This is a genomic window from Ruegeria sp. HKCCA0235A (assembly GCF_013033235.1).
Taxonomy (GTDB): Bacteria; Pseudomonadota; Alphaproteobacteria; order Rhodobacterales; family Rhodobacteraceae; genus Ruegeria.
Genome location: NZ_WQDQ01000001.1, coordinates 566,022 through 788,771, shown reverse-complemented (window position 1 = coordinate 788,771; position 222,750 = coordinate 566,022). Strand labels below are relative to the sequence as shown.

The following is a 222,750-nucleotide window of genomic DNA, read 5'->3' as shown; positions in this document are numbered from 1 at the left end:
CGGTGATGCAGACGCCACCGGTGGCGGCATGGCGTATTCGAACGGCGTTCTCTATGTGTCCTCCGGGTTCGGGCGACTGACCGCATTGGATGCAAAAACGGGCGCCGTGCGGTGGCAGAAGCGATTGGACGCAACCGGAAGCGGCTCTCCGATGGTCAATGACGGGTTGTTGTACCTGGTTGCGGGGGACGAAACCGGGTGGACCATCAACACCAAGGATGGGCGTATCGCCTGGCAAATCGAAGGCACGCCCAGCGTCGGCAACGTTCTGGGCGCACCGGCACCGGTGATTGCCTCGGACCTGGCTGTGTTTGCATTCGGGTCCGGCGATGTTGCGGCCACCTTCCGCCGTGGGGGCATCCGTCGCTGGAATGCGTCCGTCGCAGGCGGGCGGCGGGGACGGGCCGCTGCGCAGATCGTTGACGTGACCGGCAGTCCGATGGTTGTCGGAAACACAATCTATATCGGCAACCATTCTGGCCGGACCGTTGCCTTTGACGCTGCCACCGGTGAACGCCGCTGGACCGCCGATGAAGGAGCGGTTGATACTGTCTGGCCCGCAGGCAACAGCATCTTCCTGATCAGTGACCGCAGTCAGCTGGTGCGCTTGAATGCGGCCGATGGCTCGGTCATCTGGGCGCAGGATCTGCCAAGCTTTGTCAAGGACAAGCGAGGCCGCCGTGGACCGATCTTTGCACATTACGGTCCGATCCTGGCCGGAGGCCGTATTGTGATTGCATCCAATGATGGTTATCTGCGCTTCTTCAATCCGGTTAACGGGGCACTGGTTCACCAGGTCGAAGTTCCCGGAGGTGCAACTACGGCTCCGGTTGTCGCCGGGCAAACGCTGTATGTCGTTTCCTCCAAGGGGGATCTACACGCTTTCCGTTGACGGCAAGATGCGCTAAAGGGCGCTTCTTGAGTCTTGAAAGTTGAGTATCATGTCGCTGACCCTCGCCATCGTGGGGCGCCCGAATGTGGGCAAATCCACCCTGTTCAACCGCCTTGTGGGCAAACGTCTGGCCCTTGTCGACGACCAGCCCGGCGTGACGCGTGACCTGCGCGAAGGCGAAGGGCGTCTGGGCGATCTGCGCTTTACAGTGATTGATACGGCGGGTCTTGAGGACGCAACGGATGACAGCCTTCAGGGGCGGATGCGCCGTCTGACGGAACGTGCCGTGGACATGGCTGATGTTTGCCTGTTCATGATCGACGCGCGCGTCGGTGTGACACCAACGGATGAAATGTTCGCAGAGATCCTGCGCAAACGGTCCAAGCACGTGATCCTTGCGGCCAACAAGGCCGAAGGCAATGCTGCGGATGCGGGTGTTCTGGAGGCTTACAACCTTGGTCTGGGTGAACCGGTCCGCTTGTCGGGCGAACACGGTGAAGGGATGACGGACCTCTATGCGCAGCTGATGCCTCTGGCGGATGCGGCAGAGGAAAAACAGGTCGAGGAAGCCCCGCAAACGGACATTGAACTGGACGAAGACGGTGAGGGTGAGACGCCGCTGATCACCGCGGCCAAGCCCTTGCAGGTTGCGGTGGTGGGGCGTCCGAATGCGGGCAAATCCACCTTGATCAACAAGATCATCGGCGAAGACCGTCTGTTGACTGGGCCAGAAGCCGGGATCACGCGTGACGCAATCAGTTTGCGAATCGACTGGGCTGACCCGGACGGCCAAAGCACGCCGATGCGGATCTTTGACACCGCAGGGATGCGCAAGAAAGCAAAAGTACAGGAAAAGCTGGAAAAGCTTTCCGTGTCCGACGGCCTGCGCGCGGTAAAATTTGCCGAGGTCGTCGTTGTGTTGCTGGACGCCGCGATCCCGTTTGAACAGCAGGATCTGCGGATTGCCGATTTGGCCGAGCGCGAAGGCCGGGCCGTTGTCGTCGCCGTCAACAAGTGGGACATAGAAGACAACAAGCAGGAAAAGCTGCGCGAGTTGAAGGAGTCGTTTGACCGTCTGCTGCCGCAACTTCGCGGCGCGCCGCTGATCACGGTTTCCGCCAAGACGGGCCGGGGACTGGAGCGTTTGCGCGCCGCGATCCTGCGCGCCCATGACGTCTGGAACCGCCGGGTGCCGACTGCCGCCTTGAATCGCTGGCTGACCGCGATGCTGGAACAACACCCGCCGCCAGCCCCACAGGGACGCCGGATCAAACTGCGCTACATGACGCAGGCCAAGACCCGACCTCCGGGGTTTGTGGTGATGTGTTCGCATCCCGACAAAATGCCTGAAAGCTATACCCGTTATTTGGTGAACGGTTTACGGCAGGATTTCGACATGCCCGGAACACCGATCCGCCTGACGCTGCGCGGGCAAGGGGACAAGAACCCCTACAAGGGTCGACGCAAGAAAAACGCGGGCGCATTGGCCAAGCATCTAAAGGGGCGCGGGTAAGCTGCGCACCGGACTCAGGGCTTTGATGACACAGGCAGACTGACTCAATCGTTCCCAAGGACGAATGCGCGGTTCGCTTCTGCGGCATTGGCGATACCCTCTGACGTCCCATTGCCCTGTTCAATGGCCGTCGCCAGTTCGGTCGCGGCTGAACCTGGCGCGAAGATCGTTGCAAATCGCGTTCGACCTCCGAAAAGACCTTTGGAAGCGTCGGCATAGTCATAGGTCAGGTCAAATGTCGAAACCAAACTGACCGCCTCATCATTGGGTCGTTTGTTTTGATTGCGCGATATGGGCGGAACCAGCGTTGTCACGCGGCGCTGTACACCTGCGTTGACCTCGACAGGCAGTGCCTTGGCAGGATCAGAGCGCAAGGCGATTTTCACGCCGCTGCGTTCCCCATATACCAAACTGCGATCCTGAATTGAGGTGCAGCCCGCGACCGCGCAACTCGTGCAGGACTGCATTGCCAGTCAAGATGGCGGCAGAAGATGAGGTGCTGAAACCGTTATAAGAGCACCCCGCAAGCGAGACGCAGATGAATGGTGCAAATGGCAAAAAATTTCTCGATAAAGTCCATCAACAGGCCTGAAAAAACTGTTTGTTTTTCTGATCGGTAGCCTCCACGCGTCAACTCAGAGGGGCATGCGAATGCGGTTGAAGCTTTTCGAGACACTTCAGGGCAGTATTTCTCGGGCGCTTCCTTCTTTTGAGAGGCTCGCGTTTTTCAGTGCCGGTGATCCTGACGCCAGCGCGTAACTGCGCCAATTTTCAGCGTTTTCGCTCTGAGGGCGTGACAGCCCCTGTTCTGCGCGCTAGCATTCGCGTGTGTGCATCTGTCAGCACATGCATTGCTTGCACGCGGTCAAGCCGCGCCTGGGTTTTTAACAGATTAAAACAGGGCCATCGTGGGGAGCGGACTGGATGGATCTGAGGGAATACACAAGACACTACGCAGTTCAGGACAACAGATTGGCTGCACTGAGCTATTTCGGCACGTTTGCGGTGTATTTCGCATCGCTGTCTCTGGCGATCGTATTCGTGGATCGCTGGTACATCATGATCCCGGCCGGGATCGTCTTCGCCTTTTCGGCGGTACGCCTTTATGTGCTGCAACATGATTGCGGGCACCATTCGCTGTTTGAAACGCGAATGCAGAACGAATGGGCAGGGCATGGTCTTTCGCCATTCACCTTTGCACCGTTCGAGGTGATGAAGCAGAACCACAATCTGCACCACGCGGGGATCGGAAACCTTGAGCATCGTGAGACCGGCGAAATTCACACGATGACATTGCGGGAATGGAAAAACGCGGACTGGAAAACACGTTTGTTTTACAGGCTGTATCGAAACCCTTTCATTCTGGTGCCGGTCGGTGCGCTGTTCACATATTTCATTCGCTATCGCTGGCCCAAGAACACTGTTCGTTTCGGTGTCAAAGGCGTCTTGCTGCACAATGCCTCGATCATCGTGTTTTTGGGCCTGTTGTACCTGGTGGCGGGCATGACCGGTATTCTGGTCTGGCTGGTGTTTTCTTTTCTGGGCGGAATGCTGGGTGTGTTTCTCGTGTATCTGCAACACAATTTTGAAGATACCTATTGGGATCGCCGTCCTGATCTGAACCCGCAGACTGCAGCGTTGCATGGATCTTCTGCACTGGATTTCGGATGGTGGTTCGATACTGCCGTCGCCTGCATCACGCTACATGATATCCATCATTACAACGCACGTATCCCATCGTACCGGTTGCGGGCCTGCCACTATAACCTGCCGCCTGAATTCACGCCTCGTCGGATCAAGTTCCCCGAGGCAGTGGCGGCTTTGAACCTCAAGCTTTGGGATGAGGATGCGAAACGCCTCGTGCCATTCCCGAAAAATGACCGAACCGCTGGGTTGGCGCATAGCTGATCCATTGGCTCTGATAAGGCAAGCGCTGAACTGGCGTATATGCATTTCCAATGTATACGCGATGAGGCAGGGCGATAGAGAAAGGACCCTTAGATGACTGCAGTGACCGACGTAAAAGGTGTGGGAGAGGCGCTGGAAAAAGCCCTTGCAGCCAATGGCTTTAAGACCGCAGAAGCGATAGCGAAGGCGTCACCCGCAGATCTGGTCAAGGTTCCTCGGGTCGGTGAGAGCCGAGCCGCCGTATTGATCGAAGCCGCAAAAGCCGCAATAGCCGCAACACCCACTGCCGGGAAGCCTGGCGCGCGCAAGGCGCCGGCACGAAAGCCAGCGGCACGAAAGCCAGCGGCACGGAAGCCAGCAGCCGCAAGACCAGCCGCCCGAAAGGCGGCGACACGAAAAGCCGCCCCGCGCAAGACCGTGGCCGCTGTAGCGGCAGAAAAACGGGCGGAAGAAGCTGCACGCAAAGCGGCAGAAGAACAAGCGGCGGCCGAAAAAGCCGAAGCCGCCGCCAAGAAAAAGGCCAAGGCCAAGGCGAAAGCTGAAAAAGCCGCCAAGAAACGCAAAGAAATGGAAGCAGCGTTTTCCAAGGCCAAGGATAAGGTGAAAGCAAAGTCCAAGAAGGACAAAAAATCGAAAAAGAACGAAAAGAAAAAAGACGCCAAGAAGAGCAAAAAAGACGCCGAGAAGGGCAAGAAAAAAAGTGACAAGAAGAAAGATAGCAATAAGGACAAGAAAAGGGCGAAGAAATAAATTCCTTCGCCCTGTCTTGCATTGTGAACCGGCGCCCGGTGGTGCCGGTTTCGTTTTTTAGGCCAGTGTGCCGTCCAGTTGCAGGGTCAGTTTGCCGCCCAGATAGGGGCTCAGGACTTCGGGCAGGGTCACGGTGCCGTCCGAGTTCTGGCCATTTTCCAGCACTGCAATCAGGCAACGCCCAACAGCCAAACCCGAACCGTTCAGCGTATGGACGTATTCCGGCTTGCCGCCACCGTCGGGGCGGAACCTTGCGTTCATGCGGCGGGCCTGAAAATCACCGCATGTCGAAACCGAGCTGATCTCGCGATAGGTGTCCTGACCGGGCAACCAGGCCTCGATATCATAGGTGCGGCGGGCGCCAAAGCCCATGTCACCGGTACACAGGATGACAGTGCGGTAAGGAATGCCCAGCTTTTCCAGAATGCCCTCGGCGCAGTGCAGCATGCGCTTCTGTTCTTCATCCGATTTGTCCGGATGCGTGATCGAAACCATCTCGACCTTTTCGAACTGGTGTTGCCGCAACATCCCGCGGGTGTCTTTGCCCGCGGATCCGGCCTCGGACCGGAAGCACAGGGAATGCGCGGTGTAGCGGCGGGGCAGATAGCTTTCCTCGATCAAACTGTCGTTTACGATATTGGTCAGCGACACTTCGGAGGTCGGGATAAGCCACCAGCCTTCGCGGGTCTGATAGCTGTCTTCGCCAAATTTCGGCAATTGGCCGGTGCCCTGCATCATCTCGGACAGAACCAGAACCGGGCCATTCACCTCGGTCAGCCCGTTTTCGGTGATATGCGTATCCAGCATGAACTGCGCCAAAGCGCGATGAATACGGGCGACTCCACCGGACAACAGCACAAATCGCGAACCCGAGAGTTTGGCCGCGGTTTCGAAATCCATGCCTTGCTGAACGGCTTCGATCTCGAAGTGTTCCTTGGGCGCAAAATCCAGTTCACGCGGTGTGCCCCAGCGGCTGATCTCGACGTTGTCGTTATCATCCACGCCATCCGGCACATCCTCGGCGGGCAGATTTGCGATCCGGATCAACTGATCCGTCAGCAGGGCATCCAGATCCTTGGCCTCGGTCTGCATGCGCGCGATTTCGGCCTTTTTCTCGGCGACCAGCGCGCGCAGGCGTTCGAATTCGGCTTCGTCGCCTCGAGCCTTGGCAGCCCCGACTTCCTTGGACGCCTTGTTCTGTTCGGCTTGCGCTGTTTCGGCCGCCAGAATCTTGGCGCGACGGCTTTCGTCCAGCCTGAGCAAATCTGACGACACCGGCGCGTCCCCACGGCGCGCTAAAGCGGCGTCGAAAGCGGCAGGGTTTTCGCGAATGGCGCGGATGTCGTGCATGTCTCAGATCCTTGAATGCGTGAATCACTGAAACCGCTTATGCACCATCTGTGGGGCAGGGTGTAGCGCCGGTTACGACTTATCCGCTTCCTCGTGCGATTCATGTGCCAGATGACCATCCCATTCATCCGCCGGGATTTTTGGTTCTGGCGGATCAGCCATGTAAGATGGCGTCATGATCTGCACTTTGTTCTCATTGAAAACGGCGACAATGTTGCGATGCAGGTCCGAGCGGATTTTGGGAATGATGCTGCCGCGGGTGGTGTAACCGTTGATCTGATAATTGATGGCGTAGTCGGCCAGCGCCGTCCACAACACGAAAGGTTCAGGTTTGGCCTTGATCCCCTTGGTGCGGTTGGCCGCCTCGATCAGCATTGCTTCGACCTTTTCGGGCGGTTCTTCATATCCGATGCCAACCGTCGTGTGCAGCAGCAACCCACTGCCATCGGTTTTCTTCGAGAAATTCACGACGTCCGAATTCATCAATTGGGCGTTCGGGATCGAAATCAGCTCGTTCTTGATGGATTTCAGATGCGTCTCCATCAGTTTGATCTGAACCACGTCGCCGATATGCTCTTCGATCTGAATGCGGTCGCCGATTGACGTGGAACGACGATAGATCACGAACAGCCCTGCCAGCATGTTGGACACGACCGAGTTGGCACCCAGCGACAGCATGGCGCCGACCAGAATGGTCAGACCCTGGAAGGCGGCCGAATCCGAACCGGGAATGTAGGGAACAGCAAAGACGAGCGCGATCAGAATCACGATAACCCGAGCGATGTTGAACGTCGGATTGACCCAGTGTTTTTCAAAATCGCCCATTTCGAACGAACCGGCTTCGACCGCGTCGAAGAACACGCGCATGCCCTTGATTATGTACAAAGTGACCCATGCGATCAGGCTGAGCATAATCAGGTTTGGGATATAGCTGAGTATTCCCTTGAATATCAGCAGTACCGGTTCTGTCAGATAGGTAAGCAGCAGTTGCGCGAAATAGCGTGTTTCCGCAAAGGCCAGTAGAACGAAGGACAGGTAGTAGTAGAAGCCGAGAAAGAAGATGACCAACAGGGCAAAATTCAGCCCGTATCGGATCAGGGCGGCGATTGCTTCGGCCTGAACGCTTTTGGCCGTCGCCGTTTCGACATCCTTCAAATAACGCTTTACCAGTTTCAGAGTGCGCCGCCTGATCCGCCGGTGAAGCCAAAGGATAACCAGCACGAAGACGACAAAACCTAAGGTCCATCCCGCGGCTTCAATCGCTCCGGATACCCGGGCTTGATCTGTACGGTTGGAGCGGTAGGCAAGGATGGCCTCTTCGATGGCCTGACCATGCAAGAAGCCGAGGACGTCCAGCTCCATCTGGTCCAGTTCGGCGTCTGCAACTGTAACGATCGATACGATTTCACCGTCGGCGCGAATGCGTATACCCAGGTCGGTTTCTTCAAAGGTGATGTCGACCGTGGGGCTTTCCGAGGCCTCGGCCACCTCAATGATCTTGTTCTGCACGCTTTCGGCACGTTCCGGCGCGGGCAGGGCGCTGGAGCCGCGCAGGAAGAACAACATGTCGCCGTCCACGATGACGGGTGCCTTGAAACTTTCGGTTTCTTCCGCCTCGGGTTCGGTGGCTTCGGCAGGCAATTCCTGGGCCTTCACCGATGCGGCCAGACACAAGATCAAGCTCAGCAGAGACAGCAAAAGCGTCAACGATTGGAATGGTTTGTATCTAGCTCTCATTGCCCCCCCTGATGTTCGACTATAGCCAAATTGAGATATCTGCATAGGACATATCTGCAACGATTGACCGGTTCATGTGGCACCTTTGTCAGGTTGCGGCCGATCACATGACCACCTTTGCTTGCAAACGCGCATTTCAAAGCATAGGTTCCGGCAAAATTTGCGGAACGGTGCCGCAAGATCTGAACAAAGGAATATCCCATGGAAGGTGGCGCAATCGCCCAGTTTCTCCCGCTTATCCTGATCTTTGCGATCATGTATTTCCTGCTGATCCGTCCGCAGCAGAAGAAAATGAAGGAACATCAGGCCATGGTCGATGCCGTGCGTCGGGGGGATCAGGTTGTCACCCAAGGCGGGCTGATCGGCAAAGTGTCGAAGGTCAAGGAAGGCGAAAACGAGATCGAAGTCGAGATCGCCGAAGGTGTTAAAGTGCGTGTGGTTAAATCGACCATCGCTCAGGTTCTGAACAAAACCGAACCTGCGAAATAACATCACCTTACAAATCCTTGAAAAGGCAGGGTAATGCTGCACATTGATACCTGGAAGCGGGTTCTGATCTGGCTGGTCTGCGTGACTGGCCTGATCATGGCCCTGCCAAATGCGTTTTATACACGGGTCGAGCAATCAAACGACGCCAAAGCTGCGATCGAGCTGGGCGTGGACACGCCCGAGTTGCAGGCCGAGGCGGGGCAATGGCCGAACTGGCTGCCCTCGTCACTGGTCAATCTGGGCCTTGACCTGCGCGGCGGTGCACATCTGTTGGCCGAAGTTCAGGTGCAGGACGTCTACGAATCCCGGATGGAGGCGATGTGGCCAGATATCCGTGACGCCCTGCGCGATGAGCGTTCGACCGTTGGGACGGTCCGCCGTCAGGAATCGGCCCCAGATGAGATTCGCGTGCGCATCAGCCAGCCTGAGGGCATGGCGCGGGCACTGGAGGTCGTGCGCGGTCTTGCCCGTCAAGTGCAGACCCTGACTGGTGTCGGGGCAACGGATATCGAGGCACGTGCCGAAGGCGACACGATTGTCGTTCAGTTGTCCGAGGCAGAAAAACTAGCCTCAGACGACCGCACAGTGCGTCAATCGTTGGAAATCATCCGCCGCCGGATCGACGAAGTGGGAACCCGAGAGCCGACCATTCAGCGTCAGGGTGCCGATCGTATCCTGATTCAGGTGCCTGGCATCGGCAGCGCGGGTGAGTTGAAAGAGATCATCGGCACGACGGCGCAACTGACCTTTAACCCGGTTGCCGGACGCGGCACCGAGCCGGATGCCGTTGCAGGCATCGGCGAGGAAATCGTGCCGTCGATTGACGAAAGCGGTGTTTACTACACAATTGAGTCCGCTCCGGTCGTTACCGGAGAGGAACTGGTCGATGCGCAGCCCGCATTCGACCAAAACGGCCGCCCTGCGGTCAACTTCCGGTTCAACACGTCTGGTGCGCGCAAATTTGGGGATTACACCCGCGACAATATCGGAGCCCCCTTTGCCATCGTTCTGGACGATGAAGTGATTTCAGCCCCCGTGATCCAAAGTCATATTCCGGGCGGCTCGGGCATCATCACCGGGAACTTTACGGTTGAGGAAAGCACCAACCTGGCCGTCCTGCTGCGAGCGGGCGCACTGCCTGCCGGTTTGGAATTCCTCGAAGAACGTACCATCGGACCCGAGTTAGGGCAGGACAGTATCGACGCGGGCAAAGTCGCCACCATCGTGGCCTTTGTCGCGGTGTTGGTTTTCATGGCGCTCAGCTATGGTCTGTTCGGGATCTTCGCCAACATCGCGCTGATCATCAATGTGGGCCTGTTGTTCGGTCTGCTGTCCATGATCGGAGCAACCTTGACCCTGCCGGGTATCGCGGGGATCGTATTGACTGTCGGTATGGCGGTGGACGCCAACGTGCTGATCTTTGAACGTATCCGCGAGGAATTGAAATCCGCCAAAGGTCCGGCGCGCGCAATCGAACTGGGCTATGAAAAGGCGCTGTCTGCCATTCTGGATGCGAACGTGACCACATTCATCACCGCCGTGATCCTGTTTGCCATGGGCAGTGGCCCGGTGCGCGGCTTTGCAATCACTCTGGGCCTCGGCATTCTGACTTCGGTCTTCACCGCGATCTTCGTGACGCGCCTGATGATCGTGATGTGGTTCGAACGCCGCCGTCCGAAAACGATCGAGGTTTGACATGAGACTGAAACTCGTACCCCAGAACACCTCGTTCGATTTCTTCAACCGCTGGAAGGTCTGGTTGGGCATTTCCGGCCTGATGATGGTGATTGCCTTCACCTCGTTCATGCTGCAAGGGCTGAATTTCGGTATTGATTTCCGGGGTGGCACGACGATCCGGACGCAAAGCGCGGTCGAGATCGATGTGGGCACATACCGAGATGCCATCGCCCCGCTGGAACTGGGCGATGTGACCATCACCGAGATTTTCGATCCAACCTTTGCGGATGACGAAAACGTTGCGATGATCCGCATCCAGGCGCAGGAAGATGCCGAGGCTGTCGAAGCAGCGACCATCACCGCCGTAGAGGACGCGTTGCAGCAGGTAATACCTGATATTCAGTTCGTCTCCGTAGAATCCGTGGGCCCCAAGGTCTCGGGCGAGTTGATCCAGACCGCCGTCATCGCGGTGGCTTTGGCGATTGGCGCGGTGCTTGTCTATATCTGGCTACGGTTCGAATGGCAGTTCGCGCTGGGGGCCGTGGCGGCACTGGTTCACGATGTGATCCTGACCATCGGCATCTTCTCAGAACTGCAAATCCGGTTTGACCTGGCCATTATCGCGGCCCTTCTGACCATCGTCGGTTATTCGCTGAACGATACCGTGGTCGTTTTCGACCGGGTGCGTGAGAATCTGCGGAAGTACAAAAAGAAAGACCTCAAAGACGTCCTGAACATTTCGATCAACGAAACGCTCAGCCGGACGGTGATGACCTCGGTCACCACTTTGCTGGCGTTGATCTCACTTTATGTTCTGGGTGGCGATGTGATCCGCGGCTTTGTATTCGCGATGATCTGGGGCGTGATCGTGGGCACCTATTCATCGGTCTTCGTCGCCTCGACCATCCTGTTGTGGCTGGGGGTCAAGCGCGACTGGTCCAAGCCGTCGAACACGGCGGGCAACCAGTTTGCCAATATCGATGCCTGAGGCGTTGCAACAGGCCTTGTCCCTGCCGGGGCTGGGTTGGTTGGTTCTTACCATCGGAGCCGCGGGACTTGTCCGCGGCTTCACTGGTTTTGGCACCGCGATGATCTTTGTTCCGGTGGCCACTCAATTTCTACCGATTGCCGATGTCGTCTTTCTGATGGCAGCCACCGGGATCGTATCGACCTTTGCGCTGGCGCCGCAGGCATGGCGTGAATGCGACAAGACCGAAATCAGCACTTTGGGCGTTGCAGCGGCACTAACCGTGCCGCTTGGCCTTTGGGTCATGGCACAGGCCGACACGGTCGTTCTGCGCTGGATTGCCTGCGGTATCACCGGCGTGACCCTGTTGGCGATCGTCACTGGCTGGCGCTGGCAGGGGCGGCTGGGTGTGCCCGGACGGCTGGCCATCGGAGGCAGCGCAGGCGTGATCGGCGGCATGACCGGACTGACCGGCCCGGTCGTTATCGTATTCTATCTGGCCAGCTCTTCAGATGTGCGCAAGATTCGTGCCAACACGATCATCTTTCTGGCTTTGCTGGATGTGGCCATCGTCTTCAGCATCCTGATCGGAGGCGCTGCGGATCTGTCGATCCTTTGGATTGTCCTGCTGCTGGGCTTGCCCTATCTGAGCACGACACTGATCGGCAAGGCTCTGTTCGATCCAAAGCTCGAACGGATCTATCGCGCTGCGGCTTATTCGGTCATTCTGATAGCAGTCGTTTCCGGCTTGCCGATCCTGGATTGAAGGAGGGAAGGAATGCGCCTGAACCAAGTTACGTTTTCGGATGCCAAGCCGGTTGATGGCTATGGCCCCGGGTTTTTCCGCATCGGCGGTGATGTGTTCGAAGGCGCAGTTCTGACCGGCCCCGCAGGACCTGCCACCTGGGGCGGTTATGAAGATGCGCAGCCACTTCTGGAGCTGGCCGATGGAATTGACGTTCTGCTTGTCGGTACGGGCAAAGACATGGCCCACATTCCCCAGTCTTTGCGCACCCAGCTGGAGAGTGCCGGTGTCGGCGTCGAAATCATGAATTCTCCGGCTGCGTGCCGCACCTACAATGTCTTGCTCTCTGAAGGTCGCCGAATAGCGCTTGCTCTGATCCCGGTCTGACGGGATCACTTCATCTGGCTGAAAATATCCCGGGGTGTGTGAGGGGCTGGCCCCTCACTCGGACCTCTCTGCTCAGAGCTCCCACAACCGAACTGCGGCAAATCCCACCTTTTGCCTCTGATGACATTCCGATAAGCGGGTCTCATGACTCTGATTGTAACCGACCTGTCGATCACCCGTGGTGGCATTCCCGTCCTGGAGCATCTCAGCTTTCAGCTGCCTCCTGGCAAAGCGCTGATTCTGCGTGGGCCGAACGGGATCGGCAAAACGACCCTTCTGCGCACATTGGCCGGGTTGCAGCCGCCGCTGAAGGGTCAGATTCAGGGCGCGGAAGATCAGATTGCATATGCGTCCCATTCGGACGGGCTGAAACCGACGCTGACTGTATCCGAGAACCTGACGTTCTGGGCTTCTGTTTTTGGAACCAACGGCATCCAGACGGCGTTGGACGCGTTCCAGTTGAACGAGCTGGCGGATCGCCATGCAGGGAACCTGTCGGCAGGTCAGAAACGGCGGCTGGGGCTGGCACGCATGCTGGTCACCGGGCGGCCGATCTGGATGCTGGACGAGCCGACCGTTTCTCTGGACAGAAATGCGGTGCAGATGTTCGCCGATGCAGTCCGCGCGCATCTGGGGCAGGGTGGGTCAGCCCTGATCGCGACCCATATCGACCTTGGCCTCGATGGTGAGGTTCTGGACGTCGGCCCGAACAAGGCCAAACCCAAACCCATTGACGATTTCGACGGAGGCTTCCTGTGATCGCCCTTCTGCTGCGCGACCTGAAACTGGCCTTCCGTGCGGGCGGCGGGTTTGGTTTGGGATTAGCCTTTTTCCTGATCGTGACCGTGATGGTGCCGTTTGCAGTGGGGCCACAATCGTCACTGCTGTCCACCATTGCGCCCGGTGTGCTCTGGCTGGGGGCGTTGCTGGCTTGCCTGCTGTCTCTTGACCGTCTTCTGGCGTTGGACTGGGAGGACGGGTCACTGGACCTGCTGGCCACGGCGCCGCTGCCACTGGAATCAGTCGTGACCATCAAGGCGCTGGCCCACTGGCTGACCACAGGCCTGCCTTTGGTTCTGGCCGCACCTTTTCTGGGGGTCTTGCTGAACCTGCCTGCGCAAGGGTTCTTCTGGCTTGTCATCTCGCTGCTGATCGGCACCCCGGCCATGAGCGTGATCGGAACATTCGGCGCTGCCCTGACTGTCGGTCTCAAGCGCGGCGGGTTGCTGTTGTCGCTCTTGGTGCTGCCGCTTTACGTCCCCACCCTGATTTTCGGGGCCGAGGTCGCCCGGCGTGGGGCAACGGGGATGGACGTGCAGACGCCGTTGTTGATGCTGGCGGGGATCACGGCGGCCACCATCGCGTTGTTGCCCTTCGCCAGCGCGGCTGTGTTGCGTATCAATCTGCGGTGAACCGTCCCAACTTTGACTGATGTCAATTGAGAAAACCCCCAACTCGGACTAGATAGGGCCCATGTCGATAGCAGCCAAAGCCAATGCCCTCTGGGAATACGCCAACCCGCGCAAGTTTCTTGCGACCAGTGAACGTGTCCTGCCGTTTTTCTGGATCGTCTCGATCTTCTGCATCGTCGTCGGGCTGGTCTGGGGGTTCTTCTTCACGCCGGACGACTACAAGCAAGGGTCGACGGTCAAGATCATCTATCTGCACGTACCGGCGGCGCTGATGGCGATCAATTGCTGGCTGATGATGCTGGCGACTTCTCTGGTCTGGCTGGTGCGACGTCACCATGTCAGCGCGCTGGCGGCGCGGGCGGCTGCACCGATCGGGATCGTGATGACCCTGATTGCGTTGCTGACAGGGGCGATCTGGGGACAGCCCATGTGGGGCACCTGGTGGGCGTGGGATCCGCGTCTGACGTCGTTTCTGATCCTGTTCCTGTTCTATCTTGGCTATGTCGCGTTGTGGGAAGCCATCGAGGATCCGGATACTGCGGCGGACCTGACCTCGGTTCTGTGTCTGGTCGGATCCGTGTTCGCGCTGCTCAGCCGATATGCGGTCAACTTCTGGAACCAGGGCCTGCATCAGGGCGCATCGGTCATGCGGGCGGCTGCCGTGACCGGAGCCGATACGGAAGAAAAAGTCAGCAATATCTACTTCTATCCGCTGTTGCTGTGCATCATCGGATTTGTTCTGCTGTTCATTGCTTTGGTGCTGTACCGCACCGGGACTGAAATCCGCGCGCGTCGCATCAAGGCGTTGCAGGCGCGGGAAAGGGTGGGCGGATGATCCCCGATCTTGGAAAATACGCTGACGCGGTTTTGTCGTCTTATGCCGTGTCCATCGTGCTGCTTGTGGCATTGATCGTGTTCAGCGTGATGCGAGGGCGCAAGATACGCACTGAGATGGAAAAAATCGAACAAAGGATCTCGCGCAATGGCTAAGATATCGCCCCTGATGATCGCGCCGCCTTTGATTTTTGGCGCGTTCGCCGTGTTGGCCGGGATCGGTATGTTCCGGGAAGACCCCAACGCGTTGCCCTCTGCCCGCGAAGGCCAACCGGCTCCGCCCGTGGTTCTGTCCGAGTTCCCGGAAAAGAAGCTGTTCGACGATGCCACGCTGCGGGATGGAGAAGTCAAACTGGTCAACTACTGGGCCAGCTGGTGCGCGCCGTGCCGTGCCGAGCATCCCAATCTGGAAGCGCTGGCCGCCGAAGGCATCCCGGTCTATGGCATCAACTACAAAGACCAGTTGGGCAACGCCCAAGCGTTCTTGACCGAGCTGGGTGACCCCTACGCCGCGATTGGCCGTGATGAGAAGGGCCGCATGGCATTGGATTGGGGTCTTTACGGCGTACCCGAAACCTATGTGGTTGATGGCGACGGCACAATCATCTTCCGCTTTGCCGGCCCGATTACGCAGCGCGTGATTGAAAACACTCTGCGTCCGGCGTTGGAAAAGGCTGCGGGCGGTTGAGCAATTTGGAAAACGAGGTTTAAGCCACCTTACAAGCGATAGCCTCCGGTCACGCCCAGAACCTCTCCGGTTACGAACCCCGCCGCGTCCGAGGCCAGAAACCGAACGACCCTGGCGATGTCTTCGGGTGTTCCGATCCGGCCCAGCGCCGTTTCCCTGACGAAAAGCGATGTCAGATCGTCAGGGCGGGGGCCTTCGGGGATGTTGATGGCACCCGGCGCAACCGCATTGACGCGGATGCCTTCGGGGCCGAGCTCTTTCGCCATGGCCCGTGTCCAGAGGTTCAAAGCGGCCTTGCTTGCCCCATAGGTCGCGGCGTCGCGCGGTGGCAATGTTGCGTTCATCGATGAGATGCTGACGATCGAAGCGCCGCGTTTCAGATGCGGCAACGCCGCAGCCAGCAACGCGGCCGGGGCCAGCAGATTGAGGTCAAGAATGGCGCGATGGTCTTCAACCCTGAACGCTTGTTTCGGAGTGGCGCGAACAAGACCGGCGTTGTTCACGATCACGTCCAGTCGCCCGAAGTGATCGATGACCTTTTTGACGACCTGGGTGGGTTGGTTGTCTTCTGTCAGGTCCGATTGAATTGCCAGAACGTCGCCTTTCAGCACTTCAGAATCCGGCTGGCTGGCCAACCAGGTGAAGGCAACATGGTGATCTCGGCTCAGGTCTTCGACTATTGCCCGCCCGATCCCACGGGCACCACCGGTTATCAGTGCAACTTTTTCCATGAACTCAGATGACCGGCAAAGCGCCCAGGATTCAACATTGATTTTTGCGCTGCCGGAATGCGGTCACTTGCGCAGCAATATCCAGAGCATTGCCGCGATGAACGCGAAGGTGACAAGGTTCATCAGAGTGTCCGTGAGATCACCGATCAGCATTGCGTTGTCCCTCCTCTCTGAGCCCGCGGAACAAGCACACCATCAGCAGGACTGAAATGAAGACAAAGGGCAATGCGCCAAGCGAGATGAGGATCTTAACCGAGTCCACGGATCCCGAAAGGATCATTGCAACGCTCAGCAGTCCCAGCAATCCCCCCCAGATCAGACGCACACGCGGCGGGGGGTTCTCGTCCCCGCCCGTCGAGAAGGTGCCCAGAACAAAGGCTGCGCTTACGACGCTGGTCACGATGAACAGAAAGGCGGCCAGCACCGTTGCAAGCGTGGTGATTACGGAAAGTGGAAGTCGGTCGAGCAGGGCGAAGGTTACGCGTTCGATGTTTGTCTGCGTATAGGCCAGCAGTTCGCCCGCACCATTGAGTGCCTCGAACAGGCCAATGCCACCAAAGGCACCGAACCAGAGGATTGAAAACAGCGTGGGGGCGAACAGGACGCCGATCACGAATTCCCGTATCGTGCGACCGCGAGAGATGCGGGCGACAAAGACGCCCACGAACGGGCCCCAGGCAATCCACCAGACCATGTAGGTCAGGGTCCAGTCGCTGAACCATCTGGTGACGTCATCGCTGAAGAACGTAAAGGTCTGAAATCCCCTGGGAATGACATTGGTGACATAGTCTCCGAACCCCTGAACGATGGTATTCAGAAGGTATTCGGTGGGGCCAAGGACCACCGTGTAGGCAACAAGGCCGATTGCGATCAGCATGGCGGCATTGGACAGGCGCGCCATGCCCTGGCCCAGATCGATCATGAGTGCCGGGATATACGCAGCAACCATTGCCAGAAACACGACACCAATCAAAAGGGCGCCGACCGTTTCCCGACCGCCCAGCACTGCGATGCCGTCTGCCACCTGAAACACGCCCATGGCCATGGAGCCACCGACACCAATGGCAATGGCGATGATCGCCATGAAGTCCGAAAGCCACCCGACGCGTTCAGCCCAGCGTTCACCGGGAAACAGGTTTTTGATCGGCGCACTAACCATCATCCCGGTACCGCGCCGGAAGCTGAAATAGGCAATTGTCAGCGCGGTGGAGCCATAAATCGCCCAGGCATGCAGCCCCCAATGGAAATTTGTCGCCAGCATCGCCTGCTGCGCCGCGATGAAATCCGGTGCCATGCCGGAGATGAAGTTGAAATGGGTCAGCGGTTCCGCCACAGCCCAAAACAGCAGGCCGACGCCCATACCGGCGGAGAACAACATTGAAATCCATGTGGCGGTGGAAAACTCTGGCTCCTCGTCATCCCGGCCGAGGCGAATGTTTCCATAGGGTGAAAATGCCAGAAACAGGCATCCGATCAACATGCCCGAAGCGGCGAGCATCACGAACCAGCCGCGGCTGTGGAAGGTCTGCTGGACGATGCCGCTTGCCCAGGTCACCAGGCTTTGAATGTCCACGACACCCCATATCCCGATCACGGCAATTACGCTGAGCGAACATACCAGCAGGGCGTTGGGTTTCTTCATGGCGTTTGGTTTTCCGTTGATGACCTTGCCCAACAGTTTCAGGTTTTCGAATAAATGACCAGAATACAAAAAACCCCCGGCGGGTAGCCGGGGGTTTGAATTGCACGCTTTGGTATCGGTTATGATGCCTTCGCAAGATTGCGCAGGACGTAATGCAACACGCCTCCGTTTTCGATGTATTCAATCTCGGGCGCGGTATCGATGCGGCATTTCAGGGTGATGGTCTTTTCGGTTCCATCGCCATAAACGATCGTGCAGGGGACTTCCTGTAGCGGCTCGATCGTATCCAGCCCGTGAATCGAAACGGTTTCATCCCCTTTCAGCCCCAGGGTTTTACGGGTGTCGCCACCTGTGAACTCGAATGGAATGACTCCCATGCCAACAAGGTTCGAACGGTGGATACGCTCAAAGCTCTCGGCGATTACAGCCTTGACGCCCAGCAGCGCCGTGCCCTTGGCCGCCCAGTCGCGGCTTGAGCCTGCGCCATATTGCTCGCCACCAAATACCACAAGCGGGGTGCCGTTCGCCTGATAGGCCATCGAGGCGTCATAAATTGACGTCTGTTCACCGTCCGGGCCTTTGGTGTAACCGCCTTCGACGCCGTCCAGCATTTCGTTCTTGATGCGGATGTTGGCGAAAGTGCCGCGCATCATCACCTCGTGGTTGCCGCGACGTGAACCATATGAATTGAATTCACGCGGCTGAACCTGACGTTCGATCAGGTACTGGCCTGCGGGCGAGGTCGTCGCGAATGACCCCGCGGGCGAGATGTGGTCGGTCGTGACCATGTCACCCAGAATGGCCAGAACCTTGGCGCCTTCGATGTTGGAAATCGTGCCCGGTTCGGGGCCCATGCCTTGGAAATAGGGCGGGTTCTGGATATAGGTCGATGTCGGCGGCCAGTCATAGGTTTCCGCATCGGTGGTTTCGACCGACTGCCATTTCTCGTCCCCTTTGAAGACGTCGGCGTATTTCGATTGGAACGCTTCGCGCGTGACGGTCTGTTCGACCAGTTCCGCGACCTCCTGCTGCGTCGGCCAGAGGTCTTTCATATAGACGTCGTTGCCGTCCTTGTCCTGACCGATCGGTTCGGATGTCAGGTCGATGTCCATGGTGCCTGCCAGGGCGTACACGACGACCAGAGGCGGCGAAGCCAGATAGTTTGCGCGCACGTCAGGCGAGATGCGGCCTTCGAAGTTGCGGTTGCCGGACAAGACCGAAGTGGCGACCAGATCGCCTTCCGCAATGGCCTCCGAGATTTCTTTCTGGATCGGACCCGAGTTGCCGATACATGTGGTGCAGCCGTATCCGACAAGGTTGAAGCCGATCTTGTCCAGATCCTCTTGAAGGCCTGCGGCCTCGAGGTAAGCGGACACAACCTGCGACCCCGGTGCCAGTGAGGTTTTGACCCAAGGCTTGCGATCCAGCCCCAGCGCGGCTGCCTTACGCGCCACGAGGCCCGCTCCGATCATCACGTAAGGGTTCGACGTGTTGGTGCAGGACGTGATCGAGGCGATCACGACCTTACCCGATTCCATGCCATAGTTTTCGCCTTTGACCTCGACCTGTTTGCCCATCGGGCGCTTGAAGGTCTCGGCCATTTCCTTGGCGAAAGCGGCTTTGGCGTCAGTCAGCGCAACATAATCTTGCGGGCGTTTGGGCCCGGAGATTGCCGGAACAATCGTGCCCATATCCAGCGACAGGGTATCGGTGTAGATCGGCGCATAGTTTTCATCGCGCCAGAAACCGTTTTCCTTTGCGTAGGCTTCAACCAGCGCGATGCGATCCTCGTCGCGGCCGGTGTTGCGCATGTAGCGCAGCGTTTCGCCGTCAATCGGGAAAAAGCCGCATGTCGCGCCGTATTCAGGGGCCATGTTGGCGATGGTCGCACGGTCGGCCAGCGGCAGACGATCCAGGCCTTCGCCGTAAAATTCGACGAACTTGCCCACCACGCCTTTTTCGCGCAGCATCTCCACGACCTTCAGAACCAGGTCGGTGCCGGTGGTGCCTTCGACCAGATCACCGGTCAGCTCAAAGCCCACGACCTCGGGGATCAGCATCGAGATCGGTTGACCCAGCATCGCGGCCTCGGCCTCGATCCCGCCGACACCCCAGCCCAGCACGGCCATGCCGTTGACCATGGTGGTGTGGCTGTCGGTGCCGACCAGCGTGTCGGGATAGGCGACTTCTTCACCGTTCTGGTCGGTGTCGGTCCAGACGGTCTGGGCCAGATATTCAAGGTTCACCTGGTGGCAGATACCGGTGCCGGGGGGGACAACGCGGAAGTTGTTGAATGCACCCTGACCCCATTTCAGGAACTGATACCGTTCCATATTGCGTTCATATTCACGGTCCACATTCATCTGGAACGCACGCGGGTTGCCGAATTCGTCGATCATGACGGAATGGTCGATGACCAGATCGACCGGGTTCAGCGGGTTGATCTTTTGCGCGTCGCCGCCCAGCGCCTTGATGCCATCACGCATCGCGGCCAGATCCACCACGGCCGGAACGCCGGTGAAATCCTGCATCAGTACGCGGGCAGGGCGATAGGCGATTTCACGGGGGTTTTTGCCACCGTTGGCCCCCCATTCGGCAAAAGCTTTGATGTCATCGACCGAGACCGAGAACCCGTCATCCTCGAACCGCAACATGTTTTCCAGCACCACCTTGAGTGCGGCTGGCAGTTTCGAGAAATCGCCCAGACCGGCCTCTTGTGCGGCAGGGATCGAATAATAGGAAATGGATTTACCATTCACGCTCAGACTGCGGCGCGTTTTGGCGGTATCCTGTCCGACTTTGATGGGCATCTGTGGCCTCCCTCTCAAATGACTTGGATATTAGGATTTGCTGAGTGTTATCTGCATCACCAAGCCCCCGTGTTCAAGGCTGAACACGCAATGAGAGGCAATTTTGTATACTATTGTACACTTTTTCGCGGAGGGAATGTATCAAAGCCTCAAGAAACCTTGATTGGCTGTTGAGTGTCAAAGCAGCTATCCCTGAGATCCAACCGCTCAACCCGAGAGTTCACATGTTCAGATCCATTGCCTTGACCACCGTGTTTTCCTGCCTTGTGGCGGTACAGGTCGCGGCCGAGGAAGACCCGGTTGTGGTCGAGCTGTTCACGTCTCAAGGGTGTTCATCCTGCCCGCCGGCGGATCGGATCATGCATGATTTGGCCAAGCGCGACGACGTCATAGGGCTCGCTTTGCATGTCGACTACTGGGACTATATCGGGTGGAAGGACGAATATGCGAACCCCGATCATACGCTTCGGCAGCGGGCTTATGCCCGCGAGGGGGGGCGTTCCATGATCTATACCCCGCAGATGGTGATCAACGGGCAGCACGACATCGTCGGGGCGCAATCCCGTGAACTTGATCGATTGATCGAAGCGCATCTGAAAGCAGCGCCCGAAGCGCTTGTGACGGCCGTGCGCTCAGCCGATGAAGTGACAGTGGATGTGACGCCCGTCGAGTTGCCGAAAGGCGATACCTATGACGTGCATGTGGTTCAGTATTCTCCCCTGCGTCACGCTTCGATCCGTCGTGGAGAGCTGGCCGGGCACGAGCTGGACTATGCCAATGTCGTTGAGGCCTGGCAGATTGCGGGGCAATGGGATGGAACTGCACCGCAATCATTCACGGTTCAGCTTGGTTTGGACCTGCCGGCAGTCGTTCTGGTTCAAAGGGCCGGGGAAGGGCCGATTGTTGCCGCCACCCGGGTCAAGTGATCAGGGCATTTCTTCCGGTTTGATGCCCAACCCGTTCCAGTGTTTCCAGCGACGGTGAATCCAGAACCATTGTCCCATATGCTGCCGCACCATCTTTTCCAGATCGTCATTGGTGAACTGGGTCATGGTTTTTGGGTCCGTGTGCGGAACCGGTTCGTGCAGAACGATCTCAAAATCGATACCGTTGGGCTGACGCACCGCGTAACACGGAATCAGCTCGGCATTGTATTTGATGGCCAACTCGGCGTTCAGCACGGATGTCACGGCGGGTTTGCCGAAGAACATCAGTTCCTCACCGCCCATTGCGTGAAGATCTGAAACGATGGCAATAATCCCGCCCTTTTTCAACGAGCGTACCATCTCGACCATTCCGCGCCGCCCCTGTTCGAACATCGGGGCGCCTGTCTTGTAGAAGGCTTCGACATAAGCGTCGTTGAAATACGGGTTGGCCATCCGCCGATACAGGCAGCCGATGGGCTGACCGCTGTATGTCTGCAAGGCGATGCGCGCTGCTAGGTAGTGACCGAAATGCGCCGTAATCATCATGACCGGACGCCCCTCGGCAACAGCCGCGTCTAATGCAGCGATACCTGGCCCAGAAATCTTGGCCTTGCTCTGCCGTTCGATAAAGTCTTCCGGAGAAAAATGTTCCATGATCGCACGACCGGCATTGTCCGGCACATCGCGGCAGATCTGCCTGACTTCGGCTTCAGGCAAGTCCGGGCAAGTAAGCTTCAGATTCCGACGAACACGTTTGCGAAACCCGACAACAGGTGCCAGCCACCGCACGATGGCCCCCATCGTTTCAATACGCCGCTCATACGGAAGCATGCGCATAACGCGGATGACCCCCTGCAGAAACAGGTTGGCGACATAGTATTTCCCAAGCTCAAACCGGCTGAGCTCCGACTTTTCAACGGGCATGGAGGTGTCTCACCGCGTGTTGCGAATTGCTGAGAAAGACATACAGCCCGATGCCTGCAAGCTCAAGCGCCCAGACGGGCGGAAAACCGGAACCCGCAGCAGGTGGCCGGATCGCGCAATACCCGTGGGTTCGCGGGGTCAGGCTGCATCTTCCTCGTCATCTTTTTCGATCAGAACAATGGAACCGGCATCGACCAGAACGCGAATGGCGGCCACGACCTGTGTCATGGCATCTTCGGCTTCCGATTGTTTGACGCGCCCACGTTCGGCCATTTCCTCGCGCAGATTATCGGCCATGCGGGACGAAATGTTTGACAGAATGAATTCAACGGATGCCTTGTCATCATCCGCGGCGGCACCTGCCAATGCGGTGACAAGAACCGGCTGTTCCACTTCACGCAGGATGGCGGGAACATCGCGGGCCGCGATACGGCTTGGGATATGGGCAAAGGTAAAGATCGACTGGCGTACCAGATCCGCAAATTCGGCGTCGTCCTCGTCCAATGCGTTCAACAAGTCGTCGCGTGTTGCGGCCGCCGACTGGTTCAGGATCGCGCCCACGCGTGCGTCGGGACCATTGTCGAAAGCCTGAGCAGGCCGCTGATCCAGTTGCGCGGCCAGCGACCAGCCAATACGTTCAACCGCTTCGGGGGTGACATTTGTTGTTTTCGAGATGGCATAGGTAATGCGCCGCGCAACCGGGCCCGGCATATGGGCCAGCATCTGCGCCGCCTGTGCGGTATCCATCTTTGAAAGCATGACGGCCGCCACCTCGGTGCTTTCCGACTGGGCCATTTTGGCAAGATCCTCAACGGGTACGTCACGCAAGCGTTGCCATGGATCGCCGATCTGGCGCACCTCGGCAAGCTTGCGCAGGCGCGCGGCCGTCGATGGTGCGATCTTTCCGTTCATCGCATCCAGTGCACCTACAAGCCCATGTGGAAAAGCAAGCCCGACATTGTCCAGAGCGTCGCTGAATTCCTGGGCCACCACGCCTAGAGTGACGCGATCCACAAGGCCCATTTGACCAAGTTGATGGGTCAATGTCTCTTGCAGGTCGTCAGGCAGTTCCTCAAGTGGAATATCGGCGCCCTCGTTCAACAGAAGGCGGACGACAACGGCCGCTTTTTGCCGACCGGTCAATGTGCGCGGAACAACTTGCGGCGCGTGTTCATCCCCCGCGGCAAGTGGGGCAGACCCCCCATTTGCCATTTGTATCAAAGCGTTTGTGTCCTGCATCTGCCCGTAGTGCCAAATTTTCCGAACCACGGGCAGATTAACGGGAGTTGGGTTAAATAACCCTGAAGCTCAGTAGCTGTAGGTCAACCCTGTCCGGATGGCCTCGCGCAGAGACGTCTCGGCCCAGGTCCCTTCGCCGCCGCGGGCCTTGATCTCGCGCCATTGCTCGATTGCCAGATCGGTTTTGCCTTCGGTTACAAAGCCTTGCGCCATGTAGCTGCGCGCCAGAAGATTGTCGGGATTGGCATTGATGGCATTCTGGTAAAAGACGTTCGCCAGCTCCAGCTCGCCCATCTTGCGGTAGGTAAAGCCCCAATAGGTCAGCACACGGTCGTCGTCCTGATCCATGATCCGCAGGATATCCTGCGCGTGCCCGTATTGCCCGTCATAGGCCAGTTCGCGGACGGCGTCGTAAAGCTGATTTTCCGACAGGTTGGTTTTGTTGGGTTTCACGCACCGGCCTCTGGCTTCGTCATAGACCCGACCGAACAAACATTTCTTGGTCGTATTCGTCGGTTTCGGCGGGCTGCTGCTGTCGCCGCCTGCGGCGTGGACCACCGGGGCAAAGGCGAAGGCCTGCAAAGCGAGGGCTGAAGCTAACAAAAGGCGCATATTCTTACTCCGTTCTCGGGGCTGCTCACAAAATCATAGTGCGATCTACAAAAAAGCTAACAGTGGAACGGTTGCTTTTATTCACAAGTCGGACAGAAATTCGTCAGCTGTTGACGGATTTCGCGCAGCTTTGCGTTTCAGTGTCCCAGGTTGTGCCGGGCGCGCAGGATTGCGTCTGTTTGGAATGCCCGCTGCACGCAAAGCTGGCAGATGCCACACAAACAAGTGCAAGTGAGCAAAGAACGGTACGGATCATGGTGCCTCTCCCCAAAAAATCATCCACAGAATAACCGATTTCGGGCGGTCTGGCAAAAAACAAGGCCCGGCCTGTGAAATGCAGACCGGGCCGTGGGAAGGCGGCGTCGAGACCTGCGTTATTCGCCGAATACCCGGGCGAAGATCGTATCAACGTGTTTGGTGTGATAGCCGAGGTCGAATTTCTCTTCGATTTCTTCGGGGCTGAGCGCGGCAGTTACATCGGCGTCCACCAGCAGTTCCTGTTTGAAATCGGTGCGGTGTTCCCAAACCTTCAACGCGTTGCGCTGGACCATGGCATAGGCGTCCTCACGGCTGACCCCTGCCTGGGTCAGGGCCAGCAGAACACGCTGGCTCATGACAAGACCGGGGAATTTGTTCATGTTTTCCAGCATGTTTTCGGGGAAGATCAGCATCTTGTCGATCACGCCGGTCAGACGGGCCAGCGCAAAATCCAGTGTAATCGTGGCATCCGGACCGATCATGCGCTCGACCGAGGAATGCGAGATGTCGCGTTCATGCCAGAGCGCGACATTCTCCATTGCCGGGATCACTGCCGCGCGTACCATGCGGGCCAGCCCGGTCAGGTTCTCGGTCAGTACCGGGTTTTTCTTGTGCGGCATGGCAGACGAGCCTTTCTGGCCCATCGAGAAGAATTCTGCGCCCTCCAAAACCTCGGTCCGCTGCATGTGGCGGATTTCGATGGCGATGTTTTCGATGCTGCTGGCGATGACGCCAAGCGTCGCAAAGAAGGCCGCATGGCGATCACGCGGGATCACTTGGGTGCTGATCGGTTCGGGCACAAGGCCCAGTTTGTCACAGACATGTTCCTCGACTGCGGGATCGATATTGGCAAATGTGCCGACGGCGCCGCTGATGGCCCCGGTTGCGATTTCCGCACGGGCGTCGCGCATACGGGAAAGGTTGCGGTCCATCTCGGCATAGAACCGGGCAAAGGTCAGGCCCATTGTGGTGGGCTCTGCGTGGATGCCGTGGCTGCGGCCGATGCGAACCGTGTCCTTGTGTTCAAACGCACGGCGCTTGAGCGCTGCCAAAAGCCCTTCGAGATCGGCGATCAGAAGGTCCGCTGCGCGCGTCAGCTGGACGTTGAAGCAGGTGTCCAACACGTCTGAACTGGTCATGCCCTGGTGCACGAACCGGGCCTCTTCACTGCCGACATGTTCGGCGAGATGGGTCAGAAAGGCGATGACGTCATGCTTGGTCACGGCTTCGATCTCGTCGATGCGGGCGACGTCGAATTCCACGTCCTTGGCTTTCCAGACGGCTTCTGCATTCTCGCGCGGGATCACGCCCAGATCGGCCATGGCATCGCAGGCATGCGCCTCGATTTCGTACCAGATGCGAAACTTGGTTTCGGGCGACCAGATGGCAACCATGTCAGGGCGGGAATAACGGGGAATCATTGGCGGCAGCACCTTTATGTGATTGGGATGAGGCGTTGGCGCGGGGTTTAGCCGCCTGTGCGCAAGGGAACAAGATGTGAGAACAGGTATGAGACGGTTTGCCCTGATTTTCGCCCTTTGGCCGGGTGTTTTGACGGCCGGAGACTTCCAGAAACTGTCCGGAGAGGAAATCCTGTCAGCCTTGGCCGGCAAGAAGCTGGAATACGGCGCGAGTGTTTGGCAGGTTTTCGAAGCCAGCATGACCACGCAGTATTTCTCGGGCGGGCCCAGTGTCGGGCGCTGGGCGGTGAGAGGGGATCAATACTGCTCGACATGGCCACCTTCCGATTTGTGGGCCTGCTATGACGTCTGGCGAAACGGGGACGCGATCCGTTTCGTTGATGATGCGGGCGGCCAGACCGTCGGGGTCTATGCGAAATAGAACTCATGTATTTGTCTGAAAAACTGGGGCGTGATGCTCGCAAGAGTCTGGCGACATGTGAGGGGAAGGGAAATACCTGAACGCGGTTTTCCTGGGTCTTTGCAACGCAGTGCTGGACAAGTCGCGCTTTCAGCGGTCAAGCTGAGGGCGAAGAAATCATCAGGTTATTGAGATATGCGTTTATTATCATCTCCAATTCTTGCCGCTTGCGCCGCTGTCTGGCTGGGTGGGGCAGGATCAGCACTGGCCGACACTCCGGTGACATATACCGAGGATGGTCGCGCTCTGTTTAGATTCGACGTGCCCGATTTCTGGGTGCTGCGCACTGGCGGCCCGCGAGAGATCGAAGACACCGGGTTGGATGATCCGCGTGCGGTGGCTCGGGTCATGGGGCTGCGCCCCGTAACGGACGACAACGTCTGGATGGGGTTTGTTTCACCTTCAGGGGTTGCAACCATTCAGGATGGGGTCCGCTACTTGCAGGACATCGACAAGTTTCTGGTCAAAGACCCGACCCTTACCAGCACCAGCGACATTCGCATCGGCGGGTTGCCCGCCCGTGTCTTTCGGGGGACGGGGCGCCGCGATGGCAAGGGGGTGAACTTCACGGCCACTGTCATTGATTTGCCGCGCAACCGTGTCGCCATAGCTGTTGCCATCCTGCGGGACGGGGCAGACCCGGATTTCGCCGAAGATTTGAACGCCGTATTCGCGTCGTTCCGGTCGCTTCTGTGAGGGGGGCAAGATGCGCATTGGACTGATCAAACGGATTTCCCTCGCATTGGGGCTGGGGGCTGCGACTTTGTCGCTGTCGGCCTGTGACGGTGTAACAGTTGGCGTCGGATACGGGTATGACCCGTTCTATGACTCGATGCTGTGGAACGATTACTACCGCCGTGACATCAATGTGGATATCAATCCACCGGACCGGCCAAATCGTCCAGATCGACCAACGCGCCCGGATCGTCCGAAACCACCGGTTGCCAAACCGCCTGTGCGGCCAAGGCCCCCAACGGCACGGCCACCTGCCGCGCGTCCGCCGATACATCGGCCATCGCCACGCCGCTGATGGCATGAGGGCCGCCAATCTGGCGGCCTTCCATTCAAGGAAGAAGTTCGGTTGTTATATGTGCCGAGCCTTCGAGTGTCCGGTGAACCGGACATTTGTCTGCGATCTCTAACAAGCGCTGTTTTTGTTCCTGATCAAGCGGGCCACTCAGGCGGATCTTGCGGCGGAACTGATCCACTTTGCCCTCATTTGCCAAACCGGCATCCTGAGCATGAACTTTGTCATGGCAAACATCGACGCTGACACTGGTCAGTGGCCAGTGTTTGCGTCGCGCATACATTCTTATCGTCATGGACGTACAGGCGCCGAGACCGGATGAGACAAAGCCATAGGGCGACATGCCCTTATCCGTGCCGCCATAAGACACCGGTTCATCTGCAACTGCATGATGGTGCGGACCTGCCTGAATATCCTGCATAAAGCCATTCAGATCCGCCTCTGTCACGCGAACGACACCTTCCGGTGCACCAGGAGGTGGCGCAGGTGGGCAAAGTTTCAGATAGCGCGAGACCCAAGCCGAGATGACATCCGCGGCATATTCAGCGTCAGAGGCCCGCGTGATCAGGTGATCGGCATCGTCGAGGGTGACGAAGCTTTTTGGGTGCTTTGCCGCCAGAAAGATGGTGCTTGCGTTGTCGATACTGACCGTTTCGTCCCGTGGGGCGTGCAGGATCAGCAGAGCGGCCTTGAGATCAGCGATCGAGGCAGACAGGGCCGATCCCGCAATGTCGTCCACAAACGCTTTGCCAATTCGAAACGGGCGTCCGCCCAAGGTAACCTCGGCGCTGCCGTCCTGTTCGATCTGGGGCAGGGCATCCTCAAAATGATGGGACACATGAGAGGGATCGGCCGGTGCGCCCAAGGTGACCACGGCCTTAACCGTCGGAATTCCGGCACGCGCCCGCAAAACCGCTGCGCCGCCAAGCGAGTGACCGATCAACAGGGCAGGGGCCATGTTTCGTCCGGCCAGATATTGCGCGGCCGAGATCAGATCCTCGACATTCGAAGTGAAGGTGGTGTTGGCGAACTCTCCTTCGGAGTGACCCAGGCCGGTAAAGTCGAACCGAAGCACTGCAATTCCCATGGCCGCCAGACGGGCCGAAATGCGCCGGGCCGCAGGTATGTCCTTGGAGCAGGTGAAGCAATGGGCAAACAGGGCCGTCGCAAGGACCGGACCATCCGGCAAATCCAGCCGCGCGGCCAATTGGCTGCCGTCATGTCCGGCAAAAGTGATGCGTTCCGTGGGCATGTCGGCTCCTTGAACGGTTCGGGGAAACATCCCCAATACTGTGGTCAAGCCCGCCGGGTCACAACCCTTATGTCAAACGCGTCACGGGAAGGTGAGAACCAAGCGAGCGCCTTGCAATCCGAAAGATGCCCCGGACGGTGACAGGCGCGGCCGCTAATTGGGGGTGTTTGGCGCTCCATCAATGTGTGTGATGCAAAACCGAACAAACATTCGTTTCACTTATGTCGCAATCAGGCCCATCTACGGCCTACAGCAATTGATAAAGGAGACGCAGATGGCACATGCAGACGCTGCCGCACACCTTCCAAAGATACTTCCCGGTACAGTCATGGCGATTGTTCTGGCTGGCCTCGTGGGTTTTGCCGTCGGGCAATCCCGGCCCGCAGTTTTCAGCGGGCCGCAGGCTCAGGCAAGTCCAACTGTAGAAGATTGGCACGGCAACGTGCGCCGGTCTCATTGGTCAGAATGAGGCGCCGGCCTCACTCGAGCCCCATCAACCGGGCATCGAAGGGGTATTTCGTCAGGTTCTCATATCCGTCTTCGGTTATGAGAACCTGATCCTCCAGCTTGATGCTGAAATCGCCACCCACTTCGCCCACGCAGGCTTCGACACACAAGACCATTCCGGGTTCCAGCGGATAATCGTAGGCCCCTTCAACCGCCTTGTCCGGATAAGCAACCAGCGGCCATTCATCGCAAAGCCCGACGCCGTGCATCAGACAGCCATATTTCTGCGCCTGGAACTTCTCGTCCAGCCTGTGGGAATTTGCGGTCAGTTCCGGGATCATAACGCCGGGCTTGAGCATCTCCATATTGGTCATGATGTGTTCATGGGCGTGCTGCATGGCATAGATCATGTCCTCGCGCGGCTTCTGATCGCCGATCCACCAACTGCGGGAAATATCGATGCAAATCCCGTAAGATCCAATCAGGTCGGTGTCGAACGAGATGATCTCGTTCTGCTGGGTGATCCGCGGGCCGCATTCCTGAAACCATGGGTTGGTCCGCTGACCCGAAGCCAGCAGACGGGTTTCGATCCATTCACCGCCACGCCTGATGTTTTCGGCGTGAAGGACAGCCCAGATATCATCTTCCGAGGTCTTGCCGTCGCCGACATTGGCACGGGCAAACCGTTCCATTTCGGCAACCGCAGTTTCGCAGGCATGGCTGGCGCAGCGCATGGCCAGGATTTCGTCAGGCCCTTTGATGGCGCGGGTCTTCTCGGTCAGTTCTTCGCCTTCCATGATGTCGAACCGCTGCGCCTCGAGCGCGCGCAATCCGTGCAGCATGATCTTGTCGACCGCCAGGCGCATATTGCCGCCGCCGTGTTCTTCGATCAGTACGCGTACTTCGTTCGAGAACACATCTGCGGCAACGTCAACCTTGTCGCCCCGGTCGAAGTAAAACAGGTCAGCGCCCGAGCGCTGCTCGCGCACAAGTGGGTTGAAGGTGCTGAGGAAGGGGGAGTTCTTGTAATCCCAGATCACCATATAGCCATCTGCACACAGCAAAACCGCCCGAAACGGATTGTGGGTGTTCCACAGCTGCATATTCGTGCTGTCGGTGGCATAGCGGATATTCAGCGGGTCAAAAATCAGCAAGCCGCCATAGCCGCGGTCCACGATGGCCTGTGTCAGCCTCTTCCAGCGGTGTTCCCGCATCCGTGCCAGATTGGGAAGTTCCAGCCCCGCAGCGGCCCACTCGTCAAACGCAAGCTGCGTCGGACCAATCTCGATCCGGTCATTTTCGTTTGGCGTACCATCGCCCAATGTCGTGCCACGGCTGGGGTCAATCTTGCGCGCGTCTCGGTAGTGCTGGTTCATGGCTGGCCTCGTTGCTTGTTCCAATTACAATTCATCCGCCACAACCAATCGTCTGAGAAAAATGCGACGGCGAGGTTGTCGTTTTCGACCGACAAGAAAAGCTGCGCATGCTAAGCCCCCGGCATGACTCGTATTCTGCAAAACAAGATCCCGTATGATGTCGAAAACCCACGCGCTTTGCCGGGTATTCAACCGGCAACCATGGAAAACTGGCTGCATCAGGATGAGGCTTTTGCCGACCAGATGCGGCGTCGCGAAGAAATTCTGGCTGAACGGCGCGACGATGTTCTTGCGCTTGATCCTGGGGCCAAACCTGCCGCGCAAGAGTTGCTGGATCTGGTGCTGATGCAGACATATCCCACGGCCGGGGCAGAGGCCGCAAGGCCGGATGGTATATCCGTCGCGATCGACCGCGACCGACCGCTTGATACGCTGTGCAGGCTGGTGCAGGAGGACTTCTGCATTCTTCAGAAACGGGGAAATGAGCATGTTCTGACGGGTGCCATTCTGTGTTTTCCTGCCAGTTGGCGCTTGTCCGAGAAATTCATGCGGCCGCTGATTGATATCCACGTGCCCGTGGAAAGCTATGACGCCAATGTCGCGAAACGGGTACAGAGGCTGTTTGACGGTATTCAACCCGGTCGCCCGCTGTGGCGCTTCAACGCCCTGTGGTACGAAGACCCGGAGTTGTTCCAACCTCGCACTGCCAGTGAGCCGCGCGAAATACGGGACCGGCGTCAGGCGTCTTATCTGCGAAGCGAGCGGCAGACGTTGTTGCGTTTGCCGAAATCCAACGCGGTCGTGTTTTCCATCCACACATACGTTCTGGCCGCAAACGCGATCCCAAAAACGGAAAACCCCGCCTGATGGCGGGGCCTCCTAGGAGGGTCTTCGATAATTCTTTTACATGCCCAAGGCACCCGCTACATCAGCCAACGCGTTGCTGGCGTTCAGCGCGACAATGGCGAATGTGAGCACAAGCACCTGTGTGTTCAGGCGGAAATCCTCGCCCCGGATCAGGTTGACTGCGGCCATCGATACAGCAATTGGCGCTGAAATGCTGGCCAAAACTCCGGTCATGCACCAACTACTAAGGCGCAGGATGTCGCTTGGCTTGTCATCATCATCCGCGATGGCCGCGCCTGCGTCCATCTGGGTGGGCAGGTCTGCCTCGTCGCTTCGGAACGCGATGCTGAGCAATTGTTCGTCGGTCAGTTGAATTGGACGCGCGGCAGGAGAGTGTAGGGCAGTGATCGTGTCATCCTGTTCAGACTGCTGCATCCCTGCGAACTGTCCGGTCAGTGATTGAAAGATCTGCTTTCGATCCCGCCTTGTTCGGCTTGGTGTCAGGGTGTCAAAGGCGCTCATGAAGTGCTCGACTGTAAGAACCGTGTGCGGCGACAACCATTCAACACGCCGGGTCGAACAGATATCGACCATGCGATACAGAGTGACCACCAGCATCAGTTCCGAAATCTCGGCGTCGTCCAAAAGTGGCGAGACTGGAGTAATTGTCAGCACCAACCTGTTTTGGGGATGCGACACGCGGGGCTTTGTTATGGTTTTCAACCCTGCGGCGCGATCCATGCGCTCGTAGCGGTCCTGCTGCCCGGAGGCGCCTGTATCCAGAGTCATCCGCACAAGATACTGGCTCGAGACGATGCTGGCCTCGGTCGCGCTGAGCAGGGCCTTGCGCTCGACCAGATGACCGTAGTCTTCCAGCGTCGTGGCAACGATGGATCCAAAGCGCTCTATTGCGCCGGTTGCGTCTCCATCAAATTGCAGGCCGCCATGGTAGCTGTGCTTCCGAGCCACTGCCCCGTCCTTTTCTGCGTTCTGTTATTCAAAGACTAGCACCCCATCTTGGAGAGAATTTGGCGAAAAATGCAAAAAAGTGAAATTTCCTAGCGATTGGTTACGCTTTGGAAACCAAGCAACTAAAGGCTTTTGTTTGTCACTGTGGCGGAAATGTGGCGAAATCAGGTGCGGCGCGTGGTGCCGGTGCGGCGGGGCTAATTGTCGATTCGGGCAGCCATTATTGCGATGGATTGCTGATAGACCGAGGCTGCATTCCACTGCTGCAAGACGCGAAAATTTGGTTCTCCGGGTTGATAACCGCGCCCCGGTTTCCACCCCTTCTTGCGAAGAAAATTGGCGGTTGAGGCCAGTGCATCCGTCATGTTGTAGAAGTCCACGCGCCGGTCGCCCGTAGCATCGACACCATAGGTCAGGGCGTTGCCGGGCAGGAATTGCGTGTGGCCCAGTTCGCCATGTTTTGCCCCTTTTGTCGCCATTGTGATACTACCCATGTCGACCAGTTTCAGTGCCCCAATTGCGTGGGGAATAAAGAACTCTGACCGGCGACAATCATAGGCCAGTGTTGTGATTGCGGAAACAACCTGACTGTCGCCCATGAAATTGCCAAAGCCGGTTTCCATGCCGTGAATGGCGATCAGAACGCCCGCAGGAACACCATATTGCCGCTCAAAGGCGGCATAATAGTTCGGGTTGGCGGCTTTGCGTTTGCGCCCCTGTGCGACAATAGTATCGGCCCCTCGGACACGCATGAATTTGTCCAGCGAGTATTTGAAGCTTTTTTGATTGCGGTCCGCGGCGATGGTGCGCGTGGCATATTGTGTCTGGGACAGCGCTTGCAGACCTTTCTTTTTCACTCCCGCCTTGCGTGCCTGTTTGGCAAAATCGGCCTTCCACGCCTCAAATCCTGCGCTGGTGTTGCCACAGGGTGCGGCCAGAACCGGGGACGTCAGGGAAAGGGCAAGAATGGTGGCAAGGCGAAACATGGGCGTAATCCGATGGAATTGAAATCTGCGGTTAGCCTAGCGTGGGCTGCGTCTTGGGCAAAGCGGTTAATAAAGGTCCAACTCGCCCTTTTTCCTGAGCGTTTCGAACCATTCCTCAGGCGTGGCATTGATGTGGGCGTGTTTCACCATCATCGCATTCATATTTGGCAGATGGGTCGAATCCGGCCAGTCTTCGGGTTGCCACAGATGTGCGCGGATTACACATTTGGGACAGTGTGCAAATGCTGTCGCGACATGGATGAGCAGCGCCAGTTTGGGCGGGTGCCCGTCAATGGCCATGGTTTCAAGCAAACGGGGGTCAGCACAGATGCGGGCCGTGCCGCGAATGCGGAGCGTTTCCATCTTGCCCGGAACAAAGAACAGGACGCTGACGCGCGGATCCTTGAGAACATTGTGAAACGTATCCACGCGTTTGTTTCCCGGCCGATCCGGGATCGCGATCAGGGTATCGGACAGCACCTGAACAAAGCCGGGCGGGTCGCCACGGGGTGAAACATCAAGATGCCCATCCGTGTTGGCCGAAGCGATCAGGCAAAATGGCGAGGTCGCTATGAAATCGCGACACATCTGATCGAGTGAAGACACCTCTTTGGCAGTGATCTGTGGCAGAGGATGGCCAGAGATCCTCCTCAGCTCCTGTTCGGAGGTCACAAGGTTTGTGAATTTCGAGAAAGGTGAGGTATCGCAAGGCATGCTGTCGTCTCCGGTCGGGAGTGTTCTCACCAGTTTGTTGGATCAACGGCGGCGCGTCAAACCGTGTGGGCAGAAATGACAAGGGCGCCCGAAGGGGCGCCCTGCCAAATCGTTTCCGTACTCAGCTTAGCAGCTGTAGTACATGCCGTACTCCACCGGGTGCGGCGTGTGCTCGTAGGTTTCCACCTCTTCCATCTTAAGTGCGATGTAACCGTCGATCTGGTCTTTGGTGAACACATCGCCCTGAAGCAGGAAGTCGTGATCGGATGCCAGAGCTTCCAGAGCCTCACGCAGGCTGCCGCAGACGGTCGGGATGTCGGCCAGTTCCTCGGCGGGCAAGTCGTACAGGTTCTTGTCCATCGCCTCGCCGGGGTTGATCTTGTTCTTGATACCGTCCAGGCCAGCCATAAGCAGGGCGGCAAACGCCAGATAGGGGTTGGATGACGGATCGGGGAACCGCGCCTCGACACGTTTGGCTTTGGGGCTTTCAGTCCATGGGATACGCACACAACCCGAACGGTTACGTGCCGAATAGGCTCGCAGAACGGGGGCTTCAAACCCGGGGATCAAGCGCTTGTAGCTGTTGGTCGACGGGTTGGTGAAGGCGTTCAGGGTCTTGGCGTGTTTCAGGATGCCGCCGATGAAGTACAGCGCCTCGTCCGAAAGGTCGGCATATTTGTCGCCAGCGAACAGCGGCTTGCCATCTTTCCAGATCGACATGTTCACGTGCATGCCGGTGCCGTTGTCACCTGCGACCGGCTTGGGCATGAAAGTGGCCGATTTGCCGTAGGCGTGTGCTACGTTGTGGATGACGTACTTGTATTTTTGCAGCTCATCGGCCTGCTTGGTCAGGCTGTCAAAGACAAGACCCAGCTCGTGCTGGCACGAGGCCACTTCGTGGTGGTGCTTGTCGACCTTCATGCCCAGACGTTTCATGGTCGACAGCATTTCCGAACGCAGGTCCTGCGCTTCGTCGATGGGGTTGACAGGGAAGTAGCCGCCCTTGACGCCCGGACGGTGGCCCATGTTGCCCATCTCGTATTCGGTGTCGGTGTTCCACGACGCATCCGTTGCATCAACTTCGAAAGATACTTTATTGATGCTGTTGGAAAAACGAACGTCATCGAACAGGAAGAATTCAGCTTCGGGACCCATATAGGCAACGTCACCGATACCGCTGGACTTCAGGTAGGCTTCGGCTTTCTGCGCGGTTCCGCGCGGGTCGCGGCCATAGGCTTCACCAGTGTCGGGCTCAACGATCGAGCAGTGCAGACACAGTGTCTTCTCCGCATAGAACGGGTCGATGTAAGCCGAAGTCGTGTCGGCGATCAGTTTCATGTCCGAGTTTTCGATCGATTTCCAGCCTGCAATGGACGAGCCGTCAAACATGAAGCCTTCTTCCAGGAAGTCTTCGTCGACCAGATCGACGTCCACCGTGACGTGCTGTAGTTTGCCGCGCACGTCGGTGAAGCGGATGTCGACATATGCGACGTCTTCTTCGCGGATTGTATTGAGAACTGCGTCTGCGCTCATTCCCTTGGTCCTTCTGATAGATGTGTCAGTAATGTTGTGAGTTAGAGTGCTTCCGAGCCGGTCTCGCCGGTCCGGATGCGAATGGCTTGGTCGACGGGCGAGACGAAAATCTTGCCGTCTCCGATCTTGTCGGTTTTGGCGGCCGATACGATGGCTTCGATCGCGGCGTCGACCTGGTCGTCGTCCAATACGACCTCGACCTTTACCTTGGGTAGAAAATCGACGACATATTCCGCGCCGCGATACAATTCGGTATGGCCTTTCTGGCGACCGAAACCCTTGACCTCGATGACGCTGAGGCCCTGGACGCCCACATCCTGCAATGCCTCTTTCACTTCGTCCAGTTTGAACGGCTTGATGATCGCTTCGATCTTTTTCATCCCGGCTCACCTTGAATGGTTGTCTCAGGGGCAGTGATCACGTCTAAGATCGGGCGGCAATGTGATTGCGATATCGTGCGGGTCGGGGTGCTTTGAAAAACGGCTGTATGCTATTTTTTGAGCGACTTGCACAAAAAGTAATCAAAATTGAATCGAGCAAGGGGTGAAAGGATGGAATTGCTGACAGCGGCACAGATGCGGGCCATTGAGCAGGCCGCCATCAAGTCTGGTGACGTGACCGGTCTGGAACTGATGGAGCGGGCTGGCCAGGGTGTTGTTGACGCGATTTTCGAAGAATGGCCCGTGTTGGACAGGCGAGGGGCCAGCCCCTCGCGCTCCCCGGGATATTTAGGGCCAGATGAAGAGGATCCGCTGCGCGCAGTGGTGCTGTGCGGACCGGGCAACAATGGGGGTGACGGGTTTGTCGTGGCGCGGCTTTTGCAGAAGCAGGGGTGGGCGGTTGAGGTGTTCCTTTGTGGAGACCCGGAAAAGCTGCCTCCGGATGCGCGGGTGAATTATGAGAGATGGGGGGCAAAGAACGAGGTTCGAGTCTCCGCTGTCGACTCCGCCCCGTTGGCGGATGATTTTCTTCGCGTTCCAAAGGGCATTGACCTGGTTGTTGACGGGGTTTTTGGCACGGGTCTCACCCGGCCATTTGCAGGGGCGTTTTCCATGTTGGCCAATGCGCCGGTCAGAGACCTGCTGCGAGATCGAGGCGTAAAGGTCGTTTCAATTGACGCGCCAAGCGGCTTGTGCGCCGACAGTGGTCGCATTCTTGGTCAGGCGATTGTTGCGGACATGACGGTGACGTTTCACAGCAAAAAGCTTGGGCATGTACTGGGTGATGGTCCGGTGACCTGCGGGGCGGTCCGAACCAAGTCGATCGGGCTTGAAACACTGGAAGACGGTCAGATCGTTCATACGACCGAGGCCGACGAGGTGAAGCTGTCGAAAGGTTCGGTTGGCCACAAATACTCACATGGTCATGCTTTGATCCTGTCCGGGGGGGCGGGCAAAACAGGGGCCGCGCGTTTGGCGGCGCGGGGGGCTTTGCGGGTTGGAGCGGGGCTGGTGACGCTGGGCGTGCCGCCGTCTGCGCGGATGGAGGTGGCCAGCCAGATCACGGCTCTCATGTTGCAGCGGGTTGATGGGGCTGATCGAATGTCTGAAACACTTGAGGATACGCGTCTGAATGCGCTCTGTCTGGGGCCTGCGCTGGGATTCGAGCGGGCGCGGGCGTTGGTGCCGATGGCGTTGGCTGCGCGGCGGGCGACCGTGTTGGATGCGGATGCTTTGTCAGCTTTTGCCGAGGATCCCGGCGCCCTGATCGCGCAATTGCACGACGAATGCGTACTGACACCGCATGGCGGGGAATTTGCAAGGTTGTTCCCTGACATTGCCGCGCAAATGAACGAGCAACTGGCCAACGGCCCGGCGTTTTCCAAGGTGGATGCGACGCGTGCTGCCGCAAAGCGGGCTGGGTGCGTGGTTCTGTTCAAGGGCCCGGACACGGTGATCGCTGCGCCGAATGGACGGTGCGTGGTCAACTCGGCCGTATACGAAAGGGCGGCTCCCTGGTTGGCGACGGCCGGGTCTGGCGATGTGCTGGCCGGGTTCATCGCAGGTTTGTTGGCGCGAGGTTTGGCACCAATGCAGGCGGCGGAAACTGCGGCGTGGCTGCATGTGGAGTGTGCGCGCCAGTTCGGGCCGGGTTTGATCGCGGAAGATTTGCCGGAACAGGTGCCGGAGGTTTTCAGAAAGTTGAATATTTGAGTTTGTTGGGCGTGGAACGGCTCAATTTCCGGCGAGTCGGCGGAAATCCGCCGTCAAGGTTCACATCAGTGCAGACCGAATGTTTGCCAGATGCATGGCTGGACGTCACAATTTATTTGCACACTGTGCTTTGGATCTTCGAATGGATTCGTAACTGTATGAAATAAATGAAAAATAACCAATTTTTCGATATGCCATGTTGCGAATTTGCAATGCTTGCGAGGGAGTGAATGCGGACCACTGGAACGCTCGCAGTTCGTAAACAATTGGACAGTACCTGAACCCCGAACCTTTCATGGTGAGTGAAATGACCCTTAACATCAAACCGATATCAGTAGCCGCTGTTCTGACTGCGACGACCGCCATCCCGGCTGTGGCGGAAATGAAATACGAAAACAATAGTGGCGGATATGTGCTGCTGTATGGACAACTGCACCCCGCCTTGATCTCGGTGGATGACGGACAGGATACCGAGACCCGTGTACTCGACAACGATCTGTCGAACAGCCGTGTTGGCCTGCGTCTTGTGCAGCCATATGGAAGCAACGAATTCCAATTTTGGTTTGAGTCAGGCCTTGGCCTGCCGGGTTCGGCGTCTGCCGATCAATTCGGAACCAACGCAGATGGTTGGAATCGCGAAGACATTCGCCACGTGGATTTTTCGCTGAAGGGTGGCTACGGCAAGTTTTCGGCAGGTCAGGGCAGCATGGTCGCTGATGGCGCCGCAGAAGTTGATCTGTCATATGTCGGAACCGCGCTGTATTCGTTTACCAACGATGAAAATGCAGGGTTCTTCTATCGGGACACGACCGGTATGCTGAGCGGTATTACGGTTGGTGACAGTTCCAGCAACTTTGACGGCGCGCGGCGTGGTCGTGTGCGGTATGATACGCCGTCGTTCAACGGGTTTTCCGCCGGATTCGCATATGGTCAGAACATTTTGTCCAGCAGCGACGACGACGACTATTATGACGTCGGCCTGTTTTATGAAAACACCTTTGCCGGTGGTGTGGAATTCGCTGCAGCCGTTGCCTATTCGGTAAGAGACCGGGATAACAATTCGGGGGATCGCAAAGATACGATCGGTTCTGCTTCTGTCCTGCTTCCCAGCGGCCTGGGCTTTACGATTGCGGGCGGTACGCGCGACGATGATCAAGCCGGTGCCACGGATCCGAACTATTGGTATGGTAAGATCTCGTACGAAGGCAACTGGGTGTCCTGGGGCAAGACCGGCGTCGGTATCGACTATTATGATGGCTCGGATTTCCAGAGCAACGGTTCTGACACCAAAGCATGGGGTATCGCGGTCGTGCAGAAAGTCGAGCCGATCAACACGGATGTTTATCTGAAATACCGCAACCACGATTTCGATGACGGCACATCCTTTGACAACAACGAAGCATGGGTTCTGGGCGCACGCTGGAAGTTCTGATTGTCTGGCTGGAACAAGCGCGAACGCCCCGGTTTCCGGGGCGTTCTTTTTTGCGGTTTTGGCGATCAAATACCACTGGATTCAGCCTTTGCCCCTTGCACGCGGGCGGCAGGGCAAATAGAAGGCTTCAAATTTGCCCGGCGCGCCCGTTTTGCGCGCCCCGAATCCTATGGGGACTACCATAATGCAGGTTACCGAGACGCTGAACGAAGGTCTGAAACGTGGCTACAACATCGTTGTGTCAGCAGCCGAGCTGGACGAAAAGGTCAATGAAAAGCTGACCGAAGCGCAGCCGGAAATCGAAATGAAAGGTTTCCGTAAAGGCAAGGTGCCTATGGCGCTGCTGAAAAAGCAGTTCGGCCAGCGCCTGTTGGGCGAGGCGATGCAGGAAACCATCGACGGCGCCATGAACAAGCATTTCGAAGACAGTGGTGATCGCCCTGCGCTGCAGCCCGAGGTCAAGATGACCAATGAGGACTGGAAAGAAGGCGATGACGTAGAAGTCGCCATGTCTTACGAGGCGCTGCCAGCGATCCCGGAAGTTGATCTGAAATCGGTCGAGTTGGAAAAGCTGATCGTCAAGGCTGATGAAGCAGCCGTCGAGGAAGCTCTTAACAATCTGGCGGAAACCGCTCAGGATTTCAAAGCGCGCCGCAAGGGGTCAAAAGCCAAGGACGGCGACCAGATCGTGTTCGATTTCGTCGGTAAGGTTGACGGCAAGGAATTCGAAGGTGGTTCGGCCGAGGATTACCCGCTGGTTCTGGGCTCGAACAGCTTCATCCCCGGCTTTGAAGAGCAGCTGGTTGGCGTGAAAGCCGAAGAAGTAAAAGACGTCAACGTCACGTTCCCTGAAGAGTACGGCGCCGAGCATCTGGCTGGCAAAGACGCTGTTTTCACCTGCACCATCAAGGAAGTCAAAGAACCGGTTGCTGCGGAAGTGAACGACGAACTGGCTAAAAAATTCGGTGCCGAAGATCTTGAAGCCCTGAAAAGCCAGATCGCAGAGCGCCTGGAAGCTGAATATGCAGGTGCATCGCGCGCCGTGATCAAGCGCGCTTTGCTGGATGCGCTGGACGAGAAGGTGTCGTTCGATCTGCCGCCGTCGCTGGTTGAAGCCGAAGCCAAGCAGATTGCGCATCAACTGTGGCACGAAGAAAACCCAGAAGTCGAGGGCCACGACCATGACCCGATCGAGCCCACGGACGAGCACACCAAGCTGGCCGAGCGCCGCGTGCGTCTGGGCCTGTTGCTGGCTGAACTGGGCCAGAAGGCCGAGGTTGAAGTTACCGACGCCGAGATGACGCAGGCGATCATGAACCAGGCACGTCAGTACCCGGGTCAGGAACGTCAGTTCTTCGAGTTCGTTCAACAGAACGCACAGATGCAACAGCAGCTGCGCGCGCCGATCTTTGAAGACAAGGTTGTGGATTACGTTTTGGAGCTGGCTCAGGTCACTGACAAGGAAGTCAGCAAAGATGACCTTAAGAAAGCCGTTGACGCTTTGGAAGAGGAGTAATCCTCTTCCTTCCCTTCGTCAGAAGAAGGGACAAAAAACGGAGCCGCCTGCAATCAGACGGCTCCGCATGGGTGGCTTTTGTATCTATGAGGTGAGGGGGTCAGGCCTCATGAGCAAAAGCACGGGGGGTTTCCAAAAGAGCGGTTCTTTGCTCTGGCGTGAACGTATCCGTGAGCGCTTCGATCAGCTTGAGGACATCCTGCCGTTCAGCTTCTGTTTTTGCGGCGCTCATCTGTTCCACAAAATATTTCTCGAGATCGGTGAGTGGTTTGTGATCCTGGTTCGCGGGGTTCTGTGCTGCGGCTTTCTTAGCGGCGAACAGAGCTAACGCTTCTTCTTCGTCCATAAAGACGTCGTCGTGAATGCCCGCAAATTCACGCAGGCCGGCGATGCGTTCTTCGGTGCAGTCCAGCAGAGCGGCCAATGCGTGAACCTTACCCATTGGAACTGTCTTACCGACATAGTCGTAAGGCGCGCAATTCGAACGCTTCAACACCCTATCCATAACCGGATCAATCACGGTGATGATGTCCTGAATACCTGCATTTTTCGCATATTCCAAAGATCCGATCATCAACTCGCAAGTCGCGTAGGAGACCGAGTTCTTTTCTTTGCCACGCGTGAGCCGTTGCGTGTCGACGCAGAAGCGGGTAGATTCCCACATGGTCGCACTGCGAAGTGGTGCTTCGCCGCAAAGGATAGCCGAGAAGACATCCGACAACATGTGTGGTCCGGTGGTCTGGAGGGCACGCACGGCTGCGACGACATTCCCCTCATCGTCGAGTCCGATTACATATGCCGGGTCCAGGTGATCGAACTCGTCGATCTCTTTGCCATCTTCAATGTTGACGTCCCATCCCAGGCGTTCGCCAAAAACTCTTGCTCTCAACTCGAACATTTCATCAAGAACTTCGCTGAACATATGTCTGTTCAGGCCATCTACCACGATGATCATTTCTTCCCCCTTCGAGTGGTTGTTCGGTAACTTAGACGTTACCGGACACAGGGGATTTTTCTATTGGGGGTTTCCCGTATTTTGGCGAAATTTTGCGTTTTTTTTGTTTAACTTGGGGTAATAAGCCCAATTGCAATCGCCCGGCCAACGGCCTGAGGGGTGGTCAGCGCACTAAGCTTTTCTCGACTGGAACGCAAGTGCACTTCTACGGTTCGGTGTGAAATGGACAAAATATCGCCGATGTCCTGTTGCGATTTCCCTGCTGCAACCCACTGCAAGATCTCTGTCTCACGTCTGGAAAGTGTTGGATGATACAGCGCGCTGGTCAATTCGTCTGAGGAAACCACATTGTCATGGATGTGCACTGCCATCGATTGCAAGTCACTGATGACATGCGTGTATAGCTTGCGCCATTCCTCTTTGCTGCAATTGCGCGTTGCGCTCAGCAGGCCGATATCTCCGTAGGGACCGCGCACGGGAATTGTAACGCCTTGGTTTGGCAATCCAAAATCATGGGCATCCCGGAATACACGTTGGAAGTCGGGGCTGCGCTCAAGTCGGCTCCAATCCACTGGCGCGATGCTGCGGCGGGCCATATGGATGGTCGGATCAATCATGATCAGACCCTGGTTTTGGTAGTGCTCATTCCATGCGTCGTCATAGGTAACAAAGCCGGCAACCGTGCCGGCAGCAGGGTTCATGCCAGCATAAGCAGCATGATCCATATCATGCTTCTCACAGATTTGCCTTAGAAATTCGGTGTATCGAACTTCTGAATCCGGCAGAGTGCTCAGATCGACAATTTCCATGTGGTGCCTACCAGCTGCGGCCCATCTTACAGCTCGATGGTGTCGTCGAGCATGCATATAACACAGAGTGGAACCCGTTTACCTCACCGAGCCAGAACACCATACTTTCCTAAACATGACAAGGCGAGGTACTAATTGTCTGCGCAATTCCAAATAATGAGACATTCAATAGAACATTTTTGTCACTATTCGGCAAAAAGTGCTAATTTCACGCGGCTTTCTGACGCTAATCACCGTCAGTTGGCGGGTTTCAGCCCAGTTTCCACCAACAATCCGCGCGCTTTGGCTTCGGGGTAAAAGCCCTTGGCATAAAGAAATATGGCCCGATCCTGGTTGCCATCAGACAGAAGCCAGGCGCCACGAAGGTATTTCCCGGCGAACTCAAGGTTGGTGTCCGCGTCCAACAAGCCTTTGGCGTTTCCGGTGTATCCCATGGATCGTGCGGTGGCCGGAAGGATTTGCAACAACCCATAATAGGGCCGGTTTACCGCCCAGGGGCGATGCGTGCTTTCACGAATAGCAAGCTTGTGAACAAGCTCTCGCGGAAGCTCGTAGTGGTCCGCCCATTTGTTGATCGACGCGCGAAGTTCTGGCGTTTCGTTTGGATAGAGCGGAGGATTGAATTGCGGTGTTTCCGCCTTGGATACTTCTCCTGCACCGCAGGCAACCAACGGGGCTGTCAGTAAGAGTGCCATGAGATTGCGACGGGTGAACAGGGGCATACGTTTCTCCGGGGTTTCGAGTGGCAATGATATGGCCTGAGTATTTGGCTGCAAGATTATGGATGGAGTTGGGCTAAAATTTGCTGGTTTGGCTCGGAGACAAAAAAAGGCCGCGCTGAAGCACGGCCTTTGTTGTGTTTGAAACCTTGCCGGATCAGGCTTTGGCTTCGTCTTCCTCGGCAGGAGCGGCTTCCGGAGCCAGCTCTTCGTCATCGGATGCGGCCGAGCCGATGTCGTCGAACAGTTCGGCGATCTCGAATTCAGCGGCTGCCTCTTCTTCGGCGGCCAGTTCCTGGATTGATTTGCCCGAGGCCTGAAGTTCGGCTTCTTCTTCCGAACGCGCCACGTTCATCTTGATTTCAACTTCGACTTCGGGGTGCAGCTTGACTGCAACCGAGTGCAGGCCCAGTTCCTTGATCGGATTGACCAGAACAACCTGCTTTTTGTCGACGGTGAAACCAGCTTCGGTTGCAGCCTCTGCGGCGTCACGCGGGGTGACCGAGCCGTACAGAGCGCCAGCATCCGATGCCGAGCGAATCACGATGAACTGCTGTCCGTCCAGCTTTTCAGCCAGTGCTTCAGCTTCTTTCTTGGTTTCCAGGTTGCGTGCCTCAAGCTGCGCTTTCTGGGCTTCGAACGACGCGATGTTGGCGTCCGAGGCGCTCAGGGCTTTGCCTTGCGGCAGCAGGAAGTTGCGGGCGTAGCCGGGCTTGACGTCAACGACGTCGCCCATTTGACCCAGTTTCGCAACGCGTTCCAGCAGGATAACTTGCATGCCAGTCTCTCCTTACTTCACAGCGTAGGGCAGCAGGGCGAGGAAGCGGGCGCGCTTGATAGCACGGGCCAGTTCACGCTGCTTTTTCGCCGAAACGGCGGTGATGCGCGAAGGAACGATCTTGCCACGCTCAGAGATGTAGCGCTGCAGCAGACGGGTGTCCTTGTAGTCGATTTTCGGCGCGTTCTCACCCGAGAACGGGCAGACCTTGCGGCGGCGGAAAAATGGTTTTGCGGCCATGGTTTAGTGTCCTTTCCTCAGGCAGTGATCAACGACGCTCGCGGCGGTCGCCACGTTCGTCACGCTTCTGCATCTGAACCGACGGGCCGTCTTCGTGACCGTCGACCTTGATGGTCAGAACGCGCATGACGTCATCATGCAGGCGCATCAGGCGTTCCATTTCCTGAACCGCACCCGAGGGCGCATCGGTTTTCAGGAAGGCGTAGTGGCCCTTGCGGTTCTTGTTGATCTTGTAGGCCATCGTCTTGACGCCCCAGTACTCGCTATCAACCAGCTTGCCGCCGTTGTCAGCCAGAACGGTGCCGAAATGTTCGACGAGGCTTTCCGCCTGCGCGTTGGACAGATCCTGACGCGCGATCATTACATGCTCATACAGTGGCATGTGCACTCCTGTTTATGTCAAGGCGCATTTCATAGGCGGGGCCATTCGGTCCTCCGCGACCCTGCCACGAGAGGCTGCGCGATTCATCTGATTGCGAAGGATGGCCCCGTATACACGTTTGAACCGCAGGAGCAAGCCCCGCCACATATGCCTTTGAGACGCCGCCCAATTTCCTTTGGGCCGCCCAAATGCTGACGCTTTTCGGCTCAAAGTTGTTTTGCATACCGGACGTTACCCGGACCAAACAGAAATTCGACAGTAACCTGATAAAAGGTGAAGTGTTATGACCGCGACCAATACAAACACATACCGGGAAGAGGCGGCAGGCTCGCGCTTTGAGCATTCGGTGCCGGTAATGATTGCCTTCGCGCCAAACTGGAAAGCCCGTTTGATCCTGGCGCGGTTGGTAGGAGCGTTCTTGATCTTTTCGGCGTTTTCGATGTGGCTGATGCCAGGTTCGATCGTGGGTGCAGATGTCTGGCCGATCAAGATGGTGGCATCCATGCTGTTTCTGATCGTCGGTGTCAGTTTGCTGACGATCGAAGTTCTTGATCAGCGCCCGGATGCCTATTTCGACCCGATCCGCCGCGAAGTCCGTGTTCTGCAAAAGAACGAAGACGGACGCCCTCAGACGGTGCTGCGCCGCAGCTATGACTCGCTAGGTGGTGCACGTTTTGAAGAAAACGAAGTCCACTTGTTTGATGTGGACGGGAGCCTTTTGATGAAGCTGCCCCTTGAATCGGCGGATGTCAGCCGAGCGCTGAAAGGGCAACTGAGCAAGAGCGTAACAATTTTCGGCTGAACTTTATTCTGTTCAAAAAGGAACAGATGTTGTGACTCGAAAAAGGTTGTGTGCCGCCGACAGGCGGCACATTTTGTTTGTGAGCAACCCTGCCGGGTTGCGTTCACAAAAACGCGGAGATTGTTATGAAATCCACCCTTCTTGCTGCTGCACTGGCCGTATCGGCGACCACGGCATTCGCCAGCGCCGAGAAATACGTGCTGGACCCGAGCCACAGCCAGGTTGTCTTCAGCTATGACCACCTGGGCTTTTCAACCACAACCGGCATGTTCTCGGGCTTTGAGGGCGAGATCATGTTTGATCAGGAAAATCCCGCCGCCTCCAGCGTGAGCGTGTCGATGCCGGTATTGGAGATGTTCACCGGCTGGAAGCCGCGCGAAGATCACTTCATGACCGAGGATTTCTTTGGTGCGACCGAGGGCGATCTGATCACCTTTACCTCGACGGGTATCGAAGTGACCGGTGAAAACACTGCCAAGATCACCGGCGACCTCACCATGAACGGCGTGACCAAATCCGTTGTTCTGGATGCCAAACTGAACAAGGTTGATACCCATCCAATGGCGAACAAGCCATGGGCCGGTTTCGACGCCACCACGACCCTTGTCCGCAGTGAATTTGATCTGGGCCAGTTCGCACCGTTTGTCAGCGACGAAGTGCAGGTGCAGATCTCGGTCGAAGCGCAAAAAGCCGAATAAGCGCGAGGCAACGAACACGAAAACCGCCGGTGATCCTGTCGCCGGCGGTATTTTTTGGCATCACTGACTGCGGGACGCGGCGAGTTCCACAGCGACGGTGACGGTGAAGCCGAGCGAATCTTCGGTGGGCTGCGATGCGCCGATGCCGAAATCCAACCTGTTCAGATCAACCGAGCCTGTCATGGTCGCGGTGTCGTCCTGAAGGTCCAGTGAAAACGGTAGTATGATATCGATCGTCTTGTCGCGGATTGTCAGTGGTCCGCGTGCCTCATATCCGCTTTCGGTTTTGAAAAGGTCAGCCGCGAACTGGGCCGTCGGAAACTGGGCGTTGTTGAAGAAATCCGCACCCATGGCCTGTTCGGTTACGGTTCCGAGGCTGAGAGAACCTATTGCGATCGTGACCTCGACGGACCCGGCCAGACCAGGCTCGGCCGGGTCGTCAAAAGCAATTGCGGCTGTCCAGTCGGAAAACGAGCCGGTGACCGGGCTGCCCAATTGGGAAATCGTGATGGAAAGGGTGCCGTTCTGAACCTGCCAGTCTGATTGCACCTCGGCCAGTTGGACGTCGGCGTCATCATCGTCGGCCTCACGCGCAAATTCGCCAGAGACCCAGCCGCCGGTGAGGACAAGCGCCCAAACGGCCACTGCGGCGACGGCGGGCACAAGGGAATGATGCTGGTGTGGAGGCTCCGGTGCATCTGACCCACCCGGCAACATCCTGCGCAACGTGCTGTCTTTGTCTATGACGTGATGCTTCAACGCTCCGGCAACATGCAGGACCAGCGCGCCGACGAGCGTCCACATGAACAGCCAATGCAGAACGCCTGTCACCTCGGCCACAATGGTTGATTTCGGTACAAAAGGCAGGTTTTGGCCGAAGGGCCAGAGGATTGGAGCAAACCCTTCGGTTGCGGCGTGGTGCACCCAACCGGTCAGTGGCACAAGCACCAGTGACCCATAGAGAAGCCAGTGGACAGTTTCGGCGGCAAAAGCCTCGGGCTTGTTGTCGGCATTCAGCAGGCCGGGCTTGGTTTGCGTGAAGGCCCACATTGTCCGAGCCAAAGCAACGAAGAACACGGTGACGCCTACGGTTTTGTGCAATGAGAACATGCGCGCCGCGCGTGCGATTTCGGCCTCGCTTGGGGCTGTGGAGGCATGCAATACGGCGTGGGCCAGATTGTCCGCGATCCAGCCGAGCGGCAGGGCCGTGAAGATCAGCAACGCGGTGAGCCAGTGAAACGTCTTTGCGACACTTCCGTAGCTTGAGAAGGAATTGGTCGAGGCCATGGGTGCAACGCTCCGAGATTCTGTGCTGCGCCCAAGTTAAGGTTATCGGAAGTCGGCACAAGTAAGCGCTTGTGCACAGCCAAGGTGCCAGAATGCAGAACACAGGCAATGCTTGTGCCAGACGATCAGTCAGTTTACACCCCGCCGCAACCTGACATCATCCATGAGGTTGCAATGACACTCGCGTTCGTTTTTCCGGGGCAGGGCGCCCAGACCATCGGTATGGGCAAAGCACTGGCCGATGCCTATCCGGCGGCGCAGGCCGTCTTCGATGAGGTGGACGAGGCACTGGGAGAGAAGCTGAGCAGCGTGATCTGGGAAGGCGACATCGCCGACTTGACGCTGACTCAGAACGCCCAGCCTGCTCTTATGGCGACATCCATGGCGGCAATGCGTGCGCTGGAAGCCGAAGGCGTTTCGGTTGGTCAGGCGGCTTTCGTGGCGGGTCATTCCTTAGGTGAATACTCGGCCCTTGCGGCTGCGGGGGCTTTGTCGGTTGCGGACACCGCGCGCTTGCTGCGCACCCGCGGTCTGGCGATGCAAAGTGCCGTACCGGTGGGCGAGGGCGCAATGGCGGCCATTCTTGGATTGGATCTGGAGGCGGTGCGCGCCGTTGCAGAAGAAGCCGCGCAGGGGCAGGTCTGTCAGGCTGCCAATGACAACGATCCAACCCAGGTCGTTGTGTCCGGTTCCAAGGCTGCCGTGGAGCGTGCCGCCGAGATTGCCAAGGAAAAAGGCGCAAAACGTGCTGTTATGTTGCCTGTAAGTGCTCCATTTCACTGTGCGCTGATGCAGCCTGCGGCAGATGTCATGGCGGAAGCGCTTGCTGCCGTCGAGATAAAGGCGCCTTCCGTGCCTTTGGTGGCCAATGTGCGCGCCGAAGCCGTCAGTGATCCGGATCTGATACGTCAGTTGCTGGTGGAACAGGTGACGGGGTCGGTTCGCTGGCGTGAAAGCGTTCAGTTCATGGCCGCGCAGGGCGTGACTGAAACGTGGGAAATCGGTGCCGGCAAAGCCTTGTCCGGCATGATCCGCAAGATCGATCGTGCCATTGCAGGCAAGGCTGTGGGCACACCGGAAGATGTTCAAAAGGCCATTCAGGCCGAATCGTAAGCTCAAAAGCGTCGTGGCCGACGCACCAAGAGGAAAACCGAATGTTTGATTTGACAGGTAAAAATGCGCTGATCACCGGTGCTTCGGGCGGTATCGGAGGCGACATTGCACGTGCGTTGCACGGTGCTGGCGCAGCAGTCGGATTGTCCGGTACACGGGTCGAGCCATTGCAGGCTCTGGCAGATGAACTGGGCGAACGCGCGCATGTGCTGCCTTGCAATCTGAGCGATCCGGAAGCCGTAGAAGCGTTGCCAAAGCAAGCGGTCGAGGCGATGGGATCGGTGGATATCCTGGTGAACAATGCGGGTATCACGCGCGACAACCTGTTCATGCGCATGTCCGACGAGGAATGGCAGAGCGTGATAGACGTGAACATGACCTCGACGATGAAACTATGCAAAGGTGTGATCCGCGGCATGATGAAGTCACGCTGGGGCCGGATCGTGAATGTCTCGTCCGTGGTGGCCGCAATTGGCAACCCGGGGCAGGCCAACTATGCTGCGTCAAAAGCCGGGATAATAGGGTTTTCCAAGGCTTTGGCTCACGAAGTGGCAACGCGCGGAATTACCGTGAACGCCGTGGCGCCGGGTTTCATCACGACTGCAATGACCGAGAAGCTGACCGAGGAACAGAAAAAGGGTCTGTTGTTGAAGGTTCCGGCGGGCCGCATGGGTGATCCCGAAGAAATTGCAGCGGCTGTTCTGTACCTTGCCAGTCCCGAAGCGGGCTATGTTACCGGAAGCACCTTGCATGTGAACGGTGGTATGGCCATGTTGTGATCGCCACAGGGGCAGCGCGAAAGCGTTTGCCTCTTGCGTCGACTATGCTATAGGCGGCGCATCTATGCGGGGCCGGTTGTTCAGGTCGGCCTTCGACTTCCCGGTTCGCCGGGACCCAAACCGCCCGAAACGGGCAAATCAAAGCCAACCCGTGCGGGCAAGGGCAGAATCGGGCAGACCGCCCTGTAAAGGAATGAGGAATAGACATGAGCGACGTCGCAGATCGCGTAAAGAAGATCGTTGTTGAGCACCTGGGTGTTGAAGAAGATAAAGTCGCGGAAAACGCGTCTTTCATCGATGATCTGGGCGCAGACAGCCTGGACACCGTTGAACTGGTTATGGCCTTCGAAGAAGAGTTCGGCATCGAAATCCCCGATGACGCAGCCGAGACCATCCAGACCTTCGGCGACGCGGTCAAATTCATCAGCGAAGCGTCCTAAGCGTTTCCTTCTGATCAAAAGCGGCGCTTCCGGGCAACGGAGGCGCCGTTTTTTTATGCCCGCTCAAAATTCATGCTTGCGCGTGCATTTTCGGATGCGCACTGTTTCCATTGAGGCAAAATTCAAAGTGGACAGGGCATGATAAGATCCACTCCCATGATAAATACCGCGCGTTTGACGCTGTGTGCCATGCGCCCGGAGGACTTTGACCGGTTCGCCGAGATCTGGAGAGATCCGTGCGTCGTTCAGCATATTGGCGGCTCACCCCGATCGCGCGGAGAGGCATGGGATTCCTTTTTGCGCAATGCCGGGCATTGGCACATGGCCGGGTTTGGACAATGGGGTGTGCTGCAACAATCGAATCGAAAGCTGATCGGACAGGCCGGTTTCTTTTACGGAAACCGTCAGATGGGCGATGATTTCGACGGCTTTCCCGAAGCGGGCTGGGTTCTGGCGCCCGAAGCGCAGGGGCAGGGCCTGGGGTATGAGGCGGCCAAGGCAGCGCATGACTGGTTTGACCGGGTGATTCCCGGGCCTTTGGTTGCGATGGTGAATGCGTCCAACGCCTCGTCGCAGAAACTTGCCAAAAAGCTGGGCTATGTATTGATGCGGGAAGGGGTGTATAATGAAACCCCGGTGCATTTGCTTCGGCGCAACGGGCCGCCTGCGCTCGCGTAAATCCGCCACTTCGACACTATGCCGCAAAATGGCCAAACTGTGCCGATCCCGGTGATATTGGGAGCGCGTTCAAGGTGTATGCTTCCGGGGATTTTCAGAGCGATTGAGCGGAGGACCGAGCTCATGAGGATATACCCCACTATGGAATTGCAGAACGGCCGGTGTGTCACGTTGGACAAAGGTCGTTTGGACAACGCTATGATTTGGCATGTAAACCCGGTTGAAACGGCGCGAAGCTGGGCCGAAGCGGGTGCCGAATGGATGCACCTGACTGATTTCGACGCGATCGAAGGCAAGGATACCAACGTCGAATTGATTGAAGAGATTATCCGCGCGGCCGAAATCCCGATTCAGTTGGCAGGGGGTATGCGGACCCGCGAACAGGTCGAACGCTGGATCGACAAGGGCGTCGGTCGCGTCGTGATCGGGACGCTGGCAGCGCGCGAGCCGAAACTGGTCAAGGAATTGGCAACACTCTACCCGGATCAAATCGTGCTGTCGGTCGATGTCTGGCAAGGTTATGTGATGACGGATGGCTGGCGCAGCCAAAGCGTATTCACGCCCGAAGCGTTTATCGATGCATTCGAAGGAGCGCCATTTGCTGCTATCGTGGTGACGGATATCGACAGCGATATGGAGGACGTCGAGGCTCAGCTTGGCCTGATCTCGGGACTTGCCAGCCATTCGCGCACCCCTGTGATAGCAAGCGGGGTTGTACGTACCGCGGATGACATCTCGCGGCTGGCCTATATTCCCAATATCTCGGGTGCAATCGTGGGACGTGCACTGTTTCGAAAGACACTTGACCTGACGGATGCACTGGAAATGGCAAAATCGGCGCATGAGCCGGTGGCACAGTTCCAATAAATACGCTTCGCCCTTTCAACTAGATCCGTGAAAGGGCGGGCACCGATTTCCGTAACCCACAGCGGTACTGCTTCGGTTGCCCGGCGGCGGGAAGCCCGCCTGAAATCGCCGTTGCTCTTGCCCCCGCACCCCGGGCCGGGGTAAGAGCGGTTCTCATAACAGGAAGCAGGCAAGAGGCACTTCATGCGCAGAGTCGTTGTAACCGGTCTTGGATTGGTCACTCCTTTGGCCAGCGGGGTCGAAGAAACCTGGTCGCGGCTGCTGGACGGAGAGTCCGGCGCTGGTCCCATCACGCATTTTGATGCGGAAGGCAGTGGTGTCGCCACGACCTACGCCTGTGAGGTGCCCCGCGGGGATGGAACCAACGGGACCTTCAATCCCGATGACTGGATGCCGCCGAAAGAGCAGCGCAAGATTGAGGACTTTATCCTGTATTCCATCGCAGCCGCAGAAATGGCCTGCAAGGATGCGAACTGGTTGCCGGAAGATGAAGAGGACCGCCTGCGAACAGGTGTTCTGATCGGTTCTGGCATCGGGGGGTTGGGTTCGATCGCGAATACAGCCAATCTGATCCGCGACAAGGGCCCGCGCCGGGTTTCACCGTTCTTTATTCCGGGCGCTCTGATCAACCTGGCATCAGGTCAGGTGTCGATCCGGCATGGCTTCAAGGGGCCGAACCATTCGGTCGTGACGGCGTGTTCCACCGGTGCCCATGCAATCGGTGACGCCAGCCGTATCATTCGCGCAGGGGACGCAGACGTCATGGTTGCAGGCGGCGGCGAAGGCTGCATCTGCGAAATCGGCATCGCCGGGTTCAACGCATGCAAGGCGTTGTCGACCAAATATGCAGACAACCCGAAGGCGGCCAGCCGACCCTATGACGTTGACCGCGACGGATTCGTCATGGGCGAAGGTGCGGGTATCGTTATCCTGGAAGAGTATGAACACGCAAAGGCCCGCGGTGCAAAGATCTACGCCGAGGTGCTGGGCTATGGCATGTCGGGCGACGCATATCACATCACGGCACCGTCCGAGGATGGTGACGGAGCAGAACGCTCGATGAAAGCCGCGTTGCGCAGCGCGGGGCTGGAGCCGAAGGACCTGGATTACATCAACGCCCATGGCACCTCGACCATGGCGGATACGATCGAACTGGGTGCGGTCGAACGTCTGCTGGGGGACCACGCCGCGAACGCCACCATGACGTCGACCAAATCGGCAACCGGGCACCTTTTGGGTGCAGCGGGGGCGATCGAGGCAATCTTCTCGATTCTGGCGATCCGCGATCAGGTCGCACCTCCGACGATCAACCTGGACAACCCCGCGGTGGAGACACCGATTGATCTGGCCCCGAACGCCAAGCGTGAGCGAGAGATCAACGTGGCCCTGTCGAACTCGTTCGGGTTTGGCGGCACCAATGCCAGCGTGATCTTTGGAAAGGCCAACTAAATGTGGCGGGCCATTGCTTCGAACGCGCTGACCATTCTGGTGGTCGGCCTGTTCCTGATGGGTGGACTGATCCTTTGGGGGCAGACCCAGTACAAGGCCGAAGGCCCGCTTGAAACCGCGATCTGCCTTCAGGTCAGAAGCGGATCGAACATGACACGTGTCAGTCAGGAACTGGAAGAGCAGGGCGCCATCCGCAGTGCCACGATCTTTCGGATGGCCGCCGATTACACGGATCGGGCACAGCAGTTGAAAGCCGGCAGCTTCCTGGTGCGGGAAGGCGCGTCGATGGAGCAGATCATCGACGAAATTACCAGCAGCGGTGCCAGCACCTGCGGATCCGAGATTGAGTATCGTATCGGTGTGACGCGTGCTCAGACCCGTGTGCGCGAGTTGAACCCGGCGACCCTGGATTTCGTCGAAATCGCTTCGTTTGATCCCTCGGAAGACGAGGTGCCTGAGGCCTATACCGAGAAACGCAACGAGGCGGACACCCGCTACCGCGTGTCGCTGGCCGAAGGTGCGACCTCGTGGCAGGTGGTCCAGGCGTTGAAGGCGTTCGACGCTTTGACAGGTGAGGTGACCGAGATCCCGGCCGAAGGGATGCTGGCGCCTGACAGTTACGATGTTGTGGCGGGCCAGGACCGTACCGACATTTTGCAGGCGATGCAGGACAAGCAACAATTGCGGATCAATGCCGTTTGGGAGAGCCGTCAGGACGGGTTGCCGCTGCAAAGTCCCGAAGAAATGCTGATCCTTGCGTCGATCATCGAAAAGGAAACCGGAGTTCCGGAAGAGCGCGGGCAAGTGGCCAGTGTTTTTGTGAACCGGCTGAAACAGGGGATGCGGTTGCAGACGGACCCGACCGTCATCTATGGCGTCACCAAAGGGCAAGGCACGTTAGGGCGCGGGCTGCGCCGCAGCGAGCTGAACCGACCAACCCCATGGAACACCTATCAGATAGACGGTTTGCCGCCGACGCCGATTGCCAATCCGGGCTTGGCCAGCCTTGAAGCTGCTGTTGCGCCGGATGACACGGATTTCGTGTTCTTCGTTGCCGATGGCACGGGCGGCCATGCATTTGCCGAAACCTTGCAGGAGCACAATCGCAATGTCGCCAAATGGCGCGAGATTGAGGCAGAGCAGAATTCGGGAAATTGATCTGAACGAAAAATGGTTTCGTTCATCGTGTTGCGCCAACGCCGGTCATTGAACCGGCGTTGGCTTTTTTGTGTTCCGATCTTAGGCCGCCGGACGTCTGCCGCGTGGACGACGCCGTTTGTTTGCTGCGGGTTTTGACCCCGCGTCGGCGGGTTTGGGTTTGAACCCCCGGCGAGGGTTGTTCGGGCGGCGCGCCGGTTTTTCAGGTTGCACAGCTTCGGGCATCGCGCCACTGGCAACTGGAATCTCGATCTTCATTAGCTTTTGAATCTGGCGCAGCAGATCAACTTCTTCCGCGGAACAGAAGGCGATGGCTTCGCCCTCGCGCCCTGCGCGGGCAGTGCGCCCGATACGGTGGACGTAGTTGTCAGGTACCTCGGGCAGGTCGAAGTTGATCACGTAGGCGACGCCCGGGATGTCGATGCCTCGGGCGGCAACGTCGGTGGCCACCAGAATGTTGATGTCACCCGCGCGGAACGCCTTGATCGCGCGATCACGCTGACCCTGGCTTTTGTTGCCGTGGATGGATGCGGCGTTGTAGCCATCGGCCACAAGCCCTTTCATCAGCCGTTCCGCGCCATGTTTGGTGCGGGTAAAGACCAGTGTCAGGGCATCCACGTCCTTCGACAGGATTTCACGCAGCTTAGCTGGTTTCCCGGGTTTGGAGACGAAGTGCAGAGATTGCGTAATCTTGTCTGCGGCTTTGCCCGGAGGCGAGACCTGCACCCGTTGCGGGTTGGTCAGGTAAGCGCGGCTGAGCTCTTCCATCTGCTTCGGCATGGTGGCCGAAAACAACATGGTTTGGCGTGGGGTGCCCAGTGCCGGAGCGATTTTTCGCAGCGCATGGATAAAGCCCAGGTCAAGCATCTGGTCTGCTTCGTCCAGCACCAGATGGCGCACCGCTCCGAGGTTTACCGCGCCCCGCTCCATCAGATCTATCAGGCGGCCCGGTGTGGCGACCAGAATATCGGTGCCACGGGAAAGGAACATTATCTGCTTGTTGATCGATTGGCCACCGACAACGGTGGCCACACGCAGCTTGGTGCCTTTCGTCAAGGTGCGGAGGCTGTCGGCGATTTGATTCACAAGTTCGCGGGTGGGCGCCAGGATCAGTGCTTTGGCGGTTTTCGGGTCGGGCTTGCCGGGTTGGGCCAGAAGGTGATCGATCAGAGGCAGGCCAAAAGCCAAGGTCTTTCCGGTGCCGGTTTGCGCCAGTCCCAGAATGTCGTGACCATTCAGAGCAAGTGGAATCGCCTGGTTCTGGATTGGGGTGGGTTGAGTGAAATTGGCGCGTTTGAGTGCCTCGTTCAGTGCCGGGGCAAGGCCCAGCATATCAAAGTCGAACAAATAACTATCCTTTGCAGCCCGGAGCGTTGGCCCAGGGACAGGTCATGAAGGGTCGCGCGTTGGCGACCGACAGGGGTTGTGCGAGACCTCGGGACGAGCAGGCGTATCCTGCGCCATCCGGCCGCCGCGTCAAGAACCCTGCGTGATGGGGAACTGGAATGATGAGTTGGCGCTGTGGGGCGGACGAGGTCCGCTTGAACTCACGCATCAGCGCTGTGATGTGGGGCACATGAGGGTTCCGCCATGAAATGTCAAGCGCTGGCAAGCCTTCTGGTGGTCTACTGAGTCGAATAAGGCACTGTTCGCGGCACCAGACTGCCATTGAATTACAGCGTAAAACCAACGGCCCTGTTGATCGCCATTCCAGTATTCACGGCCTGATAGGTTGGAAATGGCATCCTCTCGGCAGTGTGAATGTCGCGTCGGATCCAGTTTTGTGCTTCCAATTGGTGAAGGGATGAGGACAGCGCCCGATCTGTAATGACCGTAAGACCTGATTTGATGGCCGAGAAACGATGAGGGGTGCCTGTCAACGCCAGAACTGGCACAGTCCAGGATTTTCTTAGCAGTCTGATTTCATCCTCAGAGCGGGCGGTAGTAATTATCTTGCTGGCGATCGTGGCAGCCTCGGTTCCGAATGGCGTAAGTCGAAATTCTGGACGCAGAGGGTGCCCATGTCCGGGGTTTCTTTCGATCATTCCAAGTTCAATAAGATGAGAAAGGCTGGCTGCAAAGGCCGTTCGGCTTGCGTCGGTCGCTGCCAAAAGCGGGGCTTGCCGGCCCGGAACTTTGGCGTGCAGCAGGGCAAGAATTTTCAGGGACCAAGCCCGCGATGTCAGCTTGACAAGTGTATTTATGTCCATAAAGTATAGTAAATATATTTTTCAAAAAAGGAAAAGCCTTATGTCGCTCGTTTCATTGAAAAACACCATCACACTTGCGATGTCCGTTCGGGATCGACATGCCAGTGCGGAATGGTACGCCGCCAAGCTGGGATTTGAGCTTATCCACCACATTGATGAAGCGGGATGGAGCGAATTGCGAACCAATGTCGACCGTGTCACTTTGGGACTGGGCGAACAGGCCGAAGCCTCTCCGGGGAATTGCGTGCCTGTTTTCGAAGTCGCGGATATCGCGGAGGCGCGCGGAAAGTTGGAACTTGCAGGAGTGGAATTTGACGGTGAAACGGACACGATTGAGGGGATGGTCAGCACAGCAACGTTTTATGATCCGGATAGGAATGCGCTGATGCTGGCGCAGGATTTGACAGGCCAGAGCTGAGAGTAAGAGGTAAAGGAAAACTCAACACAGCGACCGCTGCGTGTTGCGTCGACGTTGCGCAACTCATTGACTTTGCGCACTTAATACCGTATAGCTTGTGACATGCTAGAGGAAGTGGGCAACGGCCCCGGGGAGACCCGGTGGCCGTTTTTTGCTTCTCTCGTGCGGAGAAAACTCACGCATGAGGTCACAGGCAAACATGACTTTGATTACCCCGGAAGAGCGGATTTCCCAGACGGCTGAATTGTTGCAGTCGCTTGAGAGGTCCATTCGCGATCTGCGGCAAGCGGCGGAAGACCTGCGCAAACAGATCGGAGCCGGGGAGGATGTAGATCTTGCTGGTTCAGCCAAGCAACTCGGGCAGTTAGAGGGGCTGATCCGAAGTTGTCAGAAAGTGGAGACAAGCTTTGTCGAACAACATCACAGACAAGCCGGAATTGCCCAAGGAGGGTACGCGCTCGATCTTGACCGAGCTCGGTTTGAAGTCGGGTGCAGGCTGGCTCGCCTCCGCGCCTGTTGCGGTGCAGAACAGATTTCTGAGTGAGATCGGGGAGGGAGGGCTGTGTGCCCTCCCTTTCCTGTTCGAATTCTGGGCGCTGCCGCATCAGCTGCCACCCGAGGGCGACTGGCGGTCCTGGGTGATCATGGGCGGACGCGGTGCGGGCAAGACACGCGCCGGGGCCGAGTGGGTGCGGTCGATGGTCGAGGGGTCATTGCCATTGGATAAGGGCCAGGCCTGTCGGGTGGCTTTGGTTGGTGAGACCTTCGATCAGGTACGCGATGTGATGATTTTTGGCGATAGCGGGATTTTGCAATGCTCACCGCCGGATCGTCGGCCGGTGTGGAAGGCATCCGAGCGCAAACTGATCTGGCCCAACGGGGCCGAGGCGCAGGCGTTTTCGGCGCATGATCCCGAGGGGCTGCGCGGCCCGCAATTCGATGCGGCATGGGTGGATGAGTTGGCCAAGTGGAAGAAGGCCGGCGAGACCTGGGACATGCTTCAATTTGCGCTGCGGTTGGGGGATCAGCCTCGGGTCTGCGTGACCACGACGCCGCGCAACGTGAAAGTGCTGAAGGATCTGCTGGCCTCGCCGTCCACGGTTCAGACCCATGCTCCGACCGAGGCGAACCGGGCCAACCTGGCGGCTTTATTTCTGGACGAGGTGCGCGCGCGTTATGCGGGCACGCGGCTGGGGCGGCAGGAGCTGGACGGGGTGCTGCTGGCCGATGCCGAAGGGGCGTTGTGGACAGGCTCGATGCTGGATGCGGCGCGGGTCGAGGCAGTGCCCGAGCTGGATCGCATCGTCGTTGCGCTGGACCCGGCGGTGACGGCGGGATCAAGCGCCGATGCCTGCGGGATCGTGGTGGTGGGCGCGCAATTGCAAGGCCCGCCCGAGGACTGGCGCGCCTATGTGCTGGCTGATCGGACGGTGCAGTGCGTTGGCCCGGCGGGCTGGGCGCAGGCGGCAATTGACGCGATGGACGAGTTTGGCGCAGAACGGCTGGTGGCCGAGGTCAATCAGGGCGGGCAGCTGGTGGAAGAGGTGGTGCGGCAGGTGGACCCTCTGGTCCCGTTCCGGGCGGTGCGGGCCTCACGTGGCAAGGTCGCACGGGCCGAGCCGGTGGCGGCGCTGTACGAACAGGGGCGGGTGCTCCATGTGGCCGGGCTGGACGCGCTGGAGGAACAGATGTGCCAGATGACCGCGCGCGGGTTCGAGGGGCAGGGCTCGCCCGACCGCGTCGACGCTCTGGTCTGGGCGCTGCATGAGTTGGTTGTAGGGCCCGCGGGGGCGTATCGGCGGCCGAGGGTGCGGAGGTTGTGAAGTTCATTCACTAACTTCTCAGCGCGCCGTACCAATGAAGCGAAGTCAACAGTTATGATCGTTCTATCCCGATAAGGCGCAATACTGGGCTTGATATTGGTGAAGCAGACTTAACAGCCGATGAGGCTGTTCAGCGTCTTGCAATTCGTTCATCCCGAACCAGTAAGATTTTTCGGGAGAAAACTCCATGGAACCGTAAAGGTCGCCTGTTCCATACGGAGTAGGACTATACGGTTCGATAAATCTAAACGCTATCTCCCCGAACTGAATATGCTCCGCCAGGCTGACAACACCCCAATCCGAGCTGTTGGGATCATTGGGGTCGGGTAGGTCAGTTCTCGCGAGATCAAAAGTGATGCCGAGAGTTCGTATGCCTTGAGCTGTCGTTTCTTCAGCCACGGCAGTCAGATTGCAGCCGCGCACATCAATATAGTTTCGAAAACGTATTTCAGGGAAGTATTCACGACTGCCAATCTTGTTTCCTCCCTCGATCCGTCGGGTCTCGGAAGATTTCTCTATTTCTTGAGCAAGCGATGATTGGGCGTCTTGCGCTAGTGAAATTTCAAGGGGAGTGAATACCAATAGGCTTGAAAATACTATGTTTCTCATAGGTTTCCCGACTTTATGTTTCTTCTTCTATAAAGGAGCGCGAAGCGAGATAGAATGATCACAACCGAAATTTTAGAACCAGTCGTTAAGTTTTGATTGGGCTACGCGTTACCAAGTGTGGATTTAGCTGTTTCCAACCGTTGCCCACCCCCCGTACGCTCCATTCCCGAGGCTTAAACGTCTTTCCCTCATAACTCCTTTCAACAAGCCGGGCAGAGCGGCGGCAGAAAGGAGCACAGATGGTATTCGATTTCTTGCGTCGTGGATCGGCTGAAGCGGCGCCCGAGGCAAAAGCAAGCGCGGCTGGGCCGGTGGTGGCGTGGCAGACGGGCGGGCGCGTAGCGTGGAGCCCCAGGGACGCGGTGTCGCTGACACGCACGGGGTTTTCGGGGAACCCGGTGGGGTTTCGCTCGGTCAAGCTGATTGCCGAGGCGGCGGCGGCTTTGCCGTTGGTGTTGCAGGATCAGGCGCAGCGGTTTGATACCCATCCGATCTTGTCCCTAATGCGTCGTCCGAATGCGGCGCAGGGGCAAGCGGAGTTGATGGAGGTTCTGTTCGGGCAGTTGCTGCTGTCGGGCAATGCCTATGTCGAGGCGGTTCAAGCCGAGGAAGGCCTGCCGGTCGAGCTGCATGTGTTGCGTTCAGACCGGATGAGCGTCGTGCCGGGGGCGGATGGATGGCCCAAGGCGTATGACTATGCGGTTGGCGGCAAGAAGCATCGGTTTGTGGCGGAAGCCATCTGCCATATCAAATCGTTCCACCCTCAGGATGACCACTATGGGTTCTCGCCGATGCAGGCGGCGGCGATGGCGATTGATGTACATAACAGTGCGTCGCGGTGGTCGAAGTCGCTGTTGGATAATGCGGCGCGGCCTTCGGGGGCTTTGGTCTGGAAAGGCGATGGCCACGGGGTGATGGCCGAAGATCAGTTCCGGCGTCTGTCAGACGAGATTGAGGCGAACTATCGCGGGGCGCGCAATGCAGGCCGTCCGATGGTTCTGGAAGGGGGGCTGGATTGGAAGCCGATGGGGTTCTCTCCGTCCGATATGGAGTTTCAAAAGACCAAGGAAGCCGCCGCCCGTGAGATCGCGCTGGCCTTCGGTGTCCCGCCGATGCTGCTGGGGATTCAGGGTGACGCGACCTATTCGAACTATCAGGAGGCCAACCGGGCGTTCTATCGCCTGACCGTTCTGCCCCTGGTGACGCGGGTGGCGGCGGCGTTGGCGGACTGGCTGGCGGGATTTACCGGCGAGGAGCTGGTTTTGAAGCCTGACCTGGATCAGGTGCCTGCGCTGTCCGCAGAACGGGATGCGCAATGGGCGCGGGTCAATGGGGCCGACTTCCTGACCAACGCCGAGAAGCGTGCCTTGCTGGGCCTGCCGGAGCGCGCGGATGGGTGAGGGGTATCCCTCGTTCGAGTGCGCGCCAGGTCTGCGTCTGGCCGCGCATGAGCGGGTGGCCGAGATCCAGCATGCACATCTGTGTCGGCGCCTGGATCAGATCGAAGAGATGATGGAGCGGTTGGAGCGCCGGCTGTGGCTGACGGTCTATGGTGTGGCGGCGGTGATTCTGGCACAGGCGTTTCAATCTCTCTTGGTGGTAGCGCCATGAATTCAATGGGTTACGTGGAGAAGTTCATGGATTTGGAACATAAGTTCGCGCGGTTCGGCGACGGTTTGTCGGTTACGGATGATGCGGTAATCGAGGGCTATGCCAGCCTGTTTGGGCAGGTCGATCAGGGCAGTGACGTGGTGCAGCGTGGCGCCTATCGCGGTTCGCTTGACAGGTTGGCCAGGGCGGGGCAGCGCGTCAAGATGCTGTGGCAGCATGATCCGGCGCAGCCCATCGGCGTGTGGGACGAAGTACGCGAGGACGACAAGGGCCTGTGGGTCAAGGGGCGTCTGCTGGAGAGCACGCAGAAGGGCCGCGAGGCGGCAGAATTGATCCGGGCAGGTGCGATGGATGGTCTGTCGATCGGCTACCGCACCAAACGGGCCGTGAAGAATGACAAGGGCCAGCGGGTCCTGACCGAACTGGAGCTGTGGGAGGTGTCATTGGTGACCTTCCCGATGCTGCTCAGTGCGCGGGTGGCGGCGAAGGGAAGGACACCTGACGCCGAGGAAGCCCTGCGCTGTATTGCCGACGTATTCAACGATGCCCGGCAGGAGCTGGCGCGTAACTAGCGCGCCTCAAAACCACTCAGAACAGGACATGCTGATGAGCAAGACCGAAACCCCGGCCTTGACCGGAGAGGGTGCGCCCCTGGTTCAGGAGGTGAAGCAGGCGATGGCTGGCTTCGTGAATGAATTCAAGGGACTGAAAGCCGAAGTTAATACTAAACTGCAACAGACAGAAGAGCGACTGACCATGCTGGATCGTAAATCAACAATCGCGGCACGCCCGCATCTTGCCGCCTCGATCGAAGACGGAGCCCCGCATCAGAAGGCATTTGACGCCTATGTGCGGTCCGGCGAAGATGATGGGCTGCGTGGCCTCGAGATGGAGGCCAAGTCCCTGTCAACAGCGGTCAACAGCGATGGTGGCTATCTGGTTGATCCGCAGACTGCCGAGACGATCAAGTCGGTTTTGAACTCGACCACCTCGATCCGTTCGATTGCATCGGTCGTGAATGTCGAGGCAAATTCGTTCGACGTGCTGATCGATCACACCGATGTAGGTGCGGGCTGGGCTGACGAAAACTCGGCCACAGCGGAAACCGGAACACCGTCGATCGATCGCATCTCGATCCCGCTGCACGAGCTGAGCGCGCTGCCCAAAGCGTCGCAGCGTCTGTTGGATGACAGCGCCTTCGACGTCGAGGGCTGGCTGGCCGGGCGTGTTGCCGACAAGTTTGCACGCGCCGAGGCGGCGGCATTCATCAACGGCGATGGCGTCGACAAGCCTAAGGGGTTGATGATCCACCGAGCGGTGCCGAATGATGGCTGGTCCTGGGGCAGCGTTGGCTATGTCGCGACCGGTATTGATGCGGGTATTGATGCGGATGCGATTGTCGATGTGGTCTATGCGCTGGGCGCGCAGTACCGGGTCAACGGGACCTTCATAATGAATTCGAAGACTGCGGGTGTGATCCGCAAGCTGAAGGACAGCGATGGCCGCTTCCTGTGGTCCGATGGTCTGGCCGCAGGTGAGCCGGCGCGTCTGATGGGCTATCCGGTTCTGATCGCCGAGGACATGCCGGATGTGGCAACCGACAGTTTCTCGATTGCCTTTGGTGACTTCCAGGCTGGTTACACCATTGCCGAGCGTCCCGATCTGCGCGTGCTGCGCGACCCGTTCAGCGCCAAGCCACATGTCCTGTTCTACGCGACCAAGCGCGTCGGCGGCGATGTCAGCGATTTTGCTGCGATCAAGCTGGTGAAATTCGGCACCGCCTAACGCGGGCTGAATCCGGGGGGCCCTGGCCCCTCGGACGGCGGGCGCGGGCCGGAGTGAGATCCTCTGCGTTGTCTAGCTGCTCCCCTCCGTCCGAGCAACGTGGGGCGGCGCGTGCCCGCCATTTTCCAAGGATGGGGCCCTGGAGGGGTCCGAGATTGCGGAGTGAGTGGATGATGTTGATCGAAGAGACCGCCATCGCGGATGCGGCGCTGCCGGTGGATCAGTTCAAGGCGCATCTGAGGCTGGGCACGGGCTTTGCCGAGGATGATGTGCAGAACGAAGTGTTGAAGGGGTTCCTGCGGGCCGCCATTGCGGCGATCGAGGCGCGTACTGGCACGGTTCTGATCACACGGGATTTCTCGTGGAGTTTGAACAGGTGGCGCGACCCGTCGGGCGAAGTGCTGCCTGTGGCCCCGGTGGTTTCAGTGCAGGCCGTGACGCTGACTGACAAGCAAGGAGCCGAAACAGTTGCGGACGCCGCGACCTATCGCCTGGAGCATGATAGTCAGCGGCCCCGGATCCGCCCATTGGGATCCAGCCTGCCTGCCATCGAAACGGGTGGTTCCGTAAAGATTTCGTTTGTCGCGGGGATGGCGCAGGATTGGGGCGGGTTGCCTGCCGATCTTGGGCAAGCCGTGCTGCTGCTGGCGGCGCATTACTATGAATACCGGGATGAAACCTCATTGGGCGCTGGATGTATGCCCTTTGGTGTCACCAGCCTGATCCAGCGCTATCGCATGGTGCGTTTCGGGGCGGGGGTATCGCAATGAATACGCCGCATCTGAACCGTAAATTGGTGCTGGAGGCGCCGATGCGAAGTGCTGATGGGTCGGGGGGCTATACCGAAACATGGGCCGCGATGGGGACGCTATGGGCCGAGGTGACGGCGCGCAGTGGGGCCGAACGGCAGATCGCCGGAGCGTCCGTTTCGCGTGTCGGGTACCGCATCGTGGTACGTGGTGCGCCCATGGGGTCTTCGATGCGCCCCGCGCCAGATCAGCGGTTTCGCGAGGGAAATCGCTGTTTCGTAATCCGGGCCGTGGCCGAGCATGATCCGCGCGGCAAGTTCCTGACCTGTTTCGTAGATGAAGAGGTGGCGGCATGAGCTATGGCGTTTCCGCCGCTTTGCAGGCGGCCGTGTATCAACAGCTTTCAGCGGACGCAGCAGTCAGCAGCCAATCGGGGGGCGCGATCTATGATGCCGTGCCCGCGGGAACCGTGCCGCAGACCTATGTGACGCTGGGCCCCGAAGAGGTGCGCGACGCGTCGGACCGAACAGGCGCGGGCGCGATACACCGCTTCACCGTTTCGGTGGTGTCCCAGGAGGCAGGGTTCGGTGCTGCCAAAACACTGGCGGGCGCGGTGTGTGACGCGCTGGAAAACGCGCCACTTAACCTGGTTCGCGGGCGTTTGGTGGGGCTGTGGTTCGAGCGGGCCTCGGCCCGGCGCACCGGGACCGGCGGCACCATCCGCCAGATCGACCTGAAGTTCCGCGCCCGCGTGGAAGATGACTAAGCAATCAACGGAGAGAGCACATGGCTGCCCAGAACGGAAAAGACCTGTTGGTCAAAATGGATATGAACGGTACCGGCCTGTTCCAGACCATCGCGGGGCTGCGGGCCACGCGCATAAGTTTCAATGCTGAAAGTGTGGATGTCACCAGTCTGGAAAGCCAGGGTGGATGGCGCGAGCTTTTGTCCGGGGCGGGGGTCAAATCGGCTTCTATCTCTGGCTCGGGCGTGTTCAAGGATGCTGGCACGGATGAACGCGCGCGGCAGTTGTTCTTTGATGGCGAAACTCCGGCCTTTCAGGTCATCATCCCTGATTTCGGGATTGTAGAAGGCCCGTTCCAGGTGACCAGCATCGAATATGCGGGCTCGCACAACGGTGAGGCGACCTATGAGATGAGCATGGCCAGTGCCGGTGCTCTGACCTTTACGGCGCTTTGATCCGATGGCCAATCCGTGGACAGGCGAGGTGGCGCTGACCATCGATGGCGAGCAGCGTGTGCTCAAACTGACGCTTGGTGCTTTGGCGGAGCTGGAGCAGGAGCTGAATGCTGGGTCGCTGGTTGAGCTGGTGCAACGGTTTGAGGGCGGTGCGTATTCCAGTGCAGATGTTCTGGCGCTGATCGTTGCCGGTTTGCGGGGCGGTGGCTGGAACATTGCCCGGGCCGACCTGATGCATGCCGAGATCGAAGGCGGCCCCATGGCTGCCGCCAGAACCGCAGCCGAATTGTTGGCGCGCGCCTTCATGGTGCCGGAGGGCGCATGAGCGGGTTCGACTGGCCTGCCCTGATGCGGGCCGGATTTCTGGGGCTGCGACTGACGCCGGATCAATTCTGGCGTCTGACCCCGGCAGAGCTGCGGCTGATGCTGGGGCAGGGGTCCGGAGCGTCTGCAATGAACCGGGCGGGGTTGGATGCCTTGCTGGCGGCTTATCCGGACAAGACACAAGGAGAGCGTGATGACAGATCGTGACGGGTTTGATGACCTGCAAGAACGAGGCGAAGCGCTGGGCGATTCCCTCGGCGATGCTGCGACTATGGCGGCGGCGTTTGACAGCCAGATGAAGCGCATCAGCGCCGCATTTGAAGAAACCGGCAAGGATGTCGCCACGCTGGAGCGCGGCATGTCCAGCGGATTGCGCAAGGCCTTCGATGGTGTCGTTCTGGATGGGATGAGTCTTTCCGGTGCGCTGGATGTCCTGAAGAACTCCTTGATCCAAACGGCTTATGCGGCCGCGATCAAGCCGGTGACGGACCACTTTGGCGGAATGCTGGCCAACACGGTCGGCGGGTTGGTGAAGGGAATTCTGCCCTTTGCTGATGGCGGCAGCTTCAGCCAGGGCCGGGTGATGCCCTTCGCCAATGGCGGTGTGGTCAGCGGCCCGACAACGTTTCCCATGCGCGGAGGCACCGGGCTGATGGGAGAAGCCGGGCCCGAGGCGATCATGCCGCTTGCGCGCGGGGCCGATGGCAAGCTGGGTGTGCGGACGCAGGGCGCTGGGCGTGCCGTGAATGTGGTGATGAACATTTCAACACCGGACGTGCAAGGGTTCCGCCGATCTCAGGGGCAGATAGCGGCCCAGATGAGCCGCGCGTTGGGGCGCGGCAATCGCAACAGATAAATCAGGGAGCAGCTGATGAATTTCCACGAGGTGAGATTTCCCGCCAGTCTGAGCTTTGGCTCGGTCGGCGGCCCGGAACGGCGCACGGACATCGTGACGCTGGCCAATGGTTTTGAAGAGCGCAACACGCCCTGGGCTCATTCGCGTCGTCGATATGACGCGGGGCTGGGGATGCGGTCGCTGGACGATATCGAGACATTGATTTCCTTCTTCGAAGCGCGGCAGGGTCAGATGTTCGGCTTTCGCTGGAAAGACTGGTCGGATTTCAAATCCGGCAAGGCCACGGCGGACATCAATTTCGGAGATCAGGTGATCGCGAAAGGCGACGGAACACGCACCGAGTTCCAGTTGATCAAGACCTACCAATCGGGCGGAGTAAGCTATGCGCGTCCCATCGTGAAACCGGTATTGGGGACGGTGCGTCTGGGGCTGGATCAGGATGAGGTCCGCGAGGGCGTGGATTTTGACGTTGATCTGATGACGGGCAGGGTCACGTTTGCGGACCCGCCGCCGGAAGAGGTCGATATCACCGCGGGTTTTGAGTTTGATGTGCCGGTGCGTTTTGACACCGACAAAATCCAGACCAGTGTTGCCAGTTTTCAGGCCGGCGACGTACCGAATGTTCCAGTGGTCGAGGTGCGCATCTGATGGCTGAAGATATTAAGGGCCTGCACGCGCATCTGCAAAGCGGGTTGACAACGGTCTGCCGCTGTTGGGCGATCAAACGCACGGACGGGCAGGAATACGGTTTCACCGACCACGACATGGAGCTGAGTTTTGACGGGTTGACCTTCAAGGCCAGTACCGGCCTGACGGCCGCCGCCATCGAGCAGGCCACGGGCCTGTCCATCGACAACACGGAAGCGATGGGCGCCCTGTCTGACGCGGCCATTCGCGACGAGGATATCGAAGCGGGGCGTTTTGACGGGGCCGAAGTGCGCGCCTGGCTGGTCAATTGGGCAGATCTGGATCAGCGCGTCCTTCAGTTCCGTGGTTCTATCGGTGAATTGCGCCGCTCTGGCGGCGCGTTCCATGCGGAATTGCGTGGCCTGACCGACTTGCTGAACCGCCCTTTGGGGCGCGTTTACCAAAAGCCTTGCACGGCTGTGTTGGGGGATCGGGCCTGCCGGTTCAACACCGACACGCCGGGGTATTGGTTCGACGGTGTGATCTCGGGTTTCGATGGCGGCACCCTTTTGCATGTTGCAGGAGGCCAGACCATTGAAGAAGGCTGGTTCGAACGGGGACGCGTGGATGTTTTGTCCGGATCTGCCAAGGGGTTGTGGTCTTCGATCAAGAACGACAGGCAGACGGCAACCGGGCGCGAGATCACGCTTTGGTCCGGTTTCGGGGCAAGCCTGGCGATCGGCGACAGTGTGAAACTGCGGGCAGGATGCGACAAACGCATGGAAACCTGCCAGTTCAAGTTCAACAACTTTCTGAATTTTCAAGGATTTCCAGATCTTCCGGGCGAAGACTGGGTCATGGCTGTTCCCAAGAAAAGCAAAGCCAATAGCGGAGGCAGCTTACGATGACGATACGTAGAGAGGATATTGTGACAGAGGCGCGCAATTGGCTTGGAACGCCTTATATGCATCAGGCCTCGGTCAAAGGTGCCGGTGCGGATTGTCTGGGCCTGTTGCGCGGCGTTTGGCGCGCCGTGATCGGGCGGGAACCTGAATCTGTTCCGGCCTACAGCATGGACTGGTCCGAACCGCAGGGTGAGGAACGGATGTGGTTGGCTGCCAGGCGGCATCTGGTCGAAAAACCAATAGGCAAAATGGCATCGGGGGATGTTCTGCTGTTTCGGATGCGCGACGCAAGCGTCGCCAAGCATCTGGGCATCGTCAGTACCACGCACCCCGAGCCCCGCTTTATTCACGCGTATTCCGGCCACGGCGTGGTGGAAAACGCACTGAGCAGGCCTTGGTACCGCCGTATCGTTTCCTGTTTCGAATTCCCGATGGAGATGCATTGATGGCCACTATTCTTCTTTCTGCGGCCGGGGCCGCGCTGGGCGGTTCGATCGGGGGCACGGTTGCGGGCCTTTCAACCGCGATTATCGGTCGGGCCGTTGGTGCGACGGTCGGGCGGGTCCTTGATCAGAAGTTCTTCAACCAGTCCGTTATGGGCAGCGGCAGTGAGGTCGTCGAAACCGGCCGCATGGATCGGTTTCGGTTGACGGAAACTGGCGAAGGTGCGCCGGTGACCACCGTGTTTGGCCGTATGCGTGTGGGTGGTCAGGTCATTTGGGCTTCGGATTTTCTGGAGACCCAGACGACCACCACAGAGGGTGGCGGCGGCGGGGGCAAGGGGAAACCCAAGACCCCTGAGGTGACTACCGTCACGTACAGTTACTCGATTTCGCTGGCGATTGCGGTTGGCGCCGGTGAGATTGCCGATGTCGCGCGGATTTGGGCGGATGGAGAAGAACAAGATCGATCCAGCCTCAACATGCGGGTTTACCATGGCACGTGGGATCAGTTGCCGGATCCTCTGATCGAGGCGATTGAAGGCGCTGGAACGGTTCCAGCATATCGCGGAACCGCCTATGTCGTGATCGAGGACTTCCCGCTCGGCGCTTTCGGCAACCGGGTGCCGCAGTTTTCATTTGAAGTTGTGCGCCCCACGCAGCGGGACATGCCCGATCACGACAGTGCATTGCCTCAGATCGTGCGCGGGGTCGCCATGATACCGGGGACCGGAGAATACGCTCTGGCCAGCTCTCAGGTGAATTATTCACAATCTGGCAAGAGCTGGCCTGCAAACGCACATTCCGCGTCAGGCACCTCGGATCTTGTCTCCTCGACCCGAGCGCTGGAAAGCGAGTTGCCCAATTGCAATGCTGCATCATTGGTGGTGTCGTGGTTCGGCGATGACCTGAGATGCGGACATTGCAAGATCCGGCCAAAGATCGAACAGCGCGAGAACGACAGCAGCGATATGCCCTGGATCGTATCTGATCAGGCCCGAAGTGACGCCGGGCTTGTGGTGCGACAGAACGGCCGCCCGGTCTATGGGGGGACTCCGGCCGATGCGGCCGTGGTCGAGGCGATCCGGCATCTGAACCAATCCGGCAAACGGGTGATGCTTTACCCATTCATCCTGATGGAGCAATTGCCGGGGAACGGGCTGCCTGATCCCTGGTCGGATGCGTCAAGTCAGCATCACCTGCCATGGCGTGGGCGGATCACCCTGGATGTGGCGCCGGGACGTCCGGGTTCCGTGGACCAGACGGCATCGGCCGATGCACAAGTCGCCGCGTTCTTCGGAACAGCACGTGCGCAAGATTTTGCGATCAACCAGGGTACGAACGGATCGGGCGGCAGCGGTGGTGGCTCGGGTGGTCTGGTCAGGCCCAGACCGGGTGGTCGGCCTGACGACAGAGGGGATACCGGTTTAACTTGGGTAACCGGGGGCGGTAACCTTGGCGGGCTGCTGGGGGACAGCGGTGTCCCGGCCAAAGAAATCATCACATATTCCGGCCCTCAGGAATGGAGCCTGCGGCGTTTCATTCTGCACTATGCCATGCTGTGCAAGGCTGCCGGCGGCGTTTCGTCGTTCTGCATCTCGTCCGAGATGCGTGGCCTGACCCAGATCAGGGGGGCTTCGGGCTTTCCGGCCGTTGCGCAGCTTCGCGCCTTGGCGGCCGAGGTGCGTCAGATTCTGGGGCCGAACACCAAAATCGGCTATGCAGCGGATTGGAGCGAGTATTTCGGATACCAGCCAAAGGGCACCAGCGACAGGTATTTTCACCTCGACCCTCTTTGGGCGGACGACAACATCGATTTCATCGGCATCGACAACTACATGCCCTTGTCCGATTGGCGCGACGGTGAACACCATCTGGACGCCGAGGCTGGCGCGCCTTCGATATACGACCTGAGTTATCTTCGCAGCAATATCGAAGGCGGTGAAGGGTATGACTGGTACTACGCCTCTCCGGAAGAGGCGGAAGCGCAGATCAGGACTCCGATCAAAGATCAGGGGTATGACGAGCCGTGGATCTGGAGATACAAGGACCTGCGCAACTGGTGGTCGAATCCGCATCACGAACGGATCGGAGGTATGCGTCAACCCAACCCGACCGATTGGGTGCCCAGATTGAAACCGATCTGGTTCACCGAGTTGGGGTGTGCGGCAATCGACAAGGGCACGAACCAGCCGAACAAATTCCTGGACCCGAAGTCATCGGAATCGTTGTTGCCCGCGTATTCAAACGGGCTGCGCGACGACTTCATTCAGGTTCAGTATCTGACGGCGATGCTTGGCTATTGGAGCGATCCGAAGGTCAATCCGATCTCGGACATCAACGGCGCGCCGATGGTGGACATGGCAAACGCGTATGTCTGGGCATGGGATACCCGTCCGTTTCCGACCTTTCCGAACCTGAAAAGCCAGTGGGACGATGGCGAGAACTATCCCAGAGGGCACTGGCTTAACGGTCGGTCCGGGTCTCGCACGTTGGCCTCCGTGGTGACCGAAATCTGCCACGGTGCAGGTGTCACGGATATAGACGTCTCTGGTCTGTACGGTGTGGTCCGCGGGTATGTCATCGAAGACGTGACGAACGCTCGTTCCGCCTTGCAGCCGCTGATGCTGCGCTATGGGTTTGATGCGATCGAAAGGGATGGAGTGTTGAAGTTCCAGATGCGCGACGGGTATGGCGCAGTTGCCTTGAACCCCGATCATCTGGCGATCAGCAGCGATCTTGAAGGGACGGTTGAACACCGGCGTGAGGCCGAGGCCGAAATGACCGGGCGCGTTCGTCTGCGCTTTGTTCAGTCGGACGCGGATCATGATGTCGTCGCGGAAGAGGCGGTTTTGCCCGATGATCGCACCCATTCCGTATCGGTGAATGAGATGCCCCTGTCCATGACCCGCACCGAGGGGCGGCAAACAGCCGAACGCTGGTTGAGCGAAGCCAGAGTTTCCCGCGATACGGTTCGGTTTGCGCTTCCGCCGTCTCAAATGCACCTGGGGGCAGGGGATCTGGTTCGTTTGACAGATGCTGAAACCGGGCCGGTGTACCGGATCGACCGGTTGGAATCCGCCGACTTGCAACTTGTTGAAGCGGTTCGGATTGAACAGGGCGTGTACAAAGCGTCCGAATTGAATGACGACCCGGCAACGCTCAAACCATATGCGGCGCCGGTCCCCGTGCTGCCGGTTTTTCTGGATCTGCCCTTGATCACGGGGGCCGAGGCCCCTCATGCGCCCTATCTGGCCGTTACCGGAGATCCATGGCCCGGGGCGGCAACGGTCTATTCCTCGTCCAGTGACGATGGCTATCGCCTGAGCGACGTCATTGCCCAGCGGGCAGTGGTCGGCGTGACCGAAACACCGCTGAGCCGCGCCAGTGTCGGTGTCTGGGATGAGGGCCCTGCCTTGAAGGTCAAACTGCTTGCAGGTCAGTTGGAATCCCGCCCGCGCAGCTCGGTGATGAATGGCGTCAATCTGGCTGCAATCGGTGACGGAACACCTGGTAACTGGGAGGTTTTTCAGTTCGCTGACGCGGCGCTCGAGGCCCCGGATGTATACGCGTTGTCCGGGCGGCTCAGGGGTCAACTGGGAACAGACGCCTTGATGCCTGATGTCTGGCCGGATGGATCGGTATTCGTGCTGCTGAATGACAGGGTGCAACAGATCAGCCTGCTGCGAAACGAAAGGCGTCTTGCCAAACATTATCGCATTGGGCCTGCGACCCGCGGCTATGATGACCCGTCCTATCAACACCTGATTGCCTCGTTTGCAGGCAACGGATTGCGCCCCTATGCGCCTGTGCACATGCGGGCTCGGTCTGGTACCGCCGGGGATGAGCTTACGTGGATCCGACGTGCCCGAACGGATGCGGATGACTGGTCGGGGCTGGAGATTCCCCTGGGCGAAGAAACCGAATCCTACCTGGTCCGTGTCGTTGCGGGTGGAACCGTTCTGCGTGAAGAACTGACATCCGAACCAAGGTGGACCTATTCGACGGCTATGAAAGCGGCGGATGGTCTGTCCGGGGGCTATGAGGTCGAAGTGGCCCAGGTATCTGCTGTATTCGGACCGGGAGCCTGGTCGCGTCTTGCGGTTGGGCAAGCTGCTTGATGCGGCCGGTTCTGCATGGAGATGTCAGTGCTGCGGCGCGCGCCTTGCTGGCCGTGCCGCAGCCGGACAGGGGGGCTTTGTGTGTGCGGATGATCCACGAGGCGGAATTGGCCGACAGGCATTTGGAGCGCACGGGCAAGCTCCACCCGGTTTACGGCAATGGTTCTCTCATGGCCGTTGCGCGAAACAGGGCCCTGGCCGATGAACCCGGGTTTGACGATCTGCAATATTGCAAGTGTTTTGAGATGGTTCTGCACCAGCTTGCCAGATTTCAGGCTAGCCGGACGCGCAGCTGACGCATTTGCTGGCAGCCAGATCCAGATTCAGCCGCCCATCCGGAATGCGCTCGCCGCAGTCTTCGCAATACCCGAACTCGCCCGCTTCAAGCCGTTCCAACGCGGCCAGAAGCCGGCGTGTTTCCATATCGCGATTGGCCTGCTGTGCCTTGGCCATGGCTTGATTTTGCAGCGCATCCATGCGGCTCAGCCGTCCAACGGCCTGTTGATCCAGCTCGACAACAGCCTGAGACTGCTGCCCCGACGCTGACATCTGCTGCAATTCCGCCAATCGCTCGCGAATTCGTGTTTCGAAATGGGTGCGCTCTGACTCATTCATTTTCGTTACATGACCGATCATGGGTTTGCGTTTGGTCTTTTTGCCACTAAATGGCATTCTAGGCGCAGCAAAGGATCAAAGCCATGTTCGAAAAGCGCAGCCATGTGACACCGGTTGATCCGGTCTGGACCCGTATCACATCCGAAGCCCATGCGGCCGTCGAGAAAGAGCCCCTCATGGGGGGGCTCGTGCACGCCTGTATCCTGCATCACCGCAGCCTTGAACGGGCGCTTTCATATCGGGTGGCGGCCAAGCTGTGCTCGAACGAAATGTCGATGATGGTTCTGCGTGAAATCGTGGATGAGGCATATGCCGACGATCCGGGTTTGCTTGAAGCCGCCCGCGCGGACCTTATGGCCGTTTACGAACGTGACCCGGCCTGTCATCGGCTATTGCAGCCGATCCTGTATTTCAAAGGGTACCAGGCCATGCAGGCCTATCGCGTGGCCCATTGGTTGTGGCGCAAGGGGCGCTATGATCTTGCCTATTTCTTCCAGATGCGCTCATCCGAGATTTTCGGGATCGACATTCACCCGGCAGCCAAAATCGGCAAGGGCATCATGATCGACCATGCCCATTCCATCGTGATTGGCGAGACGGCAGTGGTGGGTGACAACGTGTCGATGCTGCACTCGGTGACACTGGGCGGAACCGGCAAGGAAGAAGAAGACCGTCATCCAAAAATCGGAGACGGTGTTCTGATCGGGGCCGGGGCCAAGGTGCTGGGCAATATCACCATTGGCCATTGCAGCCGCATCGCGGCCGGTTCGGTGGTGCTGCAAGAGGTGCCGCCCTGCAAGACCGTCGCCGGTATCCCCGCCAAGATCGTGGGGGAAGCCGGGTGCGACCAGCCTTCGATCTCGATGGATCATATGCTGGGCAAGGATCAGTAACAGCTCAGCGAGAGCGGTTGGAGCGTTTGTCCAACCACTTGCGCCGCCGTTCTTCCCGTTTTTGTTTGCGAAGCTCCTGCCGTTTGTCCTGTGCGGCTTTGTGCCGGGCAATCGCGGCCGGATCGTTTGGCTTGAACTTTGAATGCTCACCCGGATAGCCGTTGGGCTTTGCCATGGCACATTCAGGTGCCGTGGCTGCGGGTATCGCCAAAACAGTAGGCCGAGAATGAGATTTTGAGCGCATCGCGCACCTGCCTTCCGTCTGCTTCTAAAGGAAGGAAGTTGGGCGTTTGGATACATCGGGTAATCGGTGCCCCGATCACGCAAGTTCAATTCAGTGCAAACACTTAAGGCTGCCCGCGCTCCGGCTGTCCAGGGCGCGGGCATTCTTTGGGTCGTCAGGCCAGCATGACCATCGGGTTTTCCAGGTTGTCGACAATAGCCTTGAGCAGTTCTGCCCCCAGCGCGCCGTCGATGACGCGGTGATCGACGGACATGGTAACAGACATTACGGTCGCCACCGTCAGTTCTCCATCATCCCCGACAACGGGCTTTTTCACGCCGGTGCCCACCGCCAGAATGCCGGCATGAGGCGGGTTCACGATGGCGTCGAAATTGTCGATGCCGAACATACCGAGGTTCGAGATGGCAAACGTGCCGCCCTGATACTCGTGCGGTGCCAGCTTGCGCTCGCGGGCGCGGGCGGCGAGATCCTTCATCTCGGTCGAAAGCGCCGACAGAGATTTCATGTCGGCGTCCTGAAGAACCGGGGTGAACAACCCGCCCTCGATCGCGACCGCTACGGCCACGTCCGACGGCTTGAGTTGCAACACGCGGTCACCCGCCCAGACGGCGTTGCAGGCCGGAACCTGCTGAAGCGCGTTGGCGACGGCCTTGATGATGAAGTCGTTCACGCTCAACTTCACGCCACGGCCTTCCAACTGCTTGTTCAACTGGCTGCGGAACTTCAGCAGCGCATCCAGCTTGATGTCACGGCGCAGGTAGAAATGCGGGATGGTCTGTTTGGCCTCGCCCAGTCGCGCAGCGATGGTTTTGCGCATCCCGTCGAGCTGAATTTCTTCGTACTCGCGGCCCTCATACATCCGCGCGACCATATCGGCGGACGGTCCAGAGGCCGCCGCCGGTGCGGTCGCAGGCGCGGCCGCGGCGGCTGCCGGGGCAGGGGGCGTCGCAGTGGCCGTCGCGCCCTCGACATCCGCCTTGACGATGCGACCATGCGGGCCAGAGCCTTTGATCTGTGCCAGATCTAGGCCTTTCTGCGCAGCGATCCGTCGGGCTAGAGGGGAAGCAAAGATACGACCGCCATCCGCCTTGACCGGAGCGGCCGGCGCAGGGGCAGGGGCGGGCGCCTCGGACGCCGCAGGGGCGGCGGCCTCGTTGCCCGCGTCGGCTGCGGGGGCAGCCTCCGGGGTCTTGGCCGGGGCCGCGGCGATGTCATCGGCGCTTTCGCCATCTTCCAGCAAAATCGCGATGGCGGTATTGACTTTGACCCCTTCGGTGCCTTCGGGGATCAGGATTTTGCCGACGATGCCTTCATCGACGGCTTCGAACTCCATCGTGGCCTTGTCGGTTTCGATCTCGGCTAGCAAATCGCCGGAGGAGACGGTGTCGCCTTCCTTGACCAGCCATTTTGCAAGCGTGCCTTCCTCCATGGTCGGTGAAAGGGCGGGCATCAGAATTTCGGTGGGCATCTGTCTGTCGCTCCTTACCGGTAGGTCACTTGTTTCACGGCTTCGATCACCTCGTCCGTAGTGATCAGGGCCAGCTTTTCGAGGTTCGCGGCGTAGGGCATCGGAACATCCTTGCCGGTGCAGTTGATGACCGGCGCGTCGAGATAATCGAATGCTTCCTGCATCACGACGGATGAGATGTAGCTGCCGACCGAACCTTGCGGCCAGCCTTCTTCCACGGTCACCAGACGGTTGGTTTTCATCACCGAGTTGATGATCGCACCGGTATCCATCGGACGGATGGTGCGCAGATCGATGACCTCGGCGCTGATGCCGTCTTCGGCCAGCCTGTCGGCGGCTTCCAGCGCGTATTGCATGCCGATACCGAAGCTGACGATGGTCACGTCCGAGCCTTCGCGCCAGATGCGCGCCTTGCCCAGCGGCACGGTCAGGTCATCGACCTGTGGCATGTCGAAAGTGCGACCATAGAGGATTTCGTTTTCCAGGAAGATCACCGGGTTGGGGTCGCGGATGGCCGATTTCAGCAGGCCCTTGGCGTCGGCTGCGGAATAGGGCATCACCACCTTCAGGCCGGGGATCTGCATGTACCAGGCGGCATAGTCCTGGCTGTGCTGGGCAGCCACGCGCGCGGCGGCGCCGTTGGGGCCGCGGAAGACGATCGGACAACCCATCTGACCGCCGGACATGTACAGCGTCTTGGCGGCCGAGTTGATGATCTGGTCGATCGCCTGCATCGCGAAGTTGAACGTCATGAACTCGACGATCGGTTTCAGCCCGCCAAAGGCCGACCCGACGGCGATACCGGCGAAACCATGTTCGGTGATTGGTGTATCGATCACGCGCTTGGGGCCGAATTCGTCCAGCAGACCCTGGGAAATCTTGTATGCGCCCTGATACTCCGCGACTTCCTCGCCCATCAGATAGACGTCTTCGTCGTTGCGCATTTCTTCGGCCATCGCGTCACGCAGAGCTTCGCGAACGGTTTCGGATTTCATCTCGGCATCTGCCGGCCAGTCGGGCGACAGGTCGACTACCGGCGCAGCGGGGGCCGCAGCAGCAGTAGGAGCGGGGGCCTCGACCGCCGCCGGGGCGGCTTCGGCCACTGCTGCGGCTGCCGGTGCAGCCGTGGTCACGGCCGAGGCGTCTTCGCCTTCCTCGACCAGAACCGCAATCGGGGTGTTCACTTTGACCCCTTCGGTGCCTTCGGCGATCAGGATCTTGCCGACGATGCCCTCGTCGACAGCTTCAAATTCCATTGTCGCCTTGTCGGTCTCGATTTCGGCCAGGATGTCACCGCTTGATACGGTGTCGCCTTCCTTGACCAGCCATTTGGCCAGCGTGCCCTCTTCCATCGTGGGCGAAAGGGCGGGCATGAAAATTTCGGTTGCCATGTCTTATTCGTCCTCTCAGGCGTAAATGTCGGTCCAGAGCTCTTCAACGGCGGGCTCGGGGCTTTCTTTCGAGAATTCGGCGGCTTGGTTCACGATTTCTTTGATTTCCTTGTCGATCGCCTTCAGGTCATCCTCGGTCGCGTGTTTGCCGGTCAGCAGCAACTCGCGCACATGTTCGATCGGGTCGCTTTGTTCGCGGACTTTCTGAACCTCTTCGCGGGTGCGGTACTTGGCCGGGTCAGACATCGAGTGGCCGCGATAGCGGTAGGTCTTTACCTCAAGAATGTAAGGGCCCTTGCCGGCGCGGCAGTGGGCAACGGCCTTTTCACCAGCGGCTTTGACGGCCAGCACATCCATTCCGTTCACGATCTCGCCGGGGATGCCGAAGGCTTCGCCGCGCACATAGATATCGGGTGACGAGGTCGAACGCGCCTGCGCTGTGCCCATGGCGTATTGGTTGTTCTCGATCACGAAAACCACGGGAAGATCCCACAGGGCGGCCATGTTGAACGTCTCATAGACCTGACCCTGGTTTGCGGCACCGTCGCCGAAATAGGTAAAGGTCACGCCGCCATTCTCTTTGTACTTGTCGGCAAAGGCCAGACCTGCACCCAGCGGAACCTGCGCGCCGACGATGCCATGGCCCCCATAGAAGTGCTTTTCTTTCGAGAACATGTGCATCGAGCCGCCCTTGCCCTTGGACAGGCCGCCTTCGCGCCCGGTCAGTTCTGCCATCACGCCGCCCGGGTCCATGCCACAGGCCAGCATATGGCCGTGGTCACGATACGAGGTGATCCGCTTGTCGCCGTCCTGTGCTGCCGCTTCGAGCCCGACAACAACCGCCTCTTGACCGATGTACAGGTGGCAGAACCCGCCGATCAGGCCCATGCCATAAAGCTGACCCGCCTTTTCCTCGAATCGACGGATCAGAAGCATCTCGCGGTAGTATGTCTTGAGTTCTTCCGCAGAAACATTTGGTTTCTTTGTGGTTTTTCGCGCAGCCATAGTGGCGATCTCCCCCTTTCGGCAAGATAGTTTAGCGTTAAACTATCTCATAAAGCATTTGGGGCTTTCTGGCGAGGGGAAATGTGACGCAGCGTCCGCGCGGGCGCGGCGGTGCTGAAATGCAAAGCGGTGCAACGATGTATCGAAGAATTGCGGCACCCGAAAAGGATCAGCGGATCACGATTTCATCCGCTCGGATCATACCAAGAACCGAACGCGCCTGCTGATCGAGCAGGTCGAGATCCAGATAGGTATCAGACAGGCGGCGGGTCAGGTTTTCCAATTCGGCGATTTGGGCATTTAGTTTTTCCAGGTCGTGTGACAGGGCGTCCCGTTCCGCAGCAATTTCGACCCGCCGAAACAGGCCATAGTCACCCTGCACGGCGGCAAAGGTGAAATACACACCAAGCATGAAAGCCACCGAGAAGAAGACGATTGAGCCCAAACCGGGCCGATGGGAACGGGACACTCTGTTTACCGCCGTATGAAAACTTGCCTCAAAAACGTGCCCTTTGCGGACATCTGAACGCACTATGTCACAGGTGATTCGGGTTGTGAATCCCCTGTTTCGATTTTTTCATCAGTAATTTAAGCGCGTCCTGATCCGCGTCAGCGCCATGATTCCAGCGCCTGATTTCGCGCGACGGTCTGTTCTTTCATGCAGGTCCAGTAGAACATCGGTGCAGCGCTGCCGCCACCCGACAATTCCTTGTCGCAGGTTGCGTCTCGGGCCTTCAGCCAGGCGCGTTGTTCGGTCAGAAGGGCATCACCGTCGCCGCGCGCATCGGCTGCGGGCTTGATCTGAGCCCACAGCCGGTTGAGTTCGCGATCTGCGGCCTCCCATTGTTCCTTGGCGCAGAAATTGGCGTCAAGCTGGGTTTGGCCGCCGCAACTGAATTGAGCTGCGGCAGAGCAGGGCAGCATAATTAGGACAAGAAGGTAAATTGGCTTCACGGCAATATCCCCCGTTCAAAAGGGGATACTACCATGGACCATGTCAGGCGATCAAAGGCGGCAAGTGGTGCTTACTGATCCAGCGCTGCGACACCGGGCAGCGTTTTGCCTTCCATCCATTCCAGAAACGCGCCACCCGCGGTCGAGATATAGGTGAAGTCCTTGGCGGCACCCGAGGCGTTCAGGGCAGCAACCGTGTCTCCACCTCCGGCGACCGAGATCAGCTGGCCCGAACGGCTGAGCGCGGCCGCCTTCAAGGCAGCGGCATTGGTGGCGGCGTCGAACGGTTCCAGTTCGAATGCGCCCAGCGGTCCGTTCCAGATCAGGGTTTTGCTTTTTTCGAATATCTCAATGATCGCGGCCACGCTTTCGGGGCCAGCGTCCAGGATCATGCCATCGTCGGGGCATTGATCCGCGGGCAAAACTTGATGCGGGGCATTGGCTTCAAACGTTTCGGCAACCACGACGTCACGTGGCAGAACGATCTGACAGCCGGTGCTTTCGGCTTTGGCCAGAATTTCGGCTGCGGTGTCTTTCATCGCAGTTTCGGCCAACGATTTTCCGACGCTGACACCTTGCGCGACGAGGAACGTATTGGCCATGCCGCCACCGATCACCAAATAATCTACCTTGTCGATCAGATTGCCCAGCAGTTCCAGCTTGGTCGAAACCTTGGCCCCGCCCACAACCGCTGTTACGGGGCGTTCGGGCGCGCCCAACGCGCTTTCCAGTGCCTGCAACTCGGCCTGCATCAAACGACCGGCACAGGCGGGCAGCAGGCGCGCGATGGCCTCGGTCGAGCTGTGGGCCCGGTGCGCCGCTGAAAACGCGTCGTTGCAGTACACGTCACCCAGCTTAGCCATACCTGCGGCCAGATCGGCATCGTTCTTGGTTTCGGCCGCGTGAAAACGCGTGTTCTCGAGCAACAGCACCTGGCCGGGCTGCAACGCCTGCGCCGCCAGTTCGGCCTCGGTTCCGACACAGTCGGCAGCAAACAGGACTTTGGCGTCAAAAGCGCTTTCGAGGGTCGGAACCAGTTGCTTGAGCGACAGATTCTCGCGCCGCTCGCCTCCGGGGCGACCGAAATGGGCCAGAAGGATCGGTTTGCCGCCAGCGGCCAGAATGTCGCGCACCGTCGGCACGATTCTCTGGATGCGGGTGGCGTCGGTCACGACACCGTCAACCACGGGCACGTTGATATCCACACGCACAAGTACGCGTTTGCCGTTCAGGTCCATATCGTCCAGTGTTTTCCAGCCCATTGTGCGATCCTTGTCATTGGCAAATGATTTAGGCGGTTCTTTTCCTGCAATTTGCCCTCAGGTCAATGCGTCACTTGGCATTCGTACGCGTGCGTCATAGGTATTTGCGCAAGATAAACGACAGGAGGGCCTCATGGCCGAGATCAAAGATCCCGAAAACACGATCATCATCGAGCTGAAAGACGGCAACGTCGTCATCGAGCTGCTGCCGGATGTGGCGCCTTTGCACAGCGCGCGGATGAAAGAACTGGCCCGCAGCGGAGAATACGACAACGTGGCCTTTCACCGAGTGATCGACGGCTTTATGGCCCAAACCGGTGACGTGCAGCATGGCGATATGGAGGACGGTTTCAACCTGCGTATGGCGGGGACCGGCGGTTCGTCGCTGCCGAACGTACCGGCAGAGTTCTCCAAGTTGCCCCATGATCGCGGTACGCTGGGCGCGGCCCGGTCGCAGAACCCGGATTCGGCCAACTCTCAGTTCTTCATCAACTTCAAGGACAACCACTTCCTGAACGGTCAGTACACCGTTTATGGCCGCGTCATCGAAGGCATGGAGCATGTGGACGCGATCGTTCGTGGCGAGCCGCCTGCGAACCCCGACCGCATGATCAGCGTCAAGGTGGCCGCAGATGTATAAGCTTGCCGCCACCTTTGCCTTGCTGGCAAGCCCGGCGCTGGCCAGCGGTTTGCAGATCGAGGTCGAAGGGGAAGGGGCCAATGGCACGATCTCCATCGATCTGTTCGAAGATGTCGCGCCGAAGCACGTGGAACAGATCACGGTACTGGCTGCGGACGGCAAGTATGATGGAGTGGTTTTCCACCGCGTGATCGAAGGTTTCATGGCCCAGACCGGCGATGTTCAGTACGGCAGTTCCACCGCGAACGGTTTTGACATGCGGTATGCCGGGCGTGGCGGGTCAGACCGCCCGGATCTGCCGGCTGAGTTTTCTGATCTGACCTTTGATCGTGGCGTGGTCGGCATGGCCCGGTCGCAGAACCCGGATTCAGCCAATTCGCAGTTCTTTATCATGTTCGAACCCGGCCCGTTTCTGGACGGTCAGTACACCGTAGTCGGTCAGGTGACCGACGGTATGGACGTGGTGGATGCGATCAAACGGGGGCATTCCCAGACCGGAGCGGTTACGGGACAGCCCGACGTGATGAAAAAAGTCACCGTCACCGAATGAACCGAAACAGCCCGGCGTTCCAAAGAGCGCCGGGCTGTTCCTTATGGTCGATTGAACGAAACTCAATCGTCTTGTGACATCGCTTTCCAGATGACCGCACCGATTGCGCCGCCGATCAGCGGGGCCACCCAGAACAGCCACAGCTGTGACAGGGCAGGGCCGTCGGCAAACAGGGCGACGCCTGTGGACCGGGCCGGGTTGACCGAAGTGTTGGTAACCGGAATTGATACCAGGTGGATCAGGGTCAAGGCCAGACCAATTGCGATGGGGGCGAAACCGGCCGGCGCTTTGTCAGAGGTTGCACCCAGGATGATCAGGATGAAGAAAGCGGTCATCACGATCTCGATCACCAGAGCGGACATCAAAGAATACCCGCCGGGCGAGGCCTCACCATATCCGTTGGACGCAAATCCCCCGACGCCGGCGAAGTCGGGCGCACCGCTGACGATCAGATACAGAACCACTGCGGCGGCGATGGCGCCGATGACCTGAGCGATCCAGTAGGGCAGCAGATCCTTTGCCGGAAACCGCCCGCCGATCATCAGGCCCAGGCTGACCGCCGGATTGAAGTGCCCGCCCGAGATATGGCCAACCGTGTAAGCCATTGTCAGAACCGTCAGGCCGAAGGCGAAGGAAACGCCAAGCCACCCAATGCCGACATCTGCAACGCCCGCTGCCAATACGGCACTGCCGCAACCTCCGAGAACCAGCCAGAAGGTGCCGAAGAACTCGGCCAGTAGTTTTGATGACATGAAATTTCCTCCACAATGCAATGCGCTTAAGCGTAGTTCATAAATTAACTTTTGTTAAATTGTGCCGAACGGGGAATTTTCCCGGCACCCTCGCACCAGGGGTCGAAAAGCCCTTAGTGCCATTGAGCAGGATCCAAGTGGAACAGCTTGGACAGTTGCTTGTAAACCTCCGGGTCCGACCTGCGCAGGGCCTTTGGTCGCTCAAAGAACACTTCAACCGAAACGGCGAAAAACTCCTCGTGCCCTTCCGCGCCATAGGGGTCGATTACGGTTGGCTGCCCGGATTCGACGGCGCGGACATGCGCGTCATAGGCTGTCAGGAATGCGGCTTCCCATTCTGAAAAGCTTTGGTCGTCGCTGAGTACGGGCACCCCGTTGGCCGACCCTGTCAGATCGTCGATCTGGTGGGCAAATTCATGAAATACAACATTTTGGCCGTCATGATCGTTCATGGCCCCGCGCTGGCTATGCGCCCAGGACAGGATCACCGGGCCGCGGTTCCAGCTTTCCCCTGTGCGCACGATTTCCTTCTCGGTGACGACATAGCCGCTGTGACGGCTCTGTCTGGATTTGAATGCGCTGGGATAGATCAGGATGGTGGTCAGATTGTCATACCAGAGATCGGTATTCACTACCAGCAGGCAGGCTTGCGCGGCGATGGACAGTTGCATGTCTTCGGTAACGTCCAGACCGTCGCACCCGATGAATTCAACCTGATCCAGGAACAGGTTGATCTTGCCCTCCAGCTTTGCGCGCAGGCTTTGTGGCAGTTTCCGCAAAATCGGGACCTGAGCGTCGACAAGCTGCCGTTGTTTGTCAGTCAACGGCGCGGCCAACAGGGCGTGGCGCGCCTGTCGTTTGGACCAGAAATAAAAGGCCAGACCTGCGGCGATCACCGCAATAAGTGTCAGAAAAATCAACATGGCCCGACCCTAACGTGATCCCGGCGGGATCAAAACAAGTTTCCCGGGTATAGGCTGCGGTGCAAGAAAGAAACGCCGCTGGTCTCCCAGCGGCGTTTCCGATCTGACCTGATGGGTCGAATTACTGTTTGACGTCTGCTGCCGGGTTCGATCCGGCTTTGGCGCTGCGGCCCGGATTCAGCGGATCGTCCTGTCGCTGTACAGACCCTTCGAAATGCGCGCCGCTTTCGATGGCGATGGTCTTGTGGATGATGTCGCCTTCGACACGTGCGGTCGATGTCAGACGCACCTTGAGGCCACGTACGCGACCCACGATACGTCCGTTGATCACGACGTCATCTGCGGTGACTTCACCTTTGATCGTTGCCGATTCACCAATTGTCAGAAGGTGAGCGCGGATGTCGCCTTCGACTGTGCCTTCCACCTGTATGTCACCAGAGGTTTTGATATTGCCAGTGATGTGCAGATCCGAAGACAGAACCGACGCAGGCGGCTTGGGCTTGGGTGCGGTGGCAGGTTTCGACTCGGTCGGTGCAGGGGCCGCTGGGGTCGCCGGAGCGGCTGGTTTGGCCGCCTCGGGTGCCTTGGATGCGGGCTCGTTGATTTTGCTTTTAGAAAACATTTCTCGCAGCCTTGATGTAAGTCATTGGGTTTACGGGTTTTCCGTTCACGCGCACCTCATAGTGCAGATGCGTGCCGGTCGACCGTCCGGTGCTACCCATATCAGCAATATGATCCCCGCGCGAGACCCTTTGACCAACCTTCACGTTGATCTTGGTGTTATGAGCGTAAAGTGTCTCAATTCCGAATGCGTGCTTGATTTTCACAAGCCGTCCGAAACCGGATTGCCAGCCTGCATGGGTAACGACGCCGTCTGCGGTCGCAAAGATATCCGTGCCTTGCGGCCCTGCGAAATCGACCCCGTTATGCATCCGGCGACCACCGGTTTTGGGGTCGCGTCGGCTGCCATAGCCGCTGGTGAAACGCACGGCCGAATGTACAGGATTGGCAAAGGGGGCCTTTTCCGCCGCAAGTCGGTAAAGGTTCAGCTGATCCATCTGTTTCAGCAATGTATTCGCGCGGGCTTCCTCGGCGGACAACTCGTCCACCTCACCGCGCGTGCTAAGGGATAAAGGGGTCAGCGGACCGCCCATACCGCTGTATCCGCGCCGGACCTCTTCGATGATACGGTCTGTTGGCATTCCCGCCTGACGGAACATCTTGTCCAGCGGCTCGACCGAGATCACCATGGCCTCTTCCAGCTGCCGGAAAATCTCGTCGCTGCGTTCCTGCATCAGGCGGATTTCCAGCTCAAGATCATCGCGCTGGTCCAGTGCTTGCCGGGCGTCGGCGGCGATCTGATCGCGTTCCTCGGCCGTACGCGCCAGAGCGTCCGTCATGAAGGCCATCTGTACCGGCGCGCTGGAGGCCGTTACGTACATGTCTGTATTGCTGTTTTCCTGCTTCAGCGCCGCCAGTTCCTTCCGCGCATCTTCCCGCTGTTTCATGGTTGTGCGCAGCGTGGTCTGAATGACTTCGATCCCCGTCTCAAGTTCGCGACGGCGGTTTTCCGAAGCCAGCAGTTCGGACTGCATGGCGGATATCTGTTCCAGCGCGGCGTTGAATCGATCCTGAGCGGCGAGGGCTTCCTGCGCACGGGCGTCGCGTTCTGCGGACAGGACATTCAATCGTTCCTGATAGGTTGCCTGGTCGCGTTTCGCCTGTTCCCGGAAGTTGCCCGAACCGATGCTGTCCATAAGCAGAATGGCAGTTGCGACCGCGGTCCATCCGACCATGACGGCAACACCGGCCACCGCGACCACCTGCGTTTCCGAGCTGAGACGGATAAAACGTGTATCTTTGTCAGACTTCAGAAAAACCCGGCGTTCCGGAAAGTACCGTTCAAATGCGGAGTGTATTTTTATTGCCAGACGTGTTCGCACGCGTCCTACCTCTCATCCCCAAGATCGGGACCGGTTGTGAGTGCCGGCCGCTCCTTGGGCCGACTGCATAAAGGGCAGGCAGCGTTCGGGCAAGTTTGTTGATCAGTCTGGCGCCAACTGCGTAGAAATCCCCCCAAAGATCGGCGGGAAATTGCCGAAAAGCATGTTGAGGCGTCAGTTGGTGATATCGCCGGGCGCGGGTAGGTCTTCGGTCAGCGGCCAGTAGAAATCGGGCGGCAACCCGGCCTCAGCCCGTTTTTCCTCGTTGAAGGGTGGTTTGAGGACGCCGTGGAAATACCGGCGTACCAATGCGTGAAACACATCCTTGGGGTCCGTGTTTTCCCGGCCGCACAGGAAGTGAAACCACTTGGACCCATAAGCGACATGGCCGACTTCTTCGGCATAGATCACCTCAAGCGCCGCGATGGCCTGCTCAGACTTGGCCTTGCGAAAAATCTCGATCATGCCGGGGGTCACATCCAGACCACGCGCTTCGAGAACCATCGGAACGACCGCAAGCCGTCCCATCAGGTCGTCTGCGGTGTCTTCGGCCGCGCGCCACATGCCCGAATGGGCGGGCAAGGCGCCATAGTGGCTGCCCATCTGTTCCAGACAATCGCAGACCATCTCGAAATGGCGCGATTCCTCTTCGGCGCATTTTACCCAATCGTCATAAAACCCGATCGGCATCGGCACATGGCCAAAGCGGGCAATGATATCCCAATGCAGATCGACGGCGTTCAGTTCGATATGCGCCACGGCGTGCAAAAGGGCGATGCGGCCCGCCTCGGTGCCCGGTTTGCGCTTTGGTACCTCGCGCGGAGACAGGAGTTCTGGCCGTTCCGGGCGCGCGGGTCGCAGCGGGGGTGACGCCGTCCCGATCTCGATCGGGGGCGCGTCGCCCTTGCGCGACGCAAACCACGCGGCGGCGTGCTGTTTGGACAGGGCGGTCTTTTCCCGACCTTCTGCCGTTGCAAGAACTTCGGTCGCCATCTGGGTCAGCGATTTGGACACCATTATTCTCCGCCTGGTTGATCCTGTGGCTCTTAAACCGGATGGCGACCGTGGTCGAGGGCGTTACATCGCGCGCACGGCTTCCAGCGCCTCGTCCACGTGGCCGGGAACTTTGACCTTGCGCCAAACGCGGGCAATTTTGCCTTCGGGGTCGATGATGAAGGTCGAACGCTCAATCCCCATCGACTTGCGCCCGTACATGTTCTTTTCGACCCACACGCCGTAGTCTTCACAGACGGTCGCGTTCTCATCCGACAACAGCGGTGTTGTCAGCCCATGTTTGGCGACGAATTTGTCATGTTTGGCGACGCTGTCGCGCGAGATGCCGAAAACTTGTGCGCCCGCATCGGCAAAGGCCTGAAGTTGTTCCGAGAAACCGATGGATTCCTTGGTGCAGCCCGGCGTATCATCGCGGGGGTAGAAAAACAGAACCACGGTGCTACCGCGCAACGCCGAAAGCGTCACCTCGCCGCCGCCGTCGCGCGGCAAAGTGAAGTCAGGGGCGATGTCTGAAACGTCGGGCATTGGAAACTCCGCTAAAGGTTTTTAAAGGCTGCCTGATATCATAGGGCAACGCGTGCGGGTTGGAAGGCGTGGACAGCAATTTGAAGCAGCACGAAGACGACGACGGAGCACAGCCCGTTAAGCCCGTGCGCCGTCGGTCTCGCCGTCGGGCCGCTGGCCTGTGGGCCATGCGCGGCACTTTCGTGCTGGTACTGCTGGCGCTGTTCACCGGTTTCATGGTTGTCGGACAACGAATGCACGCACCCGTCTGGCTGCGGGACAGGGTCGAGGCGCGGCTTGAGCAGGCTTTGGGCGGGCTGCAAATCCGGTTTGGCGATGTGAGTTTCATCATTCACGAGGGATGGCGACCCCGTCTGCGTCTGACCGATGTGGCCATCAGCGACGCTGAGGGTCGGCAAATAGCGCAGGTGTCCGACATGCGCGCCAGTCTGGCCATGCGTCCCTTGTTGCGGGGGCACGTTCGCCCCAAAAGGATAATTCTGAGGGGTGCGCAGATCGCCGTGACCCGAGACAAGGACGGGGCGCTGAGCCTTACGGTCGGGTCCGGCAGCGCACCGGTGCAGGAGGCCCCGAACCTGGCACAGCTTATCGAGGCTTCGGATCAGGTTTTCCTGTCTCCGGCGCTATCGGCGCTGACCTCGGTCGAGCTTGATGCGATCACACTGGATTATCGCGATCTTCGGCAGGGGCGGTCCTGGATTCTGGACGGTGGGCATATTCAAGCCAACCGAAGCGGCAACGAAGTGCGCTTGGCAACCGGGTTTTCGGTTCTGGCGGGGCGTGACTATGTCAGTGCCATCGAGGCCAATTATACAAGCGTTCTGGGTACACCTGCCGCACAATTCGGGATCTCGGTCACTGACCTGCCAGCCGAGGACATCGCGGGCCAAACGCCCGCCCTTGCCTGGTTGCAGGTTCTGCGGGCCCCGATTTCGGGTGCCTTGCGGGGTGGTGTCGACGAAAACGGAGCGATCGGAACTTTGTACGCCACGCTGAATCTGGGGGCGGGGGCGGTGCAGCCAAACCCGGAAACACGCCCGGTTCCCTTCGAATCCGCGCGCACCTATTTCACCTATGATCCCAAAGGTCAGATTCTGGATTTCAACGAAGTTTCGGTGGTCTCGGCCTGGGGTGAGGTTCAGGCTGACGGAAAGGCGTATCTGGAAGGTGCAGAAGATGGCGTGCTGGACAGCCTGTCTGCACAGTTGCGGCTGTCCGGTATCAACGTGAACCCGGCAAACCTGTTCCCGCAACCTATTCAGCTTTCGCGGGCCAGCCTGGATTTCAAGATGGTCCTCAACCCGTTCCAGCTGCATCTGGGTCAGATGACCATTGAAGATCCGGGTCACACGGTGCGTGCCTTTGGCGTCCTGACCGGGCGGCCGGATGGCTGGGCCGTCAAGCTGGACGCACACCTGGATCAAATGACGTCGGACAAGGTTTTGGGATACTGGCCCGAACGTCTGGCCCCGAAACCGCGAGAGTGGGTGACCGAAAACCTGTACGAAGGGGTTCTGTCGGATATGGACTTTGCCCTGCGCCTGCTGCCCGGATCGAAACCGGATCTATATCTGGATTTCGGATTTGAAAAGGCGAAGATTCGGTTTGTCAAAACGCTGCCGCCGATCGAAAAGGCGCAGGGTCAGGCCAGCCTGATCAACAGCAGGTTCACGGTCACTGCACAGCAGGGTGTTGTGATTGCGGATGACGGCGGTGCTGTTGATGCGTCGGGGACGTCCTTCATCATACCCGACACGGATATCAAGAAATCCGCGCCTGCGATTGCGCGCATTCAGGCCAAAGGCAGCGTGACGGCCGCGTTGTCGTTGTTGGACAGGCCTCCGCTGGAATTGCTCAGCAAGGCGGGGTTGCCCGTTGACGTAGCGAAAGGAACGGTGTCGCTGGCGGGAACCCTTTCCTTGCCTTTGAAAAAGGGTCTCAAGTTTGACGAGACCGAGTTCCATTTCGACGGCAGGCTGGCCAACCTGTTCAGTGACCGCTTGGTGCCCGGATTTGACGTCAGTGCTGATCTTCTGGACCTTTCTGGTGATCAGTCCGGCGTTCAGATTCAGGGGCAGGGGCAGTTCGGGGACGTACCGCTGACGGCGCTCTGGCGGCAGCCGATAGACGGCAAGTCTGAACAGCGAAGCACCCTGACCGGTCAGATCGAGCTGTCGCCGCGATTGATGGATGAGATCGGCGCCGGTCTACCTCCGGGTATGCTGACCGGCAAAGGGATTGCAGATATCACGTTGGGGCTCGGCGCCGTGGTTGCCCCGAAATTATCCGTCACATCCGATTTGCAGGGGGTCGCGCTGGCCATACCCGAACTTGGTTGGAGAAAGGGGGCCAATTCGACCGGCTCTCTGACGGCCGAAGCGACTTTGGGATCGCAGTTGAAGGTGGATAGCCTGCGCATAAATGCAGCGGGTTTGCGTACATCAGCCTCCATTACGTTTCGCGAAAACGGCGAATATGACCGGGTTCGCTTCACCTCTTTCGACCTCGGCGACTGGCTGGCGGTCCCGGCAGAGCTGATCGGGCGCGGAAACGCCATGCCGGACATCCGTGTGCTTGGCGGCGTCCTTGATATGGGCCGCGCGAATTTCGGCGAAAGCGGCGGATCGGGCGGCGGGGGCGCCGCCGGGCCGAAACTGGACGTGGCTCTGGATCGCCTTCAGGTTACGGAAACCGTCGCGCTGACCGGGTTCCGGGGTGCATTTCAGACGACCGGCGGAATACAAGGGAACTTCACCGCGCAGGTCAATGGCGGTGCGCCGGTCAGAGGGCAGGTCAGCCCCAGAGGGAACCGAAGTGCTGTTGACCTGACGTCGCAAGATGCGGGGTCCGTGCTACGATCGGCCGGAGTACTGACACAGGCGCGGGGCGGAGAAATGAACCTCAAGCTCGAACCTGTGACGGCACCGGGCAGCTATGACGTGATGCTGAAAATCACCAACACGCGGATAACCGACGCCCCGGCCATGGCGGCCTTGCTGAATGCCATCAGCCTTGTGGGCCTGTTGGATGAAATGGCGGGGCAGGGTATCTTTTTTGCAGCAATCGACAGCCGGATGCGTGTCACCCCCACAGACATCAAAGTGCTAAGCGGCAGTGCCGTCGGCCCGTCGATGGGCCTGTCTTTTGATGGCACCATCGATACGGTGAACGGATTGCTGAACCTGCGCGGTGCGATCTCGCCCATATACCTGCTCAACGCAGTTGGCAGCGTGTTTACGCGCAAGGGCGAGGGCGTCTTTGGCTTCAACTACACTCTGACCGGCCCACTTGCCTCGCCCAAAGTTTCGGTAAATCCGTTGTCCGGTCTCGCACCTCTGTTCCTGCGCGACCTGATGCGTGCCCCGGCACCCAAAGTTCAGGATGGTCCGAACGCAGAGCCGCAGAAACCGGATGAACCCAAACGCACATTTGGCTCATCCCCAAGTGACCGCTGACAGGATATGGCCGAATCTGATGCAGGGTTGTAAGGCGCGGGCATGAAACTTAGCGATTTTGATTTCCATCTGCCCGAAGACCTGATCGCCACGCGGCCGGCCAGCCCGCGTTCCTCTGCACGTCTGCTGGTGGCGCAGGGGGATGCAATCACGGACAGCCATGTTTTCGACCTGCCCGATTTTCTGCGGCCAGGTGACCGGCTGGTGTTGAATGACACACGGGTCATTCCGGCGCGACTGAACGGCCGGCGCCACCGAGACAGCGCGCAGGGGCCGGTTTCCGCAGGGATCGAGGCCACTTTGCTTGATCCACAGGCCGATGGCACGTGGTCTGCGTTGATCAAGCCGCTCAAGAAGGTGAAGCTTGGGGAAGAGATTGTCTTCTCGGATGATCTCAGCGCCACGCTGGACAGGGTTGCGGATGGCCAGGCGTATCTGCGCTTCAATCTCAGCGGCGAGGATTTCGACGCGGCGCTGGATCAAGCCGGAGCAATGCCTCTGCCGCCCTACATCGCAGCCAAACGTCCGGCTGATGAACGGGACAAGACGGACTATCAGACCATCTGGGCAAATCATTCCGGTGCCGTGGCCGCCCCGACCGCATCATTGCATTTCGATGAGGCGCTGATGAAGGCGCTGGCAAAACGGGGGGTAAGCTTCACGCATGTGACGCTTCATGTCGGGGCAGGGACTTTTCTTCCGGTCAAGGTTGAGGATGTCACAACACACAAGATGCATGCTGAGTGGGGGCAGGTAAGCCCCGACGCCGCCGCCGAGATACAGGCAACCAAGGTCGCCGGCGGGCGGGTGATCCCGGTGGGGACAACGGCTTTGCGACTGATCGAAAGTGCGGCAAGGTCAGGAAAGATCGAACCCTGGGAAGGCGAAACGGATATCTTCATCTATCCAGGTTTTGAATTCCATGTCACTGACGCATTGATGACCAATTTTCACCTGCCGAAATCCACGTTGCTCATGCTGGTTTCGGCGCTGATGGGGCAGGATCGGATGCGCGATGTCTACGCGCATGCCATCGCCCGGAAATACCGGTTCTTTTCCTATGGCGACGCGTCGCTTTTGATCCCTTGAGAGGCGCGGAAACAGCATCGCGGATCGGGAATGTCGTAGACAAGCGCGACGTAGGCGGTCTTTGATCGCAGAACGACACTAAAATCAGGTTGGCACTAGTCGGAGGCCCCAATGATTCAGGTCCTTTCCAGCGCATGGGCGCTGCTGCTCGGCATGGGGTTGCTGATGGTCGGAAACGGCCTTCAGGGCACGATTCTGGGTGTGCGGGGTGAGATCGAAGGCTTTTCGACCCTCGAGATGTCTTTTGTCATGTCGGCCTATTTTCTGGGCTTTCTGGGCGGCTCACGCCTTGCGCCCGAGATGATCCGGCGCGTTGGCCACGTGCGGGTCTTTGCGGCCCTTGCGTCGTTTATTTCGGCCGTGATGATCATGTATCCCATGCTGACCAACCCGATCGCGTGGGCTTTGGGCCGGGTGGTGATCGGATTCTGTTTTTCGGGCGTCTATGTCACCGCTGAAAGCTGGCTCAACAATGCGGCCAGCAATGAAAATCGCGGGCAGGCGCTGTCGCTCTATATGATCGTACAGATGACGGGGATCATCAGTGCGCAGGCGCTTGTTCTTGTCGGCGACCCGGCCGGTTACGAGACGTTTGTGATCGCCTCGATCCTGGTTTCAGTGTCCTTCGCACCGATTTTGCTGTCGATTTCGCCGACACCGGCCTTTGATACCACCAAACCGATGACCCTGAAGCAACTACTGGAAACCTCGCCTCTAGGCTGCGTGGGCATGTTTCTTCTGGGGGGTGTGTTTTCCGCGCAGTTCGGCATGGCGGCGGTGTATGGCGCCCGGGCAGGGCTGTCGCTTGTTGAAATTTCGACCTTCGTTGCGGCGTTTTATATCGGCGCTGTGGTTCTGCAATACCCTTTGGGCTGGTTCTCTGACCGTATGGATCGCCGCTTTCTGATCCTGCTTGTGGCGCTCGCCGGTGCCGGTGGCGCAACTATCGCTATGATGATGGGCGGATCGTTTCCAATTCTGCTTGCTTCGGCTTTCCTGATCGGCGGTATGTCCAACCCGCTATATTCACTGCTGATCGCGCATGCGAATGACTTTCTGGATCACGAGGACATGGCGGCCGCATCCGGTGGGTTGGTATTCATCAACGGTCTGGGCGCGATTGCCGGGCCGGTGATCACCGGCTGGCTGATGGGGGATGCCGTATTCGGGCCACCGGGCTTTTTTCTCTTTATTGCGGCACTGTTACTCGCAATGGCACTTTACGCCCTGTATCGGACGACGCAGCGGGCATCGATACCCGTGGACGAAACCGGCACAATGTCGACGCTGTATCCAACAGCCTCGCCAGTTGCGTTTGAAGTGGCACAGGAAGTCGCCATCGAAGCCGCCGAGGCCGAACAGGCTGAGCAGGAAGATGCCTAGGACACAGGATTATGTCGCAAGTGTTGCAATATGTTACTGTAACAGTTCTGTAAAACGGCCTTAAATGACGTTACGTCCAAACTACGGGCACAAGACGGAGTTTAAGGCAATGGTAACGCCTGAAGAAGTATTGAGTTTTTGGTTAGATGAGGTGGGTCCAAAGGGCTGGTACATAGAGGATGAAGCGCTGGATTCAGAAATCCGCGCACGTTTTCAATCAACGTGGGAGGCTGCGGCCGAGGGCAAGTTTTCGCTCTGGCTGACCTATCCCAGCGGGTCACTGGCTTACATAATTTTGACGGACCAGTTTCCACGCAACATGTTCCGCGGGCAAGCGCGTGCTTTCGCGACGGACCGAGCGGCCCTGGCGGCTGCGAAATGCGCGGTGGACAGAGGTTGGGACAAGAAGATCGATGAACCGGCCCGGCAGTTCTTTTACCTGCCGATGATGCATTCGGAAAATCTGTGTGATCAGGAACGCTGCGTGCGTCTGATCTGTCAGAACCTAAGCGGCGATACAAGCAATCTGCTGCACGCCCGTGCGCATCGTGAAGTGATCCGCAAGTTCGGTCGTTTCCCTTACCGGAACAAAGCACTGTCGCGCAGCTCGACCCCCCATGAAGAGGCTTACGTCGACATGGGCGGCTATGGCAGCACTGTGCGAGAGCTGCAAGCAATGGCCTGAGACTGTACAAAGGTTTTGCGCCTCTGTTGTTAGTGCGGTGGCTTCAGGCTCCCGGCTCGCATCCTTTGAACGACAAGACGCGTTCGGACGCGACGTCTGCTCCGGTCTGTATGGCCTGGGCGATCAAAACCTCTGGTGTCTCGGCAAGTTCAGTGAACCGCTCCTGCGCAGTTTGCAGCTTTTGGTCAACTGCGTTCAGGCGGCGCAACGTTACCTGGATGTCTTGTGCGGCTTGACTGTCGGTGATCTGGTTCTCACTCCTCAGGGTCGCCAAATCACCACGCAGCGCGGAAAGTTCGCCCCGAATACCCTTTGCCTCATCCCGAATAGGGGCAAGAACCTGCACAGCCTCCGAGAATTCTGCCGAGACGCTTTCGACTTTCGATACCAGCTTCCAGCCCAGAAACAGGCACAGGGCGACAAGTATCAAAGTTGCGTTGAGCAGAGCAAGCGTCAGATCTTTTAGTGTTTTGGCCATAGTAAACCTCTTGAATTCAATGTCTTCACAAATGTCCGAGCGGCGTCGGCGGTTCTGTTCTAGCCATAGCACGGGCCGGGGTATAGGCTGAAATCCGCATATTCAGGCATGGTTTACCCTGCGTCTCATTTGTCGCGGGAAGGCGTGTTGATGCGTTTCTGGAAATAGTTTAATGGTAAACTAAATTTTCACCACCTGCGCCGAGAGGAACACATGGCTGCACAATCCTATGATCTGATCGTAATCGGGGCTGGCCCCGGTGGCTATGTCGCCGCCATCCGTGCGGCCCAGCTTGGTCTGAAAACCGTCGTGGTCGAGCGCGAGCACCTTGGTGGCATCTGCCTGAACTGGGGGTGCATTCCGACCAAGGCATTGCTGCGGTCCTCCGAAGTGTTCCATCTGATGGCACGCGCCAAGGATTTCGGATTGAAGGCCGACAAGATCGGTTACGATCTGGACGCGGTCGTCAAAAGATCCCGTGGTGTTGCCGGGCAGCTTTCGGGCGGCATCGGCCATCTGCTGAAAAAGAACAAGGTCGCCGTGGTGATGGGGGAGGCGACGATCCCCGCAAAAGGCAAGGTCAGCGTCAAGACCGATAAGGGCACCGAAGAACTGACGGCCAAGAACATCATTCTTGCAACCGGCGCACGGGCCCGCGAACTGCCCGGTCTCGAGGCTGATGGCGATCTGGTCTGGACGTACAAGCACGCGCTGCAACCGCCCCGGATGCCAAAGAAGCTGCTGGTCATCGGCTCGGGCGCGATCGGAATCGAATTTGCCAGTTTCTACAACACGCTGGGGGCCGACACGACGGTGGTCGAGGTGATGGACCGCGTGTTGCCCGTGGAAGATGCGGAAATCAGTGCCTTGGCCAAGAAAGCCTTCACCAAGCAAGGCATGACCATCATGGAAAAAGCCATGGTCAAGCAGTTGGATCGCGGCAAGGGCAAGGTCACCGCTCATATCGAGGTCAAGGGCAAGGTTGAAAAGCACGAGTTCGACACCGTTATCTCGGCTGTCGGGATTGTTGGGAATGTCGAAAACCTCGGGCTCGAGGCGCTGGGCGTCAAGCTCGACCGCACGCATGTGGTGACGGATGAATATTGCCGCACCGGCGTCGATGGCCTTTATGCGATCGGTGACATCGCGGGCGCGCCCTGGCTTGCACATAAAGCCAGCCACGAAGGTGTCATGGTTGCCGATCTGATCGCGGGCAAGCATGCGCATCCGGTCAAGCCCGAAAGCATCGCCGGATGTACCTATTGTCAGCCGCAAGTGGCCTCGGTGGGATATACCGAAGCCAAGGCCAAAGAGCTGGGCTATGACATCAAAGTCGGTCGCTTCCCCTTCATCGGCAACGGCAAGGCCATTGCTCTGGGCGAACCGGAAGGTCTGATCAAAACCGTGTTCGACGCCAAGACAGGCGAATTGCTGGGGGCCCATATGATCGGCGCGGAAGTCACGGAACTGATTCAGGGCTATGTGGTTGGGCGGCAGCTGGAGACCACCGAAGAAGACCTGATGAACACGGTCTTCCCGCACCCGACTCTGTCAGAAATGATGCATGAAAGCGTGTTGGACGCTTATGGCCGCGTGATTCACATGTAACGTCATACGCGTGTTGCGGTCGGACAGGGGGCTCTGCCCCCGCCTTGCTGCGCGCGGCTCCCCCGGGATATTTTGGGCCAGATGAACAAGGGATCCTTTATTCATCTGGCGTCAAATATCCCGGAGCGCGAGGCAGAGCCTCGCTGAAATCCGTTACTTGTTCAAAGCATCCAGAATGCGGGCCCACGAACGGATGCCCTTGTGAAAGCTTTTGACGTCGTATTTCTCATTCGGCGAATGGATGGCGTCGTCCTCGTTGGCATAGCCGACCAGCATCGAATCCAGCCCCAGAACGGTATTGAAATACCCGACGACGGGGATCGAGCCGCCCATGCCGGTAAACACCGCTTCGCGGTCCCACTCGTCCGACAGTGCTTTGCGCGCGGCTTCGAATTCCGGGCGATCGATATTCATGACCGAAGCGGGCGAACCTTCCAGATCGTTGTCCCAGACAACTTTTGCATCCGGGGACAGGCGATCCTCGACATGTTTGCGGATCTTGTTGCGCAGCGCGTCGGGGTCCATGTCGCCGACCAGTCGGCACGTGATTTTACAATGCGCTTCCGAAGGGATAACGGTTTTCGAGCCTGCGCCATTGTATCCGCCCCACAGCCCGTTCACCTCAAGTGTCGGGCGCGCCCATTGCTGTTCGAGCGTCGAATAGGCTTTTTCGCCGTGCGGCTGGGTATAGCCGACCGAATTCAGATAATCCGCTTCATCGAAACCGCAATTCTGCCACTGGCGCAGCTGGTCCTGGGGCACTTCATGAACGCCTTTATAGAAACCATCGACCGCGACACGCCCGGTTTCGTCATCATAGAATGAGGCAACGATCTTCGACAGCTCGCGCAGCGGGTTCAGCCCCGGGCCACCGTAATGGCCGGAGTGCAGATCGATGCGGGGCCCGATGATCGTGAACTCGTCCTTCAGCATGCCGCGAAGCTGCGCGGCAATCGACGGAACACCTCGCGACACCATGGATGTATCGCAAACCAGCGCCAGATCCGCTTTGAGTTCGGCCGCGTTTTCTTCGAGGAAGGGGACCAGCGAGGGTGAGCCGGATTCCTCTTCGCCTTCAAAGAAGAAGGTGATGCGGCAGGGCAGGGATCCGTGCACCGCTTTCCATGCGCGGCAGGCTTCGACGAATGTCATCAATTGACCTTTGTCGTCCGATGCCCCGCGCCCGCGGATGACGGGGCCGTGCTCGGTATCTTCGATGGCGGGGTCAAACGGGTCGCGCGTCCAAAGGTTCAACGGATCGACGGGTTGCACATCATAATGGCCATAAAACAGGATATGGGGTGCATCCGAGTCCTCGCCCACATGGCCTACGACCATCGGGTGTCCCGGGGTTTCCCGTTTTTCTGCTGCAATTCCGATACTGTTGAGGTCGGCAACCAGCCAGTCGGCCGCACGGCTGACGTCGGCCTTGTACGCGGGATCGGTTGAGATCGAAGGGATGCGCAGCAGCTCCATCAGGCGGTCGATCGAGGTTTGCAGATCTTCGTCAATCCGGTTCAGCACGGTGTCTAGCGACATGGGGATCTCCTGCTTGTCTGTGTTCGCGCGAACCCTAGCAGCGTAGACGGCGCCGTCCAGAGCGGTTGATCTGAATTGTTCATGCAATCACAAGCCCGCGAATGACGTTGCGCGGGCTGCGTCGTTTCCACGCGTCCGATAGCCGGAACTATACTTGCCGTGAGCATTGCAAACTTATATTTGATGCAAATCAAAGTTGGGTTCACCTGTTCGGCTGTAACCAGCTGAATAAAGTAACACAAAGCTGCTGATACAGGTTAAGCTGTTGGATGTGGCAGACTAATTGCCCAAGGGAAACCGGAAACGGGCATTCAAGGAGGGTCCGTTGGACTATACTGCTCAGCTCGATTCAGCGATTGCCAGGCTGCATGACGAAGGACGTTACCGGACCTTCATCGATATCGAACGTCGCAACGGACATTTTCCGCACGCGGTGCGCACGCGCCCGGACGGCTCGCAGCAGAACATCACCGTATGGTGCGGCAATGACTATCTGGGCATGGGCCAGCACCCTGTTGTTCTGAACGCAATGCACGAGGCGGTCGAAGCCGCAGGTGCAGGATCGGGCGGGACGCGCAACATCTCGGGGACAACGGTCTATCACAAACGGCTCGAGGCCGAGCTGGCAGATCTGCATGGCAAGGAAGCCGCGCTTTTGTTCACCAGCGCGTATATTGCCAACGACGCCACGCTCAGCACGCTGCCCAAGCTGTTTCCGGGGCTGATCATCTATTCTGACGCGCTGAACCATGCTTCGATGATAGAAGGGGTGCGCCGAAACGGCGGGGCCAAGCGCATCTTCCGTCATAACGACGTGGCGCATCTGCGCGAATTGCTCGAGGCGGACGATCCCGCCGCACCCAAGCTGATCGCGTTCGAGTCCGTCTACTCGATGGATGGCGATTTTGGTCCGATCGAAGAAATCTGCGATCTCGCAGATGAATTCGGCGCGCTGACCTATATCGACGAAGTGCACGCGGTGGGCATGTATGGCCCGCGCGGCGGCGGCGTGACCGAGCGTGACCGGCTGGCACATCGGATCGACATCATCAATGGCACTCTGGCCAAGGCATATGGCGTCATGGGGGGCTATATCGCCGCCAGCGCAAAGATGTGCGATGCCGTGCGGTCTTATGCGCCGGGCTTTATCTTTACGACATCGTTGCCGCCGGCAGTTGCCGCAGGGGCTGCTGCATCCGTTGCGCACCTGAAAACCGCGTCTGAGCTGCGCGAGCAGCACCAGACCCAGGCGAAGATCCTCAAGCTGCGGCTGAAGGGAATGGGCCTTCCGCTGATCGACCACGGCAGCCATATCGTGCCAGTGATCGTCGGCAATCCGGTGCACACCAAAAAGCTCAGCGATATGCTGCTGGACGATTATGGCATTTACGTGCAACCGATCAATTTCCCGACCGTCCCGCGCGGAACCGAGCGTCTGCGTTTTACCCCGTCTCCGGTGCATGGACCCGACGAAATGAACCGTCTGGTGCAAGCGATGGACGAACTTTGGTCACATTGTGCGCTAAATCGCGCCGAACTTGCCGGATAACCTAACGCCAAAGTGTGCAACGAGTTTGCCGCGTGTTAAGCTTACGCTAACAAAACGAGTAGACGAATCATTCTGGGGATGATTCGCCACTTACGCGAAATACGCGACAGGCAGAATGGGGCAGCAGGGATGATTGGGCGCAGATCTCAGCGCGAATCCGAAGAGGACGTAGATGTCAGACCAAAAGGGTTTGACGACTACGAAGTTCGCCTAGGCGACAAGATGCGCGGTGAACGCGCAACGATGGGCAAATCTCTTCTGGATGTTCAGCGCGAGCTGCGGATCAAAGCCAACTATATCGCTGCAATTGAAAACGCCGACCCAGATGCGTTTGATACACCCGGCTTTATCGCCGGGTATGTGCGTTCTTATGCGCGCTATCTGGGTATGAACCCCGATGAGACCTTCGCGACTTTCTGTGAGGAAAGCGGATTTGAGGTCGCTCATGGCATGTCCGCAGAGGCCTCGGTGGTGCGGAAACCTTCGGGGGCTCTGCCTGCGCGCGGTCCGATGGGGCGGGATCCGTTCATTTCGCCCAATACGCCCTATATTCCGGGCAAGGAGTCTCTGGTCAGTCAGATTGAACCTCGCGCAATCGGCTCGTCGCTGGTTTTGCTCGCGGTGATCGGTGGCATTGGCTATGGCGGTTGGGCTGTTTTGAACAAGATTCAGCAAGTACAGGTCAGCCCGGTTGAACAGGCACCGGTGGTTCTGTCTGATCTGGATCCGCTGGATGCGGCGCGCAGCAACGTGTCAGATGATGTTACGGAAGTGGCAAGTGCCGAAGCACTGGACCGTCTCTATCGTCCGCAGGCGCTGGATGTCCCGGTGCTGGTCTCGCGGGATGCTCCGATCTCAACGCTTGATCCGCGCGAGGTTGGAACCTTCCGCCCGCCCGAATTGCCGCAGTTCGAAGTGGCTGAACTGCACACGGTCGAAAAACCGGCCCTGCCGCAAGTGGTCGAACAGATCGATACCACGCTAAAGATCGTGGCAGTTGATCCCGCCTGGATGCGTGTGACGGCTGCGGATGGCAGCGTCATTTTCGAAGGTACGCTGGGAACCGTCGAGCAAGGCAGCGTATTCGAAGTGCCCCTGACAGAAGAACCGCCGACATTGCGTGCGGGCGCGTCGGGATCGGTATATTTCGCGATGAACGGTGAACATTACGGCCCGGCGGGTGCTCCGGGCACGGTCGCCAAGGGTGTTGTTCTGTCGAAAGACGCCGTGTCCGAGGCCTATGCCGTCGCCGATCTGGAGGCGGAACAGAACAGTGCGCTCAAGCAACTGGTGGCGGAACTGCAAACCGAGGCGACAGAAACGCCCGCCGAGTGATCTAGCCATTGCGATAACCCCGTTGCCGAACTATCTACAATCGCAACTCAGGCAGACGCGGATCCGTCCTTATGTCCCTAAATCACGTGCGCCCATGGCGCGACATCTATCGTCGTAAATCCCGTCAAATCATGGTCGGCAACGTCCCCGTTGGTGGCGATGCACCCATTGCCGTTCAAACCATGACCAACACGCTGACCACCGATGTGGCGGCGACCGTGGCGCAGGTACAGGCCGCGGCAGAGGCCGGCGCTGACATCGTTCGCGTATCGGTTCCTGACGAAGCGTCGTCCAAGGCGCTGAAACAGATCGTTCGGGAAAGCCCGGTGCCCATCGTGGCGGACATTCATTTCCACTATCGGCGCGGGATCGAGGCCGCCGAAGCGGGCGCTGCCTGTCTGCGCATCAACCCCGGCAATATCGGCGACGAAACCCGCGTAAAAGAAGTCATCCAGGCGGCGCGCGACCACAACTGCTCGATCCGCATCGGCGTGAACGCGGGCAGCCTGGAAAAGCACCTGCTTGAAAAATATGGCGAGCCGTGCCCCGAGGCGATGGTAGAAAGCGGGCTGGAACATATCCGCATCCTTCAGGACAATGATTTTCACGAGTTCAAGATCAGCGTAAAGGCCAGCGACGTGTTCCTGTCTGCCGCGGCCTATCAGGGCATTGCCGAGGCGACGGATGCCCCCATCCATCTGGGCATTACCGAGGCCGGAGGGCTGGTCAGCGGCACGATCAAATCGGCCATCGGGCTGGGCAACCTGCTGTGGATGGGGATCGGCGACACGATCCGCGTCAGCCTGTCTGCTGATCCGGTGGAAGAGGTCAAGGTCGGGTTTGAAATCCTCAAATCCCTTGGCCTGCGCCATCGGGGCGTCAATATCATCTCGTGCCCATCCTGCGCGCGGCAGGGTTTTGATGTCATCAAAACCGTCGAGGCGCTGGAGCATCGCCTTGAACACATCAAGACGCCGATGTCCCTGTCGATCATCGGCTGCGTGGTCAACGGGCCGGGTGAAGCGCTGATGACCGATGTTGGTTTCACCGGCGGCGGGGCAGGGTCCGGCATGGTCTATCTGGCCGGCAAAGCCAGCCACAAGATGTCGAACGACCAGATGATCGATCACATCGTGGAAGAGGTCGAGAAAAAGGCGGCTGAACTGGATGCGGCGGCTGAAGCGGCTGAATAGCCTGTTTCTTCACGACATCTGAAAAAACGGCATCTGTTGTGTGGCGCAATGGATGCCGCCACCCAGCTCGCCCAGTACATCCACGTCAAGCGTCACGACTTCACGCCCAGGGTGGTGCCTTGCAAGCGTTTCCGACGCGATCCTGTCTGTTTCCGAGTCTCCGAACCGGGCCGCAATCACACCGCCATTGCAGACGTAGTAATTGGCATAAGAGGCCACGAAATCCAGGTCTTCGACACGGCGGAAATGCGGCTCGGGTATCACGTCCATGTCGATGCCCGCGGCAATGAGACGATCATGGGTGTCCAGCGCGGCCATTTGGAATGGATCATCTTTGTCCGGTTCATCCGGCAAGTTGATGATGCCGCGACCGGGGCCGGTAAAGCGGGCCAGACTGTCAATGTGATAGTCGGTGATGTCTTCGCCCCAGACACCTTCGGACCAGATCATGCGTTTGGCCCCATAGGCCGCCAACAACCGGGCTTCGATCTCGTCCCGAGTGAGGCCGGGATTGCGGTTGTCATTCACCCACGAGCTTTCATGCGCCATAAGTGTCCCATGCCCATCCTGCTCGACGCCACCGGCTTCGCCGATCAGCCCGGTCGGCAACAGGGGCAGACCCAGCCTTTCGGCCACTTTGCCGGCAATTTTCGCATCATGTGCGTGAACCTGTTTTCTTCCCCACCCATTGAACTGGATCTGTTGGACCGCAAGCGCGCCACGGTCGTTGATCGCAAAGACCGGGCCTGCGTCCCGGCACCACAGATCTTCTGTCGGGACATCCCAGATCTCGACCGCCGCAGAAAGCCGTTTGCTGATGTCTGCGTGATGTTCCGTTCCGGCGAGCATTGTGACGGGTTCAAAAGCAGAGATCGTGTTTGCGATTTCCGCAATGGTCCCCTTTACCATTTCCAGAAAAACGGGATCGCGATAGACGGTGCGGCTGACCGGCCATTGCATGAAAGTGCGTTCATGCCGGGCGTCTTCGGCCGGCACGTGGAAGCCTGTCGCGGACTGCGCAATAGACTGGCCAGAGAAACCCGTCATACCCAACGCTCCTCCGGCCACCAGAAATTCCCGCCGCTTCATGGCATGTTGCCGACAGTTCCGGCCTCAGCCGCGTTCGGCACGTATACCGTTAACGATCTGCTGCATCTGATCGGCTGGCAAATAGCCACGCAGCATCTCTGTGCCCAACACGAACGAAGGCGTGCCCGAGATCTGCATCCGCTGGGCCAGAGCACGGGTGCGCGCAATCTCATCCGTAACGCGATCGCTGTTCATCGCCGCGATGATCTCGTCGCTGTTCAGCCCCAAACCGTCCGAGATGCGGCGCAGGGCAACTTCGGTTGGCTCGCCGGTGAATTCCAGCAGGGCATCATGGACCTGCTTGTATGCGTCGTCGCCCGCCACGTGTTTGGTGGCCACGGCAAAACGTGAGGACAGCACAGACGCATCACCCAGAATGGGGAATTCCTTGATCACAAGGCGGATGTTGCCGTCTTCTGCCAGCAGGCTGGTAACTTCGGGAACGGCACGGCGGCAATAGCCACACCGGTAGTCCATGAACTCGACCAGTGTGATGTCGCCATTCGGGTTGCCGCCAACCCAGCTGTACCCGTCATCAAACAGTTCATCCGCATTGGCGGCGACCAGTTCTTTGTCCGCCGCGGCTTCGGCGACGGCATTGCGCTCTTCCAGAATGTTGATGGCTTCGATGATCACTTCGGGGTTTTCCAGCAGGTATTCGCGCACCTGGGCACCAAATTCCGCTTTCTCGGCATCGTTCATCGCGTTCAAGTCCAGCGCCTGCGCCGAGGTCGCCGCCATGGAAAGCCCCAGAAGGGCGGGTGCAGCATGTCTGAGGATCATTTCCGTTTCCTTTTGTCTTTGTCGAGTCGTTCCGACGCAATCAACACGTCTTGTGCCCTTTGCCAACCCGGTGAACCTTCGGGCAGTCGTGCCACGGCGCGTTTCGCGTGAATTCCGGCATCTTTCAACCGCCCTTGCAGCGCATACCGCTCTGCCGTCACGGTGGATGCCATACCATCATTGCCAACCTGAGCATAGGCCACACCCAGATCCTGCAACAGCCTGGCGTTCCGATAGTCCCGGGCGCGGGCTTTTTCCAGCACGCTCAGGGCCTGTTTGGTTTGACCCTGCGCCAACAGCGCCCGCCCGTATCCAGCCAGGATAAGCGCATCGTTCGGAGCCATTTCAACAGCGTTCCCATACGCTTCAACAGCCGCGCCTATTTGCCTGTTTTCCAGCAGAATTTGCCCTTTCAGGTCATAATAGTAGGGGTCGTTCGGGCGCAGCGCCAGTGCCTCGTCGATGGCACGGCGCGCGCGATCCAAATCACGGTTCTGATGATGGGCCGAAGCCTCGCGCATCAGGCGGATGTCCTGAGCGGTTTCTTCTTTGGCGCGCCGTAATGTCCAACTGGGTGAGCGTAAAAAGGCCGACAGTTTGCCTTTGACGCGGGCAAACCAGTAATCGGCATTGGCATTCGGAACGGCCTTGTCGCCGAACTCATCCAGAAACGCTTCGGCGGCGCGCAATCGTTCACGACTGGTGGGATGCGACCGCATGTACGGGTCCTGATTGGCGACGCTCAGCAATTCCTGACCCGCGAATTTTCTGTGCAGCTCGACCATGCCGCTGGGGGAAATCTGAGCCCATCGCAGATAGCTTGCGGCGCTTCGGTCGGCCGAGGCCTCTTCGGCGCGGGTATGGCCCAGAAAGCTGCGGATTGCGGCGCCTTGGGTGCCTGCGGCGATGCCAATGGCGGCTTCACCCCCTCCGGCCGCAGCCGCAAGCAGGGCCAAAGCGGTACCAAGGCCCGCATTGCGCCGCGCCGCCTTTAGGTTTTCGGCGCGGCGGGCCAGATGGCCGTTCGCGATATGCGCCGCCTCATGCGCGATCACCGCTTGCAGCATTTCGGGGCTTTCGACCGTAAGGATCAGCCCGTAATTCAAATAGATGGCGTTGTAGTCGATGACGAATGCATTGAACGTGTTGTCATTGACCACAAGGATTTGAACCCGATTGGTGTTCAGACCGGCGGCGCGCAGAACCGGAAAGGCCAGCTCGCGCAGGCCACGCTCGATATCGGGGTCGCGGATCAGGCTTTGCCCATGGGATTGCGTTGCCGCCGCCAGCCAGACACCAACCGACAGGATCAGAGCCGGGATTGACGTCAGCAGGGATACGCGTTCAAAAGCCATGGCTGCAACATGGGAGATGGGCATGAGAAACTCAACCCGGTCCGGGGTCGATCCCTTCATCGTGATGGACGTGATGGAGGCCGCGCGCCGTGCGGAAGAAGCGGGCCGCCATGTGATTCACATGGAAGTTGGCCAGCCCGGAACCGGCGCCCCCAAGGGCGCGACCGAGGCGCTGGCCAAGGCGATGGATCAAAGCCCGTTGGGCTATACGGTGTCTCTGGGTTTGCCTGCACTGCGAAAGCGTGTCGCGCAGCTTTATGGTGAGTGGTACGATGTGGACCTGAACCCGGGGCGCGTGGTCATCACGCCCGGATCGTCCGGCGGGTTTCTGCTGGCTTTCACGGCATTGTTCGACAGCGGGGATCGCGTCGGAATCGGTGCGCCGGGGTATCCGTCTTATCGCCAGATTCTCAGGGCACTTGGATTGGTGCCGGTCGATCTGCCGACTGCGCCTGAAAACCGTCTGCAACCCGTGGCAGCGGATATTCAGGGAATGGGCCTGAAGGGGCTGATGGTGGCGTCTCCGGCGAATCCTACCGGCACGATGCTGGATCACGCCGCCATGGGGTCGCTGATCGAAGCCGCACACGGGCAGGGGGCATCCTTCATCAGCGACGAAATCTACCATGGTCTGGAATACGAGGCCAAGGCCGTGACCGCGCTGGAACTGACGGATGAGTGCTATGTGATCAACTCGTTTTCCAAGTATTTCTCGATGACCGGTTGGCGCGTGGGCTGGATGGTCGTGCCTGAGGATCAGGTGCGCGTGGTCGAGCGGATAGCCCAGAACATGTTCATCTGCGCGCCGCATGCCAGTCAGGTTGCCGCACTGGCCGCGATGGATTGCGAGGACGAACTGCAAGCCAATCTGGACGTGTACCGCCGAAACCGCGCCCTGATGCTGGACGGGCTGCCCAAGGCGGGCTTTACGAAAATCGCGCCTCCGGACGGGGCTTTCTATGTATATGCCGACGTGTCTGACCTGACCGATGACAGCCGCGCATTTGCGGCCGAGATTCTGGAAAAGGCCGGGGTCGCGGTCACGCCGGGTCTGGATTTCGATCCGCAGCGCGGCCATACGACGTTGCGTTTTTCCTATGCGCGTTCGACGGCCGACATTCAGGACGGGCTGGAACGGTTGCGCGTTTTCATGACCGAGCGGAAGGTGATCGGGGAACCTGCCTGAGCCGTTCACAAATCAGCCCTTGTGGTATAGGCTGCCCGGCAAACGATCTCGGGAAAACTTGAGGCCATGAGCAGGATCTTCATTTGCATCGCCCTGATCTGGGCGCTGTGCGGCAGTGCCGTCGCGCAGGATTTCAGCGCGCTGGCACGCGTTCAGCCCGACCAAAGCCGCATCACGGATGTGGGGCGAACTGGCGTTCGCGTGGATATCGGCCTGAGCCAGGGGGTGCCGTACCGGATCTTCACCTTGCAGGATCCGTACCGGATGGTTCTGGACTTCAACGAAGTGGATTGGACCGGGCTGAACCGAACGGATTTCCTGCAATCCGAACGCGTCAGCGGCGTGCAATTCGGAGCCTATGTTCCGGGTTGGTCGCGGCTGGTGTTGGAACTGGGCGCTCCGATGGCCGTAGACACTGCCGTATTGTCAGTTGCCGAGGATTCGGGGGCGGCTCTGCTGTCTCTCAACCTCAAGGGCACGGATTTTGATACGTTCAACGCAACCGCAGGTGCGCCGCGCAACCCGGGATGGGACCTGCCGGAACCGGCTGATGTGCCGCAGGCATCGGCGCGCTCGGCAGACAGGCCGTTGCGCGTGATGCTCGATCCGGGGCATGGCGGGATTGATCCGGGTGCCGAAATCGACGGCGTTGATGAAAAAACCCTGATGCTGACCTTTGCCCGCGAACTGCGCGAAGTTCTCTTGCGATCAGGAGGTTATGAGGTGGTCCTGACCCGGGTTGACGACCAGTTCGTCTCGTTGGAGCGCCGGATTGCCCTGGCGCATCGGGCTGGCGCGGATCTGTTCATTTCGCTGCATGCGGATTCCCTTTCGGAAGGTCAGGCCCATGGGGCTGCCGTCTATACCCTATCGGCCGATGCTTCGGATGTGGCCAGTTCAAAACTGGCCGAGCGGCATGATCGGGGGGATTTGATCTCGGGTATCGATCTGAATGGTGCCGATGATCAGGTGGCCGATGTTCTACTTGATCTGGCGCGCCAGGAAACGATGCCGCGGACCAGGTCCTTGGCCAGCGCGATCGCCAACGGGATGGCCCAGCAAGGCGGGCCGATGAACCGAAAACCGCTGCGGACCGCTTCGTTCTCGGTGCTCAAGGCGGCCGATATTCCGTCTGTTTTGGTCGAACTTGGATTTCTGTCGAGCCCCAGAGATCGAGAAAACCTCAGGGATTCGGAATGGCGGGCGAAAATGGCCTTGGGTATCTTTCAGGGGATCGAAGACTGGCGTCAGCAGGATGTGATCCGCAAATCCCTGATTGGCCAGTGACCTTGCGACGCAAAACGGCTAGAATACGCTTGGTGTTTTGACCCTTGGGCGGTGCAACACTATATAGGCACCACCGCGAGAAAAAGGCAGTAACGTGATCCGGTTCATTCTTTCGTTTTTCGGGGCGATCTTCAGTATCGTTACCTTGGGTATTTTCATGGTCGCACTGGTGATCGGTGCGGTCTTCTGGATGTATGGCCGGGACCTGCCCAGCCACGAATCCCTGGCCCAGTACAAGCCCCCGACGATCAGCCGGATCTATTCGGGCGAAGGTCAGTTGATCGACGAATTTGCGCAGGAACGCCGCCTGTTCACGCCGTCCGCGGAAATTCCCGATCTGGTGAAGCAGGCGTTTATTTCGGCGGAAGACAAGAATTTCTATACCCATCAGGGTTACGACCCACGCGGCATCGTCGCGGCAGGTGTCGAAGCGGTGCGCACCAAAGGCGGTACCGTGCGCGGTGCATCGACCATTACGCAGCAGGTGATGAAGAACTTCCTGTTGTCGGGCGACCGCCGGGCGGAACGCAAGATCAAGGAAATCATCCTGGCCACCCGGCTCGAGGATACCCTGGACAAGGAGCAGATCCTTGAGCTGTACCTGAACGAGATCTTTCTGGGTCAGAACTCGTACGGCGTGACGGCCGCCGCGCAGACCTATTTCAACAAGACCTTGCAGGAACTGGCCCCGCACGAGGCCGCGATGCTGGCCGCGATGCCCAAGGCGCCGTCGGATTACCACCCGGTTCGGGAAAAGGAACGCCTGCTGGCCCGCCGAAACTATGTGTTGCGCGAGATGTACCAGAACGGTTACATCGATCAGGCGACCTATGAGTCCGAGGTCGAGATGCCGCTGCGCTCGGTTCAGAACGGCGATTTCGAAAGCTTCCGCACCGCATTGCCGCCGCGCGACTACTTCACCGATGAAATCCGTCGCCAACTGAGCGAGGACTTTGGTGAAGGTGAGTTCTTTACCGGCGGCTTCACGGTTCGTGCGTCGGTGGACGAAGAAATGCAGGTCGAGGCCGCAAAGGCCCTGCGCACGGCGTTACAAAAATATGACCGGTCGCGCGGGAAATGGCGCGGCACCGGCGAAGTGATCTCGGAAGAAAAACTGGCGGATGAAGCGCAGTGGCGCGAGGCGCTGTCGCTTCTGGAAATCCCGCGCGATGTGGTGCTGCCGACCCGCTGGTATCCCGCCGTGGTTCTGAATGTCTCGGATCAGCAACTTACCGTCGGGATCGAAGACGGCCCTGCGGATGGCACCATTCCGCGGTCCGATATCAAGTGGATGCAGGGTGATTTTGCGGCGAACTTCAAGCGCGGTGATGTGATCCTCGTTGTCGAGGGCGAAGAGGGGCAGTGGTCTGCCCGTCAGGTGCCCGAAGTTCAGGGCGCCTTTGTGGCGATGGATGTGAACTCGGGCCGCGTTCTGGCGATGCAGGGCGGGTTTTCTTATCAGGATACCGTTTTCAACCGCGCCACGCAGGCACAGCGCCAGCCGGGGTCCAGCTTCAAACCCTTTGTCTATGCCGCCGCGCTGGACAGCGGATACAGCCCGGCAACCATCGTTGTGGACGCACCGATCGAGGTGAACACGCCACAGGGCTTGTGGCGGCCCAAGAACTCGTCGAACAAGTTCTACGGGCCGACGCCCTTGCGCACCGGGATCGAGCAGTCGCGGAACCTGATGACCATCCGTCTGGCCCAAGAGGTCACGATGCCGGTGGTTGCAGGTTACGCCGAACGCTTTGGCGTCTATGACCGGATGGGGGCGTTTCTTGCGAACTCGCTGGGGTCCGAAGAGACGACGCTGTACAAAATGGTCGCGGCTTATGCGATGTTCGCGAACGGCGGTGAGCGGGTTGAACCCACTCTGGTCGACCGTATTCAGGACCGGTTCGGCAAGACCATTTATCGTCACGATGACCGTCAGTGTTTGAATTGTAACTCGACCTGGCTGGAGCCCGACGAGGCCCCGACCCTTGTTACAGATCGCGCGCAGGTCATGGATGCCATCACCGCCTATCAGCTGACGTCGATGATGAAAGGCGTAGTTGATCGCGGGACGGCATCGCGCGTTGTGAACCTGCCGGTGCCGACAGCGGGCAAGACCGGAACCACCAACGAATCCAAGGATGCGTGGTTTATCGGGTTTACCTCGAACATCGTGGCTGGCTGCTATATCGGTTACGACCGCCCGCGCCCGATGGGACGGGGGGCTTATGGTGGTACCTTGTGCGGCCCGGTGTTCCAGAGCTTCATGGAAAAAGCCGTCGAAAAGTATGGCGGTGGGCCATTCAAGGTTCCAGAAGGTGGTCACTTTATCAAAATCGACCGTTTCAGCGGCGCCCGCCTGCCGGATGACGCCACTGGCGACTATGTCGTGGCCGAGTTCTTCCGCGACGGTGTCGATGGGTTCATCGACCGTGTTTATGACGGTGGTTTTGCGATTGGTTCCGACCTGCCTTTGTTCGAGGAAGCACAGCGCGCAGGTGTGCAGGTTCAAACCTCCACCGGTCAAACCATCACGGTCGGCCCCAAGGCCACGCAAGGCGATCTGAGTACCGGCGGTCTTTACTAATCGGCCACGTCCAGAAAAAGGCGCAAAAGGTCGGCTTCCGGGTCGTTTTCGATGGCACCTTCGGATCGCCAGCAGATGGACAAAGCGCATTTGACGGCTGCCCATTGGGCCAGCCGTTTCTCTGAAACATTCATGGCTTCGGAATAGAGCGACAGGCAGGTTTCGATCTGCCGGGGATCGCGCACCAATTCGGTCATGCCTTTTGGGTGCCGCAGTGCATTTGCCAGTTCAAAGGCCGGATCTCCTGCATATCCTTTGGCATCGAAAACCCGCGGTCCATTGTGGGTCAGAATAATGTTGTCCGGGTGAAGATCCCCGTGCAGGGGCACCGGCATGGGCTGGCTGATCAACAGGTGCTGACCCAGATTCGTGGCAGACAGCACGTCCTTGCGCAGAAGGGTTGGGCAGGCCGGAGCAAAGGTGCACCCGAACAAAGGGGCGACCACCTGGTTCAGGGGATTCAAGCCATCGACGTCTGCGGTGGCCTTCCCATGCAGGCGCGCCGCCGTTTCTGCAAGGATCGCAACAGCGTCTTCAGGGCGTCCTGCCCGTGCAATGTCCCCCAAAGACGGGCCTTCCAGCCATTCCATCAGAACGGCATTCCGTTCCTCGTTGAGAACCCGAACCGCGCCCCGGTCATGCCAGGCCTTCAACAAAGCGGTCCCGGGTTCTTCGTTGCCGCGATCCGGTCCGCGATAGAGTTTCAGGGCGGCGGGCCCGTGTTCCGACCGTACCTTCCACACCCGCGCCTGGGCTGTCTCGGCAACCAGTTCCGGTTGATGCAATTCCCATCGGTCCAGAAACTCTTTGAATGTGCCTTGCATTCACGCTCAGCCCGTCTTGTGGTGTCTCGCACCTCTTGCTATCACGCAGGCCTGATTGAGCAAGTTGGGACAAGACCATGCGCGCCGAAACCCAGAACACTGTGGCGGAAATCGAAAAGTCGCTGGAGCTGCTGGCGCAGCGCATGGACTATGAGACCGCGCCGCATCGCCTTGAGGAATTCAATGCGCGTGTCGAAGATCCCAACCTGTGGGACAATCCCGAAAAGGCGCAGAAACTGATGCGCGATCGGCAGATGCTGGTCGACGCGATCGAGACCTACGAGGCCATCAAAACCGATCTCAGCGACAATATCGAACTGATTGAGCTGGGCGAACTGGAAGAAGACGAAGAAGTTGTCCAGGACGCCGAAGCCGCGATCAAGGCGCTTCAGGCCAAGGCCGCGAAGAAAGAGCTTGAGGCCCTGCTTGACGGTGAGGCCGACAGCAACGACACCTTCCTCGAGATCAACTCGGGCGCGGGCGGAACCGAAAGCTGCGACTGGGCCTCGATGCTGGCGCGGATGTATGTGCGCTGGGCCGAGAAAAAAGGCTATACGGTCGAGCTTCAGTCCGAAACCCCGGGCGAAGAGGCAGGGATCAAATCCGCTGCGTACAAGATTTCGGGGCACAACGCTTATGGCTGGCTGAAATCCGAAAGTGGCGTACATCGGCTGGTGCGGATTTCGCCTTTTGACTCGGCGGCCAAGCGGCACACTTCGTTCTGTTCGGTCTGGGTCTATCCCGTGGTCGACGACAATATCGAGATCGAGGTGAACCCCGCCGATATCCGCATCGACACCTACCGGTCATCGGGGGCGGGCGGTCAGCACGTGAACACCACGGACTCGGCCGTGCGGATCACCCACATTCCGACCGGGATTGTCGTGACCTCGTCCGAGAAGTCGCAGCACCAGAACCGCGATATCGCCATGAAGGCTCTGAAATCGCGCTTGTATCAACTGGAGCTGGACCGCCGGAACGCCGACATCAACGCGGCACACGAGGCCAAGGGGGATGCGGGCTGGGGCAACCAGATCCGGTCATATGTTTTGCAGCCCTACCAGATGGTCAAAGACCTGCGGACCAATTACGAGACCTCGGATACCAAGGGTGTTCTGGACGGCGATCTGGACGGCTTCATGGCGGCCACACTGGCCCTGAACGTAGCGGGCAAGAGCCGCTCCGAGGCCCAGGGCGACATCTGAGGTGAAGCGTAACAGCCCTTTCCAGAACGTTCTGAAAGGGCATTGGCAGCTTATCCTCATCACGGCCCTGGTGTTTCTGCTTTGGAATACACTGGTTGCGGTTCCACTGAAGATACTGGTCGTCTTTCTGCATGAGCTGTCTCATGCGGTGACGATCCTGATGACGGGCGGCTCGGTCGAGAGCTTTTCGATCTCATCACAACAGGGCGGCGTTGTCGTCGGCCGGGGCGGCAATCGCTTTCTCAGCCTGTCTGCCGGGTATCTTGGTTCACTGGCGCTTGGCATGGCCCTTTTGATCCTTGCCTTGCGAACACGGGCCGACCGCGCCGTTCTGGCGGGTTTTGGCGGCGTCATGTGTCTGGTGGCGGTGCTGTATATCCGCGACCCGTTCGCCCTTGTTTTCAGCATCGGAACCGGGGCTGCGATGATTGCTGCGGCGTGGTATCTGCGCCCCGATGCAAGCGATCTGGTGCTGCGCGTGATCGGATTGACCAGCATGATCTATGTCCCTTTCGACATCTTCGATGACACGATCCGACGGTCTGGCGCGCGCTCGGATGCATTCATGCTGGCCGAGGAATTCGGTGGGTCTGCCATGTTGTGGGGTGGGATCTGGCTGGTGCTCAGCTGCCTCGTGATCGTTCTTTGCCTGCGCTACTGGCTTGGGGCTGACAGCAACCTGCATTTTCGCAGATCAGCGCGCTGACATTGCCGTCTGGGACGACGCTGAAAAGATACATTTAAACAGTGGGTTTAAATGATCCGAGCTGCCCGCTAGGCTGCCGGAAACGACAATGGATTGGCGCGTCATGGACCTGACCCGGATATCGGCTACAGACCTTTTGAAACAGTTGGCCAACCGGCAGGTTTCAGCCTCGGACGTGATGCAGGCCACGCTGGATCGCATCGCCAAGGTCAATGGTGAGGTGAATGCCATCGTGGCGCTGAGGGATTCAGATGGTTTGATGGCCGAGGCGAAGGCCTGTGACGACGGCCCGATCACCGGCCCGCTGCACGGTCTTCCAATCGCAGTCAAGGATCTTGTGAATGTGGCGGGTGTCGTCTCGTCGCAAGGATCACCTGTTTTTCAAGACCACGTGCCAGCCAGCGACGATCTGATCGCCGCCCGGATGCGGCAAGCCGGTGCCATCCTGATCGGCAAAACCAATACGCCGGAATTTGGGCTGGGATCGCACACGTTCAATCCGGTCTATGGGGCAACGCGCAACCCTTATGATGCCAATCGTACCTGCGGTGGCTCATCCGGCGGGGCGGCGGTTGCCTTGGCGACGGGCATGGTTGCGCTGGCCGATGGCTCGGACATGATGGGCAGCTTGCGCAACCCTGCCGCCTGGAACAACGTTTATGGCTTTCGGCCAAGCTGGGGCAGGGTGCCTTCCGATCCCGTAGGGGACAGCTTTTTGCACCAGTTGTCGACACTGGGCCCCATGGCGCGCTGCCCCGAAGATCTGGGTGTTCTGCTTGATGTCATCTCGGGTCCGGACCCGCGCTTGCCGCTGGCCGTTGAAAGTGCGCCGGTGTCGCCGGTGACCGCCACAGATCTGCAAGGGCTGCGGATCGGGTGGCTTGGCGACTGGGGCGGCGCTTTTCCGACCGAGCCCGGTATTCTTGACATCTGTAAAGACGCGATGGACGTGTTCGAAACACGTGGCGCGCGGGTTGAGGACGTCGCCCCGCCTTTCGATGCCGAAAAACTCTGGACCAGCTGGATCACCCTGCGGTCGTTCAGCGTGGCCGCCGGGCTGGAACCCTTGGCGTCGGAAAAGGAAGATTTGAAAGATTCAGCACAATGGGAACTGGATCGGGGTCTGGCAATGAGTGCAATGGAGGTACACCACGCCAGTGTCATCCGCTCGGAATGGTTCCGTTGCGCGGCGAACCTGTTCGAACAGTTTGACGCGTTGGTTCTGCCGTCTGCTCAGATCTGGCCGTTTTCGGTTGATTTGCCTTACCCGACAGAGATCGCGGGCCGGGCCATGGATACCTATCACCGATGGATGCATGTCACGATACCGGTCAGCCTGATCGGCCTGCCATGTCTTGCTGCGCCCGCGGGGTTTGGCACGCAGGGGCTGCCGATGGGGTTTCAATTGTTCGGGCCCAGAGGATCGGATCGGAAACTATTGTCAGTCGGTGCGGCTTACCACGCCGAAACCAATTGGCCGAACAAGAGGCCGGCGATGCCATAACGCCGGTCAGGGAGGAGGAAGACAACATGGACAAACCCTTTGGTGTTCCGGATATGCGGCCGGTCGATACCGCCATGCTGCGTACTGCATTGCAGCGCGCCTGGGCCGACTTTCGCCGCGCACCGCTGTTCGGCCTTATTTTTGCGGGGTTTTACGTACTGTCCGGGTGGGCGATGGCATGGGTGACAGTTCAGACCGGAACAACCTTTTGGCTGGTGCTGGCGGCCATCGGGTTTCCGCTAATCGGCCCGTTTGCCGCTGTTGGTCTGTACGAGGTATCGCACAGGCTGGAACAAGGAAAGCCGCTCGATTTTGGCGCGATCTTCGGGGTCGTGATGCAGCAAAGCCGCAGACAATTGCCCTCGATCTGCGCGATCATAGTTGTCGTGTTTCTTTTCTGGTTTTTTCTGGGGCACATGATTTTTGCCCTGTTCATGGGTTTGGCGACGATGACCAACGTGTCGACCTCGCTTGAGGTGTTTCTGACACTGAATGGCCTGACAATGCTGGCCGTCGGCACCGCCGTCGGGGCGGTTTTTGCGACCGTTCTGTACATGATCACCGTTCTGTCGATCCCTCTGCTGCTGGACCGCGAGCTGGACTTCGTAACGGCCATGATCACCAGCTTTACCTACGTGTCAGAGAACTTTCCGGTGATGCTGGCCTGGGGTGCCTTCATCGCGGTGCTGACATTTCTGGCGATGGTGCCCTGGTTTCTGGGGTTGCTGGTGGTTCTGCCGTTGCTGGGACATGCCAGTTGGCATCTGTACCGGCAGATCACGCAGAATCATGAAGGGAAAACAACTACCTGAGACGGTAGGTTACAGGTGCTTAGCCACGTTGTTCGTCGACAATCGCGCAGCAGCAAAGATGGCCGTCGAGTCGTGCCCAAGGTATTTCAGCACAACGGGTTCGGGCGTTGTCGCATTTGTCGGGCTGATGACCGACCCACGCCAATGAACTGCCGTTCCCGTAGGGTCCGGAGAGATCAGATAGACCCGGCTGTTGTGACCTTCCCGCTGGGAGGTGAGCATATAGACAGTGTCACCGCTTGCGGCCGCTATCCCCTGTATCTCCCGCGCCTTCGGGGGTGCCTCGGGCATTGCCGCACGCGACACGTAACCACGGATCAACGTACATTGGGCCAGGGGTCGGGCGTGCAGCAGGGTCATCCGGTGTTCAGCCGACAGGCTTTCGATCACCGCGTAGAACCCGGGGGAAAACGGGGATTTCTCGATCGCATCCGCACCCGAGCCCAGAAACTCTGTCAGGGCCGGAGTTGCAGGGTGTTCTTCGATCTTCTCGATCTCGTCCAGCGGTTTCAGAAGAATGCGGGCATCGACATCGAAAAACCTGCATATACGGTCCAGCACATCTGGTCTGGGAACGCTTTCACCGGAAAGATATCTGTTGAACTGGGTACGGTTTACGCCAAGTTGTCGGCACAGCGCCGAGATCGAGCGATATCGCTTCGCCAATTGCCGAAGGTTCGCACCAAACATTGCGCGAATCTCAGCCGGACTACGAATATCGTCAGTCATGGGTGCCCACGTCTTGCTTAGTTTCTGAAAGAAACCATCGTCGCACTGAAGCCGAAGCCCAGTGCATTTTTAAATCGTACAGAATGACCCCAAGCAACGTATCCCCACGTCGCGTTGCAGCTTCGAGGCTAACGTCCTCATGTGTAAAGGCAATAGGCTTTATCTGAAAATGCCTGATCTTTTTCGGGAAAAGCCGACCTTATGGCAATTATAGCGCATTCAGATCGCAAGAGTTGAATTTGAAAGGACCAGCCACCCTAATAAGTGTTCCCGCCTTGGCTGCAAGACAAGTGCCAAGGCGGGACAGTTCGATCAATCGCCGCGCAGCAGGGCCGCCACGCCGGTACGCGCGATTTCCATCAGGCCCAGCGGGCGCATCAGGTCGGCAAATGCGTCGATCTTGTCGGGCGCACCGGTGATTTCGAAGATGAAGGAATTGAGTGTGCTGTCGACAACATTGGCGCGGAAGATATCGGCCAGTCGCAGGGCTTCGACCCGCTTGTCGCCTTCGCCGACAACCTTGATGATCGCCAGTTCACGCTCGACCGAGGCGCCCTCGACCGTCAGATCATGCACATCACGCACCGAGACAATCCTGCCAAGCTGCGCCTTGATCTGTTCGATGACTTGGGGCGTGCCGGTGGTGACGATGGTGATGCGGCTCAGGTGGCCGGTATGATCAACCTCGGCCACCGTAAGGCTTTCGATGTTGTACCCACGACCCGAGAAAAGGCCGATGACACGGGCCAGCACTCCGGGCTCGTTTTCGACCAGAACCGCGATGGTATGGCGTTCCTGAACGTCCGAGAAGGTGGGCCGTAGGTTATAGGCCGAATGGCGGGTAGAGCCTTTTTTGATATGTAGGGCAGACATTTACGTCCCTTTCATCATCCTTGACAGGTTGGGCGCAGCGCGGCGCTCAACCAAATCCGTCGAATTTCGTTAAACCAGAACCGAACCTTTGGAGTCGATCACGCCCTGCGTCTCGGCCTCACCCAGCAGCATCTCGTTATGGGCCTTGCCCGACGGGATCATGGGGAAGCAGTTTTCGTGCTTTTCGACCAGACAATCAAAGATCACCGGACCGTCGTAATTGATCATCTCCATGATCGCGTCATCCAGATCGGCGGGGTCGGAACACAGGATACCTTTGGCGCCAAAGGCCTCAGCCAGTTTCACGAAATCGGGCAGGGCCTCGGACCAGGAATGTGAATAGCGCTCGCCATGCAGCAGCTCCTGCCACTGGCGGACCATGCCCAAACGTTCGTTGTTAAGGATGAACTGTTTCACCGGCAGGCGGTACTGAACGGCGGTGCCCATTTCCTGCATGTTCATCAGCCAGCTGGCCTCGCCGGCGACATTGATCACCAGAGCATCCGGATGCGCCATCTGCACGCCGATCGAGGCGGGGAACCCATAGCCCATCGTGCCCAGACCACCCGATGTCATCCAGCGGTTGGGGTCTTCGAACCCAAGGTACTGCGCCGCCCACATCTGGTGCTGACCCACCTCGGTGGTGATGTAGCGATCATGCTTTTTTGTCAGTTCTTCAAGGCGTTGCAGCGCGTATTGCGGTTTGATCGACTTTTCGCTGTTGGTGAAGGCCAGGCAGTTGATCTTGCGCCACTCGGCGATCTGGTTCTGCCATTGTTTGACATTCGCGGCGTCCGTCTTGCGGCCGCGCGACTTCCAGATCTTCAGAATATCCTCGAGCACATGCGCCACATCGCCGACGATCGGGATGTCCACCCGGATGACCTTGTTGATCGAGGACGGGTCGATGTCGATATGCGCTTTTTTCGAGTTCGGCGAAAACGCATCGATGCGCCCGGTGATCCGGTCATCGAACCGCGCACCGATATTGATCATCAGATCGCAATCATGCATCGCCATATTGGCCTCATAAAGGCCGTGCATGCCGAGCATCCCCAGCCAGTTCTCGCCCGAGGCGGGATAGGCGCCCAGACCCATCAGGGTTGAGGTGATCGGAAAGCCCGTTGCATCCACCAGTTCACGCAGCAACTGGCTTGCCGCGGGGCCGGAATTGATAACGCCACCGCCGGTGTAGAAGATCGGCTTCTTTGCGGTTTCCATCGCGGCAACCAGTTCGGTGATCTCTTCCAAATCTCCTTTCATCGCGGGTTGGTAATGCGAGGTCGAAGGTTTTGGGCTGGCATATTCGCCCGACGCGAACTGCACATCCTTCGGGATGTCGATCAGCACCGGGCCGGGGCGGCCCGAGGTGGCGACATGGAATGCCTCGTGCAGGGTTTCAGCCAGCGAGTCCGTGTCCTTCACCAGCCAGTTATGCTTGGTGCAGGGGCGGGTGATGCCTACGGTGTCGGCCTCCTGAAACGCATCCGATCCGATCATGAAGGTCGGGACTTGCCCGGTCAGAACGACGATCGGGATCGAATCCAGCAACGCATCGGTCAGACCGGTGACAGCATTGGTGGCACCGGGGCCGGACGTGACAAGCGCGACGCCCGGTTTTCCCGTCGATCGGGCATAGCCTTCGGCCGCGTGGATCGCGCCCTGTTCGTGACGCACCAGAATGTGGCGAATGTCGTTTTGCAGAAAGATCTCATCATAGATCGGTAGCACGGCGCCACCGGGGTATCCGAATACCGTGTCCACGCCCTGATCCTTGAGGGCCTGAACCACCATCTTTGCGCCGGTCATCTCACGTGTCATCTGCTTTGCTCCGTTCGCGACATGTGTCTTGCGTTCGACAAAAAAAAGCCCCCGATTTTTCGGAGGCGCATGGGTTCGATTATGGTTTACCGTTACCGGCCCATGCGCGTGGTTCCTACGATTACGACTAGCGTTCTCATCGCCAGAGGCTCCTTTTTGCTTGGAGGCGACATTATGGTCGGGGGGAAGGGGCGTCAACAGGCAATTGCACCAATTTTCTATCTCAGCGGCGGTATTTTGCGACATTTTATTGCGCAGATTGCCGCATGTCGGGAATTTCCGGGAATTCGACGTGAAAATTGGCCGTTTTGTGTGCGGATAAGGCGGTCTGAAAGCGTCAGGCCGATGTCCGAAACGGGCATGATCATTACTTTTTTCTGCGCCACGCTGAACGTGCAGGGGGCAAAACCCGGAGGCTTGAAATGTTGCAGGACCTGGTTGATCTTGGCCGCTATCCAATCGATCGTCCGGATTCACCGGCTTATGATCGGCTGATCGAGGATTTGAGACGCGAGTTGGAACAGGATGGATGTGCCGTTCTGCCGGGTTTCGTGCACGAAGCAGGGGTCAAGCTTCTGGTGCAAGAAGCCGAGGGGGTAGCGCCCAAGGCGCACCGGTCCTTCAACAGAACCAACGCCTATTTCACGAAGGACGACCCAAGGCTTGGCATCGCTCATCCGATCCGCCGGTTCTATGATCGTTCGAACGCCTTTGTTCCGGCCGACAATCTTTCGAAATCCGGCCCGCTGCGGCGCATTTACGAGTTCGACGGCTTTCTTCCCTTTGTCCGCGATGCCCTGAATGAACCCGAAGACCGCTTTTTCCGCTACGATGATCCATTGGCGGACGTGATCATCAATGTCGTGGAAGAAGGGCAGGGCTTTCCCTGGCATTTCGACACCAACAACTACACCGTGACGCTGGCCATCCAGAACGGAGAGACGGGCGGCGCGTTCGAGTATGTGCCCAACCTGCGGACGGCGGAAAATGAAAACTTTGAACTGGTGGCCTCGGTTCTCGATGGGAACATGGGGCGGGTTCGCCGGCTGGAGCTGCGGCCGGGGGATTTGCAGATTTTCAAGGGCCGGTATTCACTGCACCGGGTCGCTCCGGTTAGAGGCAAGCGCCGTCGCTATGTCGGCATCTTTTCCTTTGTCGAGGCTGAAGGCATGTGTGGCGGTGTGGAACGGACGCAGCAATTGTATGGCCGCGTTTTGCCGCATCACTACAAGCGCGCGGGGCTGCGAAAGGATCAATTGCTGGATTGAGTGTTCAACCTCGGTACAATGCATCTGATTGATGTCCGGAGAGTCAGATGCCCAAGATTTTGCAGCTTACACCATTTGTGTTGTGCTCGTCCCTGAAGGACCAGATCGACTTCTATTGTGATCGCCTTGGGTTCACCTGTGGGTTCATGCAAGACAATTATGCCTTTTTGAAACGTGGTCCTGTTGCGATCCGCCTTTTGGAGTGCCCGCCGCGGGATGACGGCAAGCCATTGGGTGATGAACACTCCTTCTATATCGATGTTGAAGATATTGATGGGCTTTATGACAGCCTGCGCGACCGATTGGCCGATCTGCCCGAAGGCCGTGTCAGGCCGCCGTTCAATCAGCCCTATAATCAGCGTGAATTCCACGTTCTGGACGAAGACGGGACATTGGTTTTTTTCGGAGAAGGTCTTTGACCGGGCGGGTACCGCTCCCGCCCATCTTCAACACGCTTGCGGCGCGTATCCTCTGGTTGGGCCGGGCAGCGCTGCGCGCTGCGGGCGCGTGCAGATCAGAAACCGACGCCAGTCCCCTGCAGCACGCCATGTTCCAAAGCGTAGCGTGTCAGCCCGGCGGTTGAGGATATGCCGAGTTTGCGTTTGATATTCTTGCGGTGCGTTTCGACCGTCCGCACGGAAATATCCAGCGTTTGCGCAACTTCCTTGTTGGATTTGCCCTGCGCCAGTTCCAGCAGAATGGTCTGTTCACGTCCGGTCAGCGCTTCGCGCACGTTGTTGCCCTTGGGCTTGAGCGATCCGCTGGCGCCGGTGCACAGATACTGTTCACCCCGCATCACCGCATCAATGGCCTGCTTGATCTCTTCCGTGGGCACATCCTTGAGCACGTAACCTTTGGCACCGTGGCTGAGCGCGGTCGAGATATATTCCGGGCTGTCATGCATCGACAGGATCAGGATGCGCGTTTCCGGCAATCGCTCCAGGATGATTTCCGTGGCGCTGAGACCGCCGAGGCCGGGCATGTTCAGATCCATCAGGATCACATCCGGGGCAAGGTCAACAGCCTGATCCACTGCCGCCTGTCCGCTGCCAAGCGTACCGACCACTTGAATCTCATCATAGCTTTCGAGGATGGACTGGATGCCCTCGGCCACCATTGGATGGTCGTCGACGATAAGAACTCGGATGCTTTCGGCGCTCATGTGCCGGCCTTTCGGTTCGGTGTTGCGTCTTCCTGCGGCGGCAGAAGGTGGCTCAGCGGCAGGCTGACTTCGATGACGGTGCCACCACGCGGTCCGCGTGATGACAGAATGCGCAGGGACCCGTCAAGCTGTTCGATGCGTTCTTGCATGTTGCGCAACCCGATCCCGGTGCTGGGGGTGCTGGGATCGGTCCGCATGCCCCGGCCATTGTCGGTGATCCGCATGGTTGCACCTTTCTTGTGCCCGCGCAGGTCTATCGTAACATGCGTGGCGCCAGAGTGGCGCTCGATATTGGTCAGCGCCTCTTGCGCGATGCGATACAGGGCAATCTTGCTGTCCTGATCCAGCCGGTTGCGGAACACCACGGTCGAGAATTCCGTCTCGATCCCGGTGCGGTCCCGGAAATCGTCGGTCAGAGCTTTCAGCGCTGGCCCAAGGCCCAGATCGTCCAGTACGCCGGGGCGCAGGTCGCGACTGATGCGGCGGACCTCGGTGATGGCGGTGCCAAGATGGTCAATCCCTTTGTCCAGCGGATCGCGTGCGCCCGCGTCATCGCCGCGCGACAGGCGGCGCCGCGCGTTGTCCAGCGCATAGCGTACACCGACCAGAATCTGGCTGATACCGTCATGCAGTTCGCGGGCAACGCGGCCTCGTTCCTCTTCCTGGGCATCGAAGACGCGCTGGGTCAGTTCCTTCAGCTTGGCGTCCGCAAGTCTGCGCTCGCGGATGTTCAGCAACATGCCGGATGCAAAGACGATGAGCACCGCCGCCACAACGATCGCGCCGATATACATGAAGGTGCGCTGAACGCGGGCCTCGACCTCGGCCCTGGCGTTGGCGACCGTTGCAACGATGTCGTCGATGAAGACTCCGGTTCCCACGACCCAGCGCCAGTCCTGAAGCCCGACGACATAGGCGATCATCTGCGCTTCCTCTCCGGTCGAGGGCTTTTGCCACATGAAGCTGTGCCAACCAGCCCCCTGGCGGGCGAGGCGGATGAACTCGTCAACGATCGGAGTGCCGTCGCTGTCCGTCAGCCCTTCCCAGTTTCGGTTGATGAACTGCGTCTGGCGGGGGCTGACCAGATTGTTGCCCTCATAATCGTAGACAAAGAAGAACCCATCCTGGCCATAGATCATTGCCGACAGGATTTGGGACACGAGGTTTTTCGCGACCTCGTCATCAGGCTCGGCCCGGCCGTAGATATAGGCGAACCCGTTGCGCGCCTGTGTCACGTAGTTGCGCAACTCTTCCTTCTTGGCTTCGACCAGGCTGCGTTCCAGCGCTTCGATCTCACGCTCGGCGGTCGCGCGCGCCTCGTATGCCACAAGCACGGCAATTGCCGCCACGGCCACGACCAGCGGGATTGCGGCAACCAGTGACAATTTCTGTGCATAGGTCAGCGAGACCAGATGTCGGAGTCTTTGCATGGACGAATCGATACGCAAGCGGCGGCGAAAATGCAAAAAGATTGGGCTTTGTTCGGGGAATACAGAGATTATCGTCGGGGAAGACGTGCTTTACGGTCTGATTTCTTGCTGGAAATCGCAAAGAATCCGATTCTCTACGCAGTAGTAGGTATTCCCTTTCAGTTCGGTCACATTAGGCTGACGCGCACTGAATGCGACAGGTCCGGTTCTGCCGGGCCGTGACTATGAAGGGGAGGAACACTCATATGGATCGTCGTTCATTTCTGAAAAAATCCGCGCTGGGCGGTTCGGCTGCTGCAGCGACCGCATTGGCGGCACCGGCTTATGCTCAGGGCCAGCGTACCCTGACCATGGTGACCTCGTGGGGTCGTGGTCTGGCGGGCGTGTTTGACAGCGCGCAGCGTTGTGCCGACAGCATCAACGCCATGTCGGATGGCAGCCTGAATGTTGAAATCAAGGCGGCAGGCGAACTGGTTGGCGCCTTCGAAGTATTTGACGCGGTTTCGTCGGGTCAGGCGGACATGTATCATGCCGCTGACTATTACTTTGTGGGTCAGCACCCGGGTTATGCGTTCTTCACGGCCGTTCCTTTCGGCATGACTGCACAGGAACTGGTGAACTGGTACTATCATGACGGCGGTATGGAGCTGCATGACGAGCTGGGCGAAATCTTTGGCCTGAAGTCCTTCCTGGCCGGCAACACCGGTGCGCAGGCGGGTGGCTGGTACTCGAAAGAGATCAACAGCCCCGAAGACTTCAACGGTCTGAAGTTCCGTATGCCGGGTCTGGGCGGCAAGGCGCTGGGTAAACTGGGCGCATCGGTCCAAAACATTCCGGGGTCGGAAGTGTATCAGGCGCTGTCGTCCGGCGCGATCGACGGTACCGAGTGGATCGGTCCATGGGCCGACGAAAAGGCCGGCTTCCAGGAAATCACCAAGACCTACTACACTGCGGGCTTCCACGAGCCGGGCGCAGGTCTGTCGCTGGCAACCAACCGCGACGTGTTCAATGAACTGACCCCGGCACAGCAGAAGATCATCGAGATCGCTGCTGCCGAAGCGCACCAGTGGAACCTGGCACAGTTCCTGGCCAACAACGGCGCAGCGCTGCAGCGCCTGCAGGCGGGCGGCGTCAAGGTTCTGGAATTCCCGGACAGTGTCTGGGACGCGTTTGGTCAGGCCAGCCAGGAAGTTCTGGACGAGAACATGGGCGATGAGCTGTTCAAGAAGATCCACGACAGCGCGATGACGTCGATGGCAGCATCGTCTGCTTGGAACAACCTGTCATCGGGTGTTTACACCGCTCAGCGCGACCGTGTTCGCGGCTAAGCCATTCTGATCCAAGAAAAACCGGTTCCCCCGCGTCGTGGGGGAGCCTTTCCCGTTGCGCTAAGGGGTTTGGGCAAGCAACAATAATCCCATGCACAACTGAGACGACCTGGGGACAACATGCAGGACGAAAACGGTATCTCGTTCTTCGGCGCCCTGTGGAATGGACTGGTCTGGTTCATTCAGAACATTGCCGAAGCCTTCTATAATTTCGGATACGCCATCACGCATCCGCAACTCTGGCTGGACTGGTCCGACAAGGCGTCGATCATGCGCTTTGTCTATTACGGCGGTTCGGTCGAGTTCTTCTTTGTGGTGTTCACGTTCTTTCTGGTTCTGACGGCCATCGGGCTGTACTACCGGAACTTCATGTGGGCCATCGTGCGGGGCCTTGAGGGGTTCGCCAACACCACCGGCCGCTTCTTTGCCTGGGCGGGCCTTTTGATGGTGATCCAGCAGATCGTGATCGTTTTCATGCAGCGGGTCTTTACACGACCCGATATGTCTTTTGGTTTGGGTATCCCGTTCCAGATGGATATCAGTTGGTTCGCGGAAGAACTGAAGCTGTATAATGCGATGGTCGTGTGCCTGTGCTGTACCTACACATTCGTGCAGGGTGGGCATGTGCGCGTTGACCTCATCTATGCCGGCATCAGCCACCGTGCCAAACGGGTGGTTGATATGTGCGGTGCGGTTTTGTTCATGATGCCCATGGCGGTGTTAACTTGGATGTATGGCTGGTACTTCATGTGGCGGCACCTGATCGTGCCGAAACCTTCGGCCAGTGACACGCTGGACCGGCTGGTGGCCAAGTCCCGCGCCCTGCGCTGGAACGTGGAAACCATTGGGTTCAGCCCCAACGGATTCAACGCCTACTTCCTGTTCAAGATCTTGCTGGTGGCCTTTGCAGCCATGGTGTTCCTGCACGCAATCGCATTCCTGTACCGGTCGTATCTGGAATACGTGGAAGGGCCGGAAAGCACCGGAAAATACCTCGACAAGGACAGCCTTGGTGAGGGTGAAGAAGCCTATGAAGGCGCACATTAGGGACGGAGACCCAGACTATGTTGTTCGGACTTGATGGCGTCGAGATAGGCCTCATTATCGTATTCTTCTGCCTCTTCGGAGGCATCCTTTCCGGCTTCCCGGTGGCCTTTGCCATCGGCGGCGCCGGAGTGATTTCCTTTGGGATCATCGCGGCACTGGACAGTGCCGGGCTGTTGATCCACCAGGCAATCGACACAGGCTCACAAGCCTATCGGGATATTGTAAATTCCGGGGTAAAACCTGATGTCATATCGGTATTCCGATACCCGGATTTGCCAAGGATAGCCGAGCCGGTCTTTGTCTCTGGCTGGGAAACCGCGCTGGACCGCAACGTGTCGTTCATCGTGAACCGCATGAACGAGCGCGTACTGGCAGGGCAATCCATTGAGACCCTGTTGGCCGTGCTGATGTTCGTTCTGATGGGGATCACGCTGGAACGCTCGAAAATCGCGAACGACCTGCTGACGACGATGGCGCGCGTCTTTGGACCGCTGCCGGGTGGTCTGGCCGTGTCCATCGTGGTTGTGGGGGCATTTCTTGCGGCCTCTACCGGCATCGTTGGCGCGACCGTGGTGACCATGGGCCTGCTGGCGCTGCCAACCATGTTGCGGAACAATTACTCGCCGGAACTCGCAACGGGTGTGATCGCGGCCTCGGGTACGCTGGGGCAGATTATTCCGCCCTCGATCGTGATCGTTCTGCTTGGCACATTGGCGGGCGATTTGTACTCGACAGCGCAGGAGACGCGGGCAGTTGAGGCGGGATGTACCGATGCGCTGACCTATTTGGGAGAGCCGGCGGTTGTCTCGGTCGGAACCTTGTTCCAGGCGGCTCTTTTGCCGGGGATTCTTCTGGCCCTGCTTTATGCGTTGTATGCGTTTGGTTATGCATTGCTGAATCCCCATAAGGCACCTGCCGTGGCGCTGTCAGGCGGGTCGGGTGAGCCGATCACCCGGTCCGAAGGTCTGACTTGGCTGCTGGGCGCACCGGTTGCGCTGATTGTCGGCACCGTGTTGCTGGGCAATGTCGGCCTGATCGGCAGCCAGAACATTTCGGTCTCGGCTTTCTCGGACATCGGACAGGGCGCATCGTTGCGTACCAACGTGTCGGAAGAATGCAAGGTATCGATGATCGATCTGCATGGTCAGGCCGCCTGGGATCAGGCCGTCGCCGAGCAGGAAGCCATTGATGCCGCTGGCGGTGCAGCTGAGTCTCAGCGCCTGACCGAAGAAGAACTGGCCGCCGCACAACAGGAAATGATTGCATCAGCCGCACCAATTGGCACGGGTGTCGCGATCACCGTCGTGCTGTTGGGCCTCACTCTGGTTCTGGGCCGTGGCATCGCCCCCTCGCGTGCGCCACAGCCGCTTATCGTTGGTGCGATTGGTCTGCTTCTTATGGTGTTGGTCGATATTTTGCTGATTTCGCCCACAACAACTTCGGGGGCGACGTTCCTGTTGCTCGCGTTGCCATTTGCGCTGGCCATGTATGGTTGCAAGGAAGCCGCAGCGCGATGTGCGACCAATGACCTGATCCGCGTGGTCTTCCCGCCATTGGTTCTGATCATCGCGGTTCTGGGGTCGATCCTGGGTGGTGTGACCAACCCGACACCGGCAGCTGCGCTGGGGGCGGGTGGCGCGATCATGCTGGCGGCCTATCGTAAGCTGCAGGATCAGGGGCGATCGGGCAAGGTGATCATCTGGTCGACCTTTGCCGTGATCATCGCCTTGCTGATGGGGGTCAACTTTGACCTGCGGGTCAATCAGGGCAATGTGACGTTGGAGACCTGGATCGCCTTCATCATCGCGTATGCAGCCTATCTGTATGCCTTGTTCGGGCTGCTGTTCGGGTGCTGGGTGCTGTATTCAAGCGGAGTTCTGACCCCGGTGGTGCGCGAGACGGCCAAGGTGACCTCGATGGTGTTTACCATCCTGATCGGATCCCAATTGCTGAACCTGGTGGTGATCTCGTTCGGAGGGGAGCACTATATCCAGCAATTCCTGAAGAGTTTTGACAACGAGTTCACGGTCTTCCTGATCGTGATGCTGGTGTTGTTCATTCTGGGCTTCGTGCTGGATTTCCTCGAGATCATCTACATCGTGATCCCGATCGTGGGGCCGGTGATCTATGGCGGGTCGTTCGACCCGAAATGGGTGACGATCATGGTGGCGGTGAACCTGCAAACATCCTTCCTGACACCACCGTTCGGGTTCGCGTTGTTCTACTTGCGAGGGGTTGCGCCGAAGGAAGTGACGACGGGCCATATCTATCGCGGGATCATTCCATTTGTTTTGATCCAGGTGGTAGGGATCGCAATTCTGTGGTTCTTCCCGGCGATTGTCACGATCGTACCGGACCTGATCCCGAACTGATCCGGATCATCAAAATGCAAAAGGGGGCCCGAAGGCCCTCTTTTTCTTGTTTGTTGCAGGGAAGGGGCCAGCCCCTTCTTGCCCTGCGGCCAATTCATCCCCGGGATATTTGGGGCCAGATGAAGAAGCGGATCAGGTGAATTGGATCAGATCCCAGCGGTTGCCATAAGGATCGCGCCAGACGGCGACTGTGCCATAGGATTCAAAGCGGGGAGTTTCTTCGAAATGGACCCCGTTGGCACGCATCTGTGTGTAGTCGCGTTGGAAATCATCGGTTTGAAGGAAAAAGCCCACACGGCCGCCGGTCTGGTTGCCGATGGCGGCGCGTTGTTCGGGCCCGTCGGCTTTGGCCAGAAGAAGGCCGCCGCCGTCTGAACCCGGCGGTGTGATCAGGACCCAGCGTTTTCCGCCCCCGAGATCGATGTCCTTCAAGAGCTGGAAGCCAAGTCTTTCCGTGTAAAACGCAAGTGCGTCATCCCGTGTAAAACGCAAGTGCGTCATCGTAATCCGGCACCACGAGTGTGACGGCGTGCAGGTTCTGTTTCATGGGGTGGTCAGCCCTTGGTGGGGTGGCGGTCGGGAAGCTGGATATTGGCCACTTGCTCGGCAATCGGAGCGGTGGACAGGGGGTGCCGTGAGGAAGAGCAGAAGGTATCCGGATCTGTGATCTTTTGCCATTCGCCCTGAACATAGGCCTCAAGCCCGGAGAATTTTGCCTTGTAGCCCATCTTGGGGCTGCCGGGGACCCAATAGCCCAAGTAGATATAGGGCAGGCCAGCTTCGCGCGCGATCTGGATATGGTCCAGGATCATATAGGTGCCCAGAGAATTCTGAGGCTGGTTCGGATCGTAGAAAGAGTAGACCATGCTCAGCCCATCATCGAGCACGTCGGTCAGGCTGACAGCGATCAGGTCGCCGGTCTCAGGATCTGCATATTCCACCACCCGGCTTCGAATCGGGGTTTCCTCGATCATTGCCGCAAATTCGAACACGTCCATGTCGGCCATGCCGCCGTCGGCGTGCCGGGTGTCAAGATAGCGGCGGAACAGCTCATACTGCTCGTCCGTGGCCCAGGGCGATGTGGCGCGGCGTTGCAGATATCCGTTGCGTTTCACCGCGCGTTTCTGGCTTTTTGTCGGGCGGAAAGCCGATACGTCGATCCGGGCGGACAGGCAGGCCGCGCAATCTGTGCAGGAAGGGCGGTAGAGTACATTCTGCGACCGGCGAAACCCCTGCTGCGACAGGGAATTGTTCAACTGTTCCGCACCTTCGCCCTGGAGCGCGGTGAACAGCTTACGCTCCATCCTGCCATCGAGATAGGGGCAGGGTTGCGGGGCCGTGACATAGAATTGTGGCGCAATTGGCAGCGTGTGTCGCATGAAGTTCCCAGATAGCCTCGGGAGGGATGATAGCAACCGTTCCCGAGGCCGCCAAGTGTTTCGCGCAACCGCGTGTCAGGCCCGTCGATTGATCATGACCGTGCCCAGAAAACTGTCGGTCAGACCCTGGCCGCGGGCGCTGGTCAACATCATGATCACCGAGATGATCTGGATCACCGCAAACGCCATGCTGACGAAATAGCCGGCAGTGTGGGCGATGGCCTTGCCCATATCCATTCGTTCTCCGAATGCGTCGCGCAATTCGATTCCCATGAACCGCATGCCCAGTGTGGCCGAGCCGTTGGTGATGGTTACTACGCGATAGACAAAGCTGATCACGGCATAGATCACTGCCAGAAAAAACAGACCGAGGCCTGCGCTCAACAGGATCGCCACCGTGCAGAGCAGCGAGATGAAGGCGATATCAAACAACCACGCGACAAAGCGTTTGCTTGTCACTGAGTTGTAGAATTCTGGTTGGGTATCCGGGTCAGGCAGGTGGTTCATTCGTCAGGTCCGAAAAAATGGGTCAGGGTACCCTGTCCCGGAATGCCGGGACAGGGCAAGGTCAATTAGGCGGGCTTGCCATTTCCGTCGTCTTCATGGTTCTCGCGGGCGCGTTCGTCCATGAACTCGTCGAATTCGGCCTTGTCCTTGGCATCGCGCAGGCGGCGCAGGAACGCCTCGAAGTCCTGCTGTTCGCGTTCAAGGCGGGCCAGTGTATCTGCCTTGTAGGCGTCAAATGCGCTGTTGCCGGATGGTTTCATCGCGCTCATGTGGCTGTGCCAGGATTTGCGGCGGCTGCAGGATTTGTTGAACATGCGTTTGCTCCAGATCATGTAAGCCAGAAGGGCCAGGCCAACCGGCCAGAAGAAGATAAAACCAAGGACCATGGCGGCGATCCAGGCCCCTTTGCCTTTGTCATCCAGCCAGGCCTCGATTCGATAAAGCCATCCCGGATTCGCGGGGACGGCGGGGTCGGACAATGCGGTCATTTGAGCTCTCCAGGGTTGATGTAAACTCTTTTCACATTGCTTAGATGGGGTCGTGGACGAGGGTTGCAAGGGCTCAATGTAAAAAAGATTTACATTTAGCAATTCGGTTGACGGTGAGCGTCATCAGCCGCAGGTTGCGGAAATGGATATGAAAGAACACAAAACGGCACCTGCGCTGAGTGAGATTCTGAATTTGGAAAAGCAGGTCTGGATGGCGCTGGTTGAGGGCAACGCAAGCGCAGACCGGGCGTTGCTGAGCGCGGATTTTCTTGGGGTCTATCCGACGGGATTTGCCAATCGTGACGATCATGTCGGTCAATTTGCAGACGCACCGACGATGGCCGAGTTCGAACTGAGCGGCGAAAGACTACGTGTTCTGACACCGGATATCGTCCTGCTGTCCTACAAGGCCGATTACCTGCGCCCGGGTGCGACAACGCGCGAGGCGATGCTGATTTCTTCTTTGTGGGAACGCAGAAACGACGTTTGGGTCAACAGTTTCAGTCAGGACACGCCGGTTCAGAACACCTGATCAGAATGCCCCATTGACGATCACGCGCCGCGATGCGCAGTTTGCGCCCATGACAGACGTTTTAGCCATTTCAAGACTTCCGCGCGCTTTCGATCCATCCCTGGGGGCCGAAGCGCGGGCCCTGATGCCTGATTTGCCGGCCGAGATGGCGGAATTGGTGGCGGGCACCGCCGGTTCCAGCCCCTATCTAAAAAGTCTGATCGAACAAGAGAAGGGCTGGCTGCCCGAGGCCCTGATGCACCCAGATCAGGCATTGGCTGACGTCATGGCTGCTGCGCGTGATCTGCCGCCGGATCAGTTGAAACCCGGATTGCGGCAGGCCAAGCGGCGAATGGCTCTGCTTACGGCGTTGGCCGATATTGCAGGTGCATGGCCATTGGAGAAGGTCACGGCGGCCCTGACCGATTTCGGTTCGCTGGCCGCGGATGTTGCCGCCAAGGCCGAGATCGCGACACTGATCCGGCGCAAGAAGCTGCCGGGCATGACCGAGGATGATGTCGAAACCGCAGCCGGCCTGGTCATACTGGCGATGGGCAAGATGGGCGCGCATGAGCTGAACTACAGCTCGGATATCGATCTGATCGTCCTGTTTGATGAGACGCGCTTTGACCCCGAAGACTTTTACGAGGCCCGGCAGGGCATGGTTCGGGCCACGCGCAACTTCTGTGCGACGTTGAGCGAGAAGACGGCGGATGGCTATGTGTTCCGAACGGATCTGAGGCTGCGCCCCGACCCGGCCGTGACACCGGTTTGCATGGCGATGGAGGCCGCCGAGCGGTATTACGAAAGCCTCGGTCGCACGTGGGAGCGTGCGGCTTACATCAAGGCGCGGCCCTGCGCCGGGGATCTGGATGCGGGGCAGCGTTTCCTGGACGGCTTGCGCCCCTTTGTCTGGCGCCGCCATCTGGACTTTGCCGCCATTCAGGACGCCCATGACATGCGCCTGCGCATCCGGGAAAACAAAGGGACAGGCGGGTCTTTGTCGATCCCCGGTCACGACATGAAACTGGGGCAGGGCGGTATCCGCGAGATCGAGTTTTTCACGCAAACCCGCCAATTGATCGCGGGCGGGCGGGACGCTGACCTGCGGGTACGAGGCACGGTTCCCGGGCTGGCGGCGCTGGCGGCAAAAGGCTGGGTGCCACAGGATGTGGCGGACAAGCTGACCGATCATTACCGCGCGCACCGCGAAGTCGAACATCGCATCCAGATGATTCATGATGCGCAGACCCACAAGGTGCCGAACTCACCCGACGGGATCGAACGCGTCGCCTGCCTGAAGGGTATCAGCAGTGCCGAGTTGACGCAGGACCTGAAAAACCGTCTGACCGAAGTGCATGAGCTGACCGAAGGGTTCTTTGCCCCCGGACCTGGTGCGGCGCCCGCCCATGTACAGGATGTGGAGTTCGACAAGAACGTTCTGGCCCGATGGACGACATATCCGGCCCTCAGGTCCCAGCGCGGCGCGCGGATTTTCGAACGTCTGCGCCCCGAGTTGCTGTCACGTCTGGCCAAAACCGCCAAGCCCGACGAAGCATTGTTGGCTTTGGACGGGTTCCTGGCGGGCCTGCCCGCCGGGGTGCAGCTGTTTTCGCTGTTCGAGGCGAATCCGCAACTGATCGACTTGCTGATCGATATCGTCGGAACCTCGCATGCTCTGGCATCACACCTGTCCCGCAACGCGTCGGTGTTTGATGCGGTGATCGGGGGCAGTTTCTTTGCGGATTGGCCCGGGCAAGAGGCGTTGCAAGCGGAATTGACGCAGGCTTTGTCGGAAGAAACGGATTATGAAACCCAGCTTGATCTTGCCCGGCGCTGGTGCAAGGAATGGCATTTCCGGGTCGGCGTGCATCACCTGCGCGGCCTGATCGACGGAAAGAAGGCAGGTCGGCAATATGCCGAGCTTGCGCAGTCGGTCATCGCGGCCATCCTGCCGCATGTCACCGAAAATTTCGCCCGCAAACACGGCCCTGCACCGGGGCGCGGCGCTGCCGTGCTTGGGATGGGGTCGCTGGGGGCAGGCCGGATCAACTCGCAATCCGATCTGGACATGATCGTCATCTACGATCCTTTGGATCAGGACATGTCTGACGGTCCGCGCCCTTTGGCCACGCGCACGTATTATGCGCGGTTCACGCAGGCCCTGATCACGGCATTGTCCGCGCCGATGTCGCAAGGACGCTTGTATGAGGTCGATATGCGATTGCGTCCCTCGGGCAATCAGGGGCCGGTTGCGACCAGTTGGGCCAGCTTTGTCAATTACCAGCGGAACGAAGCCTGGGTGTGGGAGCATCTGGCTCTGACCCGCGCGCATGTTGTTGCCGGGGACGCCGGACTGGGCGAGGAAATCGAAGCCTTCCGCACCGAGTTTCTGTCGCACCCGCGAGAGCAGGGGAAGGTTCTGCGCGAAGTGGCCGAGATGCGGTCACGTCTGGCCGCGGCCAAGGCACCCGCCGGCATCTGGGACGCCAAGAACGGCCCCGGCCGGCTGATGGATATCGAACTGATGGCCGAAACCGGTGCTTTGCTGGCAGGGACCGCGCAGCGCGATGTCGCGTCGGGTCTGGATGGTGCCGTCGCAGCCGGGTTGCTGGATGTCGCGCAGGCGCAATCTCTGAAAGACTGCTATGACCTATTCTGGTCGGTGCAATGCGCCGCGCGGTTGCTGTCGGGCAAGACAATCGAAGCCGACAAGATCGGCGAAGGCGGTACTGCATTTTTGTGCCGCGCCACCGGGTTCGAACAGGTCGAGGCGTTGCAGGCGGCATTGCAGGAATGTTACACGACCGCGGCCGATCTGATCGGCGGCGTGATCAAGGGGGAAGAAGATGGCGCGCAGCAGTGATCCCAACGACCACAAAGGTCTGATCCGCGAAGCCTATCGAATCGACGGCATCACCCTGCCAGAGTGCCGCAGCATCTTTTTGGACTGGGCGCTGAGCCTTCCTGCGGATCGCGACCAGAACACGGCGCTGGCCGAGCTGCACGCGGGCTATGCCGAGCAGAACCCCGATCATCCGATGACACAGGTTCTGACCGAAGGCCTTCAGACGGCAAAGGCCCCAAAACGCCGCGGCGGTTGGCGATCCCGTAACCGCTAGGGCTTTCCCACCGGCGCGTTCAGGACTATGAGGGCGCCATGACCCAATCTGCCGACCGTCCCCGTATCCGCCTGAAACCCAAAGCCAATGCGCGCGGCCTGCGCCATGGTTTCCCCTGGGTCTACGCCAATGACATCGTCTCGGACCGCCGTACCAGAAAAATCCCCGCGGGCGCATTGGCGGTGCTCGAAGATGACAAACGGGCGCCCGTCGCGCTGGTCGCGGTCAACCCCGCGTCCAAGATCATGTGCCGGGTGCTGGACCGTGACATCGATGCGCAGCTTGACGCGACATGGTTCGAGAACCGTTTGCAGCGCGCCCTCGATCTGCGAGAAAGCCTGTTTGACGCCCCGTATTATCGCCTGATCCATGCCGAAGCGGACGGCTTCCCCGGCGTCATCATCGACCGCTTTGGCGAGGCCTGCGTCATTCAGCCCAACGCGGCCTGGGCTGAGGCGCATCTGGATGTGCTGACCCAAGCTCTGGTCAAAGTCACTGGCGTGACCACGGTGCTGAAGAACGCCTCGGGCCGTACACGCGGGCTGGAGGGGTTGGACGACGTCAACCAAGTATTGCGCGGATCCGCGCCCGATGCGCCCCTGCCTGTGCCGATGAATGGCGCCACCTACATGGCGGATCTGACAGGCGGTCAGAAGACCGGGCTGTTTTACGACCAGCGCCCCAACCACGCCTTTGCCGCGCGCCTGGTTCATCCCGATGCGCAGGTGCTGGACGTGTTCAGCCATGTGGGCGGCTTCGGTCTGGCGATGCTTGCAGGTGGAGCGGGGCAGGCATTGTCCGTCGATGGCTCAGCCGCCGCGCTCGACCTCGCGAAACAAGGGGCCGAGGCGTCGGGCCTTGCTGAAGAGTTCCAGACGCGACAGGGCGACGCGTTCGAGGTTCTGAATCAACTGGGCGAAGAAGGCGCGCGATTTGACGTGGTGATCTGCGATCCGCCCGCGTTTGCACCGTCCAGACAAGCGCTGGATGCGGGGCTGCGCGCCTATGAACGTATCGCACGACTGGCGGCGCCTCTGGTCAAACCCAGTGGTTATCTGGGGCTGTGTTCGTGTTCGCACGCGGCTGACCTGAGCCGGTTCCGCGATGCGTCCTCCCGTGGGATCGGGCGCGCCGGGCGTCAGGCGCAACTGATCCACACCGGGTTTGCGGGTCCGGATCACCCGCAACTGCCGCAACTGGCGGAAAGCGGCTACCTCAAAGCAGTGTTCTACCGCCTGTGAAGGCCGTTCTCGACACCTGCGTCATCTATCCCACGGTGATGCGCGAGATGCTGCTGGGCGCGGCCCGCCTTGGCCATTTCACTCCGATCTGGTCTGCCCGCATCCTCGAAGAATGGGCCCGCGCCGCGCGCAAGCTGGGCCCGACGGGCGAGGCGCAAGCCCGCGCCGAAATTGCCTTGGCGCAGGCGCAGTGGCCGCAGGCCGAACGCGCGCCGGTCCCGGGGTTGGAGCAGCGCCTCTGGCTGCCCGACGCAGCCGATATCCACGTCCTGGCGACGGCCATCACGGCCTCGGCTGACGTCATCGTCACCGTCAACGCCAAGGATTTCCCCAGAAATATTCTGGCAGAGGAGGGGCTCGACCGCCGAGATCCCGACGGCTTGCTGCATGGTCTCTGGCTATCGGACCCTGACGGCCTGGCGACTATCGCCGATCGCGTTCTGAGTGAAGCCATCCGCCTTTCCGGCCACCAATGGACCTTGCGCGCGCTGATGAAAAAGGCCCGCCTTCCACGCCTTGGCAAGGCGCTCACCCAATAGACTGGGCCCCCTTCATCTGGCTAAAAATATCCCGGAGAGCGCGAGAGGCTGGCCTCTCGCTGCGCACCCTCAGCCACGCGCCCAACGCTGCTCAAGGGCCTCCAGTGCCGCAATGCGCTCACCCGTTTTCGGGTGGCTCATCAACCATGCCGGGGCAACGCCCGCCCGTTGCTGCGTCAGGTCTTCCAGCTTGTGAAACAAGGATTTCTGCGGCCCGATCCCGATTCCGGCCTTGGTCAGCAAGGCGGCGGCATATTCGTCCGCCTCATACTCATCCTGTCGTGACAGGCGCGAGGCCAGCAATGACGTCAAGGCATTCGCAATCATCGCTCCGATGAACGGAATAAACCGGTTCAGCACCATGATCAGCGCCGTCCGCATTGCGTTTTGACCTGAAAAATCAATCATCCGTCGCTTTGCATGACCCAAGGCAACATGCCCCAACTCATGTGCGATCACGCTGGCCATCTCTTCGGCCGAAACCTCTCCGTTGCGGAATTTTCGGTAAAACCCGCGCGTGATGAAAATCCGACCGTCCGGAGCAGCCAGCCCGTTCACCGGGTCGATCTCGTAGATATAGACGGGGACCCGATCGATTTCCAAAGCCGCGGCCAGCCGATCCGTCATCCGTTTCAGCACCGGGTCGGCCAGTTCGGTCGATTTTGCGTCCAGCTCACGATGGGTGCGCCAGACCGAAATGCGGTACATCACGATGGCGTAGCCAATTGCCAGCAGGATCGGGGTCAATCGAAGCATGTCAAAGATATGGTCCGAACAAGGGCATTGCGCAAGTCACACCTGCGGGATGTTCGTCGGGACCCGCATGTTCGTGCGTCGAAATCAGCACAACCCTCCTCGTGCGCCGAAACAGGCACAACCTTCGATAAGTTGTGATCTTGCGACATGAGCTGTTGATTATTTCAACGATCCCACTTAACCGACGGGGCGCTATCGATGGGGGACCCATGACCGACAAGAACTATGAAGCGCGTCACCTGGAAACACTCGACCGGGATTTGCGGCGCTTTTCACGCCTAGAAATGGCGACCGCACAGGCTGGACGGCCCTTTGTGGGCTCAGGGATTGCCCTGGCATTCATTGCTGCCGCAGGCCTTGTGGCCGCTTTTCTGTTCGGGCAGGGCAACAACGCGCTTGTCGTCGTGATCGCGGCGATGTTCGGGGCCTATATGGCGCTGAATATCGGAGCCAATGACGTCGCCAACAACATGGCCCCTGCGGTGGGGGCGAATGCGCTGACCATGGGCGGTGCCATCGCGATTGCCGCCATTTTTGAAAGCGCCGGGGCGCTCATTGCCGGGGGCGATGTCGTGTCGACCATCGCCAAGGGAATTATTGCGCCGGAAAGCATGGGAACGGCCAATGTCTTCATATGGGCGATGATGGCGGCGCTGCTGTCCTCGGCGCTTTGGGTCAATCTGGCCACATGGGTCGGCGCGCCGGTTTCCACCACGCATTCGGTTGTGGGCGGCGTCATGGGGGCAGGGATCGCCGCGGCTGGGTTCGGCGCCGTAAGCTGGGGTACCATGAGCAAAATCGCCGCCAGTTGGGTGATCTCGCCACTTCTGGGAGGCTTGGTCGCAGCCGGTTTCCTGTGGTTCATCAAGGCCAGGATCATCTATCAGGAAGACAAGATCGCCGCGGCCCGCAAATGGGTGCCGATGCTGGTCGGGATCATGGCGGGCGCCTTTGCATCTTATCTGGCGCTCAAGGGCCTCAAGAAAATCATCAAGATCGATCTCGGGACGGCCTTGCTGATCGGTGCGGCGTGTGGCGGGCTGATCTGGGCAGTGATGATCCCGGTGATCCGCCGCCAGTCCGAAGGGCTTGAGAACCGCAACAAATCGCTGAAGATTCTGTTTGGAATTCCACTGATCATCTCTGCGGCGCTGCTGAGCTTTGCGCATGGCGCAAATGACGTTGCCAACGCGGTGGGGCCGTTGGCCGCGATTGTGCAGGCTTCTGCCTCGGGCGATTTCACGCATGCCGTCAGCATTCCCCATTGGGTCATGGTCATCGGTGCGTTCGGGATATCGTTCGGCCTGTTCCTGTTTGGTCCGAAACTGATCCGCATGGTCGGCAGCCAGATCACCAAGCTCAACCCGATGCGGGCCTATTGCGTCGCCCTGTCGGCCGCGATCACGGTGATCGTTGCAAGCTGGCTGGGCCTGCCTGTCAGTTCCACCCATATCGCGGTTGGCGCTGTATTCGGGGTCGGGTTCTTCCGGGAATGGGATGCCGAGCGGAGGCTGAAACGCGCAAGGCTGGCCTTTCCTGAACGCCCCCGCGTCGCGCCGGAAGAACGCCGCCGCCGCAAGCTGGTTCGCCGGTCGCATTTCCTGACCATCGTTGCCGCGTGGGTTATCACTGTTCCCGCAGCAGCAATGCTGGCAGCGATCCTGTTTCTTGGGATTCAGGTGATTGCCGGGTAAACTCTGGCGCTGACCTCAACGGGTCAGCGCTTTCATTCCCTGTTCCAGCCCTGCCAGGGTCATCGGCACCATGTGGCCTTCGAAGATTTCCTGAATCATGCCGATGGAATGGGTGTATTCCCAATATTTCTCGGGCACGGGATTGATCCACAGGTTCGACGCCCATTGATCCCGCGCGCGTTGCAGCCAGACTTGCCCGGCCTCGGTGTTCCAATGCTCGTTGGCGCCACCGGGATAGGCGATCTCATATGGGCTCATCGAGGCGTCGCCGACGAAGATGCATTTGTAGTCGGGCCCATAGGTGCGCAACACTTCATGCGTGGGCGTCTGCTGGTCCCAGCGGCGGCGATTGTCACGCCAGACGCCTTCGTAAAGGCAATTGTGGAAATAATAATATTCCAGATGCTTGAACTCGGACCGTGCGGCTGAAAACAGCTCTTCCACCACTTTGATATGCGGGTCCATTGAACCGCCAACGTCCAGGAACAGCAGGACCTTGACCGCGTTGTGACGTTCGGGGCGGGTCTTGACGTCCAGATAGCCGTGTTCGGCCGTGGCGCGAATGGTGCCGTCCAGATCCAGTTCTTCCGCAGCACCTTCGCGCGCCCAGCGGCGCAGGCGTTTCAGGGCAACCTTGATGTTGCGCGTGCCCAGTTCAACCGTGTCGTCCAGGTTTCTGAATTCGCGCTTGTCCCAAACCTTGACCGCGCGCTGGTGGCGGCTTTCCTTTTGGCCGATGCGCACGCCTTCGGGATTGTAGCCATAGGCCCCGAAAGGAGAGGTCCCGGCCGTGCCGATCCACTTGTTGCCGCCCTGATGGCGGCCTTGTTGTTCCTTGAGACGCTCGCGCAGCGTGTCCATCAGCTTGTCGAAACCGCCAAGCGCCTCGATCTCGGCTTTTTCCTCGTCTGACAAGTGTTTTTCGGCCATTTTGGCCAGCCAGTCGCCGGGAATGTCAACGGCTTCCAGAACCTGATCGAAGCTGATCTCGTTCAGCCCTTCGAAACTGGCGGCAAAGGCGCGGTCGAACTTGTCAATGTTGCGTTCGTCCTTCACCATCGACACGCGCGCGAGATAGTAGAACGCCTCGACATCATAGGTGGCCAGACCCTTTTTCATGCCTTCCAGAAAAGTCAGATACTCCCGCAGCGATACCGGGATGCCAGCTTTGCGAAGGTTTTCGAAAAAGGGCAGGAACATCGTGTCAGCCCACCAAACGCACCAGAACCAACGAGATCACCAGACCCACCAGCGCAAAGGCAATGCCGTATCCGGCGGCATATTGCGCCATGTCGGCGCGATTGCCGCTGCGCTTTTTCGCGGCCAGTGCGCCTAAGGTCGCACCCAGTGCCGCCATTCCCAGAACTACCAACATATGTGCGTCATCCGTCTTTCGTGCCATCCGTGTTTCTTCGGCCATTGCCCCGCGACAACGACTGGGCCACCAGATCCGAGCCAAACCCGTACCGCGCCCATCCCAGGCTGTCCAGCCTGACGGCACGTGCCTGCTGTATCTGCCCCGCCTGCTTCAGCGCTTCTGATTTCAGCAACAACAACGTGGCCAGCAAAGACGCATTTTCAGCCCGTGTCATGACGTCGATGGCCCTGTTCAGCTCGGACAGAACACTGGGTCCCTTTTCCTGTGCCAGCGCAAATGCCGCGGTTTGCGTGGTGACATAGGCCTGATGCACCTCTGTGCCTGGCGTGGCCTTCAGAAATTGCTGCGCAATCTGAAACTGGCGTTGAGCTTCGTTGGGGTCCCGGAATTGTTCCATCCGGCCTATCAGGTAATGAGGATAGGCGCGGCGGTGATCCGTCCATCCCTGCTGCTGACCGATCCGCGCCGCCTTTCGGGCAGCGCGCAGCTGTCTGGGCGACCCTGCGCCCGGTCCCAGTGATTTCTGAATCGCGTCAATCCATTCGCGCGGCGTATCCGTAAAGGGTTGAACGGGCACCCTGTCCCCGCGCGGGTTCATCCGGCTGAGAACCCCCGGGATGACCGCGGCGACCTGATCGCGGGTCATGCCGGTGCGCAGTTCCGGCGCATAGGCAGCCCGCAGGATCAACATGTCAAACCCGGTCAGAACCGTATGGATATTGTCGTCGTTGAACACCGAATCCGGCAGGTGATACAGATCGTTCAGCGGACCAAGCGCTTGGGCCAGTTCTTCATGCAGGCAATCACGTATTTCCTGCGGACTGACGTCGTATGGGATGAAAATCCCAAGCCGTTCGCGTTTGCGCAGTTCAGTCCAGCTGCTTTTGATTTTTCGGCGGTCACGGCGATATTCTTCAAGGCTCGAGGAATTGGGGACGACGAAACAGGCCGCATTGGGCAGAATGCGCAGAATGTCTTTCTGGCTGACGGCTTCGATGGTGATATTGGCCTGTCCTTCGTCGATCTGTCGGATGTTGATCCCGGCCTCGCGCTTCAGACGGTTGAGCAACCGGGTCAGATCCTGCTGCATGCTTGCTGTCGGCGATCCTGTCAGGCGGACTGTGACCGGGGTCTCAAAACGCGTGAAAACGGGCAGGGCGGCGCCGCTTTCCAGTTCGAAATGCAGGGACAGGAAGTCAGAGGCTATGTTCTTGTTGGACCGAGCAGGCGGCGAAGGGCGCGCCATTGAAAAAGACTTTGCAGGCGGCAGGCTTGCTTCGATGGGCGCGACCTGATCGGGCAGTTCGATCGTTTCAACCGTCGCGCAGCCGGCAACAACCAGTGCCAGAAAAAGGGCACTCAATCGCTTCATGAGCGGGCGTACTTGATGAACGGTGTCAGTGTGCCGATGCGATCATACAGTTTCCGCGCAGTGTGGTTGAATTCCTGGGTCAGCCAATAGACCGACGGCGCGCCCTGACGATCTGCCTCATCATAGACCGCCTGGATCAAGGCCCGGCCAACGCCTGCCCCCCGCGCCTCGGGGCGCGCGAACAGGTCTTGCAGGTAACAGACCTTTTCCACCTTCCAAGCGTGGCGATGAAACAGATAATGTGTCAGTCCGACCAAGGCGCCATTCTGCTCGGCAACGAAACAGGAAAAATCCTGCGGGTCGTCGCCCAGCAGTCTGGAAAAGGTTGTTTCGTATACATCATCGGGCAGGGCGGTTTCATAAAATGCCAGATAGTCCCGCCACATGTCGGCCCATTGGCTTTTGTCCTCGGCACGCAGGATGCGGATTGTCAGTGCGTTCGCCACGCGTTTCATCCAATTCTGTGGGCGGCGAAGCTCTGTTTCGCCAGATGGACCGATGCTGGCATCCGGGCCGTCCCAAGGCAAGCCATGATCACCGTCTGGTCACCGTCCGGCTATCGTTTGCCGCGTGCCATAAAGGCCAGACGTTCGAACAGATGCACGTCCTGTTCATTCTTCAGCAACGCGCCATGCAGCTTCGGAAGCGCATCTGCGCCGCCGCGCTTGAGGTCTTCGGCGCTCAGGTCCTCGGCCAGCAGCAGCTTCAGCCAATCCAGCACTTCCGATGTTGACGGCTTTTTCTTGAGCCCCTGCGTCTCGCGGATTTCATAGAACTGGGTCAGGGCGGTGGTCAGCAGCGCATCCTTGATGCCGGGGTGATGAACCTCGACGATGCGGCGCATCGTGGCCTCGTCCGGGAAGCGGATGTAGTGAAAGAAACAGCGGCGCAGAAACGCGTCCGGCAGTTCCTTTTCATTGTTCGAGGTGATGATGACGATAGGGCGGTTTTTGGCCCGGATCGTTTCCCCTGTCTCGTAGACATGGAACTCCATCTTGTCGAGTTCCTGCAAAAGGTCGTTTGGAAACTCGATATCCGCCTTGTCGATCTCGTCGATCAGCAGAACGACCTTTTCGTCGGCCTCGAAGGCCTGCCACAGCTTGCCCTTGCGTATATAGTTCGACACGTCATGCACGCGTTCCTCACCCAACTGGCTGTCCCGCAGGCGGCTGACCGCGTCATATTCATACAAGCCCTGCTGCGCGCGAGTGGTGGATTTCACATTCCACTCAATCATCCTCAGCCCCAGTGCGCCGGCCACCTGTTTGGCCAGCTCTGTTTTGCCGGTGCCGGGCTCGCCCTTGACCAGCAATGGGCGTTCAAGTGTGACGGCGGCGTTCACGGCAATCGTCAGATCGTCAGTGGCGACATATTCGGCTGTACCTTGAAAGCGTGCGGTCATGGGCCTCTCGTGTGGTTTTTCGTGATCCGTGGGCAGGTTGTGTTGTCCGGGTTACAGACGGTCAATGATTTTGACAACCCGCGTCCCTGCGTCGGTTGAGGCGATTTTTGCAGGAACTCCAAGCCCTTTTGGTTGATTCGTGCGCGCGAATGTACCCTGCCAATTGACACCTGCCTCAAAAAGGCCTGCTAAATTTCATAGAAAAACAGGGTTTTGTTGTTGTTTGTCTCATATTTAGACAAAACAGCACGAGGGCGTGCTGAAGCAACGTTTGTGTAGTGACAATCCCACGCCCGTCGGCTAAACGCTGCGCAGAAGGGGGTGCCAAATGTCAGGTGAAACATCCGCGACCGACGTTTCTGGCCATACCGAGGGAGCAAATATGAAACAGGAAGTTTTTCTGCCGGAGGATTACCGCCCGGCCGAAGATGAACCTTTCATGAATGAACGTCAGCTTGAATATTTCCGCCGCAAGCTGTTGGATTGGAAGAATGAGCTTTTGGCGGGCAGCCGCGATACGATCGAAGGGCTGCAAGACAACACCCGAAACATCCCGGATGTCGCAGACCGCGCGAGCGAGGAGACCGATCGCGCTCTGGAGCTGCGGACTCGCGACCGCCAGCGCAAGCTGGTTGCCAAGATTGACGCAGCCCTGCGCAGGATCGAAGAAGGTGAATACGGCTACTGCGAAAAGACCGGCGATCCGATTTCGCTGAAACGCCTGGATGCACGTCCGATTGCAACCATGACGCTGGAGGCGCAAGAGCGCCACGAGCGCCGCGAAAAGGTCCACCGCGACGATTGATCGCCGGGTGCAGCTGGAAAATTTCGAACGCCGGGGCCTGTGGCTCTGGCGTTTTTGCGTTATGCGGGGGGCATGAAGATCAATCGGTTGAATTTCTGTGTAATTGGCGGCGGTATCGGCGGTCTGGCGGCTGCGTTGGCGCTGCGGCAACACGGGGCGCAGGTCACCCTGCTGGAGCAAGCCCCGGCATTGACCGAGGTTGGCGCGGGCCTTCAGATCAGTGAAAACGGGATGTGCGTGTTGCGGGCCCTTGGGGTGGCGGATCTGTCTGCGGGCCAGAAGTCGCACGGTACGATCTTGCGCGATTACCGCAAAGGCCGCGTTGTCAGCCGGCTGCCCGGGCCTACGGCTGGCCCGACCTATTATTTTCACCGCGCCGATCTGTTGAATCTGCTGCATTCTGCGGCCCGCAAGGCCGGTGTGGATGTCCGTCTGGGGGCCAAGGTTTCCAACGTGCAGAAACACCCCAACGAAGCCGAAATTCTGTTGGCGAGCGACGAACGGCTGCGCGCCGAATGCGTCATCGCCGCCGACGGTGGCCGAAGCACGATTCGCCCGGCTCTGAACGGGCCCGAGACACCCGAGTTCACGCACCAGGTCGCCTGGCGCGCCACCATTCCCTGGCGACCGGATTCAGGCGTGGTTACGGCATCCCTGACCATGGGGCCGGGTCGGCATGTCGTAACCTATCCTTTACGCGATCAAAGCATGATGAATATCGTTGCAGTCGAGGAACGCTCGGACTGGCAGGAAGAGGGATGGAAGCTGAAGGGCGATCCGGACGAGCTGCGCGCACGCTTTTCAGGGTTCGGCGGTCCTGTCGGTGAGATTCTGTCAAAGGTCTCGGATGTGAATCTGTGGGCCCTGTTCCTGCGCCCGGTCGCAGAAAAATGGCAGAACGGTTGTCTGGCATTGCTGGGGGACGCGGCGCATCCGACCTTGCCATTCATGGCACAAGGCGCCTGCCTGGCGCTGGAAGATGCCTGGACGCTTGCACGATCATTCGACGAACACTCGGGCGTCACCAGCGCGCTTGCCGCCTACGAGCAAACGCGCAGGCCAAGGGCAGAAAGCGTGGTTGCCGTGGCCGGGTCGAACGCACGCAATTTCCACCTGTCAGGCCCCGCCCGTTTGGCGGCCCAATGTGCGCTTATGGCCATCGGAGGGAAATTGTCACGCCGCTACGAATGGATATACAGCTACGACGTAACGGCCTGAACCGCTAAATATCCAGATCGACCCAGACAGGCACGTGATCCGAGGGTTTTTCATGCCCGCGCACGGCGGCATCAATCTGGCAATCCCGCATTAGATCTGCCGCTTGCGGGGTCAGCAGAAAGTGATCGATGCGAATTCCGTCGTTCCGGTTCCAGGCCCCGGCCTGGTAGTCCCAGAATGAATAGTGCCCCGCGCTTTGGGTGGTGGCCCGGAACGCTTCGGTGAAGCCCAGATTCAGGATCTTGCGGAATGCGGCGCGGCTTTCGGGGCGGAACAATGCATCGTCGCGCCATGCTTCGGGGCGTTTGGCGTCCTCCGCCTGCGGGATGATGTTGTAATCCCCTGCCATCAACGCGGGTTCTTCGGTTGCCAGCAAATCACGGGCACGGTCATACAGCCGTTCCATCCATGCCAGTTTGTAATCGTATTTCGGGCCGGGTGCGGGATTGCCATTGGGCAGGTACAATCCACAGATCCGAACAGCCTTTTTGCCAACGACGGTGGCTTCTATCCAGCGGGCCTGTTCATCCGCGTCATCGCCGGGAAGGCCGCGGGATACATCCTCGAGGGGAAGCTTCGACAAGATTGCAACGCCGTTGAAGCTTTTTTGTCCGTGGGTTTCCACGTTGAACCCACGCTCTTCGAATACCTCGCGCGGGAAGTTTTCGTCGACCGACTTGATCTCTTGCAGCAGCACAACGTCGGGCTGCGCTTCGTCCAGCCATCGGGGCAGGGCTTCGGCCCGCGCCTTGATGCCGTTGATGTTGAACGTGGCGATTTTCATGCGCGATCCTCCGAAGGCTTGGCGCAACCTATCGCGCAGAATGGGCCCAACGGCAAGGCGGAGATCGGATTTGCGAGGCTCTGCCTCGCGCTCCGGGATATTTTTGGCCAGATGAAGAAACGGATTATTAACCGAATTTCTTCAAGCTGAAGTGGCGGTACAGGCGGGGACGCCGATGACCGCGCCAGGTGAAGCCCTCTGGTCTTACGGTCAGAGGGCGGACTCCTGCTTCATCTGGCTGAAAATATCCTGGGGGTGTGGGGGCAAAGCCCCCACGGTTACATCGAAAAAGATGTGCCACAACCGCAGGAAGAGGTGGCGTTGGGGTTGTCGATCACAAATCGCGCACCGATCAGTTCCTGGGTGAAGTCGATGACCGCGTTTTCCAGGAAGGGCAGCGAAATGGCGTCAACAATGACTTTTTGCCCTTTACCTTCAAGGACCAGATCATCTTCTTTTGGCGTATCCAAAGCGATTTCGTATTGAAACCCCGAGCAACCGCCGCCTTCCACTGCGACGCGCAATGCCTGACCCTGATCCGCCGCGCCGATTTCGGCGAGGCGTTCGAAGGCGCGTTCCGTGACTGTTGGGGGCAGATTCATGCCGGTCTCCAATGGTTTCCTTCCATTACGCCATACAATATAGAAAGCGCAAGGACAGGCGACAAGGACAGGCCATTTGGACAGAGCTAGTTTTGCCTCGGATCCGGACCGCACCAGGGGACGGTTTGTGCCCGAGGAGGAAAGCAGTTTCCGATCATGCTTTCAACGCGACCGGGACAGGATCATTCATGCCAGCGCCTTTCGGCGCCTCAAGCACAAGACGCAAGTGTTCGTTGAACATGAGGGCGATAGCTACCGCACCCGCCTGACCCACTCCATCGAGGTGGCGCAGGTGGCCCGGACCATTGCCGGTGCCCTGGGCCTGAACCCAGAGCTGACCGAAGCCGTGGCCCTGGCGCATGATCTGGGGCACACGCCCTTTGGACATACCGGCGAAGACGCGTTGCATGCGTTGATGAAACCCTATGGTGGTTTTGATCACAACGCGCAGGCCATTCGGATCGTCACAAAGCTGGAGCGCCACTATGCAGAATTCGATGGATGCAACCTGACCTGGGAATGTCTGGAAGGGATAGCCAAGCACAATGGGCCGGTTGAGGGCGATCTGCCCTGGGCATTGGCCGAGTGCGATCAGGAGTTTGATCTTGAACTGCACACCCATGCCAGCGCGGAAGCGCAAGTTGCCGCCCTTTCCGATGACATAGCTTACAACAATCACGATCTTCTGGACGGGTTGCGCGCAGGCTTGTTCATGGATGACGATTTGCAGGACCTGCCGATTGTCGGGGTCTGTTACGCCGAGGTGGATGCCAGATACCCAGGGCTGGAGTCCTATCGCCGGCGTCACGAAGCGCTCAGGCGGGTTTTCGGGGTCATGGTGGGGGATGTCATCAACACTTCGAACGATCTCATTGCCGTTTCTGGCGCGCAGTCCGTCGAAGAAATCCGACATCTTGGGTATCCTGTCATCCAGTTCTCGGATGAGGTTTGGGCGCAACTGCGTGAAATCAGGTCGTTTCTGTTCACACGGATGTATCGCGCACCCAGGGTGATGTCAGTGCGGGCAGAGGTGGCAAAGATCGTGGAAGATCTGTTTCCGATTTACATGAACGATCCGAGGCAAATGCCTGTGCGCTGGCACGATGACATTGAAGCTGCCAGGGACGACACCGCGTTGGCCCGCATCGTTTCCGATTACATCGCGGGCATGACCGACCGATTTGCCTTGCAGGACCATGCCCGGCTGACCGGCTGATCACTCCACGGCGATATAGGCGATGGCCCAGACTTGCTGAGCCGCTTGTTTCGCGGACTGATCGGCGTTCTCTGTCGGTGGGAACACGATCATCGTCGGGCCATAACCTCCGATCCCCATCGGTGCGCCATCAGCATGCGTTGCAACGATCGGTCTTTGCGTGGTGATGCTGTTCCAGTCGATTGCAGCCTGATATCCATCCAGCGCCATGGGAAGAGCGGTTTTCCCCTCGGCCCCTGCCATCGTCATGACGTCTGACAAAAGCGGGCCTGAGAACCTGTAATCACGTTCATTGCCCGGAGGACCATAGGGGATTGTGATCTCGAACTGCTCCAGCCCGTCCAGCATGGCAGCATCAAACCCTGCCGCGCCGTTATGCGTGACCTCCAGATAGCCCAGCAGACCGCCGTCATTCTGACCCCGCGCAGGCAGGTTTGTTTCGCTGACGGCGCCACCCAGCGTCAGCAGCACATGGCCTTTGGTCTGTGGCAGGTCGGCCAGCGCAGGCAGGGCGGTGGACAAAATCAAGGCAAAAGACAAGGCGCGGTGCATCAACGGTCTCCGGTAGCGGCGTACAGGCCCGAGATTAGCGAGATGTTTCGCCAAACCAAGCTTTAACATTAGGCGTCCATTGACCTTGCCGGTTTGCGTGGTAAACCCCGCGACAAGCAAAAGGACATCCGAAATGAACCTGTTTTCCGAGATCCGCAGCCTTGTACTGGACGCGCTGGCGCAGATGCAGTCCGAAGGCGCACTGCCCGAGGGGCTGAGCTTTGACAACGTGGCGGTCGAACCTCCGCGTGATGCGGCGCATGGGGACATGGCGACCAACGCCGCGATGGTGCTTGCGAAACCGGCCGGGATGAAGCCGCGCGACATTGCGGATGTGCTGGCCGGGAAACTGGCGGCGGATGACCGGATCACAAGCGCCGAAGTGGCGGGGCCCGGTTTCCTGAACCTGCGTCTTGCGCCGTCCGTCTGGCAAGGCGTGTTGGCGGCGGTGCTGGAAAAAGGCACCGATTTCGGGCGCTCGACCATGGGGCAGGGGCAGAAGGTCAATGTCGAGTATGTCTCGGCCAACCCGACCGGTCCGCTGCATGTGGGCCATACGCGGGGTGCGGTGTTCGGGGACGCATTGGCAAGCCTGCTGGCCTATTCCGGCCATGATGTGACCCGCGAGTATTATATCAACGACGGTGGCGCGCAGGTGGATGTGCTGGCGCGTTCGGCCTATGAGCGCTATCGCGAGGCCAACGGCCTCAGCCCCGAGATTGCCGAGGGGCTGTATCCCGGTGACTATCTGATCCCGATTGGCGAGGCGCTGAAAGAGAAGTATGGCGACAGCCTCATCGACAAACCGGAAAGCGAATGGCTGGAAGAGCTGCGCGAGTTTTCGACCGATGCGATGATGGACCTGATCCGCGCCGACCTGAAGGCGCTGGGCGTCGAGATGGATGTGTTCTTCTCGGAGAAATCGCTCTATGGCACGGGCCGGATCGAGGCCGCGCTGCAATCGCTGACCGAAAAGGGCCTGATCTATGAAGGCGTGCTGGAACCGCCCAAGGGCAAAAAGCCAGAAGATTGGGAGCCGCGCGAACAGACCTTGTTCAAATCCACCGAACATGGTGATGACGTCGACCGCCCGGTCAAGAAGTCGGACGGCAGCTGGACCTATTTTGCCCCCGATATCGCCTATCACTATGACAAGGTGAGCCGTGGCTTTGACGCGTTGATCGACGTGTTTGGTGCCGATCATGGCGGCTATGTCAAGCGGATGAAGGCCGCAGTGTCGGCCCTGTCCGACGGCAAGGTGCCGCTGGATATCAAGCTGACGCAGCTGGTGAAGCTTTGGAAAAATGGCGAGCCGTTCAAGATGTCGAAACGGGCCGGGAACTTTGTCACCCTGCGCGATGTGGTCGATCAGGTTGGTCCCAACGTGACCCGTTTCGTGATGCTGACCCGCAAGAACGACGCGCCACTGGATTTCGATTTCGACAAGGTACTGGAACAGAGCCGCGAGAACCCCGTGTTCTACGTTCAATACGCCCATGCCCGGGTGATGAGCGTGCTGCGCCGTGCCGCCGAGGCGGGGATCGACGTCTCCGACGAAACCCTGCGCGGGGCCGATCTGGCGTCGCTGGACCACCCCGCCGAACTGACGGTTGCCAAGAAGCTGGCCGAATGGCCACGCCTGGTCGAGATCGCTGCGCGGACCAACGAACCGCACCGCGTCGCTTTCTATCTATATGAACTTGCAGGGGATTTTCATGCGCTCTGGAACAGGGGCAATGACGAAACCCAGTTGCGTTTCATTCAGGATGGCGATGTTGCCACAAGCCAGTCGAAAATCGCATTGGCCCGTGCCGTTTCTGTTGTGATTTCGGCGGGCTTGGGTATTCTTGGCGTTACCCCGGCGCAGGAGATGCGGTAACAAATATCGCCCGAACCGCCGGTACGAGGTAGGCAAGAAATGACCCGCGCGCCTTGTTTTCGGGCGCGAAACGGGCAGTGAGGCGGACATGGCGAGTTACGATTACTCGGGGCACCAAAGCCCCGAGCAGATTCATTACCCGAATCAAACGCATTCCGAGGATGCGTATGACTATCCCGACGATATGCAGGATTACGACGCGCCGCGCGGCGCGTTCGGACTGGGGCGGGCCGTCAATTTCCTGGGGGCTGCCGCATCGCTGGCACTGGTCGCCGGCGTCGCTGTCTGGGGATACAAGCTTGTCATGCGCGATGTCAGCGGCGTGCCGGTCGTGCGTGCTGCCGAAGGGCCGATGCGGGTGCAGCCCGAAAACCCGGGCGGAACACCCGCCGATCATCAGGGCTTGGCCGTCAATGCAGTGGCCGCCAAAGGCAGTGCTGCCGCTCCGGCGGATCGCCTGATCCTTGCGCCGCGGCCGGTCTCGTTGACGGATGAAGACGTCCCCGCCGCCGATCTGAAGCCGACACCGGCGCTGCATGTGGTGGAAAAGCCGATCTCAACCCGGGAAGCCGCTCGATTGCGCCAGAACGCAGTGGACGCGCTGGTTGCGGAATTGGCTGGTGAAGCAGCCAAAACGCAGCAAAACGCCGAGGATGGCGTGCAGCTGGCATCGCTGACCACCCCCGAGGAAGAACCCGCAATTGACCCGGCCGATTTCGCAGCCGCCTTGCCGGACCCGGCCATTGCCGCGCTGCCGGGTGTGCGCCGGTCCTTGCGCCCCTTGACCCGCCCGGCACGCACCTCACGCAGCCGGGTTTCGCCAAGCGAGAATTCCGAAGACGCGATCAATGCCGCGGTGAAGGCTGCGGTTGGGTTGGATGTTGATCCTGATACGCTGGCGAAAGGCACGCGTCTGGCGCAGCTTGGGGCTTATGACAGTGTTCAGGTGGCGCAAACGGAATGGGATCGCCTGAACGGAAAGTTCGGCGAATATATGGCAGGAAAACAGCGTGTTATTCAGAAGACTTCAAGCGGCGGGCGCACCTTTTACCGCCTGCGCGTGCTGGGCTTTGAAGACCTGAGCGACTCGCGTCAATTCTGTGCCGCGCTTGTCGCCCAGGGGGCTGATTGTATCCCGGTGGCCGTTCGGTGAAGTACGGTGCCACGATCACCGATGCAGAGGGCCTGCGCCTGACGCAACAGGAAAAAGACTTGTTTCGGCAGATGAACCCGTTCGGGTTCATTCTGTTCGCCCGCAACATCGAAAACGCGGATCAGGTGCGCGCCTTGTGTGATGATTTCCGCGAGGCCGTCGGGCGCAATTGCCTGATCACAATCGATCAGGAAGGCGGGCGGGTGCAGCGCCTGCGGGCGCCGCTGGCCCGCGAATGGCTGCCTCCGCTGGACCATGTGACCAATGCCGGAGAACAGGCCGAACGCGCCATGTATCTGAGGTACCGCCTGATTGCCGATGAATTGTTTGGTCTGGGCATCGACAGCAACTGTGCGCCCATGGTCGATGTCGCGCGCCCCGAGACGCACAAGTTCCTGAAAAACCGGTGCTATGACACTGATCCTGAACGCGTTTCCAGAATTGGCAAGGCCGTGGCGCAGGGCCATTTGGATGGCGGTGTGCTGCCGGTGCTCAAACATATTCCGGGCCATGGACGTGCCACGTTGGACAGCCACCATGACTTGCCGCATGTGGATCTGCCCTTGGAGGAGCTTGAGCGCAGCGATTTCGGGCCGTTCCGGGCCTTGAACGATCTGCCGATGGGGATGACCGCGCATTTGGTCTATGACCGGATTGACCCGCGGCCTGCCACCATCTCGGCAACCATGATGGATGTGATCCGCGACAGGATTGGCTTTGAGGGGCTGATCATGACCGATGACATCGGAATGAAAGCGCTCAGTGGAATGCCCGCTGACGTGTCGCGGCAAGCCATAAGTGCGGGCTGTGACGTCGTTCTGCACTGCAACGGAACCTTTGCCGAGCGCGCCCAGGTGATGGAAGCGGCCGGAGAAATGTCGGATGTGGCACAGGCCCGCGCAGAACGGGCGCTGGCGATGCGCAAACGCCCGCTGGAACTTGACATCCCTGCCGTCGAAGCGGAACTATCTGCCCTAATGGGCGGGCAGGTATATGAACGATAATCTTTTCAGCGAAGACCCTGTCTCGGTCGCGGATCGTCTTGCGGCCGAAGCGCTGATCGTTGACGTCGATGGGTTCGAAGGCCCGCTGGACGTTCTGCTGACCCTGTCGCGCACGCAAAAGGTTGATCTGAGGAAAATTTCCGTACTCGCGCTGGCGCAGCAATACCTGGCCTTTGTGGAAAAGGCGCGTGCGTTGCGCATTGAACTGGCCGCCGACTATCTGGTGATGGCGGCCTGGCTGGCGTTTCTCAAGTCCCGCTTGCTGCTGCCGCCAGACCCGGATGACGAGGGCCCCTCGGGCGAGGAACTGGCCGCACATCTGGCGTTTCAGTTGGAACGCTTGCAGGCGATGCGCGACGCCGCCGCACGGTTGATGGCGCGCGATCAGCTGGGGCGCGATTTCTTCAAACGTGGGCAGGGCGAAGATATCACCCGCATCCGCACCGTGACCTATTCCGCCACGCTGCTGGATCTGATGCAGGGCTATGCGCGCATCCGCACCCGTGATGAATTCCGCCCGTTTGTGATGGACCGCGATTCGGTGTTCACCATGGAACAGGCGCTGGAACGGATGCGACCGCTGATCGGGTTTGCCGGGACATGGACCGACATGGAAACTTACCTGCCCGATGGCTGGGATTCCGACCCGGTACGGCGCAGGTCGGCAACGGCGGCGACCTTTGCGGCCTCGCTGGAACTGGTGAAAGAAGGACATATGGAAATCAAGCAGAGCGAGACATTCGCTCCGATCCAATTGCGCAAGAGGACCGAAACACGTGACTGATGCCCCAGAAGAGACCGGTACGCTGTTCGAGGCGCCTCCACTGGCAGAGCAGGAGCGTATGGTCGAAGCCGTTCTTTTCGCCAGCGCCGAGCCGGTGACGATTGCGGATCTTGAGGCGCGGATGCCCCATGGCAGCGACGCGGCGCAAGCGGTTGAATTGCTTCAGAAACGTTACGAGGGGCGTGGCGTGCGCGTGGTGCGCGTGGGGGATGCCTGGGCCATCCGCACGGCCCCTGATCTGGGTTTTCTGATGCAGAAGGAAACGGTCGAGACCCGCAAGCTCAGCCGCGCCGCGATCGAAACTCTGGCCATCGTGGCTTATCATCAGCCCTGCACGCGGGCCGAGATCGAGGAAATCCGGGGTGTGTCGGTTTCGCGCGGGACCATCGATCAGTTGCTTGAGATGGAGTGGATCAAGCTGGGCCGCCGCCGCATGACGCCGGGTCGTCCGGTGACGTTTGTGGTGACGCCTGAGTTTCTGGATCATTTTGGTCTGGAAAACGCGCGCGACCTGCCGGGCCTGAAAGAGCTGCGCGCCGCGGGATTGTTGGAAAATCGGCCTCCTCCGGGTGCGATCCCTTTGGGGGAAGGGCGCGAGGACGAAGTTGACGAAGACCAGAGCGAGTTGTTCGAAGAAGAGTGATCGAACAGCCCTTTTGTTGCCGCATAAAGCGCCTATCTTTGTGCGTGAGGACACGGAGTTGAGCGATGAATGCAAACCGGATCATCGACATGATTGTGCGTCAGGTCATGCGCCGTCTGGTCAACAAAGGTGTGAACAAGGGTATCGATCTGGCCAGCCGAAAGGAGGGCGGACCCGGCATATCGAATGGGCCCGAAAAAACCAGCGCACCGCGACATGCGCAGAACCTCAGGCAGGCACAGCGCGTGACCCGTCAAATGCGCCGGTTCATGAAGTTCTAGGGGTCAGCTTGCGGCTTTGAAGTGCTTTGACAGTTTCAGGCCCTGACCCTGATAGTTCGAGGCAATGCCCGCACCATAAAGCTGGGTCGGCATTTCAGCCATTTTCTCATAGACCAGACGTCCGACGACCTGTCCGTGTTCCAGCACGAATGGCGCTTCGTGGCAGCGCACCTCAAGCACGCCACGGGAACCAGCCCCCCCGGCAGCGGCATGGCCAAAACCGGGATCGAAGAAGCCTGCATAGTGCACTCTGAACTCACCAACCATCGCCAGATAGGGTGCCATTTCAGCTGCATACATCGGTGGAATATGCACCGCCTCGCGGCTGACAAGGATATAGAACGCGCCGGGGTCCAGGATGATGCAACCATCCTTGGTGCGCACTTCTTCCCAATAGTCCTGCGGGTCGTATTCACCGATTCGATCCAGATCGATCACCCCGGTATGAGGTTTGGCGCGATAGCCCACCAGATCGGTATCGGGCAGTTGCAGGTCGACGGAAAAGCCCAGACCGTCCTGAATGACGGCAGGTCCGTCCACAAGCGGAGATTCGGCATGCAAGGTCCTCAGTTCCGCATCGGACAACACGGCCTGACCCTGGCGGAAACGAATCTGGTTCAGACGCATCCCGGGACGAACCAGAACCGAGAACGAGCGCGGGCAGATTTCGGCATAAAGCGGGCCTGTGTAACCTGCGGGCACCCGGTCGAACTCGGTACCGCCATCGGTGATGGTCCGCGTCAGAAGATCCAGCCGCCCGGTCGAGCTTTTGGCGTTGGCCACGGCGCTCATGCTGTCGGGCAGGGCAAGCGATTCCATCAGGGGCACCAGATAGACGCAGCCCTTTTCCAGAACCGCGCCATCCGAGATATCGATGCGGTGCATCTCAAATTCGGTCAAGCGATCCGTAACGGTCCGGCCTTCGCCCGCAAGAAATGAGGCGCGCACACGGTAAGCCACTGTTCCCAGTCGCAAATCAAGGCTGGCAGGTTGAATCTGGGCAGGCAGAACCTCGGGTTCGGCGGTGATCTCACCGCGCGCGATCATCGCCTCTAGCTGTTGGTTCGGGCAAACACCTGTCATCTCGATCCCCCCTGGTGCCAGAGCGGGATCTGGCCTGTATGCCATAAACGTCGGTGTAATTTGGTCGGGCTAGCAGGACTCGAACCTGCGACCTTCCGTCCCCCAGACGGACGCGCTACCAGGCTGCGCCATAGCCCGACGTTGGGGTGTTCATAAAGATTTTCCCGGCAGGGGCAAGAGGAAATCAATGCCTTTTGTCCTAACCCGTCGCCTGTGTTTCGACACGGTCCAGCCAGCGCCGCAGATCTTTTGCAATCGGAGCGATGCGCCGCAGCAGGTCGTCATCAAAATCTGTCTGATTCCACGCAAGCGACGCGATTCCCCCCATCAAGGGCGCGGCGTCCAGTTCGGGCTCTGGCTCCGGCTGTGATGCGTCAGAGGCGCGTGCGTTTGTCTGCGCATCGTCCTTGCCGGTTGGCTGGATCGGTTCGCGCAGATCCATGCGAATCTGTTCCGTTGCGGGGGCAGGCTTTGGTTCGAACGGCACCACGGTGTCCTGGACGGGCGCAATTGTGGCTGGGCTGGGATCGTCCAGGGAAGGGGACAGCGCCGCGACATGTGCGACGCCTTGTTCGCGCAGGATACGCTGGACACCTTTGATCGTGATTCCGTCTTCGTGCAGCAGTTTCTTGATCCCTCCCAAAAGACGCATGTCATTTGGGCGATAATACCTGCGTCCACCTGCGCGTTTGACGGGCTTTACCTGCGTGAACCGGCTTTCCCAGAATCGCAGAACATGAGCCTGAACACCGAGCCAGTCCGCAACTTCGCTTATGGTGCGAAAGGCATCGGGGGACTTACTCATAACCTGGACGTCCTGAACTTACTTGCGGTTCCCGGCTGCGACGCGATCTTTCATCAGATGCGACGGGCGGAAAGTCAGCACACGGCGCGGCTGAATCGGGACTTCTTCGCCGGTTTTGGGGTTGCGACCGACACGGGCGGTCTTGTCGCGAACACTGAATGTACCGAAAGACGAGATCTTCACCTGTTCACCACGCACCAAGGCGTCGGACATGTGGTTCAGAACGCTTTCAACCAGTTGCGCACTTTCGTTTCGTGACAGACCTACCTCACGAAAGACAGCTTCGCTCAGGTCCATTCGAGTCAGTGTTTTGTCGCCCATGCTAATTCCCCTGTTGCTATTGAAGCATATGGGTATGGCAAATTCGCTGTCAATATCAATGAATTGCGGGCGGCTGTGTAAGCCGGTTTGCGCCGGTTACCAGCGCAGAACCACCGCGCCCCAGGCCAGACCGCCGCCAATGGCTTCGGTCACGATCAGATCACCCGGCTTGATCTGTCCGCGCTGCTTGCCCACGGACAGGGCCAATGGGATGGATGCGGCCGACGTGTTTCCGTGATCCTGAACGGTCACAACCACGTTTTCCATCGGCAGGTTCATTTTCTTGGCGGTGCCCTGAATGATGCGGATGTTGGCCTGATGCGGCACGATCCAATCAACGTCCGAACTGCTCAGCCCCGCTCGTTCCAACGCTGTTTCCGCTGTTTTTGTAAGCTTTTCAACGGCATGGCGGAAAACCTGATTGCCCTGCATACGCAGATGCCCGGTGGATTGGGTCGAAACACCGCCATCGACATAGAGAAGATCCTTGTAGCGCCCGTCCGAATTCAGGTCGGTTGCCAGAATTCCGCGGTCCTCGGCGGTGCCTGTGCCCTTTTGGGCCTCCAGTACCACTGCACCGGCGCCATCGCCGAAAAGAACGCAGGTGGACCGATCGGTCCAATCCATGATCCGTGAGAAAGTCTCGGCCCCGATCACCAGCACGCGTTTGGCCTGACCGGAAACAATCAGCGCATTTGCGTTGGACAGTGCAAAAACGAATCCGGCGCAAACAGCTTGCACGTCAAAGGCAAAACCCTTGGTCATGCCCAGCCGTGCCTGAACCATGGTGGCGGCCGAAGGAAAGGTCAGATCCGCAGTTGATGTCGCCAGTACGATTGCGTCAATATCATCCGCCGTCAGGCCCGCGTCGGCCAGCGCGGCCTGGGCGGCGTTGGTGGCCAGATCGGATGTCGTCTCGTCCTCGGCGGCAAAATGGCGGCGTTCGATCCCCGAGCGGGTCTTTATCCATTCGTCGGTCGTGTCCAGGGTTTTTTCAAACTCGGAATTGGGAACAACGCGTTCAGGCAAATAATGCCCGACACCTACTACAACTGAACGGCCTGCCATTTTCCGGTACTGCCTTTTTTGTTATTTATCTGTTTGCGGCGCTGATTGCGCGGCATCTTGTGCAAGCTGGGCAGTGGATGCAACCCGCGCAGCCAATTTTTCGGAAAAGCCGGACTGCGCCAGGGTGAAGGCCAGTTTGATCGCAGCTGACACGCCTGTTGCGTCAGCGCCGCCGTGGGATTTCACCACGGTGCCGTTCAGCCCCAGAAACACGCCACCATTCACGCGTCGCGGGTCGATCCGTTTCTTCAAACGGTTCAGTGACGTGATAGCCAGAATCGAGGCCAATCGGGATAGCGGGGAGTATTTGAACGCCTGCCGCAGCAGGTCACCGATCAGGCTTGCCGTGCCTTCGCCGGTCTTGATCGCGACGTTGCCGGTAAAGCCATCGGTTACAATGACATCCGCCTTGTCACCGGGGATGTCGCTGCCTTCGACGAAACCCACGAAATCGAAATTCGCCTGTTCCGCGAAGCCCGCGATCATCGAGTGCGCCTCTTTCAGTTCGGCGCGTCCCTTGTGTTCTTCGGTGCCGACATTCAGAAGCCCGATCCGAGGGCGGCTCAGGGCCAAACCGTTGCGCGCATAAGAGGCGCCCATCAGGGCGTATTGCAGCAAATCCTTGGCGTCGGCGCGCACATCTGCGCCGACATCCAGCATCACGTTGAACCCCTGAGGGTTGCGCGAGGGCCACAGTATCGCGATGGCAGGCCGGTTCACGCCCGGCAGTTTGCGCAGGCGCATCATCGACAGGGCCATCAGCGCGCCGGTATTGCCGCAGGACACCGCGCCATGGGCTTCGCCCTGGCGTACCGCTTCCAGCGTGGACCACATCGAGGTCTCTTTGCCGTTGCGCACGACCTGACTGGGCTTGTCCTCCATCGTGACCACGCCCGAGCAATCACGAAAAACGACGCGCCCCTCAAGGACACGCCGTTTGGCGACAAGCTTGCGCAATACCTGTTCGGGCCCGTGCAGCAAGAACCTGATATCCGGGTTCTTGTCGGCCGATTTCGCAAGACCGGCAACAACGACCGAGGGACCTGCGTCCCCACCCATAGCGTCGACCGAGATGGTTATCCGTCCGGCGTGCGTGGGCTGTTCAGTCATGCCTTGGTCTGCGCTCGATCAGGCTTAGGCTGCGTCTTCGTCCAGATCGATTTCATCGGCCTGAGCGACGACTTCGCGATCATCATAGTGGCCGCAGGATGCGCAAACGTGGTGCGGGCGCTTCAGCTCGCCGCAGTTCGGGCATTCGTTCGGGTTTGCAGCAACCAGAGCGTCGTGTGCGCGGCGGTTGTTGCGACGCGACTTGGAAACTTTGTTCTGTTGGACGGCCATGGTCTCAACCTTTGTCTGACTAGGGGTCGCAGAATCGCTGCCGACCCGGGTTTCGTAGTTCGTTTATCGTGGTTGGACGCGCGTTTAGGCGACGGGCCCCGCAATGTCCAACCCAAAATCCGATGAGCGCGCGAAAATACTGCGATTCTCGGTATGTTCAAGCGATTTTTCTGACCGCCTGCTATGACAGGAAATCTGCGCTCTGTCACTCGTCTTTTTTGAGCGCATCGCGCAATTCCGCCAATCCGGCGAAAGGTTTGGCGTCTTCGTCGGTCATCGCCTGTTTTCCGGGTTCTGTATAGTCTGCCTGACCCAGTTCCGCACCCTCCTTGCGCGGATATTGCGGCAGGGCCAGCGACAGCGCCTCGACCATCACCAATGCGGGGTCGATTTCCGGGTCCAAGGGCTCGGATTCGTCATCCTGGGGAATTTCGAACTCGGGTTCATCCGGGTCGGTCCAATCGGCCAGAAAGGTGCGGTGCACGGGAATGTCGATCCGGGTCGTGACCGGCTCGAGCGTCACGACACAGGGTTGGATCACGGTTGCACCGAGTTTGCCGTTGAGAACCCAGTCGCGCTTGCCTTGTGCGCGAAGCTCGCCGGAAAAGCTGAGTTTGCGCAGCCCCAGCAGCCCCAGACCCTGCCTGATCTCATCCAATGCGGCGCTTGCGGGGCGCAGTTCAAAGGGTGTCGGGGCGTTCTGGGGCAGGTCAGCCACCCGAAATGATGTAACGTTGCCCATTCGTGAGCCTTTCTATGTGTTGAACCGTGGCAGCGGTTTCTGTAATCGGATAGAAGCCGCAAGAGGCCAAGGCAAGAGGGTGTGCATGTTGAAGGTAGTGAACCGGTTGAAACCAGCGACGAAATCGCTTGTGTTTGTTGCCTGTCTGGCTGCGGCCGGGGCCTGTACGCCGATCTACAAGAATCACGGCTATGTGCCTCCGGCCGAGGAACTGGCCGAAATCAAAGTGGGCGTCGATACGCGCGACAGCGTGGAAGAAGCCATCGGCGCACCGGGTGCGTCCGGGGTTGTGCGGGATTCGGGCTATTACTATGTCCGCTCGCGGGTGCGCCATTACGGCCCGAAACGGCCCGAAGTGGTGGCGCGCGAACTGGTCGCCATCAGCTTTGATCAACGTGGAGTCGTCAGAAACATCGAGCGTTTTGGCCTGGAAGACGGCATCGTGGTTCCGCTGGAACGCCGTGTGACCGATTCCAACGTTCAGGACAAAGGCTTCCTGCGTCAGCTTTTGGGCAATATCGGCAACTTCAACCCGGCCAATATTCCTGGCGCCAACTGATCGCGCCGGAACCTTGCGTTGGTCACAAGGCAGTCACATGTCTTGTGTTAACGGTGTCGTGCCGACACTCGTGGGTCGGCACCCATGGAGGACGCGACCGTGGCGGCGGCAGTTATGTTGAGCAAGGGGCGCTATCGCGCCCGAATGGCGGAATCGGCCGAGGATATCAGGGCCGCACAAAGCCTGCGGACATTGGCGTTCGGGACCCGGCAATCGGACGTTGACGCTTTTGACGCGCAATGCAGCCATGTCCTGATTGAAGATATGCGATCCGCCGGGCAGTTGGTCTGCTGCTTTCGGATGCTGACAATGGAGCATGGCGGTGAAATCGGACGCAGCTATTCAGCACAGTTCTACGACCTGAGTTCGTTGGAAGGGTTCAGTGGCCGCATGGTCGAGATGGGCAGGTTTTGCGTTCACCCGGGTCTGAACGATCCCGACATTCTGCGTGCCGCCTGGGGTGCAATGACGTCCCATGTCGATCAATACAATGTCCAGATGCTGTTTGGATGTTCGTCCTTTGCCGGGACCGAAACCGGGCGATACCTTGATGCCTTTGCAATGCTCAAACATCGCCACCTGGCCCCGAAACGGTGGTTGCCGCGGGTCAAGGCTCCGGACGTGTTCCGTTTTGCCGCACGTCTGCGGCGCCGGCCGGACGCGAAAAAGGCAATGTCGCGCATGCCGCCCCTGTTGCGAACCTATCTGATGATGGGAGGGTGGGTGAGTGATCACGCGGTTGTGGATCGCCACATGAACACGTTGCATGTGTTTACCGGGCTTGAAATCGGGGCGATCCCTCCGGCCCGAAAACGCCTGTTGCGGGCATTGGCCGGTTAAGATGAGTATTTCCGAAAAGGTGAGGACAGGGCGTTGACGCAGTGTGGCCGCCGGTTTAGCTGGCGGGCATGGCGAGAATTCCTTTGTTGCAGATGTCCGGCATATCCCTGACTTTCGGGGGCGAACCGGTGTTTTCCGAACTGGATCTGGTGGTACAGCCCGGTGACCGCGTGGCGCTGGTTGGGCGCAACGGGTCGGGCAAATCCACGCTGATGAAAGTGATGGCCGGCCTGGTCGAGGCTGACCGCGGTGAAATTGTCGTGCCGCCCGGAAAATCCGTGGGCTATATGGAGCAGGACCCGACGATGGAGGGCTTTGCCACCCTGGGCGACTATGCGTCGAGCGGGTTGGAGCCGGGTGAGCTCTACAAGGTTGAACGGGCTGGTGCGGGGCTGAAATTCGATCCTGCGCGCCCAGTTGAGACTGCTTCGGGTGGTGAGCGGCGGCGGGCGGCACTGGCCAAGCTGATGGCCGAGGCACCGGACCTGATGCTGCTGGACGAACCGACCAACCATCTGGATATCGAAGCCATCGCGTGGCTGGAGCGCGAGCTTGGGTCGACCCGAGCGGCGTTTGTGCTGATCTCGCACGATCGGGCCTTTTTGCGGGCACTGACGCGGGCGACACTGTGGATTGATCGGGGCGCTGTCCGACGGCAGGAGCAAGGTTTTGACGCGTTCGAAGCCTGGCGGGACAAGATCTGGGAAGAAGAAGACCAGCAGCGTCACAAGCTGAACCGCCTGATCAAGTCCGAGGCCAAGTGGGCGGTTGAGGGTATCAGCGCGCGGCGCAAACGCAATCAGGGCCGGGTGCGGGCCCTACAGGCGCTGCGAGCCGAAAAGGCGGCACAGATCAAGCGTCAGGGTTCCGCTGCGATGACGCTGGAGGCCGGGCCAAAATCGGGCCGCAAGGTGATCGAGGCCAAAGGGCTGGCCAAAGGGTTCGGCGACAAGCAGATCGTTCGGAATTTTGATCTGCTAGTGCAGCGCGGTGATCGTGTGGCCTTTGTCGGACCGAACGGGGTTGGCAAGACGACCTTGCTGAAGATGCTTCTTGGGCAGGTGGCGCCGGACGAAGGTTCGGTGTCGCTGGGTACCAATCTTGAGGTCGCGGTGTTCGATCAGACCCGCGCGCAACTGGACCCCGAGATGAGCTTGTGGGACAGCCTGACCGGCGACCCGGATATGCGGGTTTCCGGCAAGGCCGATCAGGTGATGGTTGGCGGGCAGCCCAAACATGTCGTGGGCTATCTCAAGGAATTCCTGTTTGACGAGCGGCAGGCAAGGGCGGCTGTCAAATCCTTGTCGGGTGGGGAAAAGGCACGGTTGCTGCTGGCCAAGTTGATGGCGAAATCTTCCAATCTTCTGGTGCTTGACGAACCGACCAACGATCTGGATGTCGAAACGCTGGATCTGTTGCAGGAGTTGTTGGACGATTACGAAGGAACGGTTCTGCTGGTCAGCCACGACCGGGATTTTCTGGACCGCGTTGCAACGACGACCATCGCGATGGAAGGCAACGGGCGGGCGACCGTCTATGCCGGCGGCTGGTCCGACTATATTGCGCAGCGGGGTGAAGTTTCCGAGAAAAAAGACATCAAAACAAAGCCATCCAAGCCGAAGGTGAAGCAGGAAGCAAAAGCCAGGTCGGGATTGTCCTTTTCCGAAAAGCACCGGCTGGAAAAGCTGCCGGCCGAGATTGAACGGCTGGAGGCCGAGATTGCAAAGCTCGAAGAATTGATGTCCGACCCCGAGCTGTTTACCCGCGAGCCGGTCAAGTTCCAGAAAGCGTCCGAGGCGCTTGTCGAACGGCAAGACAAGTTGTCGGCGGCCGAAGAGGAATGGCTGACACTGGAAGAGAAAGCCCAGGCTGAGTAGACGCCAACTGCGCGCGCCTTATCAGACAGCGTGGAAAAAGCTGCTCAAGACCGGAGTTCGCCTGCTGCTTCGGTTTTGTCGGGGACCGGATCAGCGGATCCGCGTCAATTCGTTCAGCTTGCTTCGGCTGCGAACCCGTCGAGCATTTTTATGCAACTGGCGAGATGAAGCGCGTTCAAATGCGTCTGCGACGGTTCGCGGCTGTTCCCAATTGCATGGAAGGCAACGACACCGGGATGTGTCGCGAACACATGCGGGTCGTTTTGGATTTATTCTCTTTCGGTGTAGGCGATGACGCTTCCGAGTTCGGTGCGATCAAAATCCACCTTGCCCGGGCGACCCCCCTCGGGAACACGTTGACCCGGCGCTGCCTGATCGAAAAACTAGGCGCTGCGCCTCGTGATCAAGGCCCTGGCGGATTGGGGGAAAAGCAGGGTTATCGGTGGGCGCGCACAGGCCGGGCAGGGTTTCCAGCGACGGTCTCGCCGGCGGGAACGTCTTTTGTCACCACACTGCCCGCTCCGATGATGGCATTGTCGCCGATCGTAACGCCCGGCATGATGATCGCCGCCCCGCCGATCCAGACGTTTTCGCCGATCCTGACCGGGTGGGCGACTTCGAGCCCCCGAGCGCGCAAGGCAGGATCTTTCGCGTGTTCGGCGCAATAGATCTGCACCGCAGGTCCAAGCATCGTGTCATTCCCAATCGTCACCGGCGCGGTGTCGAGCACGACACAGCCTGCGTTGAAAAACACGCGGTCTCCCAACGACAGGTTTATTCCGTAGGCACAGTGAAACGGAGCCTCGAGAAAGCAATCCCGTCCAACTCCCGCAAAAAGCGCATCCAGTTCCGGCGCGATGGCCCCACGGGCATCCGGCGGGCATGTGTTATGGGCATGAACGGCCCGGCGCGCTTCGGCGCGAAGCGCATCCAGTTCCGGGTCAAGGCAGCAATACCATTCACCCGCTTCCATTTTCTGCCGCTCGGTCATGAGCCCCGGTTTAGCGCATACGCAGGGCACCGTCGATGCGGATGACCTCACCGTTCAGATAGCCGATCTCGACGATGAAGCCGGCCAGTCGTCCGTATTCATGCGGATCGCCAAGGCGGGCAGGGTTCGGGACGTCGGCGGCAAGCTGTTGTTGCACCTCTTCGGGCAGGCCCGCCAGCATCGGGGTCATGAAAATGCCCGGCGCGATGGTCATGACGCGAATGCCGGTCGAGGCCAGGTCGCGGGCCATTGGCAGCGTCATGCCCACGACACCGCCTTTCGAGGCCGCATAGGCCGCCTGACCCTTTTGCCCGTCAAACGCAGCGATCGAGGCGGTGTTGATGATCACCCCACGTGCCCCATCTGGTTCGGGTTCATTCTTTGCCATTTCGACAGCGGCCAGCCGAGACACGTTGAAGGTGCCAACCAGATTGATGTCGATCGTATGCTGGAAAGCATCCAGAGGGTGAGGGCCATCCTTGCCGACAGTCTTGATACCATAGGCGATACCTGCGCAATTCACCGTGGCCGTGATCTTGCCCATCTTGTCCATGCCATGGCGCATGGCTGCGGCCACCGACTCTTCGTCGGTCACATCCGTTTGCACGAAATGCCCGCCAATCTCGGCGGCGACCTGTGCGCCGCGATCTGCATCACGATCCAGAATGGTGACCTGCGCGCCTTCCGAGGCGAAGTGGCGTGCTGTGGCTTCGCCCAGACCGGACGCGCCTCCGGTGATGAGGGCGGCAGTGGTGGACAGGTGCATGGTGAACTCCTCCCAAGAATATGAACACTTGTTCAATAACTGCATTTTGGGGTCAGTGTCCACAAATTTGAGAAAGCAGGATCCTGGTTGGCGGGTAAGGTCCTTGGCCCCGATGTTTCGGCCGATCCTCAACAATACTTAATGCCGACTTCACGAAAACGCGCCTGTTCGTGAGCGAAGAACTCAGCGCCTTTGTGTGTTTATCCGCCAGGAGGATCTGTTATGGTAATAAGTACGAAACATATACTGGGTGCAGTTGTCGCTGTGCCTGTTTTTGGAATGGTGATGGTTGGCGATGCTGCTGCCGCACCGGAAACCTGCAACTGGAAAACGGCTCGAAATCTTGCCAACGCAGGGGACTATGCCGGGTTGTGCGATTGTGTGCAGGTAACCCCGAGTTTTCTGGACAGGCTTCAAAAGCGGGCCGACTTTGAAACAACCTTGAGTGTAACCGGGGCGCAATGCCCGGGGCTGGCCGCGTTGCTGACGGATTTGCCGACGGCAAGCCTGTCTGGTTCCGCAGAAAATCGGGGTGAAAGCCGCGGCTCTGAACCCGGTGGGTCTGGATTCGCCGATGCTGGTGGAACTGTCGGAGGCGGTGAAAGTGGCCCCAGCGGCGCGTCTGAAGAAAGCGAAAACAATGGAGGCGGCCAGTCCGGCGGTGGAGGAAGTGAATCCGGCGGCGGAAGTGAATCTGGCGGTGGAGGTGACTCCGGCGGTGGAGGTGAATCCGGTGGCGGTGGCGAATCCGGTGGCGGTGATGAATCCGGCGGTGGAGGTGAATCCGGTGGCGGTGGTGAATCCGGCGGTGGTGAAGGCAAAGGCGAAGGTAAAGGCGGCAAGGGTAAAGGTGGTGGTAAGGGCAACAACGGCCATGGCAATGGCGGTGAAGGCAGCAGCCCGGGCCGCGGTCATAACGCCAACAATGACGAAAGTGGCGACCGGCCCGGTCGTGGCGGCGGAAAAGAACGCAGATAAGCACGGCTTACTGAATGAAAAACGGCCACCCGTTTGGGTGGCCGTTGCAGTTTCGTGTCTTTCAGCCTTGCCGGGTCAGCCCAGTTGAACCAGCGCGTGGCGCTTTTTGCCTGCGCTCAGCTTGATCGGCGAAGACAGGGCATTTGCGTCAATCATCAGCCCGGCATCGGTCAGTGGCGCGTCGTCCAGCTTGGCGCCGTTTTCGGCGATCAGGCGCTTGGCCTCTTTGCCGGATTTGGCGAGGCCGGATTTGACGATGATCTGCACGATGGACATGCCGTCACCCAGTTCGGCCTCGCTGAGGGTCAGAGTCGGAAGATCCCCGCCCACGCCACCCTTTTCGAAGACTTCGCGCGCAGTGGCTTCGGCGTTCGCCGCGGCCTGCGCACCATGGGCCAGAGTCGTCACCTCGTTGGCAAGACGGATCTTGGCCTCGTTGATCTCGGATCCTTGCAGCGCGCCCAGACGATCGCACTCGTCCACCGGCATTTCGGTGTAGAGCTTCAGGAACCGCCCGACATCAGCGTCGGTGGTATTGCGCCAGAACTGCCAGAACTCGTAGGGCGAGCGCATGTCTGCGTTCAGCCAAACCGCGCCGTCCTGAGATTTACCCATTTTCTTGCCGTCGCTGGTGGTCAGCAGGGGCGAGGTCAGGCCATAGATCTCGTGATCCAGCACGCGGCGGGTCAGGTCGATCCCGTTGACGATATTGCCCCACTGGTCGCTGCCGCCCATCTGAAGCAAGCAGCCATAGCGGCGGTTCAGCTCCAGGAAGTCATAGGCCTGTAGGATCATGTAGTTGAATTCGAGAAAGGACAGTGATTGTTCACGGTCCAGTCGGGATTTCACCGATTCAAAGCTCAGCATCCGGTTGACCGAGAAATGACGCCCGATGTCGCGCAGGAAATCGAGGTAGTTCAGGTCGTCCAGCCACTCGGCATTGTTCAGCATCAACGCTTTGTTCTCGGCCTCTGTGTCATAGTCGATGTAAGCCGAGAACACCTTTTTGATGCCCGCGATGTTTTCGTCGATCTGTTCGGGTCCCAGCAGGGGGCGTTCATCCGCGCGGAACGAAGGGTCGCCAACCTTGGTGGTTCCGCCGCCCATCAGGGTGATCGGCTGGTGACCGGTTTTCTGGAACCAGCGCAGCATCATGATCTGGATCAGGCTGCCCACATGCAACGACTTGGCCGTGGCATCAAAGCCGATATAGGCCGGTTTGCACCCACTGATCAGCGCGTCGTCAAGGCCCTGATAATCGGTGCAGTCGGCGAGAAAGCCGCGCTCGATCATCGTGGCGATGAAATCCGATTTGGGGTGGTAGGTCATATCGTGCCCTTTGGGTTAATGTTGCGGGGCACTGTATAGGCGGCAGCGCGTGGGAGGAAAAGCCACCTTTTCACCTCGGGCGCGGGGTGCGGTCGAGGGTGTCGATCGAGACACGCGCCTTGAGAAAAAAATTGCCGGGCCGGTCCGGAACGCTTGCCTTTGCGCCCCAACAGAAGGCACGTTGACCGGGCTGCAACCCAAAGGTGAAATCCCGGACCCGGAGGCGGCGAAAGACACAGCCAATTCAGGAGGCAGGCTTGGGCCAGACCATCGCGAAATACGGAAAGCTCCGGGCTTTGGGCGCAATGTCCGGCACATCCATGGACGGGGTTGATGCCGCAGTGGTGGAAACCGACGGGCATTCGATTTACGGGTTTGGGGAAAGTGGATACCGCGCGTATTCGGATGCGGAACGCGACGTGTTGCGCGCCGCGCTGGGCCAGTGGCATGGTCCCCAGGTCGATGCGGCGGCAGAGATGGTGACGATTGCCCATGCCGAAGCACTGTCCGAGTTCGAGGATGTGGATCTGATCGGTTTTCACGGACAGACGCTGTCGCATGAGCCGCGCGGGCGCGGGACCTTGCAGGTCGGTGACGGGCTGGGGCTGGCGCAGGCCCTTGGGCGCCCGGTGGTCTGGGATTTCCGCAGCGACGATGTGGCGATGGGGGGCGAGGGGGCTCCGCTTGCGCCTTTCTTTCATTTCGCCTGTGCCAAATGGTTCGGCGCGGACCGGCCGCTATGTTTCCTGAACCTGGGCGGGGTCGGCAACCTGACCTATGTGGATCCGGCGTTCGAAGGCCCCGAAGCGCCCGGAGCGTTGCTGGCCTTTGATACAGGCCCGGCCAATGCGCCGGTCGATGATCTGATGCAGGCCCGGCTGGGGCTTCCGATGGACCGCGACGGGGCGCTTGCGCGCGATGGAACGGTGGAAATGGGCGCGCTGGAGCTGTTTCTGGCCGAGCCGTATTTTTCTCGCATGCCGCCGAAATCCCTGGACCGGAACGATTTTTCGGAAATGATCGGTCTGGTCAAGGAACTCAATGACGCTGACGCGGTGGCGACTCTGACCGGTATGTGCGCCGCAGCTGTTGTGCAGGGGATGGAGCACTGTCCGAAACCTCCGTCCTGTGTGTTGGTCACCGGGGGCGGCAGGCGCAACCCGGTGCTGATGGAGATGTTGCGCGTGTCGCTGGATTGCCCGGTCGAACCGGTTGAGGCGGTGGGGCTGGACGGCGACATGCTTGAGGCGCAGGCGTTTGCCTATCTGGCGGTGCGCGTCGCGCGGGGATTGCCGACCTCTTGTCCTGGAACCACTGGCGTTCAGGCGCTTGTCGGTGGCGGGGTCGTCAGTACGGTGTCGATGGACCCGGTCGGATAACCCGATCCGAAAACAGTTCAAAAAAACAACTCTTTGTGCGACGATTGCCCGGACCGATGGATCAGGGACATGGCAGCATGGCGACCAAGGCAGAGCTCGAGGCCGAGTTGGAGGAGTTGCGGAAGCGGAATGCGACGTTGGAGGCGCAGGCCGAAAAGGAAGCGGGTTCCGAAGATCCGCCTGAGGGTACCAAATCGTCGGATGAAATCCGGCAGCTGCTGGAAGACCACGGGATCGACCTGAGCCAGGTTCAGTCCTTGGGACATGACGTTGTCGAGGAGTTCGGTCGGCTTCAGAAAGACTATCCGATCACGGCGTTGCTGATTGCGTTTTCGCTTGGGTACGTCGTCGGGCGCGCGCAGGGCTAGGAGGCAGGTTATGAGCAGGCTGAGCAAGAACCTGGTTACGATCTATCGAACCGAACGTTTGATCGCACGCCGCCGTCTTGGGGTGGTTCAGCAACAGACCGTACTGATGGGCATCGCGGGCATCGCGGCATTGTCGGCGGTGGTGCTTTTGAATGTCTCCTTGTTCTTGGCGCTTCAAAGCTCGATGTCACCAGCATCGGCGGCGGCGCTGTTGGCCTTTGGAAACATCGTTTTCGCCGGGCTTATGGTGCTGATTGCAAGACGCCGAAGTATCGACGACGAAGTCGCACCGGCCGTCGAGGTGCGCGATATGGCCATAGCGGATATTGAAGACGAATTGGAGGAGATGACCGCAGAGGCCAAAGAGGTTGTGCAGGCGGTCAAGAGCATTGGATCGAACCCTTTGGGATCGGCAGCGACGCTGCTGGTACCGCTGATCAATTTGTTGATCAAAAGCCGAAGCGACAAATAGAGGCGCAACCCGAAGGTTCATCGGCACACCGGAGCGCCCTTGCGGCGGGCCGTGTCAAAATGGAAATGCCCGACGTGATAGCGGTCGGCGTCCGGGCCAAGCACGGTTCCGAATATGCCGCAGGCGCCTTCGTGCAACTCTCGCAAGACAGCGCCTTGCGCGTTGTTCCATCCGTCCCGGACCGTGATCTGTGTTCCGTCCTTTAGAACGAAGGTCGATATGTCGATCGCCCTTCCGCGCGCATGTTCCGAGATGCGTGAGCGCGGCTGGTTGTTCTGGGTCTTGCAGGCATAGTGGCCAACGATCCGCATCCCCTTCAGCCCGCCGCCCATATCGGCAAAGGCTGGCTTGGCCGTGTTTTCGATCCACGTTTTCAGCGTGACCGCTGTCTGGCAGTCCATCAATGAGAATTGGCTGAGTGCGATATCAGATATTTTGTAAACCCGAACTGGGTTCGTGATCCCGCATCCGCGGGCCTTTCCCGCGACGGGCTTGCGTGTTTCACCCAGAATGGTCCAGTCGCCGCACACGGCGCCCCGTTCCTGCATTCGTTCACGGCCCACTTCGAATTGCCGAAACTTGCAGGGTCGCAGGGCAGGACGCCTGGAAACCAGCACCGCAGGTTCGACTGTCACGGTCGCGTCAGCATCTTCAGCCGTTTCTTCCCCGATCAGCTCAGGCGCAGTCAGATCGGATGCAATACGGGCCTCGGCGCAAGTGGGCTCTGCGCTGGCGAATGCCGCGCTTTGACACAAGAACAAGACAGTCAGCAGGACCTGCTTCATTCTTACTCGTTACTCCGTCGCCTGTGGCTGCGTGTACAGAATGATCAATGGGCAACCGTCTGTAAACTGACCTTTTCAGGGATCGTTATGTAAACATTCACGCCTTGGGGATATCGAAGCCCGGTGCAGCAAGTTCGAACCCCTCGAACTGGAAACCGGGCGAGACCGTGCAACTGACCAGCGTGTAATCACCCGTGCTGCGGGCGGCTTGCCAATGGCCTTCCGGGACGATCAATTGTGGTGCGCCAGAGGAAAGATCGGGGGTCAGCACATGTTCGGTGGCGGGGCCTTGGTCCATTGCGCTGAGCGACAGGACAAGCGGTGCGCCGGCATGGTACAGCCAGATCTCGGTCGCATCAACACGGTGCCAGTGGCTGCTTTCGCCTTTCTGCAACAGGAAGTAGATGCAGGTGCCGGTGGGGCGACCTTCGTTTTCTGCGCGCCATGTCTCGGCGTACCAACCACCTTCAGGATGGCGTTGCAGGTTCAAGCGGTCGATAATCTCTTGTGCGGTCATGTGGTTCCTCGTGTTTGGGTGCGATTATGCACGGGCCGGTGTGATCCGCTATGGTATTCATGCGTCCGAGGGATATGTTTACGACATGACCCTGAAAATCCCCTTCGATAACTCCTATGCCCGTCTGCCGGATGCGTTCTTTGCACGGCAGTCACCGGTTCCCGTGCGCGCGCCAAGGATGATTGCGTTCAACGATGATCTGGCCAAATTGCTGCGGATATCGCCCGGAGACGTCCAGGACATGGCCGAAGCCTTTGCGGGAAACAGTATTCCCGAAGGTGCCGAGCCCATCGCACAGCTTTATTCCGGGCATCAGTTCGGGCAGTACAACCCGCAGTTGGGCGACGGACGTGCGGTGTTGCTGGGCGAGACGGTCGGAACGGACGGGGTGCGCCGGGACATCCAGCTGAAAGGTTCCGGCCCTACGCCGTTTTCCCGCCGGGGCGATGGCCGGGCCTGGCTGGGGCCGGTGCTGCGGGAATATGTGGTATCCGAGGCGATGCATGCCCTGGGCATTCCGACCACACGTGCCTTGGCAGCGGTGGAAACCGGCGAGACCGTCTTTCGCGAAGCTCCGATGCCCGGAGCGGTTCTGACCCGGGTTGCATCCAGTCATCTGCGGGTGGGGACATTTCAGGTTTTTGCAGCGCGTGGGCAGATGGACAGCCTGAAGCGCCTGACGGACTATGCCATTGCGCGGCATTATCCCAAGGCAGAAGGGCCGATGGGCCTGTTGCGTTCGGTGCGCGATGCGCAGGCCGGTTTGATTGCACGATGGATGAGCGTGGGGTTCATCCATGGGGTGATGAATACCGACAACTGCTCGATCGCGGGTGAGACCATTGACTATGGCCCATGTGCGTTCATGGATACGTATCACCCCAACACCGTCTACAGCTCGATCGACCGGATGGGTCGTTATGCCTATTCGAACCAGCCCGATATCGCGGTGTGGAACCTCGCGCAGTTGGCAACGGCCTTGATCCAGCAGATGGACGACAAAGAGGCCGCCGTGGAAGAGGCGACCGAGATCGTCCACGCGATGCCGGACCTGCTGCAACAGAACTGGTTGTCCCGGTTCCGGGCGAAGATCGGACTGGCAACCGCAGACGAGGGCGATCAGGAACTGATCACCGATCTTCTGAAGCGCATGGCCGAGGGGCAGGCGGATTTCACCAATACCTTCCGGGCGCTGGGCGGCGGCACGGCGCGGGATCAGTTCCTTGACCCGGCAGCGTTTGACACCTGGGAAAAAGACTGGCGCGCACGTTTGGCGCGCGAAGCGGCGCCACAGGAGGTGATGGCCGCCGCAAACCCCGCATTCATTCCGCGCAATCACCGGATCGAACAGATGATCCAGGCGGCGGTGCAAGGCGACTATGCGCCCTTCGACCGGTTGAACGCCGTGTTGGCGCGGCCGTACGAGGATCAGGGGGATGCGGAAGACCTGAGGCGTCCTCCGGCCGAAAATGAGGTGGTTCATGCGACATTCTGCGGGACATAACGCGCAGCCCACGTCTATTTCCGCAGGATTTCCAACACCGCAGCGCTGACGATCAGGGTGGCGCCCAGAAATTCCCGCAGGCCAAATGGTTCTCCTGACAGGGCTGCGGCCGACGCGATGCCAACGACAACCTCGCTCATCAGCAGCAGACCGACCTTTGCGGGGGACAGCTTGGTTGCTGGCCAGATGGTCATGTAGATCATGGGCAGGACATAAAAGGCCGACAGCTGCGCGTATCCCGCTATGCGGATCGACTCTTCGCTTGTGATGTTCGGCAGGGTTTGGCCCCCAAGCATCAGCAGGCTGACAAGCGACAGCAACAACGCGCCAATCACAAAGGCAAAGACCTGACCCGAGATGGTCATGCTGCCAGCCTTGTAAAGGCCCAGTGTGCCCAATGCCCAGCATATGCCCGATGCCAGCGCCAACCAGTCGCCCAAGTTCTGCGGCCATGGCACGAATCCGGCGCCTCCAAGCACGACAAACAGCCCGCCAAGCCCGCAGATCAGGCCCGCAAGGCGCATCAGGCTCAGGCGTTCTTTCAGAAATACGACGCCCAGAATCGTGCCCCAGATCGGAGTGAGATAGAACAACAGGATCGAGCGGACGACGTCGGTGTAGACAAGGCTGATCGAATACAGGCTGAATGCAGCCCCTGTGAACATTCCGCTGAGCATCAGATCGCGCCATTGCCGGGCCAGCATGCGCCTGTCGGACCAGACAAAGGGGATCAGCGCAATCAGGGCCGCGCAGTACATTGCGATCCCAGACCAGGGGCCGGTCAGGCCCTGATCGTAGAAAAACCGCACCGGAATCCAATAAAGGCCCCACAGCGCGCCGCCTGTCACCAAAACCATACTGGCCCGGGTGCTGTTGTCGGGTTGGGTCTGGCTCAGGCTCATGCGGGCCCCGCTTTGGCTGCGATGCGTTGTCGTCACCGCATCGGGATAGAGCGTTGCAGGGCCGGGGATCAAGCGGAACCTTCGCTTTGATATCAGTCACGTTTCAATCGCCGAAATAGCAGGCAGATTGCCGGGGGCGGGTGTCGTATCGGAATTGTCGCAGCAGGAAACCGAGCACAGGGGTTGCGCCTCACGTCAGGCATGGCACTTTAGGGTCAATTCATTTGGTCACGCCCTCATGCCAACTTCGTCCACGCTGCGTATCGCAAGCTACAACATCCAGAAATGCGTCGGGTTGGATTTCCGGCGTCAGCCCCAGCGTATTCTGCAAGTCATCGAAAACATGAAAGCGGATATCGTGGTGTTGCAGGAGGCCGACAAACGCCTGCCGCCCCGTCCGGCCGCGCTGCCGCATTTCATGTTGGACGAGGCGGGATGGCAGATCGTCGATCTGGGCGGCGCGGGAAGTCTGGGCTGGCACGGCAACGCGGTGATCTGGCGCGGAGAGGGGATCTCGGTCCGCCGAAAAGGGCATCACGAGTTGCCGGGGCTGGAGCCGCGCGGGGCGGTTCGCGTCGAGTTCGACACCCATATCGGGCCCTTGCGCGTGATGGGTATGCATCTGGGACTGCTGCCAGCGTCGCGGCGACAGCAGATTTTACACATTCGGCGGAACGATTGGGACATGGACCAGATGCCGACTGTTTGGGCCGGTGACTTCAACGAGTGGTCACGTCAGCCAGTTCTGGATCATCTGGTCCCCGAAATGCGGTTTCTGCCCCCCAGACCAAGTTTTCCCGCCGCGCAGCCCCTGGGCGCGCTGGATCGGATCGCGCTGGGCAGCGGAATACAGGCCGTGGCGCACGGTGTTCACGACACACGTCCCGCGCATATCGCATCTGATCACCTGCCGGTCTGGGCCGATCTGACGCGCGCCAGATCAGAAGGTCGCAAAAGGTGAAATCCCTGTAGCGAAACCTGCGCAGACATATTAAGACAGACACCCGAGCAAGTCTGAGGGGCATCATGTCGGAAACGATTATTGGGCGTTGTGAAGCCAAGGGGCTGCGCATGACCGGTCAAAGAAGGGTCATCGCGCAGGTGCTGGAACAGAGCGACGACCACCCGGATGTCGAGGAACTCTATGCGCGGGCGTCTGCCGTGGATAAAGGCATTTCTATTGCAACGGTCTATCGCACGGTCAAACTGTTCGAAGAGGCTGGTATTCTGGAACGCCTTGAGTTCGGCGACGGACGGGCCCGGTACGAGGACGCCGAGCGCGATCATCACGACCACCTGATCGACATGCAGTCAGGAGAGGTAATTGAATTCGTCGACCCCGAGATCGAAGCCCTGCAGGAAAGAATCGCCGCGAAGCTTGGGTACAAGCTGAAGGGGCACCGGTTGGAGCTGTATGGCGTTCCGCTGGAAAAGGACTGACCCATCACGAAACGCGATTGATGCCCTCACTTTAATTCATCAGGCGTGACGGGAATTGTCTTGCCAGATGCCGTTGGTTGAGGTTGTTGTGCATCTACAGGCACCAGATGTGCCCTTTCCAACGGACGCGCAAATGAACAACGTAAACGGCATCCTGCTGCTCATCGGGTCGATGGCGGCCTTTGCACTTGAGGACATGTTCATCAAGCTCCTGTCCGGCTCTGTGCCGACAGGGCAGATCATGGTGTTTCTGGGCGTGTTTTGCGGGCTCGTGTTCGCCACGATGTCAGTGGTCACCCGCAAGCGGATCCTTGACCCCGTGGCATGGAAAACCCTGCCATTGATCCGCGCCGCGACCGAAGGCTTTGGCGCAGTGGCGTTCGTGACGGCGTTGTCGCTGATCGACCTGTCCACCGTTGCGGCCGTGTTTCAGGCCATGCCGCTGGTCGTCACCATGGGGGCGGCCCTGTTTCTTGGAGAGCAGGTCGGCTGGCGCCGCTGGAGCGCGATCGGTGTCGGCTTTGTCGGTGTTTTGATGATCATCCGCCCGGGGATGGAGGGCTTTCGGCCGGAATCCCTGTTTGTGGTGTTGTCCGTGGTCGCAATTGCGGCGCGCGATCTGATCACCCGCAAGCTGGACCCACGCGTGCCCTCATCCGTCGTTGCGATGCAGGCCTATATTGCAGTGGCTGTGGCCGGCCTGGTTTTGATGGTCATGTCCGGGGCATCCTTCGTGCCGGTTCAAGCCGGTCAAACGGGCCCTTATGCGGGGGCGATCGGATTTGGCGTGCTGGGCTATTACGGCATTGTCACTGCGATGAGGGTGGGCGAAGCCTCGGCCCTGATGCCGTTCCGGTACACGCGTCTGGTGTTTTCGATCCTTGCTGGAATGCTGGTGTTCGGTGAACGCCCTGATGCGCTGACAATGGCGGGGGCGACCCTGATCATCGGTTCGGGTCTTTATACCTTTGTCCGCGAACGGCGTCTGGCGCGGGAACTGGCACCCGCCTGACCCTGTTGGCGCAAACAACGAATTGTTAGCCCTAAATGTCCGGGAATATGCGTGTTAGCGTTAACGGAACCGGTTTACTTTTGGCCGGTTGCTGCTATGACGCGTGCAACCGACCGCAGTCACAGGGACAGGCTTCATGAGCACCATCATCGACATCCACGCACGCGAAATTCTGGACAGCCGGGGCAATCCGACAGTCGAAGTTGACGTGATTCTGGAAGACGGCACCATGGGCCGCGCTGCCGTGCCCTCGGGCGCGTCCACCGGTGCCTATGAGGCGGTTGAAAAACGCGATGGCGACAAGGCGCGCTATATGGGCAAAGGCGTTCTGGAAGCCGTCGCCGCCGTGAACGGCGAGATTGCCGAAGAACTGGTGGGCTTTGACGCGACCGAGCAGGTGGCCATTGACCAGGCCATGATCGAGCTGGACGGCACCGAGAACAAGGGCCGTTTGGGTGCAAACGCTATTCTGGGTGTCTCGCTGGCCACTGCGAAGGCAGCGGCGGATTTCACCACCCAGCCGCTCTATCGCTATGTGGGCGGCACCTCGGCGCGGGTTCTGCCGGTTCCGATGATGAACATCATCAATGGTGGCGAACATGCCGACAACCCGATCGACATTCAGGAATTCATGATCATGCCGACCGCCGCCGCGAACATTCGCGAAGCGGTGCGCATGGGGTCCGAGGTGTTCCACACGCTGAAAAAGGAACTGTCAGGCGCAGGTCTGGCGACCGGTGTGGGCGACGAGGGCGGTTTTGCCCCCAACATTGCCTCGACCCGTGAAGCATTGGATTTCATTCTGAAATCCATCGAAAAGGCGGGCTACAAGCCGGGTGAGGAAATCCATCTGGCGCTCGATTGCGCGGCGACCGAGTATTACAAAGACGGAAAATATGTTCTGTCGGGTGAGGGCACGACCCTGACATCCGAGGAAAACGCGGCCTATCTGGCGGCGCTGGTCAATGACTATCCGATCATCTCGATCGAAGACGGCATGTCCGAAGATGACTGGGATGGCTGGAAGGCCCTGACCGATGCCATCGGCGACAAGGTGCAACTGGTTGGTGATGATCTGTTCGTGACCAACCCGGAACGTCTGGCCGAAGGGATCGAACGTGGCTGTGCGAACTCGATGCTGGTCAAGGTGAACCAGATCGGCTCGCTGACGGAAACCCTGCGTGCCGTCGATATGGCGCACCGCGCGCGCTACACCAACGTGATGTCGCACCGTTCGGGCGAGACCGAGGACGCGACCATTGCCGATCTGGCCGTGGCGACCAATTGTGGTCAGATCAAAACCGGCTCGCTTGCGCGATCGGACCGGTTGGCGAAATACAACCAGCTGATCCGCATCGAGGAGTCGCTGGGGGAAGTGGCCGAATACGCCGGCGCGTCGATCCTGAAATAAGCATGAAATGGGGGCCAATGGCCCCCATTTCTTATAGTTCCGGTCTCTGATTCACCAAGCGGTCGTTCCGCTGCCCGTGTCGCAATCCGCGTGACGGATCAATTGGTGCTGTTGACCCTTCGGAACTCTTGGATCCAAGCGATTCTTGGGCCCTGAACCGGCGTCTTCCGGACGATCGCGGTAAAGGTTGCGGCGGGAAACACGGCTTCAGGTGATATCCACCCTTGATTGAACCTTTCTGGTTCGATCCTTCTCTGGGTTTACGATTGCCGTGCCTGCTCGCATTTGAAGTTGAAAACTTTTGAAAAATCTTCGCACTTTTCGCAAGAGAGGCGAGATCCGGATTACGCAATCATTTCAGTGGTCTCTGTTTCGCAGGCGTATTGAATCAGCCTTTTTGTATCTAAAAAGAGCGCAAAAATCTCATTATGTGTGAACTTGTTACTAAGTAAAGCACGGCCACGTGATCTAATCTGAATGCATTGCAGAAAGGAGACCACGATGTCTGTATCCAAATTCCTTCTGATAATCGCAGCAACGTCCATCACAGTTCTTTCCGCCTGCGCGGGTCCGGGAACCTACCCAATAACCGGAGACCAGGTCTCGGCGAGTGACCCGGTACAGGACATGAACCCGGCCAATATCTTCCGTGGCGAGTCTCGTTAAAGCAACTTGCTCATCAGCATATATCTGTCGCGTGGTTTGAACCCGGTGCGCAGATAGATTTTCTGAGCGGCCTCGTTGTTTCGGTCGACTTCCAGATGAAGGGCAGTCAGCCCTGCTTCGGACAAAGCTTTGGGCAGTGCCAGCAGAACTTCGGTCGCAATGCCACGACCGCGAACAGCGGGTCGGATATAGATTTCGTCGACGAAACCGTCCATGCCGCCGAATTCGATGGACCAGCCGAAGGTCAGGATGATGTAGCCCAACGGCGCGCGTCCGGGTCCGATCAGATAGACACAGCCATGGGGAATACCCTCGAGCAGGGGGGTCAACGCGTTTCGGGTCTGGTCCGGGTCTTGCGTCAATCCGGCTTCGGTATGGAAGGCGGTGACCAGCGCCATCAGGCGGTCCAGGTCTTCGGGGCGCGCAAGGCGCAGGGCGGCGCTCATAATCTGGCCAGCCTTTCTGTCAGAAGGTCAAAGAAGCCGTCAGCGTCGATGTCCCCCATGAACAGCGCATTGGGCGCGCGGTCGGTCACGCCCCACCAATCTGCGACGGTCATGCCCATGGTCAGCTCGGACCGGGTTTCAATTTCGACATTCACATGACGGCCTGAAAACAGCTTGGGCCGGATCAGATAGGCGGTCACGCAGGGGTCATGCAAGGGCGCACCCGCGCTGCCGTATTTTTCCTTGTCGAACCTCTCAAAGAAATCGGTCATCTCGGCCACAGCGAGTCCGACTTTGTTTCCCAGAGCACGGAAAGCATCGTTGCGGGGTTTGGTGACCAGCGCCTTATGCGTGACATCCAACGGCATGACCACAATCGGCCTTCCGGATTTGAAAACGATATCAGCAGCTTCCGGGTCGACATGAATGTTGAACTCCGCTGTTGGAGTGATGTTCCCAACCTCGAAATACGCCCCGCCCATCAGAACGATTTCCTGCACCCGATCAACAATATCAGGGGCTTTGTTGAATGCGGTCGCGATATTCGTCAGAGGCCCCAGCGGACAAAGTGCTATCGTGCCCGGTTCTTCAGCGCGCAGGGTGTCGATGATGAAGTCCACCGCGTGGCCCTCGGTCAGCGGCATCTGCGGATCGGGCAGGTCCGGGCCATCCAGCCCTGTCTTGCCATGCACATGCTCGGCCGTGACCAACGCGCGGTTCAACGGTCTGTCGCAGCCCGCGTAAACGGGTATGTCAGTCCGCCCCGCCAGTTCGCACACGATCCGAGCGTTCTTGGCGGTCAATTCCAGGGGCACGTTGCCCGCGACCGCCGTAATACCAAGAACCTCGATGTCCTCCGGGCTGGCCAGCGCCAGCAGGATGGCGACGGCATCGTCCTGTCCGGGATCGGTGTCGATGATGATCTTGCGAGGGGGCATGGGCGTCTCCGGTGGTCATGAAGGTGGGACACTCGCAAGTGTCGGGTGCCTTGTCTACCCGTTTCTGGGGGCTGCCATGGCGTCCACCGGCGGGAGTTTGCCGTTGGCGCGGTGCTCTTCGGTTTTGACCTCGTCCCAGAGCGCGTCCATCTCGGCCAGATCGCTTTGCGAGGGGGTCTTTCCCCGCTCGGCCAGCCGGGCTTCGACCTGTTCAAAGCGACGGGTGAACTTGGCATTGGTGCGGCGGAGGGCGGCTTCGGGTTCGATACCCAGGTGGCGGCCCAGATTGACCATGACAAAGAGCAGATCACCGAATTCATCCTCAAGCGCATCCGCGTCCATCTTGTCACGCGCCTCTTCCAACTCGGCGGCTTCTTCGGTGATCTTGGCCAGCACGTGGCTTGCATCGGGCCAGTCGAACCCCACGCGTGCGGCCCGTTTTTGCAACTTATGGGCCCGCAGCAGGGCAGGCAGGTTGGCGGCCACCCCGTCCAGCGCGCCTTTCTGTTCCTTGCCCGCACGTTCGGCCGCCTTGATCGTTTCCCAATCCCGGGTCTGCTGATCGGCGGACTTGTCGCGGGATTCGTCGCCAAAGACATGCGGGTGGCGGTTGACCATCTTGTCTGACATGGTGCGCACCACGTCCTGAAAGGTGAAATACCCAGCCTCTTCAGCCATTTGTGCGTGAAAGACCGACTGGAACAGCAGATCGCCCAGCTCTCCCTTCAGCTCGTCCCAAGCCTCGCGCTCGATCGCGTCGGCGACCTCATAAGCCTCTTCTATCGTATAGGGCGCGATGGTGGCGAAATCCTGTTCGATATCCCACGGGCAACCGGTTTGCGGATCACGCAGGCGGCGCATGATTTCCAGCAGACGCTCGATACCAGCGTCGCTGTCATGGATCAGAGGATTTTCGGCCATTGCGAACCCTTTCATTCCGGTGTCAGATGCATCCATCCCGCAGTCCCGATCAGGAGTCCAGCCCAGATGCCCGTCGTCAACCGAATTGCCGATTTCTCTGCCGATATGACCAGATGGCGCCAGTATCTGCATACGATACCCGAGTTGGAATTCGAGTGCTTTGAGACTGCCGCGTTTGTGGCCGAACGTCTGCGTGAATTCGGGGTCGATGAATTGCATGAAGGGATCGCAAAGACCGGGATGGTCGCGATCATCAACGGGCAGGGAGACGGGCCGACGATCGGGCTGCGTGCCGATATGGATGCATTGCCGATTACCGAGGAAACAGGCGTCGAATATGCATCGAAGAATCCCGGAAAGATGCATGCCTGCGGGCATGACGGGCACACCACAATGCTGCTGGGTGCGGCGCGGTATCTGGCCGAAACGCGAAATTTCCGCGGCCGTGTGGCCCTGATCTTTCAACCGGCCGAGGAAGAAGGCGGCGGCGCGGGCGTGATGGTCGAAGAAGGCATCATGGAGCGGTTCGATATCTCTGAGGTCTATGGAATACACAACGATCCGGGAAACCCGGAAGGTACGTTCCATACCACGCCGGGGCCGATCATGGCGGCGGTGGATACGTTCGAGATTCATATTCAAGGGGTCGGCGGCCATGGCGCCATGCCGCATCAGACCCGCGACCCGGTCATGGCGGCCTGCGGCATTGCGCAGGCAATCCAGACCATCGTCAGCCGCAACCACTATGCGGTGGAAGACCTGGTAGTTTCGGTCACTCAGATCCACGCCGGAACGGTGAACAACGTGATCCCTGATACTGCCTATTTGAACGGAACCGTGCGGACCTTTGATCCCTCTGTACAGAAGATGGTGATGGAGCGGATGGAGCAGATCGTTCAGGGGCAGGCCGCGTCTTACGGTGTCGAGGCACGGCTGGAATATCAGGTGGGATACCCGGCCACGATCAACGATGCTGAAAAGGCAGCCTTCGCCGCCACCGTCGCGCGCGAAGTGTCGGGGCCTGAGCGTGTGGTCGACACAATGGGTCGCGACATGGGGGCCGAGGATTTCTCGTACATGTTGCAGTCGCGACCAGGGGCCTATCTGTTTCTGGGGCAGGGGGATGGTGCCGGGCTGCATCATCCGAAATACAACTTCAATGATGATATCGCGCCGGTGGGGGCATCGTTCTTCGCACGGATTGTGGAAAAGGCGCAGCCCTTGGGCTGATGGGGTAATGAAATGGCACTGGAAGACGCAAAAAACCAGGTGGATGAGGCATTCACCAACCCGGACCTCAAAGGCCTGTCCTATGAAAACACCTTTGGCGGGGCGACCTCGTTTCTGCGGCGTCTGTACACCAAGGATCTGACGGGCGCCGACATCGCCGTGACCGGTGTGCCGTTTGATCAGGCGGTGACCAACCGCCCGGGCACCCGCCTTGGCCCACGTGCGATCCGCGAGGCGAGCGCCCTGCAATCGCCCGATGCGCCCTATGGCTGGCCCTTCGATGCGCTGAGCGAGCTGGCGATCATCGACTATGGCGACATGGCCTATGACTATGCCAACATCCCCGCCTTTCCCGATACGCTGACTGACCATATCCGTACCATTCTGGCGGCGGATGTGGCCTCGGTCACGCTGGGGGGCGATCACTATATCAGCTTTCCGATCCTCAAGGCCTATGCCGAGAAATACGGGCCGATGTCGCTGTTGCAGTTCGATGCCCATACCGACACCTGGGCCGATGACGACATGAGCCGGGTGGACCACGGCACCATGTTCTACAAGGCGGTGAAGTCCGGGATCGTGGACCCGAAACGCTCGGTTCAGGTGGGGATCCGCACCACCAACGAGGACACGCTGGGCGTCAACATCATCGACGCGCGCGAGGTCTATGAATCCGGCCCCGCTGCCGTGGCGCAGAAGATCAAGGGTATTCTGGGCGACAGCCCGGTCTATCTGAGCTTTGATATCGACGGTCTGGACCCGGCCTTTGCACCGGGTACGGGGACACCGGTTTGGGGTGGTTTGAGTTCCATTCAGGCGCAGATCATCCTGCGCGACATCGCCGGGATCAACATCAAGGGCGGCGACGTGGTCGAGGTGTCTCCGCCGTTCGATACATCCGGCGCCACGGCGATTGCGGGGGCGCATGTGGCGACGCAGATCGTCTGCCTGTTGGGGTGGAACAAGCTGGCAAAAACATAACCGTTTGGACGCGCATTAACCATTGGTTAGCCATACTGCCGGTATGTGCTGGGTAAAGAAAGTTGAAGGGATGGGGATACAACGCGCATGACTGAATTCAATCAACCGGTCAGCGGCAATGATCTGGCGCGGTTTTCGGGGCCGAATACGTTTATGCGCCTGCCCCAGGCTGCCTCGTTGGCGGGGCTGGATGTGGCGGTTCTGGGGATTCCGATGGATATCGGCACCTCGTGGCGATCGGGCACCCGGTTCGGACCCAAACAGATCCGCAGCGAAAGCGCGATGATAAGGCCCTACAACATGGCTACCTCGGCGGCTCCGTTCGACAGCTTGCAAATCGCCGACATCGGGGATCTGGCGATCAACACCTTTTCGCTTGCGGACAGCCTGAGGATCATCAGGGAAAGCTATGATGCGATCCTGGCAAAGAACGTGACCCCGGTGGCGATGGGGGGAGATCATTCGATCACCCTGCCGATCCTGCGGGCCATTGCGGCAAAGCATGGGCCGGTGGCTCTGGTGCATGTGGATGCCCATGCGGATGTGAATGACGAGATGTTCGGCGAGAAAGAGACCCACGGAACCGTCTTCCGCCGCGCCTATGAAGAGGGGCTGATTGTCCCCGACAAGACCTTTCAGATCGGCATTCGCGGATCGGGCTATGCGGCTTCGGATTTCACCGAAGCCAGGTATTGGGGCTTCCGCCAGTTCCCGGCCTGGGAGTTGTGGCAGCAGAATCTGACGCAGATCGGCTCTCAGATCCGCAAGATCATCGGGGATCATCCGGTCTATGTCACGTATGACATCGACAGCCTGGACCCGGCCTTTGCACCGGGCACGGGTACGCCAGAGATTGCCGGGCTGACCACGCCGCAGGCGCTGCAACTGATCCACGCGTTGCAGGGTGTGAATGTTGTGGGGTGTGATCTGGTCGAGGTTTCACCTCCGTATGACCCGTCTGGCAACACGGCCCTGACGGCAGCCAACCTGATCTACGAGATGCTGTGCATCCTGCCGGGGGTGACGTCACGGTAAACCGGCCCGGAACGGCTTGCCCCGGCGCTTGATCCGCATAGGGTTTCTGCAAGAGGGTAAAGCGGGATGAAAAAGATGGTTCTGTGGGCAGTAATCGCGCTGGTGCTTGGGCTGGGCGCTTACATCCGGCTGGCCCCATCTGCGCCGGCCCAATGGCATATTGCACCGGTTGCAGAGGTTGATCAGGACTTGCCGGGTGGCGTTCTGCGCGTTGTTGCAACCGGCCCGGAAGGGTTGCAAAAGCTCGATCGGATCGCCCGCGCCACGCCGCGCACCTCGGTTTTGGCAGGTTCGGTCGATGAAGGCATGATCACCTATGTCACCCGCACGAAATGGATTGGTTTCCCCGACTATACCACTGTTCGGCAGGACGGCGACACGCTGCGCATCCATGGCCGTTTGCGGTTTGGGCGCAGGGATTTCGGTGTGAACAAGGCACGGGTTGATGGGTGGTTGGAGCAGATGTAACTGTTCTACCGGCGCTCAGGACGCCTCATCCTGTTCAAAGTGATCAACAGGATCGCTCTGCAACCCGGATGACAAACATCCCTCCTGCACCTCGCGCCACATGGGCACGTTCAGGGACATCTGGCACTGTGCCGTGAACATGCGGCCGTCGACTTGCAAGCAGATCATCTCACCCAGTTCGATGCGGGACCCGGACGTGTCGGTGCAATAGCAATCGCGGGTCTTGCCGTCGGGGCCGATGTAATCGGCGAAAACCGGCGTGGACGTCAGCAAAAGGGCAAGCAAAATCCGTTTCATGACAGCAAGCTTAGCACGACGTGGCCCTTGACCAAAGCCCCCGGATGATAGACACCGCCGGGATGATCCCCGAAGAACGTCTTGAACAGATCACCCAGCGATTCCAATACCTCGAAGCTGCCATGGCGGATGGCGCATCGGGCGGCGATATTGCGGCGTTGGCCAAGGAATATTCCGACCTCAAACCCGTGGTCGATCAGATCATGGCCTGGCGCCAGCTGGTGGCAGATCTGACTGAGGCCGAGGCGATGCTGGCCGACCCGGATATGAAGGAGTTGGCCGAAGAGGAAATTCCGGACTTGCAATCGCGCATCCCCGAGGCGGAACACGCGCTGCAACTGGCGCTGTTGCCCAAGGATGCGGCGGATGCGCGGCCGGCGATGCTGGAAATTCGCCCCGGTACCGGCGGGGACGAGGCCGCTTTGTTCGCGGGCGATCTATTGCGTATGTATCAACGCTATGCCGAGGCCCGCGGGTGGCAGTTCGAGATCATCGAAGAACAGGCTTCTGATTTGGGCGGGATCAAAGAGGTGGTGGCCCATATCAAGGGCGACAATGTCTTTGCCCGGCTGAAATACGAATCCGGTGTGCACCGTGTGCAGCGCGTGCCCGAAACCGAAAGCGGCGGGCGCATCCACACCTCGGCGGCGACGGTGGCGGTACTGCCCGAGGCCGAGGATGTCGACATCCAGATAGACGCCAATGACATCCGTATCGACACGATGCGCAGTTCCGGCGCGGGCGGGCAGCACGTGAACACCACCGACTCGGCGGTGCGGATCACCCATATTCCGACGGGCTTGGTGGTAACAAGTTCCGAGAAGTCCCAGCATCGCAACCGCGAGATCGCCATGCAGGTGCTGAAAACGCGGCTTTATGACCTCGAGCGGCAGCGGATCGACAGCGAACGTTCCGCCGACCGGGCCAGCCAGGTGGGGTCAGGGGATCGTTCGGAACGCATTCGCACCTATAATTTCCCACAGGGGCGGATGACGGATCACCGGATCAACCTGACGCTCTATAAACTGGATCAGGTGATGCAGGGGGATCTGGACGAAGTGATTGACGCTCTGACGGCGGATGATCAGGCCCGGTTGCTGGCCGAGATGGCGCAATGATGGGGCTGCAAACAGCAGCGCAGGCCATGGTGGCCGCAACCGCGCGTCTGAGGGCCGCGGGCGTGGATGACCCGGCGCGCGATGCGCGCCTGTTGTTGGCCCATGCCGCACGGATAGAAGCCAGCCGGGTGACGCTGATTGCCCCGGAAGAGTTGCAGCCCGAGATCGCTGAACGCTATGACCAGTTGGTTTCTTTGCGTGCCATTCGGGTGCCGGTGTCTCATCTTCTGGGCGAACGCGAGTTCTATGGGCGCAGGTTTCGTGTCAGTTCCGACGTTCTGGATCCACGCCCCGAGACTGAAACCCTGATCGAGGCCGCGCTGAGCGAACCTTTCGACCATGTTTTGGACCTCGGCGTCGGGTCGGGCTGTATTCTGGTCACACTGCTTGCGGAACGAACCAGCGCTTCGGGCCTTGGGGTCGACCTGAGTGAAGCCGCCTGTCTTCAGGCCAGCGCCAATGCCGTGCTCCACAAGGTGCAAGGACGAGCCGAGATTGCGCAGTCAAACTGGTTTGAAGACATTGAAGGCCGGTTTGACCTGATTGTTTCCAACCCACCGTATATTTCCGTATCCGAAATGGAGGATCTTTCGCCCGAAGTGCGGGAGCACGAGCCGCGCATGGCGTTGACCGATGAAGGGGACGGGCTGGGCGCGTATCGGCAGATTGCGGCCTCGGCCCCGGATTACCTGCTGCCAGGCGGGCGAATACTTGTGGAAATTGGCCCGACACAGGCAAATCTTGTGTCTGCCTTGTTTGATGCGGCGGGTTTGGCGGATATTCGCGTAATCCCTGATCTGGACGGGCGTGACCGGGTTGTCGGCGCAAAGATGCCGGGTTGAAACTGTTGTCTGAAGCCAAAAAACGCTGCCCCGAGTAAAAAAGCGTGTGAAAATCCCAGATTCCTCTTGTCTGCGCGGTCAGGACATGTTTACTCAGGATTAGTCGGCGAGGTTGACGCTGTTGCAGCGCACCCCTGACGCCAAGCCCAAAAAAGTCGACATCCCGTGACGGCAAACGCCTCTGAGCAGTGCAAAACACGGGTTGAGCGACAGCGCATTGATAAGGCTGACGTAAAGTAAAATGAGATCTTCCAAATCCCGCTCGCGGGCCAAGAACAACCGCAATCGTCCTTCTGGCGGTAACGTCGTAAACCGGGTATTTGACAGCTCGGGCCCTGAAGGCAAGGTGCGTGGCACGCCTCAGCAAATCATTGATAAGTACAATCAGCTGGCGCGTGACGCTCAGCTGTCAAACGACCGCGTTGCGGCGGAAAACTTCCAACAGCACGCGGAACATTATCTGCGCATGCTGAGTGAGGCGCAGCGCGAGATTGAAGCGCGCCGCGAAGAGCAGGAACGCCAGAACCGCGAACGCCAGGCCGAGCGTGACCGTGAGCGCGCCGAGCGCCAGGAACGTGAAGCGGCCCGGCAGGCCGATCCCGCCGAAGCCCCGCAGCCGGACGTAATGGATTTCGCCGCACCGGACGCTGCTCCGGAAAGCGGTTTGGTCGAGACACCGGAAAGCAAAGGGGCCGAAGCCCCGGCAGCTGAGAAGAAGGAAAAGCCTGCGCGCAAACCGCGGGCACGCAAACCCAAACCGGCGCCAGCGGCTGAAGATGCGCCCAAAACGGATGGCGACGCACCGGAAGCGGCTGAATAAGCCGGCATCAGAACTTGCAAAGCCCCGAGGTCAAGCCTCGGGGCTTTTTTGTGATCAGGGTTTCTGGATTTCGCGCGCCAGGGCACAGAACGCTTCAAGCGGAACCTGCTCGGCCCGTTCAGTGGGTTGGATACCTGCGGCCCGCAAGCGATCCTCGATATCCGGGGCAACGCCTTTGAGCGCGGCGCGCAGCATTTTGCGGCGTTGATTGAAGGCAGAGGCCACCACACGCGACAGGGTCGCGGCGTCAGCAGGATAGCGCGGTTCTGGCAGGGCGGTCAGGTGGACCACCGCGCTGGAGACTTTGGGCGGAGGGGTGAAGGCGCCGGGGGGCAGGGACATGGCGATGCGCGCCTCGGCCCGCCATTGGGCGAGGATGGCGAGACGGCCATACGCCTTGCTGCCGGGTTGGGCCACGATGCGTTCGGCCACTTCGCGTTGGAACATCAGCGTCAGGCTCTGCCAGAACGGCGGCCATTCCGGGGGCGTCAGCCAGCGCACCAGCAGTTCGGTGCCGACGTTGTATGGAAGGTTGGCCGCGATGCGGATTGGCGGGGTCAGGTGTTCGAGCGGGTTGATCTCGAGCGCGTCACCATTGATGACCTCCAGCCTTCCGGGATAGGCGGCGGCGATATCGTTCAGGGCGGCGATGCAACGGGTGTCTTTTTCGACCGCCACGACCTTGCGCGCGCCTTCGGACAGAAGCCCTCGGGTGAGGCCACCAGGACCGGGGCCGATTTCCAGTACGTCGCAGTCTGCAAGATCGCCAGCCTGACGGGCGATTTTGGCGGTCAGGTTGAGGTCCAGCAGGAAGTTCTGACCCAAGGATTTGCGCGCCGAGAGTTGATGTGTGGCGATGACCTCGCGCAGAGGGGGGAGATTGTCGATAGCACTCATGATCCGATTACCGTGACGCAGGCCGCAGGGGCAGCGCCAGAAATTTTATGCCTCCGGCGGGGATATTTTCAGCCAGATGAAGGATCAAGAGCCTTGTGCCATGCGTTGGGCAAGCTTCAGAGCTTCGATCAGGCTGGTAGGATTGGCGATGCCTTTCCCTGCAATATCCAGTGCAGTGCCATGATCTGGCGACGTGCGGATGAAGGGCAGGCCAAGGGTGACGTTCACGCCCCGGTCGAAATCCAGTGTCTTGATCGGGATCAGGGCCTGATCATGATACATTGCGATCGCCGCGTCATAGCGGGCGCGGGCAGCGGCGTGGAACAGCGTATCCGCAGGGTGCGGGCCCGTCAGGGTCGCAGCTTCCGGGTTCAGATCGGCCAGCATTGGGGCGATCCAGTCAAGCTCCTCGCTGCCCATTTTGCCACCTTCGCCGGCATGGGGGTTCAGGCCGGCTATGGCGATGCGGGGGTGTTGTATGCCAAACTGGTCGCGCAGACCGCGCGTGGTGATTTCGATCGTCTCGCGAAGCAGGTCGGGTGTCAGCGCGGCGGGAACCTGCGCCAAGGGAATGTGGATTGTCGCCGGGACAACCCGCAACTGGTCGCTGGCCAGCATCATGACAACCCGGCGGGTGCCCGACAGCGCAGCCAGAAACTCGGTATGGCCGGGATAGGTAAACCCGGCCCCGTCGATCAGGGCCTTCTTGTGAATGGGCGCGGTGCACAGAGCGGCCGCTGCCCCGGCTTTCACAAGATCGACGCCGGTTTCGATGGCATCGATCACCGATGGGGCATTGGCTGGGTCTGGCTGACCGGGCAGGTTTGCGGTAGGGAAGTTCAGTTGCAGCACGGGCAAGGCCTGATCACAGACTGCAACAGCATCCGAAGCGGTTTGGATTTTCGCAATAGGCGTGCCAGCAGGCAGGTGGTTGGCATCGCCGATAAAGAAAAACGGGCAGGTTTGGCGCAGCTCGGCCCACGCTTTGGCCGCGATTTCAGGGCCGATCCCGGCCGGTTCACCGCAGCTGAGCGCAATCGGGCGTGTCATTCTTGAACAATGGTGGCGTCAGCCCGCAGCTGCTCTACCAGGCTGGACGCAAAGGCCTGTAGCCGCTGCTGCGCCAGTGCATTCGCGACATCCGCCCGCGAGGTGTCTTCGCCCAGGTCGCGGACTCGGTTGCACAGCATCAAGAACACAAGCGTCTGCCCGTTGTTACGGGTCAGGTTTGTTGACACCTCGAAGCGATCCAGCTTGGCCAGTTCTACGGCGAAATCACGTGGTATTTCTGAAGGGCTGGCTTCGATGCGGTCCAGGACTTCGACGGGTTGATCTTTGGCGACTCCATACAAGTCATCGCAGGTGTCGATCTCCTCCCGCAGGGCGGCAGCCCGTGCCAGGGTCTCGGCGCTGCGACCACCCGGCAGGTAATAGGCAGCATAATCTAGCTTGGAAATCCGCGGCGCAGCGGTCGCCACCTCGCGCAATCCGCGCAACTGAAACAGGGCAACGGCGTTTGGCAAACTGATGGGGTCGGTGATCTCGCCGTTCTGGAGCCCAAGAATAACCGGCTGCAAGGCAGGCGGCAGGTTGGAGATATTCAGCCAGTCCAGTCGTCCGCCTTCGTTGCGGGTTGCCGCTCCGGAATATTGCGCCGCTGCGGCTGAAAACGCTTCGATAGTTTCAAGTCGCGAGATTTCTTCCGCCAGCAATTCGGTCTGTGCAACGGTTTGCGGGTTCACCGGGATGATGATCTCGGACAGCAAAACCTGAAGGCCGCCGCCACCGGTTTGTCCCAGCGCGCGATCAATCTCGTCTTCGGTCGGACGGGCCTGCGACAGATAGCGCGAGCTGATATAGTCGCGCCAGGCCAGCTGATCTGCAACGTAATCACGGACAGTTTCCGGGTCGACGCCTGCCTCACCCAAAAGTTGCAGGAATTGTTCGGTGGACAATTGCCCGCGCGAGGCGAACTCGTCGATACCCAGTTGTACGGCTTCCGGCGCAGCTTCCACGCCTGCTTCACGCATGGCCTGCTTGCGCAACTTTTCTTCGATCAGGGCTTCTCTGACGTCAGCTTCATTGCCGCCGGGCAGGCCCAGAACATTCAGGAATTGCAGGCGTTGTTCCAGTTCGTACCAGGTGACGATATCCTGATTCACGCGGATCGCTGGCGAGAACAGGCTCTGGGCGCTGACCTGCAGTGCTGAAAAAGCGAGGAAAACGGCGGCCAGTGCCGGCGTGACCGGTTTGTGCCAACCGGAACGAAGAAACCTGGAGAAACCTGATATCAACTGCATTTTCTCTTGTATGTGTTACCACCGCCTTCAAGGGCGTATCCTGTCAGCGATAGGGTAAAGCCGAATTCTGTCGAAGGCTCAATAGTGGATGTTGAAGTAAAGCGTCTGCTTACGGACATGTTAACCTGAACACATTCGTTCTGGTAGGTTACACCAAGCCCCAACCGGATTGGCTCTGACTGGTTCAGATCATAGCGTGCCTCGGCATTCGTAAGCCAGTTCTGGTCGACTTGATAGCGGCCCAGAAGCCAGATTTCCGAGATTTCATCCGCAATGTTTTCCGCCGGATCCTCTTCCTGCCAGATATAGCTGCCAGACAGGCCGGCAAATTCGGATGCCCAGGCGCCGCGCAATTCAGCTTTGACGAAACTGAAATCGCTGTCTATCAGACCGCGCCCGCCGAGTGACCAACCGTTGGCCGTGGTGATTTGCCCCGCCACCAGCAAGTCGGACGTGGTGCCCTGCAATCCGGATGTCAGGGTGAAATTCGGGTCGGCATCCGCCCGAAACACCTGACCCAACGTTACAAGCGCCTGCTGTCCGTCTGCACCATAGCGGGCCCAGTTCAGGCCGATGACCCCGGTGGCACCGTCTTCGCGCTGATCTTCCGCAGGGAATCGGGACAGGGCCAGCAGGTTACCCTGATCGAATTCCTGAAACGTGCTTTCATCATCTGGCACATCAGTGTCCGAGACATGGGTCCATCCCAACTGTGCGATCGGTTCCAGAAGCTGAACCGCGCCGGTCTTTTCACGACGGGTCATCGGATAGCGAAGCGTCAAAGCCGCGCGCGGGGTCGAGCGGGTCACATTGCTGGGAAAGTTGCTGTCATGGCGAATATTGAACGTATCCACCGATGCGCCCACCGTCGCGTCCGCGCGAAGGCCCGATGCAAATGTCCAGCTTCGCAACCATTCGGCATCAACAGTTGCCCTTGTTATGTCACGGCCAACGATATCGGCGTCGCTGGTGCGTTCATGTGCGTGGCCGATAAAAGCCAGCCGCACTTCGCCGCCAAGCGCGCCAGGGAAGAATCGCTTTTCATAGTTCAGGTCGAAGACTCGGGATGGGATTTCGTCCTGATTTTCACTTTCACGCAGAGTTTTGTAATGGATCAGGCTTGTTTTGAACGCGGTGTCGCGTTTGATCCGTTCCAGCGCTATCTCGCTGCGCAAACGATCCAGGCCCGGCAGCCCGTAGTCAGCCAGATAGGCGTCGTCCGAGGTGGTTTGCAGAGCGAATGTCAGCCGGAAATCGTTCTTTAGGTTGAACCAACCGCTGGCGAACAGATAACCGCGATCCTGATCGGGCTGGACATCATCACGGGTATAGGCCCCTTCAAGCTGAATGCGCCCGTTCACGAACGCCTGGCGATATCGATACCCCAGCGTCGTGGTCTTGCCTGACAAGTACGGCGTCAAGGTCAAATCCTTGTGGTCCCCCAGCTTGAAGAAATAGGGAACCTGAACCCCCGTTCCCAGTTGTGAGGTGCTGCGGATCGACGGCACAAGAAAGCCGGTTGCGCGCTCCAATGTCGGATCCGGCAAGCGCAGATACGGGAAATAGAATACCGGATAATCAAGCACGCGAAGCTGCGCGCCTTCAAAGTACAATTGCCGCTCCAACTGGTCATGTGTGACCTTGCGGGCGCGGATCTGCCAAAGGGGTGGCTTACCATTGGTGCAGACATGGCAGGAAGTGGCCGAGACCTTGCTGAATTGCGTATAGCGGCCCGCTGCCCGTTTCGCCTGAACCGAGGCAATCTGGATCTGCTGATCGAAAACCATCCGAGCACCGATCAGCAGACCGTTTTGGATACCGCTGTCCAGCTGTCCGGAATCGGCCAGAAGGGTCGACTGGCCCCCCTGATCAATGCGAATAGGTCCCTCGAGCGTCAGCTCACCCGTTTCCCGGTCATAGGTGACACGTTGGGCTGACAGCTTGGTATCGCCCTGAAAGGCTTCGACATTGCCTTCGGCCACCAGTTTTCTGTCGGGTGTAATAAAGACTTTGTCGGCAACCAAAAGGGCGGGTTCGGCCTGTGACTGCGCAGCTTGCGGGTCAGGCTCGGCCGACGTGGTTTGCGCCGCCAGAACGGTCGGTGCCGACAACGCGATTGCGCTGGTCAGCAGCAGGGAAATCATGCTCCGCATCAGCCGTCCTCCGCGTGTAGAAGCAGGCCAAGGGACAACAAGATGGCGGCGAAGGGCGGCGCCCAGGCCGCGATATAGACGGGCAATTGTCCGTTTTCCCCGAGGATTTGCGCAAAATTGCGGACGAAATAGATGGCAAAGCCAAGCAGTACGGCCGTCAAAACTGCTATTCCGGTACCGCCGAACCGAACGTGGCGCATGGTGAAAGCAGCCCCGATCAGCACCATCGAGACCAGAAAGAACGGCCGGGCCAGCTGCACCTGCAACCAGACTTCATATTGCTTGGTCGAAAACCCGGCTTCGCGCAGATCCTTGATCAGTTGCGGCAGGTCAAAAACCGACACTGAATCCTGCTGCCCCAGAGTGTCCAGAATCCGCTGCCGGGTCAGCGAGGTCGGCAACTCCAGCCGTTCATGCTCCACCGAACTGGTTTCGGGGTTCTGCCCATTCTGCAAATTCCAGATCTTGGCCCGCGACAGGACCCAGTTTCGGTCTTCCAGCACGGCCCTGTCGGCGACGATCTGCTGGGTGGGTTTACCATCGCGCGCAAAGGTGATGATGGTCACGTCGTCCAGGCCCAGCGTATCCCCGTTCGAGGTGCCCCGGGCATGGATGACGGCCTGTCCGTTTTCCGCCGATTGACGCAGCCAAAGGCCTTCGCTGCTGATCGAAAGCGCTGAGCTGCCGTTGTTGCGATAGGAGTCAGACAGGCGTTGGAATTCCTGGGATGTGGCCGCAGAGATGGGGTTCAGCAATGCCACCGCAAGCGCACCGATGATCAGGGCCAGCGCCGCTGGCGCGACCAGTGCGCGGATACCCGAGCGACCCGTGGCGCGGGTCACCACGAGTTCAGAGGTCCGTGCCAGCCCGACGAACAAGGCAATGGTGGACAGAATGACCAGCAGGGGCAGCATTTCACTGATGGCGGCCGGTGTGTTCAGAAGCGTCAGGTGCAACAATTGGCCGAAGGACAGGTCGACTTCGTCAAATCGGCGGATCTGTTCGATCAGATCGATGAGAATCATCAAGGTCAGAAAAATACCGCCGATGACCAGAAAGCTCTGTAGAAAGCGGCGGGCGAAATAGCGGTCGAGGATCACAAGACTGCCCCCGCCAAGCCTTTTGCGCCGGAAAACGGGCCGAAATCGCGCGTGCATGTCTTCCTGCGCGACGGCGTATGCCTGCCCTCTCGTGTCACGTCTTTCTCCCCCGAGCCTGCCAGTTATTTTTTCGGAACCTTACTGCAATTGAAACGCGGGGAAAACTGCTATCTGGTCAAGTCGGGCGGCGCGGGCTAGGTCTTGGGGAACAGAATTCGAGGAGTTTGCAATGAGCAGTCTGATACCGGTCCGTTTTCAGGATTTTGACTTGGATGCGATGGCGCAGGCCGAAGGGCGGGTGGCCATCATCATTCCGTCGGACGGAAAAATGAACCCTGCGGCGCGTCGGGCCAATCGTCTGACGAAAGGCGCTGTGGCGCGGCTTGTCGAAAGTGAGAAATTCGAAAAGTCCAAGACCGGCGATGTTATCTCGATGGCCTGGCCGGCTGGGATGGCGGCCGAAGCGCTGGACGTCGTGGTGCTGCCGCGCCGCCCGGAAGCCGACGAGGCCCGCAAGGCTGGTGCCGCGTTGGCCAAATCCGCAGGTGGCAAGGACATGCTGGTGATGGTTGGCAATCAGGCGCAGACCGAAAACCTGGCCCTTGGCATGGTGCTGCGCAGTTACGATTTCAACGCGCACAAAACCAAGGACAGCGAAGGCAGCGGTTCGATTACGATCGGACATTCAAAACCCAAGGAAGCCGAAGCAGAGTTTGCACCGCTATACGCGATTGCCGACGGCGTGCGGATGACCCGTGATCTGACCAACGAACCTGCAAATGTTCTGACGACCACGGAATTTGCCGATCGTCTTGTCGAGATGCAGGAGCTGGGCCTGGAAGTCGAAGTTCTGGAAGAGGACAAGCTGGCTGAACTGGGCATGCGCACTTTGCTGAGCGTCGGGCAGGGCTCTGCCAGCCCGTCCAAAGTCGTTGTGATGCACTGGAATGGCGGCGACAAGGACGATGCGCCCTTGGCTTTGGTGGGCAAGGGGGTGGTTTTCGACACAGGTGGCATTTCGCTGAAACCGGCCGGTGGCATGGAGGACATGACCATGGACATGGGCGGTGCCGGTGTTGTCGCGGGCACGATGCGCGCGTTGGCCAAGCGCAAAGCCAAGGCCAATGTGGTGGGCCTTGTCGGGCTGGTCGAGAACATGCCTTCGGGCAATGCCACCCGTCCGGGCGATGTGGTCAAGTCGATGAAGGGCGACACGGTCGAGATCATCAACACCGATGCCGAAGGCCGTTTGGTTCTGTGCGACGTTATGTGGTACGCGCAGGAGCGGTTCAAACCGGTGGGCATGATCGATCTGGCCACCCTGACCGGGGCGATCATCATCGGGCTGGGTCATGAGAATGCAGGTGTGTTTTCCAACAATGACACATTCTGTGACGCCTTCCTGAAATCGGCCCGGGCCGAGGATGAAGGCGCGTGGCGGATGCCGTTGGGCGATGCCTATGACAAGCTGCTCAAATCGCGCATCGCCGACATGAAAAACGTCGGTGGCCGTCCGGCGGGCTCGATCACGGCGGCGCAGTTTCTGCAACGTTTCGTGAAAGCGGATACGCCCTGGATTCATCTGGATATCGCGGGTGTGGCTTCGGTGTCGTCCGAGACATCCTATGCGCCCAAAGGTGCCACGGGTTGGGGTGTGCGCGCGCTGAGCCGGTTCGTGCAGGACAATTTCGAGTAAGCGAATGGGTGCTGTCTATTTCTACCATCTGACCCGCCAGCCGCTGGAGCACACCTTGCCTGTGCTGCTGGACAAGGCGCGGCAGGCCGGGTGGAAGATTGCCGTGCGGGGCACCGATCCCGCGCGGATGGACTGGCTGGATGAAAAGCTGTGGCTGGGCCCCGAGGACGGGTTCCTGCCACATGGTCGCGAAGGCAGCCCGCATGATGCCGAGCAGCCGATCCTTCTGACCACCAGCGCCGAGGCCCCTAACGGCGCGGTGTGTGTCATGGCGGTGGACGGCGCGCCGGTCGAACCCGAAGAGGTGTCGGCGCTGGAACGGGTTTGCATTCTGTTCGACGGCAATGACGACATGGCCGTACAGCACGCACGCGGGCAGTGGAAGACGCTGACCGGCGCCGGATGCGCCGCGCAATACTGGTCCGAAGAATCCGGGCGGTGGGAAAAGAAGGCCGAAGCCTGACGGGCCGTGCCATTTATCAGGAGATTTGAGGATGCAGATGAAGCCTCTGGGCCGCACCGGGATTGTCGTGAGCGATCTTTGCCTCGGGACGATGACGTTCGGATCGCAGACCTCGGAACCGGATGCGCACCGGCAGATGGACATGGCGCTGGATGCGGGGATCAACTTTGTGGATGCCGCCGAGATGTATCCGGTGAATCCTGTCGCCAAAGAGACAATTGGTCGGACCGAAGAAATTCTTGGAAACTGGAATGCTGCCAACAGGGCACGCCGGGCGGATTTCGTACTGGCAACCAAGCATTCGGGTGAGGGATTGTCATATGTTCGCGACGGTGCGCCGATCACGGGAAAAACCATTCCCGAGGCCATCGAAGGGTCTCTGCGGCGGTTGCAGACGGATTACATCGATCTCTACCAGTTCCACTGGCCCAATCGCGGCAGCTATATGTTCCGTCAAAACTGGGATTATGCGCCTTCGGGCCACAATACCGCGGACGTTCTGGAAAATATGCAGGAGTGTCTGGAGGCCTTGCAGGTTCAGGTGGACAAAGGCAACATCTGCGCTTTTGGTCTGTCGAATGAAAGCGCGTGGGGTACGGCGCAATGGCTGAGACTGGCCGAGCAGACGGGCACACCGCGTGCGGCGTCCGTACAGAATGAGTATTCGTTGCTGTGCCGTCTGTTCGATACCGACATGGCCGAGCTGAGCGTACATGAAGATGTCGGCCTGATGGCGTTTTCACCCCTGGGTACCGGGCTGCTGACCGGGAAATACCAGGGCGGGGCCGTGCCGGACGGCTCTCGTATGTCGCTTTCGCCTCAATTGGGCGGGCGCAAGTCTGACCGGGTGTTTGATGCGGTCGCGGCCTATCTGGATGTTGCCGCGCGACATGGCCTGGATCCGACCCATATGGCGTTGGCCTGGTGCCGCTCGCGACCATTCACGATGTCGGCGATTTTTGGCGCGACCACGGTCGCGCAGCTTGAACACGTATTGGCCGGTGCGGATTTGACATTGTCAAAGGAGTTGCTGGCCGAGCTGGACGCTGTCCACAAGGCGCACCCGATGCCGTACTGAGGCGAGGGGGCTCTGCCCCCGGCACGCCGCGCGTGCCTCCCCCGGGATATTTCTGGCCAAATGAAGTTGGATCGGGTCAGTGATGGGTGGGGTGCGCGCGCTCTTGCCGTAGGTCGCGGGCAGATTGACCATGTGCGGTGCGGAAAGCGCGGGCGAAACTGGATTGCGAGGCAAAACCGGTGGCCAGCGCGACATCCATCAGTGGAAGGTCGGTGTCGGTGACCAGACGGCGGGCCTCGGCCAGGCGCAGTTGCAGATAGTGATCCTGCGGCGTGGTGTTCAGGCGCAGGCGGAACTGTTGTTGCAGAGTGCGCGGGCTGGTGCCCAGCTGGTCTGCGATGTGGGCCAGTGGCAGGGGATCATCCAGGGATGCCTGCATCAGCGAATTCGCCTTTGCCGTCAGCGCGGTGTGGCGATGTGGAACGCCGGTGCGGCTTTGCGGTGTGCCGGGGTCCGGCGCGCCATCATACAGAAACAGGCCCGAGACACGGGAGGCGAAACCCGCGCCATGACGGGCGGCGATGATGTGCAGCATCATCTCGACAGCGGGAATCGCGCCGCCCGAGGTCAGGCGACCATTCGAGACAGTAAAGCGGTCGGGGCGCACGTCCACGTCGGGGAAACGAGTGGCAAAGTTTTCCAGGTCTTCCCAGTGGGTTGTCGCGGGGTGACCGTCCAGCAGCCCGGCCTCGGCCAGCAACCAGGGGCCGCCGTCAATCCCGGCCATCGTCGCCCCGGTACCGGCAATGCGGCGCAGCCCGGCCAGCAGGCTGGGGGTGGCGTGGCGGGCCAGTTGGAAGCCCGCGACGACAATCATGAGGTCGCAACCTTGCAGGCGAGCAAGCGGGATGCCGGGCACTTGCAAGGCGCTGGTCAGCATCGCGGGTTCGGCTGTGGCGGTCACATAGTCCCAGTCAAATGCGGGCCGGTCCGCCAGACGATTGGCAGCGCGCATCGGATCAACCGCCGAGGCGAAGCTGAGCGTGTTGCATTCGTCCAGCACCAGAACGGCGGTTTTCAGGGCCCGATGTTCGGGTTGCAGTATGTTTTTTGCGGATTGCATCAAGTTCGATTCGCATTCTGCCAAGTAGTTTTCCCAAGGCTGCGCCAGAGTCGGGCCAGAACGCAAATCGGAATCCGTGGAGAAGCCTGGGGAAAACCCAAGGCAAAACTGGGTATAACTTGGGGAAAACGCCATGCCTCTGGAAATGAACCGCGAAGTCTTCATCACCTGCGCCGTGACCGGCTCGGGCGGGACGCAGGATCGCAGCCCGCATGTGCCACGTTCACCGAAGCAAATTGCCGACAGTGCGATTGCCGCCGCGAAGGCAGGTGCGGCCGTGGTGCACTGCCATGTGCGCGACCCCGAAACGGGTGCCCCGTCGCGCGATCTGGCGCTGTATCGTGAGGTGACCGATCGGATTCGGGATGCCGAGGTGGACGCAGTGCTGAACCTTACGGCTGGCATGGGCGGAGACATGGTGTTCGGCGGAATCGAAAACCCGTTGCCATTGGCCGAGGCTGGAACCGATCTGGTTGGCGCGACCGAACGCGTGGCGCATGTGGCCGAATGCCTGCCCGAAATCTGCACGCTGGATTGCGGCACGATGAACTTTGCCGAGGCGGATTACGTCATGACCAACACGCCCGGCGCGTTGCGGGCGATGGGGCAGATGATGACCGATCTGGGCGTGAAACCCGAGATCGAGGCCTTTGACACCGGCCATCTGTGGTTTGCCAAGCAACTGGTGAAAGAGGGAATTCTGGAACCCAACGCCCTGGTTCAACTGTGCATGGGCGTGCCGTGGGGGGCGCCGGATGATCTGAACACCTTCATGGCGATGGTGAACAACGTGCCCGATGACTGGACCTTCAGCGCGTTCTCGCTGGGGCGGCATCAGATGGCCTATGTGGCGGCCTCGGTGCTGGCGGGCGGCAATGTGCGCGTGGGGCTCGAGGACAACCTGTGGCTGGACAAGGGTGTGCTGGCCGAAAACTGGCAACTGGTCGAACGCGCAGGCACCATCATCGAGAACATGGGCGCGCGGGTGATCGGCCCGGCCGAGGTGCGCGAGAAGCTGGGGCTGGTCAAACGGGCGCCCAAAGGTTGACCTGCTTGCGTCCCTTGCCATGACCGGTAAGTGCAGGGGCGCCAGCAAAAGGAAGTGAGCAATGCGATCGGTGCTTGTAATCTGCGCGACGGTTCTGGCCGTATGTCTGCCCCGGGTCGGGGTGGCACAGACCGCGGAAGATCCTTTGGCCCGCGAGGACTGCGAAGCCAAAGGGGGAAGCTATGAGATGGGCGGGCGGATACGGCAGTTTATCTGCTTTGAACCATTGCCCGACGCTGGAAACTCCTGTGAAAAAGCCTCTGACTGCGCAGGGTTCTGCCTGTCGGACACCAAACAATGCAGCGCGGTGACGCCGAAATTCGGATGCATTCCGCATTTGGATGAGACGGCGCGCGCGCAGGTAATCTGTATCGATTAGAGGACAGCATGACAAAGACGGCAGCAATTATCGGGGGCGGTGTCATCGGCGGCGGATGGGCCGCACGGTTCCTGCTCAATGGCTGGGACGTTCGGGTGTTCGACCCGGACCCCGAAGCAGAACGCAAAATAGGCGAAGTACTGGACAACGCACGGCGATCCCTGCCGGGGCTGAGTGACGTTCCGTTACCGGCCGAGGGCGCGCTGAGCTTTCATGACGACATGGCCGACGCCGTACAGGGCGCGACGTGGATCCAGGAAAGCGTGCCAGAGCGGCTGGATTTGAAGCTGAAGGTTTACAAGGGCTTGCAGGAGGCTTGTGATCCAGACGCGATCATCGGGTCATCGACCAGCGGGTTCAAACCATCGGAGCTTCAGGACGGTGCTTTGCGGCCCGAACAGATCGTCGTGACGCACCCGTTCAATCCAGTCTATCTGCTGCCGCTGATCGAGCTGGTGCCGACCGACAAAAACCCACAGCAGATGATTGAACGGGCCAGGGAATTGCTGACCTCGGTTGGATTCTTTCCGCTGCATGTCAAGAAAGAGATCGACGCGCATATCGCCGACCGCTTTCTGGAAGCCGTCTGGCGCGAGGCGCTCTGGCTGGTCAAGGATGGCATTGCAACCACCGAAGAAATCGACGAGGCGATCCGGATGGGCTTTGGCATCCGCTGGGCGCAGATGGGATTGTTCGAAACCTACCGAGTGGCCGGAGGGGAAGCGGGAATGCGGCATTTCATGGCTCAGTTCGGGCCAGCCTTGAAATGGCCCTGGACCAAGCTGATGGACGTGCCGGAATTCACCGATGAACTGGTCGACCTGATCGCCGATCAGTCAGACGCGCAATCCGGAATGCATTCAATCCGGGAACTGGAACGCATTCGCGACAACAATCTTGTCGGCATGATGCGGGCCCTCAAGGCGCAGAATTATGGCGCGGGGGCGGTGCTGAACCAGCATGATGCGCTGTTGAAACCGGGTGCTCTGCCGTCGCTGGATCAGGCGGATCTGAGCCAGCCGATCCTGACCCTGTCCCGCGCCGTTCCGTTGGACTGGACGGATTACAACGGCCATATGAACGAAGCCAAGTATCTGGAAGCCTTTGCGGCCGCCACGGACCGTTTCATGGAGATCATCGGTTGCGATATGGAGTATATCGCGTCGGGTGGCAGCTATTTCACCGCCGAGAACCACATCCGTTACATCGACGAGGTCCATGCAGGGGCGAAGATCGACGTGCGCACGCAGATGCTGTTGGGGCAGGGCAAGAAGCTGCATGTCTTTCACAGCATGTATGAAGGCGACAAGCTGTTGGCCACGGGCGAGAGCTTTCTGCTGCATGTCAGTCTTGAAACCCGCCGTCCCAGCCCGCCGTCGCCCAAGATCGAAGCAGCGATGGCGCGGATTGCCGAGGCACAGGCCGGTTTGCCTTACCCTGAAGGGGCGGGTGCCGCCATTCGGAAGCCATCGTGACCAGGCGCGTATTGGTAACGGCCGGGGCATCGGGTGTCGGTCATGCCATGGCCGCGGCGTTTGACGCTGCTGGTTATGATGTCTGGGTAACGGATATTGACCAGTTAGCCCTGAAAATCTTGCCCGACCATTGGGTGGCGCACAGGGCTGATGTGACCAACGAGGCCGACATGAGCGCGGTGTTTCAGGCTGTCGGGGCCGCCGGCGGGCTGGATGTTCTGTGCGCAAATGCCGGAATCGCCGGGCCGACCAGCGCGATCGATGATATCGATCTGGATGCATGGCGCGCCTGCGTCGCGGTCAATCTGGACGGGGCCTTTCTGGCCGCCAAACACGCGGCCCCTATAATGAAGTCGGCGCGGGCGGGCAGCATCATTCTGATCTCTTCGACAGCCGGTCAGTACGGCTATCCGTTCCGAGCGCCCTACGCTTCGGCCAAATGGGCGGTCATAGGGTTGATGAAAACCCTGGCGATGGAACTTGGACCGCTGGGCATTCGCGCAAACGCCATTTGCCCGGGTGCCGTGGAAGGCCCGCGCATGGAAGGTGTCTTGGCCCGAGAGGCCGCCGCGAAAGGCATGACCCGCGATGAGGTCTATCAGGGCTATGCCTCGGGCACCTCTATGGGGCGCTTTGTGGAAGCGCAGGATATCGCCAATATGGCCGTCTTTCTTGCTTCAGACGCAGCACGGTTGGTGTCTGGGCAGGTGATTGCGGTGGATGGGCACACGGTCAACCCCGACCCGAAACTGTAGGTCAGCCCTGATTTGGTCCGCGGATCTGGCGGATGGTCTGACGGACCGCCTGCCAATCCTGCGCCTCTTTCTGGTTTCCGGCGGCTTCGCATTCACGCATTTTCTGCGCGGCTTCCGCCTCGGCCCGGTCTCCGTGCGCGGCATACAGCGCGCGCGCGTATTGAGCGGTTTGAATTGCGTCCATTCCTGTGGTCCTCCGTTTGTGATCGGAATGCCCGTTGGTTCGCGCCAAGGGACGATAGCACAGGTTTTGCGCCGCTGCATCAATTCTTGCCAGATACAGCCGTTCTGAGTTGTCGCAAGTGGTCCGGGAAATCGCGGGCGGCCACATCGGCCTCGCGCACAAGTGTGTCGAAGTGCCGTGAAAATGTCTCGATCCGGTCCCGGTCTCGGAACGCCATATAGTGACTGCCTGCATAAAAAACGCACAGCAGCGGCCCGAAAATCGTTACAGGGGCTGAATAAAGCCGTTTGGCATCGAACAGATAGATACGCATTCGGGGATAAAGCTGTTCACACAGCTCCAGCAGATGATCAATCTGCTCCTGACGAATCGCCGGGCAAAGGCCTTGGTAATACCCCGTGCCGCTTGCAAAGCTTTCGATCTCGAACAATGGCATTGCAATTTCGTAATCAGACTGCGCACTGCGCATCCAGGTCAACCTGTCTTCGGACGCACCGATGGCCTGATCTGCCGTGCGACCCAGATGGGGGGCATATTCCCACTCCAGCACCGCGCGCGTCTTGAGCATGTCGGGCAGGGTGGCCGGAACATAGCGGATCTTGTACCCGGTGGCTTCTTTGTGCCAGTCGAAAATCCGCTCATCGACCAGGGCGCGGGGCGCTTCGGTAATGGACAGGGAACTGGCCAGAATCTCTGCCGCGCTTTCCGGCCTGTCGGACAGGCCCAGCAACCAGTCAGCCGAAACGCCCAGTGCCGCGGCGCAGCCACCCACAACATGCGCATTGGGAAGACGCGCGCCATGACCGGTCAACAACTGAGATACGGTTGAACGGTCCACGCCGATGTGGCGCGCAAGCGCGCTTTGGCTGACGTGACGGTCCTCCATCGCGCGGGCAAGGCGTAGGCGGAATTGAGCGGCGCGGTCGCGTTTGTCGATGTTTTCCTTCATGCGATGAAAAATATCACATATGATTAGTTTTGTTAATCATATTCAGAATTTTCAGCGTGAGAAATGAAATGTAACCCCTTTGTAAAAGCAAAAAGAATGGGGATCGGAATGGAAACGCGGCGAAGATCGGTCGTGAAAGCAATCGTGTGGAATGTCATGGGGTTGGCCACCATGACTCTGGTGGGCCTGATCGCCACAGGCTCGGCCGCCGTCGGCGGGGCATTGGCACTGGTGAATACCGCCATCGGCCTGACGCTTTACATTGTCTATGAAAGAATTTGGGCCGGAGTTTCGTGGGGGCGCAATGGCTGAGCCCTCGACACCCAAGTCGCCCGAATGGGGTACATTTGCCCTGATCGTCGGATGCTATGCCGCATGGCTGGTCGGGCTGTTCTGGCTGGCGGATATTTCGCTGTGGTTGGCGGTGCTGGCTTTGGGCTTTGTTGCGGCCCTGCATTCGTCTTTGACGCACGAAGTCCTGCACGGGCACCCGTTCCGAGCCAAATGGCTGAATGAGGCGCTGATGGCGCTGCCGCTGACCCTGGCCATTCCGTATAACCGTTTTCGCGATCTGCATTTGGCGCATCATCAGGATGCCACTTTGACCGACCCGTATGACGACCCCGAGTCCAACTATCTGGATCCCAACGTCTGGGCGGACCTGCCGGGTGGCGTGCGGGCTTTGCTGGCCCTGAACAACACGCTTCTGGGGCGGATGGTTCTGGGCCCGGCCATAGGGCAGGTGCTGTTTCTGCGCGACGAATGGCGGGGGCTGCGGCGCGGCGACAGGGCGATCCTGCTGGCCTGGGCATTGCATATCCCCGGTGCGGTTGTGGTGCTGTGGATCGTTGCACAATCGGCCATGCCGATCTGGGCCTATCTGATTTCGGCCTATATCGGGCTGGCGTTGCTGAAGATCCGCACGTTTCTGGAACACCGCGCGCACGAGAAATCCCGCGCGCGGACCGTGATTATCGAAGACAGCGGGCCGTTGGCGTTTCTGTTTCTGAACAACAACCTGCATGTTGTTCATCACATGAATCCCGCCGCGCCATGGTATCGGCTGCCGTCGTTGTATCGGGATGGCAAAGACAGGTATCTGGCCTGCAATGAGGCGTATGTTTACCGCTCGTATGCACAGATCTTCCGGCAGTATCTGCTGCGCGCCAAGGACCCGGTTCCGCATCCGCTCTGGCCAAAGCACTGATTTGGCGACACAACGGGTGACATGAGTCTCTGGATCCCTGTCACCATCGCCGCCGCCAGTTTTCAGACCGTGCGGTTCATGCTGCAAAAATCCTTGAGCAGCGTGAAACTGTCTGCCGCCGGCGCGACCTTTGCGCGATTTGCGTATTCCATGCCGCTGGCCGTTGCTGGGCTGTTTGTGGCGATGCTGACAACGGGCGCCAGCTTGCCTCCGATTGGTGGAGTGTTCTGGCTGTACGCTGTCATCGGAGGCACGTCGCAAATCCTGGCGACGATCTGTGTTGTGGCGTTGTTCAAACAACGAAACTTTGCGGTTGGAATCACCTTCAAGAAAACCGAAGTCATTCAGACCGCGATCGTCGGATTTCTGGTTTTGGGCGACAGCGTTTCCAGCGGCGCGCTGGTTGCGATCCTGTTGGGGTTGATGGCGGTGCTTTTGCTGTCGAAAACCCCCGGAGGAGGCGGCGCCTGGTGGCGGCATCTGACCAACCGCGCGTCCCAATTGGGGCTTGGATCAGGGGTTTTGTTTGCGTTCTCCGCCGTCAGCTATCGCGGGGCCTCGTTGCAATTGGGTGATGTCGACGCCTGGTTCCGGGCACTGATCACCCTGGCCGCCGTCGTGACGTTTCAGTTTGTCAGCATGGGCCTGTGGTTGTTGTGGCGCGACCGGGCCGAACTGCGCGCGGTGTGGCAAACCCGATCCACCGGCGTGTTTGTCGGCCTGACCAGTCTGGGCGGTTCGTTTTGTTGGTTCTGGGCCTTCACCCTGCAAAACGCAGCCTATGTCAAAGCGCTGGGGCAGGTAGAGCTGATCTTCAGCCTGATGGCCTCGATCCTGTTTTTCCGCGAGACGATCACCCGGCGAGAAATCGCCGGGATGTTGCTGTTGGGTGTCTCGATACTGGCCTTGGTGCTGGCGATTTAGCCGGCACGACGCTCGTCAAAGCTCAGGGCAATGAAGCTGGGCAGGTGATCGCCCATACCCACCACGGCCCGGCCATTGTCTTCCTTGCGCCCGCGGCCACGCCCTTTGGGCTCTCGCTCTTTCCGGGTGTCTTTCTTGGCTTCGGAGTCCCGGGCTTTTTTCTCGGGCTTCGGCTTTTCAGGCTTGGGCTCTTCCTTGACCGGATTGTCGATGCGCGGGATGTCCTTCTGGATCAGCTTTTCGATCGCAGCCAGGGCTTTTTCATCGCGGACCGAGCAGATCGTGATGGCCTTGCCTTCGCGCCCGGCGCGACCGGTGCGGCCGATACGGTGCACGTAATCCTCGGGGTGGCCGGGGACGTCGAAATTGAACACGTGGCTGACGGCTGGAACATCCAGACCGCGCGCAGCGACGTCGGACGCAACCAGCAGACGCAATGATCCGTCGCGGAACCCGTCCAGCGTCTTCATCCGTTGCGATTGGTCCAGATCGCCATGGATCGCAGCGGCGTCATAGCCGTATTTCTTCAGCGATTTCGCGCAGATATCGACATCTGTCTTGCGGTTGCAGAAGATGATTGCGTTGGTGCACTTTTCGCCCTCTGCGTCGATCAAGGCGCGCAGCACGTTGCGTTTCTGGCTTGCTTCACGGTCCCGACGGCCGCCTTTGAACATGACAACGCCCTGTTCGATCGTCTCGGATGCGGTCGCTTGCCGGGCGACTTCAACCCGGGCAGGGGCGGACAGGAAAGTATCCGTGATGCGCTCGATCTCGGAAGCCATGGTCGCCGAGAAGAACAATGTCTGCCGCGTGAACGGCGTCAGCGAGAAGATGCGTTCGATATCAGGAATAAAGCCCATATCCAGCATCCGATCGGCTTCGTCCACCACCATGATCTGAACACCGGTAAGCAGAAGCTTGCCACGTTCGAAATGGTCCAGCAGGCGGCCCGGAGTGGCGATCAGAACGTCGACGCCGCGATCGATCAGGGCCTCTTGCTCTTTGAAGCTGACACCGCCGATCAACAGCGCCTTGGTCAGTTTTAGGTGTTTGGTATAGGTGTCGAAATTCTCGGCCACCTGGGCGGCCAGTTCCCGCGTCGGACACAGCACCAGCGAGCGCGGCATGCGCGCGCGGGCGCGGCCACGGGCCAGCAGGGTGATCATCGGCAGTGTGAAGCTGGCGGTCTTGCCAGTGCCGGTCTGGGCAATCCCCAAGACATCACGGCCTTCCAGAGCGGGCGGAATCGCGCCTTCCTGGATCGGAGTGGGGGATTCGTATCCGGCCTCTTCAATGGCTTTGAGGACCTTCGGGTTCAGGTTCAGTTCGTTGAATTTTGTCATGTATGTCCGGTTTTTGCGGACACTTGACCTGGCCCGCGCGTCAAAGATGTGCCGGGCCCGGATGGCCATGCGCGTAATGCGACATTTCGGCTTGTACGCGGACATAACAAAAACGTTGATCGGGGTCAAATGAAGAGAATTTCACCTGACCCTGCCTTTTGTCTGCGGTGAATTTCAGCAACAATTCAGCAACTTCCGGGGAAGTGTTTCTGTAGTTTTTCGTCCAGGTTCAATGGGCGGTGGCGCAGCAGGCCGTGGCGTTCCAGGTTGGCGCGCACCTCTGCGTCCGCGCCGCTCATTTCATTGTAGAACGCACGCAGCCCGACCATGCCCTGTTCGGCCTCGATCCAATTGAGCAGTTCGTTCTTGCTCAGCCCCCCCTGTTCGCGCGGAACATTCGGAGCCATGCCGGCCTGATACGAGCCACGATCCATGCGGAACTGGTAGTGCGCTATCCAGTGGTCCCAGTCCGGGGCATGACGATGGCACAGATCGATCTGCGGAAGCTCGTATTTGCTGGGCAGCAGCACCTTGTTCTGAAACAAGTTGTGGATGCGGATGCTCAGGTTCTTCAATCCGGTGCGCACGAACAGCTTTCCCTGCACGTGACTCAGGAAACCGCCCATGACGAAGGCGCCGTAATTCGGGTAAATGGTCTCGACCAGCGATTCGCGGTTCGGGCCATGCGGGATATGAGCTTTGTACAGATCATCGCCCCCGGCCAAGGCCTCCAACGGGCGGACACGCACCGCGGGAACCGTGTCTGGGACATCGCGCAGAACATCAGAAATGGGCGCCGCCGGCCAAAGAAACTCATCCACATCGATATGTGTCAACCAATCCAGCCGGGTGTTTCGATAGGCAAAAGTGGCGTGAACCGACTGGCGCACCTGATGCTTTTCCGGCCGTGCGCGTCCGCGTTTTTCCCAAAAGGCGTCATCACAGTTACGGACCCGGACCTTGGGATGCATTCTCAGAGCCCTGAACGTGCGGCGGTTGGGTTCGTCCATGTAGATATATATGAAATCCGCCCCCAGTTCGAGGTGATGGGCCACGAACCGAAGGACGTCTTCGGTTGGTCCCCGGACCATGGAGACAATGCCCCAGGTGGTCATTTGCGCGGTGCGCGGGTGTCGCGCATGCGTTTCAGGCGTCGAAAAACTCCACCTGGGTCCTTGTTCAATTGGATCATCAGGTGATCCACCAGCGGTGCAATCGTGGGATCGTTCATCGCCTTGGTCCAGATCGGAGCGATGAGATTGACGTCAAGCCCGCCTTTTTCAAAGGAAAAGCCTTTCATCTGATAGGGCAGCGGGACGTGGTTCCTGTCCTTGAACTGAAACGGCGTTTCCGGGGCCAGCCCCGAGAAGAGCCGCTCGAACTCATACAGCTTCATCATGCTGAAGAACACGCGCAAGGCATGTCCGACCTCGCGCTGTGTCGGCGTCTGACCGTGATCCGCAAAGGTCTGAACAGACGATACCAGCCAACGAAGGTCGAGGACGGAAATAAGATGGTCAGATTGTTCGTCCCACAACCGGCAGAACAGCGCAGGGGCCTGACGCGGAAAGGAGCGTTTTCTGAGATTCGAGATCAGCTGGGCGTTCAGGAAGGCAAGCTCTGACTTTCCGACGAATTCCCGCGCGATCTGAACGCGTTTGCGATCCCAGGTGGTGCTGCGCCCGGGTGGCAATTCGGTGGCGGTGTCGGGCACGATGCGTTTGGCCAGATCATCCAGATCGACGTCAAGCTCGGGCAGGGTCAGGGTGCCGAACTGAAACGGGCTGCGCCGGTTCTCATAGCTGTCCAGCATGTCGGGCAGGCCACCGGGATAGGTCAGTTCGTCGTCACTCATGCGCGCAGGATTGCACAGCCAAACCTGCCTGTGCAATCAGACAGTTGCCTCAGGTCATCATCTCTTTTGTCGCGGTCAGGTTCAGCGCGGGATAGTCACGGACCACCCGATCGATATCCCATTGCAGGCGGGTCAGATAGACGATGTCGCCGTCATGATCATGCGCGATGTGCTGCTTGTTGGCGCCTACGAATTTCTCGACTTCGGCCTTGTCACCGCTCACCCAACGTGCCGAGGTGAACTGCGATGCCTCGAACCGTACCGGCAGGCCATATTCCATCTCGATCCGGCTGGCGAGCACTTCGAACTGCAATGCACCCACGACCCCCACGATAAAGCCTGAGCCGATCGAAGGTTTGAACACCTTGGCCGCACCTTCTTCGGCGAATTGCATAAGGGCTTTTTCCAGATGCTTGGCTTTCATCGGGTCGCCCGCGCGGACGCCTTGCAGCAGTTCCGGCGCAAACGACGGGATGCCGGTCACCCGCAGTGCTTCGCCTTCGGTCAGCGTATCGCCAATGCGCAGCTGCCCGTGGTTGGGAATGCCGATGATGTCACCGGCCCAGGCCTCATCCGCCAACTCGCGGTCAGAGGCCAGGAACAATACGGGGTTCGAGATCGCCATCGGCTTTTTCGACCGCACATGGGTCAGCTTCATGCCACGCTTGAAGTGACCGCTGGCCATACGGACAAAGGCCACCCGGTCGCGGTGCTTGGGGTCCATATTGGCCTGAACCTTGAACACAAAGCCTGAAACTTTCTTTTCGTCGGGGGAAATCTGGCGGGGTTCTGCGGATTGAACCTGTGGCTGCGGGCCATAGGCGCCGATGCCTTCCATCAGTTCCTTGACGCCGAACGAGTTGATGGCCGAACCGAACCAGATCGGGGTCATGTGGCCTTCCAGTACCGCCTGCGGGTCAAGCGCAGGCAGCAATTCGCGCGCCATCTCGACCTCTTCCAGCAGTTTGTCCAGCAATTCGGCAGGCACATGCTCGGCCAGTTTGGGGTCGTCCAGCCCGTTGATTTCGATGCTTTCCGCCACCTTGTTGCGGTCGGCGCGGTCCATCAGTTCCAGCCGGTCGCGCAGCATGTCATAACAGCCGATGAAGTCGCGCCCCACGCCGATGGGCCAGGCGGCGGGCGTGACGTCGATGGCCAGCATTTCCTGAATTTCGTCGATGATCTCGAACGTGTCGCGGCTTTCGCGGTCCATCTTGTTGCAGAAGGTCAGGATCGGCAGATCGCGCAGGCGGCAGACCTCGAACAGTTTCTGCGTCTGGCTTTCCACACCTTTCGCGCCGTCGATCACCATGACGGCCGCGTCCACGGCTGTCAGCGTGCGATAGGTGTCTTCCGAGAAATCGCTGTGGCCGGGTGTATCCACAAGGTTGAACCGGAAGTTGCAATAGTCGAACGACATCGCCGAAGCCGAGACCGAGATGCCGCGATCCTTTTCCATCTGCATGAAGTCCGACCGGGTCCGCCGCGCCTCGCCCTTGGCACGCACCTGACCGGCCATCTGGATCGCGCCCCCGTACAGCAGGAACTTTTCCGTCAGCGTCGTCTTGCCCGCATCCGGGTGCGAGATGATGGCGAACGTCCGGCGTCGGGCGATCTCGGGCGGCAGGGTGGGTTGGTTCGAGGTATCAAGCATGAGCGCGCGTATATGCGGGGAATCCTGCCGAAGCAAGACAAAGGGTCTGGTACGAATCATGGGTCTGTGGCAAAAAGAACATATAGTGAACAAATGATGGAGTGGATCAATGAATTTGAAAGAGATTGCAGATGAACTCGTGGCTGGTTGCCGGGAAGACCGGGCCAAGGAAAACCTGTCCAAGCTGTATGCGCCGGATGCGGTGTCGGTCGAAGGGCAGGATTTTCAGGGAATGGGTCGGGAAACCAAAGGGATCGACGCCATCCGTGGCAAGCATGAGTGGTGGGAAAGCGCTCATGAAGTGTCCAGTGCGTCTGTCAGCGATCCGCTTCCTCATGGCGAAGACCGTTTTGCCGTGATTTTCGAAGTGCAGGGCACCGTGAAGGAAACCGGCGAAGCGTTCGATATGCGCGAAGTGGGTGTCTATCACGTCGCCGACGGCAAGATCATCCGGGAAGAGTTCTTCTATTGATCGACGATCCGTTTCTGGTCTTCCCTGTCTGGCCGGTGCTAGACATGCGGCGATGACTGACAGGGAGGATCCGATGGATCTGGGAATTCAAGGAAAACGCGCGCTGGTCTGTGCCAGCAGCAAAGGATTGGGTCTTGGCTGCGCCGAGGCGCTTGCCGAGGCTGGCGTGAATCTGGTGATGAACGCACGCGGCCCCGAAGTGTTGGAGGCTGAAGCCGCACGCCTTCGGTCAGAACACGGCGTCGAGGTGCAGACCGTGGCTTGCGACGTGACCACCCCCGACGGTCAGGCGCAGGTGATCGAGGCCGCGCAGGGCGTTGATATTCTTGTGACAAATGCCGGTGGACCGCCACCCGGATCGTGGTCGGACTGGGAGCGCGATGATTTCATCAAGGCGCTGGATGCCAACATGTTGACGCCGATTGCATTCATGAAGGCCCTGCTTCCCGGAATGATGGAAAAGGGTTGGGGCCGGGTGGTGAATATCACCTCGCAATCCGTGCGTGCGCCAATTGCGGTTCTGGGTCTGTCAAACGCGGCGCGTACAGGTCTGACGGGCTATGTGGCCGGAACCTCGCGTCAGGTGGCGCCACACGGGGTGACCATCAACAACCTGCTTCCGGGCATCCACGCCACGGACCGGGCGGATTCTCTGGACAGCGGTGTGGCGGCGCAACAGGGTATTTCGATTGACGAAGCGCGTGCCAACCGTGCGGCGACGATCCCGGTCAGACGCTATGGTTCACGGCAGGAGTTTGGTTCGACCTGCGCGTTTCTGTGTTCGCAACATGCGGGCTTCATCGTTGGCCAGAATATCCTGCTGGACGGCGGTGCGACCAACCTGACGATGTGATCATGGCGCAGGGGTTTTCGTTGAAAGATCAGTTGTTCAATGCTGAAAAGGTCAGTTTTCTCAGCGCCTTGTTCTTGGATGCTGAACCGGGTTTCGACGCCTCTGCGTTTCAGGCACAGGTCATGTCGCGCCTGCCTGAACTGGAACTGAAACAGCGTATGACCTGGATCGCGACATGCCTGCAACAGGCCGTGCCGGGCGACTTACCGACAGTCGCCCCGGTGATTTTGCGGTCTTTGCCGCCTCCGCTGGACCCTGCCAGATCGGATGATGATTTTGGCGATTTCATTTTCGCGCCGCTGGGTGAATGGGTCGCGGCCATCGGGCTGGATAACGTCGATCTGTCTCTGGATGTGTTGGAGGAGCTGACGCAGCGGTTTTCGATGGAATGGGCCATTCGGCCTTTCCTGAACCATGCCCCGGACAAGGTGCTTGGGCGGATGCAGGACTGGTGCACCCACGGCAGCTATCACGTGCGCCGATTGGTCAGCGAGGGAACGCGGCCCCGTCTGCCATGGGGGCAGGGCATCGGTCTGGGTCTGACGGACCCGTTGCCGCTGTTGGACAGGTTGCACGGCGATCCGACCCGGTATGTCACGCGGTCGGTGGCCAACCATTTGAATGATATTGCCAAGAAAGACCCGGGCCTGGTGCTTGGGCGTCTGGACAAGTGGCGCACCGAGGCGCGACAGACCGCGGCAGAGCTGGAGTGGATGACCTCTCATACGTTGCGCGGTTTAGTCAAGGCCGGGCACCCAGAGGCGATGAAGATGCTGGGATATGACCCAGATGCGGATATCGCCGTGACAATTGATCTGAGTTCCGAGGCCCGTATCGGCGAAGCGCTGGAGTTTTCCGTTGATCTGACCGGGGTAGGGAAACAACCGGTTCTGGTGGATTATATTATTTATTTTCAGCGCCCTGCGGGAAAAACATCACCTAAGGTGTACAAGCTGAAACAGGCGGCTTTGAGCAACGGCAGGCTCACGTTGGCCAAGCGTCACAGGCTGAAGGGTGATGCGTCTACCTTCAGGCTGATCCCCGGCGCGCATCGGCTTGAGGTTCAGGTGAACGGCGTTGTCCGTGCCGATGTGGACTTTGAGTTGCTGGAGTAGTTGGGCGCAGGAACACTCACGCTTTGGTCAGAACGACCGTGGCAAGATTGCGAATGCAAGGCCATTGCACTAGCTGCGTACAGGCAAGCATGACGGGGAAGCAGCGATGAAACACGATTCGGTACGGAATTATTATGGTGAAGTCCTGCAAAGCAGTGCGGACTTGCAGACCAACGCCTGTTGTACGCCTGACGACATGCCGGATCATCGCAAGCGGATTCTGTCCAGAATTCATGACGATGTGCTGACCCGATATTACGGGTGCGGTCTGATCGCGCCTCTGGATCTCGAGGGCATGTCGATCCTCGATCTTGGCTGTGGGGCGGGGCGCGACGTCTATGCGCTGTCTGCCATGGTTGGTGAAAAAGGCCGGGTCGTCGGTGTGGACATGACACCCAAACAACTGGACGTTGCCCGCGCGCATCAGGACTATCACGCCCAAGCCTTTGGGCACGCCAAAAGCAATGTGGAATTCCATCACGGCTATATCGAGAAGCTGGAGGAACTGGATCTGGAACCCGGATCGTTCGACATCATCGTCTCGAACTGCGTCATCAACCTGGCGACCGACAAGGATGCCGTGCTGCGCGGCGCGCATCGGTTGCTGAAAGAAGGCGGCGAGATGTATTTCTCGGACGTCTATGCCGACCGCCGTGTCCCGAAGGCGATGGCCGAGGATGAGGTTCTGTATGGCGAATGCCTGTCGGGTGCATTGTACTGGAATGATTTCCTGTCGATGGCGCGCAAGGCAGGTTTCGGTGATCCGCGCCGGGTGACGCACCGCCCGCTGACCATCGAGAATCCTGCGCTGGAGGATCGTGTTGCCCCGCTCAGATTCCTGTCGGCGACCTACCGTCTGTTCAAGCTGCCGGCGCTGGAACCGGCCTGCGAGGATTACGGCCAGGCGGTGATCTACAAAGGCACTGTTCCCAACGCGCCGCATGCGTTTGTACTGGACGATCACCATGTCATCGAAACCGGCAAAGTCTTTCCGGTCTGCGGCAATACCTGGATGATGCTGCGGGACACGCGGTTTGCCCGCCATTTCGACTTTATCGGTGATTTTTCCACCCATTTCGGCATTTTCGAGGGCTGCGGCGGCGAAAGCCCGTTCGAGGCAACAGACGAAGCCGCATCATCCGGCGGTTGCTGCTGATCTCTTGCACCTGAGGGGCGGGGTTGCTATCCCCGCCCAAGCCCGATGGATTTGATCGGGAAAGGCAATGGGGTCCATCGGTGACAGGTAACGCAACTCCTCCGCGTCTGGAAATTCGCAACATTGTTCGCCGGTTCGAAGGGCGGGTTGTTGTGGATGACGTGTCATTGACCGTGCAGGCCGGCAAGGTAACCTGTTTGCTGGGGCCGTCTGGCTGCGGGAAATCCACCACCCTGCGCATGATTGCCGGGGTCGAGATGCAGGACTCGGGTGAGATCTACGTCGATGGCAAACTGATCTGCGACACCGTGTTTCGGGTGCCCCCAGAGCGGCGCGAGATCGGGTTGATGTTTCAGGACTTTGCGCTGTTTCCTCATCTGAGCGTTGCCAACAACGTGGCCTTTGGCCTGAAAGGCAGCAAGGACGAGAAACGAGCCCGGGTCGAAGAGCTTTTGCGCAAAGTGGACCTGATGCGGTTCATCGACGGGTTCCCACATCAGTTGTCGGGCGGCGAGCAACAACGTGTGGCCCTGGCCCGCGCTTTGGCGCCACGGCCCCGGATCATGCTGATGGACGAGCCCTTTTCGGGCCTCGACAACCGTCTGCGCGACGGTATTCGGGATGAGACGCTGTCCATTCTCAAGGAAGAGGATGCGGCCGTTCTGCTGGTTACACATGAACCGGAAGAGGCGATGCGGATGGCGGATGAGATCGCGCTGATGCGGCGCGGCAAGATCGTCCAGCAGGGCGCGCCATACAATGTCTATACCCGGCCGGCGGACAAGGCGGCCGTGGCCTTTTTCAGTGATGTCAACGTGTTGCGGGCGCAGGTGAACGGAGCGCTGGCAGACACGCCGTTCGGCCAGTTTCTGGCGCCGGGTATTCCGGATGGAACGGATGTCGAAATCGTATTTCGCCCCCAGCATGTCAAACTGGATTTCGATCGCAACGGCAAGGGCCCGCTGCCGACCGCGACCGATGGCGTTGCCGCGCGGGGCGTGGTCGAGCGTGCGCGTTTTCTGGGAAACGAAAGCCTGGTCGAGTTTCGCATGGACTACGACGGCTCGATCCTCAGGGCGACGGTCCCCAATGTCTTTGTGCCCAATCCGGGCCGTGTCATGTGGCTGACCATTCGTCGCGACAAATGTTTCGTTTTCCCCAAGGCGCAGAGTTAACCTCGCGATTTCCGTGCAAGTGGTGCGCGAAAGCCTCAGATTGCAGGGTCGCGTCGCTTGCCGCATCGCGGGGCTGGGTCTATCAAGGGCCAAACGCGGGGGTAAATCGGGCACATGCGTATTCTTCTGACCAATGATGACGGGATCAACGCTCCGGGCTTGATCACGCTGGAGGCGATCGCTGCCGAACTGGCAGGTCCGGATGGTGAGGTCTGGGTGGTCGCGCCCGCCTTTGAACAATCCGGGGTCGGGCATTGCATCAGCTATACCCATCCCACGATGATCGCCAAGTTGGGAGAACGGCGTTATGCGGCGGAGGGGTCGCCTGCGGATTGTGTGTTGGCAGGGCTGCATGACGTGATGTCAGACTGCCCGCCGGATCTTGTCCTGTCCGGCGTGAACCGGGGCAACAACTCGGCCGAGAACACGCTTTATTCGGGCACTATCGGCGGCGCGATGGAAGCGGCGCTGCAGGGGGTTCCTGCGATTGCTCTGTCACAGTATTTCGGCCCGCGAAATCTGGGGCTGGACGACTCGTTCGAGGCTGCCGCGCGGTTCGGGGCCGATCTGGTCCGGCGTATTTTGGATGCAACCCCGGCCGAGCAGGGCGATTACCGCCTGTTTTACAACGTGAACTTCCCACCTGTCCCGGCAGATGAAGTGCGCGGTACGCGCGTTGCCGCGCAGGGTTTCCGGCGCGACACGCATTTTTCGGTCGAACCGCACAGCTCGCCCTCGGGGCGGCGGTTCCTGTGGATCAAGGGCGGCTATCAGCATAACCCGACTGAGCCGGGAACGGATGCTGCGGTCAATCTGGAAGGCTATATCTCGGTTACACCGATGCGCGCCGACTTGACCGCCTATGACATGCTGGAGGCATTAAAGGCGGTCGAATGAGCGGACTGGACCCGGAAACCGTGATGCAGTTCCTGTTTGCCCTGCGCAAACGGGGGGTCACGGATGCGCGCGTTCTGGAGGCAATGGAACAGGTTGATCGGGGCCGCTTTGTCACCGGCCTGTTCGCAGATCGCGCTTACGAGGACATGCCATTGCCGATCTCCTGCGGTCAGACGATCAGTCAGCCGTCGGTCGTTGGTCTCATGACGCAGGCGCTGGACGTTCGGCCGCGCGATACCGTGCTCGAGATCGGAACCGGGTCAGGTTACCAGGCCGCAATCCTGTCGAAACTGGCGCGCAGGGTCTATACGGTCGAACGCCATCGGCGGCTGGTCAGCGAGACAGGGAAGCTTTTTGCCGATCTGGGGCTTACGAATATCACGGCCATGTTGTCGGATGGATCCTTTGGCTTGCCGGAACAGGCTCCGTTTGATCGGATCATCGTAACGGCCGCGGCCGAAGACCCTCCGGGACCGCTCTTGGCGCAGCTGAAAATCGGGGGTATTATGGTTTTACCCGTGGGTCAGTCGGACACGGTGCAGCAGTTGATCAAAGTAACGCGCACCGAGGCCGGTCTGGACTATGAAGAATTGACGTCGGTCCGTTTCGTGCCTCTGCTTGAGGGGCTTGGCAAGGACGAGGCGTAACAGGCTTGATAAATTGGTCGTCGAAACCCCGGACAACAGGGGCAGGCGTTGAGGACAGAATTATGAGTGCAGTATCCAAATCAGCTATGCGTCGCTGCGCGACCGGAGTGGCCGCTCTGGCCATTCTGGCCGGGTGTGAAGGGCCACTGGATTACGACCTGCGCGGTCAGGTCGGCGGATTTTCGACCACTGATGCAGTGCAGTCGGCAACAACGTCGCGCCCGTCGCCCGACAGCCGGGGGGTGATAACCTATCCGAACTACCAGGTTGTCGTGGCCCGACGGGGCGACACGGTGCGCGATGTGGCCGCGCGTGTCGGCCTGCCCGAGGGTGAGCTGTCTCGGTTCAACGGCCTTCAGACAACCGACACCCTGCGAGAGGGCGAAGTTCTCGCCTTGCCGCGTGCGGTAGGTGCAGGCAGTGGCGTAGATATCGCATCAGTTGCCGGAGCCGCCATTGATCAGGCCCCTGAAACGGGGGGCGTCCGGACAACGACGCTGGAGCCTGCCAAGCCAGCCCCGGCGCCCGTCGCAAGCGGGCCGGAACCTGTCCGCCACAAGGTCAAGCGCGGCGAAACGGCTTACACGATCTCGCGCCTCTATCAGGTGCCGGTGGAATCGCTGGCGGAATGGAACGGCCTGGGGTCCGACTTCACCGTGCGTGAAGGTCAGTTTCTGTTGATCCCGGTCAAGAACCAGTCCGCGCCACGTCAAAGCGCTGCTGCAGCGGCACCGGTTGCGGCCACCGAGGTAACGGAGCCGGGGCAGGGGTCGCCGACGCCGACGCCTCCAAGTGCCACGCAGCCCTTGCCCGACGAAAAGGTTGCGCCGCGCGCTGAAGCCCCTGATGTGACGGCCGAAGCCCCGACAAACACGCGATCTACGGCCTTGTCCTTGCCGGTCAGCGGCACCATCATCCGCGGCTATAAAAAGGGCAAGAACGAAGGAATCGACATCGCTGCGGCCCCCGGCACAGCCGTCACCGCGGCTGAGGCGGGAACCGTAGCGGCGATTACCGCGGACGCGGATCAGGTTCCGATCATCGTGGTCAAACACAAAAATGATCTGCTGACGGTCTATGCCAATGTTGATGGCATCAGCGTCAAGAAAGGTGATCGTGTACGCCGTGGACAAAAGCTGGCGCAATTGAGGGGCGGAGACGATGCCTATGTGCATTTCGAGGTGCGCAAAGGTTTTGAATCAGTGGATCCGGATCCCTACCTAAAATGATACATCGCTCGTTTCGGGCTGTGCCTCTGCCCGAAACACTTCTGAATACTGCTGCCTGTCAGGCGTTTGGGTCGTAGTCGCTCAGGCGTTTGCCGGGTTCGTCCGCGAAGATCTCTGGCAGCGGCGAGACGGATTCGATCAGGTCGATACGGAAGACGCGGAAGCCGTTGCGCAATTCGCACCACGCGGTAAGTGTCCAGACCCGGCCCCAATACTCCATGTGAAGCGGACGGATTGTGCGTTCAGTCAGAACGCCGTCAATGCGGCGGTAGGACAGCCGAAGCTTTTGGTGTGATTTGATGGCCGCGCGGATCGGAGCCATATGTGCAAGCCCGCGGGCTGCATCTGCAAAAGGGTAGACCGCGAATTTCCAGCTATCGGCTTCGGCCACAACCTGTGTGGGCAGAACGGCATCGATCTTATCTGCCAGAGAGTTCGCGGCGGCTTTCAGGTCTGTATCTGCGGCCTCGGCCACGATCGCCATGCCGAGGTTCAGGGCCTCAAGCTCGGCCGGGGTCAGATTCAGCGGCGGCAGGGTGATCTGCTCGCGCACCATGTAACCCACGCCGCGCTCTCCTTCGACCGGAACGCCCGAGGCGACCAGTGTGTCCATGTCGCGATAGATGGTACGGACCGACACTTCCAGCTGGTCCGCGATGTCCTGCGCGCGGTGCAGTTTACCGTCGCGCAGGATCTGGATGATATCGAACAGGCGGTCAGTTCGGCGCATGACACGCCGTCCGGACCGCGCCTAGGCAGTCATGTTCCATAATACAGCCTCATGGCGCATCTGAACGCTTTCAGGGTTGATGGCCGCCATCATGCCTGCTGCACATTCCTGTTGCGGGAACTGCGCCGCAGCGTCCTGCGCGGCCTTCATGTCCGTCCAGACGACATAGTCAGTCCAGCGGCCGTCTGCGCCTTGACTGAGCTGTCGATGGGCAAAGCCAGCTGCGCTGCGAACAAAGGCTTCGGATGCCTTGCTGAGCTTTACGAACTCTTCAGGGGTGGTGCCGTTGGCAAGAGTGAAGGTGACGATTTCAGCAACATGGGTCATGTGAGTCTCCGTTGACCAGGTTTCGATGCCATTGTTCTAGCCACTTCCAACTGACATAAACCTGTCAGTTGGAAAATGCGAGCCCATAGTTTTTTGCAGATGAGGTCAATTTTCGCCCTCAATCTGTGCCGGATCCCTTTTGGGACAGGGCCTGGCGGCGTAAACACGGACCCAGTTCATATTCCCGGCGCACAAAGGCGCCGATGAAAAAGGAGAAATGAGATGCTGAACAATATTGGCCTTCCCGGTCTTCTGCTGATCGCCGTTGTGGTTCTGGTTCTGTTTGGTCGCGGCAAGATCAGCTCGCTGATGGGCGAAGTCGGCAAAGGTATCACCGCGTTCAAGAAGGGCGTGAAGGACGGTTCGGAAGAACTGGAACAGGACGCGTCGGAACTGGCCAAGGACGTGACGCCTGAAACCGAGAAAGACAAGGCGTAAGCGCAGATGTTTGATCTGGGCTGGACCGAACTTCTGGTCATCGGCATTGTCGCCCTGATCGTCGTCGGGCCGAAGGACCTGCCGGTTTTGTTCCGCAATGTCGGGCGATTTGTCGGCAAGGCCCGTGGCATGGCACGCGAATTCAGCAGCGCCATGAACGAGGCCGCCGATCAGGCCGGTGTGAACGAGATCAAGAAAGGTCTCAACGCCGCCGCGAATCCGGTTGGCTCGGCCATGGACGGCGTGAAACAAGCCGCGCAGGATATGGCAAAAAGCATGGATCCCACCAAGTTCGATCCTGACAGCGAAACCGGCAAACTGGCAGCCGAGCGAGCCGAACAGGCCAAGAAAATTCAGGCCTCAACGGCCCGCGCTGCCGCCGAGCGCAAGGCCAAGGAAGCTGCCGAGGCCCTGGCCAAGGCCGAAGAAGCCGAAGCGGCGCTGAAGACTGAAGGCGAAACATGACCAAGACCGACGAGATCGAAGATACCTCGGCCCCATTGATCGAGCACCTGGCCGAGCTGCGCACGCGGTTGATCCACTGCGTCGTGGCTTTTCTGGTCGGGATGATCATCTGCTTTACGGTGGCCACGCCGATCTTCAATTTTCTGACCAACCCTTTGTGTGAGGTCCTGACCGAGCGCGGACAGGATTGCGGCCTGATCTTCATCTCGCCGCAGGAAGGGTTCTTTGTCGCGATCAAGGTCTCGCTTTTGGGGGGCTTCATTCTGGCGTTTCCCTATATCGGGATGCAGATGTGGCGCTTTGTGGCTCCGGGCCTCTACAAGTCGGAAAAGAATGCGTTTCTGCCTTTCATGCTGGCCTCGCCCTTCATGTTCCTTCTGGGCGCGAGCTTTGCCTTCTATGTCGTCACGCCCCTGGCTTATGACTTTTTCCTTGGGTTCCAGCAATTCGGCGCTGAAGGCGAAGCCGTGGCCGATGGCGCGACGGCCGCGCCGCTGAGCGTGGTGTTTCAGGGCTCGGCACAGGAATACCTGAACCTCACGATCAAGTTCATCGTGGCCTTTGGGCTGTGCTTCCAATTGCCGGTTCTTCTGACCCTCATGGGCAAGGCAGGTCTGGTCAGCGCCGAGGGTCTGGGGGCCGTGCGCAAATATGCTGTGGTCGGCATTCTGGTGCTGGCGGCGATCGTGACGCCTCCTGACGTGATCACGCAGATTATCCTTTTTGTCGTGGTCTATGGCCTCTACGAGATTTCGATCTTCCTGGTTGCCCGGGTTGAAAGGAAGCGAGAAGAGCAGTTGCGGGCCGACGGCTATTATGACGATGAAGAAGCCGAAGCGGACGAAGATCTGATGCGGGAATTCGAAGACGACAAGTAACCTGCTGACACAACAGCTGAGGCGCGCCCCGTTCGGGCGCGCCTTTTTCGTTCGCGGGCCTTGTTGCGCCAATCAGAACATGCTTTGAACCGATCCGTATCTGACCGGAGGAGCCGATGGACGACCAAGCCCTGAACCGTATTGCTGCCGCGTTGGAGCGCATGGCGCCGGCGCCTTTGGCCACACCGGATTTCAATGCGGCCCCGGCCTTTGTCTGGCATGTGGAACCGGAACGCTTGGAGCCGGTTGAACAGGTCAATCGCGTCGATCTGGATCTGCTGGTCGGCATCAATCGGTCGCGCGACACGTTACTTGACAACACCCGCCGCTTCGCGGCGGGCTACAAGGCAAACAATGCACTGTTGTGGGGCGCGCGCGGGATGGGCAAATCCAGCCTTGTAAAGGCTGTCCACGGCACGCTGAGCGCAGATCATCCTGACCTGAAGCTTGTGGAGCTACAGCGCGAGGATATGGGCTCGGTCGCGCGTCTGCTGAACCACCTGCGCGCGGCGCCTTATCGGTTCATCCTGTTTTGCGACGACCTCTCGTTCAGTCACGATGACCAGCATTACAAATCGCTCAAGGCCGTTCTGGATGGCGGTATTGAAGGTCGCCCGGAAAACGTGGTGTTCTACGCGACCTCGAACCGTCGCCACCTGATGCCGCGGGACATGATTGAAAACGAACGTTCCAGCGCCATCAACCCGTCAGAGGCGGTCGAGGAAAAGGTATCATTGTCCGACCGCTTCGGTTTGTGGTTGGGATTCCACCCCTGCGATCAGGACGAATATCTTGCCATGATCGACCGCTATTGTGCCGCCTATGGCGTTTCGGTCGATGCCGAAATCCTGCGCGCCGAAGCAATTGAATGGCAGGCCACGCGCGGATCGCGTTCAGGCCGTGTCGCGTGGCAGTTCTTCGTCGATCTGGCCGGGCGCAACGGCGTTCATATCGCCTGATCCCGGCTTCATCTGGCCAAAAATATCCCCGCCGGAGGCATGGCCCGTCAGGGCCATTTCCTAAAGCAGCGCCAGTATCCGGGCGGCCTCATCAGCCGTGCTCGTCAGTGCATCGCGATCTTCGCCCGGGTGGAACCGGGCACGCACGGCGGTCGGCATCGGTGCTGGTTCCACGATCGAAACGCGCGGACCGGTGCGTTCGGTCTCGGCCGCCCAACTGCGGGCCAAGGCCATTTGCGCGGCCTTGGTGGCACCATAGATGCCATAGAACTTCTGTCCGGCTTTCGGGTCATCGAAAAATACCGCGTGGCCGTTTTCACCCAGCAGCGGCGAGACATATGGGATCAGAACCGAGGTTGCGTTTGCATTCGTGTTGGCTGCCTTGGTCCATTCCTTGGGGTCAACGAAATGTACCGGCGTCAGCGCCGAGGTGTGAATGGCCGTATGCAGCCACAAATCCACCTTGCCCCAACGGTCATGGATCCCGCGGCACAGGGTTGCCATCGCGTTCGGATCGGTGATGTCCATCGGTGCCAGCGTGGCAGAGCCACCCTTGGCCTTGATGCGATCGTCCAGTTCTTCCAGCCCGCCAGTGGTCCGGGCGACGGCGACGATGTGGTATTCGGGCGCCAGCGCTTCGGCCAGGGCAGCGCCCAGCCCGCGCGAGGCCCCGGTTATCAGGGCGATTTTGGTCGTATCGGTCATGCGTGCGGTTTGAACCCCCGCGCGCGGGGCGTCAAGATGTGATCAGCCGCCGGGGATGGCGATACGCCGGGTCTGGCCGCTTTGTCGCAGCATTATGCCATGCTCATCAATCGCGATAACTGTGCCCGAGGCAACGCGGCTTCCGGGTTTTACTTCTTTCACGCGGCCTGATGACAGGCGCATCAGGGCGCGCATATCCGCTTTCGGCCCGAATACGCCCAGAACCGAGACGGAATTCTTCTTCAGCGCGCCCCGCTGTGTGGCCGCGCTTTGGACTTTGGCGTTTGACATGATCCGCGGTCCGGGGCGTGACCCGGACCCCTTTTTGAGTGAGTGGTCGCGGCCAGATAGCAAAACGTTCAAGCGAACAAAAGCGCTGCACGGACAGGTGTCATCGCGATTTGGCGCCCTTGAAAAAAGCCCTTGTGATTGCGTGGAATTCGCCGACTGGTTGTGGCAGATTTCCACTCATTCACATCACATGACAGCAATCAGTCCGGCCGACAGCTATCGAACGGCCGGGATGATCCGCCGTTTTGATTCGCTTTTCAGAACGGAAAACCGATTGTGTCAGTCCCGTTTCGTCCGCTCAGCCCGAGGCCAGTTTCGCCGCATTCCAGGACCCGCCCGGAACCTGCATGTCGGCGCGCTTCTGGCTGACACGGCTGCTGTTCTCCAGATTGTCCAGATAACCTTCGCTGACGCTGCCCGTGATGTATTTGCCGTCAAAACAGGAACAGTCGAAGGCTTCGATCTCGGGATTACCTTCCTTGGCGGCCCAGATCAGATCTTCCAGGTGCTGATAGAACAGGGCGTCGGCCCCCAGTTCTTCGCGGATCTCTTCGATTTCCTTGCCGTTCGCGATCAGCTCGGCCTTGGTGGGCATGTCTATACCATAGACATTGGGGTATTTCACCGGCGGCGATGCGCTGGCGACATAGACCTTCTTGGCCCCGGCATCGCGGCACATCTGAACGATCTTCTTGATGGTGTTGCCCCGTACGATGGAATCGTCGATCAGCAGAACACTGTGGCCGTCGAATTCCAGCGGCACGGCATTCAGCTTGCGGCGGACGGATTTCTGCCGTTCCGCCTGACCCGGCATGATGAACGTACGCCCGACATAGCGGTTTTTCACCAGCCCTTCGCGATAGGGGATGCCGGTGATCTTTGCGGCTTCCAGAGCCACGGGGCGGGCGCTGTCGGGCACCGGTATGATCCGATCGATTTCCAACCCCGAGTCTTGAATTTGTTTCGCCAGCGTCTGGCCCATGCGCATCTGCGTTTTGTAAACCGAAACACCGTCCAGCAAAGAATCCGGGCGCGCCAGGTAGACATACTCGAATATGCAGGGCGTCAGCTTGCCTTCGACCGCCTGATACTCGTGCATGTTGCCGTCCAGATCGATCAGGATCGCCTCACCCGGGCGAAGATCACGCAGCTTTTCAAAGCCGTTGATGCCAAAGGCCACGTCTTCCGAGGCAAAGGCATAATCATCACCGTCTCCGTCCACTTCGCGTTTGGCGACCGAAAGTGGGCGAATGCCAAACGGATCGCGGAAGGCCAGCATACCGACACCCGCGACCAGACAGATCACGGAATAGGCGCCCTGAACGCGTTCCATCGTCATCTTCACACCGGCAAACAGATTGCGGATGGGTTCGCCGTTGCCATTCACCTTGATCGCGTCCGCCACTTTGTCGGCCAAGACGTTCAGAAGGATTTCAGAGTCTGACGTGGTGCGCAGGTGCCGGCTGTATTTGCCGGTAACCTTTTCGCGCTGCTCAGCGGTGTTGGTGATGTTGCCGTTGTGAACCAGATAGATGCCGTAAGGGGCGTTCACGAAAAAGGGTTGCGCTTCGGCCGCGCTGAGAGACCCCGCCGTCGGGTAGCGCACATGACCCATGCCCACACGACCCAACAGGGTTTCTGCATCCTGGGCGTTGAACACATCCTTGACCAGACCGTTGGCCTTCTTTTCGCGGAAGAACTCGCCGTTGTAGGTCACGATCCCTGAGGCATCCTGACCCCGGTGCTGCAACATCAGCAGCCCGTCATAGATTTCGGCAAACACATCATGTGTCCGGCTTGCGATTCCCAAAATCCCACACATTTACGGGGCTCCAACTTCTATGACGATTTGACCTGAGGGTTGACCGCCGTTCGGCTTCGGATCCTCTGCAAGGCGCGTGCTGTCAGTTTGGTGGCAGGCGACAACGACGCCAATAGGGCGACCATCACAACGACCAGCGCGCATTCGAACAGAAAGAACAAGATCGGTGGCTCCGATTCCGTGGCGGGTTGGCCTCCACATAATGCCTAATGGCGTGGCTGTCATCAAAGGATCACACTCACCTATTGCCGCAGGTCAGGATTTCGCAGATCGGGGCAAGTTCACGAAGGAGATGACATGTGCAATCATATGTGCTGTCATGCCAATTAATATGTGCAAATCAGGATGGGTGAGGCACGCAAAGGGCCGGAATGTGGCAACATAAACCTCAAAAGAAGCAGGAGCGGATCAAACAACGGTGCCACAGGTGCCGGGGAATGGGCCGGGCGCCCTGTCAGATCTGCAACGGGGCGGGCGAAGTTGTCAAAAGCCGGGATATTCTTGGCAAACCGATCTCCAGCCGGTGCGACGGGTGTTTCGGGCTGAAAACGATCCGCTGTACGGTTTGTGGCGGGGAAGGGTACATTTGAATAGAAAAAGCCCGGACAGTGCCGGGCTTTCATCATGCAATGCACCTTGAGTTTACCCGTCAGCTGGTGCCGTGGTTTCGGGTTGTTCGTTTCCTGCCGTGCAGCTGGCAACCAGTTCCTCGTATTGTGCAGTCACCCAACCCAGAGCGGCTTCGGGGTTTTGCTCTTCAATCTGGCTGCTGAACTGCTCGAACACCTTGGCCGAGCGGCTTTCGTCCACGATTGTATAGGACTGGCCGGTCATGACCGTGTCATAGACAAAGAAGGCGATTGCAACCAGCAGAATACCGCGCGCGATGCCGAAGAACAGCCCCAGCGCCTGATCCAGGCCGCCCAAAGCCGAACGCTGCACCAGCGATGAAAACAGCGGTGTGAAGATGCTGACCACAATCAAAGCCAAGGCAAAGACGGCTGCAAAGCCGGTGATCACCGAAAGTTCACAGCTGTCGCGCAGGAAATCCCCAACCACCGGGATTTCTTTGACCAGCGGTACAGCCTGTGGGGCAAAGATGAATGCCAGAACGGCCGCCGCGACCCAGCCTGCAATGGCCAGAACTTCGCGCATGAAGCCACGTGAGTAGGCCAGCAAGCCCGACAGCACGATGATCAGGGCGACGACCCCGTCAATTATTGTAAAACCTTCCATGGCCCTCGCCTGTTCTTTTTCTGCCCCTCAAGGCGCGACTTTAACCTGCTCCGAAGGTTTCGCCAACAAACCCCACCAAATCAGAGGGTCGGGTGAGTGTCAGACCTGCCACAGTGCCGGTTTTACCACCAGCCGGAGCAATTGCCGCCGTGAAACCAAGTTTTTGCGCTTCTTTCAACCTGTTTTCGGTCTGTGGGGCCGGTCTAAGTGCCCCGGACAGCGAGATTTCTCCGAATACGACCGTGTCGGCGGGCAATGCTGTGTCTTCGCGGGCACTCAGAAGGGCGGCGGCCACAGCCAGATCGGCGGCGGGTTCGCTGACCTTCAGACCTCCGGCGACGTTGAGATAGACGTCGAGCCCGGCAAAGGGAATGCCGCAGCGGGCCTCGAGCACCGCAAGGATCATTGCCAACCGCCCGCTGTCCCACCCAACAACGGTGCGGCGGGGCTGTGAGTGGGGCGAGGGTGCGACCAGAGCCTGCAATTCGACCAGCACGGGACGGGTGCCTTCAATGCCCGCAAAAACAGCAGAGCCGGGGCTTGGCCTGCCACGTTCGGACAGGAACAGGGCCGAGGGGTTGGTCACTTGCGCCAGACCCTTGCCGGTCATCTCGAACACGCCGATTTCGTCCGCTGGCCCAAAACGGTTCTTGACCGCGCGCAGGATGCGGAACTGGTGGCCGCGCTCGCCCTCGAAATAAAGGACGGTGTCAACCATGTGTTCGACCACACGAGGGCCCGCGATCTGGCCTTCCTTGGTGACGTGGCCAACCATGATGATCGAAACACCGTGCCGTTTCGCAAACGTGGTCAGTTCATGGGCCGCGGCCCGGACTTGTGATACGGAACCGGGTGCGCTGTCGACATTGTCCGCCCACATCGTCTGAATCGAATCGATGATGGCCAGGCCTGGTTTTTCGGCTTCCAGCGTCGTGAGGATGTCGCGCAGGTTGGTTTCGGCGGCGAGTTGAACGGGGGCGTCCTCAAGCCCAAGACGGCGGGCGCGCATACGAACCTGTGCGCTGGCTTCTTCGCCCGAGACATAGATTGTTTTCACGCCCGCACGCGCGAAACGCGCTGCGGCTTGCAGCAGCAGGGTGGATTTCCCGATGCCGGGGTCTCCGCCCACCAAAAGGGCGGAGGCCGGGACCAGCCCGCCGCCCAAGACGCGGTCCAGCTCCTCGACCCCGCAGAGGGTGCGGGGCGGCGGTGTTTCCTCGGTGGACAAATCCGTGAGTGCGATGGACTGGCCGCGTTTGCCGCCGAGGGATTTTCTGGCCGGGCCAGTCGATATGGGCGCGTCCTGAACAATGGTGTTCCATTCGCCGCAACCGTCGCAGCGTCCGGACCATCTTGTATGCGTCGCACCGCAGGCCGAGCAGGAGAAGGATGTCGTCTTTGCCATGACGCACTTGGTGCCCGAGCTTGGGCGGTACTTCAAGCCCTTGTGGGCTTTCCTCATCGCCGATGGCGCGCTGCGGTCTCAGGCCCAGATGGGCCATCGCCCGAAGCGGGCGCTGACGCGCCTATTCCGCCGGTCGAAGGGGCGACATTGCAACCACGCTGGACGCCTTTGAGGAGCCATTTTTGCGCGGTGTGTGCAGTTGGGTCGACAATTCGGGCAGAAGCTCGAACAACTCATCCCGCAGGCGGGTAAGTTGCGACCTGGCGATCATCTCTTCCATTTCCACATCCCGCGTCCATTGGCGCAATTCGTTCTGGATGACCTGCGCCTCTTCCAGACGCTGTTGAAACAGTTCGATCTCTTCCTGTCGCTGTTGCAGGAACATCCGCGCGCGTTCGACCTGCGCATCGCCATAGGTCCGGGCCAGTTCCTGACTGATCTGGCTCATCTGCGCGGCCAGTTCCAGGATCTCGGGCTCGAGCGATTGCAGGTCGGGGTGCTGGCGCAGAAACCCCATACGTTCCTTGACGGCGTCAAACTCGGACGACATCA

General features: G+C 59.2%; 231 protein-coding genes, 1 tRNA gene and 1 pseudogene (2 of these 233 running past the window's edge). 129 read left to right on the top strand and 104 right to left on the bottom strand.

Annotated features, from left to right (window positions below; genetic code table 11):
• Together GOW56_RS03945 and der are read left to right on the top strand one after the other, a co-directional pair.
• Positions 1-892 carry the 3' portion of a PQQ-like beta-propeller repeat protein gene (locus GOW56_RS03945; RefSeq protein WP_171167548.1) on the top strand. The gene continues 431 nt to the left of window position 1, outside the view, so the window shows 892 of its 1,323 coding nt (coding positions 432-1,323); its start codon lies off the left edge, out of view; the stop codon is at positions 890-892.
• 49 nt (positions 893-941) lie between these two features.
• The gene (gene der / locus GOW56_RS03940) at positions 942-2,405 is read left to right on the top strand and encodes a ribosome biogenesis GTPase Der (RefSeq protein WP_171167550.1); all 1,464 of its coding nucleotides are present in this window, start codon (positions 942-944) and stop codon (positions 2,403-2,405) included.
• A gap of 44 nt (positions 2,406-2,449) precedes the next feature.
• Here the strand turns inward: der and GOW56_RS03935 are convergent, their stop codons facing one another.
• Positions 2,450-2,815, bottom strand: coding sequence for a hypothetical protein (locus GOW56_RS03935; RefSeq protein WP_171204994.1), 366 nt, complete (start codon positions 2,813-2,815; stop codon positions 2,450-2,452).
• Positions 2,816-3,329: 514 nt separating this feature from the next.
• Here GOW56_RS03935 and GOW56_RS03930 point away from each other — a divergent pair.
• Positions 3,330-4,313 (top strand): fatty acid desaturase, encoded by a 984-nt coding sequence (locus tag GOW56_RS03930; RefSeq protein ID WP_171167554.1) that lies wholly within the window; start codon positions 3,330-3,332, stop codon positions 4,311-4,313.
• A 93-nt stretch (positions 4,314-4,406) separates the two neighbouring features.
• Complete coding sequence (locus GOW56_RS03925; RefSeq protein ID WP_171204993.1) at positions 4,407-5,063, top strand: helix-hairpin-helix domain-containing protein; 657 nt, start codon at positions 4,407-4,409, stop codon at positions 5,061-5,063.
• A 57-nt stretch (positions 5,064-5,120) separates the two neighbouring features.
• On the opposite strand, the gene serS is transcribed toward GOW56_RS03925, so the two are convergent.
• A complete protein-coding gene (serS, locus tag GOW56_RS03920) occupies positions 5,121-6,413 on the bottom strand; it encodes a serine--tRNA ligase (protein ID WP_171204992.1) in 1,293 nt (430 codons plus the stop codon).
• 72 nt (positions 6,414-6,485) lie between these two features.
• Positions 6,486-8,150 carry a mechanosensitive ion channel family protein gene (locus GOW56_RS03915; protein ID WP_171204991.1) on the bottom strand — a complete coding sequence of 555 codons (1,665 nt, stop codon included), beginning with the start codon at positions 8,148-8,150 and terminating at the stop codon, positions 6,486-6,488.
• A gap of 201 nt (positions 8,151-8,351) precedes the next feature.
• On the opposite strand from GOW56_RS03915, the gene yajC reads away from it, so the two are divergent.
• The 10 genes from yajC (at position 8,352) to GOW56_RS03865 (ending at position 15,349) form a co-directional block, all read left to right on the top strand.
• Entirely contained in the window at positions 8,352-8,639 is a 288-nt protein-coding gene (yajC, locus tag GOW56_RS03910; protein WP_152458368.1) for a preprotein translocase subunit YajC, read from the top strand.
• 33 nt (positions 8,640-8,672) lie between these two features.
• On the top strand, positions 8,673-10,334 hold the full coding sequence (gene secD, locus GOW56_RS03905; RefSeq protein ID WP_171204990.1) for a protein translocase subunit SecD: 1,662 nt from the start codon (positions 8,673-8,675) through the stop codon (positions 10,332-10,334).
• Between the two features lies 1 nt (position 10,335).
• Positions 10,336-11,304 (top strand): protein translocase subunit SecF, encoded by a 969-nt coding sequence (gene secF, locus GOW56_RS03900; protein ID WP_171204989.1) that lies wholly within the window; start codon positions 10,336-10,338, stop codon positions 11,302-11,304.
• Positions 11,285-12,049, top strand: a complete 765-nt coding sequence (locus GOW56_RS03895; protein WP_371807869.1) for a TSUP family transporter — start codon at positions 11,285-11,287, stop codon at positions 12,047-12,049. Before secF ends, GOW56_RS03895 begins: the two co-directional genes overlap by 20 nt.
• A gap of 12 nt (positions 12,050-12,061) precedes the next feature.
• The gene (locus GOW56_RS03890; RefSeq protein ID WP_152458364.1) at positions 12,062-12,415 is read left to right on the top strand and encodes an Mth938-like domain-containing protein; all 354 of its coding nucleotides are present in this window, start codon (positions 12,062-12,064) and stop codon (positions 12,413-12,415) included.
• A gap of 144 nt (positions 12,416-12,559) precedes the next feature.
• Complete coding sequence (gene ccmA / locus GOW56_RS03885; RefSeq protein WP_152458363.1) at positions 12,560-13,174, top strand: heme ABC exporter ATP-binding protein CcmA; 615 nt, start codon at positions 12,560-12,562, stop codon at positions 13,172-13,174.
• Complete coding sequence (gene ccmB / locus GOW56_RS03880; RefSeq protein WP_152458362.1) at positions 13,171-13,827, top strand: heme exporter protein CcmB; 657 nt, start codon at positions 13,171-13,173, stop codon at positions 13,825-13,827. Before ccmA ends, ccmB begins: the two co-directional genes overlap by 4 nt.
• 61 nt (positions 13,828-13,888) lie before the next feature.
• Complete coding sequence (locus tag GOW56_RS03875) at positions 13,889-14,662, top strand: heme ABC transporter permease (RefSeq protein WP_152458361.1); 774 nt, start codon at positions 13,889-13,891, stop codon at positions 14,660-14,662.
• Positions 14,659-14,817, top strand: coding sequence for a heme exporter protein CcmD (gene ccmD, locus GOW56_RS03870; RefSeq protein ID WP_170343892.1), 159 nt, complete (start codon positions 14,659-14,661; stop codon positions 14,815-14,817). Before GOW56_RS03875 ends, ccmD begins: the two co-directional genes overlap by 4 nt.
• The gene (locus GOW56_RS03865) at positions 14,810-15,349 is read left to right on the top strand and encodes a DsbE family thiol:disulfide interchange protein (RefSeq protein WP_171204988.1); all 540 of its coding nucleotides are present in this window, start codon (positions 14,810-14,812) and stop codon (positions 15,347-15,349) included. The genes ccmD and GOW56_RS03865 overlap by 8 nt, the downstream gene beginning before the upstream one ends.
• 29 nt (positions 15,350-15,378) lie before the next feature.
• Here GOW56_RS03865 and GOW56_RS03860 read toward each other — a convergent pair whose 3' ends face one another.
• From GOW56_RS03860 to acnA, 3 genes are all read right to left on the bottom strand, one after another.
• Positions 15,379-16,080, bottom strand: a complete 702-nt coding sequence (locus GOW56_RS03860; protein WP_171204987.1) for an SDR family NAD(P)-dependent oxidoreductase — start codon at positions 16,078-16,080, stop codon at positions 15,379-15,381.
• A 139-nt stretch (positions 16,081-16,219) separates the two neighbouring features.
• Positions 16,220-17,722: a BCCT family transporter gene (locus GOW56_RS03855; RefSeq protein ID WP_171204986.1), complete on the bottom strand. Its 1,503-nt coding sequence runs from the start codon at positions 17,720-17,722 to the stop codon at positions 16,220-16,222.
• A 119-nt stretch (positions 17,723-17,841) separates the two neighbouring features.
• A complete protein-coding gene (gene acnA / locus GOW56_RS03850; RefSeq protein WP_171204985.1) occupies positions 17,842-20,532 on the bottom strand; it encodes an aconitate hydratase AcnA in 2,691 nt (896 codons plus the stop codon).
• A 224-nt stretch (positions 20,533-20,756) separates the two neighbouring features.
• Here acnA and GOW56_RS03845 point away from each other — a divergent pair, with 224 nt between their 5' ends.
• Entirely contained in the window at positions 20,757-21,458 is a 702-nt protein-coding gene (locus tag GOW56_RS03845; RefSeq protein WP_171204984.1) for a thioredoxin family protein, read from the top strand.
• On the opposite strand, the gene GOW56_RS03840 is transcribed toward GOW56_RS03845, so the two are convergent.
• The 4 genes from GOW56_RS03840 to purB form a co-directional block, all read right to left on the bottom strand.
• On the bottom strand, positions 21,459-22,382 hold the full coding sequence (locus GOW56_RS03840) for a lysophospholipid acyltransferase family protein (protein ID WP_171204983.1): 924 nt from the start codon (positions 22,380-22,382) through the stop codon (positions 21,459-21,461). It abuts the gene before it with no gap.
• Between the two features lie 138 nt (positions 22,383-22,520).
• Positions 22,521-23,594: a flagellar motor switch protein FliG gene (locus GOW56_RS03835; protein ID WP_254447151.1), complete on the bottom strand. Its 1,074-nt coding sequence runs from the start codon at positions 23,592-23,594 to the stop codon at positions 22,521-22,523.
• A gap of 96 nt (positions 23,595-23,690) precedes the next feature.
• Positions 23,691-24,233 (bottom strand): tetratricopeptide repeat protein, encoded by a 543-nt coding sequence (locus GOW56_RS03830; protein ID WP_171204981.1) that lies wholly within the window; start codon positions 24,231-24,233, stop codon positions 23,691-23,693.
• A 374-nt stretch (positions 24,234-24,607) separates the two neighbouring features.
• On the bottom strand, positions 24,608-25,912 hold the full coding sequence (gene purB / locus GOW56_RS03825; protein WP_171204980.1) for an adenylosuccinate lyase: 1,305 nt from the start codon (positions 25,910-25,912) through the stop codon (positions 24,608-24,610).
• Between the two features lie 88 nt (positions 25,913-26,000).
• On the opposite strand from purB, the gene GOW56_RS03820 reads away from it, so the two are divergent.
• Positions 26,001-26,333, top strand: a complete 333-nt coding sequence (locus GOW56_RS03820) for a hypothetical protein (RefSeq protein WP_171204979.1) — start codon at positions 26,001-26,003, stop codon at positions 26,331-26,333.
• A gap of 174 nt (positions 26,334-26,507) precedes the next feature.
• Positions 26,508-27,068, top strand: a complete 561-nt coding sequence (locus GOW56_RS03815) for a hypothetical protein (RefSeq protein ID WP_171204978.1) — start codon at positions 26,508-26,510, stop codon at positions 27,066-27,068.
• 179 nt (positions 27,069-27,247) lie between these two features.
• Here the strand turns inward: GOW56_RS03815 and GOW56_RS03810 are convergent, their stop codons facing one another.
• Both GOW56_RS03810 and GOW56_RS03805 read right to left on the bottom strand, forming a co-directional pair.
• Complete coding sequence (locus GOW56_RS03810) at positions 27,248-27,436, bottom strand: hypothetical protein (protein ID WP_171204977.1); 189 nt, start codon at positions 27,434-27,436, stop codon at positions 27,248-27,250.
• Positions 27,437-28,651, bottom strand: coding sequence for a bifunctional alpha/beta hydrolase/OsmC family protein (locus GOW56_RS03805; RefSeq protein ID WP_171204976.1), 1,215 nt, complete (start codon positions 28,649-28,651; stop codon positions 27,437-27,439).
• A gap of 274 nt (positions 28,652-28,925) precedes the next feature.
• Between GOW56_RS03805 and GOW56_RS03800 the strand changes: the two genes are divergently transcribed.
• A complete protein-coding gene (locus GOW56_RS03800; RefSeq protein WP_171204975.1) occupies positions 28,926-29,120 on the top strand; it encodes a hypothetical protein in 195 nt (64 codons plus the stop codon).
• Between the two features lie 10 nt (positions 29,121-29,130).
• On the opposite strand, the gene dddP is transcribed toward GOW56_RS03800, so the two are convergent.
• Positions 29,131-30,474 (bottom strand): dimethylsulfonioproprionate lyase DddP, encoded by a 1,344-nt coding sequence (dddP, locus tag GOW56_RS03795; RefSeq protein WP_171204974.1) that lies wholly within the window; start codon positions 30,472-30,474, stop codon positions 29,131-29,133.
• Between the two features lie 123 nt (positions 30,475-30,597).
• Here dddP and GOW56_RS03790 point away from each other — a divergent pair, with 123 nt between their 5' ends.
• On the top strand, positions 30,598-31,341 hold the full coding sequence (locus GOW56_RS03790; protein ID WP_171204973.1) for a DUF3445 domain-containing protein: 744 nt from the start codon (positions 30,598-30,600) through the stop codon (positions 31,339-31,341).
• A gap of 36 nt (positions 31,342-31,377) precedes the next feature.
• On the opposite strand, the gene GOW56_RS03785 is transcribed toward GOW56_RS03790, so the two are convergent.
• The 5 genes from GOW56_RS03785 to GOW56_RS03765 all read right to left on the bottom strand — a co-directional run bounded on the left by GOW56_RS03785 (position 31,378) and on the right by GOW56_RS03765 (position 35,902).
• Positions 31,378-32,289, bottom strand: coding sequence for a hypothetical protein (locus GOW56_RS03785; RefSeq protein WP_171204972.1), 912 nt, complete (start codon positions 32,287-32,289; stop codon positions 31,378-31,380).
• A 197-nt stretch (positions 32,290-32,486) separates the two neighbouring features.
• The gene (locus GOW56_RS03780) at positions 32,487-33,275 is read right to left on the bottom strand and encodes a lytic transglycosylase domain-containing protein (RefSeq protein ID WP_171204971.1); all 789 of its coding nucleotides are present in this window, start codon (positions 33,273-33,275) and stop codon (positions 32,487-32,489) included.
• Between the two features lie 66 nt (positions 33,276-33,341).
• Positions 33,342-33,989: an MSMEG_1061 family FMN-dependent PPOX-type flavoprotein gene (locus GOW56_RS03775; RefSeq protein ID WP_171204970.1), complete on the bottom strand. Its 648-nt coding sequence runs from the start codon at positions 33,987-33,989 to the stop codon at positions 33,342-33,344.
• A gap of 126 nt (positions 33,990-34,115) precedes the next feature.
• Positions 34,116-35,522 (bottom strand): type I glutamate--ammonia ligase, encoded by a 1,407-nt coding sequence (glnA, locus tag GOW56_RS03770; protein WP_152458343.1) that lies wholly within the window; start codon positions 35,520-35,522, stop codon positions 34,116-34,118.
• A 41-nt stretch (positions 35,523-35,563) separates the two neighbouring features.
• Positions 35,564-35,902, bottom strand: a complete 339-nt coding sequence (locus GOW56_RS03765; protein WP_152458342.1) for a P-II family nitrogen regulator — start codon at positions 35,900-35,902, stop codon at positions 35,564-35,566.
• 171 nt (positions 35,903-36,073) lie between these two features.
• Here GOW56_RS03765 and GOW56_RS03760 point away from each other — a divergent pair, with 171 nt between their 5' ends.
• The 3 genes from GOW56_RS03760 (at position 36,074) to tig (ending at position 40,623) form a co-directional block, all read left to right on the top strand.
• Positions 36,074-37,675 carry an NAD(P)H-hydrate dehydratase gene (locus GOW56_RS03760; protein ID WP_171204969.1) on the top strand — a complete coding sequence of 534 codons (1,602 nt, stop codon included), beginning with the start codon at positions 36,074-36,076 and terminating at the stop codon, positions 37,673-37,675.
• Positions 37,676-37,982: 307 nt separating this feature from the next.
• Positions 37,983-39,107 carry a porin gene (locus tag GOW56_RS03755; protein WP_171204968.1) on the top strand — a complete coding sequence of 375 codons (1,125 nt, stop codon included), beginning with the start codon at positions 37,983-37,985 and terminating at the stop codon, positions 39,105-39,107.
• A 184-nt stretch (positions 39,108-39,291) separates the two neighbouring features.
• Positions 39,292-40,623, top strand: a complete 1,332-nt coding sequence (tig, locus tag GOW56_RS03750; protein WP_171205037.1) for a trigger factor — start codon at positions 39,292-39,294, stop codon at positions 40,621-40,623.
• Between the two features lie 100 nt (positions 40,624-40,723).
• Here tig and GOW56_RS03745 read toward each other — a convergent pair whose 3' ends face one another.
• The 6 genes from GOW56_RS03745 to rpsF form a co-directional block, all read right to left on the bottom strand.
• Positions 40,724-41,578 (bottom strand): acyl-homoserine-lactone synthase, encoded by an 855-nt coding sequence (locus tag GOW56_RS03745; RefSeq protein ID WP_171115359.1) that lies wholly within the window; start codon positions 41,576-41,578, stop codon positions 40,724-40,726.
• Between the two features lie 107 nt (positions 41,579-41,685).
• Positions 41,686-42,387 (bottom strand): autoinducer binding domain-containing protein, encoded by a 702-nt coding sequence (locus GOW56_RS03740; RefSeq protein WP_152458337.1) that lies wholly within the window; start codon positions 42,385-42,387, stop codon positions 41,686-41,688.
• 236 nt (positions 42,388-42,623) lie between these two features.
• Positions 42,624-43,109: a lytic transglycosylase domain-containing protein gene (locus tag GOW56_RS03735; RefSeq protein WP_171204967.1), complete on the bottom strand. Its 486-nt coding sequence runs from the start codon at positions 43,107-43,109 to the stop codon at positions 42,624-42,626.
• Positions 43,110-43,263: 154 nt separating this feature from the next.
• Entirely contained in the window at positions 43,264-43,884 is a 621-nt protein-coding gene (gene rplI, locus GOW56_RS03730) for a 50S ribosomal protein L9 (protein WP_171204966.1), read from the bottom strand.
• Between the two features lie 12 nt (positions 43,885-43,896).
• Complete coding sequence (gene rpsR / locus GOW56_RS03725; protein ID WP_005608650.1) at positions 43,897-44,124, bottom strand: 30S ribosomal protein S18; 228 nt, start codon at positions 44,122-44,124, stop codon at positions 43,897-43,899.
• Positions 44,125-44,152: 28 nt separating this feature from the next.
• Positions 44,153-44,506 (bottom strand): 30S ribosomal protein S6, encoded by a 354-nt coding sequence (gene rpsF, locus GOW56_RS03720; protein WP_152458335.1) that lies wholly within the window; start codon positions 44,504-44,506, stop codon positions 44,153-44,155.
• A gap of 283 nt (positions 44,507-44,789) precedes the next feature.
• Here rpsF and GOW56_RS03715 point away from each other — a divergent pair, with 283 nt between their 5' ends.
• Positions 44,790-45,308 (top strand): hypothetical protein, encoded by a 519-nt coding sequence (locus GOW56_RS03715; protein ID WP_152458334.1) that lies wholly within the window; start codon positions 44,790-44,792, stop codon positions 45,306-45,308.
• Positions 45,309-45,433: 125 nt separating this feature from the next.
• Entirely contained in the window at positions 45,434-46,006 is a 573-nt protein-coding gene (locus tag GOW56_RS03710; protein ID WP_152458333.1) for a YceI family protein, read from the top strand.
• Positions 46,007-46,066: 60 nt separating this feature from the next.
• Here GOW56_RS03710 and GOW56_RS03705 read toward each other — a convergent pair whose 3' ends face one another.
• Positions 46,067-47,293 (bottom strand): cytochrome b/b6 domain-containing protein, encoded by a 1,227-nt coding sequence (locus GOW56_RS03705; protein ID WP_171204965.1) that lies wholly within the window; start codon positions 47,291-47,293, stop codon positions 46,067-46,069.
• Positions 47,294-47,467: 174 nt separating this feature from the next.
• Here GOW56_RS03705 and fabD point away from each other — a divergent pair, with 174 nt between their 5' ends.
• From fabD to mltG, 7 genes are all read left to right on the top strand, one after another.
• Entirely contained in the window at positions 47,468-48,406 is a 939-nt protein-coding gene (fabD, locus tag GOW56_RS03700) for an ACP S-malonyltransferase (protein ID WP_171204964.1), read from the top strand.
• A gap of 41 nt (positions 48,407-48,447) precedes the next feature.
• Entirely contained in the window at positions 48,448-49,185 is a 738-nt protein-coding gene (fabG, locus tag GOW56_RS03695) for a 3-oxoacyl-[acyl-carrier-protein] reductase (protein ID WP_171204963.1), read from the top strand.
• A 206-nt stretch (positions 49,186-49,391) separates the two neighbouring features.
• On the top strand, positions 49,392-49,625 hold the full coding sequence (locus tag GOW56_RS03690; protein ID WP_008756330.1) for an acyl carrier protein: 234 nt from the start codon (positions 49,392-49,394) through the stop codon (positions 49,623-49,625).
• Between the two features lie 138 nt (positions 49,626-49,763).
• Positions 49,764-50,303 (top strand): GNAT family N-acetyltransferase, encoded by a 540-nt coding sequence (locus GOW56_RS03685; protein ID WP_171204962.1) that lies wholly within the window; start codon positions 49,764-49,766, stop codon positions 50,301-50,303.
• Between the two features lie 123 nt (positions 50,304-50,426).
• Positions 50,427-51,170: a HisA/HisF-related TIM barrel protein gene (locus tag GOW56_RS03680; RefSeq protein WP_171167624.1), complete on the top strand. Its 744-nt coding sequence runs from the start codon at positions 50,427-50,429 to the stop codon at positions 51,168-51,170.
• Between the two features lie 183 nt (positions 51,171-51,353).
• Entirely contained in the window at positions 51,354-52,619 is a 1,266-nt protein-coding gene (gene fabF / locus GOW56_RS03675; protein ID WP_152458327.1) for a beta-ketoacyl-ACP synthase II, read from the top strand.
• Positions 52,620-53,777: an endolytic transglycosylase MltG gene (mltG, locus tag GOW56_RS03670; RefSeq protein ID WP_171115379.1), complete on the top strand. Its 1,158-nt coding sequence runs from the start codon at positions 52,620-52,622 to the stop codon at positions 53,775-53,777. It begins immediately after the preceding gene.
• An 81-nt stretch (positions 53,778-53,858) separates the two neighbouring features.
• Here mltG and GOW56_RS03665 read toward each other — a convergent pair whose 3' ends face one another.
• The gene (locus GOW56_RS03665) at positions 53,859-55,124 is read right to left on the bottom strand and encodes a DEAD/DEAH box helicase (protein WP_171204961.1); all 1,266 of its coding nucleotides are present in this window, start codon (positions 55,122-55,124) and stop codon (positions 53,859-53,861) included.
• A gap of 326 nt (positions 55,125-55,450) precedes the next feature.
• Positions 55,451-55,822, bottom strand: coding sequence for a winged helix-turn-helix transcriptional regulator (locus GOW56_RS03660; RefSeq protein ID WP_371807872.1), 372 nt, complete (start codon positions 55,820-55,822; stop codon positions 55,451-55,453).
• 205 nt (positions 55,823-56,027) lie between these two features.
• On the opposite strand from GOW56_RS03660, the gene GOW56_RS03655 reads away from it, so the two are divergent.
• Both GOW56_RS03655 and GOW56_RS03650 read left to right on the top strand, forming a co-directional pair.
• Positions 56,028-56,405: a VOC family protein gene (locus GOW56_RS03655; protein WP_171204959.1), complete on the top strand. Its 378-nt coding sequence runs from the start codon at positions 56,028-56,030 to the stop codon at positions 56,403-56,405.
• Positions 56,406-57,001: 596 nt separating this feature from the next.
• A complete protein-coding gene (locus GOW56_RS03650) occupies positions 57,002-58,228 on the top strand; it encodes a DNA-packaging protein (protein WP_171116502.1) in 1,227 nt (408 codons plus the stop codon).
• A gap of 63 nt (positions 58,229-58,291) precedes the next feature.
• Here the strand turns inward: GOW56_RS03650 and GOW56_RS03645 are convergent, their stop codons facing one another.
• On the bottom strand, positions 58,292-58,837 hold the full coding sequence (locus GOW56_RS03645) for a hypothetical protein (protein WP_171115387.1): 546 nt from the start codon (positions 58,835-58,837) through the stop codon (positions 58,292-58,294).
• Positions 58,838-59,076: 239 nt separating this feature from the next.
• Between GOW56_RS03645 and GOW56_RS03640 the strand changes: the two genes are divergently transcribed.
• The 16 genes from GOW56_RS03640 (at position 59,077) to GOW56_RS03560 (ending at position 71,751) form a co-directional block, all read left to right on the top strand.
• Complete coding sequence (locus GOW56_RS03640; protein WP_171204958.1) at positions 59,077-60,237, top strand: phage portal protein; 1,161 nt, start codon at positions 59,077-59,079, stop codon at positions 60,235-60,237.
• Positions 60,230-60,448, top strand: coding sequence for a hypothetical protein (locus GOW56_RS03635; RefSeq protein WP_152458319.1), 219 nt, complete (start codon positions 60,230-60,232; stop codon positions 60,446-60,448). Before GOW56_RS03640 ends, GOW56_RS03635 begins: the two co-directional genes overlap by 8 nt.
• Positions 60,449-60,474: 26 nt before the next feature.
• A complete protein-coding gene (locus tag GOW56_RS03630) occupies positions 60,475-61,020 on the top strand; it encodes an HK97 family phage prohead protease (RefSeq protein WP_171204957.1) in 546 nt (181 codons plus the stop codon).
• Positions 61,021-61,054: 34 nt separating this feature from the next.
• Positions 61,055-62,233, top strand: coding sequence for a phage major capsid protein (locus GOW56_RS03625; RefSeq protein ID WP_171204956.1), 1,179 nt, complete (start codon positions 61,055-61,057; stop codon positions 62,231-62,233).
• A gap of 170 nt (positions 62,234-62,403) precedes the next feature.
• Complete coding sequence (locus tag GOW56_RS03620; RefSeq protein WP_171115395.1) at positions 62,404-63,003, top strand: head-tail connector protein; 600 nt, start codon at positions 62,404-62,406, stop codon at positions 63,001-63,003.
• Positions 63,000-63,338: a phage head closure protein gene (locus GOW56_RS03615; protein ID WP_171204955.1), complete on the top strand. Its 339-nt coding sequence runs from the start codon at positions 63,000-63,002 to the stop codon at positions 63,336-63,338. Before GOW56_RS03620 ends, GOW56_RS03615 begins: the two co-directional genes overlap by 4 nt.
• Positions 63,335-63,748: a DUF3168 domain-containing protein gene (locus tag GOW56_RS03610; RefSeq protein WP_152458314.1), complete on the top strand. Its 414-nt coding sequence runs from the start codon at positions 63,335-63,337 to the stop codon at positions 63,746-63,748. Before GOW56_RS03615 ends, GOW56_RS03610 begins: the two co-directional genes overlap by 4 nt.
• Before the next feature lie 20 nt (positions 63,749-63,768).
• Positions 63,769-64,182: a phage major tail protein, TP901-1 family gene (locus GOW56_RS03605; RefSeq protein ID WP_170343937.1), complete on the top strand. Its 414-nt coding sequence runs from the start codon at positions 63,769-63,771 to the stop codon at positions 64,180-64,182.
• 4 nt (positions 64,183-64,186) lie between these two features.
• Positions 64,187-64,507 (top strand): gene transfer agent family protein, encoded by a 321-nt coding sequence (locus GOW56_RS03600; RefSeq protein WP_152458312.1) that lies wholly within the window; start codon positions 64,187-64,189, stop codon positions 64,505-64,507.
• The gene (locus tag GOW56_RS03595; protein WP_170343939.1) at positions 64,504-64,713 is read left to right on the top strand and encodes a rcc01693 family protein; all 210 of its coding nucleotides are present in this window, start codon (positions 64,504-64,506) and stop codon (positions 64,711-64,713) included. The genes GOW56_RS03600 and GOW56_RS03595 overlap by 4 nt, the downstream gene beginning before the upstream one ends.
• Positions 64,700-65,362, top strand: coding sequence for a phage tail tape measure protein (locus GOW56_RS03590; protein ID WP_171204954.1), 663 nt, complete (start codon positions 64,700-64,702; stop codon positions 65,360-65,362). Before GOW56_RS03595 ends, GOW56_RS03590 begins: the two co-directional genes overlap by 14 nt.
• Positions 65,363-65,377: 15 nt before the next feature.
• Positions 65,378-66,010, top strand: coding sequence for a DUF2460 domain-containing protein (locus GOW56_RS03585; protein ID WP_171204953.1), 633 nt, complete (start codon positions 65,378-65,380; stop codon positions 66,008-66,010).
• On the top strand, positions 66,010-66,897 hold the full coding sequence (locus tag GOW56_RS03580; RefSeq protein WP_171204952.1) for a DUF2163 domain-containing protein: 888 nt from the start codon (positions 66,010-66,012) through the stop codon (positions 66,895-66,897). The genes GOW56_RS03585 and GOW56_RS03580 overlap by 1 nt, the downstream gene beginning before the upstream one ends.
• Complete coding sequence (locus GOW56_RS03575) at positions 66,894-67,340, top strand: NlpC/P60 family protein (RefSeq protein ID WP_171204951.1); 447 nt, start codon at positions 66,894-66,896, stop codon at positions 67,338-67,340. The genes GOW56_RS03580 and GOW56_RS03575 overlap by 4 nt, the downstream gene beginning before the upstream one ends.
• Positions 67,340-71,455 carry a glycoside hydrolase/phage tail family protein gene (locus tag GOW56_RS21715; protein ID WP_254447147.1) on the top strand — a complete coding sequence of 1,372 codons (4,116 nt, stop codon included), beginning with the start codon at positions 67,340-67,342 and terminating at the stop codon, positions 71,453-71,455. Before GOW56_RS03575 ends, GOW56_RS21715 begins: the two co-directional genes overlap by 1 nt.
• Positions 71,455-71,751, top strand: a complete 297-nt coding sequence (locus GOW56_RS03560) for a hypothetical protein (protein ID WP_171167653.1) — start codon at positions 71,455-71,457, stop codon at positions 71,749-71,751. The genes GOW56_RS21715 and GOW56_RS03560 overlap by 1 nt, the downstream gene beginning before the upstream one ends.
• Here GOW56_RS03560 and GOW56_RS03555 read toward each other — a convergent pair.
• Positions 71,732-72,070 carry a TraR/DksA C4-type zinc finger protein gene (locus GOW56_RS03555; RefSeq protein WP_171167654.1) on the bottom strand — a complete coding sequence of 113 codons (339 nt, stop codon included), beginning with the start codon at positions 72,068-72,070 and terminating at the stop codon, positions 71,732-71,734. The genes GOW56_RS03560 and GOW56_RS03555 overlap by 20 nt on opposite strands.
• An 83-nt stretch (positions 72,071-72,153) precedes the next feature.
• Here GOW56_RS03555 and cysE point away from each other — a divergent pair, with 83 nt between their 5' ends.
• Complete coding sequence (cysE, locus tag GOW56_RS03550; protein WP_152458304.1) at positions 72,154-72,963, top strand: serine O-acetyltransferase; 810 nt, start codon at positions 72,154-72,156, stop codon at positions 72,961-72,963.
• Between the two features lie 4 nt (positions 72,964-72,967).
• Here cysE and GOW56_RS03545 read toward each other — a convergent pair whose 3' ends face one another.
• The 7 genes from GOW56_RS03545 to pgk form a co-directional block, all read right to left on the bottom strand.
• The gene (locus GOW56_RS03545) at positions 72,968-73,138 is read right to left on the bottom strand and encodes a hypothetical protein (protein ID WP_171204950.1); all 171 of its coding nucleotides are present in this window, start codon (positions 73,136-73,138) and stop codon (positions 72,968-72,970) included.
• A 223-nt stretch (positions 73,139-73,361) separates the two neighbouring features.
• Complete coding sequence (locus GOW56_RS03540; protein ID WP_171204949.1) at positions 73,362-74,675, bottom strand: pyruvate dehydrogenase complex dihydrolipoamide acetyltransferase; 1,314 nt, start codon at positions 74,673-74,675, stop codon at positions 73,362-73,364.
• Positions 74,676-74,689: 14 nt separating this feature from the next.
• Positions 74,690-76,066, bottom strand: a complete 1,377-nt coding sequence (locus GOW56_RS03535) for a pyruvate dehydrogenase complex E1 component subunit beta (RefSeq protein ID WP_171204948.1) — start codon at positions 76,064-76,066, stop codon at positions 74,690-74,692.
• 15 nt (positions 76,067-76,081) lie between these two features.
• The gene (gene pdhA, locus GOW56_RS03530; protein ID WP_171115415.1) at positions 76,082-77,071 is read right to left on the bottom strand and encodes a pyruvate dehydrogenase (acetyl-transferring) E1 component subunit alpha; all 990 of its coding nucleotides are present in this window, start codon (positions 77,069-77,071) and stop codon (positions 76,082-76,084) included.
• Positions 77,072-77,240: 169 nt separating this feature from the next.
• Complete coding sequence (locus GOW56_RS03525; protein ID WP_170343950.1) at positions 77,241-77,540, bottom strand: septum formation initiator family protein; 300 nt, start codon at positions 77,538-77,540, stop codon at positions 77,241-77,243.
• 140 nt (positions 77,541-77,680) lie between these two features.
• On the bottom strand, positions 77,681-78,025 hold the full coding sequence (locus GOW56_RS03520) for a lysozyme inhibitor LprI family protein (RefSeq protein WP_217358774.1): 345 nt from the start codon (positions 78,023-78,025) through the stop codon (positions 77,681-77,683).
• Positions 78,026-78,096: 71 nt separating this feature from the next.
• Positions 78,097-79,287 (bottom strand): phosphoglycerate kinase, encoded by a 1,191-nt coding sequence (pgk, locus tag GOW56_RS03515; protein WP_171204946.1) that lies wholly within the window; start codon positions 79,285-79,287, stop codon positions 78,097-78,099.
• Between the two features lie 133 nt (positions 79,288-79,420).
• Here pgk and GOW56_RS03510 point away from each other — a divergent pair, with 133 nt between their 5' ends.
• Positions 79,421-79,927 carry a peptidylprolyl isomerase gene (locus GOW56_RS03510; RefSeq protein WP_152458298.1) on the top strand — a complete coding sequence of 169 codons (507 nt, stop codon included), beginning with the start codon at positions 79,421-79,423 and terminating at the stop codon, positions 79,925-79,927.
• Positions 79,920-80,477, top strand: coding sequence for a peptidylprolyl isomerase (locus GOW56_RS03505; RefSeq protein WP_171204945.1), 558 nt, complete (start codon positions 79,920-79,922; stop codon positions 80,475-80,477). The genes GOW56_RS03510 and GOW56_RS03505 overlap by 8 nt, the downstream gene beginning before the upstream one ends.
• A 62-nt stretch (positions 80,478-80,539) precedes the next feature.
• Here GOW56_RS03505 and aqpZ read toward each other — a convergent pair whose 3' ends face one another.
• From aqpZ to GOW56_RS03475, 6 genes are all read right to left on the bottom strand, one after another.
• Entirely contained in the window at positions 80,540-81,229 is a 690-nt protein-coding gene (gene aqpZ / locus GOW56_RS03500) for an aquaporin Z (RefSeq protein WP_171167669.1), read from the bottom strand.
• Positions 81,230-81,342: 113 nt separating this feature from the next.
• Positions 81,343-82,152 carry a zinc-dependent peptidase gene (locus GOW56_RS03495; RefSeq protein WP_171167671.1) on the bottom strand — a complete coding sequence of 270 codons (810 nt, stop codon included), beginning with the start codon at positions 82,150-82,152 and terminating at the stop codon, positions 81,343-81,345.
• 121 nt (positions 82,153-82,273) lie between these two features.
• A complete protein-coding gene (locus GOW56_RS03490; RefSeq protein ID WP_117868644.1) occupies positions 82,274-82,774 on the bottom strand; it encodes a polymer-forming cytoskeletal protein in 501 nt (166 codons plus the stop codon).
• Positions 82,764-84,095: a M23 family metallopeptidase gene (locus tag GOW56_RS03485; protein ID WP_171167673.1), complete on the bottom strand. Its 1,332-nt coding sequence runs from the start codon at positions 84,093-84,095 to the stop codon at positions 82,764-82,766. The genes GOW56_RS03490 and GOW56_RS03485 overlap by 11 nt, the downstream gene beginning before the upstream one ends.
• A gap of 174 nt (positions 84,096-84,269) precedes the next feature.
• Positions 84,270-85,088, bottom strand: a complete 819-nt coding sequence (locus tag GOW56_RS03480; RefSeq protein ID WP_371807871.1) for a ferritin-like domain-containing protein — start codon at positions 85,086-85,088, stop codon at positions 84,270-84,272.
• 84 nt (positions 85,089-85,172) lie between these two features.
• Entirely contained in the window at positions 85,173-85,634 is a 462-nt protein-coding gene (locus GOW56_RS03475; RefSeq protein WP_171204943.1) for a peroxiredoxin, read from the bottom strand.
• Between the two features lie 68 nt (positions 85,635-85,702).
• On the opposite strand from GOW56_RS03475, the gene GOW56_RS03470 reads away from it, so the two are divergent.
• The 4 genes from GOW56_RS03470 to GOW56_RS03455 all read left to right on the top strand — a co-directional run bounded on the left by GOW56_RS03470 (position 85,703) and on the right by GOW56_RS03455 (position 92,246).
• Positions 85,703-89,089, top strand: coding sequence for a DUF3971 domain-containing protein (locus GOW56_RS03470; RefSeq protein ID WP_371807868.1), 3,387 nt, complete (start codon positions 85,703-85,705; stop codon positions 89,087-89,089).
• Positions 89,090-89,131: 42 nt separating this feature from the next.
• A complete protein-coding gene (gene queA, locus GOW56_RS03465) occupies positions 89,132-90,178 on the top strand; it encodes a tRNA preQ1(34) S-adenosylmethionine ribosyltransferase-isomerase QueA (protein ID WP_171204941.1) in 1,047 nt (348 codons plus the stop codon).
• 111 nt (positions 90,179-90,289) lie between these two features.
• The gene (locus GOW56_RS03460; protein ID WP_152458289.1) at positions 90,290-91,561 is read left to right on the top strand and encodes an MFS transporter; all 1,272 of its coding nucleotides are present in this window, start codon (positions 90,290-90,292) and stop codon (positions 91,559-91,561) included.
• Between the two features lie 109 nt (positions 91,562-91,670).
• Positions 91,671-92,246, top strand: coding sequence for a DUF924 family protein (locus GOW56_RS03455; protein ID WP_152458288.1), 576 nt, complete (start codon positions 91,671-91,673; stop codon positions 92,244-92,246).
• Between the two features lie 43 nt (positions 92,247-92,289).
• On the opposite strand, the gene GOW56_RS03450 is transcribed toward GOW56_RS03455, so the two are convergent.
• Positions 92,290-92,724 (bottom strand): hypothetical protein, encoded by a 435-nt coding sequence (locus GOW56_RS03450; RefSeq protein ID WP_171204940.1) that lies wholly within the window; start codon positions 92,722-92,724, stop codon positions 92,290-92,292.
• A 213-nt stretch (positions 92,725-92,937) separates the two neighbouring features.
• Here GOW56_RS03450 and lpdA point away from each other — a divergent pair, with 213 nt between their 5' ends.
• Positions 92,938-94,332, top strand: coding sequence for a dihydrolipoyl dehydrogenase (gene lpdA / locus GOW56_RS03445; RefSeq protein ID WP_171204939.1), 1,395 nt, complete (start codon positions 92,938-92,940; stop codon positions 94,330-94,332).
• Between the two features lie 153 nt (positions 94,333-94,485).
• Here lpdA and GOW56_RS03440 read toward each other — a convergent pair whose 3' ends face one another.
• Positions 94,486-95,871, bottom strand: coding sequence for a dipeptidase (locus GOW56_RS03440; protein WP_171204938.1), 1,386 nt, complete (start codon positions 95,869-95,871; stop codon positions 94,486-94,488).
• 325 nt (positions 95,872-96,196) lie between these two features.
• On the opposite strand from GOW56_RS03440, the gene hemA reads away from it, so the two are divergent.
• The 3 genes from hemA to ispG all read left to right on the top strand — a co-directional run bounded on the left by hemA (position 96,197) and on the right by ispG (position 99,948).
• A complete protein-coding gene (gene hemA, locus GOW56_RS03435; protein WP_152458284.1) occupies positions 96,197-97,420 on the top strand; it encodes a 5-aminolevulinate synthase in 1,224 nt (407 codons plus the stop codon).
• 129 nt (positions 97,421-97,549) lie between these two features.
• Positions 97,550-98,755 carry a helix-turn-helix domain-containing protein gene (locus GOW56_RS03430; protein ID WP_152458283.1) on the top strand — a complete coding sequence of 402 codons (1,206 nt, stop codon included), beginning with the start codon at positions 97,550-97,552 and terminating at the stop codon, positions 98,753-98,755.
• 71 nt (positions 98,756-98,826) lie between these two features.
• On the top strand, positions 98,827-99,948 hold the full coding sequence (ispG, locus tag GOW56_RS03425; protein ID WP_171204937.1) for a flavodoxin-dependent (E)-4-hydroxy-3-methylbut-2-enyl-diphosphate synthase: 1,122 nt from the start codon (positions 98,827-98,829) through the stop codon (positions 99,946-99,948).
• Between the two features lie 9 nt (positions 99,949-99,957).
• Here the strand turns inward: ispG and GOW56_RS03420 are convergent, their stop codons facing one another.
• The 3 genes from GOW56_RS03420 to GOW56_RS03410 are packed head-to-tail and all read right to left on the bottom strand — an operon-like array spanning position 99,958 to position 103,199.
• Positions 99,958-101,037: an agmatine deiminase family protein gene (locus tag GOW56_RS03420; RefSeq protein WP_171204936.1), complete on the bottom strand. Its 1,080-nt coding sequence runs from the start codon at positions 101,035-101,037 to the stop codon at positions 99,958-99,960.
• Positions 101,038-101,061: 24 nt separating this feature from the next.
• Positions 101,062-101,820, bottom strand: a complete 759-nt coding sequence (locus GOW56_RS03415) for a DsbA family protein (RefSeq protein ID WP_171204935.1) — start codon at positions 101,818-101,820, stop codon at positions 101,062-101,064.
• On the bottom strand, positions 101,817-103,199 hold the full coding sequence (locus tag GOW56_RS03410; protein ID WP_171204934.1) for a M48 family metalloprotease: 1,383 nt from the start codon (positions 103,197-103,199) through the stop codon (positions 101,817-101,819). Before GOW56_RS03410 ends, GOW56_RS03415 begins: the two co-directional genes overlap by 4 nt.
• Here GOW56_RS03410 and GOW56_RS03405 point away from each other — a divergent pair.
• From GOW56_RS03405 to GOW56_RS03395, 3 genes are all read left to right on the top strand, one after another.
• Complete coding sequence (locus GOW56_RS03405) at positions 103,198-104,361, top strand: pyridoxal phosphate-dependent aminotransferase (protein WP_152458278.1); 1,164 nt, start codon at positions 103,198-103,200, stop codon at positions 104,359-104,361. The two genes, GOW56_RS03410 and GOW56_RS03405, sit on opposite strands and share 2 nt — an antisense overlap.
• 66 nt (positions 104,362-104,427) lie before the next feature.
• Entirely contained in the window at positions 104,428-105,648 is a 1,221-nt protein-coding gene (locus GOW56_RS03400; RefSeq protein ID WP_171204933.1) for an N-acetylmuramoyl-L-alanine amidase, read from the top strand.
• 94 nt (positions 105,649-105,742) lie between these two features.
• Entirely contained in the window at positions 105,743-108,232 is a 2,490-nt protein-coding gene (locus GOW56_RS03395; RefSeq protein WP_171204932.1) for a PBP1A family penicillin-binding protein, read from the top strand.
• Here GOW56_RS03395 and GOW56_RS03390 read toward each other — a convergent pair.
• Entirely contained in the window at positions 108,229-109,056 is an 828-nt protein-coding gene (locus GOW56_RS03390) for an aminoglycoside phosphotransferase family protein (protein WP_171204931.1), read from the bottom strand. The genes GOW56_RS03395 and GOW56_RS03390 overlap by 4 nt on opposite strands.
• Before the next feature lie 77 nt (positions 109,057-109,133).
• Between GOW56_RS03390 and prfB the strand changes: the two genes are divergently transcribed.
• The 4 genes from prfB to GOW56_RS03370 all read left to right on the top strand — a co-directional run bounded on the left by prfB (position 109,134) and on the right by GOW56_RS03370 (position 113,283).
• On the top strand, positions 109,134-110,261 hold the full coding sequence (gene prfB, locus GOW56_RS03385; RefSeq protein WP_171167691.1) for a peptide chain release factor 2: 1,128 nt from the start codon (positions 109,134-109,136) through the stop codon (positions 110,259-110,261).
• 1 nt (position 110,262) lies between these two features.
• Positions 110,263-110,967, top strand: a complete 705-nt coding sequence (locus tag GOW56_RS03380; RefSeq protein ID WP_171204930.1) for a M50 family metallopeptidase — start codon at positions 110,263-110,265, stop codon at positions 110,965-110,967.
• Between the two features lie 103 nt (positions 110,968-111,070).
• Complete coding sequence (locus GOW56_RS03375) at positions 111,071-112,471, top strand: amidase (protein WP_171205035.1); 1,401 nt, start codon at positions 111,071-111,073, stop codon at positions 112,469-112,471.
• 26 nt (positions 112,472-112,497) lie between these two features.
• On the top strand, positions 112,498-113,283 hold the full coding sequence (locus tag GOW56_RS03370) for a DUF2189 domain-containing protein (RefSeq protein WP_171204929.1): 786 nt from the start codon (positions 112,498-112,500) through the stop codon (positions 113,281-113,283).
• A 9-nt stretch (positions 113,284-113,292) separates the two neighbouring features.
• Here the strand turns inward: GOW56_RS03370 and GOW56_RS03365 are convergent, their stop codons facing one another.
• The 3 genes from GOW56_RS03365 to GOW56_RS03355 all read right to left on the bottom strand — a co-directional run bounded on the left by GOW56_RS03365 (position 113,293) and on the right by GOW56_RS03355 (position 116,706).
• Positions 113,293-114,012, bottom strand: coding sequence for a helix-turn-helix domain-containing protein (locus GOW56_RS03365; RefSeq protein WP_171167696.1), 720 nt, complete (start codon positions 114,010-114,012; stop codon positions 113,293-113,295).
• A 312-nt stretch (positions 114,013-114,324) separates the two neighbouring features.
• Positions 114,325-114,885 (bottom strand): acetolactate synthase small subunit, encoded by a 561-nt coding sequence (ilvN, locus tag GOW56_RS03360; RefSeq protein ID WP_117868667.1) that lies wholly within the window; start codon positions 114,883-114,885, stop codon positions 114,325-114,327.
• Positions 114,886-114,954: 69 nt separating this feature from the next.
• The gene (locus GOW56_RS03355; protein WP_152458271.1) at positions 114,955-116,706 is read right to left on the bottom strand and encodes an acetolactate synthase 3 large subunit; all 1,752 of its coding nucleotides are present in this window, start codon (positions 116,704-116,706) and stop codon (positions 114,955-114,957) included.
• Between the two features lie 422 nt (positions 116,707-117,128).
• On the opposite strand from GOW56_RS03355, the gene GOW56_RS03345 reads away from it, so the two are divergent.
• Both GOW56_RS03345 and GOW56_RS03340 read left to right on the top strand, forming a co-directional pair.
• Positions 117,129-117,974, top strand: coding sequence for a 2OG-Fe(II) oxygenase (locus GOW56_RS03345; protein ID WP_171204927.1), 846 nt, complete (start codon positions 117,129-117,131; stop codon positions 117,972-117,974).
• A gap of 47 nt (positions 117,975-118,021) precedes the next feature.
• A complete protein-coding gene (locus GOW56_RS03340) occupies positions 118,022-118,393 on the top strand; it encodes a VOC family protein (protein ID WP_171204926.1) in 372 nt (123 codons plus the stop codon).
• 95 nt (positions 118,394-118,488) lie between these two features.
• Here the strand turns inward: GOW56_RS03340 and GOW56_RS03335 are convergent, their stop codons facing one another.
• Positions 118,489-119,136, bottom strand: coding sequence for a response regulator transcription factor (locus GOW56_RS03335; RefSeq protein ID WP_171115467.1), 648 nt, complete (start codon positions 119,134-119,136; stop codon positions 118,489-118,491).
• Positions 119,133-120,566: a cache domain-containing protein gene (locus GOW56_RS03330; protein WP_171204925.1), complete on the bottom strand. Its 1,434-nt coding sequence runs from the start codon at positions 120,564-120,566 to the stop codon at positions 119,133-119,135. The genes GOW56_RS03335 and GOW56_RS03330 overlap by 4 nt, the downstream gene beginning before the upstream one ends.
• 245 nt (positions 120,567-120,811) lie before the next feature.
• Between GOW56_RS03330 and GOW56_RS03325 the strand changes: the two genes are divergently transcribed.
• The 3 genes from GOW56_RS03325 to GOW56_RS03315 all read left to right on the top strand — a co-directional run bounded on the left by GOW56_RS03325 (position 120,812) and on the right by GOW56_RS03315 (position 125,313).
• Positions 120,812-121,894, top strand: coding sequence for a TRAP transporter substrate-binding protein (locus GOW56_RS03325; RefSeq protein ID WP_117868673.1), 1,083 nt, complete (start codon positions 120,812-120,814; stop codon positions 121,892-121,894).
• 120 nt (positions 121,895-122,014) lie between these two features.
• Positions 122,015-122,941 carry a TRAP transporter small permease subunit gene (locus GOW56_RS03320; protein ID WP_152458266.1) on the top strand — a complete coding sequence of 309 codons (927 nt, stop codon included), beginning with the start codon at positions 122,015-122,017 and terminating at the stop codon, positions 122,939-122,941.
• 17 nt (positions 122,942-122,958) lie between these two features.
• Positions 122,959-125,313 carry a TRAP transporter large permease subunit gene (locus GOW56_RS03315; protein ID WP_171115471.1) on the top strand — a complete coding sequence of 785 codons (2,355 nt, stop codon included), beginning with the start codon at positions 122,959-122,961 and terminating at the stop codon, positions 125,311-125,313.
• 132 nt (positions 125,314-125,445) lie between these two features.
• Here GOW56_RS03315 and GOW56_RS03310 read toward each other — a convergent pair.
• The 4 genes and pseudogenes from GOW56_RS03310 to GOW56_RS03295 form a co-directional block, all read right to left on the bottom strand.
• Positions 125,446-125,860: pseudogene (locus tag GOW56_RS03310) on the bottom strand (VOC family protein).
• A 7-nt stretch (positions 125,861-125,867) separates the two neighbouring features.
• Positions 125,868-126,692 carry an arginyltransferase gene (locus tag GOW56_RS03305; RefSeq protein WP_171204924.1) on the bottom strand — a complete coding sequence of 275 codons (825 nt, stop codon included), beginning with the start codon at positions 126,690-126,692 and terminating at the stop codon, positions 125,868-125,870.
• A gap of 75 nt (positions 126,693-126,767) precedes the next feature.
• Entirely contained in the window at positions 126,768-127,199 is a 432-nt protein-coding gene (locus GOW56_RS03300; protein ID WP_171115477.1) for an RDD family protein, read from the bottom strand.
• Between the two features lie 65 nt (positions 127,200-127,264).
• A complete protein-coding gene (locus tag GOW56_RS03295) occupies positions 127,265-127,687 on the bottom strand; it encodes a DUF2852 domain-containing protein (RefSeq protein WP_171204923.1) in 423 nt (140 codons plus the stop codon).
• A 148-nt stretch (positions 127,688-127,835) separates the two neighbouring features.
• Here GOW56_RS03295 and GOW56_RS03290 point away from each other — a divergent pair, with 148 nt between their 5' ends.
• The 5 genes from GOW56_RS03290 to GOW56_RS03270 are packed head-to-tail and all read left to right on the top strand — an operon-like array spanning position 127,836 to position 133,100.
• Positions 127,836-128,219, top strand: a complete 384-nt coding sequence (locus GOW56_RS03290; RefSeq protein ID WP_254447144.1) for a nuclear transport factor 2 family protein — start codon at positions 127,836-127,838, stop codon at positions 128,217-128,219.
• A gap of 49 nt (positions 128,220-128,268) precedes the next feature.
• Positions 128,269-131,064, top strand: coding sequence for a glutamine-synthetase adenylyltransferase (locus tag GOW56_RS03285; RefSeq protein ID WP_171204921.1), 2,796 nt, complete (start codon positions 128,269-128,271; stop codon positions 131,062-131,064).
• A complete protein-coding gene (locus GOW56_RS03280) occupies positions 131,048-131,320 on the top strand; it encodes a hypothetical protein (RefSeq protein ID WP_152458258.1) in 273 nt (90 codons plus the stop codon). The genes GOW56_RS03285 and GOW56_RS03280 overlap by 17 nt, the downstream gene beginning before the upstream one ends.
• A gap of 38 nt (positions 131,321-131,358) precedes the next feature.
• Entirely contained in the window at positions 131,359-132,561 is a 1,203-nt protein-coding gene (locus GOW56_RS03275; protein ID WP_171204920.1) for an RSP_2647 family RNA methyltransferase, read from the top strand.
• A complete protein-coding gene (locus tag GOW56_RS03270) occupies positions 132,558-133,100 on the top strand; it encodes an RSP_2648 family PIN domain-containing protein (protein ID WP_171167719.1) in 543 nt (180 codons plus the stop codon). The genes GOW56_RS03275 and GOW56_RS03270 overlap by 4 nt, the downstream gene beginning before the upstream one ends.
• Positions 133,101-133,169: 69 nt before the next feature.
• Here the strand turns inward: GOW56_RS03270 and GOW56_RS03265 are convergent, their stop codons facing one another.
• Positions 133,170-133,856, bottom strand: a complete 687-nt coding sequence (locus tag GOW56_RS03265; RefSeq protein WP_152458255.1) for a M48 family metallopeptidase — start codon at positions 133,854-133,856, stop codon at positions 133,170-133,172.
• A 209-nt stretch (positions 133,857-134,065) separates the two neighbouring features.
• On the opposite strand from GOW56_RS03265, the gene GOW56_RS03260 reads away from it, so the two are divergent.
• Complete coding sequence (locus tag GOW56_RS03260; protein ID WP_171204919.1) at positions 134,066-135,550, top strand: inorganic phosphate transporter; 1,485 nt, start codon at positions 134,066-134,068, stop codon at positions 135,548-135,550.
• 15 nt (positions 135,551-135,565) lie between these two features.
• Here GOW56_RS03260 and GOW56_RS03255 read toward each other — a convergent pair whose 3' ends face one another.
• The 5 genes from GOW56_RS03255 to GOW56_RS03235 form a co-directional block, all read right to left on the bottom strand.
• Entirely contained in the window at positions 135,566-136,750 is a 1,185-nt protein-coding gene (locus tag GOW56_RS03255) for a VWA domain-containing protein (RefSeq protein WP_171204918.1), read from the bottom strand.
• 4 nt (positions 136,751-136,754) lie between these two features.
• Positions 136,755-136,952 carry a hypothetical protein gene (locus GOW56_RS03250; protein WP_152458252.1) on the bottom strand — a complete coding sequence of 66 codons (198 nt, stop codon included), beginning with the start codon at positions 136,950-136,952 and terminating at the stop codon, positions 136,755-136,757.
• Positions 136,933-138,300 (bottom strand): DUF2927 domain-containing protein, encoded by a 1,368-nt coding sequence (locus GOW56_RS03245; RefSeq protein WP_171204917.1) that lies wholly within the window; start codon positions 138,298-138,300, stop codon positions 136,933-136,935. Before GOW56_RS03245 ends, GOW56_RS03250 begins: the two co-directional genes overlap by 20 nt.
• Positions 138,297-138,755, bottom strand: coding sequence for a GNAT family N-acetyltransferase (locus tag GOW56_RS03240; RefSeq protein ID WP_171204916.1), 459 nt, complete (start codon positions 138,753-138,755; stop codon positions 138,297-138,299). Before GOW56_RS03240 ends, GOW56_RS03245 begins: the two co-directional genes overlap by 4 nt.
• 101 nt (positions 138,756-138,856) lie before the next feature.
• The gene (locus GOW56_RS03235) at positions 138,857-139,702 is read right to left on the bottom strand and encodes a MoxR family ATPase (protein WP_152458249.1); all 846 of its coding nucleotides are present in this window, start codon (positions 139,700-139,702) and stop codon (positions 138,857-138,859) included.
• 382 nt (positions 139,703-140,084) lie between these two features.
• Here GOW56_RS03235 and dksA point away from each other — a divergent pair, with 382 nt between their 5' ends.
• The gene (gene dksA / locus GOW56_RS03230) at positions 140,085-140,507 is read left to right on the top strand and encodes an RNA polymerase-binding protein DksA (protein ID WP_171167736.1); all 423 of its coding nucleotides are present in this window, start codon (positions 140,085-140,087) and stop codon (positions 140,505-140,507) included.
• A gap of 72 nt (positions 140,508-140,579) precedes the next feature.
• Positions 140,580-141,725 carry an FAD-dependent monooxygenase gene (locus GOW56_RS03225; RefSeq protein WP_171204915.1) on the top strand — a complete coding sequence of 382 codons (1,146 nt, stop codon included), beginning with the start codon at positions 140,580-140,582 and terminating at the stop codon, positions 141,723-141,725.
• Between the two features lie 4 nt (positions 141,726-141,729).
• On the opposite strand, the gene xth is transcribed toward GOW56_RS03225, so the two are convergent.
• Positions 141,730-142,509 (bottom strand): exodeoxyribonuclease III, encoded by a 780-nt coding sequence (gene xth / locus GOW56_RS03220; protein WP_171204914.1) that lies wholly within the window; start codon positions 142,507-142,509, stop codon positions 141,730-141,732.
• A 278-nt stretch (positions 142,510-142,787) separates the two neighbouring features.
• On the bottom strand, positions 142,788-143,111 hold the full coding sequence (locus GOW56_RS03215) for an iron-sulfur cluster assembly accessory protein (RefSeq protein WP_171204913.1): 324 nt from the start codon (positions 143,109-143,111) through the stop codon (positions 142,788-142,790).
• 76 nt (positions 143,112-143,187) lie between these two features.
• Here GOW56_RS03215 and GOW56_RS03210 point away from each other — a divergent pair, with 76 nt between their 5' ends.
• Complete coding sequence (locus GOW56_RS03210; protein WP_171204912.1) at positions 143,188-144,327, top strand: deoxyguanosinetriphosphate triphosphohydrolase; 1,140 nt, start codon at positions 143,188-143,190, stop codon at positions 144,325-144,327.
• On the opposite strand, the gene GOW56_RS03205 is transcribed toward GOW56_RS03210, so the two are convergent.
• Positions 144,328-144,879, bottom strand: coding sequence for a hypothetical protein (locus GOW56_RS03205; protein ID WP_171204911.1), 552 nt, complete (start codon positions 144,877-144,879; stop codon positions 144,328-144,330). It abuts the gene before it with no gap.
• Positions 144,880-145,012: 133 nt separating this feature from the next.
• Here GOW56_RS03205 and argS point away from each other — a divergent pair, with 133 nt between their 5' ends.
• The 6 genes from argS to GOW56_RS03175 all read left to right on the top strand — a co-directional run bounded on the left by argS (position 145,013) and on the right by GOW56_RS03175 (position 150,623).
• Positions 145,013-146,758 (top strand): arginine--tRNA ligase, encoded by a 1,746-nt coding sequence (argS, locus tag GOW56_RS03200; protein WP_171204910.1) that lies wholly within the window; start codon positions 145,013-145,015, stop codon positions 146,756-146,758.
• Between the two features lie 88 nt (positions 146,759-146,846).
• A complete protein-coding gene (locus GOW56_RS03195) occupies positions 146,847-147,911 on the top strand; it encodes an SPOR domain-containing protein (protein WP_171204909.1) in 1,065 nt (354 codons plus the stop codon).
• Positions 147,908-148,915: a beta-N-acetylhexosaminidase gene (gene nagZ, locus GOW56_RS03190; protein ID WP_171204908.1), complete on the top strand. Its 1,008-nt coding sequence runs from the start codon at positions 147,908-147,910 to the stop codon at positions 148,913-148,915. Before GOW56_RS03195 ends, nagZ begins: the two co-directional genes overlap by 4 nt.
• Complete coding sequence (locus tag GOW56_RS03185) at positions 148,905-149,699, top strand: ScpA family protein (protein ID WP_171204907.1); 795 nt, start codon at positions 148,905-148,907, stop codon at positions 149,697-149,699. Before nagZ ends, GOW56_RS03185 begins: the two co-directional genes overlap by 11 nt.
• The gene (gene scpB / locus GOW56_RS03180) at positions 149,692-150,342 is read left to right on the top strand and encodes an SMC-Scp complex subunit ScpB (protein WP_152458238.1); all 651 of its coding nucleotides are present in this window, start codon (positions 149,692-149,694) and stop codon (positions 150,340-150,342) included. Before GOW56_RS03185 ends, scpB begins: the two co-directional genes overlap by 8 nt.
• 65 nt (positions 150,343-150,407) lie before the next feature.
• On the top strand, positions 150,408-150,623 hold the full coding sequence (locus tag GOW56_RS03175; protein WP_171204906.1) for a hypothetical protein: 216 nt from the start codon (positions 150,408-150,410) through the stop codon (positions 150,621-150,623).
• Between the two features lie 3 nt (positions 150,624-150,626).
• Here GOW56_RS03175 and GOW56_RS03170 read toward each other — a convergent pair whose 3' ends face one another.
• From GOW56_RS03170 to GOW56_RS03135, 8 genes are all read right to left on the bottom strand, one after another.
• The gene (locus tag GOW56_RS03170) at positions 150,627-151,706 is read right to left on the bottom strand and encodes a 2'-deoxycytidine 5'-triphosphate deaminase (RefSeq protein ID WP_171204905.1); all 1,080 of its coding nucleotides are present in this window, start codon (positions 151,704-151,706) and stop codon (positions 150,627-150,629) included.
• Between the two features lie 61 nt (positions 151,707-151,767).
• Positions 151,768-151,844: transfer RNA gene (locus GOW56_RS03165), tRNA-Pro, on the bottom strand.
• Positions 151,845-151,905: 61 nt separating this feature from the next.
• Entirely contained in the window at positions 151,906-152,511 is a 606-nt protein-coding gene (locus GOW56_RS03160) for a MerR family transcriptional regulator (protein WP_171115513.1), read from the bottom strand.
• A gap of 18 nt (positions 152,512-152,529) precedes the next feature.
• Entirely contained in the window at positions 152,530-152,832 is a 303-nt protein-coding gene (gene ihfA, locus GOW56_RS03155) for an integration host factor subunit alpha (RefSeq protein ID WP_152458234.1), read from the bottom strand.
• Positions 152,833-152,928: 96 nt separating this feature from the next.
• Positions 152,929-153,900 (bottom strand): beta-ketoacyl-ACP synthase III, encoded by a 972-nt coding sequence (locus GOW56_RS03150; RefSeq protein WP_171167758.1) that lies wholly within the window; start codon positions 153,898-153,900, stop codon positions 152,929-152,931.
• Positions 153,901-153,921: 21 nt separating this feature from the next.
• Positions 153,922-155,010, bottom strand: coding sequence for a phosphate acyltransferase PlsX (plsX, locus tag GOW56_RS03145; RefSeq protein WP_152458232.1), 1,089 nt, complete (start codon positions 155,008-155,010; stop codon positions 153,922-153,924).
• A 24-nt stretch (positions 155,011-155,034) separates the two neighbouring features.
• On the bottom strand, positions 155,035-155,241 hold the full coding sequence (rpmF, locus tag GOW56_RS03140; RefSeq protein ID WP_008756996.1) for a 50S ribosomal protein L32: 207 nt from the start codon (positions 155,239-155,241) through the stop codon (positions 155,035-155,037).
• 205 nt (positions 155,242-155,446) lie between these two features.
• A complete protein-coding gene (locus GOW56_RS03135) occupies positions 155,447-155,983 on the bottom strand; it encodes a DUF177 domain-containing protein (RefSeq protein ID WP_171204904.1) in 537 nt (178 codons plus the stop codon).
• 85 nt (positions 155,984-156,068) lie between these two features.
• Here GOW56_RS03135 and GOW56_RS03130 point away from each other — a divergent pair, with 85 nt between their 5' ends.
• The 3 genes from GOW56_RS03130 to GOW56_RS03120 all read left to right on the top strand — a co-directional run bounded on the left by GOW56_RS03130 (position 156,069) and on the right by GOW56_RS03120 (position 159,259).
• The gene (locus GOW56_RS03130; RefSeq protein ID WP_171204903.1) at positions 156,069-156,542 is read left to right on the top strand and encodes an outer membrane protein assembly factor BamE; all 474 of its coding nucleotides are present in this window, start codon (positions 156,069-156,071) and stop codon (positions 156,540-156,542) included.
• Positions 156,543-156,626: 84 nt separating this feature from the next.
• Positions 156,627-157,382, top strand: coding sequence for a GNAT family N-acetyltransferase (locus tag GOW56_RS03125; RefSeq protein WP_171167761.1), 756 nt, complete (start codon positions 156,627-156,629; stop codon positions 157,380-157,382).
• 68 nt (positions 157,383-157,450) lie between these two features.
• Positions 157,451-159,259, top strand: a complete 1,809-nt coding sequence (locus tag GOW56_RS03120) for an ABC-F family ATP-binding cassette domain-containing protein (protein WP_254447143.1) — start codon at positions 157,451-157,453, stop codon at positions 159,257-159,259.
• Positions 159,260-159,695: 436 nt separating this feature from the next.
• On the opposite strand, the gene GOW56_RS03115 is transcribed toward GOW56_RS03120, so the two are convergent.
• Entirely contained in the window at positions 159,696-160,250 is a 555-nt protein-coding gene (locus GOW56_RS03115; RefSeq protein ID WP_171204902.1) for a sugar O-acetyltransferase, read from the bottom strand.
• A gap of 10 nt (positions 160,251-160,260) precedes the next feature.
• A complete protein-coding gene (locus GOW56_RS03110; protein ID WP_171204901.1) occupies positions 160,261-161,016 on the bottom strand; it encodes a 3-hydroxyacyl-CoA dehydrogenase in 756 nt (251 codons plus the stop codon).
• 574 nt (positions 161,017-161,590) lie between these two features.
• Between GOW56_RS03110 and GOW56_RS03105 the strand changes: the two genes are divergently transcribed.
• On the top strand, positions 161,591-162,082 hold the full coding sequence (locus GOW56_RS03105) for a hypothetical protein (protein ID WP_171204900.1): 492 nt from the start codon (positions 161,591-161,593) through the stop codon (positions 162,080-162,082).
• On the opposite strand, the gene tyrS is transcribed toward GOW56_RS03105, so the two are convergent.
• On the bottom strand, positions 162,070-163,323 hold the full coding sequence (gene tyrS / locus GOW56_RS03100; protein WP_171115528.1) for a tyrosine--tRNA ligase: 1,254 nt from the start codon (positions 163,321-163,323) through the stop codon (positions 162,070-162,072). The two genes, GOW56_RS03105 and tyrS, sit on opposite strands and share 13 nt — an antisense overlap.
• A gap of 305 nt (positions 163,324-163,628) precedes the next feature.
• On the opposite strand from tyrS, the gene GOW56_RS03095 reads away from it, so the two are divergent.
• The 3 genes from GOW56_RS03095 to GOW56_RS03085 all read left to right on the top strand — a co-directional run bounded on the left by GOW56_RS03095 (position 163,629) and on the right by GOW56_RS03085 (position 165,542).
• Positions 163,629-164,702, top strand: coding sequence for an anhydro-N-acetylmuramic acid kinase (locus GOW56_RS03095; RefSeq protein WP_371807870.1), 1,074 nt, complete (start codon positions 163,629-163,631; stop codon positions 164,700-164,702).
• 77 nt (positions 164,703-164,779) lie between these two features.
• Positions 164,780-165,070 (top strand): hypothetical protein, encoded by a 291-nt coding sequence (locus tag GOW56_RS03090; protein WP_171614249.1) that lies wholly within the window; start codon positions 164,780-164,782, stop codon positions 165,068-165,070.
• A 10-nt stretch (positions 165,071-165,080) separates the two neighbouring features.
• A complete protein-coding gene (locus tag GOW56_RS03085; protein WP_171204898.1) occupies positions 165,081-165,542 on the top strand; it encodes a hypothetical protein in 462 nt (153 codons plus the stop codon).
• A gap of 17 nt (positions 165,543-165,559) precedes the next feature.
• Here the strand turns inward: GOW56_RS03085 and GOW56_RS03080 are convergent, their stop codons facing one another.
• Both GOW56_RS03080 and GOW56_RS03075 read right to left on the bottom strand, forming a co-directional pair.
• Positions 165,560-166,327 (bottom strand): extensin family protein, encoded by a 768-nt coding sequence (locus GOW56_RS03080; RefSeq protein WP_171204897.1) that lies wholly within the window; start codon positions 166,325-166,327, stop codon positions 165,560-165,562.
• Between the two features lie 97 nt (positions 166,328-166,424).
• On the bottom strand, positions 166,425-166,844 hold the full coding sequence (locus tag GOW56_RS03075) for a cupin domain-containing protein (RefSeq protein WP_171115536.1): 420 nt from the start codon (positions 166,842-166,844) through the stop codon (positions 166,425-166,427).
• Between the two features lie 85 nt (positions 166,845-166,929).
• On the opposite strand from GOW56_RS03075, the gene GOW56_RS03070 reads away from it, so the two are divergent.
• Positions 166,930-168,348 carry a YdiU family protein gene (locus GOW56_RS03070; protein WP_171205033.1) on the top strand — a complete coding sequence of 473 codons (1,419 nt, stop codon included), beginning with the start codon at positions 166,930-166,932 and terminating at the stop codon, positions 168,346-168,348.
• 14 nt (positions 168,349-168,362) lie between these two features.
• On the opposite strand, the gene GOW56_RS03065 is transcribed toward GOW56_RS03070, so the two are convergent.
• Positions 168,363-169,322, bottom strand: coding sequence for a DMT family transporter (locus tag GOW56_RS03065; RefSeq protein ID WP_171204896.1), 960 nt, complete (start codon positions 169,320-169,322; stop codon positions 168,363-168,365).
• Positions 169,323-169,488: 166 nt separating this feature from the next.
• On the opposite strand from GOW56_RS03065, the gene GOW56_RS03060 reads away from it, so the two are divergent.
• The 5 genes from GOW56_RS03060 to GOW56_RS03040 all read left to right on the top strand — a co-directional run bounded on the left by GOW56_RS03060 (position 169,489) and on the right by GOW56_RS03040 (position 173,779).
• Complete coding sequence (locus GOW56_RS03060) at positions 169,489-170,211, top strand: endonuclease/exonuclease/phosphatase family protein (RefSeq protein ID WP_152458217.1); 723 nt, start codon at positions 169,489-169,491, stop codon at positions 170,209-170,211.
• Between the two features lie 65 nt (positions 170,212-170,276).
• Positions 170,277-170,690 carry a Fur family transcriptional regulator gene (locus GOW56_RS03055; RefSeq protein ID WP_152458216.1) on the top strand — a complete coding sequence of 138 codons (414 nt, stop codon included), beginning with the start codon at positions 170,277-170,279 and terminating at the stop codon, positions 170,688-170,690.
• Positions 170,691-170,823: 133 nt separating this feature from the next.
• Positions 170,824-171,702 carry a DMT family transporter gene (locus GOW56_RS03050; protein WP_171204895.1) on the top strand — a complete coding sequence of 293 codons (879 nt, stop codon included), beginning with the start codon at positions 170,824-170,826 and terminating at the stop codon, positions 171,700-171,702.
• A gap of 136 nt (positions 171,703-171,838) precedes the next feature.
• Positions 171,839-173,113 (top strand): phosphopyruvate hydratase, encoded by a 1,275-nt coding sequence (gene eno, locus GOW56_RS03045; RefSeq protein ID WP_171115541.1) that lies wholly within the window; start codon positions 171,839-171,841, stop codon positions 173,111-173,113.
• Between the two features lie 501 nt (positions 173,114-173,614).
• Positions 173,615-173,779 carry a hypothetical protein gene (locus tag GOW56_RS03040; RefSeq protein WP_170344035.1) on the top strand — a complete coding sequence of 55 codons (165 nt, stop codon included), beginning with the start codon at positions 173,615-173,617 and terminating at the stop codon, positions 173,777-173,779.
• Here the strand turns inward: GOW56_RS03040 and GOW56_RS03035 are convergent.
• Genes GOW56_RS03035 through mazG form a run of 3 tightly spaced genes read right to left on the bottom strand, consistent with a single transcriptional unit; the run spans position 173,776 to position 176,084 of the window.
• Entirely contained in the window at positions 173,776-174,225 is a 450-nt protein-coding gene (locus tag GOW56_RS03035; protein ID WP_171204894.1) for an N-acetyltransferase, read from the bottom strand. The genes GOW56_RS03040 and GOW56_RS03035 overlap by 4 nt on opposite strands.
• Positions 174,222-175,163, bottom strand: a complete 942-nt coding sequence (locus GOW56_RS03030) for a nucleoside hydrolase (protein ID WP_171204893.1) — start codon at positions 175,161-175,163, stop codon at positions 174,222-174,224. The genes GOW56_RS03035 and GOW56_RS03030 overlap by 4 nt, the downstream gene beginning before the upstream one ends.
• A 54-nt stretch (positions 175,164-175,217) precedes the next feature.
• Entirely contained in the window at positions 175,218-176,084 is an 867-nt protein-coding gene (gene mazG / locus GOW56_RS03025) for a nucleoside triphosphate pyrophosphohydrolase (protein WP_171204892.1), read from the bottom strand.
• A gap of 66 nt (positions 176,085-176,150) precedes the next feature.
• Here mazG and GOW56_RS03020 point away from each other — a divergent pair, with 66 nt between their 5' ends.
• The 4 genes from GOW56_RS03020 to GOW56_RS03005 all read left to right on the top strand — a co-directional run bounded on the left by GOW56_RS03020 (position 176,151) and on the right by GOW56_RS03005 (position 179,798).
• Positions 176,151-177,314 (top strand): M20 aminoacylase family protein, encoded by a 1,164-nt coding sequence (locus GOW56_RS03020; RefSeq protein WP_171204891.1) that lies wholly within the window; start codon positions 176,151-176,153, stop codon positions 177,312-177,314.
• A 12-nt stretch (positions 177,315-177,326) separates the two neighbouring features.
• The gene (speB, locus tag GOW56_RS03015) at positions 177,327-178,295 is read left to right on the top strand and encodes an agmatinase (protein WP_152458210.1); all 969 of its coding nucleotides are present in this window, start codon (positions 177,327-177,329) and stop codon (positions 178,293-178,295) included.
• Positions 178,296-178,382: 87 nt separating this feature from the next.
• Positions 178,383-179,330, top strand: coding sequence for an agmatinase (gene speB / locus GOW56_RS03010; protein WP_171204890.1), 948 nt, complete (start codon positions 178,383-178,385; stop codon positions 179,328-179,330).
• Positions 179,331-179,396: 66 nt separating this feature from the next.
• Positions 179,397-179,798 carry a DUF1499 domain-containing protein gene (locus GOW56_RS03005; protein ID WP_152458208.1) on the top strand — a complete coding sequence of 134 codons (402 nt, stop codon included), beginning with the start codon at positions 179,397-179,399 and terminating at the stop codon, positions 179,796-179,798.
• 15 nt (positions 179,799-179,813) lie between these two features.
• Here GOW56_RS03005 and GOW56_RS03000 read toward each other — a convergent pair whose 3' ends face one another.
• Positions 179,814-180,095 carry a hypothetical protein gene (locus tag GOW56_RS03000; protein WP_152458207.1) on the bottom strand — a complete coding sequence of 94 codons (282 nt, stop codon included), beginning with the start codon at positions 180,093-180,095 and terminating at the stop codon, positions 179,814-179,816.
• Positions 180,096-180,157: 62 nt separating this feature from the next.
• Here GOW56_RS03000 and prfA point away from each other — a divergent pair, with 62 nt between their 5' ends.
• From prfA to GOW56_RS02985, 3 genes are all read left to right on the top strand, one after another.
• On the top strand, positions 180,158-181,213 hold the full coding sequence (prfA, locus tag GOW56_RS02995) for a peptide chain release factor 1 (RefSeq protein WP_171205032.1): 1,056 nt from the start codon (positions 180,158-180,160) through the stop codon (positions 181,211-181,213).
• Positions 181,210-182,055, top strand: coding sequence for a peptide chain release factor N(5)-glutamine methyltransferase (gene prmC / locus GOW56_RS02990; RefSeq protein WP_171204889.1), 846 nt, complete (start codon positions 181,210-181,212; stop codon positions 182,053-182,055). Before prfA ends, prmC begins: the two co-directional genes overlap by 4 nt.
• A gap of 241 nt (positions 182,056-182,296) precedes the next feature.
• The gene (locus tag GOW56_RS02985; RefSeq protein WP_152458205.1) at positions 182,297-182,875 is read left to right on the top strand and encodes a DUF4167 domain-containing protein; all 579 of its coding nucleotides are present in this window, start codon (positions 182,297-182,299) and stop codon (positions 182,873-182,875) included.
• 54 nt (positions 182,876-182,929) lie between these two features.
• Here the strand turns inward: GOW56_RS02985 and rsmA are convergent, their stop codons facing one another.
• From rsmA to lptG, 5 genes are all read right to left on the bottom strand, one after another.
• Positions 182,930-183,772, bottom strand: a complete 843-nt coding sequence (gene rsmA / locus GOW56_RS02980) for a 16S rRNA (adenine(1518)-N(6)/adenine(1519)-N(6))-dimethyltransferase RsmA (RefSeq protein ID WP_171204888.1) — start codon at positions 183,770-183,772, stop codon at positions 182,930-182,932.
• Positions 183,773-183,856: 84 nt separating this feature from the next.
• On the bottom strand, positions 183,857-184,822 hold the full coding sequence (gene pdxA, locus GOW56_RS02975) for a 4-hydroxythreonine-4-phosphate dehydrogenase PdxA (RefSeq protein ID WP_171204887.1): 966 nt from the start codon (positions 184,820-184,822) through the stop codon (positions 183,857-183,859).
• Complete coding sequence (locus GOW56_RS02970; protein ID WP_171204886.1) at positions 184,819-186,072, bottom strand: peptidylprolyl isomerase; 1,254 nt, start codon at positions 186,070-186,072, stop codon at positions 184,819-184,821. Before GOW56_RS02970 ends, pdxA begins: the two co-directional genes overlap by 4 nt.
• A complete protein-coding gene (locus tag GOW56_RS02965) occupies positions 186,063-188,225 on the bottom strand; it encodes an LPS-assembly protein LptD (protein WP_171204885.1) in 2,163 nt (720 codons plus the stop codon). The genes GOW56_RS02970 and GOW56_RS02965 overlap by 10 nt, the downstream gene beginning before the upstream one ends.
• A complete protein-coding gene (lptG, locus tag GOW56_RS02960; protein WP_171205031.1) occupies positions 188,225-189,325 on the bottom strand; it encodes an LPS export ABC transporter permease LptG in 1,101 nt (366 codons plus the stop codon). The genes GOW56_RS02965 and lptG overlap by 1 nt, the downstream gene beginning before the upstream one ends.
• A gap of 229 nt (positions 189,326-189,554) precedes the next feature.
• On the opposite strand from lptG, the gene GOW56_RS02955 reads away from it, so the two are divergent.
• Genes GOW56_RS02955 through GOW56_RS02945 form a run of 3 tightly spaced genes read left to right on the top strand, consistent with a single transcriptional unit; the run spans position 189,555 to position 192,562 of the window.
• Complete coding sequence (locus GOW56_RS02955) at positions 189,555-191,021, top strand: leucyl aminopeptidase (RefSeq protein WP_171204884.1); 1,467 nt, start codon at positions 189,555-189,557, stop codon at positions 191,019-191,021.
• 4 nt (positions 191,022-191,025) lie between these two features.
• Positions 191,026-191,484, top strand: coding sequence for a DNA polymerase III subunit chi (locus GOW56_RS02950; RefSeq protein ID WP_171204883.1), 459 nt, complete (start codon positions 191,026-191,028; stop codon positions 191,482-191,484).
• A 31-nt stretch (positions 191,485-191,515) separates the two neighbouring features.
• Positions 191,516-192,562: an aldo/keto reductase gene (locus GOW56_RS02945; protein ID WP_171204882.1), complete on the top strand. Its 1,047-nt coding sequence runs from the start codon at positions 191,516-191,518 to the stop codon at positions 192,560-192,562.
• Between the two features lie 76 nt (positions 192,563-192,638).
• Here GOW56_RS02945 and GOW56_RS02940 read toward each other — a convergent pair whose 3' ends face one another.
• The gene (locus tag GOW56_RS02940; RefSeq protein WP_171204881.1) at positions 192,639-193,625 is read right to left on the bottom strand and encodes a GlxA family transcriptional regulator; all 987 of its coding nucleotides are present in this window, start codon (positions 193,623-193,625) and stop codon (positions 192,639-192,641) included.
• Between the two features lie 133 nt (positions 193,626-193,758).
• Here GOW56_RS02940 and GOW56_RS02935 point away from each other — a divergent pair, with 133 nt between their 5' ends.
• The 4 genes from GOW56_RS02935 (at position 193,759) to GOW56_RS02920 (ending at position 197,282) form a co-directional block, all read left to right on the top strand.
• On the top strand, positions 193,759-194,673 hold the full coding sequence (locus GOW56_RS02935; protein WP_171115578.1) for a 3-keto-5-aminohexanoate cleavage protein: 915 nt from the start codon (positions 193,759-193,761) through the stop codon (positions 194,671-194,673).
• 61 nt (positions 194,674-194,734) lie between these two features.
• Positions 194,735-195,052, top strand: coding sequence for a hypothetical protein (locus GOW56_RS02930; RefSeq protein ID WP_171115581.1), 318 nt, complete (start codon positions 194,735-194,737; stop codon positions 195,050-195,052).
• 8 nt (positions 195,053-195,060) lie between these two features.
• Complete coding sequence (locus GOW56_RS02925; protein WP_171204880.1) at positions 195,061-196,527, top strand: carnitine 3-dehydrogenase; 1,467 nt, start codon at positions 195,061-195,063, stop codon at positions 196,525-196,527.
• Complete coding sequence (locus GOW56_RS02920) at positions 196,524-197,282, top strand: SDR family oxidoreductase (RefSeq protein WP_171204879.1); 759 nt, start codon at positions 196,524-196,526, stop codon at positions 197,280-197,282. Before GOW56_RS02925 ends, GOW56_RS02920 begins: the two co-directional genes overlap by 4 nt.
• Before the next feature lies 1 nt (position 197,283).
• Here the strand turns inward: GOW56_RS02920 and GOW56_RS02915 are convergent, their stop codons facing one another.
• Together GOW56_RS02915 and GOW56_RS02910 are read right to left on the bottom strand one after the other, a co-directional pair.
• The gene (locus GOW56_RS02915; protein ID WP_117868740.1) at positions 197,284-197,466 is read right to left on the bottom strand and encodes a hypothetical protein; all 183 of its coding nucleotides are present in this window, start codon (positions 197,464-197,466) and stop codon (positions 197,284-197,286) included.
• Positions 197,467-197,545: 79 nt separating this feature from the next.
• Positions 197,546-198,415 carry a helix-turn-helix domain-containing protein gene (locus GOW56_RS02910; RefSeq protein WP_171167825.1) on the bottom strand — a complete coding sequence of 290 codons (870 nt, stop codon included), beginning with the start codon at positions 198,413-198,415 and terminating at the stop codon, positions 197,546-197,548.
• Positions 198,416-198,523: 108 nt separating this feature from the next.
• Between GOW56_RS02910 and GOW56_RS02905 the strand changes: the two genes are divergently transcribed.
• From GOW56_RS02905 to GOW56_RS02895, 3 genes are read left to right on the top strand one after another with little or no spacing between them, the layout of a single operon-like run.
• Positions 198,524-198,727 (top strand): DUF2061 domain-containing protein, encoded by a 204-nt coding sequence (locus GOW56_RS02905; protein WP_171167827.1) that lies wholly within the window; start codon positions 198,524-198,526, stop codon positions 198,725-198,727.
• Positions 198,720-199,622, top strand: coding sequence for a fatty acid desaturase (locus GOW56_RS02900; RefSeq protein WP_171204878.1), 903 nt, complete (start codon positions 198,720-198,722; stop codon positions 199,620-199,622). Before GOW56_RS02905 ends, GOW56_RS02900 begins: the two co-directional genes overlap by 8 nt.
• 21 nt (positions 199,623-199,643) lie before the next feature.
• Positions 199,644-200,546 (top strand): EamA family transporter, encoded by a 903-nt coding sequence (locus tag GOW56_RS02895; RefSeq protein ID WP_171204877.1) that lies wholly within the window; start codon positions 199,644-199,646, stop codon positions 200,544-200,546.
• On the opposite strand, the gene GOW56_RS02890 is transcribed toward GOW56_RS02895, so the two are convergent.
• From GOW56_RS02890 to GOW56_RS02875, 4 genes are all read right to left on the bottom strand, one after another.
• Complete coding sequence (locus GOW56_RS02890; RefSeq protein WP_152458188.1) at positions 200,543-201,889, bottom strand: DEAD/DEAH box helicase; 1,347 nt, start codon at positions 201,887-201,889, stop codon at positions 200,543-200,545. The genes GOW56_RS02895 and GOW56_RS02890 overlap by 4 nt on opposite strands.
• A 185-nt stretch (positions 201,890-202,074) precedes the next feature.
• Positions 202,075-203,004, bottom strand: a complete 930-nt coding sequence (locus GOW56_RS02885) for a glycosyltransferase family 2 protein (protein WP_254447142.1) — start codon at positions 203,002-203,004, stop codon at positions 202,075-202,077.
• A complete protein-coding gene (locus tag GOW56_RS02880; protein WP_171204876.1) occupies positions 203,001-203,744 on the bottom strand; it encodes a hypothetical protein in 744 nt (247 codons plus the stop codon). Before GOW56_RS02880 ends, GOW56_RS02885 begins: the two co-directional genes overlap by 4 nt.
• Before the next feature lie 49 nt (positions 203,745-203,793).
• On the bottom strand, positions 203,794-205,398 hold the full coding sequence (locus GOW56_RS02875; protein WP_171204875.1) for a peptide chain release factor 3: 1,605 nt from the start codon (positions 205,396-205,398) through the stop codon (positions 203,794-203,796).
• A 109-nt stretch (positions 205,399-205,507) separates the two neighbouring features.
• Here GOW56_RS02875 and GOW56_RS02870 point away from each other — a divergent pair, with 109 nt between their 5' ends.
• From GOW56_RS02870 to GOW56_RS02835, 8 genes are all read left to right on the top strand, one after another.
• Complete coding sequence (locus GOW56_RS02870) at positions 205,508-205,870, top strand: nuclear transport factor 2 family protein (protein ID WP_171204874.1); 363 nt, start codon at positions 205,508-205,510, stop codon at positions 205,868-205,870.
• A gap of 73 nt (positions 205,871-205,943) precedes the next feature.
• Positions 205,944-206,723: an SDR family oxidoreductase gene (locus tag GOW56_RS02865; RefSeq protein WP_171205029.1), complete on the top strand. Its 780-nt coding sequence runs from the start codon at positions 205,944-205,946 to the stop codon at positions 206,721-206,723.
• A gap of 2 nt (positions 206,724-206,725) precedes the next feature.
• A complete protein-coding gene (locus tag GOW56_RS02860) occupies positions 206,726-207,838 on the top strand; it encodes a hypothetical protein (RefSeq protein ID WP_171204873.1) in 1,113 nt (370 codons plus the stop codon).
• A 106-nt stretch (positions 207,839-207,944) separates the two neighbouring features.
• Positions 207,945-208,994: a methyltransferase domain-containing protein gene (locus GOW56_RS02855; RefSeq protein ID WP_171204872.1), complete on the top strand. Its 1,050-nt coding sequence runs from the start codon at positions 207,945-207,947 to the stop codon at positions 208,992-208,994.
• Between the two features lie 80 nt (positions 208,995-209,074).
• Positions 209,075-210,169 (top strand): ABC transporter ATP-binding protein, encoded by a 1,095-nt coding sequence (locus GOW56_RS02850; RefSeq protein WP_171204871.1) that lies wholly within the window; start codon positions 209,075-209,077, stop codon positions 210,167-210,169.
• A 114-nt stretch (positions 210,170-210,283) separates the two neighbouring features.
• Positions 210,284-211,066, top strand: coding sequence for a 5'/3'-nucleotidase SurE (gene surE / locus GOW56_RS02845; protein ID WP_171204870.1), 783 nt, complete (start codon positions 210,284-210,286; stop codon positions 211,064-211,066).
• Positions 211,063-211,713 carry a protein-L-isoaspartate(D-aspartate) O-methyltransferase gene (locus GOW56_RS02840; protein ID WP_152458180.1) on the top strand — a complete coding sequence of 217 codons (651 nt, stop codon included), beginning with the start codon at positions 211,063-211,065 and terminating at the stop codon, positions 211,711-211,713. The genes surE and GOW56_RS02840 overlap by 4 nt, the downstream gene beginning before the upstream one ends.
• A gap of 62 nt (positions 211,714-211,775) precedes the next feature.
• Positions 211,776-212,942: a peptidoglycan DD-metalloendopeptidase family protein gene (locus GOW56_RS02835; RefSeq protein WP_171204869.1), complete on the top strand. Its 1,167-nt coding sequence runs from the start codon at positions 211,776-211,778 to the stop codon at positions 212,940-212,942.
• Between the two features lie 58 nt (positions 212,943-213,000).
• Here the strand turns inward: GOW56_RS02835 and GOW56_RS02830 are convergent, their stop codons facing one another.
• Both GOW56_RS02830 and GOW56_RS02825 read right to left on the bottom strand, forming a co-directional pair.
• Positions 213,001-213,672: a YafY family protein gene (locus GOW56_RS02830; RefSeq protein WP_171204868.1), complete on the bottom strand. Its 672-nt coding sequence runs from the start codon at positions 213,670-213,672 to the stop codon at positions 213,001-213,003.
• 21 nt (positions 213,673-213,693) lie between these two features.
• Positions 213,694-213,999, bottom strand: coding sequence for a hypothetical protein (locus GOW56_RS02825; protein ID WP_171204867.1), 306 nt, complete (start codon positions 213,997-213,999; stop codon positions 213,694-213,696).
• A gap of 222 nt (positions 214,000-214,221) precedes the next feature.
• Here GOW56_RS02825 and GOW56_RS02820 point away from each other — a divergent pair, with 222 nt between their 5' ends.
• From GOW56_RS02820 to GOW56_RS02805, 4 genes are all read left to right on the top strand, one after another.
• Positions 214,222-214,437 (top strand): twin-arginine translocase TatA/TatE family subunit, encoded by a 216-nt coding sequence (locus tag GOW56_RS02820; RefSeq protein WP_152458176.1) that lies wholly within the window; start codon positions 214,222-214,224, stop codon positions 214,435-214,437.
• Between the two features lie 6 nt (positions 214,438-214,443).
• Positions 214,444-214,902: a Sec-independent protein translocase protein TatB gene (gene tatB, locus GOW56_RS02815; protein ID WP_152458175.1), complete on the top strand. Its 459-nt coding sequence runs from the start codon at positions 214,444-214,446 to the stop codon at positions 214,900-214,902.
• The gene (tatC, locus tag GOW56_RS02810; protein ID WP_171167848.1) at positions 214,899-215,780 is read left to right on the top strand and encodes a twin-arginine translocase subunit TatC; all 882 of its coding nucleotides are present in this window, start codon (positions 214,899-214,901) and stop codon (positions 215,778-215,780) included. Before tatB ends, tatC begins: the two co-directional genes overlap by 4 nt.
• 116 nt (positions 215,781-215,896) lie before the next feature.
• Complete coding sequence (locus GOW56_RS02805) at positions 215,897-216,739, top strand: ATP-binding protein (RefSeq protein WP_170344072.1); 843 nt, start codon at positions 215,897-215,899, stop codon at positions 216,737-216,739.
• Between the two features lie 60 nt (positions 216,740-216,799).
• Here the strand turns inward: GOW56_RS02805 and GOW56_RS02800 are convergent, their stop codons facing one another.
• The 6 genes from GOW56_RS02800 to GOW56_RS02775 form a co-directional block, all read right to left on the bottom strand.
• Positions 216,800-217,444: an SDR family oxidoreductase gene (locus GOW56_RS02800; protein WP_171115611.1), complete on the bottom strand. Its 645-nt coding sequence runs from the start codon at positions 217,442-217,444 to the stop codon at positions 216,800-216,802.
• Between the two features lie 42 nt (positions 217,445-217,486).
• Entirely contained in the window at positions 217,487-217,735 is a 249-nt protein-coding gene (locus GOW56_RS02795; protein WP_152458171.1) for a hypothetical protein, read from the bottom strand.
• Positions 217,736-218,033: 298 nt separating this feature from the next.
• Positions 218,034-219,557 (bottom strand): amidophosphoribosyltransferase, encoded by a 1,524-nt coding sequence (gene purF, locus GOW56_RS02790; RefSeq protein ID WP_152458170.1) that lies wholly within the window; start codon positions 219,555-219,557, stop codon positions 218,034-218,036.
• A 642-nt stretch (positions 219,558-220,199) separates the two neighbouring features.
• The gene (locus tag GOW56_RS02785) at positions 220,200-220,793 is read right to left on the bottom strand and encodes a CvpA family protein (protein WP_152458169.1); all 594 of its coding nucleotides are present in this window, start codon (positions 220,791-220,793) and stop codon (positions 220,200-220,202) included.
• A 40-nt stretch (positions 220,794-220,833) separates the two neighbouring features.
• Positions 220,834-222,198: a DNA repair protein RadA gene (gene radA / locus GOW56_RS02780; protein ID WP_152458168.1), complete on the bottom strand. Its 1,365-nt coding sequence runs from the start codon at positions 222,196-222,198 to the stop codon at positions 220,834-220,836.
• Between the two features lie 121 nt (positions 222,199-222,319).
• A protein-coding gene (locus GOW56_RS02775) for a DNA repair protein (RefSeq protein WP_254447141.1) crosses the window boundary here: on the bottom strand, positions 222,320-222,750 show its 3' portion. Its footprint extends 172 nt past the window's final position; the window shows 431 of its 603 coding nt (coding positions 173-603); the start codon falls outside the window, past its right edge — the gene reads right to left on this strand; it ends in the stop codon at positions 222,320-222,322.

What these genes read in the sequence shown, in the direction of transcription:
- der (WP_171167550.1), top strand. Translation starts at nt 942, where the DNA reads ATGTCGCTGACCCTCGCCATCGTGGGGCGCCCGAATGTGGGCAAATCC.
- GOW56_RS03930 (WP_171167554.1), top strand. Translation starts at nt 3,330, where the DNA reads ATGGATCTGAGGGAATACACAAGACACTACGCAGTTCAGGACAACAGA.
- GOW56_RS03925 (WP_171204993.1), top strand. Translation starts at nt 4,407, where the DNA reads ATGACTGCAGTGACCGACGTAAAAGGTGTGGGAGAGGCGCTGGAAAAA.
- serS (WP_171204992.1), bottom strand. Translation starts at nt 6,413, where the DNA reads ATGCACGACATCCGCGCCATTCGCGAAAACCCTGCCGCTTTCGACGCC.
- GOW56_RS03915 (WP_171204991.1), bottom strand. Translation starts at nt 8,150, where the DNA reads ATGAGAGCTAGATACAAACCATTCCAATCGTTGACGCTTTTGCTGTCT.
- yajC (WP_152458368.1), top strand. Translation starts at nt 8,352, where the DNA reads ATGGAAGGTGGCGCAATCGCCCAGTTTCTCCCGCTTATCCTGATCTTT.
- secD (WP_171204990.1), top strand. Translation starts at nt 8,673, where the DNA reads ATGCTGCACATTGATACCTGGAAGCGGGTTCTGATCTGGCTGGTCTGC.
- secF (WP_171204989.1), top strand. Translation starts at nt 10,336, where the DNA reads ATGAGACTGAAACTCGTACCCCAGAACACCTCGTTCGATTTCTTCAAC.
- GOW56_RS03890 (WP_152458364.1), top strand. Translation starts at nt 12,062, where the DNA reads ATGCGCCTGAACCAAGTTACGTTTTCGGATGCCAAGCCGGTTGATGGC.
- ccmA (WP_152458363.1), top strand. Translation starts at nt 12,560, where the DNA reads ATGACTCTGATTGTAACCGACCTGTCGATCACCCGTGGTGGCATTCCC.
- GOW56_RS03875 (WP_152458361.1), top strand. Translation starts at nt 13,889, where the DNA reads ATGTCGATAGCAGCCAAAGCCAATGCCCTCTGGGAATACGCCAACCCG.
- ccmD (WP_170343892.1), top strand. Translation starts at nt 14,659, where the DNA reads ATGATCCCCGATCTTGGAAAATACGCTGACGCGGTTTTGTCGTCTTAT.
- GOW56_RS03865 (WP_171204988.1), top strand. Translation starts at nt 14,810, where the DNA reads ATGGCTAAGATATCGCCCCTGATGATCGCGCCGCCTTTGATTTTTGGC.
- GOW56_RS03860 (WP_171204987.1), bottom strand. Translation starts at nt 16,080, where the DNA reads ATGGAAAAAGTTGCACTGATAACCGGTGGTGCCCGTGGGATCGGGCGG.
- GOW56_RS03855 (WP_171204986.1), bottom strand. Translation starts at nt 17,722, where the DNA reads ATGAAGAAACCCAACGCCCTGCTGGTATGTTCGCTCAGCGTAATTGCC.
- acnA (WP_171204985.1), bottom strand. Translation starts at nt 20,532, where the DNA reads ATGCCCATCAAAGTCGGACAGGATACCGCCAAAACGCGCCGCAGTCTG.
- GOW56_RS03845 (WP_171204984.1), top strand. Translation starts at nt 20,757, where the DNA reads ATGTTCAGATCCATTGCCTTGACCACCGTGTTTTCCTGCCTTGTGGCG.
- GOW56_RS03840 (WP_171204983.1), bottom strand. Translation starts at nt 22,382, where the DNA reads ATGCCCGTTGAAAAGTCGGAGCTCAGCCGGTTTGAGCTTGGGAAATAC.
- GOW56_RS03835 (WP_254447151.1), bottom strand. Translation starts at nt 23,594, where the DNA reads ATGGCAAATGGGGGGTCTGCCCCACTTGCCGCGGGGGATGAACACGCG.
- GOW56_RS03830 (WP_171204981.1), bottom strand. Translation starts at nt 24,233, where the DNA reads ATGCGCCTTTTGTTAGCTTCAGCCCTCGCTTTGCAGGCCTTCGCCTTT.
- purB (WP_171204980.1), bottom strand. Translation starts at nt 25,912, where the DNA reads ATGATTCCCCGTTATTCCCGCCCTGACATGGTTGCCATCTGGTCGCCC.
- GOW56_RS03820 (WP_171204979.1), top strand. Translation starts at nt 26,001, where the DNA reads ATGAGACGGTTTGCCCTGATTTTCGCCCTTTGGCCGGGTGTTTTGACG.
- GOW56_RS03815 (WP_171204978.1), top strand. Translation starts at nt 26,508, where the DNA reads ATGCGTTTATTATCATCTCCAATTCTTGCCGCTTGCGCCGCTGTCTGG.
- GOW56_RS03810 (WP_171204977.1), bottom strand. Translation starts at nt 27,436, where the DNA reads ATGGAAGGCCGCCAGATTGGCGGCCCTCATGCCATCAGCGGCGTGGCG.
- GOW56_RS03805 (WP_171204976.1), bottom strand. Translation starts at nt 28,651, where the DNA reads ATGCCCACGGAACGCATCACTTTTGCCGGACATGACGGCAGCCAATTG.
- GOW56_RS03800 (WP_171204975.1), top strand. Translation starts at nt 28,926, where the DNA reads ATGGCACATGCAGACGCTGCCGCACACCTTCCAAAGATACTTCCCGGT.
- dddP (WP_171204974.1), bottom strand. Translation starts at nt 30,474, where the DNA reads ATGAACCAGCACTACCGAGACGCGCGCAAGATTGACCCCAGCCGTGGC.
- GOW56_RS03790 (WP_171204973.1), top strand. Translation starts at nt 30,598, where the DNA reads ATGACTCGTATTCTGCAAAACAAGATCCCGTATGATGTCGAAAACCCA.
- GOW56_RS03780 (WP_171204971.1), bottom strand. Translation starts at nt 33,275, where the DNA reads ATGTTTCGCCTTGCCACCATTCTTGCCCTTTCCCTGACGTCCCCGGTT.
- GOW56_RS03775 (WP_171204970.1), bottom strand. Translation starts at nt 33,989, where the DNA reads ATGCCTTGCGATACCTCACCTTTCTCGAAATTCACAAACCTTGTGACC.
- glnA (WP_152458343.1), bottom strand. Translation starts at nt 35,522, where the DNA reads ATGAGCGCAGACGCAGTTCTCAATACAATCCGCGAAGAAGACGTCGCA.
- GOW56_RS03765 (WP_152458342.1), bottom strand. Translation starts at nt 35,902, where the DNA reads ATGAAAAAGATCGAAGCGATCATCAAGCCGTTCAAACTGGACGAAGTG.
- GOW56_RS03760 (WP_171204969.1), top strand. Translation starts at nt 36,074, where the DNA reads ATGGAATTGCTGACAGCGGCACAGATGCGGGCCATTGAGCAGGCCGCC.
- GOW56_RS03755 (WP_171204968.1), top strand. Translation starts at nt 37,983, where the DNA reads ATGACCCTTAACATCAAACCGATATCAGTAGCCGCTGTTCTGACTGCG.
- tig (WP_171205037.1), top strand. Translation starts at nt 39,292, where the DNA reads ATGCAGGTTACCGAGACGCTGAACGAAGGTCTGAAACGTGGCTACAAC.
- GOW56_RS03745 (WP_171115359.1), bottom strand. Translation starts at nt 41,578, where the DNA reads ATGATCATCGTGGTAGATGGCCTGAACAGACATATGTTCAGCGAAGTT.
- GOW56_RS03740 (WP_152458337.1), bottom strand. Translation starts at nt 42,387, where the DNA reads ATGGAAATTGTCGATCTGAGCACTCTGCCGGATTCAGAAGTTCGATAC.
- GOW56_RS03735 (WP_171204967.1), bottom strand. Translation starts at nt 43,109, where the DNA reads ATGCCCCTGTTCACCCGTCGCAATCTCATGGCACTCTTACTGACAGCC.
- rplI (WP_171204966.1), bottom strand. Translation starts at nt 43,884, where the DNA reads ATGCAAGTTATCCTGCTGGAACGCGTTGCGAAACTGGGTCAAATGGGC.
- rpsR (WP_005608650.1), bottom strand. Translation starts at nt 44,124, where the DNA reads ATGGCCGCAAAACCATTTTTCCGCCGCCGCAAGGTCTGCCCGTTCTCG.
- rpsF (WP_152458335.1), bottom strand. Translation starts at nt 44,506, where the DNA reads ATGCCACTGTATGAGCATGTAATGATCGCGCGTCAGGATCTGTCCAAC.
- GOW56_RS03715 (WP_152458334.1), top strand. Translation starts at nt 44,790, where the DNA reads ATGACCGCGACCAATACAAACACATACCGGGAAGAGGCGGCAGGCTCG.
- GOW56_RS03710 (WP_152458333.1), top strand. Translation starts at nt 45,434, where the DNA reads ATGAAATCCACCCTTCTTGCTGCTGCACTGGCCGTATCGGCGACCACG.
- GOW56_RS03705 (WP_171204965.1), bottom strand. Translation starts at nt 47,293, where the DNA reads ATGGCCTCGACCAATTCCTTCTCAAGCTACGGAAGTGTCGCAAAGACG.
- fabD (WP_171204964.1), top strand. Translation starts at nt 47,468, where the DNA reads ATGACACTCGCGTTCGTTTTTCCGGGGCAGGGCGCCCAGACCATCGGT.
- fabG (WP_171204963.1), top strand. Translation starts at nt 48,448, where the DNA reads ATGTTTGATTTGACAGGTAAAAATGCGCTGATCACCGGTGCTTCGGGC.
- GOW56_RS03690 (WP_008756330.1), top strand. Translation starts at nt 49,392, where the DNA reads ATGAGCGACGTCGCAGATCGCGTAAAGAAGATCGTTGTTGAGCACCTG.
- GOW56_RS03685 (WP_171204962.1), top strand. Translation starts at nt 49,764, where the DNA reads ATGATAAGATCCACTCCCATGATAAATACCGCGCGTTTGACGCTGTGT.
- GOW56_RS03680 (WP_171167624.1), top strand. Translation starts at nt 50,427, where the DNA reads ATGAGGATATACCCCACTATGGAATTGCAGAACGGCCGGTGTGTCACG.
- fabF (WP_152458327.1), top strand. Translation starts at nt 51,354, where the DNA reads ATGCGCAGAGTCGTTGTAACCGGTCTTGGATTGGTCACTCCTTTGGCC.
- mltG (WP_171115379.1), top strand. Translation starts at nt 52,620, where the DNA reads ATGTGGCGGGCCATTGCTTCGAACGCGCTGACCATTCTGGTGGTCGGC.
- GOW56_RS03660 (WP_371807872.1), bottom strand. Translation starts at nt 55,822, where the DNA reads ATGATCGAAAGAAACCCCGGACATGGGCACCCTCTGCGTCCAGAATTT.
- GOW56_RS03655 (WP_171204959.1), top strand. Translation starts at nt 56,028, where the DNA reads ATGTCGCTCGTTTCATTGAAAAACACCATCACACTTGCGATGTCCGTT.
- GOW56_RS03645 (WP_171115387.1), bottom strand. Translation starts at nt 58,837, where the DNA reads ATGAGAAACATAGTATTTTCAAGCCTATTGGTATTCACTCCCCTTGAA.
- GOW56_RS03640 (WP_171204958.1), top strand. Translation starts at nt 59,077, where the DNA reads ATGGTATTCGATTTCTTGCGTCGTGGATCGGCTGAAGCGGCGCCCGAG.
- GOW56_RS03635 (WP_152458319.1), top strand. Translation starts at nt 60,230, where the DNA reads ATGGGTGAGGGGTATCCCTCGTTCGAGTGCGCGCCAGGTCTGCGTCTG.
- GOW56_RS03630 (WP_171204957.1), top strand. Translation starts at nt 60,475, where the DNA reads ATGGATTTGGAACATAAGTTCGCGCGGTTCGGCGACGGTTTGTCGGTT.
- GOW56_RS03625 (WP_171204956.1), top strand. Translation starts at nt 61,055, where the DNA reads ATGAGCAAGACCGAAACCCCGGCCTTGACCGGAGAGGGTGCGCCCCTG.
- GOW56_RS03620 (WP_171115395.1), top strand. Translation starts at nt 62,404, where the DNA reads ATGATGTTGATCGAAGAGACCGCCATCGCGGATGCGGCGCTGCCGGTG.
- GOW56_RS03615 (WP_171204955.1), top strand. Translation starts at nt 63,000, where the DNA reads ATGAATACGCCGCATCTGAACCGTAAATTGGTGCTGGAGGCGCCGATG.
- GOW56_RS03610 (WP_152458314.1), top strand. Translation starts at nt 63,335, where the DNA reads ATGAGCTATGGCGTTTCCGCCGCTTTGCAGGCGGCCGTGTATCAACAG.
- GOW56_RS03605 (WP_170343937.1), top strand. Translation starts at nt 63,769, where the DNA reads ATGGCTGCCCAGAACGGAAAAGACCTGTTGGTCAAAATGGATATGAAC.
- GOW56_RS03600 (WP_152458312.1), top strand. Translation starts at nt 64,187, where the DNA reads ATGGCCAATCCGTGGACAGGCGAGGTGGCGCTGACCATCGATGGCGAG.
- GOW56_RS03595 (WP_170343939.1), top strand. Translation starts at nt 64,504, where the DNA reads ATGAGCGGGTTCGACTGGCCTGCCCTGATGCGGGCCGGATTTCTGGGG.
- GOW56_RS03590 (WP_171204954.1), top strand. Translation starts at nt 64,700, where the DNA reads ATGACAGATCGTGACGGGTTTGATGACCTGCAAGAACGAGGCGAAGCG.
- GOW56_RS03585 (WP_171204953.1), top strand. Translation starts at nt 65,378, where the DNA reads ATGAATTTCCACGAGGTGAGATTTCCCGCCAGTCTGAGCTTTGGCTCG.
- GOW56_RS03580 (WP_171204952.1), top strand. Translation starts at nt 66,010, where the DNA reads ATGGCTGAAGATATTAAGGGCCTGCACGCGCATCTGCAAAGCGGGTTG.
- GOW56_RS03575 (WP_171204951.1), top strand. Translation starts at nt 66,894, where the DNA reads ATGACGATACGTAGAGAGGATATTGTGACAGAGGCGCGCAATTGGCTT.
- GOW56_RS21715 (WP_254447147.1), top strand. Translation starts at nt 67,340, where the DNA reads ATGGCCACTATTCTTCTTTCTGCGGCCGGGGCCGCGCTGGGCGGTTCG.
- GOW56_RS03560 (WP_171167653.1), top strand. Translation starts at nt 71,455, where the DNA reads ATGCGGCCGGTTCTGCATGGAGATGTCAGTGCTGCGGCGCGCGCCTTG.
- GOW56_RS03555 (WP_171167654.1), bottom strand. Translation starts at nt 72,070, where the DNA reads ATGAATGAGTCAGAGCGCACCCATTTCGAAACACGAATTCGCGAGCGA.
- cysE (WP_152458304.1), top strand. Translation starts at nt 72,154, where the DNA reads ATGTTCGAAAAGCGCAGCCATGTGACACCGGTTGATCCGGTCTGGACC.
- GOW56_RS03545 (WP_171204950.1), bottom strand. Translation starts at nt 73,138, where the DNA reads ATGGCAAAGCCCAACGGCTATCCGGGTGAGCATTCAAAGTTCAAGCCA.
- GOW56_RS03540 (WP_171204949.1), bottom strand. Translation starts at nt 74,675, where the DNA reads ATGCCCACCGAAATTCTGATGCCCGCCCTTTCACCGACCATGGAGGAA.
- GOW56_RS03535 (WP_171204948.1), bottom strand. Translation starts at nt 76,066, where the DNA reads ATGGCAACCGAAATTTTCATGCCCGCCCTTTCGCCCACGATGGAAGAG.
- pdhA (WP_171115415.1), bottom strand. Translation starts at nt 77,071, where the DNA reads ATGGCTGCGCGAAAAACCACAAAGAAACCAAATGTTTCTGCGGAAGAA.
- pgk (WP_171204946.1), bottom strand. Translation starts at nt 79,287, where the DNA reads ATGGGCTGGAAAACACTGGACGATATGGACCTGAACGGCAAACGCGTA.
- GOW56_RS03510 (WP_152458298.1), top strand. Translation starts at nt 79,421, where the DNA reads ATGGCCGAGATCAAAGATCCCGAAAACACGATCATCATCGAGCTGAAA.
- GOW56_RS03505 (WP_171204945.1), top strand. Translation starts at nt 79,920, where the DNA reads ATGTATAAGCTTGCCGCCACCTTTGCCTTGCTGGCAAGCCCGGCGCTG.
- aqpZ (WP_171167669.1), bottom strand. Translation starts at nt 81,229, where the DNA reads ATGTCATCAAAACTACTGGCCGAGTTCTTCGGCACCTTCTGGCTGGTT.
- GOW56_RS03495 (WP_171167671.1), bottom strand. Translation starts at nt 82,152, where the DNA reads ATGTTGATTTTTCTGACACTTATTGCGGTGATCGCCGCAGGTCTGGCC.
- GOW56_RS03490 (WP_117868644.1), bottom strand. Translation starts at nt 82,774, where the DNA reads ATGTTTTCTAAAAGCAAAATCAACGAGCCCGCATCCAAGGCACCCGAG.
- GOW56_RS03480 (WP_371807871.1), bottom strand. Translation starts at nt 85,088, where the DNA reads ATGGCGACCGAAGTTCTTGCAACGGCAGAAGGTCGGGAAAAGACCGCC.
- GOW56_RS03475 (WP_171204943.1), bottom strand. Translation starts at nt 85,634, where the DNA reads ATGCCCGACGTTTCAGACATCGCCCCTGACTTCACTTTGCCGCGCGAC.
- queA (WP_171204941.1), top strand. Translation starts at nt 89,132, where the DNA reads ATGAAACTTAGCGATTTTGATTTCCATCTGCCCGAAGACCTGATCGCC.
- GOW56_RS03460 (WP_152458289.1), top strand. Translation starts at nt 90,290, where the DNA reads ATGATTCAGGTCCTTTCCAGCGCATGGGCGCTGCTGCTCGGCATGGGG.
- GOW56_RS03455 (WP_152458288.1), top strand. Translation starts at nt 91,671, where the DNA reads ATGGTAACGCCTGAAGAAGTATTGAGTTTTTGGTTAGATGAGGTGGGT.
- GOW56_RS03450 (WP_171204940.1), bottom strand. Translation starts at nt 92,724, where the DNA reads ATGGCCAAAACACTAAAAGATCTGACGCTTGCTCTGCTCAACGCAACT.
- lpdA (WP_171204939.1), top strand. Translation starts at nt 92,938, where the DNA reads ATGGCTGCACAATCCTATGATCTGATCGTAATCGGGGCTGGCCCCGGT.
- GOW56_RS03440 (WP_171204938.1), bottom strand. Translation starts at nt 95,871, where the DNA reads ATGTCGCTAGACACCGTGCTGAACCGGATTGACGAAGATCTGCAAACC.
- GOW56_RS03430 (WP_152458283.1), top strand. Translation starts at nt 97,550, where the DNA reads ATGATTGGGCGCAGATCTCAGCGCGAATCCGAAGAGGACGTAGATGTC.
- ispG (WP_171204937.1), top strand. Translation starts at nt 98,827, where the DNA reads ATGTCCCTAAATCACGTGCGCCCATGGCGCGACATCTATCGTCGTAAA.
- GOW56_RS03420 (WP_171204936.1), bottom strand. Translation starts at nt 101,037, where the DNA reads ATGAAGCGGCGGGAATTTCTGGTGGCCGGAGGAGCGTTGGGTATGACG.
- GOW56_RS03415 (WP_171204935.1), bottom strand. Translation starts at nt 101,820, where the DNA reads ATGATCCTCAGACATGCTGCACCCGCCCTTCTGGGGCTTTCCATGGCG.
- GOW56_RS03405 (WP_152458278.1), top strand. Translation starts at nt 103,198, where the DNA reads ATGAGAAACTCAACCCGGTCCGGGGTCGATCCCTTCATCGTGATGGAC.
- GOW56_RS03410 (WP_171204934.1), bottom strand. Translation starts at nt 103,199, where the DNA reads ATGCCCATCTCCCATGTTGCAGCCATGGCTTTTGAACGCGTATCCCTG.
- GOW56_RS03400 (WP_171204933.1), top strand. Translation starts at nt 104,428, where the DNA reads ATGAGCAGGATCTTCATTTGCATCGCCCTGATCTGGGCGCTGTGCGGC.
- GOW56_RS03390 (WP_171204931.1), bottom strand. Translation starts at nt 109,056, where the DNA reads ATGCAAGGCACATTCAAAGAGTTTCTGGACCGATGGGAATTGCATCAA.
- prfB (WP_171167691.1), top strand. Translation starts at nt 109,134, where the DNA reads ATGCGCGCCGAAACCCAGAACACTGTGGCGGAAATCGAAAAGTCGCTG.
- GOW56_RS03375 (WP_171205035.1), top strand. Translation starts at nt 111,071, where the DNA reads ATGGACCTGACCCGGATATCGGCTACAGACCTTTTGAAACAGTTGGCC.
- GOW56_RS03370 (WP_171204929.1), top strand. Translation starts at nt 112,498, where the DNA reads ATGGACAAACCCTTTGGTGTTCCGGATATGCGGCCGGTCGATACCGCC.
- GOW56_RS03365 (WP_171167696.1), bottom strand. Translation starts at nt 114,012, where the DNA reads ATGACTGACGATATTCGTAGTCCGGCTGAGATTCGCGCAATGTTTGGT.
- ilvN (WP_117868667.1), bottom strand. Translation starts at nt 114,885, where the DNA reads ATGTCTGCCCTACATATCAAAAAAGGCTCTACCCGCCATTCGGCCTAT.
- GOW56_RS03355 (WP_152458271.1), bottom strand. Translation starts at nt 116,706, where the DNA reads ATGACACGTGAGATGACCGGCGCAAAGATGGTGGTTCAGGCCCTCAAG.
- GOW56_RS03345 (WP_171204927.1), top strand. Translation starts at nt 117,129, where the DNA reads ATGTTGCAGGACCTGGTTGATCTTGGCCGCTATCCAATCGATCGTCCG.
- GOW56_RS03340 (WP_171204926.1), top strand. Translation starts at nt 118,022, where the DNA reads ATGCCCAAGATTTTGCAGCTTACACCATTTGTGTTGTGCTCGTCCCTG.
- GOW56_RS03335 (WP_171115467.1), bottom strand. Translation starts at nt 119,136, where the DNA reads ATGAGCGCCGAAAGCATCCGAGTTCTTATCGTCGACGACCATCCAATG.
- GOW56_RS03330 (WP_171204925.1), bottom strand. Translation starts at nt 120,566, where the DNA reads ATGCAAAGACTCCGACATCTGGTCTCGCTGACCTATGCACAGAAATTG.
- GOW56_RS03325 (WP_117868673.1), top strand. Translation starts at nt 120,812, where the DNA reads ATGGATCGTCGTTCATTTCTGAAAAAATCCGCGCTGGGCGGTTCGGCT.
- GOW56_RS03320 (WP_152458266.1), top strand. Translation starts at nt 122,015, where the DNA reads ATGCAGGACGAAAACGGTATCTCGTTCTTCGGCGCCCTGTGGAATGGA.
- GOW56_RS03315 (WP_171115471.1), top strand. Translation starts at nt 122,959, where the DNA reads ATGTTGTTCGGACTTGATGGCGTCGAGATAGGCCTCATTATCGTATTC.
- GOW56_RS03305 (WP_171204924.1), bottom strand. Translation starts at nt 126,692, where the DNA reads ATGCGACACACGCTGCCAATTGCGCCACAATTCTATGTCACGGCCCCG.
- GOW56_RS03300 (WP_171115477.1), bottom strand. Translation starts at nt 127,199, where the DNA reads ATGAACCACCTGCCTGACCCGGATACCCAACCAGAATTCTACAACTCA.
- GOW56_RS03295 (WP_171204923.1), bottom strand. Translation starts at nt 127,687, where the DNA reads ATGACCGCATTGTCCGACCCCGCCGTCCCCGCGAATCCGGGATGGCTT.
- GOW56_RS03290 (WP_254447144.1), top strand. Translation starts at nt 127,836, where the DNA reads ATGAAAGAACACAAAACGGCACCTGCGCTGAGTGAGATTCTGAATTTG.
- GOW56_RS03285 (WP_171204921.1), top strand. Translation starts at nt 128,269, where the DNA reads ATGACAGACGTTTTAGCCATTTCAAGACTTCCGCGCGCTTTCGATCCA.
- GOW56_RS03280 (WP_152458258.1), top strand. Translation starts at nt 131,048, where the DNA reads ATGGCGCGCAGCAGTGATCCCAACGACCACAAAGGTCTGATCCGCGAA.
- GOW56_RS03275 (WP_171204920.1), top strand. Translation starts at nt 131,359, where the DNA reads ATGACCCAATCTGCCGACCGTCCCCGTATCCGCCTGAAACCCAAAGCC.
- GOW56_RS03265 (WP_152458255.1), bottom strand. Translation starts at nt 133,856, where the DNA reads ATGCTTCGATTGACCCCGATCCTGCTGGCAATTGGCTACGCCATCGTG.
- GOW56_RS03260 (WP_171204919.1), top strand. Translation starts at nt 134,066, where the DNA reads ATGACCGACAAGAACTATGAAGCGCGTCACCTGGAAACACTCGACCGG.
- GOW56_RS03255 (WP_171204918.1), bottom strand. Translation starts at nt 136,750, where the DNA reads ATGTTCCTGCCCTTTTTCGAAAACCTTCGCAAAGCTGGCATCCCGGTA.
- GOW56_RS03250 (WP_152458252.1), bottom strand. Translation starts at nt 136,952, where the DNA reads ATGGCACGAAAGACGGATGACGCACATATGTTGGTAGTTCTGGGAATG.
- GOW56_RS03245 (WP_171204917.1), bottom strand. Translation starts at nt 138,300, where the DNA reads ATGAAGCGATTGAGTGCCCTTTTTCTGGCACTGGTTGTTGCCGGCTGC.
- GOW56_RS03240 (WP_171204916.1), bottom strand. Translation starts at nt 138,755, where the DNA reads ATGAAACGCGTGGCGAACGCACTGACAATCCGCATCCTGCGTGCCGAG.
- GOW56_RS03235 (WP_152458249.1), bottom strand. Translation starts at nt 139,702, where the DNA reads ATGACCGCACGCTTTCAAGGTACAGCCGAATATGTCGCCACTGACGAT.
- dksA (WP_171167736.1), top strand. Translation starts at nt 140,085, where the DNA reads ATGAAACAGGAAGTTTTTCTGCCGGAGGATTACCGCCCGGCCGAAGAT.
- GOW56_RS03225 (WP_171204915.1), top strand. Translation starts at nt 140,580, where the DNA reads ATGAAGATCAATCGGTTGAATTTCTGTGTAATTGGCGGCGGTATCGGC.
- xth (WP_171204914.1), bottom strand. Translation starts at nt 142,509, where the DNA reads ATGAAAATCGCCACGTTCAACATCAACGGCATCAAGGCGCGGGCCGAA.
- GOW56_RS03215 (WP_171204913.1), bottom strand. Translation starts at nt 143,111, where the DNA reads ATGAATCTGCCCCCAACAGTCACGGAACGCGCCTTCGAACGCCTCGCC.
- GOW56_RS03205 (WP_171204911.1), bottom strand. Translation starts at nt 144,879, where the DNA reads ATGCACCGCGCCTTGTCTTTTGCCTTGATTTTGTCCACCGCCCTGCCT.
- argS (WP_171204910.1), top strand. Translation starts at nt 145,013, where the DNA reads ATGAACCTGTTTTCCGAGATCCGCAGCCTTGTACTGGACGCGCTGGCG.
- GOW56_RS03195 (WP_171204909.1), top strand. Translation starts at nt 146,847, where the DNA reads ATGGCGAGTTACGATTACTCGGGGCACCAAAGCCCCGAGCAGATTCAT.
- GOW56_RS03185 (WP_171204907.1), top strand. Translation starts at nt 148,905, where the DNA reads ATGAACGATAATCTTTTCAGCGAAGACCCTGTCTCGGTCGCGGATCGT.
- GOW56_RS03175 (WP_171204906.1), top strand. Translation starts at nt 150,408, where the DNA reads ATGAATGCAAACCGGATCATCGACATGATTGTGCGTCAGGTCATGCGC.
- GOW56_RS03170 (WP_171204905.1), bottom strand. Translation starts at nt 151,706, where the DNA reads ATGACAGGTGTTTGCCCGAACCAACAGCTAGAGGCGATGATCGCGCGC.
- GOW56_RS03160 (WP_171115513.1), bottom strand. Translation starts at nt 152,511, where the DNA reads ATGAGTAAGTCCCCCGATGCCTTTCGCACCATAAGCGAAGTTGCGGAC.
- ihfA (WP_152458234.1), bottom strand. Translation starts at nt 152,832, where the DNA reads ATGGGCGACAAAACACTGACTCGAATGGACCTGAGCGAAGCTGTCTTT.
- GOW56_RS03150 (WP_171167758.1), bottom strand. Translation starts at nt 153,900, where the DNA reads ATGGCAGGCCGTTCAGTTGTAGTAGGTGTCGGGCATTATTTGCCTGAA.
- plsX (WP_152458232.1), bottom strand. Translation starts at nt 155,010, where the DNA reads ATGACTGAACAGCCCACGCACGCCGGACGGATAACCATCTCGGTCGAC.
- rpmF (WP_008756996.1), bottom strand. Translation starts at nt 155,241, where the DNA reads ATGGCCGTCCAACAGAACAAAGTTTCCAAGTCGCGTCGCAACAACCGC.
- GOW56_RS03135 (WP_171204904.1), bottom strand. Translation starts at nt 155,983, where the DNA reads ATGGGCAACGTTACATCATTTCGGGTGGCTGACCTGCCCCAGAACGCC.
- GOW56_RS03130 (WP_171204903.1), top strand. Translation starts at nt 156,069, where the DNA reads ATGTTGAAGGTAGTGAACCGGTTGAAACCAGCGACGAAATCGCTTGTG.
- GOW56_RS03125 (WP_171167761.1), top strand. Translation starts at nt 156,627, where the DNA reads ATGGAGGACGCGACCGTGGCGGCGGCAGTTATGTTGAGCAAGGGGCGC.
- GOW56_RS03120 (WP_254447143.1), top strand. Translation starts at nt 157,451, where the DNA reads ATGGCGAGAATTCCTTTGTTGCAGATGTCCGGCATATCCCTGACTTTC.
- GOW56_RS03115 (WP_171204902.1), bottom strand. Translation starts at nt 160,250, where the DNA reads ATGACCGAGCGGCAGAAAATGGAAGCGGGTGAATGGTATTGCTGCCTT.
- GOW56_RS03110 (WP_171204901.1), bottom strand. Translation starts at nt 161,016, where the DNA reads ATGCACCTGTCCACCACTGCCGCCCTCATCACCGGAGGCGCGTCCGGT.
- GOW56_RS03105 (WP_171204900.1), top strand. Translation starts at nt 161,591, where the DNA reads ATGCTGGTGGAACTGTCGGAGGCGGTGAAAGTGGCCCCAGCGGCGCGT.
- tyrS (WP_171115528.1), bottom strand. Translation starts at nt 163,323, where the DNA reads ATGACCTACCACCCCAAATCGGATTTCATCGCCACGATGATCGAGCGC.
- GOW56_RS03095 (WP_371807870.1), top strand. Translation starts at nt 163,629, where the DNA reads ATGTCCGGCACATCCATGGACGGGGTTGATGCCGCAGTGGTGGAAACC.
- GOW56_RS03090 (WP_171614249.1), top strand. Translation starts at nt 164,780, where the DNA reads ATGGCGACCAAGGCAGAGCTCGAGGCCGAGTTGGAGGAGTTGCGGAAG.
- GOW56_RS03085 (WP_171204898.1), top strand. Translation starts at nt 165,081, where the DNA reads ATGAGCAGGCTGAGCAAGAACCTGGTTACGATCTATCGAACCGAACGT.
- GOW56_RS03080 (WP_171204897.1), bottom strand. Translation starts at nt 166,327, where the DNA reads ATGAAGCAGGTCCTGCTGACTGTCTTGTTCTTGTGTCAAAGCGCGGCA.
- GOW56_RS03075 (WP_171115536.1), bottom strand. Translation starts at nt 166,844, where the DNA reads ATGACCGCACAAGAGATTATCGACCGCTTGAACCTGCAACGCCATCCT.
- GOW56_RS03070 (WP_171205033.1), top strand. Translation starts at nt 166,930, where the DNA reads ATGACCCTGAAAATCCCCTTCGATAACTCCTATGCCCGTCTGCCGGAT.
- GOW56_RS03060 (WP_152458217.1), top strand. Translation starts at nt 169,489, where the DNA reads ATGCCAACTTCGTCCACGCTGCGTATCGCAAGCTACAACATCCAGAAA.
- GOW56_RS03055 (WP_152458216.1), top strand. Translation starts at nt 170,277, where the DNA reads ATGTCGGAAACGATTATTGGGCGTTGTGAAGCCAAGGGGCTGCGCATG.
- GOW56_RS03050 (WP_171204895.1), top strand. Translation starts at nt 170,824, where the DNA reads ATGAACAACGTAAACGGCATCCTGCTGCTCATCGGGTCGATGGCGGCC.
- eno (WP_171115541.1), top strand. Translation starts at nt 171,839, where the DNA reads ATGAGCACCATCATCGACATCCACGCACGCGAAATTCTGGACAGCCGG.
- GOW56_RS03040 (WP_170344035.1), top strand. Translation starts at nt 173,615, where the DNA reads ATGTCTGTATCCAAATTCCTTCTGATAATCGCAGCAACGTCCATCACA.
- GOW56_RS03035 (WP_171204894.1), bottom strand. Translation starts at nt 174,225, where the DNA reads ATGAGCGCCGCCCTGCGCCTTGCGCGCCCCGAAGACCTGGACCGCCTG.
- GOW56_RS03030 (WP_171204893.1), bottom strand. Translation starts at nt 175,163, where the DNA reads ATGCCCCCTCGCAAGATCATCATCGACACCGATCCCGGACAGGACGAT.
- mazG (WP_171204892.1), bottom strand. Translation starts at nt 176,084, where the DNA reads ATGGCCGAAAATCCTCTGATCCATGACAGCGACGCTGGTATCGAGCGT.
- GOW56_RS03020 (WP_171204891.1), top strand. Translation starts at nt 176,151, where the DNA reads ATGCCCGTCGTCAACCGAATTGCCGATTTCTCTGCCGATATGACCAGA.
- speB (WP_152458210.1), top strand. Translation starts at nt 177,327, where the DNA reads ATGGCACTGGAAGACGCAAAAAACCAGGTGGATGAGGCATTCACCAAC.
- speB (WP_171204890.1), top strand. Translation starts at nt 178,383, where the DNA reads ATGACTGAATTCAATCAACCGGTCAGCGGCAATGATCTGGCGCGGTTT.
- GOW56_RS03005 (WP_152458208.1), top strand. Translation starts at nt 179,397, where the DNA reads ATGAAAAAGATGGTTCTGTGGGCAGTAATCGCGCTGGTGCTTGGGCTG.
- GOW56_RS03000 (WP_152458207.1), bottom strand. Translation starts at nt 180,095, where the DNA reads ATGAAACGGATTTTGCTTGCCCTTTTGCTGACGTCCACGCCGGTTTTC.
- prfA (WP_171205032.1), top strand. Translation starts at nt 180,158, where the DNA reads ATGATCCCCGAAGAACGTCTTGAACAGATCACCCAGCGATTCCAATAC.
- prmC (WP_171204889.1), top strand. Translation starts at nt 181,210, where the DNA reads ATGATGGGGCTGCAAACAGCAGCGCAGGCCATGGTGGCCGCAACCGCG.
- GOW56_RS02985 (WP_152458205.1), top strand. Translation starts at nt 182,297, where the DNA reads ATGAGATCTTCCAAATCCCGCTCGCGGGCCAAGAACAACCGCAATCGT.
- rsmA (WP_171204888.1), bottom strand. Translation starts at nt 183,772, where the DNA reads ATGAGTGCTATCGACAATCTCCCCCCTCTGCGCGAGGTCATCGCCACA.
- pdxA (WP_171204887.1), bottom strand. Translation starts at nt 184,822, where the DNA reads ATGACACGCCCGATTGCGCTCAGCTGCGGTGAACCGGCCGGGATCGGC.
- GOW56_RS02970 (WP_171204886.1), bottom strand. Translation starts at nt 186,072, where the DNA reads ATGCAGTTGATATCAGGTTTCTCCAGGTTTCTTCGTTCCGGTTGGCAC.
- GOW56_RS02965 (WP_171204885.1), bottom strand. Translation starts at nt 188,225, where the DNA reads ATGCGGAGCATGATTTCCCTGCTGCTGACCAGCGCAATCGCGTTGTCG.
- GOW56_RS02955 (WP_171204884.1), top strand. Translation starts at nt 189,555, where the DNA reads ATGAGCAGTCTGATACCGGTCCGTTTTCAGGATTTTGACTTGGATGCG.
- GOW56_RS02950 (WP_171204883.1), top strand. Translation starts at nt 191,026, where the DNA reads ATGGGTGCTGTCTATTTCTACCATCTGACCCGCCAGCCGCTGGAGCAC.
- GOW56_RS02945 (WP_171204882.1), top strand. Translation starts at nt 191,516, where the DNA reads ATGCAGATGAAGCCTCTGGGCCGCACCGGGATTGTCGTGAGCGATCTT.
- GOW56_RS02940 (WP_171204881.1), bottom strand. Translation starts at nt 193,625, where the DNA reads ATGCAATCCGCAAAAAACATACTGCAACCCGAACATCGGGCCCTGAAA.
- GOW56_RS02935 (WP_171115578.1), top strand. Translation starts at nt 193,759, where the DNA reads ATGCCTCTGGAAATGAACCGCGAAGTCTTCATCACCTGCGCCGTGACC.
- GOW56_RS02930 (WP_171115581.1), top strand. Translation starts at nt 194,735, where the DNA reads ATGCGATCGGTGCTTGTAATCTGCGCGACGGTTCTGGCCGTATGTCTG.
- GOW56_RS02925 (WP_171204880.1), top strand. Translation starts at nt 195,061, where the DNA reads ATGACAAAGACGGCAGCAATTATCGGGGGCGGTGTCATCGGCGGCGGA.
- GOW56_RS02915 (WP_117868740.1), bottom strand. Translation starts at nt 197,466, where the DNA reads ATGGACGCAATTCAAACCGCTCAATACGCGCGCGCGCTGTATGCCGCG.
- GOW56_RS02910 (WP_171167825.1), bottom strand. Translation starts at nt 198,415, where the DNA reads ATGAAGGAAAACATCGACAAACGCGACCGCGCCGCTCAATTCCGCCTA.
- GOW56_RS02905 (WP_171167827.1), top strand. Translation starts at nt 198,524, where the DNA reads ATGGAAACGCGGCGAAGATCGGTCGTGAAAGCAATCGTGTGGAATGTC.
- GOW56_RS02900 (WP_171204878.1), top strand. Translation starts at nt 198,720, where the DNA reads ATGGCTGAGCCCTCGACACCCAAGTCGCCCGAATGGGGTACATTTGCC.
- GOW56_RS02895 (WP_171204877.1), top strand. Translation starts at nt 199,644, where the DNA reads ATGAGTCTCTGGATCCCTGTCACCATCGCCGCCGCCAGTTTTCAGACC.
- GOW56_RS02890 (WP_152458188.1), bottom strand. Translation starts at nt 201,889, where the DNA reads ATGACAAAATTCAACGAACTGAACCTGAACCCGAAGGTCCTCAAAGCC.
- GOW56_RS02885 (WP_254447142.1), bottom strand. Translation starts at nt 203,004, where the DNA reads ATGACCACCTGGGGCATTGTCTCCATGGTCCGGGGACCAACCGAAGAC.
- GOW56_RS02880 (WP_171204876.1), bottom strand. Translation starts at nt 203,744, where the DNA reads ATGAGTGACGACGAACTGACCTATCCCGGTGGCCTGCCCGACATGCTG.
- GOW56_RS02875 (WP_171204875.1), bottom strand. Translation starts at nt 205,398, where the DNA reads ATGCTTGATACCTCGAACCAACCCACCCTGCCGCCCGAGATCGCCCGA.
- GOW56_RS02870 (WP_171204874.1), top strand. Translation starts at nt 205,508, where the DNA reads ATGAATTTGAAAGAGATTGCAGATGAACTCGTGGCTGGTTGCCGGGAA.
- GOW56_RS02865 (WP_171205029.1), top strand. Translation starts at nt 205,944, where the DNA reads ATGGATCTGGGAATTCAAGGAAAACGCGCGCTGGTCTGTGCCAGCAGC.
- GOW56_RS02860 (WP_171204873.1), top strand. Translation starts at nt 206,726, where the DNA reads ATGGCGCAGGGGTTTTCGTTGAAAGATCAGTTGTTCAATGCTGAAAAG.
- GOW56_RS02855 (WP_171204872.1), top strand. Translation starts at nt 207,945, where the DNA reads ATGAAACACGATTCGGTACGGAATTATTATGGTGAAGTCCTGCAAAGC.
- surE (WP_171204870.1), top strand. Translation starts at nt 210,284, where the DNA reads ATGCGTATTCTTCTGACCAATGATGACGGGATCAACGCTCCGGGCTTG.
- GOW56_RS02840 (WP_152458180.1), top strand. Translation starts at nt 211,063, where the DNA reads ATGAGCGGACTGGACCCGGAAACCGTGATGCAGTTCCTGTTTGCCCTG.
- GOW56_RS02835 (WP_171204869.1), top strand. Translation starts at nt 211,776, where the DNA reads ATGAGTGCAGTATCCAAATCAGCTATGCGTCGCTGCGCGACCGGAGTG.
- GOW56_RS02830 (WP_171204868.1), bottom strand. Translation starts at nt 213,672, where the DNA reads ATGCGCCGAACTGACCGCCTGTTCGATATCATCCAGATCCTGCGCGAC.
- GOW56_RS02825 (WP_171204867.1), bottom strand. Translation starts at nt 213,999, where the DNA reads ATGACCCATGTTGCTGAAATCGTCACCTTCACTCTTGCCAACGGCACC.
- GOW56_RS02820 (WP_152458176.1), top strand. Translation starts at nt 214,222, where the DNA reads ATGCTGAACAATATTGGCCTTCCCGGTCTTCTGCTGATCGCCGTTGTG.
- tatB (WP_152458175.1), top strand. Translation starts at nt 214,444, where the DNA reads ATGTTTGATCTGGGCTGGACCGAACTTCTGGTCATCGGCATTGTCGCC.
- tatC (WP_171167848.1), top strand. Translation starts at nt 214,899, where the DNA reads ATGACCAAGACCGACGAGATCGAAGATACCTCGGCCCCATTGATCGAG.
- GOW56_RS02805 (WP_170344072.1), top strand. Translation starts at nt 215,897, where the DNA reads ATGGACGACCAAGCCCTGAACCGTATTGCTGCCGCGTTGGAGCGCATG.
- GOW56_RS02800 (WP_171115611.1), bottom strand. Translation starts at nt 217,444, where the DNA reads ATGACCGATACGACCAAAATCGCCCTGATAACCGGGGCCTCGCGCGGG.
- GOW56_RS02795 (WP_152458171.1), bottom strand. Translation starts at nt 217,735, where the DNA reads ATGTCAAACGCCAAAGTCCAAAGCGCGGCCACACAGCGGGGCGCGCTG.
- purF (WP_152458170.1), bottom strand. Translation starts at nt 219,557, where the DNA reads ATGTGTGGGATTTTGGGAATCGCAAGCCGGACACATGATGTGTTTGCC.
- GOW56_RS02785 (WP_152458169.1), bottom strand. Translation starts at nt 220,793, where the DNA reads ATGGAAGGTTTTACAATAATTGACGGGGTCGTCGCCCTGATCATCGTG.
- radA (WP_152458168.1), bottom strand. Translation starts at nt 222,198, where the DNA reads ATGGCAAAGACGACATCCTTCTCCTGCTCGGCCTGCGGTGCGACGCAT.